Below are 226,723 nucleotides of genomic sequence, written 5' to 3'. Positions count from 1 at the left end.
GTACCTCTGAGTCGAATGCTCTTTCCCTGGGGATTGACGATCTGATTTCCCTTAACGCTTAGAAATTCCATCTTGTATCTCCTTAGTTTCAGTAAGACTTTTGCTGATCGAAGCATCGGACATCTTTGCGTGCTTCCACTGCGTTCCCATTCGTGTGAGTTGACGGGCAGAAGAACCGACGCCTTTCAAATCCAGACCTTCAGCGCTCTCCGCCTGGTCCACCGGCCTCAACCAACTCCCAATTCGCCGGCGGGCGACCCCCTGTCATGCAAGGGCAAGGCAACGATCCGAGCCTCATCGCCGTAATTAGTTTGATGGCCGAATTAATGTGCCATCGGTAGGCGCCGCGGTCACTAGGGAATACCCCAAGTGGGGCGGAATCGCCTCTGGTGCGTTAGATCTCCCGACGTGTCTCCCAAGACGAGATGCGGGGCCGTGGCTTGGCCCGTCAAGACAGGTCAAGATCTGGACCCCCGTTGGTCCGACCAACAGCCGCCGCAAGGCATTCACATGCCACTGGCATGGCATACGTCTCTTGGTCTCCTCGCACCTAAATTCGATGGTCGAATTAATTCTGGGCCTTGGGACGTGAATGTGTGCTGTCTAGCGCACGACTTCGGAGACAGTCTCAACAGCCAACGTCTGGCGTGTACGAGCTTGTCGAAGTGGTCGGGCAGGCTCTTGCACCGAGTCTCGGCACTGCGACGGCAGGCGGATCTCTAACGCCTGAAATGAAAGTTCACCCTGGCCTCGGGTCGTGAGTCAGGCCCTACAGATCCAGTACCAGGCATGAGCTTTTCGCGCGAGACACGCACACCGTCAGGCAGCGTTGCTTCTCTTCGTCGCTGAGAATGAAGTCCTGATGGTCGACATCACCTTCCAGATAGTCGACCTTGCATGCTCCGCAGAGGCCCGAAAGGCAGGACGTCGGAACTCTCTGGCCCGCAAGTTCGATCGCGCGCACGATGGTCTGATCCGGCCCGACCTGAACGCTGATGCCACTTCGGGCAAGCTTCACTTCAAAGCCGCCGCTTGGTGTGTTGTTGGTCTTTGCAGGCTCCGGAGCCTTGAAATGCTCACTGTGGACAGTGCCCTTGGGCCAGTGACTTGCGGCTTCGGTGCATGCCTTCATGAAACCGCCGGGACCGCAGAAGTAGACGTGATGGCCTGGCTCATGCTTGGCGAGCAGTGCCTTGATGTCCAGACCCTCGGCGGGGTCTCCATTGTCGAAGTGGAAGCTCAGGCGCTCATCCGGGATCAAGTCGCACAGTTCCTCGACAAATGCCGCATGCTTCGAGGTGCGCGCGCAATAGTGCAACTCGAACGAGCGTCCTTCCTTGGCGAGGACGTGGGCCATCGACTTCAACGGAGTGATGCCGATGCCCCCCGCAATCAAGATCGCATGTTCCGTTTCGTCCAGCAGTGCGAAGGCATTTCGCGGCGCGCCCACGGTGATGAGCTCTCCTACTCGCACTTGGTCGTGAAGTGCTTTGGAGCCACCTCGCCCTTTCGCTTCGCGAAGGACGCCCAAGGTCCACCGAGAGCAGTCACTTGGATCGCCTGCCAGCGAGTATGAGCGGACCAGCCCGCCTGGCAGGTGCACATCCACGTGCGAGCCTGCCTGCACCTGCGGAAGCTCGTCGCCGTCAGGATGCGCGAGGTCGAATGCGTGAATGCCCTCGGCCTGGAGCCGTATGCCGCACACCTGCAATTGAAGTTGCGCGGGAACAACCGGCTCCGTCAGCACGCTCAGAGGAATCGGCGCGTTCATGACTGCCTCCGGGCCAGTACGTCCTGCTGGAGTTCTTCGAGCTTCTGCTTGACGAAGGCGGTGCGCTCGCTGCCCTTCATGCCATCGGCCTGATTCAGGATTTGGACGACGGAACGCGCCAGGTGGCGACGCAACGTGACCTCTTCCTCCGTGGTGCGGCCGACTGGCAGGTCGAACACATTGCCCGAGCAGTAGCTGTTGGGTGCGCCATCACTTTCGCGCAGCCACTCGGCAAACTTCTCGGGCCCGGCGTTGGGGTTGTTCCCGCGCACCGCATCGCGAAGCAGCTTGCGGAACATGTACAGCCCAGCGTCGAACTTCGTGGGGTTCTCCAGCGAGTGCACTGCAATCGGGCGCTGGCTGATGATGGCCTCGTAGTCGCCGGGCGCATACTGGCATTCCTTGTAGTTGTGCCGGGCACGGTGGTCTTCCGGGATGGGGGGCATGTCCTCGAGCTTGTACTGGCCGAACCGCTCGGGGCGGCGCATGGCCACCTGGCCTTCCAGGAAATCGATGGTCTCGTAGCCGACCAGGCTCTTGTCCCCGATTCCTCTCGTGTCGATGCCAGGCCCCATCACTCGCCAGCCGATCATCTTGCTGTTGACGTCATCCACCGGCACGGTCCATCGAATCATGTGGAAGCGGCCGAACAGCTTCTTCTGATGGCCGTCCTCCGATGTGTACGCATGCAAGCTGAAGTTGGGCAGCACCTGGTGCTGGATGCGGATGTACATGTGGTCGACGTCGGAACGGCGAGCACCCGCGCAGGCAAGCCCACGGCCACCATGAATCGGAACGAACTGCATGTCCGGCGGCACTTCCATCGAGGCTGCTCCAACCTCATCGAAAGTGGTGCCCTGGTAGTTCTCGCCGGTCACCTGCCGCTTCGCGTGCAGGGCCATGGTGTGGTAGTTGTCAGCCGAGTTGTCCTGCACCTGCAGCCAGTTGGCGTGCTGGAAATTGCTGTAGGGCACGAGCTCGTCGCCTTCGGCCACGGTGAAGTTGCCCTCCCACTCGGGGAAAGGCGGCTCTTCTTCGGGCGGGCCCATGTAGGCAAACACCAAGCCGTGGCGTTCAAAGGCCTTGTAGGCGCCCTGGCGGATGGAGCAGCGATAACGCTCGCCCTCCTCTTCCTCTCCTTCCGGAAACGGGACGCGCAGGCAGGTGCCGTCCACGTCGAAAACCATGCCGTGGTAGCAGCAGGAGATCCCGTGCTCCTCGATCTTGCCGTATTCGAGCGATGCGCCGCGGTGCACACAATGCGCATGCAGCAGGCCGATCCGGCCGCTGCCATCACGAAAGCACACCAGTTCTTCGCCCAGGATCTTCAGGAAGCGGGGCGTGTCTGTCAGTTCGATCGTCATGCACACCGGGTGCCAGAAGCGACGCAGGTATTCGCCGGTTGGTGTCCCCGGGCCCACTTCGGTCAGTTCGGGATCATGACCCGGCACCTTGTTGGTGTAGTAGCCGCCGAACGGAATCAGCTTCTTGACCGTGGCACCGCCCGTGCTGGTGGTGCGCTCCAGTTGCTCTTGCTTGATGGTCATCGTGATCTTTCGAAAGTGGAATGGATGGGGGAACCGCCTACCGAACTCTGTGTTCTGTACTCTGTATCCAAAGAATAGGCGCAAATCGAGGCATCGAAGATAGGGTTTACCCTCATCTCGTGCCTCGGGTTGTGTCGGAGGGGCCTTAGTTGGCTTCGCGGTCGACCAGCTTGTTGCGCGCGATCCAAGGCATCATGGACCGCAGCTTGGCGCCAACGGTCTCGATGGGATGCACGGCGTCCAAGCGACGGCGGGAGCGAAGCACCGGCCCGCCGGCGCGGGTTTCAAGGATGAAAGCCTTGGCGTACTCGCCGGTCTGGATGTCCTTGAGCACCTGCCGCATGGCCTTTCGGGTCTCCTCCGTCACGATTCGGGGGCCGGTCACGTACTCGCCAAATTCAGCGTTGTTCGAGATGCCGTAGTTCATCGTGGCAATGCCGCCCTCGTACATCAGGTCGACGATGAGCTTGAGTTCATGGAGGCACTCGAAGTACGCCATCTCCGGCGAGTAACCGGCCTCCACCAGGGTTTCAAAGCCGCATTTCACAAGTTCCACCGTGCCGCCGCACAGCACCGCTTGTTCGCCAAAGAGGTCCGTCTCCGTCTCTTCCCGGAAGTCGGTCTCGATGATGCCGGCCTTGCCGCTGCCAATGGCCACCGCATACGCCAAGGCCAGTTGCAGCGAGCGGCCTGAGCGGTCCTGCCAGACGGCTACCAAGCTCGGCACTCCGCCGCCCTCCTTGTAGGTGGAACGAACCGTATGGCCCGGCGCTTTGGGCGCCACCATCACCACGTTCAGGTCATCCCGCGGCTTCACCAGCCCGTAGTGGATGTTGAATCCGTGCGCGAAGGCCAGGGTGGAGCCCTCCCGCAGATTGGGCTCGACCTCGGTGGCATACACGCTCGCGATGTCTTCGTCGGGAATGAGGAGGATGACCACGTCGGCCTCGCGCACGGCCTGCGCCACGGTCCGCACGGCGAGGCCGGCCGCCGCGGCCTTCTTCCAGGAAGCGCCACCCTCGCGCAGCCCGACGCGGACGTAAATCCCGCTGTCGTGAAGATTTTGCGCGTGGGCGTGGCCTTGTGAGCCGTAGCCGATGATGGCCACCTTGCGGTCCTTCAGGAGGCTGAGGTCGGCGTCTTTGTCGTAGAAAACTTTCATGTTCGTTGGTACGTAGGGGGTTGGGAAAAGGAAACGAATGACCTTCACGCGGTCAATCGCCACTCGACGGCCGTTCGAGCAATGCGCCGCTGGCGCAGCACACGGCGAGGATCATCCAATCGAAAAAATGGACGGGAGACTGTAGGGCGAGCCCAGCAAAGTGGCGCATCAGGCAAACGCACAGGAAGACGCAGAAAAGGAGGCAGGCCCTTGCGAGCGGGGCGGCCCACGCAGGTACGCGACGTCCTGCGCCGCATGCCCACGAGCAGCCGGCATACACCGACGCGAGACCAGCCCATGCAGCGACTTCCAGGCCCGGTGGGGAGTCTTGCCCTGCCGGAATGATTGAAAGCGTCGCGGTCTTGGTTGCAATCAGCAGCACCAGGCCGTCCAGAAGCTTTGTCGCGGTGACTCGTATTGGTAGTGAGGCCATTTCTGTACTTTGCGCTCTGTATCCAAACTAGAATGCCGACATGCGACTTCAACTCGACAAGCTGCCTGCTCGAACGGACTTCGTGGATACGGTCTATCGGGTGCTGCTCGACGCCATCACGGACGGCTCCCTAGCGCCCGGGGAACGCATCACCCAAGAGGAAATCGCCGAACAGCTTCATGTATCGCGCTCTCCTGTCCTGGCGGCGCTGCGGCTGCTGAAAAAGGACGGGCTCATCGAGGACGCTCCAGGCCGCGGAGTGCAAGTCACCCAGTTGGACCCGGATTGGGTTGGCCGGGTGTACGAGGTTCGCGGCGCCCTGGATGCGCTCGCTGCCCGTCTGGCCGCGAAGGCCCGGCATGCCATCGACTCCGCGCTCATCGAGCGTGGCCGCATGGCGGCGGAAGGCGAGGACCTCAAGGCCATCATCGATGCCGACCTCGCCTTCCACAACGCCATCTACAGCGCATCGGGCAATCCGCTCATCGCCGAGAGTGCCAGCCGCTACTGGATGCATCTGCGTCGCGTCATGGGCGCAGTGCATCGCACGTCCAAGCATCGCTCCACCATCTGGGACGAGCATCAAGCCATCGCCGATGCCATTGCCCAGGGAGACGCCGAGCGCGCGGCGCTCTTGAGCGACCTTCATATCGACCGCGCCAAGACCAATGTGGTCGCCCAGTTGGGCGAGCTTCTCGCACGAGCGCAATCGCTGCCGCATGACGCGCCCGCCGTCTCAAGCCTGGCGGCCTGATTTCGACACGTTCACCAGCTTGGCCGGCACAGTGAACACAAGCAGGCTGCCGATCACCAGGCTGACTGCCAGGCCGAATACGCCCGCACCGGTCGCCCCGTATGCCGTTTGCACCCAGCCGATGACGTAAGGGCTGACGACACCGGAGATGCTGCCCACCGAATTGACCAGGGCAATGCCGGCTGCGGCCGCGCCGCCACCCAGGATGGCCGGGGGCAGGACCCAGAACTGCGAGATGGTCGCCATCACGCCAACGGTTCCGATGGTGAGGGCCACCATGGCAAGGGTGGTTTCTTGGGCAAAGAAGACGCTGGCGCACAGCCCGATAGCGCCCAGCACGCCGGCCAGAGACAGATGCCAGCGTCGCTCGCCCGTTGCATCCGAACTGCGGCTGATGAGAATCATGCCGATGACCGCCGCGGCATAGGGAATGGAGGACAAGAGTCCGATGTCCAGCGGATCCGTGACGCCGCTTGCCTTTACCAGGCTGGGCAGCCAGAAGCTCACGCCGTACAGGCCCATCGTGAAGAAGAAGTAGATGCCACTGAGCAGCAGCACCTTGGGATTGGTTAACCCATCACGGATGGAGTGCAGGTGCTGGCCTTGTTGCTCGAAGGACAGGTCATGCTGGATGATGGACTTTTCGGAAGTGCTCAGCCACTTGGCGTCCGCCACCTTGTCATTGAGGTAGAAGAAGGCGATGACGCCAACCAATACCGTCGGAAGTCCCTGAAGAAGAAACAACCATTGCCAGCCAGCCATTCCATGCAGCCCCTGGAAGTGAGTCATCATCCAGCCCGACAGCGGGCCGCCGATGACACCTGACATCGGGATGCCGGTGAGGAACAGGGCCGTCACCTTGCTGCGTCGCTTGTTGGGGAACCAGTAGGTCAGGTACAGAAGAATCGCTGGAATGAAGCCGGCTTCAGCCACGCCCAACAGAAAGCGCAGGACATAGAAGCTGGTTGGGCCACTCACGAACAGCATGCCTGCCGAGATGAGACCCCATGTCACCATGATGCGGGCAATCCATCGACGCGCTCCGACCTTCAATAGGATGAGATTGCTCGGCACCTCGAACATGAGGTAGCCGACGAAGAAGATGCCGGCGCCGAGTCCGTAGATCGCATCGCTCAGGCCCAGGTCATGGGCCATTTGCAGCTTGGCGAAGCTCACGTTGATTCGGTCGAGATAAGCGCAGACGTAGCAAAGGAATAGAAAAGGGAGCAGGCGCCACGCCACCTTCGAATAGGTGGCTGCTTCTTCGTCCCGCGTGCCGACATGTGGGGTCGCGACATCGCTGTACATGGTTTGTCTCCAAATAATAGAAAAGGGACTGCCCCACCCCGGCCTCAGTGACCAGGGCGAGCGAAGACAGACTTGGAAGGAGGCGGGAATGTTCAGTCGAACATGTCCGGCTGCGTCACAGCCAGATGTTCGTAGATCGGCTGGAAGTGCAGCCACCCGATGTATTCAGACCCGACGTGCTCGCGGCTGTAGCGCGAACGGTCCGGCGGTACAAGAACCGGTGTCTGTCCGGTGGCCTCTACGAGGAGTTGCTGGCGGCAGCAGCGCTCCAGCGCAATGAACCAGAAGGCAGCCGACTCGATGCTGAAGCGACTGGCTGTCAGCAGGCCGTGGTTCTGGTGGATGGCCGCGCGAACGCCCTTGAACCAGTCGCATACGGCAGTGCCCGCCTTTTCTTCCACTGCGACCTGGCCGGCCTCGTTCTTGATGACGACGTGGTCCTCGAAGAAGGCCGCGGCATCTTGAGAGATCGGGGCGAGGGGTTTGCCCAAGGCGGCGAAGGCCGTGCCATACACGGTATGGGCGTGGCACATCGACACAATGTCCTGATGTGCTTCGTGCACGGCGGCGTGCAGGACGAAGCCTGCGCGGTTGAGCGCGTAGCGTCCCTCCACGACATTGCCCTGGTGATCCACGAGGATGAGGTTCGACACCTTTACCTGCGCGAAGTGAACACACATCGGGTTGGTCCAGTAGAGCTCCGGATGCTCCGGATCGCGCACCGTTAGGTGACCGGCGAACCCGTAGTCAAAGCCCTCCAGCGCAAAGGCGCGGCACGCAGCCACCAGACGTTGCTTCAGATGCAGGCGCTCCTCGGCGAAGTTGGAGAAAGTGGGCAATTCGGGATAGATGAGGCCCTGCTGCTGAGGCTGGTACACGGAGACACGGCCGTCCGGCAGCTTAGGCAGGACGAACTTGCTCGAGGTCGGCGCTTCCAGGGGGCGATCGAGTACGGCTGACATGGTGAGTCCTTTGAGTTGAGGGTCCAACGAGGAAGAGACCGCGGTTGGATGAACGAATCTTCGAACTTCGAAAGATGAATGACAAACGATAGGTGTTCATGTTCAAATGAACCCTATTCATTCAAGACGTGCTTTCGCGATCTCGAACACCAACTACTGACCGGCCCCCCAATGAGACGAATCCCCAACTTCGTACTGCTTCGTGCATTTGAAGCTGCGGGGCGACTCGAAAGCTTCACCCTCGCCGCCCACGAACTGCACCTCACCCCCTCTGCCATTAGCCACCAAGTACGTGAACTCGAAGAAGTCTTTGGGAAGCCGCTGTTTCATCGAAGCCATCGACGCGTCGACCTTACGCCAGAAGGTCATCGCCTCCTCGAGAGCCTAACGCGTGTCCTGGATGCAATGGAAGCGTGCTGTGCGGAAGTGAATCTGGCGCCATCGGGCCAAATCTTATCGCTGTACTGCGCTCCCAGTTTCGCCGCCAAGTGGTTGGGGCCCCGGCTACCCGATTTCATGGCCAAGCACCCGGGCATATCTATCCGCATGACGAGTGGTGCCGAACCAATGGACCTCACTCAAGCGCGAGAAGTCGACGTTGCAATCTCATACGGACGCGCGCTTGAGAGGCCAGGCGTAGAAGTGCTGCCCTTGGGGAAGGAACAAATTGCACCCATGTGCTCCCCTTCGTTGAACGCCGACCGCCGCCCCTGGAAGGTAGCAATCTGTGAACTGACGCTGATTGACTCTCAGCTCAGCCAGGTGACTTGGAGAGACTGGTTCAACCTCAACAAGCTACAGCTGCCTCAGCGGCCTCGTCAATCGTTTGACCGGGGGGCCTTGTCCATTTCCGCTGCTGTCGATGGCTTGGGGGTAGCCTTGGAAACTACGCGATTTGCGGAGCGTGAACTCGCCCGGGGAGACCTAGTCGTGGCCGGGAGTCTTGAGTTCCAAGTAATCACCCGCGAAAACCACTTCTTCTCACAGCGAACCAACCAGCGCCAGGTCGAGAAGATCAGGAGGTTCAAGGATTGGTTGTTCAAAGAGCTGCACGCCAAGACAGTACCGACCCGCACAGGAAAAAAGAAGTCGTCGGCTTCACCTCCCGATCCGCACAAAAACAATCGAACGCGGGGCTCCAGTTCACCCGGCTCCAGCACCTAGGGATGGTGTCCGACACGCCTTTGGGAGTGCGGCCTCCTGCAGGTCGGGCCCGCCAGGGGAGCTTGGAGGGGGCGTCGATTCTCAGGACGTACCAACGGGCCCTGGCGACTTTTCTCCGAGCTCCGGACACGACATCCTCAGGAATTCGCTCAAGACAAGGGTCGCTTGCCCCGCCGATTCCGTAGGCTGGAGCAGTCCAATGGGATCCATCGCCAATTCCCCTTCGGCCTTGACCTCCACCAAACTTCCATCTCGCAGCTGCGACCGCACAAAGTTGAATGGCAGGATGGCCAGTAGGTCATGTTCCCGCAATAGCGGCTGCAGCATCGACAGCGACTGGGTCACTATGGGGTACACGTCAGCCACACGATCGAAGTGCTGTTCACACAGGGCGTCGAATCGCGTCCGCGCTCCCAAGCCCGTTGGTAGCAGCAGCCAGGTTCCGCGCGACAGTTCTGACCACTGAACTTCTCGTCTTCGAGCCAACGGATGCTCGGCGCGACAGACGATCAGAAAGCGATCCTGAATCACCGGGTCGAACTTCCATCCTTCGGGTTCCACGGCAGGTTTTCGGCACACAACGAGGTCGACTTCACCCCGGGCGATCGCCAGCAGTTGATCTTCGCCCTCCGCTTCGCGCAAGTGGATCTGAATCCTCGGATAGCGCCTGCTGAACTCCGGCAACGTGCAGGCCAATAGGCCATGTGTAGCGGTGGTAGATCCGATCAGCCGCACCACCCCGTCTCCGCACGTGCGTCGCGCCACCACTGCCTCGGCTCCTTCTGAGATGCCAAGCACGAGCTGTCGGGCTATAGGAAGCAGGTCGCGCGCTGCCGGCGTTGGCCGGACACCCCGTGCATGGCGCTCGAAGAGCTTCACACCGAGCAAGCTTTCCAGGTGATGCAGCGTCTGCGTCACCGAAGACTGGGTCAAGCCGATCACATCTGCAGTTCGCTGCACGCTGCCGAGCTCCGCCAAGCGAAGCAGAACTTGCAGATGGCGGAACTTGCCGCGCGCCAGCAGAAGGTTGACAAGGGCCGATGCCGAGTGGTCCACGCTATCAGTTCAACTAATGAATCAGAACAAATATTAATTTGTGGCTGCTGGACCGCGCTCCGAAGATGGCGACGCACATGCACAAGAGTGCACATTTTCCAGATATGAGAAATATAGTGCCTATTCCAAATATGGCAACAGGAGACCATCGATGATTCCAGCAGCACCCCTTCCACCAAGGGCGTCCCGCGCCACGCCCACGGCACTTTCGCTGGCGCTTGTCGCAGCAAGCGCGCTCACTACTGCCTGCGGAGGAGGAGGAGGAGGAGGAAGCACAGCCGCTACGGCGGCGCAAACCTTGTCGTGCGACGACTCGATGAAGACAGCGTTCAAGCCGGACGCAAACACCACGGTGTTGTTGGTGAAGTCCTTCAAGAAGGGCGACCCTCTGCTGCTAACCGGAACTGCCACAAGCTCGACCGCAACAGCAGGGAATGACATGTGCATGGTCAAGCTCAACGTCGGCCCAGGCAATCCCGGCCCCGCAGGCGCCCCCTCTACTTCGCCCGGCATAGGCATCGAGGTCTGGCTCCCTTCACCCGTGAACTGGAACAAGCGGGTTCACAACGCGGGCGGCGGAGGATGGGCCGGTGGAAGCTATCAACCGCTCACTAGCATCGGATCGCTGGCATCAACCTCTTCAGTCGGTTCAGCGCCAACCATCTCCGGAACGGAGGGGGCGGTTTCCTCTGCGACCGATACAGGTCACTCGGGGTCTGGAGGTGCATTCGCGATGAATCCCGACGGGACCATCAACACGGCGCTGTGGAACGACTTCGCGGTGCGCTCGCTGCATGAGCAGGCCGTCAAATCCAAGGCGCTGGCGACCGCATATTACGGAACTGCGCCGCTCAAGATGTACTGGGACGGTGGCTCAACGGGTGGTCGCCAAGGTCTCAAGATCGCGCAGACCTATCCGGACGATTACGACGCGATGTTGGTAGCTCGACCTGCGATCAACTGGACGAGGTTCATTACGGGAGAGCTGTATCCCCAAGTCGTCATGCAGCGAGACCTCGCGGGCACGCCCCTCACGAACGACCAGTTCAACCAAGTGGGTGCCCAAGCAACGGCGGCATGCGACGTCGTCGGCGGCCAGCATCTCGGCTACATCCCTGATCCATCGTCCTGCACTTACGACCCGACCAGGGACGCGGCAGCTCTTTGCTCGGGGGTCGCCGGCAACGCTGGCGTAACCGGCACCAACGCGACCGCTGCGTGCGTCAACCTCGCTCAGGCAACAGCCATCAACAAGATCTGGTACGGCCAGACCTTCGACGGCAGCGTTCCGGACCCTGCTGTGGACAACGGCTGGTCACTATCGATCGCTGGCAACCAAAGGTGGTACGGTCTCTCAAGAGGGACCACTGGCACCGGTCTCGCCAGCCCCACGGGACCCTTCACGACATCCTCTGACCTTGTCGCGCTGGAATTGCAGGACCCGACAATCACGACACCCGCTTTCTTCAATGCGACCGGGAACGGTGCGAACGGTTGGAAGAACCTGACCTATGCGCGGCTCTCCAACGCGTACGACCAGGGCCTTGCACTGCAGACGCAGTTCGGTGGTATCAATACCGACAATCCCGATCTGTCAAAGTTCGTCGCGAGAGGAGGCAAGCTCATCACCTGGCATGGACTCAACGACCAGCTGATTCCTCCTCAAGGGACCATCAACTACTACAACCGGGTAGCGACGCAGCTTGGTGGTCTGGCAGTGGTCCAAGCCTTCTGGAAGTTCTATCTTGTGCCAGGAGCCGGACACGGTCCCGAACCCACTCCCAACGGGACAGTCAATTCGGCCCTAAATGCCCCTCGGATCGCCGCTGGTCAGCTCTACCCGCTGCTGACCGCCTGGGTGGAAAACGGCACGGTACCGGACGCTATCGTCATTCAAAGCACAGCAGGCACGCCGGTCAAGAGTCGTCCGCTCTGCGTTTACCCCATGAAGGCTACGTTCACGTTTGGCGACCCCAACGTGGCGACGAGCTATATCTGCTCTTAGTCGGCTTTCAACACCCCACAGCACCAGCTGGCATCTCGCACTTTCCTCCCGCCAGCTGCTTGGCCCCGTGCTTCAGGGACTTTTTTTGCTTTATGGAAGCATTCAACGTCGCCTCACATGATTTGCATTGGGGGCTGAGGAAGCTGAAATCTTCGCTAAAAGTAAAACCACTGAAAAGTAAGCTGCAGCAAGTTGCCGTTTCCCTCAGGGGAAACACACGGCTGCCACACCTGCCAGTTCGCGCTCTCGATGGTCCACTGCCCCCGCACGCCGATCCGCCCGGTTCCGCTCTCGCCGGTCGATCGGGCGCCTCGCCCACCTGGTCGTCTCCGACCAGCTCAGCACCTGCCGGCCGCCAAGAGCTTCTGCGGCGCCGTCGACGAGCTTGCCGAAGGTCTCAAGCCTACGACCGAACGTGCGCCAGCGCCCGAGCGGCGCCCATCACCATCGATGGCGCGCAAGTTCATCCAGCCTCCGAGTCGGCCGACTCGCCCATGCTCAAGTCAATGGCGACCAAGTTGTGCCGAACCAGCGTCAGCAACTCGGCCAGCACGTTCCTATTCTCATGACTCATGCCTTTGAGCATCCGTTCACTCATCTCATGACTGGGACTTCGCATTTGCGCGATCAGCGCATTGCCCTTGGCCGAGACATAGATGCGCTTTGCCCGACGATCGGACTCATCGGCGCGGCGCTGGATCAATTCCGACTCTTCCAAGCGGTCCACAAGCACCCCCAATGCGGCTTTACCGAGATCAAGCATTCTGGCGAGGTCGCTCTGGATCATGCCGTCGTGACGGGCTAAGTGCGCCAAGACCCACCATTGCGAGCGCGTCACGCCGAGAGGCCGCACGTAACTGTCGAATACCTTGCGGCGCAAGCGCGAGACGTCGTGCATGAGGAAACCAAGGCGTTGATCCCAGTTTTCCAGATCGTTCACTTTCGCCGCCTTGCCGGCCCGCACGCCGGCCGGCGCCAGGTTGACGCGCGACGTCGCCGCAACCTCCGAAACCGTCGTTCCTGCAACCTTAGAGTAGGTCGGCTTCGCCGCTTCGGTGGGGCCGCGACTACCGGGTGCCTTCGCCTTGCCAACAGCGGCCACCCTATCGCCATACTTCGTCCCGCGCGACGCAGTTCTTTTTAGTTGCTTACTCTCCATCACCATCTTGTTGCCCTTCGATTCGCCCGCTCCGCCTGAAGCCGCAAAGCGCCTCGGGGCGAAATCGATATTGTATTCATTCATACCATAAACGATCCGATCCTACGGAGATCGTTCCGGCGCTCGATACGTGCGACGCAGTGATCTGAGAGGCTTACACGGCAAGGAGGGCTGCGATGACCACCCTCCTCGCGCCGCAGCGCTCTGCACACAAGATGCGATCGCCCCGACAAGGCGTTGCGGCCGCCAAAAGGGTTCCTGAACAGTGGCGGCGCGAAGGGTGGGGGAATCTTGTGCAGCGGCGCGCCGCCTCGGGTCGTGCAAGCAGGAACGCGACACACGGCGGAATTCGAGCGAGCCGACCATGATCGGCGGTGCCTGCGAGATCACATGCATCCGCAAGACTCGCCCCTGGGCGACATGAACCGAGGAAACGATCACTCTGTACGCAAGCGATGTGCCGCCGCAGGCGACGTGGACGACCGCGCGCCTACCAGTCGCGGCACGGGCCAGCAACAAGTGGTCGCGTATGCGCGAATGTCGACTGGGGCTTTCCCGGGGTCGCGAATTTCGCTGCTTCTAGTATCATACCATATGATATGTTTTATATACCGATAGTTACCTCCAATTGACGCCGGTCCCGATCGAAGAGCAGTGCCTGGCTTCGCACCTGCATCGATCGGGCCTTAACTCAGGAATCAATGACTTGGCAGAGAAGCTTGCGCGACGGATTCCTGTCGAGTACGACGCAATCGCGCCGCCGAGCAATTGATCCGCCAGTTTTGCGCACGCCGCGCCGCATTAGCCGATTCCCGTGAGCCCCGCCCTTTCAGCAGCATCCGCATGAACACTGTATCCGCCCCTGCCCTAAGGACCTCTTACGTGGTGGCCGAAGCTGACGCCACCTTCCTCCCATGGTCCATCGGTGATCTGCTGCGTGATACCGTCCAGCAGCGGCCCGATCACACTGCGCTGGTCGTGCCAGCTTTGGCTGACGACCGTGTTGAATGCCGCTGGAGCTACCGCGAGTTGCAGGCCGATGCCGAGCGAGCCGCAGCTGCACTGCTAACTCGATTTTCGCCCGGCGATCGCGTCGGCACGTGGGGCGGAGCAAGCCGCGAGATCCTGATGCTGCATCTTGGCGCAGCACTCGCCGGCATCGTGCTGGTCACGCTCAACCCGGCATGCCGCGGCAGCGAGCTGCACTACCTGCTCGAACAGAGCGAAGCGCGCGGGCTGTTCCTCGACCGCGTATACCGCAAGCTGGACAATGTTGCAGTGATCGACGGACTGCGCCCCTCCTTGCCGCGGCTCGAGTCGATTTTCTGGCTGGACGAGTGGGACGCCTTCATCGAGAGCTCCGGGGGCCCATCGCTCGCGCTTCCTGAAGTAGCGCCCGACGCCGCGGCGTTGATCGTCTTCACGTCTGGCACCACCGGCAAGCCCAAGGGCGCAGTACTTCGACATGCGGGCGTGGTGAACAACGCGCGATTCACAACGGGACGACTGGGCATGCTCGAGGGGGCCACGTGGCTCAACATGCTGCCGATGTTCCACGTGGGCGGCAGCGTGACGATGACCCTCGGCTGCTTCGCGAATCTCGGGACGCAGGTTCTGCTGCCCGAGTTCACCGCCAACGCCATGCTCGATGCGCTGCAGCGCTATCGGGTCGGCGTGACGATGGCCGTGCCGACGATGCTGCTCGCCGCCATGCAGAGCGAGCAGTTCGCGCGGACCGACCTCACAGCGCTGGAGGTGGTCGTGACGGGCGGCACCGTCGTTGCTCCCAATCTGGTGCACGCGGTGCACGAGCGTTTCGGCTGCGAGGCGATGGTTCTGTTCGGACAGACCGAGGCCGGCGGCGCGATGTGCCTCACGCGCCGCGGCGATGACATCGAACTCCTGACGCAGAGCGTGGGCGCGCCGCTGCCGCTATCCGAAGTTAAGATTCTCCAGGCCGACGGCGACATCGCGCCGCTCGGCCAGGTTGGCGAGATCTGCGTAAAGACGCGCTGCGCAATGCAGGAGTACTTCCGCATGCCGGAGACGACGCGAGACGCGATCGATGTGGACGGCTGGGTGCATACGGGTGACCTCGGGGTGATGCGAGCTGACGGCTACCTGCGGATTACCGGACGGCTGAAGGACATGATCATTCGAGGCGGTGAGAACATCTATCCGCGCGAGATCGAGGACCTTCTGGCCTCGCACCCCGATGTGCTGCAATCGGCCGTCTTCGGTGTTCCCGACGAGAAGTGGGGCGAACAGGTGGCCGCTGCGGTGGTGCTCAAGCCGGCCCGCAGCTGCGACGGCAAGGCGCTAGCGGCGTTCCTCGAGGCACGCATCGCGCGGCACAAGGTGCCCAAGACTTGGCGGTTCGTCGACGCGCTGCCCGTCACAGCCACAGGCAAGATCCAGAAGTTTTTGCTGCGCGACCAGCTTGCGGCGGAACGGGGGGCGGCATGAACGACCGCAACCCGAAGGACGCTGGCGCTCGCGAAGCCGACGTGGAAGCTCGCCTCGAAGACGTTTCGGTCAGGCTTTCGCGCACGCGCACCTGGAGCGGCATCGAGACACAAGCCGTCTATGGGCCTGAAGACTTGCCGGATTTCAACTACGGGCAGGAGCTGGGCGATCCGGGAATCTACCCGTACGCGCGCGGCGCCTACCCGCAGATGTACCGCAGTCGCATGTGGACGCTTCGTAACATCGTCGGCTACGGCGCCCCAGAAGACACGCGCGAAGGTATCGAGCGTGCACTGGAGATGGGCACCGCCGGGATCAACGTCGTGCTGGACACGCTGACCCAGGAAGCGATCGATCCCGACCATCCGGTGTTGTCGCCTGACGCGGGACAGGAGGGTTGCTCGGTGCCGACGGTGAATGACCTGGGCATCTTGCTCGAGGGCCTGGACATCACGAAGACCGACGTCGCCTGGCATTCGACGATGATGATCTACCCGCTCGTCGTCGCGCTGGCCACGCGGCAGGGCCGCGACATCTCGAAGCTGCAGGGATCGCACATGCCAGATCACTTGCAGCTGCGGCTGGCCGGCTGGAGCGAGGCGATCGTGCCGGCCGCGCTGGGCCACCGCACGACGGTCGACTGCCTCGAATACAGTGCGCGTCACAGCCCTCGATGGGCGCTAGGCTGCCCCCAGGCCTATGACATCCGCGAGCGCGGCGCCACTGCGGCCGGCGAGATCGCGATCGGCATGGCGATCGTCAATCAGACGCTGCACGACCTCGCCACACGAGGCGTGCACGTCGACCAGGTGGCGCCGAGCATGGCCTGGGTATCCACGGCGGACATCGACCTTTTCGAGGAGGTCGCCAAATTCCGCGCGCTGCGCCGCGTGTGGGCACGGACGATGAAGGAGCGATTCGGCTCGGCCGACCCGCGCGCGCAGCGGCTGCGCGTAGCCTGCCACACGTCGGGGCGGTCGCTGGTGTACCAGCAGCCGTTGAACAACCTCACGCGCGCCGCCGTGCAAACGCTGGCCGCGTTGCTCGGCGGCGTGCAGTCGGTGGAGACCTGCACTTACGACGAGCCGTTGTGCATCCCGACGGAGGAGGCGCGGGAACTCGCCACGCGCACACAGCAGATCTTGGCCCACGAGATCGGCGCGGCGCGCACCGCCGATCCACTGGGCGGCAGTTGGTACGTCGAGTCGCTGACACGCCGTGTGGAGGTCGATGCGTTGGCGCTCCTCGAACGAATCGAGGGCATCGGTCTGATCAAGGCGATCGAGGACGGGATGATCGAGGGCCTGCTCGACGAGTACAACTACCGCCACCATCAGGAGCTCGACCGCGAGGAGCGCATCGTCGTGGGTGTCAATAGGTTCAAGCCGAAGAATGCGACCATGCCCCGCCGCTTCTCGTTCGACCCGGCGCGCATGAACGCCCATCTACGGCGCTTTGTCGAGCGCAAGGCGGCGCGCGACCGGGAACTTCTGGGCGAAAAGATAGGCGACCTGTATCGCGTGGCGCAGCGGCGGGAGAACTCGCACCAGGCGATGGTCGATGCACTCGTCGCCGACGCCACCGTTGCCGAGGTCTGGGGCACCGTGCGCGTTGCCAATGGCCTTCCCTACGACCCGTTCCGCGCCGTCGAATCGCCCTTCACCTACCCGAGTCCCTGAGCCATGTCCCGAGATCCAATCCGCTGCCTCCTGGCCATGCTGGGTACCGACGTCCACAGCAAGGGCATCCGCACCCTGGCCCAGCTGCTAAGAGACCGGGGGGTCGAGGTTATTTACCTTGGCGAGCACAACACGGCTGAAGGCGTGATCAATGCGCTGATCGCCGAGGATGCCGATCTGATCGGACTCAGCTACAGCACTGCGACCTACCTACACTACACGAGAGACCTGATGCAGAAGATGCGCACGGCCGGCGTGGGCGATGTGCCGGTGATGCTGGGCGGATTGATCCACGCGGACGACGAGCCGGCGTTACGTGAAATGGGCGTGCGAGGAATCTTCGGCCCGGGCTCGACGCTAACTGACATCGTCGATTTCCTGCAGCGCGTGACGAGCAAGTCGCTGCCCGGCGCGCCCTCATGATGAGTGCCAACCAGCACGATTTCGACGCAGGCTCACCGGCACTCGCAGCGGCCGTGTCGGGCGGAGACGTTCGCGCAGCTTCACGCCTGCTGAGTCGCATCGAGCGCGGCGACCCTGCGATCGAATCCTCGCTGGCGGCGCTGCACGCGCAGGGCGGTCGCACGCCGGTGTTCGGCATCACCGGACCGCCGGGTGCGGGCAAGAGCAGCCTGGTCGACCAATTGATCGTGCACTTGCGGGCACGGAGGCGACGTGTGGCGGTGCTGGCTGTCGATCCCTCCAGCCCGTTTACCGGTGGTGCGATTCTCGGCGACCGAGTGCGCATGGGGCAGCACAATGTCGATACCGGCGTCTTCATCCGCAGCATGGCTGCGCGTGGAAGTCTGGGCGGGCTGGCGCGTGCCGCGGGCGACGCGCTGATCGTGCTCGATGCGATGGGTTGGGATGCAATCCTGGTCGAAACCGTGGGCGTGGGCCAGAGCGAGATCGACATCCTGCGCCATGCAGACACCGTTCTAGTGCTGCAGACGCCGCTCAGCGGCGATACGATGCAGGCCGTGAAGGCCGGGCTGCTCGAGGTGGGCGACATCTTTGTGGTCAACAAGGCCGACGCCCCAGGCGCGGACCGTGCGACCGCCGTACTGCGCGAGGCGATCGATTTCCGAGCCATGGACTTGCCGCCGCAAGCCTGGCGTCCCCGGTTGCTTCAAACGAAGGCCGTTGAGGGCGAGGGTGTCGCCGCGGTGTTGCAGGCAATGGATTTGCACCGAGCGCATCTCGTGGATCATCCGGAGCAGGCGATGCAGCGCCGACGGACGCAGGTGAGGGCACAGCTCGTGGAGCGCGTGGCCGAGATACTGAGGGGGGGCGCGCTCGTCGATGAGGCACCGGGCCTGCAATGCCTGCTTGATGAAGTCGTTGCACGCCGCTGTGATCCGATGACAGCGGTTCGCCGTCTGCTTGCGATGGCTTGGGAACACCAGGCCTGACCGAGCGAAATGGACCGTGGTTGCCCGGTTCGGCCACATCGGACCCGCGCGCAAGCTAGTCCGCCAGGTGAGCGAAGAAAGCGTGCTGCTGGTGCGCATCAGCAATGACTTGCTGGCCGTGGACCGGTGCATCCACCTGAACCAACTGCTGCACGGAGGCAGGTGACGTCGCACCAGGCCATCTGCCAGTTCCATGACGCCCGTTTCGATCCGCGGAGCGGCGAGGCCCGGATCTCAGGCGACTAAATAATGCTGAGGCTCGTCGACCGTCGGCGAAGGCATGGCCAACTGGGGAGAGCAGATCTCTCTGCGACACAGCACGGTGCGCGCTTGCGTCATTGGGCGCGAAGATCAAATAGTCGCAGTGTCAGCGGACCGGGAGATCGCTTGCGGAGGCACGTCTCGACGGGAATCCCTGCCGCGTTGTTCACACTTGGTCGGGCGGCACCAGGTACTTCAACAGGTTGTGCTTGATCGTTGCGAGCGTTGCAGCCGCTACTTCCAGCTCCCGTTCAGTGACGCCCTCGAGAATCTCTTCGTTCAGTTGAGCTTCGACGCTCCGCAAGCGGGCAATCATGCGCTTGCTCGAGGGCTCCAGGAAAACGCGATTGATTCTCCTGTCCGCGGGATCCGCAACCCGCCGTACCAACCCTGACTTCTGAAGCCGGTCAATCAAGCCCCCGATCGCCACCTTGCCGAGGTCAAGTTCTTCAGCGAGGCGTGACTGCGTCATACCGTCCTCTCGAGACAAGTACGCCAGTACCCACCACTGGGATCGTGTGATGCCCAGTGGCTTCATGGAGCGATCGAAGGCGCTGCGACGCAGCCGCGAGACGTCATGTATCAAGAAGTTGAAGCGCATCTCCCACTCGAGGCTGCGCGGCACGCCCCTGACGTCAACGCCCTTAGGCGCTCCCCGCTTGAGGTTGTTCTTGAGCATGTGCAAAGTCTACCAGCGATCGAACGGATGTTCTTGCCCCGCAACTCGGCCGCTACGAAGCGGTGGCTAGCCGGGGCGGCCCCTGTGATGGTTGTAGTCCTCGCGCCAGTTGTCGATGACGCTGCGCGTGCGGTTCAAGACGCCCACTTGTGGGCTGCCAATGTGCCGTCATCCGACCGTGCTCCTCGACGCACCCGCTCTAGGCTTGAAATCGTCGCAACTATATCGTATGCTAGCATACCTAATCTGGAGTTCTTGAGAATGAAGATCCTGGTCCCCGTCAAGCGGGTCGTCGACTACAACGTGAAGGTGCGCGTCAAGTCTGACGGCACCGGTGTGGACATTGCCAACGTCAAGATGAGCATGAACCCCTTCGACGAGATCGCCGTCGAAGAGGCGGTGCGCCTGAAGGAAAAGGGCGTGGCGACCGAAGTCATCGCCGTCTCCTGCGGCGATGCCAAGTGCCAGGAGACGCTGCGCACCGCGATGGCCATTGGCGCGGATCGCGGCATCCTCGTGGAGACTGCCGAAGAGCTCCAGCCGCTGGCCATTGCCAAGCTGCTAAAGGCCCTCGTGGACAAGGAGGAACCGTCTCTGGTGATCCTCGGCAAGCAGGCCATCGACGACGACAACAACCAGACCGGCCAGATGCTCGCCGCCCTGGCGGACCTGCCCCAGGGCACCTTCGCATCGAAGGTCGAGGTCGCGGGCGACAAGCTCAGCGTCACGCGCGAAGTCGATGGCGGCCTGGAAACCCTCTCGCTGTCTCTGCCCGCAGTCATCACCACCGACCTGCGCCTGAACGAGCCGCGCTACGTGACCTTGCCCAACATCATGAAGGCCAAGAAGAAGCAGCTCGATACCTTCAAGCCCGAAGACCTCGGCGTGGACGTCAAGCCGCGCCTGAAGACCCTGAAGGTGGCAGAGCCTCCGAAGCGCGGCGCCGGCATCAAGGTGCCCGATGTGGCCACGCTGGTGGACAAGCTGAAGAACGAAGCCAAGGTGATCTGAGGAAGACAGACATGACCGTACTTGTTATTGCCGAACACGACCACGCCACCCTCAAGCCGGCGACCCTGAACACCGTGACCGCAGGGATTGCCTGCCAGAGCGGGGATGTGCATGTCCTGGTGGCCGGAGCGAACGCCGCCGAAGCCGGCAAGGCGGCTGCCCAGGTGGCAGGCGTTGCCAAGGTGATCGTCGCGGACAGCCCGAGCCTGGCCGAGAACCTGGCCGAGAACGTCGCGGCGCAGGTGCTCGCGATCGCCAAGAACTACAGCCACATCCTGTTCCCCGCCACCGCCAACGGCAAGAACGTGGCTCCTCGCGTGGCGGCCAAGCTCGACGTGGCCCAGATCAGCGACATCACCAAGGTGGACAGCGCCGACACCTTCGAGCGGCCGATCTATGCGGGCAACGCGATTGCCACGGTGCAGAGCAGCGACGCGATCAAGGTCATCACCGTTCGCACGACCGGCTTCGACGCCGCAGCCGCCACCGGCGGCAGCGCCGCAGTGGAAAGCGCCGACGGCGTAGCCGACAGCGGCAAGAGCGCCTTCGTGGGCCGGGAAGTCACCAAGAGCGACCGCCCCGAACTCACGGCCGCCAAGATCATCGTCAGCGGCGGAAGAGCCCTCGGCAGCGCCGAGAAGTTCAATGAAGTCATGACGCCGCTCGCGGACAAGCTCGGTGCCGCCCTGGGTGCCAGCCGCGCAGCGGTGGACGCAGGCTACGCCCCCAACGACTGCCAGGTCGGCCAGACCGGTAAGATCGTCGCCCCGCAGCTGTACATCGCGGCCGGCATCTCCGGCGCGATCCAGCACCTGGCGGGCATGAAGGACTCCAAGGTGATCGTGGCGATCAACAAGGACGAAGAAGCCCCGATCTTCTCGGTGGCCGACTACGGCCTCGTGGCCGACCTCTTCACGGCCGTGCCGCAGGTAACAGACAGCGTGTAGACGCAAGTGGCAAGACGTCCGCGACTTGTTTTCTGGCTGCAGCGGCCCGAAATGTAGGATCGACGAGGCGAAGCCAGAAGCGCTACCGACAACGCACCTCGGGATCCACCTCTCAACGACGTGCGAACAGTGGTTGCTCAAAGTGGGCTACGCACGTAGTCTGGCCTCTGGCACACACGTCGATGAACTGAATAGGACGGCACCGGTGGGTGCCGCGGTCTCTGTGTCAGGCTCAGGGATCCGGAGCACCGGAGGTGGCGGCAGCCCGCATAGCGGCCGAGGGCACATTCTGGCGCCAGGAGCAAGGCGCAGCCCCGATGGCCTCTGCTGTCGCAAAGGCCCGCGCGAGTGAGGCCGCGCATCAGCTCTCCGCCATTGCTCATGCAGTTCACGGCGCGATCGGCGTGACCGAAGAGTATGACCTTCAGCTGTATACGCGCCGCCTGCATGAATGGCGCCTTGCGCGTGGCTGCGAAGCTTGGTGGAACCGTCAGCTTGGTCGGCACGTGTTGACGGCAAGGCCTCGGCGCGTGGCAGACGTCGCGCGACAGGTCTTTTAGCAGCCGTCCACTCGCCATCCCTCGCTCCCTTGTTTTCAGTTGCTCATCTAGAATTTCAGAAAAACTTCAGCGATAGTCCTCAACCGATCGCGCACTTTTCAGCAAGCGCGGCTGACGCGTACCGCGCCACCATGCACCGTCGGCATGCGGCGAAGCGATGTCGACGAGCTCGCCGATGCGAGGAGTACTGAGGCGAACCTGCCTTTCGGCCGACAGTGCACGGATGAGCTCCAGCGGCTCCTGCCAGGCGTGCCTTCCCAAGTCGAATGTACTGTTGTGGATGGGCAGCAGCCATTTGCCGCGGAGGTCGAGATGGGCCTGCAGCGTCTGCTCAGGCTGCATGTGAACGTGTGCCCAGTTCGCATCGTAGGCGTCGTTTTCCATCAGCGTGATGTCGAAGGGCCGTACTTTTCTCCGATGGCCTTGAAACCGTCGAAGTAGCCGGTGTCACCGCTGAAGAAGACACGCAACGGACCATCCAGCATCACCCATGACGCCCAAAGCGTTTTGTCGATGTCGCTGATGCCGCGCCCCGAGAAATGCTGCGCGGGCGTGGCGACCAGTTCAAGGCCAAAGACCTGCACCGACTTCCACCAGTCGAGCTGCCTCACCTTGCTGCGCTCCACGCCCCATTCGATCTGCTGCTTGAGTTCGCACACCCTGGTGATCGAGTTGCGCCGAATGGCGCACTCGGTGACCAGCGCGAACCACCGCTCGATCTGGTTCAGTCGTGAACTGTACTGACGCGCGAGTTGGATGCTGAGCGGCTTGAGCGCGAAGTCCACGCCGATGCCCACGACCAGCGCGATCACAGGCAACGTGGCCACCGAAGGAAGACGAGAGTGAGCCTGCACGGCACCACCCTACTGATGAATCCCCTCGATGGCGCGAGGAGCTTGCCGCTCTACCAGCTCAAAACATTGATTGAGGGCGTGCTGGCCGATCAACGCCGTGGCACTGCGGCTCGTGCGAACCTCCATCTTGGCCAGCCTGTGCAGCTCTAGACTTCCGCGACCGTCAGATGCTCATACTCTTGATCGTCACAAGGGTATCTTCCACGCGCGATAGGATTTCGACCGTATGACGCTTCAGTGTCTTACCGCGGCTCGTCAATTCAACTCTGCGAGTCGTTCTTTCAATTAGCGGCGTCTGGAGAACCATTTCCAGTCGCAAAACGCTGCGGCTGACGCTTGATTTGTGGATCTTGAGAGCATCCGCGGCGAGGGAGAAGCTTGATAGAGAGGCGACATAGGCGAACACGCGCAAGTCGTTTAAGTCGACAACACTCGCACGATGCATAAGCGACGTTTTGCTCGACATTGATCGTCTCGGCTCGTTCATTTGCTCAGACAACCCCTCGGGTACCAGACTGCCTCGGATATGGAACCCGACAGGTAAATCTCGAACGGATGCAGAATCGCCCGGCGCCCGGCGTTAGCCGGGCAGCCCAGGGCTAGCTGACGAAAATCAGAATGCGTGCCTGATACCCAAGTCGTAGCCGAGCGAGCTGGTCGGGTGCGTTGCACCGATCGCAGCTTGGGCCAGAGCGTTGTTGGCGGTCGTGCCCGATGCCGCGTAGAACGAACCAGCGGTTGCCAGGCCAACGCCAGGCGAGCCGACTGCCGAGTACAGCGAGTTGTCCTTGTTGTTCACGTAGGCAACGGTTGCGTACAGGGCGGTGCGCTTCGACAGGTTGTGCACGTAGCCGAGAGCGAACTTGTCAGCCTTCGGATCCTTCAGGCCGAACACCTGGTTGATCTGAGCCAGCTGGGCGGTGGTGACAGGCAGGTCGCTGTACTTGACGCCCGAGTACGAAGCGCGGATCAGGCCAGGACCGACCGGCACGGTTGCGCCGATGAGCCAACCCTTGGCACCCGGATCGGTGAACGCGAACACGTTGGTGATGGCCAGCGGGTTCGAGTAGTCGGTCCTGTTCTTGGCTTGCGAGTACTCGCCGAAGAGCTTGACGACGCCGAAGTCATACGAAGCGCCGATGTTCCAGGACTTCAGCACGCTGGTCGTGCCAGCAAAGAAGTTGTCCGCGATCGTGGCTTCGCCGTAGGCAGCAGCAACGTCCAGCGGGCCGTTGGCGTAGCCGCCGCGGCCACCGATGTAACGGCCAGCGCGCTGGGTGTTGGCAATGTCAGGCGTCAGAGCCGAGTTGTCATACTTCGTTGCGCCGTTGAAGGCGTACATGACCTGGCCGTAGAAGCCGCCCAGGTTCGGGGGCAGGAAGTAGCCGACCGAATTGCTGGCGCGAACATACATGTTGTTCGCGGTAAAGCCCGTTGGCGAGCCAGGACCGAAGCCGTTGGCCGTCAAGATCAGGCTGGCACCAACGCCATTGCTGCCGAACGGATCGAACACGGTGTCGTTCCAGAAGGTCGGGACATAGTCTCGGCCGAGGCGGACTTCACCGAATGCGCCGGAGAGGCTCACGGTCGAACGACGGTTGAAGAGGCCAGTCACCCCGCCCGTATTCGAGACGTTGCCACCGGTGGTGCCGGCTTCGTTGCCGATGCCGGCTTCGAGCCAGAAGCTGGCAGCCAGACCGCCACCGAGGTCTTCCGTGCCACGGAAGCCCAGACGGCTGCTGTTGTAGCCCGAGCTCGTCAGCGTGTTCTTCGTGCCCTTGACGCTTTGACCGTAGATGTTTTCCGACTTGTTCGAATAGCCTTCGACGGTAGCGTCGACCACGCCGAACAGCGTCACGGACGACTGGGCCGAAGCAACGCCGGCGACAGCCAGAGCAGCAAGGGAAACTAGAGATTTTTTCATTGCAGGTTTCTCCAAGGTTAAGGCAACGCTGAACAAGATCCTGGACTTCCCCATCCAGTAGTCGCTTCGTTCGCGAGCGTGAATTGACGTCCAATTTCTGCGCGGCAAGGCGAGTTCCGAGCACATTGCTTCGCATGGTGACCGGTTGCAGGCCGCGCGGCGAGCCATTGGCTCGCATTGCAGCCCTCATGGGCGGACGTTTTCATACAGTACCCCGCGCGCGAGATAGATGTTGGCCAGCCCCAGCGCGACGAAGGATCGCGTGGCGTTTTTGGCCAAACCGCGGTAGCGAACCTTTTCGAATCGCCACAGCCGCTTGATCACCGCAAAGACATGTTCGACCCGAGCCCGTACCTTGGACTTGATTCGGTTGACCAAGCGTTCGAGGTCCTCGGTCGCACTGCCCTTGCGCACTTTCTGGTTGGTCCAGTCGGCCGCGTGCGGTGCCTTCGAGCGGATCAACGCCTGCTGCGAGGAGTAGGCGCTGTCGCCCCAGACCCGCTGCTCGTGGCCGTGCAGCAGATCGGGCAGCGGGTGCTTGTCGTGCACATTGGCCGCCGTGACCACAGCGCTGTGCGCCAAGCCGGTCTGGCTGTCCACGCCGATGTGCAATTTCATGCCGAAGAAATACTGCCGACCCTTGCGCGTCTGGTGCATCTCCGGGTCGCGCTTGCCGTCCTTGTTCTTGGTGGAACTGGGCGCGCCAATGATCGTGGCGTCCACGATCGTGCCTACGCCCACCTTCAGTCCTCGGGCCCGAAGTACCTCGCCAACCTTCGCGAACAAGGCCTCACCCAACTTGTTCTTCTCCAGCAGGCGACGAAACTTCAACAGCGTGGTGGCGTCCGGCACACGCTCGCGGCCCAGGTCGATGCCGACGAACCGCCTCAGCGCCGTACTGTCGAGCAACGCGTCCTCACACGCGGCGTCGGCCAGGTTGAACCACTGTTGCACGAAGTACATGCGCAGCATGCGCTCCAGACCCACGGGCGGACGACCGTTGCCGGCCTTCGGATAGTGAGGCTCGATGACTTCGCACAAATGCGACCACGGCACGATCTGCTCCATGGTCGCCAGGAACGCATCGCGCCGCGTCGGCCTGCGGTACTGCTCGTACTGCGTGTTCTGATCGGCCGCCACGGCCAGAGTCTGCTGCTTCATAGGGAAGTCAACGCACATTGGAGGATCGCGGAGGACGTGGACTTTTTCAGCGTTGCCTTAAACATAGGGCTCCGGTGCGAAGGGCCCACCGTGACTGGCACTTCTGTGCACCCACTAGACCTGGGCCAACTCCCCTCGTAGGAAGTTGTCATCATTCCATCAGCTCAATCTGTTAGAGACAGAGTGACTTGAGCAAAGTCAGTCCATAACTGTGTAGATTCACGCCACAGGAAAAGGCCCCCGTTGTGCAACAACTACAAGGCAGTCGGAGGGCAATCGTGGAGTTCCATTCTCAGAGACCGGCGCATCTTGCTCGGAGCCACTCGGTACCAATGTTTGAACTTGCGCCCGAAGTTGTGTGGATCTGAATACCCGAGTTGCGAAGCTATTTCCTCGATCGACAACTCGGTGTGTTGGAGATACCAGGTTGCGTGGGTCTTTCGCAGGTCTTCCTTGATGTCGGCGTACGAAACTCCAGCCTCTGCAAGCCTTCTCACCAGCGTCCGAGCTGAGATTCCCAGATCCGAGGCCAGTTCGCTCGCGCCCGGATTGCTCACCAGCCGCTGGAGGAGAAAGCGCCGAACACGTTGGACAAATGCACCGTCTTGCAACTCCGCGTCCACTCTTTCACAGACCTTCGAGGCCTCAGCAAAGACCTCCGCATCCTCGGAAGCGCAAGGCAGCCGTAGCAGTTCCACGGGCATTTGAAGTCTCAGGCAGTCCCCGTCAAACTCCACCTTCCGGACGTATCGCAAACAGTGCCCACCATCGCCAGGGGGGCGAGGGTAAGGGAGTCCTACGACGAGTTCGTCCGCAGGGCGCCCGAGCATCGCCTCCAGAAGCCGACAATGCGACCCGACGATGGACTGTATGACAAAGATGTGTGTCTCACACAAGTGGCGCAAAGGCTTTACTTCGAGAGTGCTCCACCGAGATCCGTTTTCTAACCGGAACCGAAAACTCCCGAATATCAGGCTGGCGTGCTGGCTCAAGAATTCGAGTCCTTGACCCAGCGTTTTTCCTGTCACTGCCCCGATTCCGACAGGCGTGTGATATGGCTGGAGCATCGACCCAGCCATCAAGCCCAGTGCGGGTTCACCAGTCGACTGGATCCCGTATGCAACGAATCTACGGAATATCGAGAAGCCAACCATGCGCCGACTGTCGAAAAGGTCCTGCCAAGTCAAGCCTGCGTTCGAAAGCGCGGCAGATGGTCGCACCCCGAGACTATTCAAGCAGTCCATGACACGCCGGACGTAGACCGGATGCGCAAATGGGATGACTGGCTCGTGCTGGACAGCCATTGCTAAAAAGTTCCGGTGATTGTGAGACTGCCCTTGGGAAATCGGAGAGCGCGGCTCGCACCACGTTTGCGATTTTCTGCGGACAAAGCGTGGCGCCGTCGCTGGGTTCGAAGAAGGTGACCCTGAAGCCTTCGAAGAAAAGCAGCACCCGACGTTCGCGAGTGAGGATGGCATCCAACCATTTCCGTGGTCGGGATCATGGGATGGTCTTCATTGCTGAATGTACTGCGCTCTTGGCTAGAGTAGTGCGCCACTCAAATATGTACTTATCATTTGGCCCGCGCGAGTGCTGCCCTTGCTCGCGTGACCTTGGCCAGGATGTCGGTCGCGCGGGCGGTCCAGATGAAGGGTTTGGGGTTGGCGTTGTGCTGGGCCACGTACAGATCGATGGCCAGTTCCAGCTCGGGCACGCTGGTGAAGCCGTCGCGCCGAACGCGGTTCTCCGAGATGCCGCGGAAGAAGCGCTCGACCATGTTGAGCCACGATGCGCTGGTGGGGGTGAAGTGCATGACGAAGCGCGGGTGCTTGGCCAGCCACGCCTGCACCTCGGGGTGCTTCTGTGTCACTGGCGCCAATCGACACGATTCGGTGGTCTTCGATGAGCTGGTTGATGCCCTGCCAGCGGTGGGCGGCCTGCGGGGAAGACCGCGTCGCTGGCCCGGGAAACTGCATGCGGACAAGGGTTACGACTACACGCGATGCCGTGCACACCTCGGGCGCCGGGGCATCATGAATCGCATCGCACGCAAGGGCATCGAACGCAATGATTGGCTCGGACACCACCGCTGGGTGGTCGAGCGCACGCACTCGTGGCTGGCCGCATTCGGCAAGCTGCGTACTCGCTTTGAGCGTCGCATCGACAATCATATCGGCTTGCTTTCTCTGGCTTGCTGCGTCATCTGCTTGAGAACCCTGGCGCCGTTTTGTTAGCCGCTCTATGAAGCAAGGGCCTTTGACTCTTGGTGGGGGTCGCCTACAGCGCGGTCGGCATACTGCTCGCGCAGTACCCGCTTGAGCAACTTTCCGTTCTCGTTGCGTGGTAACGCATCCACAAAATCCACCGATCTCGGGCATTTGATGCGCGAAAGACGGCCGGTGCACCAATCGATCAGTTGGGCGCCCAGCACCTCGGTCGCGTGCTTGCCAGCCTTGAGTTCCACGACGGCCTTGACTTCCTGGCCGTATTCGCTGTTCGGCACCCCGATCACAGCCACGTCACCCACAATTTCGTGATCGAGCAATACGGCCTCTACCTCTCGGGGATAAATATTCACGCCACCTGAGATGATCAGGTCCGTTCGGCGATCCGAAATGTAGAGATAGCCTTCGCTGTCCACGTGCCCCAGGTCACCATAGGTGCCCCAGCCCTTGTCGTTGAATGCGCTCAGCGCCTTGGCCGAATCGCCGTGGTACTCGAAGTTCAGGCCGCCGCTGAAATAGATCGTGCCGATCTCTCCAGCAGGCAGTTCGCGCAAGGGATCATCTTCCGCCGTGATGTGGACCTGCCCGGTGATCGGACGGCCCACCGATCCGCGATGGCTCAGCCAGTCCACCGCTTCGATGTAGGTGACGCCCACGTTTTCAGAGCCCCCGTAGTATTCGTGCACGATCGGGCCCCACCACTCGATCATGGCCTGCTTGACATGCAACGCGCAGGGCGCAGCCGCATGGAGTGTCACGCGCAGGCTCGACAGGTCATAGCCTTCGCGCACCGATTGAGGCAGCGCCAACAAGCGGACGAACATCGTTGGCACCCAGTGGCCATGCGTAACCCGATGGCGCTCGATGGCGGCGAGCGTGGCCTGCGCATTGAAGCTGGGCAGAACGACGCAGCTGCCTCCCGTTTCGATGACCCGGACCACGAAGCGGCCCGTCGCGTGGTAGAGCGGAGACGGGTGGAGATACACGGTTTCGGCATCGATCTGGAACATCCGCCGCAACTGTTTTTCCAACTCGGGCAGTTCCAGTCTCCGCTCATAGGGGACCAGTGCGCGCTTGATGCCTTTGGGCAGACCGGTCGTGCCGGACGAATACATGAACTCCCGCCCCACGCTGCGCCCCTGCAGGGTGCAGTCGGGCAGATCCGCGCCGACTGAGCTCGCATAGTGCTCGAACTCCGACACATCACCATCAAGTGCGATGCGCCGCACAGGCGCGGAAGAGTCCAGCAAGGCTGTCGCTGCCGCCGCGGTGGCCGCGTTGGCAGAACTCGTCACGAGCACGCTTGTGCCGCTGTCGCGCAGCAGGTGGGCGACTTCGGCCGCTTTCAGATGCGTGCTGATCGGGACGTAGTACAGGCCGGCGCGCCGCGCGCCCCACCACAGCTCGAAGGTTTCGAGCCGGTTCTCCATTAGGATGCCGATGCAAGCACCCTCGGGGAGACCGAGCGACACCAGCCAGCGGGCGACTCCCTCGGCCTTCTCATGCAATTGCCTGTAGCTCAGCGCGAGACCATCGGCCATCTGGACCGCGATCTTGTCTGGCTGAACGGATGCCCAGTGCTGCAAGCGAGCCATGCAGATGCCGCCTTTCTCAATGTGTTGATGATTTATTGGTCTGCTAACATACCATATAGATATGAGATTGTCATTCAATGCATCAACGAAGCGCCTCACAGACTTTCTGACGACGGGCCACCGCGTCTGGGTCAGCGGCTTGAGCAGCGAATCTGCCCTGCTGCGCGATGAGCTGATCAGCGATCCGACTCGCGCTGCGGGAGTTACTTTCCTGGGCCTTCAGTTTCCCGGGATCGACACCATCGACTACCTCGGGGTGCATCCCGAAGCCAGGCAGACCGGCTTCTTCATGACGCCCTGGTTGCGAAAAGGACTGCAGGAGGGGCGAGCGGAGTTGATGCCCATGGACTATCTGGCGCTCGCGCAGCATCTGCAACGCTGTGAGCCGGTGGACGTCGCGATCGCGCAGCTCTCCCTGCCGGACCGTGATGGTTGGTGCAGCGCGGGCCTGTGCAGCGACTTCCTGCCGCTGGTCTGGCCGCGCGCGAGGAGGCGCGTGGCTCACCTGAACCCCCGCATGCCGCGCACCAGGGGCAGCTTCCGGGTGCACATGAATGAACTCGACGGATGGGTCGAGGCGGCCACGCCTGTTCTCGAACTCCACGAGAGACCCGCGGGCCGAGTGGAGGCCGCGATCGGGGCGCACCTGACTGATGTGGTGCGTGATGGCGACACGCTTCAGTTCGGCATCGGCGGGGTACCCATGGCCGCTGCAACGGCCTTGTCGTCACATCGGGGCCTGAAGATCCACAGCGGCATGCTGGGCCCGGCCGCGCGCACACTTTGGGAAAAAGGGGCATTGGCGGCTGACGCGCCCATCGTCACCGGCACAGTGCTCGGCGACGAGGCATTCCACGATTTCGCATGTTCGCTCGACGGACTCTGGCTCACGGACGTGCGTCAGACGCACGCCCCGCACGTCATCGCCGCCCGAGAACGCTTCGTCGCGGTGAACAGCGCGGTGGAAGTGGACTTGTTCGGCCAGATCAATGCCGAACGGGCCGACGGCGTCATCCAGGCCGGCGCTGGAGGGCTACCAGCCTTCGCGCTGGGCGCCAACCTGTCACGGGGCGGCCGATTCGTGGTCTGCCTGCCTTCCATCGCGCGGCGGGGTACTGTCTCGCGCATCGTCCCCGTGCTGAACTCGCGCGCCCTGTGCACCATCCCCCGCCACCTGGCCGATGTGGTCATTACAGAACATGGTGTGGCACACTTGCGCGGCCTTTCGGTCCATCAGCGCGCGGAAGCCCTGATCGCGCTGGCCGATCCTACACACCAGGCTGCGCTGAGTGACGCCTGGCGCGCTTTGGCTCGCGCGATGTAGGCGCGCAGCCTAGAACGCGACCTTGTCCACGCCCTTGAGGCCAAGCAGTTGCCGGGCCTCTGCAGGCGTGGCCACCTCGAGGCCGAGGCCCTCGATGATCTCGCGCACCCGGCGGACCTGGTCTGCGTTGGACTGGGCCAGCTGTCCTGCGCCGATCCACAGGCTGTCTTCGAGGCCCACGCGCACATGGCCTCCCATGGACGCCGCCATCGCCGCCACGGGCATTTGGTTGCGCCCTGCCCCCAGCACCGACCAGTGGTAGTCCTTCCCGAAAAGACGATTGGCCGTGCGCCGCATGTGCATCACATCTTCGGGATGGGCGCCGATACCGCCCAGGATGCCGAAAACCGTCTGCACGAAGAACGGCGCCTTGACCAGGCCGCGGTCCACGAAGTGCGCCAGGTTGTACAGATGGGACGTGTCATAGCACTCGAACTCATAGCGCGTCTCGCTCGGCGCCAGTTCCTTGAGCGCCGTCTCGATATCGCCGTAGGTGTTGCGGAAGATCAGGTCCTTGCTGCCTTCGAGGTAAGGGCGCTCCCAATCGTGCTTGAAGCTCTTGTATCGCTCCAGCATCGGAAAGAGCCCGAAGCCCATGGTCCCCATGTTCATCGAGGCCACCTCCGGCTTGAGTACCAGGGCAGGCTGAATGCGCTCCTGTACCGGCATGTAGGGCGAGCCGCCGGTGGTCAGGTTGACCACGGCATCGGAGGCGGCCTTGATCTTTTCCAGGAACGGGCGAAATGCCTCCGGTGTCTGGTCGGGCTTGCCGGTCTGCGGGTTGCGCGCGTGCAGGTGAATGATCGCCGCACCGGCTTCGGCCGCCTCGATGGACGACCTGGCGATCTCCTCCGGCGTCACCGGCAGGTACGGCGACATGGAGGGCGTGTGGATGGCGCCGGTCACGGCGCAACTGATGATGACTTTCTGGCGGGACACGAGGTACTTCTCAATCTTTCAGGGGTGGAAAGCGCGCCGCTGTTGCGACGCGGGAACTGACTGCGGCCACGCGGGCTGACGAACGCCCGGGCTGCACATGGTTGGCCGTCAAGCTCTCATGACGACGGGCCGGCCTCGGCATTCCCGGCGAGCATGCGCCTGAGTTCTCGCCTCAGCAGCTTGCCCTGGGCGCTGTAGGGCAAGGCATCGACCATGCGGATCTCCTTGGGGCGCTTGATGCGCCCCAGCCGCTCGCGGCACCACGCGTCCACGCCGGCGACGAAGGCCTCGGCATCCTCGGGTGCCGCGCGTGGCACCACGAAAGCGACCGGTCGCTCACCAAAGTCCGCGTCCGGCGCGCCGATGACCGCCGCCTCGCTGACCTGGCTCATTTCGCACAGGGCCGCCTCCAGCTCCTGTGGATAGATGTTCACGCCGCCCGAGATGATCATGTCGTCCAGGCGATCGGTGAGGAACAGGTATCCCGCCTCGTCCACGTAGCCGACGTCTCCGAAGGTCTGGTAGCCCTGCCGGCTGGTGCGGGCGGCGGTCTTCTCCGGATCGTGGCGGTAGGCAAAGGGGGCGATGCCCGAGAAGAACACGCGTCCGACTTCGCCGGCCGTCAATTCCCGGTCGTCCTCCCCCAGCACATGCAGCGAGCCTTTACGGGCGCGACCGACGGACCCGGGCCGCTCGAGCCACTCCTGCGTACCGATGGCGGTCAGCCCCACGCCTTCGCTGCCGGAATAGTATTCCTCGATGATCGGTCCCCACCACGCGATCATGGCGCGCTTGACCGGCACCGGGCACGGCGCTGCGGCATGCACCGCCACGCGGTGGTGCGGCGCGTGGAAGGCCCGGCGGCGCTCTTCAGGCAGGGCGAGCAGCCGATTGAACATGGTCGGCACCCACTGCGAATGCGTGACGCGCTCCCGCTCCATCAGATCGAGCGCGTGGGCAGCGTCAAACCTGGACATCACAAGCACCGAGCCCCCCGCCGCCTGGAATGCCAGGCTCCAGCGCAACGGTGCGGCGTGGTGCAGCGGCGCAGTGGACAGGTAAAGCGATCCCTCCCGGATGTCGAACATGTCGATCAGGTCCGCTGCGAAGGACGGCGTGCCCAGCTTCTGAGCCGGCAAGGCGCGTTCCACGCCCTTGGGGCGGCCGGTCGTCCCGGAGGTGTACATCATCAAGGCCCCGGAGGACTCCTCGGCCACCGGCGTGGCGGCATGTGAGGTCAGAAGCGGTCCCAGCGGCTGGAATCCCGCCATTGCGCCTCGTACCGACAGCCAGACCGGCCGGGTCTTCACGCGCCCCGGCAGCTCACCCAGGGTGGCCGCCGCGTCCGCACTGACCACCACCACCCGGGCATCGCAATCCTGGATGACATAGGCCGCGTCGGCAGCGGACGCGGTGGCGGCAATGGGTGTCAGGTACGCGCCAACCCGGTAAGCCCCCCAGATCAAGGGAAAGACCATCGGATCGTTGCCCACGACGGCTGCGACGTGATCGCCGCGCACGATGCCCAGGCTCCGCAAGGTATGCGCCACCTGATTGGCGAGCGCCTCGAGTTCGCCATAGCGCATGGCCGCACCCTCGGTGCGAATCGCAATGCGCTGCGGATCCAGTTCCGCCCAGCGCCGCAAATCAAAATTCATCCTTGCCTCCCAAAGTCGCAGATCGTTCGCGCACCGCCGCCATCTGCGCCCGGATGGGCACGAACTCGGGCATGCGCAGTGAGCGCCGCAACCGTTCGGCTCCATCCAGCACGAAATTGTGACCCGTCAGATAGGCCGCAAAGGGCGAACACAGGTAAGTGGCGGCCCAACCGAGTTCATGGGTTTGCCCCACGCGCAGCGCAGGAATGCGCCTCCACTCGGCTTCATAGCCCTCTGGCCGCTGCGCACGCATGTCGGTCGAATGGTCCTGGTGTGGAAACAGGCCGGGCGTGAGCGCGTTGACCCGGATGCCGTCGGGCGCCCACTCCACCGCAAGCGTTTCCGTTAGGCTCAGGACACCCGCCTTCGCCGCGGCGCTGTGGGCATGGCCAGGCGCCCCACCCTGCGCGTAGGCCACCGAGATGTTCAGGACAGCGCCGCCACCGCCCTGCCCCACCCTGCGGCGCGCGAATTCCTGGCTGCAGAAGAAGGTGCCGTCGAGCACGATGTCGGTCACTGCACGCCACCCGTTGGCGCTCAGTTCCTGGGCGGCCACCGGAAAGTTGCCCGCCGCGTTGTTCACCAACACATCCACGGGCCCCAGGGCTTCCTCGGCAGCGTCAAAGCATGCCTTGACCTGCTCGGGCGAACGCACATCCAGTGGCAGCGCAATGGCGCGCCCGCCGATCATCCGCACGGCCTCGACCCCGGCTGCCACGTGCTCGGGCTTGCGACTGGCGATCACGATGGCTGCGCCCAATCGCGCGAATTCCAGCGCCATCGCCTTGCCCAACCCGGTTCCGCCGCCGGTGATCAGTACAACGCGTCCGGCATAGGTGTCGGGCGGCAGCATGGCGGTTCCAGCTGGCGGGGGCGGTGGCAGACCAGGCGTCGTGCGCACGGTCGGCACATTGCTCATGGCATCCATCTCATTGTGCTTGTCTCTTGGCATATATCCAGGCGTTCGCAACGAGCAACCTGAACGACTTCTGTTGTATCGATCGATGAAATAGACAGACAATCATCTGCTACCGTATCATATGCCATGATACCAAATAAACGAAGGAGCGATTGATGGCTGGCCTCTGGTTTGAGCAATTCGAGACAGGACAGGTGTTCGAGCACGAGATTCGACGCACTGTCACGGAAGCCGACAACATGTGGTTCAGCAACGCCACCTACAACCCGGCGGCCATTCACATTGATGCCGAGTATTGCAAAGGCACGGAGTTCGGTCAGCCCTTGGTAAACAGCATCTTCACGCTTGGCCTGGTGATCGGCCTGTCCGTGCAGGACACCACGCTGGGCACCACCGTGGCCAATCTCGGCATGACCGATGCGCGCTTTCCCAAGCCCGTGTTCGCGGGCGACACCATCCGCTCGCGCACCACGGTGCGCGAGCTGCGCGAGAGCAAGTCGCGCCCCAACGCCGGCATCGTGACCTTTCTTCATCAAGGCCTCAATCAGCGCAGTGAAGAGGTCTGCACCTGCACACGGCAGGCCCTGATGTTGCGAAAGCCGGCGAATTGACGCGACATGTACCTCTCGCAACTTCTTCACCGGCACCATCAGTGCCGACCAGAAAAGACCGCCGTGGTGTGCAATGGTCGCCGTTTGAGCTATGGCGAACTTCACGTTCGCGTCGCCCGAAGGGCAGGTGCCCTGAAGGCGGCCGGCGTGGGCCACGGGGACCGCGTCGCACTGTTGAGCCAGCACTCGATCGAGACGGTGGAATGGATGTTCGCCTGCTGGTGGCTCGGCGCCGTGTTCAGTCCGCAGAATGTTCGCTGGAGTGCGCCGGAAATCGTGGATGCGTTGCTCGACAGCGAGCCCACGGTGCTCCTGCACGATGACCTCCACGAGACACTTGCTCAGACGGTCGCGTCCCGCGCTTCGGGTATCCCGACGCTGCCCATGGACACGCCGGTCGACGTCGCTGCGGTGGATGACGCACGGGCCGGCGGGCAGGATCTGGCTGCGCTGATCTACACCGGGGGCACCACCGGCCGATCCAAGGGCGTGATGCTGACCCATGCCGCTCTCGGAACTGCAGCGCTCGGCCGGCTGGCTGAACTGCCTCCCCTGGGGGACAGCGTGGCATTGCTGACCACGCCGAACTTCCACGTGGCATCGTTGATTCGCGCCATCACGCATTGGATCGCTGGAAGCACACTGGTCATCCTGCCGCAGTTCCGCGCCGCAGCAGCACTCGACGTGATAGAGCGTGAGGGCGTGACGGATGTGCCCTTCGTGCCCACCATGCTGCAGATGGTGCTGGACGACCCCGCGTTCCACCCGGAGCGCATGCGCTCGGTACGGCGGTTGAGCTACGGTGCGGCGCCGAGCGCACAGGCCCTTTTGCAGCGTGCGCAGGCGGCCCTCCCCTGGGCCGGCCTCTACCAGTACTACGGAATGACCGAGTCGTGCGGGGCCGCCACCGCCAGCCTGCCCGACGACCACGACGCCCAGGCCTGGAACACCGGCCGCGCGAGGTCTGCGGGGCGCGCAAGCGCCGTTGTCGAGCTTCGAATCTGCGACGAGGGCGGGCGCGACCTGCCTGTCGGCCAGGTCGGCGAGATCGTGCTGCGGGGTCCGCTCGTGGCGGCGGGCTACTGGCGACGACCGGAGGAAACGGCGCGCACCTTCAGCGGCGGCTGGTTGCGCACGGGCGATGCTGGCCGTGTGGACCAGGACGGCTACCTCTACGTGGTGGACCGCATCAAGGACATGATCGTGTCGGGCGGCGAGAACGTCTACAGCGCCGAGGTCGAGAACGCGCTCACCCGGCATCCGGCGGTGTCGATGGCCGCTGTCATTGGCGTCCCCCATGAACGCTGGGGCGAAGCGGTGCACGCCATCGTGGTCCTGCAGCACGGGATGACCGCTGACGAGGCCGCTCTGCGCGCGCATTGCCGTGAGTTGCTTGCGGATTACAAGGTGCCGAAGTGCGTGGCATTCAGCGACGAACTTCCGTTGACGGCGGCAGGCAAGGTGGCCAAGAACATCCTGCGTGAAAGGTACGGCAAACCATGAAGAGACGGTCATTGGTCCGATCGCTGGCGGGCAGCCTTGTCGCTGCGCAACTCGGTGCACGCGCCGCGGAGTTCTCACCCAGTCGCCCGATCATGCTCGTCCTCCCGTTCGCGCCGGGTGGGTCGACCGATGCCGTCGCCCGCGCGCTCGCCGACGCCTTGCGCGCGCGTCTGGGTCAGCAGGTGGTGATCGACAACAAGCCAGGTGCCGGCGGCGCGATCGCCAACGAGTTTGTTGCCCGTGCCGCACCGGATGGTCACACGCTGTTGCTCGCGGGCTCATCCCTGACGATGAACCCGGCGCTGTCGAAGGTCGGCTACGACCCGGTGAAGTCGTTCACCCCCTTGTCGCAGGTGCTCGAACTGGAGATCTTCCTGGTCACCCGCCCGGACATCCCGGCGCGTAGCCTGCAGGAACTCATCGCCTATGCCAAGGCGCGCCCCGGCATCCTCTCCTACGCGTCCGTGGGCAACGGATCGGTGACTCACTTTCAGATGGAGCTTCTCAAGGCGATGGCCGGACTGCACATCGTGCATATCCCGTATCGAGGCTCGTCACCGGCGATGACCGATTTCATCGGCGGCCAGGTCGACCTGATGTTCGATGGCTTGGCCACCTCCGGACCCTACATCCGCAACGGCAAGGCCCGGGCGCTGGCGGTGGCGGCGCCCACGCGCTCGCGTGCGCTGCCTGAAGTGCCCACCGTTCCCGAAGCGGGTTTGCCAGGCTACGAAGCAACCGCATGGACCGGACTGCTCGGGCCGGCCAATTTGCCAGCGCCCGTCGTTGAAAGACTGAATCGCGAGATCGTTGCAGCGACGCAGGAGCCCGTCTTCCAGCAACGCGTCGAGCTCATCGGCGGCCGCGTGGCAAGTTCGACGCCCCAGGCTTATTCGGATCGCATTGCCAAGGAAACGCTGAAGTGGGCGCGCCTCGCACAGGAGCGCGGCATGCGTACCGCCTGACGACACGGGCGCTTCCCGGAGGCGCCCGCGTGCCGTCGCCGGGTTCCGGTCGCCCTAATGGCGCGATGGATCCACTTGTGCGCGTGCAGCGCCTCGTTGCAGCTTGCCCGTGGCCGTTCTGGGGAGCTGGGAAACCACCTCCAGCCGCCGCGGCAGCTTGTACGCGGCGATGTCATCGCGTGCGAAGTTGCGCAACTGCTCCAGCGTCACCGATTGCCCCGGGCGCAGTTCGACGACAGCGCACACGGTCTCTCCCCATTTGGGGTCGGCGACCGCGACCACCACGACCTCGAGGATCGCCGGATGGCGTCGAAGCGCCTGCTCCACTTCAGCGGGATAGACGTTCTCGCCGCCGGAAATGATCATGTCGCGGATGCGATCGGTGAGGAACAGATAGCCGTCCTCATCGACGTAGCCTCCATCGCCGGTGCGATACCAGCCCTCGCCGTCGATGGCCTCGGCGGTCGCATCAGGCTGGTTCCAGTAACCCAGCATCAGCGTCGGCGTGCGCAGGAATATCTCCCCTGGCCGGCCGGCCTCCAGGGCGCGGCCTTCGGGATCGCGAATCTCCATTTCGAAGGCCGGCAGCAGGCGGCCGACGGAGCGCAGGCGCTGCGGCTGGTCCACCCGGTGCTCGGCCGGCGGGAAGAAGGTGGCCGAGCCGGCGACTTCGGTCATGCCGTAGTACTGGGCAAAGCCACAGCCATTGAACCTGCGCTGGCAGCGCTGAATGAGCTCCACGTCGATGGGTGCCGCACCGTAGAAGAGGGACTTCAGCGGCGGCGCGGCCTCTTCGCTGCCCTCCACCAGATCCACCAGCGCGCGAATGACGGCCGGCACGACGAAGGTGCGCGTGACCTGGTGCCGGCGGCTCAGCGCCAGCAGGTTCGCAGGCGACGCGTCGGCCGTCAGGATGCATGTCAACCCCCGCAGCAGGCCGATGAGCATCCACGACAGACCGCCCGAATGGAAGTTGGGCATGGCCGAAAGCAGGACGTCGTCTCCGTGCCAGTCCGCCCAGTCGGGCACGCCCACTTCCATCCAGCGCGCGATGGACAGCTTGCGGTGCGTCTCCACGACACCCTTGGGACGGCCAGTGGTGCCGCTGGTGTAGAGCTGAAGGCAAGGCGCATCGGGTTCCCACGGCGCCAGCGCCTGCTCCAGAGGCTGGACGAGAATGCCGCGCAGGTCCAGCCCGGCATCGCCCACGGTCGGCACCCGCAGCGGCGGTGACGGCAGCGCGGCGCTCGCGCGCGAAGCGGCATCCGAGAAGTCCGGCGCATGCACCAGCACGCGAGCGCCGCTGTCCCGCAGCACGTACTCGATCTCCGGGACGGCATAGCGCCAGTTGATCGGCACGAGGACGCAACCCGCGCGAATGCAGCCGAACAGCACGGGAAACAGCAGCTCGCTGTTCTTGCCCAGGTACGCCACGCGCGTGCCTCGGGGCAGATCCTGCCGCTGCAGCCATGCGGCAAAGCGGTCGCTTGCCTCGTCGAGTTCCTTGTAGGTGATGCTTCCCTGGTCGCCGATGATCGCCGTGCGTCCACGAAACTCACGCTCCGCCTGCTTGGGGTAGTCGCTCAGGTAGAGCATGTCGTCCGTGGACAGGACCGGTCCTTTCAGCCTCATGCGCTGTCTCCTCGGAGGTCTTGAATTCTCGAATGGATGCGGCTTCAGCCGACCGTGGCATGGCCGTTGTTGAGGACGACCACGTCGCGCTCGGCCACTCGCGTGCGAAAGCTCACCTCGGAGCCATTGCGCCAGATGTCGGTGACCAGGGTTTCACCCGGATACACCGGTGAGGAAAAACGCAGCTTCAGCGACCGCAGGCGAAGCGGATCGTCGTCGCAACAGGCGCGCAGGACCGCGCGGGTGGCCACGCCCAGCGAGCACAGGCCATGAAGGATCGGGCGCTCGAAACCGGCCTTGCGGGCCATCGCCGGATCGGCGTGGATGGGGTTGTAGTCGCCGCTCAGACGGTAGATGAGCGCCGCGCGCGGCAACGTCGCCAGCGACACGCTCAGGTCCGGCGCGCGATCGGGCAGTGCGTGCGGCATCGGTGTCTCTTTGAGCGTCGAGCCGCAGCCGCCGTCGCCCCGCAGCACGTAGGTGCTGTCGATGGTGCTGGCCAACTCGCCCGTCTGCACCTCGCGCAGTTCCTTGCGCAGGAACAGCATGGCGCCCTTGCCCTCGCCTTTGTCGAGCACGCCGACCACTTCGTTGCGCGAGACGTAGGTGGTGTCGGGCTTCAGAGGCCGATGCGTCTCGAAGCCCTGCTCGCCGTGCAGCAGCTTGACCCAGTTCACTTCCAGCTCGGGCGCCATCACCCAGCCGCCCGGATGGCAGATCACGTTGACCAAGGATGGCATCACGTGGAAGGGCTCGGCGCGCTCGTAGACGTACTGCAGGTCCTTTTCGTCCTCTGGGCTGTCGCCCACGCCGATGCCCAGCGCGTAGAGCATCGCGTCGCGTGCCGTCAGCCGGGCCTCCACCGATGGGACCTGGTACTTCAGCATTTTTTCGAGATTCATGTCTTCCTCTTGATTTGTATTGATGGATCCGGGCAGCGTCGCGCGCGTCACTCGGGCAAATGGATCACGCGCTTGCCGAGGTTCTCTCCGCGGTACAGGCCAGCGATGGCGTCGGGGGCTTGCGCGATGCCGGACAGGACTTCCTCGCGGTATTTCAGGCGGCCGCTGCGCACCCAGCCGGCCAGCCGCGCGACGGCCTCCTCGTAGCGGTGCTCGTAGTCCCACACGAGAAAGCCCTCCATGCGGGCCGCCTTGTTCAGCAGGTGGCGTTCCACCCGCGGGCCCGTCGGCCACGGGTCCCAGCTCGCCACCGAGGCGGTGCCGCAGACCACGATGAGCGCGCGCTTGTTGATCAGCGGCAGCACCGCATCGCTGACCGAACCGCCCGTGTTGTCGTGGTACACGTCCACCCCGTGCGGGCACGCCGCCGCCAGCGACTCGGCGAAGCAGGAGGCCTTGTAGTCCACGGCCGCGTCGAAACCGAATGCGTCGGTACACAGGCGGGTCTTGGCGGCTCCGCCTGCGATGCCCACCGTGCGGCAGCCCATGATCGCGGCGATCTGGCCGACGGCCGAGCCGACGGCGCCGGCAGCGGTCGACACCACGACCGTGTCGCCAGGCCGCGGTTGTGCCACGTCGGTCAAGGCGAAATACGCGGTCACGCCGTTGATGCCCAACACGCCGAGCGAGAGCGACAGCGGCAGGTCCTTTTCGAGGACCTTGCGGCGGATGCCCGCGCCATCGCTGACGGCGTACTCCTGCCATCCCAGCATGCCCATCACTGCGTCGCCCTCGGCATAGCCCGGATGGCGGGATGCGACCACCACGCCTGCGGCGAAGCTGCGCATCACCTCGCCCACCTGCACCGGGTCCGAATAGTTGGCCGCGGCGTTGACCCAGCCACGCATGGCAGGCTCGACCGACAGGAACTGGTTTCGCACCAGGAACTGCCCCGCCTGCAGCTCAGGCACTGGCGCCTCCACCACGCGAAAGTGCTCCGTCTGGGGAATCCCGTGCGGGCGCGATGCGAGGAGTACCTGCCGGTGGGTCGTGGGGAACATCGCGTCAGCTGGCCAGACCAAGGATCGAGATCGCCGCGATGCCCAGATAGGGCACGCCGCCCAGGTTGTGCGTCAGCCCCACCGACGGCGACTTGAGCTGGCGCTTGCCCGCGCGCCCCAGCAGTTGGCTGTAGACCTCATAGGCCATGCGCAGGCCCGACGCGCCGATCGGGTGCCCGAAGCACTTGAGTCCGCCGTCCACCTGGCATGGCACGCCGCCGCCCTCGCGGTCATAGAAGCCGTCGAGCACGTCCTTGACGGCCTGGCCGTCTGCGGAGACGCCCAGGTCCTCCATCGTGACGAGCTCCGTGATGGAGAAGCAGTCATGCACCTCCATCAGGTCGAGTTCCTCGCGCGGATTGCGGATGCCCGCTTCCTCGTAGGCCCGGCGGGCGGCATTGCGCGTCGTGCGCACGTAGCTGCCGTCCCACTGGGTGGTGCCGGTCTCGACGCCTGAGGCGGTGGACAGCTGCAGCGCCTTCACGGTCACCAGATCGCGCTTGCCCAGCGCGCGGGCGATTTCGGGCGTGGTCACGATGGCTGCCGCAGCACCATCGCTCACGCCGCAGCAGTCGAACAGGCCCAGCGGCTCGGCGATCATGGGCGCGCCCAGGATCTGCTCCATCGACACGGCCTTCTGCAGGTGTGCCTTGGGGCTGAGCGTTCCGTTATGGTGGCTCTTCCAGGACACATGCCCGATGGCCCGTTTCAGGTCTTCTTTCGAGATGCCGTGCTTGGCACGGTAGCCGGCCGCGAGCTGCGCAAAACCGGCGGGCGCCGAACCCATGGGCATCCACAGGTCGTTGAACGTGCCCTTGAAGCCTGGTGGCAAGCCACCATAGCCGGTGTCCTTGAGCTTCTCGGCGCCCACCGCCAGCGCAATGTCGACGGCGCCGGAAGCCACCGCATAGACCGCACCGCGCAGGGCCTCCGTGCCCGTGGCGCACATGTTTTCCATGCGGCTGACGGGAATGGTGTCCAGCCGCAGCGCGACCGCGGCGGGAATCGACGAGTTGCCCACATTGACCTGATCCAGGCACGACCCATACCAGGCCGCCTCGATCTGGCGACGCTCGATTCCCGCATCGGCCAGGGCTTCGTCGAATGCCTCTGCCAGCAGTTCGGGCGTGCCCGCCTCCCATCGCTCGCCGAAACGCGAGCATCCCATGCCCAAGATCGCGACCTTGTCCTTGATACCGGTTGCCATGTCTTTGTCCTTTCACGCCTGAATCGGCGTGGCTTTCCAGAAATAGCGCGGATAGCCCCGCGCCTTGTCCACGTCCTTGATGCGGTAAACGATCCTCATGGGAGTGCCCGTGTCCACCCCGCCGGCGCCGACATCCACCATCTCCATGAGCAGCCGCGCACCGTTGTCGAACTGGATGAAGCCGACGTACAGCGGCGGCGCCGGGTGGTAGGACAGCCAGTCGGCCGTGTGCGTCAACACCGCACAGGGCACGTCGGCCAGCCCGACCTGGTCGAAATCGGATGCCGGCGCATTGCACTCCGGACTCACGCAGTAGGCCAGTTGCGGGAACTGCACCGTGCCGCAACGGCGGCAGCGTCCGGCCTGGAAGCTGCCGAGCTGGTCGCGCGAGCGCCATTGCTCGGTCAGCGCAGTCTTGACGGGCTTCTCGGCCCGCATGCCCCACTCGAGATCGATCCCCTCGTCATAGGACAGCATGCGCAGGTAGCTGTCATGGGACTGCGCATCGGCCAGTGCGCCGCTGACGCCGCGTACCGGCTTGAAGTCGGCGATGGCGTCCGTCACGCGCAGCACCAGGGCGTCACAACCCTGACCGAAGCCGATCAACAGGATGTGATCGCCCGGCTTCGCTTTCTCCAGCGTGGCCGCAAGCATGAGCAGCGGCTGGGCCGCACCCGCATAGCCGCAGGCTTCGTCCATCGCGTCCACCTCGATGCCCGCGGGCAGTTCCAGCTTGCGGCTGAGCGCCGCCGCGATGCCGCGGAAGGGGCTGGGCATGATGAAGTGCCGGATATCCGCCGGACCGGTCTTGGCCTGTGCCAGCGCCGCATGCGCCACGCGCGGCACCTGCTTCATGTAGCCCTCGTCCCGGATCCAGCGCTCTTCCCAGAAATAGTCGTAGCGCTTGTCAGCGCTGCGGAAGTGATCGACGAAGGGGGCCGAGACACTGACGCTGCCGACCAGCTCGGCCAGCACCTTGCCGCTGCCGAGGCTGAAGGCTGCCGCCCCCGCGCCGAAGCCGATTTCCTGCGTACTTGCCGGCTTGCCGTGCAGGCGGTCGCTGGCCACCACCAGGGCATCGCCGCCACCGGCCAGCGCCTCCAGCAGCGCCGCCGTGCCACAGCGCTGGGAGTGCGCGATGTCCAGCGTGCGGATGTCCTCGCGCAAGCCGAGCGCGCCGGCCACCAGCGCCGCGTTCTGCATGTCCGAGAACGGCAAGGTGGTGGAGGCCAGCATCAGCCGATCGAAGCGCCCGTACTCGCGCGCAGGGGTCGCGTCGCGCAACGCCTCCACCGCCATGGTGATGCTGTCCTCGTCCCAGCTGCAAAAGGCCCGCTGGCCCTTGGCCAAGCCGCGCAGCGAGGGGGCCATCCACTTGTGCGCCGCGGCAATCGCCGAGCGCTCCATTCGCAGGCGCGGGATGTACCCGCCGAATCCGGTTATGCCAAAGGCATCTTTGCTTGTCACTTTGCCGCCTTCCTTTCAGTGTCGGGTCGTCCCCATCTCGAATGCCGGGCATTGCCTGGATACGTTGCCTTCGATCGGATGGGGCGATAATGGGTAGTATGGCATACTGTATGTAGCCATACTAAATTTTTCCGACCTTTTTTTCAGGAGACAACCGTGGTTGGGCTGGACGAAGAAACCAGGGCCCTGATGGCCCGAACCCTCGAGCGCTTTGTGGCCGATCACTACGATCCGGCGGTGCGGCTGGCCCGCCTCAAGGCGCCGCACGTGGATTACCGGCTTCACTGGGCACTGCTGACGGAACTGGGCCTTCCGGGCCTGGCCTTGAGCGCGGACCGAGGAGGCCTCGGCGGCGGTGCGGTGGATCTGGGCCGCGCCTTTCAGATCCTGGGGCACGGCCTGGTGCTGGAGCCGGTGGCCGAGGCCTTGATCGGCAATGCGCTGCTAGCGAGCGCTTTCCCGGCCGACAGCGCCGCGCTGGAGCAGGCCCTCGCGGGCGAGCGTGTCGTCATCGCGCCCAACCTCGCGCCAGGGTGTTCACTTCGCATCTCTGGCAGTGGTGCCGCGGTGCGCATCAGCGGGCATCTGCGGGCCGTGCCCCATGCCGCGCAGGCCGACGAGTGGCTGCTTGCGGCACGCACCACCGATGGCCAGGAGCGTTTGCTGCGCCTGGGTACGGCGGGCTTGAACACGCCTGGCGTCCGCATGCAGACGTTCCGTCTGCTGGACGGCCGGCCCGCAGCGGACTTGCATTTCGACGAAGCCGCGCTGCCGCCAGATGCTCTTTGCGGGGATGCCGCGGCCGGCACCGCCACCCTGGCCCGGGGCCGCGAACTGTGGCTGACCGCGCAGTGCGCGGATGCGGTCGGCGTCATGGCGCACGCGCTGGCGCTCACACGCGACTACCTGCGCACGCGCATCCAGTTCGGCGTCGCGCTGGCCACGTTCCAGGCCCTTCAGCACCGCCTGGCCGACATGCACATGGCTTACCTCGAAGCGTGCGGCCTGCTCCGCGCCTGGACCGAGGCCATCGACGACGACGCCCCCACCCGGCGCGACGCGCTGCGCCAGGCCCTGCCGCGCGTCACCACGCGTGCGGGCCGACTGGTGGGCCAGGAGGCGATCCAGATGCATGGCGGCATGGGCCTGACCGAAGAACTGGTCATCAGCCACTGCAATGCCCGCCTGCAGGTGACCGGCAGCCTGCTGGCGCCCTGGATCGCCAGCGGCATTCACGAAGACGTACGGGAGGCCACATGAGCGCCAAACATTTCAGCCCGCAGGACTTCAACGAAGCGGCCTTCCGCGCCGAGGTGCGCGAGTTCGTCGCCACCCATCTCGATCCCGCCACTCGGCACAAGGTGCAGAACGGCCTGTACCTGTCCAAGCACGACTACGTGAACTGGCAGCAGGCGCTGCATCGCCGCGGCTGGTTCGGTGCCACCTGGCCGAGCGCCGCCGGGGGCAAGGAGTGGTCCGTGCTGCAGGAGCACGCCTTCCTGCAGGAATGTGCGATCGGCGCCGCGCCCATGCTGATCCCCTACGGTGTGAACATGGTCGGCCCAGTGCTCTACACCTTCGGCAACGCCGAGCAGAAGCGCCGCTGGCTGCCCGGCATCCTCACCAGCGAAACCTGGTGGTGCCAGGGCTATTCCGAGCCCAACGCAGGCTCGGACCTGGCTTCGATCGTCACCGGAGCGGTGCGCGACGGCGATCACTATGTCGTCAACGGCACCAAGCTCTGGACCACCGAGGCTCACTGGGCCGACATGATGCATTGCCTGGTGCGCACCGAGCGCACGGCGCGCAAGCAGGAGGGCATCACCTTCCTGCTCATCGACATGAAGACACCCGGCATCACGGTCGAGCCGATCGTCACGCTGGACGGCGTGCACCACACCAACCAGGTGTTCTTCGACAACGTGCGGGTGCCGGTCGAGAACGTGGTGGGCAAGGAAGGCGACGGCTGGAAGCTCGCCAAGTTCCTGCTCTCGCGCGAGCGCAGCTTCATTGCCGACACGGGCAACAAGCTGCGCATGATCGCCCAGATGCGCGAGTCCGTGCGCGCCTACTCGCCTGCGCTATCGGACCCGGCCCGAGCCGTACTCGCCGAGCGCCTCGCCACGCTGGAGGCGGACCTCGTCGCCTTGGTCGAACTGGAGCGCGGCTATCTGCAGGAATGGGTCGCCGGCCATGACGACGGTATCGGTGCCTCGGTGCTCAAGGTGCGCGGCAGCGAACTGCTGCAGCGCATGAGCGAGTTCTGGCGAGAAAGCCTCGGGCCCTACGGCGCGTGCTACGACCCGGCCGAGCGCAACGGCGGCGATGGCCTGAGTTCCCCGCATCCATGGATTCAGGCCGCCGCGATCAACTACCAATATCTGTACGGGCGCTGCTGGAGTGTCTTCGGCGGCGCCAACGAAATTCAACGCAACATCATCGCCGCCAACCTGCTGCGCGGCTGAACCCAGGAGAACCCATGCTGGAACGAAAAATTTACGGGGAAGAGCACCAGGCCTTCCGCGAAACGGCACGCCGCTTCATCGACGCGGAGATCGCCCCCTACCACGCGCAATGGGAACGCGAAGGCCAGGTGCCGCGCGAGCTGTGGCGCAAGGCCGGCGCGGCCGGCCTGCTGGGCTGCTCCATTCCCGAGGAATACGGCGGCGCCGGTGCGGACGCGCTGTTCAACTTCGCGCTGGTCGAAGAGATCGCCGCCTCGGGCTACACCGGTCCGGCCTTCGCCGTGCACAACGAGATGGTCATGCCCTACATCCTCGCCTTCGGCAATGAGGAACAGAGGCGCAAGTACCTGCCCCGCATGGTGCGTGGCGAACTGATCGGCGCCATCGGCATGACCGAACCGCAGGCCGGCAGTGACCTCAAGGGCATGCGCACACGCGCCGTGCGCGATGGCGACCACTACGTGATCAACGGCCAGAAGACCTTCATCTCCAACGGCCAGATCTGCGACGTGCTGGTGCTGGCCTGCAAGACCGATCCGGACGCGCGCGGAGGCGGCATCTCGCTGTTCATCGTCGAAACCGACCGGCCCGGCTTCGTGCGGGGCAAACGGCTGGAAAAGCTCGGCCTCAAGGCGCAGGACACTTCGGAGCTGTTCTTCGAGAACCTGCGCGTTCCGGTCAGTGCCCTGCTCGGCGAAGAGCATGGCGGCTTCAAGATGCTGATGAAGAACCTGGCACAGGAGCGATTGACGCAGGCGGTGCGTTCTGCCGCCGTGGTCGAGGCGGTACTGCAGTGGACTGTGGACTATGCCCGCGAGCGCAAGCTGTTCGGCCAGACCCTGTCGGATTTCCAGAACACCCAGTTCAAGCTGGCCGAGATCAAGACCGAGGTCACCGTGGGGAGGGTGTTCGTCGATCACTGCGTCCAGCAATTCATGGCAGGGACCCTGGACGGAACGGACGCGGCCATGGTCAAGATGTGGCTGTCGGAACTGCACGGACGGGTCGTCGACCAGTGCCTGCAGATGTTCGGCGGCTGGGGCTACATGTGGGAATACCCCATCGCCCGCGCCTACGCCGATGCGCGCATCACGCGCATCGCGGGCGGCTCCATAGAGACGATGAAGTCCATCATCGGCCGCTCCCTGTTCACGCAGCCCAAGGACCGCCAATGAGCCATCCAGCCGCCATCCGTCCCGTCCGTTCCATGCTGTTCGTTCCCGCGGACAGCGAGCGCAAGCTGGCCAAGGGTGCCGACACCGCCGCCGATGCCCTGATCCTCGACCTCGAGGATGCAGTGGCCCCGAGCCGCACGGCCATCGCGCGCGGCATGGCGCTGGACTACCTGCGCGCGCATACCGACCGTTCGCGCCAGCAGCTGTGGGTGCGCATCAATCCGCTGGACGGTGACGCGGCCCTCCTCGACCTGATGGTCGCCGGCGGCGCGCCCGATGGCATCGTGCTGCCCAAGGTGCGCAGTGCCTCGGAAGTCACCCGGCTGTCCAACTTCCTCGATGCCTTGGAAGTGCGTGAAGGCGTCGCCCGAGGCACCATCCGCATCATGGCGGTGGCCACCGAAACGCCCCAGGCCCTGTTCACGCTCGGCAGCTACGAGGGCTGCTCGAGCCGGTTGGCGGCGCTCACCTGGGGCGCGGAGGATCTGGCGGCCGCGCTCGGTGCCAGCACGAACCGGCGCCCCGACGGCGAGTACGACACGGTCTACCAGCTGGCCTGCGCCGGTTGCCTGGCGGCTGCCCACGCAGCCGCAGTGCAGCCCATCGACACCATCTGGCCCGACTTCAAGGACGAGGCAGGGCTTGCGCAGGATGCACGCCGTGCGCGCCAGCGCGGCTTCACGGGGAAGATGGCGATCCATCCAGCGCAGGTGGACGCCATCAACGCGGCGTTCACCCCCAGCGATGAGGAACTGGCCTGGTCGCGCCGTGTGGTCGATCTCTTCGAAAGCAACCCGGGCCTGGGCACGGTGGGGCTGGACGGGAAGATGCTCGACATGCCCCACCTCAAGCAGGCCCAGCGCGTGCTGGCACTCGCCCAGCGGTTCGCCGCCTGAACGCTCAGGAACGCCTCATGGACTACAGCAACTACCAGCATCTGCGCGTCGGCGTCGTCGACGGCATCGCCACCCTCACCATGGACAGCGGCGAAAAGATGAACGGCGTGAACGAGCGCCTGCACGACGAACTGGCGACCATCTTCCGGGACCTCGCGCACGACGACGCGGTCCGGGTCATCGTGTTCACCGGCACCAATGGCGCCTTCTGTGCGGGCGCCAACCTCCAGTGGCTGGCCAGCCAGCTCGAAACGCCACCCGCACCGCACCACACCAACGCCTCGGGCCGGGGCATCGTCATGGGCATCCTCGACTGCCCCAAGCCCATCATCGCCCGCGTCAACGGCGACGCGATCGGGCTTGGCGCATCCCTGGCCCTGCTTAGCGACATCATCATTGCGGACGAGACCGCCCGGATCGCTGATCCACACGTGCGCATCGGCCTGGTGGCCGGGGACGGCGGCGCGCTGATCTGGCCCCTGCTGATCGGCTATGCGCGCGCCAAGGAGTTCCTGCTAACCGGCAACGCGGTGACCGCGACCGAGGCGGCGCGCATGGGACTGATCAACCATGCCGTTCCAGCCGCGCAACTAGATGAGAAGGTTCAGGCATTCGCGCGCCAGCTCGCCGAGGGCGCACCGCTGGCGATCCAGTTCACCAAGGCGGCCACCAACATCCCCCTGCGCCAGGCGATCGAGAGCGTTCTGCAATCGTCATTGGCCCTGGAGCATGTCACCCTGCGCAGCGCCGACGTGCGCGAAGGCGTCTCGGCATTCCTGGAGAGGCGCAAGCCCCGGTTCCAGGGCCGCTGAAGCGGGCCGAAAGCCATTCACTGAACAGCGAATCCGCGAGGGTTTGCACTCATTTCGTCTGTTAGCATACGGTCTACTATCAGACCATGTGCTTAGCAAGCCCTCGCCGGGCAGCACCCTGGAGCACCCCCAGTTGTTCCCATTCGATGCAGTGACCTGAGGAGACACCATGAGAACCCTGCGCGCAATCGCCGCCGTCTGCGCCGCCGCGGCGCTGATACCCATCTCCGCGATGGCCCAGAAGAAGTACGACCCCGGCGCCACCGACCAGGAGATCAAGATCGGCATGACCGCCCCCCTGTCCGGCCCTGCCTCCGCCTATGGGGTGGCTTGCCCGTTCACGCAGGGCTTCTTTCGCATGATCAACGACCAGGGCGGCATCAACGGGCGCAAGCTCAAGCTGCTGTGCGAGGACGACGCCTTCACCCCTGCCAAGGGCGTGGAGCAGACGCGCAAGCTGGTGGAGTCCGAGCAGGTCCTGTTCATCTACAACACACTGGGCACGGCCAACAACACGGCCATTCAGAAGTACCTGGCCGCCAAGAAGGTGCCTCATGTGCTCATCAACTCCGGTGCCTCCAAGTGGGACGACCCGAAGAACAACCCATGGACCACCGCAAGCCTGCCCTCCAACCGGGCGGAAGCGCGCATCTTTGCCGACTACATCCAGGCCAACATGCCCAATGCCAAGATCGGCCTGCTCTACCAGAACGACGACTACGGCAAGGACTACCAAACCGGCCTGCGCGAAGGGCTGGGCGCCAATGCGGGCCGCATGCTGGTGGCCGAACAGTCGTACGAGCTGAGCGATCCCACGATCGACTCGCAGATCATCGCGCTGCGCAGCAAGGGCGCCGACGTCGTGGTGCTGGGCGCGCTGGCCAAGCATGCGACGCAAGGCATCCGCAAGATCGGCGAGCTGGGCTGGAAGCCCCAGATCTTCCTCGGATGGGCCTCGTCCTCGATTCCGACGGTGCTGAAGGTGGCGGGCCTGGATCATTCGACGGGCGTGATCACAACCGCCGTGCTCAAGGACCCGGCAGACACCAAGTGGGCCGACGACAAGATCATGAAGGACTACCTGGCCTTCATGGCCAAGTACTACCCGCAGGGCGAACCGAACAACATCTCCAACACGTTCGCCTATGCCACCTCCTGGCTGCTGATGGACATCCTCAAGCGCTCAGGCGACAACCTGACGCACGAGAACGTCATTCGCGAGGCCCAGAACATCGACATGGAGCCGCCCATGTACCTGCCCGGCGTACGCTTTCGCATCACGCCCACGGACTTCGACCCCATCAAGCAGTTCCAGATGGTCAAGTTCGACGGTACGCGCTGGCAGACGCTGGGCGCGCCCATTGGCCGATAGCGCACATCCACGATTCCAACCAGGTGTTCCAAAAACATGGACGCAAGACTTCAGGGCCGCCATGTGCTCATCACCGGCGCGGCCTCAGGCATCGGCCGCGCCACGGCCGAGCTCTTTGCGCGGCATGGCGCCCGCCTGGCGCTGCTGGACCGCGACGCGGCCGCCGTGCGCGAGGTGGCACGGCAGTTCGACGCCTTCCACGCCGCCATCGATGTGGCCGATGAGGCGCTCGTGCGCGCGGCCGTGCGCGACGCCGCCCAAGCCATGGACGACACCATCGACGCTGTGGTGAACAGTGCCGGCATGGCCATCCCGGCCCCGCTGGCGGACACGCGGCTGGAGGACTGGAACCGGGTGCTGGCGGTCAATCTCACCGGCCCCTTCCTGCTCTGCCGCGAAGCCCTCCCCTGGCTGCGTCGCGCGGAGGGTTCCACCATCGTGAACGTGTCTTCCGGCTCGGCCCTGCTGCCGGTGGGCATGGCCATCTCGTCGTACGTCGCTTCGAAATCGGGCTTGATCGCCCTGACCAAGGCCCTGGCCAGCGAACTCGGTCCGCAGATCCGTGCCAACGCGGTCTGCCCAGGTGCGGTCGATACACCTCTGCTTCCGGATGTGCTGCGCGTCAAGGCGCAGGACCCGGCGCAATCGCCCTATGCGCTCAAGCGCATCGCAACGCCCGAGGAAATCGCGCAGGCGATTCTCTATCTCACCAGCAGCGAATCGTCGTACGTGACCGGAACTGCGCTCGCAGTGGACGGCGGGCGCACCTTTCATTGAACGATCGCTGGCCGCTGCGCGCGTGCGGCCGCATGCTTCATCGCCTCAGGTTGGCAAGTTCCAGCTCCATCTGCGTCGCGGCGCTGTGGGGCAGGACCTCGCCGGCCCGGTCGGAGACCTGCGCAAAGCGTCGCGCCAGTTCCTCAGGCGTGCCTTCATTCAGGCGGCATCCGCGCGTAAAGCCGAGGTAGGCACGCTCGTAGGAGCCGCCGCCCCCCATCAGGACCACCCGGTTGGGCGCAGCGGCACTGGCGAGCCACACGATGCCCGCACGCAGGCGCGATGCCGCGAAGGCTTCATGGTGCTCTGCCGGAATCACGCCTTCGTTCATGGCGGTCATGCCGATGGGGCTGAAGCAGTTGACGCGCACGTTGCGCGCTTCGCCCTCCAGCCCCAGCGTGTTGGCCATGCCGACCAGCGCCATCTTGGCCGTGGAATAGGCGGCCTGCCCGAAATTGCCGGCCAGCCCGCTGGATGAGACGACCATCACGATACGCCCCTTGCGGGCCGCCAGCATGGGGCCCCAGACCGCGTGCGTGCAGTTGAAGGTGCCCTGCACATGCACGTCGAGCACCGCCCGGAAATCCGCCGGGGCCAGCTTGGCGAAGCTGCGGTCCCGCGTGAAGCCAGCGTTGTTGACCAGGATGTCCACGCGCCCCCAACGCGCCATCACCGCGTCGACCATCGCCTGCACGCAAGCGGCATCGCCCACCTCGGCCGCCACGGCCATCGCTTCGCCGCCCGCGGCGGCGATCTCCTGCACGACCTTCTGCGCTGCCTCGAGGTCGCGCGCATTGACCGCCACGCGGGCGCCGCGTTCGGCCAGGGCCATCGCGTATTCGCGTCCGAGGCCGCGGCTGGCTCCGGTCACGATCGCCACGTCGCCGTCCAGGCGGATGGAAGCGTTCACGCCACCCCTTCCATGGAGGCAAGGTCCTTGCGAGCGGCAGCGCGCTGCACCTTGCCCGACGGCGTGCGCGGCAGCGCCTCGGTCGCGTAGACGCGGCGCGGACATTTGTAGCCGGCAATGCGCTCCTTGCAGAAGGCGCGCAACGCCTCCAGGCCGGGTCGCGTCCCGGGCCTGAACTCGATGATGGCGGTCACGACCTCGCCCCACTTCGGGTCCGGCGTTCCGATCACGGCCACGTCCTTGATCATGGGATGGGCCTTGAGCGCGTTCTCCACCTCGACGGGGTAAACGTTCTCGCCACCCGTGATGATCATGTCCTTCAGCCGATCCGTGAGATAGAGGTAGCCCTCGGCGTCCACATAGCCGCCATCGCCTGTTCGGTACCACCCGTCGACCACCGCCTGCGCCGTGGCGTCCGGCCGGTTGGCGTAGCCGAGCATGAGCATGTCGCTGCGGATCCAGATCTCCCCGTGCTCGCCCGCGTCGCAGACACTCCCGTCGACACGGCGGATCTCGGCCGACACGCCGGCAATCGGCCGCCCGACGGACTTCATCCGCTGCGGTTGGCTCAGGTCATGATCGGCCGGCCCCAGCACGTGGGTCGTCGACGCCTCGGTCATGCCGTAGTACTGCGAGAACCGGCATCCGAAGGTGTCGATGGCGCTCTGCAGCAGGGTCGGGCTGATGGGCTGCGCACCGTAGTAGATGCCCTTGTAGCGGGGCACGGGGCCCGTGCTGGCGGCCAGTTCATCGAGCACCATCTGGATGACGGTGGGGACCATGTAGATGCGGTCGACCCCCTGCTGCACGCTCAAGCGCACGAGATTCGACGGCGACGGATCGGCGGTGTGCACCACGCGCGCGCCGACGCCCAGGGCCTTGATGACGTACCCGATGCCGGCGATGTGGAAGTTGGGCATCGCGGACAGCACGGTGTCCTCGGGGGCCCAGTCTTCCCACCAGGGCATGGCGGCATAGGCATCGCGGAACAGGCTCAGCGCGCCATGGCTTGACAGCGCACCCTTGGGTTGCCCCGTCGTGCCGCTGGTATAGATCTGGGCCAGCGGTTCGTCGAAGACCCGCGTCCGCGGCGCGGGTACGAGCGCGGGGCCGTCGAGCATCTCGCGCAGCCCGGGCTCGACGTTCAGGCGCTGCGGCGGCTGGGCCAGGCCCTGGCAGGCCTGCTCCACCAGCGGCGCGAACTCCGCGTCATGCAGTAGCACGCTCGGGCGGGAGTCCGAGAGCACGAAGTTCAGTTCCGGTGCGGCGTAGCGCCAGTTGTATGCGGCGAGCACGAAGCCCCCCTTGGCGCAGGCGAAGAACACCACATAGAAGAGTTCGCTGTTGCGTCCGAAATAGCCGACGCGGTCATTCGGTCGGAGGCCCTGCTGTTGCCACAGCGCGCACAGCCTGGAAGCCGCGCGATCCAGGTCCGCGTAGCTCAGCTGCCGATCGTCGAACACGATCGCGATCTTGTCGGGATCGGAACGTCCCCAGTGGGTGGCCAGGTCCGCGATCCAGATCAGCTGGTCCTTGTTCGCAATGCGTGGTCCGTCAACGCGCATCATTGTCTCCTAAACTTGTCTGCTACCATATGATATGGCATCAATCTACTTGACTCCACCACTTTCTTCTTTCGGACACTGGCATTCGACAAGAGACACGGACATCCCATGCACACTGAAGACCTGATCATCTCCCTGGACCAGGGCATCGCGCGACTGACCTTCAACCGGCCGCAGGCCCGCAACGCGGCCAGCCCGGAGATGCTCGAAGCCATCCTGGCTTTTCTGCTGCGCGCGGAGCGCGACCGCAGCATCCGCTGCATCGTCTTCGGCGGGGCGGGCGGCCATTTCATGGCCGGTGGCGATGTGCGCAGCTTCACGACCGTTGCCAAGCTGCCGCCCGAGGAACGGCTGTGCACCTTCGAAGCGCGCGTGGCTCGCAATGCCCACCTGTTCAATGTGCTGCAACGCCTGCCGCAGCCCGTGGTCTCCAGTGTCCAGGGGGCGGCCGCGGGTGCCGGGCTGGGTTTCGCGATCGCGTCGGACCTGGTGGTCGCGGCCCGCAGCGCGTCCTTCGTGCTCGCCCACGTCAACGTGGGCGCGTCGCCCGATGCGGCGACCTCCTGGCATCTGCCGCGAGCCGTCGGCGTCAAACAGGCCATGCGCATGGCGCTGTTGGGCGAACCGATCACGGCCGAGGCTGCCCTCGCCCAGGGCCTGATCAGCCACGTGGTGGATGATGAGAATCTGGCGGCCTTCACCGACCAGCTCGTGCAGCGGCTAGCCAACGGTCCCGGCGTGGCGCTGGCACAGGCCAAGTCGCTGATCAACCGCTCCCTGGGCAACACCCTGGCGGAACAACTGGCGGCCGAGGCGCGCTCCATGGGGATCGCTGCGGCTTCCGAGGATTTCATCGAGGGGCCGAGCGCATTCCTGGAAAAGCGCAAGCCCGCCTTTCGGAGCGCATAGGCACCGCCTTGCAGCGGCTCCAGGCCGCTGTCGAGGCGCTCGCGGCGAACGCCGGTCAGAGTTCGACGATGTGACGATCCAGCAAGGACTCGAGTTCGATCGATTCGACGCGCGCCCGCGCCAGGACACGGCGCGCCGCCCCATCTGCGGCTGCTGGCCGCGCCTCGCTCGGCGTGCGGCTGAAGCGCGGCGCGGGCGCCGGCTGCACGTTGCCCTGCAATTCGATGAAGTTGCGGCGTTCACGCAGATGCGTGTGCGAGGACGCTTCGGCGATGCTCAGAACGGGCGCGAAGCAGGCATCGGTGCCTTCAAGCAGCGCGCTCCACGCATCGCGGCTGCGCTGGGCGAAGCAGCTGGCAAGCCGTTCGCGCAGGCGAGGCCAGCAAGCGCGCTCGGCACGCTCGGCCCAGGCCTCTTGCGGTAATTCCAGAAGCCGGACCAACTCTGCAAAGAAGGCGTCCTCCAGCGGAGCCACACTCACGAACCCGCCGTCGGCGCACCGGTAGACCCCGTACCACGGAACGCCGCCATCCAATGCGTTGGACGCCCGCCGGTCCTGCCAGCGCCCCGAGGCCAACATGGCATAGAAGGGCGCCATCAGCAGCGCGGCGCCATCGCACATCGCAGCGTCCACCACCTGGCCCCGGCCTGACTGCCGCGCCTCCAGCAACGCAGCCAACACACCGAACGCCAGCATCATGCCGCCGCCGCCGAAGTCGCCCACCAGGTTCAACGGCGGCACCGGTGTGTCCTCGGTCCCGATGGCGTGCAGGGCGCCACTCAAGGCGATGTAGTTCAGGTCATGGCCGGCCGCATGGGCGAGCGGGCCGCTCTGGCCCCAGCCGGTCATTCGGCCATAGACCAGGGCCGGGCGCCGGGCCAAACACACGTCAGGGCCTGCACCGAGCCGTTCCATCACGCCGGGCCTGAAACCTTCGATGAGGGCATCGCATTCGGCCACGAGCCGCAGCAGAACGTCCAATCCGTCGGGTTCGCGCAGGTCCAGCCCGATGCGGATGCGCCCTCTCGACAAGGCGTCCCCGCCCCCTTGACGCAGCAGTTGCGCCCGCTGCGCCACCGGGCGATCGATCGTGATCACTTCGGCGCCGGCGTCGGCAAGCATCATGGCGGCGAACGGACCCGGACCGAGGCCCGCCAGCTCCAGGACACGGATACCACGCAGTGGCCCGCTGCCGCCATCCGGCTCGCCGTGTTCTGCGCAGACGACACTCATTCCATGCTCAGCGTGAGTTTCTGTTCGCGGATGAGATCCGCCCAGTAGCGCGTGTTGTCTTCCACGTAGCGGCGCACCTCGGCGCCGCTGCGCACCGGTGGAATGACCGCGCCGGTGGAGATGAAGGTCTGGCGGAAGTGCGCATCACCCAGCGCCTTGTCGGCGGCCTCACGCAACCGTTGCGCCATGTCGTCGGGTGTGGCCGCATGGACGTACAAGCCATACCACGAGGCTACCGCGAGATCGGCAAATCCCGACTCGGTCACGGTCGCCACGTCCGGCATCGCCGCCAGTCGCTGCGCGGAAGTCACGGCCAGGGCACGCAGCCTGCCCGCCTGCACCAGCGGCACCGCTTGACCGACGATCGTGGCCATGATCTGCACATCGCCCGCCACGACCGCATTGATCGCATCGCCGGAGCGGCCTGCGTACGGCACGTGCGTGATTTCGATGCCTGCGCTCGCCTTGAGCTTCTCCATCGCCAGATGCAGGACATTGCCCGCGCCGATGGACGAATAGTTGAGCTTGCCGCGGTTCGACCGGGCGTAGGCGACGAACTCGGCCAGGTTGCTGGCGGGAACCTTCGGGTTGACGATGAAGATCAACGGCGTTTCCAGCCCGATCCACAGCGGCTTCAGTGCCTGGGGGTCGTAGGCGAGTTTCTTGAACAGCAACGGGTTCAGGATCGCCGTGCTGGTCGCCTGGTAGAGCGTGAGGCCGTCGGGCGCGGCATGGGTCACCGCGGAGGCGGCGAGCATCTGGTTCGCACCGGCCTTGTTCTCCACCACCACGGGCTGCCCCAGATCCTTGGCCATGACGTCTCCCGCCAGCCGGGCAAAGATATCCCCCACCCCCCCAGGGGTGAACGGGACCACGATCTTCAGCGGCCGCGCGGGAAAGTCGGCGGCGCGCGCCACGCCAGGCCACAGTGGCGCGCTCAGCGCTGCAATGGCCGTGCGGCGGGATAGCACCGCCCGGGACTCTTCCCGGAATACGTTGTCGTTCATGGATTCATCTCCACGTCCGGCCCGCTCACGGCGCCGGTTACAGGTCGAGCCAGGTATCGCGGTCGATGCCGGCGTTGCGCCGGGCAAAGCGCACGATCTGCTCGATCTGAGGCCCCAGTTCGGACGGATCCTTCGACGCCGCGGTAATCGGGCCGTGCTGCCAGCTCTCGGCTACCGTATAGCCATAGCCCCAGGCCTCGAACACGCGACCACTGATGCCGGCGGCCTCGGCGCTGGCCAGCCAAGTCACCAGCGCGGCAATCCATTCGGGATCGCGGCGCTCCAATTGCTCGGGGGTCCACTCCCTCAATCCCTGGGTCATGCGCGTTTCCGCTCGCGGTGCGATGGCATTGACCGTCACGCCGTAACGTTGCAATTCACGCGCCGCCACCAGCGAGAAGCTCGCGATGCCAGCCTTGGCAGCCGCGTAGTTGGCTTGACCCATGTTGCAGAACAGGCCCGAATGCGAGGACGTGTTGATCACGCGCGCATCGACCTTCTTGCCTGCCTTCTGCTGCTGGCGCCAGTAGTTCGCTGCATGGTGCGTGGGTGCGAATGTGCCCTTGAGGTGCACGTTGATCACCGCATCCCATTCCTGCTCGGTCATGTTGATGAGCATGCGGTCGCGCAAGATGCCGGCATTGTTGACGACAATGTCCAGGCCGCCGAAGGCATTCACCGCGGCATCGACGAGCGCCTTTGCGCCTTCCCAGTTCGCAACGTTGTGGGTATCGATCACCGCCTCGCCGCCCGCGGCGCGGATTTCGGCGACCACTTCTTCGGCCGGTGTGACGTCGTCACCCGTCCCGTCCGCGGCGCTGCCCAGGTCGTTGACGACCACCCTGGCGCCGTGGCGCGCGAGCATCAGCGCGTGGGCACGGCCCAGCCCTCGGCCAGCGCCGGTCACGATGGCAATGCGTCCTTCGCAAAGTTTCATTTCTCTTTGACTCCTTGTCTCAGTTCATCTTCAGATTTGCATGCCGCCGTCCACGGCCAGGGTCTGGCCGGTGATGAAGGCCGCCCTTGGCGACAGCAGGAAGCTCACGGCCTCCGCCACCTCTTCGGGCTTGCCGATGCGTCGCAACGGAATGGCTCGGCGGATGGCGTCGACCTGCTCGGCGCTCAGCTCCTCGGTCAGCACGGCATGGCCCAGGCCCGCATCGATCCAGCCCGGGCCCACGGAGTTGGCGCGAATGCCGGCACGTCCCTCCTCCTTGGCCACGCCGCGCAGCAGCATCTCGATCGCCGCCTTGGGCGCGGCCGAGAGGATGTCGCGTGCGGGCACCCGTTCCACCGCGGCCGTGATCACGGCCACATAGCTGCCGCCACCCGCCGCCTTGAGGAGCGGCAGCGTCGCATGCACGAGGTTGAAGCAGCCCTCCACGTCGGCCGCCATCGTCTCGGACCAGGTGCGCGGAGTCAGCTCCGCAATGCGCTGCATGTGCAATTGCGGACCCGCCGCGTAGACGACCGAATGAATGCGGCCATGGTCGCGCACGGCGGCGTTGGCCGCGCTCTCTACTGCCTGCGCGTCGCGAAGATCCAACCGCACGGCCGTCGCGCGGCGGCCTAGCGCCCGGATGTCGCCCACCAGGGCCTCGGCCGCTTCCGCGTTGCTGCGGTAGCTGAACACCACATCCGAGCCGCCGCGCGCGAGCGCAACGCAAATCGCACGGCCGATGCCACCGCTACCGCCAGCGACGAAGGCCACGCCTTCCAGATCAATCAGTTCTTGCATGGAATTGCGCCTTCAAGGTTCAGTACGACTTGGGGAGATTCAGGATCTTCTCCGCAATGAACGAGAGGATCAGCTGGATCGATACCGGGGCCAGGCGCGGCAGCATCGCCTCACGGAAGTACCGCTCGACGTGGTACTCCTTGGCGTAGCCCATGCCACCGTGTGTGAGAACGGCCGTCTCGGCTGCTCGAAAGCCCGCTTCCGCGCAGAAGAACTTGGCGGCATTGGCCTCGGCGCCGCAGTTGCGGCCCTGGTCGTACAGCCACGCGGCGCGCCGGTACAGAAGTTCGGCCGCCTCCAGCTCCACCCAGCGCTCGGCCAGGGGATGCTGGATGCCCTGGTTCTTGCCGATCGGGCGGTCGAACACGATGCGCTCGCCGGCATAGCGCGCGGCGCGCCGCAGCGCCGCCCGCCCAAGCCCGGTCGCCTCGGCCGCCAGCAGGCAGCGTTCCGGATTCAGGCCATGCAGGATGTATTCGAATCCGCGACCCTCCTCGCCGATCAGGTCTTCGGCCGGAATCTCCAGGTTGTCGATAAACAGTTGGTTCGAGTCGACGGCCTTGCGCCCGAGCTTCTCGATCTCCCGCACCTCGATGCGGCTGCGGTCCAGGTCAGTGTAGAACAGGCTCAGGCCATGCGTGGAGGACTTCACCTCCTCGATGGGCGTGGTGCGCGCGAGCAGCAGGATCTTGTGCGCGACCTGCGCCGTGGAAATCCAGATCTTCTGGCCATTGACCACATAGCGGTCGCCCTTGCGCACCGCCATGGTCTTCAACCGCAGCGTGTTCAGCCCCGTGTTCGGCTCGGTCACGCCAAAACAGGCCTTCACCTCGCCATTGATGATGGGCGGCAGCCAGCGGCGCTTTTGCTCGTCATTGCCATGCACGACGACCGGATGCAGACCAAACACATTCATGTGAATGGCCGACGCACCCGAGAGCCCCGCACCCGAACCCGAGACGGCCTCCATCATCAGCGTCGCCTCCAAGATGCCCAGGCCTGCACCTCCGTACTCCTGTGGCATGGCCACGCCCAGCCATCCCGCGGACGCCATGGCGCCGTAGAAATCGTCGGGGAACCCGCCTTCACGATCCTTCTTCAGCCAGTACTCGTCATCGAACGCAGCACAGATGTCGCCGACGGCATGTTGAATCGCTCGCTGATCTTCGGTGAGATCGAAATTCAAACTAACGCTCCTGATCAATTCGTGATGTAAACATATTGTACGGTAGCATACAACATGAACGCAATGGTGCCGGGAATCGGCGGTGCATGGCCAAGGGTAAACACTGGCAGGCTTTGGCAGCCATTACTCATATTGAGTCATTATCATATGGCTGCATACCATATTGCGGAGCACCATCGTGACAGGACCGATTGCTGCACCCGGCAGCATCCACCGCACCACTCCCCTGCTGTCGGTGAGGGACTTGTCGTTGCGTTTCGGGGGGATCCATGCCCTGCGTGAAGTATGTTTCGACGTGCCGACCGGAAGCATCTGCGGCCTGATCGGTCCCAATGGCGCCGGCAAGACATCGCTCTTCAACTGCTTGTCGCGCCTGTATGAGCCATCGAGCGGCGAGATCGAGTTTCGCGGCGAGCGAATCACCAGCGTGGCGCCCCACCGTGTGGCCCAACTCGGCATTGGTCGCACCTTTCAGAACCTCGCCCTGTTTCGCTCGCTCTCGGTGCTCGACAACATTCGAATCGGACGCCACTGCCGTTCGCGCGGCGGTTTCGTCGCCAACGCCCTGCGGTTGCCTTTCGTTCGCGACGAGCGCGCCCAGACACAACGACAGGCGCACGCGCTCATCGAATTCCTGCAACTGGAGTCGGTGGTGAACGAGCGCGTTTCGGATCTTCCCTTCGGTACGCAGAAGCGTGTGGAACTGGGGCGAGCCTTGGCCGGCGAACCGACTTTGCTGCTGCTGGACGAGCCTGCCTGTGGCCTTAACCACGAGGAAGTGGGGCGCCTTGGCGAACTCATCCGACATGTCCGCGACACACTGAAGATCACCGTCTTGCTCGTCGAGCATCACATGGGGCTGGTCATGAGCATCTCCGATCACCTGATTGCGCTGAACTTCGGACGGGTGCTGGCTCAAGGCGCCCCTCAGACGGTGGCCGGCGACCCTGCTGTCGTGGCAGCCTATCTGGGCGGGGAGGCGGCGTGAGCGGCTGGCTGACGGTCGAGAACCTGCACGCGGCCTACGGGAACACGCGCGTGATCAACGGCATGTCCTTCTCGCTCAACAAGGGTTCGATCATGGCTTTGCTGGGGGCCAACGGATCCGGCAAGACCACGACCCTGCGCGCCCTGTGCGGCATGCGGGTGCGCGCCAGCGGGACCATCCAGCTCGATGGCGCCGAACTCATCAACCGCCGCACCGCGGAAATCGTCCGCCTGGGCGTGGCGCACGTGCCCGACGGACGCGGCACTTTCGCGCATCTGACCACCGAGGAGAACCTCCACCTGGGCGCCTACACCCGCCGGGATACGGCGGCGGTGGCCGCGGACATCGAGCGCATGTACAGCCACTTTCCGCGGCTGAAGGAGCGCCGCTCCCAGCACGCCGGCACGCTCAGCGGCGGCGAGCAGCAGATGTTGGCGATTGCGCGCGCCCTCATGCTGCGACCCCGGCTGCTGCTGCTGGACGAACCTTCGTTCGGCCTCGCACCCATGGTGGTGCGCGACATCTTCGCCATCCTTCGCCAGATCAACGTCAGCGATGGCGTGGCCATTTTGCTGGTCGAGCAGAACGCCAGCCTTGCACTGGAACTGGCCGACCAGGCCTGCCTGCTTGAGACCGGTCGGCTGGTTCTGAGCGGCTCTGCCGAAGACCTGAAGAAGGACGACACCATCCGCCGCGCCTACCTGGGCTACTGAGAGAACCCCATGCATGATTTACTGCAACAAGCCTTCTCGGGCCTGGCCACGGGCGGCATCTACGCCATCGTGGCGCTGGCCCTCGTGATGATCTATCAGACCACGCATCACGTGAACTTCGCCCAGGGCGAGATGGCGATGTTCAGCACCTACGTGGCATGGGCGCTGATCGAGGCGGGAGTGCCCTACTGGGGCAGCTTCGTGCTCACAACGGTATTCGGCTTCGTGCTCGGGGCGTTCGTCGAACGGGTCGTCGTTCGACCCATGGCCGACGCGCCGGTGCTGGCTCTGGTCATCGTCTTCGTCGGCCTGCTGGTCATCTTCAACAGCCTCGCAGGCCTGCTCTTCGGCCACTCCGTACAGTCGTTTCCAAGCCCCTTTCCCAGTCGCGGCATCGCCGGTGGCCTGTTGTCGGCCCACCAGCTCGGCACTTTGGCCATCACGATGGTCATGCTGGTGCTGTTGTTCTGCTTCTTCCGATTCACCAAGGCCGGCCTGGCCATGCGCGCAGTGGCGCAGAACCCCGAATCCAGTTCCCTGGTCGGCATTCGCGTCGGCGGCGTACTGGGCCTGGGCTGGGCACTGGCAAGCACGATCGGCGCCATCGCAGGGATGCTCGTGGCGCCGGTGACCTTCCTGGACCCGAACATGATGATGAGCGTGCTCGTCTACGCCTTTGCGGGCGCGCTGCTGGGCGGCATCTCCAGTCCGGGCGGGGCCGTGATCGGGGGACTGCTCGTGGGGGTGCTGGAGAACCTCGCCGGTGCCTTCCTCATCGGCAACGAGCTCAAGCTCACCCTCGCCCTGGTCCTGATCGTGACCGTGCTGACCGTGCGGCCCGTCGGGCTGTTCGGCCAGCGCCATGTCTCCCGCGTGTAAAGGATGCCATGCAAGCCGCTCCCCTCCTAACCCCCTCCGTGGAAACTCCCGCTGGCCGCCGGCCGGGCATCCAGCCGCTGGCCCTTGGCGTGGCGTTTGCCGCGCTGGTGGCTGTGCCCTTCTTCGCCACGGGCTACCAGTTGTTTCAGGTCGCGATGGTGATGATCTATGCCGTCGCGCTGCTTGGGCTGAACATTCTTACCGGCTACAACGGACAGATTTCCCTCGGCCATGGCGCGTTCTTTGCCGTCGGTGCCTACACTGCAGCGATCCTGATGGATCAGGCCGGCTGGCCCTATTGGGCCTGCATCCCCTTGGCCGGCCTCGTGTGCGCCGTCGTCGGCTACCTTTTTGGTCTGCCGGCGCTCAAGCTCGATGGCCTCTATCTGGCCCTGGCGACCTTTGCACTCGGCGTGGCTACACCGCAGTTGTTGAAGTTCAAGGGCTTCGAGCCTTGGACCGGCGGCGTGCAGGGCATCTCGCTCATCCGCGCCGACGCGCCAGCAGGCCTGCCTCTCGATGCCGACCAATGGTTCTATGTCGTCGTGCTGATCGTCACGCTTGTGCTGTTCCTCCTGGGATGGAACCTGCTGCACGGCCGCATCGGCCTGGCACTGCAGGCCGTGCGCGACCAACCTGTCGCAGCCACTGCCATGGGAATTCACAATGCCCGGATCAAGACCGCCGCATTCGCTGTTTCCGCGGCCTACACGGGCATCGCGGGGGCGCTGGCGGGCATGGCCATCCAGTTCGTCGGCCCCGACAGCTTCACCATGTTCCTGTCCGTCTCGCTGCTGGTCGGCGTTGTCGCAGGCGGGCTCGCGTCCATGTGGGGACCCGTTTGGGGCGCGTTGTTCATCCACTTCGTCCCCAGCATGGCCGAGAAGGTTTCGAAGGCGGCCCCCTGGGCCATCTATGGGCTGATGCTCGTCATCTTCATTCGCGTCTTGCCACAAGGCATCGCGGGTGCCATCCGGCAACTGGGCGTTTGTTGGGCGAAGCGTCACAAGGCCTGACAGGGGACGCGCACTGGTCAGACTGGAACCTGTTATTGGCAGCAGCGCCGTCAAGCGCGTTGCGGCCCGAACGACTGCCGGCCGCCAAGCGCGGACGATGAAGTCCTAGCCGTGCTCGCCGGCTTCGGCGCGCAGCGCCAGCAGATTGGCCTTGACGATCGCCAGATTCTCAACGAGCGCACGACGCGCCTCGATGCTCAGGCCGTTCAGGATGCGCTCACTCATCTCATGGCTCTTGACCACCATGTCTTGGACGGTCTGCGAGCCATTGCCCGTCAGGTAGATGCGCTTGACCCGGCGATCAGTCGCATCGGGCCGGCGCTCAATGAACTGGGATGCCTCCAGACGGTCGAGCAAACCGCCAAGCGCCGCCTTTCCCAGGTCCAGCACGTTGGCCAGGTCGCTCTGGATCATGCCGTCGTGGCGAGACAAATGGGCAATGATCCACCACTGGGACCGGGTCAGTCCCGCAGGTCGCATGAAATCGTCGAAGACGCTGCGGCGCAGCCTCGAAACGTCGTGCATCAGGAAGCCCAGGCGCGCATCCCAGTTGTCCGACTCTGCCATCTTGGGCGCCCGGTGGCGTGCAGTCGCCCGCGGCGATGCGTTGCGGGAAGTAGAAGACCGGGATCTGGTTGGCGTACTCATGAATCTGAAGATATAGCAGCTTTCTTAATTTGTGCTAGCGGCCAACCAACCCGGCCCGCCGGAGCACAGGAACTCAGACTGGGTCCCAGCTGAACACGTCGCGAGACTTGTCGAGCGGGTAGAACGAAGGCGTCATCATGGGGATCGCGACCTCCAGACAGGCATCGACCGTCCAGCCTTCGCCGCGATGCGCTGTGCGGATCGGGCGCGGCTGCGAGAACAAATAGATTTCGTTGTTGCGCACACCAAAGATCTGCCCAGTGACACTCTTGGCCTCATCCGTGAGGAGCGCGCAGGTGAAGGGTGCGATCTTGGCGGCCTCGAGACGCTGGTTGATCTTCATTCGCTCCGCGCCTTCGGGCGTGTCGGTCGGGATCGTATTGACCATGCGCGTGAACGCGAAAGGTGCGATGCAGTTGGAGCGCACACCGAAACGCTCCATGTCCAGGGCAATGGCTTTGGACAGGCCGACGACGCCCATCTTGGCAGCGCAGTAGTTCGCCTGGCCGAAGTTGCCGATCAGGCCCGAGGTGGACGTCATATGCACGTAGGCGCCGCGCCCTTCGCTCTTGAAATGAGGCGCGGCTGCGCGCGCGGTGTTGAACGAGCCCTTCAGATGCACCGCGATCACCGCATCGAAATCGGCCTCGGGCATCTTGTGGAAGATGATGTCGCGCAGATTGCCCGCGTTGTTGACCAGCCCGTCGATGCGGCCGTACATATCGAGGGCCATGCCCACGATGCGCTGCGCCGACGCCCACTCGGCCACGCTGTCGGTGCTCGCTACCGCCTCGCCCCCGGCCGCGCGGATCTCGTCGACAGTCTGCTGCGCCGGGCCGTTGCTGCCACCTGAACCGTCGATGTTCACGCCCAGATCGTTGACCACGACGCGCGCGCCCTGGCGCGCCGCCTCCAAAGCGATTTCCTTGCCTACGCCCGCGCCGGCGCCGGTCACCACGATTACTTTTCCTTCAAGCCGATGTGCCACCTTCGAATCTCCATTGAGGTATATGATATGCAAGGATACCATATGCACATGCTACATGATGAACGACGCTGAACCAGTACCCGGGCGGGTTGCACTGCACTCACGCCAGATCAGCTTTCAGAGCTTCGCGCGTCCCGACGGCCTTTGGGACGTGGAAGGCAGCTTGCGCGACGTCAAGGAAGTGCGCATCGAACGCCCGTCGCTGCCGCCGCTGATGCCCGGCGACACGGTCCACGACATGCACGTGCGGGTGACCGTGGACGATGACCTCCGCATCGTGGCGATCGCTGCTCGCCTCGCCGCCGCCCCTTTTGACGAATGCCAAATGACGCGCGACGCGGTTCAGCGCCTCGTGGGTCGCCAATTGGGCCGTGGCTGGCACGGCGCGTTGCAGGAGGTCATGGGCGGAGTTCAGGGCTGCACGCATCTGCGCGAACTGCTTCAGGCCCTCGCCACGGCCGCCATCCAGGGCATCAGCGTGTACCGGGATCAACGCCGACGCGACAGCGCGCCGTGGGGTGACATCACTGTAGTGCCGCACTTCGTGGGTGGGTGCATGTCATGGCGGCAGGACGGGCCGGTGGTGCGGCGGCTGCTTCCCCAGTTTGCCGCGCCGTCTATTTCGACCCCGCCCGAATCCACCGAGGAATGAGCATGACAGGAACCCTTCGAATCGAACGCCACGCGCCGCTGATGGAGATCACACTCGATCGGCCCGAAAAGCTCAACGCGATCAGCGACGAAATGCTTGAGGCACTGAAGGGCGCGGTGGCCGAGTTCGCCGCGCAGCGCGCCATGCGCGTGCTGCTGATCAGCGCCACGGGCCGCTACTTCTGCGCAGGGGCCGAACTCAGCCCGGACATCTCTCCGGACGTGGCGGGCAGCACGCTCGACGGTCGGACCTGGTATCGCAACAAGTGGCACAGCCTTTTCGACGCCATGGAGGCCGTCGAAAAGCCCATCGTGGCCGCGCACCAGGGGCCGTGCCTCGGCGGCGGCCTGGAGATGTCGCTGTCGTGCGACTTCCGACTCGCCGCCGAGGACGCAGCCTATGCCCTGCCCGAGATCAACATCGGCGCCCTGCCGGGCTCCGGCGGGGTGAGCCGCCTGACCCGTCTCGTGGGGCCCCATTGGGCCCGGCTGCTGGTCATGACGGGCGAGAGCGTCGGTGCGCAGGAAGCCATGGCCATGGGCCTCGTGCATCGGATCTACCCTAGCGAGTCGCTGGCTGCGGAGGCACGTGCGTTTTGCCTGCGGCTCGCGGGCAAATCTTACGAGGCATTGGGCATGGCCAAGCTGGCCATCGAACTCGCCGCCGACCTCGACCGCGCGCAGGCTCGCAACATCGAACGCATCACGAACAGCATGCTGTTCACGGGTGACGAGCACCGCCAGTTGGTGGCCCAGTACATGCAACGGCAGGCGGCACGCAAGAAGACCTGATGCCATTTACCAAACATCCCACACGGAGACAACATGCGCCGCACCTTCCTCACATGCGCCTTGGCAACCGTCGCTGCCGCTATGGCGCCGCCGGTCCGGGCCCAGGCCAGCCCCTATCCGACCCGCCCGGTGCACTTCATCGTGCCCGCCTCGGCGGGCGGCCCCGGCGACGTCATCGCCCGCCTGTTCGCCGAGCCGCTTGGCCGCGCCCTCGGGCAGCCGGTGATCGTCGACAACAAGCCTGGCGCTTCCCTGACGCTGGGCACTGCCGCCGTTGCCCAGGCGCAGCCCGACGGCTACACGCTGCTGTTCACGACCAGCACGCCGATCGTGATGGTGCCGTTCACCATGAAGAAGGCCCCCTATGACGTGCAAAGGGATCTGATGCCCGTCGCGCACCTCGGCAGCACGGCCCTGGTGCTGTACGTGAACGCATCCTCCGCCATCCATGACGTCAAGCAGTTGGTGACAGCGGCCCGTTCGCAACCTCAGGCCGCGAACTACGGGTCCTATGGAAACGGGTCCAGCGCCCATGTGCTCGGTGAGATGCTCAACCGCCAAACTCAGCTTTCCATGGTTCACGTGCCATACAAGGGCGTGGCACCTGAATTGCAGGATCTCGTCGCGGGCAATCTCATGGCTGCCGTCGCCGACATTGGAACCGCCGCCCCACTGGTCAAGGCAGGCAGGATCCGACCCGTGGCCGTCACCGGCACGAAGCGGGCCAGCGCGCTGCCCGATGTCCCTACGTTTGCGGAACAGGGTATCTCCGGCATGGAGCCTTTTTCGCCCTGGTGGGGCGTCTTCGCTCCGGCCCAGACGCCACAGCCCATCGTGAATCAGTTGTCTGTCGAACTCTCCAAGCTCGTTCGCCAGCCGGAAATGCAAGCCAGGCTGTTCGCTCTCGGCATCGACGCGACAGGCACCACATCTTCGCAGGCGGCGGAAATCACTCGCGCCGAGATTGCGAAGTGGCAAAGCATCATCAGAAGCGTGTCTTACATCAATTTTGAATGACGGCGGCGGTCTAACCGCCTACATGGCCTTGACATGCCTCGCGTCGAGGGCGGATGCGTGAGTCAGTCCAGTGAGATCAGCAGCCATCCCGGCGTGCTCTTGGCCGGACCGCTCCCCCGCGCATGCGCAGGGCACGGGCTATGCGGGGGGACGCGTGCGGGATACGCCCCCCGGACAGGCTCTGCTTGAGTACCTGCGCCACCCGCGGCGATGGACGCGCTCCGTGCGAACGCCTTCCGCGCCCGCGGCCACTTGGCGCAAATGGTCGAGGCCGGCAAGTCGGCTGAGGCCAACGTGATTCGCCGCCGCGCGGAGACCGCCGCCACGCGCTCGCTGCTCAACACGCCCAAGGTGATGGAAGACAACCCCGTCGCCCTGTGCCTCAAGGAGCTGGAACGCATCTCCGAGCGCATCGACAAGATCTCCGTGATCGGCGGTCTGGACCAGGTGCTCAACGGGCTGGTGAAGCTGGCTCCGCGCTGAGCACAAAACAAGAAGGGCTCCCGCTTCGGCGTGGAGCCCTTTCTTCTGGTTCGTTCGAGGTTAGAACATCGAGTCTCCCATACCGCTCGATGATCCCTGCCACTGTCTTCGACCAGTTTTGCTCCAACGTGACATCCAGTGCAACGGATTCCACACGACTGCCATTTGGCGGAGAAGACTCCTCCGGCTCGGGTTCTCTGAGTCAGCGGCGATGACCGTCGGACCGCGGCCGTCAGAAGGCGTGCTGTCGCGGCGCCGATCCCGCTCGAGCCTCCCGTCACCAGCGCAACGGCCGTCTCGAACTGATTCATGAGCACTGAATCCCCGGCGTCAATCGAACTTCATGCCTTCCCGCAATGACGGGGGATCGCGGAATTCACGGCGGTGTGGAAGCGGCAGGTATCGTCGGCTCGACATGCGGCCGTGGTGCGACCGTACGTGGCGCCGAAAGGCCCGCGCGCTTCAAGCCCTTGCCGACGAGCCACTTGCGAACCAGGTTGAAGTTGAGCCCATGCGCGAGCGACGCGGCAGCGTCCGAGACGCCGGGCTCCTGACATTCGGCGATGACCACCGCCTTGAACTCCGCAGCATGCCGGCGCCGAGCTTCTGTGAATTGGGATTCATTGGCGCCAACCAAATCAATAGGTGGGCACCATCCCCCAGACCCTCGTGGTGAACAGCGAATGAGACTCAGGGCACTATCACAGCGCGACATCATTGCGTCATTGACACCTGTAGCTGGTAGCTTCGTAAATGCTACCGCTTACGTAAGTCTGTTTCGCAGGGTACACGCAAATCGGGAGACTTTTCTTGACTGGCGTGCTGCTCTCGGTCGCATACACCACGTTGTCCGGCGCAATTCCATTTTCAACCCAGTTGACGATTAGATTGTGCAGCTGAAGCGGCCCTGCAACTGGCGGATTCGCATCCGGATTCGTCGTTCCATTCTGCCACTGAATATGACTAAGGCCCGGCGCCTCAAAAAGTCGATAGAAAGATTGCACCGCTTGAGGTCCTCCCATGTTTGCCGAGACACGCTCATAGTAGTCACTTGAGCCCTGCGAAAAGACGATTGTATCGTTGACAGACGCCACTTGAATTAGCTTTCCACCACGGGCTTTGAATTTGGATAGATCTGGAGTACTGGCATCCATATAGTCAAATACTGGCTGCAGTTCCATCGCCCTGTCGAAGGCGGCTGCGAGATCTGCGTAAGACATCGCCTTCCACCTGTTTTCACCATTGCCAGTTGCATTGGTAAATAACGTAGAACCGAGTTTTGGATTCCGCAACACCATCGCGACGATATCCATCCCCAAGGTAGTGGGATTAGCTCCTGCCCAAATCTGAATATCGGTTCCACGCGGATATCCATACCACTTGCGCACTCCTGCCGAAGGGCGCGTATCGAACCCGTTGTCAACAGCAGGATCAGGGACACTTCCATCACTTGTCATGCCATACCATATCTTGTTCATGGCAAGTGCTTCTGCGCTACTGACGCACGAGCCGGTCGTATTCGTACCGCCACTGGAAGCACACAACACATTCAGATCTTTGGTTGGATCGTATCGACATGACTTGTAGTCCAGAACAAATCCCAGATGCTGCCCGCCAACAACATCGCATGCGTTGATTGCTGCGTTAGATACTAGATTGACTTGATCTGTCGTCAGGTATTTCCCCCCGAGATCCCGTTGAATGACAATTTGCGGATACAGTCCGGAAATTAGCAACCTCATAAAGTTGACTCCGGGCACGGTCGTAAGGATGCCGTCGTAATGTTGCGGGAATTGCTCCGCGATCTGAAACGCCTGACGACCTCCACCCGATCCGCCGACGAAGTACGAGTACTTAGCGGGGGTGCGGTAAAAGGCTTTAGTGAGAACCTTTGTCTTGATGGCTTGCTCATCGAGAGATCGCAGCGAGAAATCGTTGATCCCCTTCGTGTTGAACGAACCATCTGGATTCAGCATCTTGGCCGCATTGGTGCTGGTACTCCCCGTATCGGTGCTTGATGTTACCGAACCATCTTCCCAGGCGACGCGTGGCGCAGAGCGCCACCTGTCTGAGTCTGGGGAAGTATCAATTGAAGAAACTTTTGCAATATTCGTGTGACCATCGCCACCCGACCAGCCGGCACCGCCAATCGCATGAATTCTTCCGTTCCAGTTCTCCTTTGTTGGAAACCAAAGCTCGATCCCAATGCCAGCGGACGTGGAGGGCGCATCAGCAGGCCCGAGGGTCGGCGGCCCGACGAGAAGCTTCACTTGACACAAGTCTGCTTGGACCGTCAGCGGTATTTCATTCGCAGGAAGAAAATAGGCTTCGACCGTCGGACTCGGGAGCCGATCTCCCTTTTTGTATTGCTTTACAAGCAATACGCTGGTAGACGGGTCGTCCTTGAGCGCGTCTGCAACGAAATCACTGCTGCAACTTTCTTTCACCTTCTGACTTGATGATGTCGACGACGAAAGTGCTGATGCTACTGGAAGGTTGTCGTTTCCGCTTCCACCCCCGCAGGCCACGAGTGTTCCTCCAGCAATAGCACTGATTAACAGGATCGTGGTGGCGGTCCGCTTATTTGCCTTGTGCATGTTATCTCCTTAGCATATCTCTTGCTTATCTAACCAAAGTCGTACGAATTAAATCAAATTGGAGCGACAGACGTTTCTGACCATTAATGTCTAATTTCGCTGTGATTTAGACCTTGTTGTGTATCCTCCTCAAAGCTTTTAGACCGCCACTCCTGCCGCTTCCCAGCCGCCGGCCCAGCGCCTTGCCATGCAGCTATGCAGCGCCTGACGATTTGCCAGCGCAATACAGCAACCAGCATGTCGACGGAAGAGAAAGCGACAATGCCAACGTATCGGATGCTTATCGCCTGCCCGACACGAAGGAAAAGTACACGAGCGGCAGCAGCCACACGCGACCATCGCCTAGACGCTTAGCAGGCTGGGCTCAGCCTTGCGGGCATCTTCGCCAGCGATGTCGCGCGCGATGAACGCGCGCTCTGCTGGGCTGAGCCATTGCGCGTCCTTCACCCGGTCGTCGAGGTAGCGCCATACGACGCCGCCGCATGCTTCGGTCGGCATGCCTTGCAGCAAAGGCCATCGGTGAATTCACGAACGTCTTCGCCGCCGACAGCAGGCCCCAAGTGATCATGATTCGCGCGATCCAGCGGCTCGCATCCACGCGGTGCAGAATCACGTTGCTCGCCACCTCGAACCGGAAGTAGCCAAAGAAGAAGATGCCCGCGCACAGGCCGTAGACCGCTTCGATGAACTGCAGGTCGCCCTGCATCTGCAACTTGGCGAATCCAACGTTCACCCGGTCGAGGCAGGCCACGATATAGCAGAGGAAGAGCAGCGGGATCAGCCGCCAGCCGACCTTGCGATAGACCACATCCGCGGCACTTCCGTCCTCAGGATATTGCTGCTCGGCATGTGCTTGCTGTGTGTCGAGAGTGCGTGTGTTCATGCAATTGTCTCGAGTAGGTCGTCGATCAATGCATCAATCGTTGCGCTAACTGGCGCCACCAATGTCCGGGTTTACGCGCATCGCTCGATATGAATAAAAGATGCATGTATCTCGCAATGAGATGCTCGGCAGCGTAGTTCGGGTTGGGAGATCGAGCTTTCGACATCGCTGCTCCTCCCCCACCTGTTACCCCGCGCCCTCGATACGCCTCGAATGTCTGTATACGAGCGAATTGAGGTACGTCGGCGAGCGGCTGGTGCTGCGAAGTGCAGCTCGCTCATCCATGCTGCTCAGGCCGATTTGAGGCAGCCGCGACAAGATGATGCAGATCCTGATGCGCCGCGAATTGAGTCAGAGTATCCGTTCCAACTGAGCGCTGAGCCCAAGCACGCGCCGTGCATGCAGCACCACGGGGGTGTCGACCATGCGGCCATCCAAGCTGACAACGCCGCCAGCGGCAGCCTCTGCAGCGTCGATTACGCGCCTTGCCCAAATCACCTCCTCCGAGGTCGGTCCCAAAGCATCCTGCACGATGGGGACCTGCTGCGGATGAATGCAGAGCTTGGCACCGAAGCCTCCTCGTCGGGCGCGAAGTGCGTCCTTTTCCAAGCGTGCCACGTCTTTCCAGTCCACGGTGACGCCATCGATGGGCGTCGCCAAATCTGCCCGGCGGCTCGCCATCACCAGCGCCAAGCGAACGGAGGCAAGTTCCAGTTCATCTGGGTCGCAAGACAGACCCAAATCAACCTGGAAATCGAGATGCCCGAAAGCCAGACGGAGCACTTTGGGCACGCCAGCGATAGCATTGATGGCATCCAACCCCTTTGCCGACTCGATGAGCGGAATCAGGACTCCGCCGTGACATACGGCCTTGACCATTGGGACCAGATCAGCTGAGTTCTCGGCCTTTGGAAATACCACGCCGCCAAGCCCCTGTAACGACAACTGTCCCACGAGCGCCCGATCCTCCTCATGCCACTGGGTTGCGAAGGCGTTTACCCTGACCAAGATTCGGCTCTTGTCCTCGGCGGCAAGTGCGGCGAAGGCATCGGCCAAGGCAGCTCTTGCTGGTACCTTGTTCTCGGCTGCCACGGCATCCTCGAGATCGACGATCACTCCGCCCGGGCCTGCGGCGAGCGCACGTGCATATCGCTCGGGACGATCGGCCGGCACGAAGAGGAAGGTTCGCGCCAACGCAAGCGGACTCTGCAGGCCCACAGTCGTAACCATCTAGATTGCTCCAACGATACGCATAGCTGAGATGTCCACCGTGCTTCTGCCCAGTGAGCGAAGAATGGAGTCTGTGTGCTCTCCGACTGCCGGAATGGCATCCATCCGGTATTCGAACGCGCTGTGCCGCCCGGGCGGCAGCAGCGCGGGTATTGCGCCAGCCGGGGACTCGACACTGCACCACCGCTGCCTCGCTTGAAGCTGCTCGTGACTCCACAATCCCGCCATGTCGTTCATGCGGGCATTGGCAATTTGCGCCGAATCGAGCCGTCCGAGTACCTGCTGTGTGCTCAGCGGCCTGAAGGCTTCTCCAATGATGGCACGCAGCGCTTCCCGGTTTTCGTTGCGCCGCGCATTGCTGTCGAACCGAGCGTCAGCGGCCAACCCAGGCTGTTCCAGCACGCCCTCGCAGAACGCGCGCCATTCGCGTTCGTTCTGCAGGCCCAGCATCACCGTTCCCCCGTCACCAACACGGAAAGGTCCGTAAGGGAAGATCGTCGCATGCGAGGCCCCGCTGCGCATAGGCTGCGAGGCTCCCTGATAGGCGTAGTACATCGGGAAGCTCATCCACTCGCCCAGCGCTTCCAGCATGGACACGTCGATGTGCGAGCCCTTACCTGTTTTGTTTCGCTGCAGAAGCGCTGCCAGTATCGAGGTATAGGCGTACATGCCAGCGGCGATGTCGGCGATCGAGATCCCAGACTTGCAGGGCTCATCGGGCGTTCCCGTAACCGATAGAAAGCCCGCCTCGCTCTGTATCAAGAGGTCATATGCCTTTTTGTCTCGGTACGGACCATCTTCGCCATAACCAGAGATGTCGCAGACAATAAGGGACGGATTCTTCGCTTGCAGCACTTCGGCGCCCAGCCCCATGCGAGCAGCGGCGCCTGGCGCGAGGTTCTGCACCAGAACGTCCGCACCGCTGATCAGCTCCATCAAAACCGCCAACGCGGCGGGCTGCTTGAGATCCAGAGTCAGGCTCTCTTTAGAGCGATTGACCCAGACAAAATGGGACGCCTCACCTTCGACCCGCTGGTCGTAGGCCCGCGCGAAATCACCGGCGCCAGGCCGCTCGATCTTGATGACTCGAGCCCCCAGATCGGCGAGCTGGCGGGTACAGAAGGGAGCTGCGATTGCGTGCTCCAGAGAAACAACGGTGGTTCCATCCAGAGGTCTTGTCATGCTGATACCTTTCGATTTCAAGAGAACAACGCGTCTTCCTTGACTTTGGAAGCAATGCGCTTGTTGAGACTCCAATGGCCGCCTCGAACTAGTCCTCATGCACTAGATCATTTCGTCAGATTGATCGCGGCGTTGGCCTGGGCAAGCGCCTTCTGCCGATGGCCCCGACAGCCGCCCTATGGCTGGATAGGCACGGTCATCGCGACAAGCTGGCCCGAATTCCGCACCCAACCGAGTCGGTCCAGCCGCCTTTTCAACGATCGGTTGTCCCGGCCCAGACTGATGTTGCCCTCGACCTCGCCCACAGTCTTACTCCCGTGTGCCCACTTTTGCACGGATCGGCCGGGAAGGCGCTTCGGCTTTTGGGATCAGTACCACGACCGCTAGCGTGGAGGCGCAGCTTCAACCCAACACGAAGGCCGTGTTCAACGAGTCGCCCGGCTCGCACACTTTGAAGACTGCACACTGAGAGGGTTGTGCATGCTCGGCCTGGACGTGCCAATGCCACTTTCATGAGCCTGCGTGGCTCCGGACGATGGCGGCAGGGCCCGATCGGATGGCAGTTTGAGACGAAACGGCCGTCGCTTGAAAGAAAACACATCAACTATCGCGCAAAGTGTCTGCTCAGACGCATAGCTCGGACACGGCACTCTCCAGCCGAGGGGCTCGAAGTTCCCTGTACTTAGCGGTGCCCGGGTAGCGGTTTTCAGCTACGTCGGCCTCTGTAGGAGCTGATATACGTGAATGCGATACGCACCCAAGATCGGGAAGGAAATGACACCTTTCTAAATCTGGTCGACTTCAAATGGCTCATGGCTGGCGTGGGCTGGTGGGTCGACCTGTCGCGCCTGCAGAGTGACAGGGCCTATATCGACGAGTGCCTGCAGCGAGCGCTGGGGAGCGATTCCGAGTTGCTGCGGAAGCGCTGTGTCCAGTTGCTTGGCTTGATCATCGCTTGAGATTCGATGGAATACCCATGAAAGTTATTGTTCTTGGAGGCGGCGTGGTCGGAGTGACAAGCGCCTACTACTTGGCGAAAGATGGCGCGCAAGTTACCGTGATCGATCGCCAGGGGGGCCCAGCCCTCGAGACGAGCTTTGCGAACGCTGGCCAAGTCTCGCCGGGCTACTCCACTCCCTGGGCGGCTCCCGGCATTCCGTTGAAGGCCATCAAGTGGCTGTTCCAGAAGCATGCGCCGCTGGCCATCCGCGCAGACGGGAGCCTATTCCAGCTGAGTTGGATCGTGCAGATGCTACGCAACTGCACCGCAGCACGCTACGCAGTCAACAAGGAGCGGATGATGCGCGTGGCGGAGTACAGCCGCAGCTGTCTGCAGCAGCTGCGCGCCGAGACCGGTATTGCCTACGATGAGCGCACCGGCGGCACCTTGCAGTTGTTCCGGACGCAGGCGCAGGTGGACTCGGTCGAGCGCGACATCTCCGTGCTGCGGGAGTGCGGAGTGGCCTACGAGCTGCTCACCCGCGATGAACTGCAGCGGGCCGAACCGGCTCTGGCGCAGGCACGCGACCGTCTCTCCGGCGGGCTGCGTTTGCCCTGGGACGAGACGGGCGACTGCAATCGCTTCACGTGCGAGCTCACCACCCTGGCCCGCAACTTGGGTGTGGAGTTCAAGTTTGGTCAAACTGTGGACGGTCTGTCGACTGCCGGCGACCGCATCGCCGGTGTGCAGGTGAACGGACAACTGCTGACCGCCGACCGCTACGTGATGGCCTTCGGCAGCTACTCGCGTGCGATGCTGAAGCCGCTGGGTCTGTCCCTGCCCATCTATCCGGTCAAGGGCTATTCCTTGACCATCCCGCTGGTGAACCCGGCACTGGCACCGCAATCCACGGTGCTGGACGAGACTTACAAGATCGCGCTCACTCGCCTGGGCGACCGCATCCGCGTCGGCGGCATGGCCGAGCTCGGCGGCTTCGATCTGCGGCTGGACGCACGCCGCCGCGAAACGCTGGAAATGGTGGTTACCGATCTGTTCCCGGGTGGCGATCTGCCGACCGCCACATTCTGGACGGGGCTGCGCCCCATGACGCCAGACAGCACCCCGATCATTGGCGCCACGCACTTCCGCAACCTGTTCCTCAACACGGGTCACGGTACGCTTGGGTGGACCATGTCCTGCGGATCGAGCCGCGTGATCGCCGACCTCATCTGCGACCGCCGCCCCGAGATCAGCACTGCCGGTCTGGGCGTCGATCGCTACACACCTGGGGCGGGCCAGTCCGCGTCCCATTCGACGTCGGCGGCGGCCTGACCCATGACACGCCCCACGCAAGCCATCATCGACCTGCAGGCGCTCCGCTACAACTACGCGCTAGCCAGGCAACGGCACGGCGGCCGGGCTCTGGCCGTCTTGAAGGCGAACGCTTACGGGCACGGAGCCACGCAGTGCGCGCGTGCGCTGTCGGGCTTGGCCGACGGCTTCGCCGTCGCCTTTGTCGAAGAGGCCGTTTCGCTGCGCAAGGCGGGCATCGGTGCGCCCATCCTGCTGCTCGAGGGCGCGTTCGGGGCGGATGATCTGGATCTGGCCCACGCGAACGGACTGTGGGTGGTGGTTCATCAGGAATCGCAGTTGCGGATGATTGAAGCTGCACGGCATCTGCGAGACCTGAACGTCTGGCTCAAGGTGAATTCCGGCATGGGACGGGCCGGCTTCGCCCCGGGAGACATTGCGGCGGCTTACGCGCGTCTGAAGGCCAACGGCCGCGTCTCGGAACTGACCCTCATGACGCACTTCGCGCGCGCCGATGAACCGGACTCCGACGCCACCGCGCAGCAAACGCGGGTGTTCGACGCCGCGACGGCCGGGTTGCCCGGCGATCGAAGTCTCTGCAATTCGGCAGGCCTACTGCAATGGGAATGTGCCCGGCGCGATTGGGGTCGACCGGGCATCCTGCTGTACGGCGCCGATCCCATGCCGAAAGGGGACAGCGGCCTCAAGCCCGTCATGACCCTGTGCAGCGAGATCTTCGCCGTGCGCGAACTTCGCCCCGGCGACGTCCTGGGCTACGGTGGCACCTTCATTGCCAAGCAGCCCACGCGCGTCGGTATTGTTGCCATCGGCTATGCCGACGGCTACCCTCGCACCGCCCCCACCGGTACGCCCGTGCGGGTCGATGGTCAACCTGCCTGCACGGTGGGGCGCGTGTCGATGGACATGCTCACCGTCGACATCACGCACCTACCCACCGCGGGCATCGGCAGCGCGGTGGAACTCTGGGGCAATCAGGTGGATGTGAACGTGGTCGCTCGTGCGGCAGGCACCATCCCCTACGAGCTGCTGTGCAACGTCAAGCGCGTTCGCTTTTCCTACGTGGATCGGGAGAACGCCTCGCCGGGATACCCTGCGCCGGCAAGCCAGCAGGCCCCCGATCTGGTTCGCTGAGAGGTGCGGCAGCAATGCTTGTCTTGGCTGCATACCGACCCGGTGCGCCGGCCATGGCGCCACCGCCAGTCCAGTCCCTCAGATCGCCAGCTCAGCGGGACATGAAGAGCGTGCCGACCGGCGTCACCGCCCTGCCGGCCGCCTTCATGCCGCGATCATACGTCCGCGAGGTTCAAGGCCTTCGCCGAGCGCAGCACCCGATTCATCTCGTTGAACACGATGTTGAAGCCTTCATCAAAACCCATGCCAGGTTTGGCCAGCATCTGGGTCACGCCGGTGGCCACACCGATGTTCGTCGTCGCGCGGGCCGACAGATCCGTCTCCGCACAGGTACCGCCCAGCACCGGCCCGACGCCGTGCTGATGGCAGTCGAGAATGGCATCGATCGAGTTGTGCAGCGACCCCAGATCGGGCGTCTTGATCTGTACCATGTCCACGGCGCCGGCCTTGACGAACAGGTGCACGTCTTCCGCCGTGTTGGCCCATTCGTCGGCGATGATCCCCACCTTACTGCCACGTGCCTTCAGCATCTGCCGGAGCTTGGCCAAGGCGGCGATCTGCGCGTCCCGGCCGCCGGCATCCAGGGGATGCTCGATGCGCAGTAGGTGCGGACCAGCAGCGCTTTCCAGACGTTGGATGATGTCTGCGGTCTTATCGATGGAACCAGCGGCCACCGCGCCGATCAGGCCGTAGACGTCCAGGTGGATGACAGGCTCGTAGTCGTGCGAGCTGCGCAGTTGAGCGATGCGAGCACGCAGCCAGCCGATATAGGTCTCGAGGGCGGCACCGTCTGCACCCACCAACTCACGCGTGTTGATGAGGCCATGAGGCATCACGGGCACGCGCTTGAGAATCATCTTGTCAACGTTGGTGTATCGCTCATCGCCGCATTGCCCATAGATCGGCACAGCGGCAAGCTGCGATTCAATGCCCCACTCGTCCTTGACCACCTGCGCCATCAGGTGATGGCCAGCCGCGTGCGCCGCGGCATCCAGCAGCGCCTGCGAGACCCCGTACGCGGCAGCGCGCTTGGATTCGAACAGGCCGTCGATCACTTTCTCGGCATACCCCGCGGTCCGGCGAAACGACCGGACGTCCACGCCCCACAATTGCGGCGCCAGGTTCTGCTCGATCTGTGCCGCCAGCTGTGCGGCATGAAAGCGCGGCTCTCTCCCGCCGACGCCGGTGTATTGGACACTCGCGCAATCCCCCTTCGCGATGTAGCCGTCACTCAGCACCAGCATGACCGAAACAGACTCTGCCGGTTCCCGCACCGCTTGGAAGCCCGGGGTCTGTGCCTTGCCTTTATAGGCGGCGCCATCACGTTGCGCACCGGCCTTGATGGCGGCCTGGTCGTCGAAGAAGAACGACCCCACACCAGGGCTTGCAATGACTTTTTGGATGGTGATTGATCGGGACATATCTTCAACCTTCAATAGGAGCAGCCACCAGGGGTGGCTGCGTTTCATCAATGGACGTCAGGGGACGCCGTGCAATCCCTAGCGCGACAGTCCACGCGCTCACGTTGACTGGGACACCAAGCGCAACTGCATGTAGGCCAGGACGCCGTCCGTCCCCCCCTCGTAGCCATAGCCGCTGTTACCCAAGCCTCCCAGCGGGACATCCGGCAGCGAAGGGGCCGTCTGGTTCACCCCGATGTTCGACGCCTGAAGTCGACTCACCACTTCGTTGCGAACACGCATGGAGTCGGTGAACAGGTAGGCGGCGAAAGCGTAAGGGGCGGCATTCGCCAGCTCGATGGCCTCATCCAGCGTGCTGAATGCCTGTACCGTAGCGATGGGACCGAACGGTTCTTCGGAGAGGAGCTCCGCATCCCTCGGCACGCCACTCAGTACGGTCGGCTGGAAGAAGAAACCGGGGAGATCCGCCTTGGCGCCACCGGTTTCGACCGACGCACCCTTGGCCACCGCGTCATCGACCAGTTCCTGAAGCGCGCGAACGCGTCTGGCGTGCGCCACCGGCCCGAGGTTGGCGGACTCTTCGTGTCCGTGCCCCAGGCAGTAGGACCGCGCCTTGGCCACGAGCGCCTGCACCAGCTTGTCGTGCAGGTCGCGATGCACCAGGTAGCGTGTGGGCGCCACGCAAGACTGACCGGCCGTGCCGAACTTGGCAGGCGCCGTCACTGCAACCACGCGATCGACGTCGGCGTCGCTCCATGCGATCACCGGTGCATGGCCACCCAACTCCAGCACCGGGCGAATCAGCTGCTTGGCGGCCAGGCCGGCCAGCTGCTTGCCTACATGGGTCGAGCCGGTGAAGGACAGCACCTTGACCACAGGCGACGACAACAGCTGCTCGCTGACCGTCACCGGATCACCGAATACCAGATTGACCACGCCTTCAGGTAAACCAGCATCGGCCAACGCCTTCACGATCGCACAGGCCGTACGGGGGGTGAACTCCGACGCCTTGAGCACCACCGTGCAACCGGCAGCCAGTGCGGCACCGAGCTTGCGGGCGATCAGCACGGCCGGGAAATTCCAGGCCGTGATCGCCACCGCGACGCCCAACGGGACAGGCACCGAGTAGCGAGTGCTTCCATCGACGATGCCGCTGTATACCTTGCCGGAGACTCGGGGCGCTTCCTCCCCGTTCCAATTCAGAGTCTCAATGGCCCGCTGCGCTTCACCACTGGCATCGGCGCGCGTCTTGCCGCCTTCAAGCAGCAACGCCTCGCTCAATTCGCCCAACCGCTCCCGAAGCAACGCAGCAGCCTTCTTCAGTATCTGGCCCCGAATGCGAGGGTTCGAGGCGCTCCAAGCCGGGAAGCTGCCCGACGCAGCATCGAGCGCCGCGCTGACCTGCGTCTCATCGGCCAGACTCACGACACCGATGCGCTGGCCATTGGCCGGATCGATGTTGTCAAGCGTGCCCGCCTGACCTACTACCCAGCGGCCCTTGATGTAGAGGTGGGCGTCCTGGTCATTCATCAACATATCAATCTCCATCCTTCACCTTCGAAGTCCATCCCGAAACCCCGGAATCCGTGCGGCCCGAGCGACTCCGAGCAACGCCGTTCAGACCCGCGAGCCGGCCCCCTGGCACTGCGGAGCAGACCGTGGAGCTCACCGACCTCCCCGATCTGCCCTGGGCTCCATCGAGCCCGGGCCCACAAACGCTGGAAACGCGTGGCCCGGGTGACCTCAGTCAGCCGATGCTTTCCTTGCGGACGAACTCGGCGGTCGTGTCGAGCACGCGGGTGAACCGCGACACCAGATCGAGCGACTGCTCTTCGGTAATGATCAGCGGCGGGCAGAAAGCGATGGTGTCGCCGATCACGCGCACCACCAAGCCGTTCTCGAGTGCGGCGGCAAAGGCCCGCGCCCCGGCCTTGCCAACCTGCGAGAACGGACGCCGGGAGTTCTTGTCCGGCGCCATCTCCACACCCGCCATGAGGCCGACACCCCGGACATCTCCCACGATCGGGTGCGAGGACAGTTCGCGCAGCTTCTGCTGGAAAACCTTGCCCACCCGAGCTGCATTCCCAACCAGGTCGCGTTCTTCGATGATCTTGATGTTCTCAAGCGCCACAGCGGTCGCCACGGGATGGCCCGTGGTCGTGTATCCGTGCCCCCAGGTGCCGATCTTGGAGGTGTTGTCCGCGATCCCGTTGTAGAGCTCTTCGGTGAAGAGGATAGCTGCCAGCGGCATGTACGACGACGTCAGTTGCTTGGACATCACCATGATGTCCGGCTTGAACTCATAGTAGGTGGAGCCGAACATCGTGCCCAGGCGCCCGAAGCCGTTCACCACCTCGTCGGCGATCAACAGGATGTCGTACTTGCGGCACAGCGCTTCGATACCCTGCCAGTAGCCCTTGGGGGGCGGCAACACGCCGGCAGCCGCCATGAGGGGCTCGCCTATGAAGGCAGCAATGGTGTCAGGACCTTCGCTCAGGATGTAATCCTCGGCCTCCTTGATGAGGCGAGCGCAGAATTCCTCTTCGGTTTCGCCATCGAGCCCGGAGGTGCGCAGATGCGGGGTCATCAGATGCTTGACCGGGATGTTGGGGAGATCGAAGTCGCGGTGGCTGTTGGGCAGACCAGTCAGGCTGGCGGACGCCATGCTGGTGCCGTGGTAACCCTTCAGGCGCGCCAGGAACTTCTTCTTCTTGGGAAGTCCTCGTGCATTGTTCCAATACCAGATCATCTTGATTACCGTGTCGTTCGCCTCCGACCCCGAATTGGTGAAGGCCGCACGGGTGAGATGATCCGGCGTCATTTGAACGAGCTTGTCGGCCAAACGGATCGTCGGCTCGTGGCTCATGTGATTGAACGTGTGATAGAAGGGCAACTTGTTGAGTTGCTCTGTCGCTGCAGCTGCCAGCCGCCTTTCGCTGAAGCCTAGCGCCACGGACCAGAGGCCACCGAAGCTCTCGATGTATTGCTTGCCGTTCGTGTCATACACGTAGATACCATCGCCGCGCTCCATGATGAGCGGGCCTTTGGTTTCGTGAGCACGGGCGTTGGTGAACGGGTGAAGACCCGTGGTGATATCAGTTTGCGCGAGCGTCTTCGAGGATTGCAGCGTCATGTTAATCACTCCAAAAAGGATGGGGTTGGTTTTAATGGAAATCCTTTATTGACCCCATCACCGTCTCGAGGGCTCTTCGCCATGGGCTTTGACCTGAAGTATTCAAGCCAACGAGTGTGATGTGTAAGACCCGCAGCGATCTCCGGCTTCGCGGCGCGTGCGCGCGGGCGGCATGACACCTCCCACGGCACGTGCGTCGAAACTAGTGCTTTGCCTTGTTCATCGGCAAGATTGGTATTTGATGAACCTCCGTTGATTCTGCCAAGTAGAGCGCCTTCAGCTGGGCGGTGTCAGCCGGCTGCGCCGACGGTCATGCTCTCGATCACTCGACTCATGAAGCGCTCGCACTCGGCCAACTGCTGCAACGAGACGAACTCGTTCGCACGGTGGGCCTGTTCGATGTCTCCTGGCCCGCACACAACGCTGGGGATGCCAGCTTGCTGGAACTGGCCAGCCTCGGTGCCATAGGCCACCTTGCGCCTTTCAGAATCACCCGTAAGTGCACGCACCAGCTTCGTAATGGCGGCGTCTTCCGAGGCATCGAATCCCGGCGCATCCGAGATGAGCGAGAACTCGATGGAGCCGGACGGGTGCTCCTTGCGCATCTGTGGGAGCAGAGTCTCCATCGCGTACTTGTTAATGGACTCGAAGATCGGCTTCGGATCCATGGTTGGCAGATTGCGGAATTCGAACTGGAATTCACACTCGGCCGGCACCGTGTTCATGGCAATTCCGCCGTTGATCGTGCTGGTCTGCGCGGTGGTGAACGGCACATCGTAAAACTCTTCGAACGGGCCTTGCGCACGATACTTGTCGGCCATGTCGCGGATGAAGCAGATCAGCCGTGAGGCGTACTCGATCGAGTTCAAGCCGCGCGGGGTGAGCGACGAATGCGCAGCATGACCGCGCACGCAGCAGCGATATGCGTTGATGCCCTTGTGCGCCACGATGGGACGCATGCTCGTCGGCTCACCGATGATGCACCCGTCGGGCCGGATACCCCGCCGCGCCAGGTCTTCCAGCATGACGGGCGCCCCGAGGCAGGTCACCTCCTCGTCGTAGGAGAATGCGAAGTGGATGGGCTTGGCCAGCTTGGCACGCTGCATCGCCGGGACGAGAGCCAGCGCGGCGCCGATGAAGCCTTTCATGTCGCAGCTTCCACGACCGTACAGCTTGCCGTCGCGAACCACGGGCCTGAACGGGTCACTGTGCCAATCCTGCCCGTCAACAGGCACAACGTCGGTATGGCCCGAGAGCACCACGCCACCGTTCGTCGAGCCGTCGTGCGCTGGAATGGTCGCGAAAAGGTTGGCCCAGTTGCCGCTCTCGTGATACGTGAGGATCGACTCGATGCCCACGCCACGAAGGTAGTCGCGAACAGTTTCGATGAGGCCGAGATTCGAGTTTCGGCTCACCGTGTCGATGGCAATGAGCCGTTCGGCCCAAGGCAGGGACATGGGCGATCCGCATGCGCCGTTCGCCGGGGATTGGGACGCTTCAGCAACTGACATATCTAACTCCAAACCGCTGGGCCGCCGTTGGCGGCAACCCAAGCAAGAGACACGTGCCAAGATGCTTGGGATCGGCAGATTTTCCGCAGTGATCGTGCCGTCATCTTTCAAGCGACGGCCCTTTTTGTCCAGGAAGGCCTTCTGATTCCAGCTGCCCGGCTCCCTTACATGGGCGCCTCGCGGATCGCAATCAACTCGTGGGTGTGAAGAAGCAGGAGGCAGGGTTGCAGTCTTATATCCGGCCTGTTGTGCAGGCTGACAAGCCTGCTGGCCCTGATGGTTTTCGCCGGCGGGGTTCCCTTCTGCAAATCGAGCCTGTTCGCTCCTGTTCCCTATCGGAGTGTCCCCGTCCCGGTCCGACCTGTCTGGCACACACACGCGTGGTCGCTTGCTCGTCTCAACCGCGCCCCGAATTGCCAACTTCAATCAGTCTCGTTGCAAGGCGCTCGGGGCGATCGGGTGGTTCAGATCGAGAATTCGGTTTGAGGAGGTTGCGCGCCCACGCTCGAATGGGTCACCTTCCCATGCGCGACCAGCTCTCCATGCGGGAAAGCACGATCCTGGCATGGCACTTTCATGACAGGCACGGCTTTCCCAAGGTAAGCAACCTTGCTGGAAGATCCTACGATCAATCAACGCGACAAGTCTCTCGTCTTTCAATTGAAAAGCGTATCTCCGGCAAATTCAGATGAACGCGCGAACTCTTCTCCAGATTGCGCACGCTTTCTGGGTTCACCCGATAGTTCAATGAGATCCAAAGAATGTCATGACGGGTCCATTGCTGTGCGGCGTCGTTGGTGGCCGACGACGTCTTGGTCGCCAGCATGAAGGACGCCCCCGGGCTTGCAGGCGCCTCACCTGCTCACCGGTGAGCATCGCCGGAGCGGCCGGCTGCATCGTCAGCGGAATCGACAGAAAAGGAGACCCGCTGCGGTGCAAGAGCTTTCTAGTCACCGCAACCCAATTTCAGCACGCACCCTCTCATCACAGTTCTTCTAGGAGATAGGAAGTGAAGCACGCGAAAACATACGGCGAAGTCGCGGTACCGAAGGGAGGAGCCAAGCTCGTGACGCCTTGATCGTCCAAGCGTGACGCGCGCTGCATCGAGATTCGAAGTCGGACGCGATGTGGTCATTTAATCACGCGGGAGATGGAAGCGGAGCGTTGCCCATGCAGCGCGCGGCTCATCGGCGACGGAGTGTCAACGCGCGTCCCCTGACGTCGCGCGGCCCGGTGATGCAGTGACGGTCGCCCGCAGCGCGAGCGACCTTCGTGCTCATTTCTTTAGCTCCGTGCGGCGCGTTTGTGACTCGCTTCGTGATCGACTGATTGACTCACCATTCATTCCATCGTCCGGACCACCGGACGGCTCAGTCACCCTCCGGGGGTGTCGCGACTATATAGAGAGGAATTCTCGCAATGGACACTTTGCTGCAACAGATCATCAACGGTCTGGTTCTGGGCAGCATGTACGCCTTGATAGCCTTGGGCTATACGATGGTGTACGGCATTATCAACCTCATCAATTTCGCGCACGGTGAAGTGCTCATGGTCGGGGCGCTGACCAGTTGGAGCGTCATCGGTCTCATGCGGGAATCGATGCCGAGCACGCCGGGGTGGCTCATCCTGATCATCGCGCTCATCATTGCCTGCGTCGTGGCCGGATCGCTCAACTTCGTGATCGAGAAGGTGGCCTACCGGCCGCTGCGCAACAGCCCCAAGCTGGCGCCGCTGATCACCGCCATCGGCGTCTCGATCCTGCTGCAGACGCTCGCGATGATCATCTGGAAGCCGACCAACAAGGCCTATCCCAACCTGCTGCCCACCACGCCGATCCACCTGGGCGGTGCCGTGATCTCGCCGACGCAGGTCATGATCCTGAGCGTGACCGCGATCTGCCTGGCGATCCTGACCTGGCTGGTCAACTACACCAAGCTCGGCCGCGCGATGCGTGCCACCGCCGAGAACCCGCGCGTCGCGTCGCTCATGGGCATCCGGCCCGACATGGTGATTTCGGCCACCTTCATCATCGGCGCCGTGCTGGCGGCGATCGCCGGCGTCATGTATGCCTCCAACTACGGCATCGCGCAGCACGCGATGGGCTTCATTCCGGGCCTCAAGGCCTTCACGGCGGCTGTGTTCGGCGGCATCGGCAACCTCGCGGGGGCGGTGGTCGGCGGCATCCTGCTCGGGGTGATCGAGGCCATCGGGTCGGGCTATCTCGGTGCCCTCACCGGCGATGTGCTCGGCAGCCAGTACAGCGACATCATCGCGTTCATCGTCCTGATCATCATGCTCACGCTGCGGCCGTCTGGCCTGCTCGGCGAGCGTGTGGCGGACCGCGCCTGAGGAGACGGCCATGCAACAAGGCAAGAAACTCCTCATCGTCGTCATCGCAGCGATCGGCCTGCTCGTGCTGCCGCTGCTGCTCCAGTCGCAGGGCAACGCCTGGGTGCGCATCGCCGACGTCGCGCTCCTCTACGTGCTGCTGGCGCTGGGCCTGAACATCGTGGTCGGCTACGCCGGTCTGCTCGACCTCGGCTACGTGGCCTTCTTCGCCATCGGTGCCTACATGTACGCGCTGCTGGAGTCGCCGCACCTGAGTGAGACCTTCCCGGCCTTCAAGGCCATGTTTCCCAACGGCCTGCACAGCTCGCTGCTGATCGTCATACCGCTGGGCTTGGGTCTTGCCGCGACCTTCGGCGTGCTGCTCGGTGCGCCGACGCTGAAGCTGCGCGGCGACTACCTCGCCATCGTGACGCTCGGCTTCGGCGAGATCATCCGCGTGTTCCTCAACAACCTCGACCAGCCGTTCAACATCACGAACGGCCCGAAGGGGATCACCGCGATCGAGCCGGTGCACTTCTTCGGGCTCAACCTGGGCAAGCCGTTGAAGTTCGACGGCTTCACGATCTCGTCCGTCACGCTCTACTACTACCTGTTCCTGGCGCTGGTGCTCTTCACCATCCTGATTTCGCATCGCCTGCAGCTCTCGCGCATCGGCCGCGCCTGGATGGCGATCCGCGAAGACGAGATCGCCGCCAAGGCGATGGGCATCAACACGCGCAACATGAAGCTGCTGGCCTTCGGCATGGGTGCGAGCTTCGGCGGCGTGGCGGGTTCGATGTTCGCGGCCTTCCAGGGCTTCGTGTCGCCCGAGTCCTTCGCTCTTTCGGAGTCCGTGATGATCGTCGCGATGGTCGTGCTCGGCGGCATCGGGCATCTGCCGGGCGTGATTCTCGGCGCGGTGCTTCTGTCGGCACTGCCCGAGGTGCTGCGCTACGTCGCGGGCCCGCTGCAGGAGATGACCGGCGGCCGGCTCGATGCCTCCATCCTGCGCCAGCTCTTCGTCGCGCTGGCGATGATCATCATCATGCTGGTGCGTCCGCGCGGCCTGTGGCCGTCGCCGGAGCACGGCAAGTCCCTGGCGCGCAAGGGCGTGGCACCCGCTTCGGGCATGCCGGCCGCTGCGCCGGGGATTGAAGCCCCGTCCGACGAAGTCCCGGGCGTGGCCTCGCGTCCGATGTCGATCAATCCGTGAGGGATGGGAGAGAGAACATGACAGACACCGTCCTCAACGTCCAAGGTATTTCGAAGCGCTTCGGCGGGCTGCAGGCGCTGTCCGACGTGGGCATGAAGATCCTGCGCGGCCAGGTCTACGGACTGATTGGTCCCAACGGCGCGGGCAAGACCACTTTCTTCAACGTCATCACCGGCCTCTACACGCCCGACGGCGGCACCTTCGAGCTGGCCGGCAAGCCCTACCAGCCGACCGCGGTGCATGAGGTCGCCAAGGCCGGCATCGCGCGCACCTTCCAGAACATCCGGTTGTTCGCGGAGATGACGGCGCTCGAGAACGTCATGGTGGGCCGCCACATCCGTACCCACTCGGGCCTGTTCGGCGCGATCTTCCGCACCGGCGGTTTCAAGGCCGAGGAGGCTGCGATCGCCAAGCGCGCGCACGAGCTGCTCGACTACGTGGGCATCGGCAAGTTCGCCGACTACAAGGCGCGCACGCTGAGCTACGGCGACCAGCGGCGGCTGGAGATCGCCCGCGCGCTGGCCACCGATCCGCAGCTCATCGCGCTGGACGAGCCCGCGGCCGGCATGAACGCCACCGAGAAGGTGCAGCTGCGCCAGCTCATCGACCGTATCCGCAAGGACGATCGCACCATCCTCCTGATCGAGCACGACGTGAAGCTCGTAATGGGCCTGTGCGACCGGGTCACGGTGCTCGACTACGGAAAACAGATCGCCGAGGGAACGCCCGCGGACGTGCAGAAGAACGAAAAGGTGATCGAGGCCTACCTCGGCACCGGAGGACATTGAGATGGCGCAAACCCTTTTGAAGATCAGCGGCCTGAAGGTCGCCTATGGCGGCATCCAGGCCGTGAAGGGCGTGGACTTCGAGGTGCACGAAGGCGAGCTGGTCTCGCTGATCGGCTCCAACGGCGCCGGCAAGACCACGACGATGAAGGCCATCACCGGCACGCTGCCGTTCCTCGGCGGCGACATCGAGTTCCTCGGCAAGAGCATCAAGGGGCGCGGTGCCTGGGACCTGGTGGGCCAGGGGCTGGTCATGGTGCCGGAAGGCCGCGGCGTGTTCACGCGCATGACCATCACCGAGAACCTGCAGATCGGTGCCTACATCCGCAACGACAAGGCCGAGATCGCGCGCGACATCGACCGCGTCTTCGCGACCTTCCCGCGCCTCAAGGAACGCGCGACGCAGCTGGCCGGAACCATGTCCGGCGGCGAGCAGCAGATGCTCGCGATGGGGCGGGCGCTGATGGCGCGGCCCAAGGTGCTGCTGCTCGACGAACCGTCGATGGGTCTGTCGCCGATCATGGTCGACAAGATCTTCGAGGTGGTGAAGCAGGTCTACGACCAGGGCGTGACCGTGCTGCTCGTGGAGCAGAACGCCAGCCGTGCGCTGCAACTGGCCGATCGTGGCTATGTGATGGAGTCGGGCCTGATCACGATGAGCGGCGATGCCAAGGTGATGCTGAGCGACCCGAAGGTGCGGGCGGCGTACCTGGGGGAATAGCATCCACTCGGGCAGTCGTAGAAAAGCGCGGACGGATATGGTCGCTCTCGTCAAGGATGCCGATGCATACACATCGGCAGCCGGCTAGAGTGGGTGCGACACAGGCAAGCTGCCGCGCGCTGAATGCGCAGGCAGCCCGCGAGCCTTCTGCACGTTGTCAGTGCGAAGCCTCGCACGCGCATCGTCGCCTCGTCTTGCGCAATCGGCATTCGACGGCGACCAGAAGTGTTGCGCCTGAACGTACCGCCCGGCTCTCCTTCGGTCAGGGATCTCGATCGCGGCCGTAACCTTCTCGAGAAAGACAAGTACAACAGCCACTTCGGGTGCCCGCCACTAGGGTGCCACAGAGGCAGGGCGCGCTGGCGCCAAGTGCCGCCAACGCTTCGGCGTGTATCCTGTTTCGTCCTTTATTACCTTGGTCAAGTGACTTTGATTCGCAAAGCCACAAATACCTGCCACATCCGCCAAGCTCACCTGCTGGTCAGCGAGGAGTTGAAGAGCGCGCTCTGTACGTCTCGACATCAACCAACGATGCGGAGTTTGCCCAAGTTGCTTGGTGAAGGCGCGTGAAAAGTGTCTTGCACTCAGGCCGGACAGTCCCGCCAGTGTCTCGACATCCAATTCCTCATCCAGGTGTGCGTCCACGTATTCGAACACGCGTTTGAGACGCCACGAGGGCAGAACAACCGGCTTGTCGATTTCCAGTGCGCCCCCTGCTCTCTGCACAAGGTGAACAACCATCGTGATCAGGGCACTATCGAGTAGCAGTTGATCGTAGCGAAGATTGCCTAACATGCCGTCCCACATCCGTAACATCACGGACTGGACGAGCGGATCCTCCCAGGATTTGAGTGACAGCGGACGAAACACTTCTTCGAGAGCTGGAATTTGATCAGATCCGAAAATGCGTTGAATGGTGCACCTGGGAATTGCCAAGAGAAGGAGCTTTCGCTTTCCTGTGACCGCCCACCGGCTTTCGGTGTTTTCAGGGAGCGCAAGCATCCGTCCCGTTTGCGCCAGCTCTTTCTGCCATCCCTGTCCCATGCTCCAACCCCAGGTGCTGCCCGGCGCGACAGTTAGCGGAAGAGCAATAACCGTTTCTGGCACGCTGGGATCGGCAAAATCATGATCTGCCTGATCGACAGTCATCATGTCGAATGAGAGTCGCCCAGTTGCTCGGCGATGCTCTTGTTGAAAGACGGCGTACGGTGAGGCCCGACAGAAGTCGGAGTAGTGATCCCATTTGACATCGGTCTTCATGTCGTCGTTCTCCTTCGCTGTCTGCTTTCCCTAGCGTCCGCGGCCGAGGTCGGCGCGGCTTCCCGATCCTTTCCTCGGCAGGATCATCAGATCAGCGTGGTCGGCAATGTGCGGAGCAACCACAATTCGTGGGTCACTACCGAAGGCATGCATCGGCAACGGCTCTTTGCCAAATGCATCCAGAGTTGCAGCGGACGGCTCGCCTCTGAGGATGCTCTCGCAGAGAACCGTGCCCGCGGCGGTATCGACCGGACCGCGCGGAATTGCCGACGTCGATACGGGAGCTATCACCTCGGCGCCAGGCTTTTTCCGCCAGCTCGATGAATGCCGACATTGCAGTACACGTACCCCTGTCGTCTCGGCAGGCATCCTCATCAAAGTCAGTGCATTCGGGCCGAACGCCTGCAAGGGCATAGGAACAGGAGAGAACGTGTTCGGCTCATTATTCAGGCGGGCGATCGGTATTCCGCGACGCTTCATTTGTGCAACTCCACGATCGTTACAAGGGCAGCGGACTGCTTGAACCAATGCCTTAGCGAACCGACAGGGTGGCTCGCCTGCAGAAGGCGCGAAGCATTCAGGTCAATTTAACCGGTTAATTCTGTTTGTTGGTATCGATAGAAACCCCTACACCCCTCGAGAATGCAAGCCGATGACTGAAAATCACGACTCGCGATGGGTTATTGTGTTCTTTCAGACATTTCAGGCACTGCTATGGAGCCTTCCAGCGAGGCTCCGTCATGCGCTAGTTGAGCGCGGCGCTTACCTTATCTAGTGCGGGCAAGGCTACGGCAGTTGCAGAACGGCGCAGGAAGCGCAACAAGCTGGCGACTACATCATTGACGACGCCTTCATCCGGGTCCGGGCAGGTATGCGACGATCCCGTTCGATTGGCGCGATTCACCACCGCGAAGGAATCGACATGGGCCGGCCATCGATCAACGCCAGCCCGTGCTAATTCGCGACGATCACTTTGGGATTCGCAACGCGAACAACAGACAGTTCAGAACAGTCGTCCGGCGAGGACGGCGCAGACGATCCCGGTGGCCGCCCCATTGAGAATCGGCGCGGCATCGTAATGATGCTGGTCCCGATGGCCTGCTATGTGCTCAACGATGCGTTCATCAAGGTTGCAGCGTCACACTACACGACGGGCCAGATCCTCGCCGTGCGCGGATCTGCGCCTCCCTGATCGTCCTGGCTGCGCATTTCAACGATCGTGGACGCTGGTTTCAGCGTGATCGCGGACGGTGTTTCAAGGTGATCGTGGACGATCACGGAAGCACGCGAGTGAAGGGGTTCATGGTATCTCAGTCGTCCACCATCACGGTGAAGCGTCGAGCGTTGTCCATGCCGGCGAGCATCGCCGGGGTGGTCAACGCGGCGCCGAAGGCGATGAGGATTTGCCTCTCTACGGCGTAGGCTTGTCCACGGCGGCGGGCGTCGCTTGCGACGAACGACCGCCGCGGTGGGCAAGCCGTGTTCGGCGCGACGGCGGTGGTGCCGCACGGACTGCGCGAAGCGGTCATGACATCGCCTGCTTCCTGCGCATCGACTCGCCCTTGAGCGCGATCTTGTGCGCGGCGTGCACGATGCGGTCGAGGATCGCATCGGCCAGCGTCGGGTCGTTGAGCCATTCGTGCCATGCACTCACCGGCAACTGGCTCGTGATCAGCGTGGCGCGCGTGCCCACGCGGTCGTCCAGCAATTCGAGCAGATCGTTGCGCTCGGCCGCAGTGATGGGGGCGATGGCGAAGTCATCGATGGCCAGGAGGTCGATGCGCGCGAGTTGTGCGAGACGCCGGCCGAAGCTGCCATCGCCGTGGGCCACCCGCAGTTCTTCGAGCAGACGCGGCGCGCGCATGTACAGCACCGTGAAGCCCGAGCGCGCCGCCTGCTGCGCCAGCGCACACGCCAGCCAGGTCTTCCCGACTCCGGTCGCTCCCGTGATCAGGACGCAGCGACCGTGACGCAGCCAATCGCAGCCGGCCAGGGCGGTGACGAGGTTGCGATCGAGCCCGCGCGAGGCGCGCCAGTCGATGTCCTCGATGCACGCGCCGGCGACCTTGAGCTTGGCCGCCTTGAGCAGCCGCGTCAGGCGCTTGCTGTCGCGCCAATCGATCTCGCGCTGCACCAGCAGTGCCAGGCGCTCCTCGAAGGCCAGTTCGCTCGCCGCCGTGCTGGTGGCCTGGTCGGCCAGAGCGTGGACCATGCCGTCCAGGCGCAGGCCACGCAGTTGATCCAGGGTGTGTTCGTTGAGCAAGGGGGTTCTCCTTCTTCAGTGGTAGTAGTCGGGGCCGCGCACGTTGTCGTGCAGCGGCAGTGACGCCTGTGCCGGTTCGGCCGGCACCTGCTGGCGATCCAGACCTGAGGCCAGGATCGAGTTCACGCTGCGATAGGTCGGTGAGCGGATCGACAGCGCCCGGGCACACGCGGCTTCGAGCCGGGCGTCGCCGTACTGCCGCGCCAGGCGCTGCAGTCCCAGGCAGGCTCGGTAGCCCTGCTCGGGATGCGGGCGGTGTTCCATCTGCCAGCGCACCACGCCGGCGGTGGCCGCGCCGATGCGCTCACCCCAGGCGATCAGCCGCGCAGGCGTCCACTCCCGGTGTGCACGATGCGACGCCGGCATGTGTTCGGCGAGCGTGCTGTAGGCGCCGCGCCGGGTGCTGTACGGGTGGACTGCCACGCGCTGGTTGCCGCTGAGGATCTCCACCGTGGTGGCCGTCACGCGCAGTTCCACGACACAGCGCACCAGCCGGTGCGGCACGCTGTAGTAGTGACCATCGAGTTCGATGTGGTAGTCGATGTTCACGCGGGCTCGCTTGAAGCGCGCGATGGCCATCCGCGTGGCCGGCAACGGCCGCAAGGCCGGTCGATCCAGTGCGTCGAAGGCGCTCGCGCGGCAGCCGGGCAGCTTCTTGAACGCTCGGGCGTTCAGGTTGGTGAGCAGTTCGGCAATGGCGCCATTGAGCTCGGCCAGGCTAAAGAAGCGCCGGTTGCGAAGACGTGCCAGGATCCATCTCTCGACCACTTGCACTCCGACTTCGACTTTGGGCTTGTCCCTCGGATGAGCTGGACGCGCTGGGAGCACCGCAACGTCATAGTGGTCGCAGAACTCGTCGACCAGACGATTGACGGCCGGCTCATAGCGGTCGGGCCGCGCGATCAGTGCGCGCGTCTGGTCCGGAACGATCAGCCGCGGCACGCCGCCGATGAACTCCAGCGCGTCGATGATCGAGCCGACCCAGTCGGCCGTGGTCTGCGTTGCGGTGGCGCAGGCGTAGGTGTAGTTGGACGCCCCCAGCACCGACACGAAGATCTGGGCGCGTCGGATCTCGCCGCTGCTCGCGTCGATCACCGGCACGGTCTGTCCGGCGTAGTCGACGAACAGGCGCTCGCCGGCCACGTGTGTCTGGCGCATCGAACGCTTCAGGCTCGATGCCCAGGCCCGGTACTTCACGCAGAAGCTCGTGTACTTGTAGGCCGCCTCGCCCCCTTTGCTGCGATCACGCTGGTACTCCTCCCAGAGCAACTGCAGGGTGACGCCCGGGCGCTTGAGTTCCTGATGGATCCAGGCGTAGTCCGGTTCGAGCTGTCGGCTCGAGCGCGGCACGGCCGGCGGGTAAAGGCGAGCCTCAAGTTCTTCGTCCGAGAGCGTCTGGGCCACGCTCCAGTCCACGCCGGCAGCACGCGCCAGCAGCATGAACTTGCCGACGGTTCCCTTGCCGATGCCGACGGCGCGGGCGACCTGGGCGTAGCTCAGGTCGGCTTCAAGGTGCAGGCGAAGGGCCTGTCGAATCTGGCGCATCGTGATCCTGGTAGTGGGCATGGCGGGCCGAAAAATCGGCCAGCATGCCAACGGTCAAGATCACCCGCGCGCTCCGCAATCGTCCACGATCACGCTGAAACGTCGTCCACGATCAGCCTGAAACCGCGTCCACGTTCATCTGAAATGCCGTCCACGATCGGCTGAAACGGGCGTCCACGATGCCCTGAAATACGCATCCTGGCCCTGGCCGCGCGTGCGGGCGCCATCGGACACTGGCGCACCCTCGCCCGGCCCGTCGGCGCACTCCGCGCGCTGCTCAAAATCACGTCGGCAGCGACCCTCGGTGCTGGCCCTGTCCCTGGTGCCGCTCGCCACTGTCACCTCGCTCATGATGACCGCGGTCATCAGGCTTCAGCGGGGCGGCCGGCATCGAGTCCCGGCGTGTGGACCGCGCGCCCGCGACGGGCCTCGGCTTCACAGAAGTGCTCGTCCTGCTGCGCCCCTCGCTCGAAGCCAGCGCGCTTGACCTGGTCTGCGCACTTGCGTGCGCGGGGTCGCTTGGTCGCTTGCCGCAAGGGACCTCATGAACCGACGCTGCGACCACGCTGGCGGTAGCCGCGGCCGGCGTGGTCATGAGCGCCTTGGACACGTGGCGCGAGCTTGAAGCCGAGGCAATCGCCTAGATCTCAGGCGCCTCCATCCTCGCAGTCCTGGGCAACTATGCGGTGGTCGTCGCTACGGCAGCATCGTCTGAGCCCCGTTGCTCGCCTATGCCTTCTGGGGCGAGACGGTCGAACTGGAGTATCGGCGCCGGCGTCGCACTGATCGCGGCCAGTGGTAGGTACATGCTGCGCGCCGTGCGGTTACCACCAAAGTTCTAGGCGTCTGGAACCAGGCGAATCGACAAGCTTGCGCCGCGATGAGTCTCAGAGCGGGCAACCTCGTGAACGAGTCCGCGCTGCATCAGCGCTGGTCGCTCGCGAGAAGAACCCCTTTTCCGCTCATTCGCGCATTCAAATGCATGTGGTCTTCAGCATCCTTCATGTGTTCGACCATGACACGATGAACCGTTTCCGCATCCTCCCTGCGGTATGCGTTCAAGAGCAGCGCATGGAAATCGACATTCGTCTCGCCGAATTTGTGGGTGTCCGTCACATTTCGATAGACCACCAAGTCGGCCAATAGATCGTTCAGAAAGCGACAGACGAAGCTGAGTACCGGATTCGGGCAAGCGCTTGCCAGTATGTTGTGGAACTCGATTTCTGCAGCCCGCTGAGCTAGAAGGTCCTCATCGTCCTTTGGACCGTGGGTACAGAACTCCAAATTCTCCGCAAGCTTTGAGAGTTGCTCATCCGTCAGCTTGCCGACAACGCTTACTGCAAGCTCTGGCTCCAAGACCTTCCGAAGTTGATAGATATCGTGCCAACCAAGCCGATAGAAATGCAGGAAGTTTCGAAGAGGCTCAGAGGCGTGCTCGTGGGTAACCTGTTGCAGGTAGACACCGCCGTTCGGGCCAGTCCGCATTTCAATGAGCCCGCCGACTTCGAGGGCCTTCAGCGCCTCTCGAACCGTGCTCTTGGAGTAACCGGTCTGCTCGATCAGCTCCTTTTCGTTAGGCAGTCGATCGCCGGGCTGCTTGCCCTCGCTGACAATCCACCGCTTGACGTCGTCAATGATGTAGTCGGACAGCTTCTTTCGTTTTCTGCGCTGTTCGAAAACAGCCATACGCCAACTCCTGCGCCAACCAGAAGCGCAAATTATCATTATAAACCCGATGGTTCTCGAAGCGCCCAAGAGTGTGTCGCGCAACGGACTCGCTGCTCGATCGCAGAAGACCCGAGCGCTGAACGATGTCTTTGTGGGCCAGGCGCAGAAATTCGTAGAAAGGCCCTGGCCACGACCCGCAATCGTCCCGCCTTAACAAACGGCTCCGCATAGTGGTCCGGCAGAAAGCCGACGAATGCGCCCGTGAGGATCAACATGGCCGCAGCTTCTTGATCTGACGCGGTGGCACTCCGATCCAGTCCGCAAAGATGGGCCAGTTTCATACTCGGCGAGTGATAGCCGAGCGCCGCTAGCTTTTGCCCTCGAAGGTGCTTCCAATCAAGGCCATCGCCCCGCTCCTTTGCAAACCAGGGATGACCAGTTGCGGCACGCTCACCCGAAGACCCCCACACGATCCGCGGCCACCTTCCCGCGCCCGCGCCAGGTGCCAAGCATGTAGTCGACCAGCCGCCGCGTATCAACGGGCCGAGTGGCGAATGATGACAGGTGGCCTTGGCGACCAAGATCCTGGAAGTCGTCTGCTGGGTGATTCATGACCACGACAACGAAGCCAGCATCGGCCAGCGCGGTCGCCGTGTCGTGTTGTCCGGGGAATGATCCCCCAGTACCGTGCGAGATCACCACCAGCGGCAATTGAGTCTGGGAAACTCCGCAATCATTGACCCCACCGACGATCTGCGGCCCAGCGCAATCTGGCCCGCGGGCACGGCGCAAGGCGTCCAGACGGCACCGTGAAGCTTGGGGCATCCTTGTCAGCAGGGACTTCGATGAAGTTGACGCCTGCGGCCTGGGCAAGGGTTGTCGAAAGACGGAAAGCAGCCGGCGAGAGAAGGCGAGGCAAGATCAAGGTATGTCAACGGATCGAATGGGAATCAGCAGCTCGGTGCGCAGTTCCCCCCGCACGAGCGGGATGCCTCGCCTCGAACCAACTCAGCCAACAACCCGGCACTTCGACTGCAGGTCCGTCCTGTGCCTGCAGTCACTGCCGCGATTAGGCCATCCAAGTTTGGGTCAGGCTGTCTACCAATCCCGCCCCTGTGTTGATGAGATTGTTGACCTTCGTGCGATAGAGGGTCGGAAAATTGAGATCATGGAGCCAAAGAACCGGCATCTCGTCAACCAGAAGTTTCTGCAGCTCCGAATAGATCACTCGACGCTTCGCCGTGTCGATCTCCGCCGCGCCTCGGGCGAACAGCTCATCCACCTTCGGATTGCTGAAGCCCTCCACATTGTTGAAAGGCGTTCCCTTCGCAATGTTCGAAGTTGTGTAGTGGCGCGTGGTACCCAGCGCCGGATCGCCGTGACCCGAGACATACGTGAACGCAAGATCGAAGTCCCAATCGCTCATCTTTGCGTTCCAGCCCGCCACGTCCGTTGCCACCAACTGGACTTTCACGCCCACATCAGCGAGGTTCTGCCTCGCGATCTCCGCAAGGCGCTGCCATGTTTCTCCGTAAGGCAAGGGCATCAAACGCAAAGTCTCACCTTTGTACCCGGCCTCGTTCAGGAGCTTGACCGACTGCTCCTTGTTCCGGGTCAACTTCGGGATCGAAGCGTCGTAGAACTTGAGATGGCTGCTGAACGGCCCATTGGACACATCGGCGTAGCCGTACCAGGCAACCTTGCGCATCAATTCGCGATCCAAGGCAAGGCTGAGCGCTTGCCGGAACTTCACGTTGTCCATCGGGGCCTTTCGATTGTTCACGACGATGTGCGAGATCGGCGTGAACAGCTCCCACCCCTTCTGCGTCACCTGCACTCCTGGAAGCTTGGCCAACCGCGCAACGTCGAAGTTCTCGACTGAGCCGCCCGGTAGCACGTCCAATTTTCCGCTTTCGAACGCACTTGCTCGAGCTGCGGCATCGGGAATCACGTGAAAGTAGACGGCATCGAGCCACGGAAGACCTTTCTCGTGGTAGTCGTCAAACCGTACCAACTGGATATAGGAACCCTTGACCCACTCCTTGAATCTGAAAGGTCCGGTGCCAACATACGTCTCGTTGCCAGGGTGCCGCGCGAAGTCTGCGGCCCCCTCGAAGACGTGCTTCGGAATCATGGGCAGCGCATTTCCAGCAAAGAATCCAAGGAATGCGCCGAACGTACTCTTCAATTTGAACTCAACCGTGAGGGGATCGACAGCCCGAATGCTCTGTACGACGGCAAGATTGTCACGCGCCCGCGCGTGCATCTTGCGATTGAACACGTCCGACGAGAAAACGACGTCATCCGCGCTGAATGGCTTGCCGTCGTGCCACTTCACATTCGGCTTGAGCTTGAAGGTATAGACGAGCCCGTCCGCGCTCACGCTCCAAGAAGTGGCAAGGCAAGGGAGCGGATTGAGCTTTTCATCGAACTTCAACAGTCCTTCATAGATATTGCCGCCCACTACGACCGCGGGAACGTTCTGGTACACGCCGATGTTAAGACCCGGCGGCTCAGGCTGAATCGCGGCATTCAACACACCACCACGCTTTCCCTCGGCAAGCGCCGACAGAGGAATACCTGCCAGCGTGAGACCGGCAGCACTGGCCGCGGCTATTTGGATGACGTTTCGGCGATTCATGGAATGCACTCCTGAGTCAAGCAATGGGGGTGAGAGATCAGCGAGCCGGCAAACTGGCTCGCCTGTTGTGGGACACGCCTTCTGTTCTGGCTGGTTTTGATGCCCGATCCGACTGGGGGATAGCGAAGCCAGGTGCGCGGTCTAGCTCAGCGCTCGTATGCCATACATCGCCTGCATGACTGCTGCGCGGCACTGGCCCAAGACCATCCCTCGCCACAGGTCCGAGTCGACATAGAAGGCGTCCTTGACGTTCTTCTTGATCTCCTCGATCAGTGAAGGCTGCAGGCTCGCTCCATAGCGATGGCGCCAATGGTCCGCGCGCAAGTTGTCACTGACGACATTCCAGGGAAGCGTTCCGAACTCCAGAGCAATGCTGGCCGTCTGAGCGCCGGGAAATGCGCGAGACACGATGGACATGATCGTGCCGCGAATGGGTGGCGAATTGGCGTTGTTCTCTTCAAGTGAGAACACGTCCTCGCCCCAGATCTTCCGGGTAAGAGGCAGGTTCTCGCTGAAGCTACTCTGCTTCTCCGCGTACCCACTCGGTCCCAAGCCGGTGTGGATGTCGATCCACGCTGCGATTCTTACGCGCTCCGACTGAGATGAGAGAACCTGGTGAAGGTTGCGCAAACTCCAACTCGTCTCCGTTCCCGCATAGAAAACACCGTCCGGATGCGTGTGCTGCCCTTGGACGACTGCGCTGCGATACGCAAGTTCTCCGTGCTGCCGGATGTATTCAGCGATACGGTTCCGTGTTTCCGCACTCGGCGGCCACTCCCTGGGTATTTGCAGGTCGTGCACGTCCTTGTAGCGCGGATTGGGTTGCAGCGGCCTTGAGAAATCGAGGTTGTTGCGGTTCAGGTCGACATTGTGCTCATTCGTTCGTTGCAAGTTCGAGAACCCATACGGGTTATTGGCATGAATCAGCACCAACTCCGTCCCGAGCTCACGCAAACGCGTGTGCAGCTCCGTGTCCCGCAACATAGAGACCTGCGCTCCCGATCCACAGAAGCCTTCTGGACCGTGGGTCCCCGAGATGACAACGATCGCGGACGACGCCCCCTGAGAACTGACTCGGGCGACATCCATTGCGAGTTCCTCCCCTTGCGCTCCCCGATACCCTTCCAGGACGCGGGACTCCACCCTGGCGCAGCATTCCTTTGCAGCTGCGAGGAATTTCTCTCGAGCTTCAGCGTAGGTTTCGGAGAAGCAGCCGGTAACGTAGTCAGTCACGTTCTTCATGATTCTGTGAAGTCCTTGGATCGTGAGATTTCGGAATTAGGCAAGCGGGAGGTGTCCTTGCCAGTCGAAAGGCAGCACCGTCCTGTCTGCTCGACTTGGGCCCGGCTTGCAGACCTCAATGACGACATTGATTCTTTCCGGACCCGGCTCTTGAGCGCGGCGTTGACCCGATAGAGTGAGCAATCCACTTCTTCCCAGGTTGCCGCTGGACCCCAGTTGCTGCTGCGTCACGATGACGAAGCCCAGCGATTGGCCGGTCGACGGTGGGCGTCAACGGACGACCGCCAGCCACACTTGCGCGCGCGATGAGTCCGGCGACAAGGCCTCGGTCCCGCATCACGTACAGCTGGAACCTGACCGGCTTTGACGTTGTCACTCCCACGTCTCCGATCGAACACGGCGCTGCTGTGCCGAGGCGCGCCCAACACCAAACTTCTGTGCCGGACGCGCCGCCTGGACCTGTCCGGGCCAACGAAAGAGGCCGCAAGACGCACCGGAGCCAATTCCCGGGCATCGATCATCGCTCCCCTGGTGCTGTCTGGCCAACGAAGCGTTGCTGACGCCACGTAAAACCGCTGGCGCAACGCAAGGGCCCGGAAGCCTTCCCTATCGCGCCCAAGAGTCACTTCGCCGCCAGACCCGCCTTCGACGCACTTGAACAACTGGCGGGGAAGGCGATAGCGAGCAAGCGCTCGCCAATCACCGACGCCGGAGAGCGTCAATGTCCTGCTCACGGACGCGTTACCATCCGTGGCACGCGCCCGGAGCACCGCGGCACCTTTGGCAACGCTGCATACAGGATCACCGCGCCTTAGCGAATCGTTGCAAGCTGGGTACGAGCGCCAGACTTGTAGGTGTACAGCGTCAATGCACCGCCCTTGATATCCCCTTTTTCATCAAACGAGATGGGCCCCGTGATGCCGTTGTACTGGATCGTCTTGAGCTTGGGCAGATAGACATTCGGGTCGGAAGAGTCCGCCTGCTGCATGGCGGCCGCCATGACGTTGACGGCATCGTAGACATACGGCGCATAGATCTGGACGTCGACACCATTCTTGGCCTTGAAGTCAGTCTTGAACTTTTCCAGCGGACCCTTCAGTTCGCCCTCTACGCCTCCGGCTTCCGCACAGACGACCGTCCCCTCCCCGATCGCGTCGCCCGCAAGCTTGGCAAGCTCGCCGGTGCACAGTCCATCCCCGCCCATGAACCGGATCGCCATCCCCAGTTGCTTGGTTTGACGCAGCATCGGACCTGCAACGGCATCCAATCCACCGAAGAAAAGGATGTCGGGCTGCGCGCCCTTCAGCTTGGTGAGAATGGCGTTGAAGTCGGTGGCTTTGTCCGTCGTGAACTCGTACCCCACGATGTGCCCTCCTGCCGCCTCGACTGCCTTCTTGAACTCTTCGGCGACCCCCTGGCCGTATGCCGTACGGTCGTCCACGATCGCAATCCGCTTGCCCTGCATGTCCTTGACCGCATAGCGTCCGAGCGCCCCGCCGAGCTGCGTGTCATCAGCGACCACACGGAACGTCGTCTTGAAGCCTTGGCGGGTGAATTTCGGGTTGGTCGCCGAGGGCGAGATCTGGGGAATACCCGCGTCGGCATAGATCCTCGACGCCGGAATGGAAGTGCCGGAGCCCGCGTGGCCGATAACGCCGTTGACGCCCTGGTCCGCAAGCTTCTGGGCTACCGCAGTCGCCTGCTTGGGATCGCTTGCGTCATCCTCGGCAAGCAGTTCGAACTTTGCCAGCTTCCCGCCGAGCTTGATTCCCTTCGCGTTCAATTCATCAATCGCCATGCGCGCCCCGAGTTCGTCGTCTTTGCCAAGATGCGCTGCTGGGCCACTGGTGGGTGCCGCGTGCCCGATGCGAACGGTGATGGATTCGCTCGGCTTGGCAGCGGCTGGCGTCGCCGAGGGCACGCTAGGCGCTCCGGAGGCGACGGGGGTATCCTTTTTGTCCCCGCATGCGGTAAGCATGACGGCGACCACGGCGAGCTGAATAAGATTGAATCGCATATGAGGTTCCTGGAGCGCGTTGATCGACGAATACGACTAGGTTGCCTTGGAGCTATAGGCCCCATGCGGGCATGGTTGGATTTTGCGAACGTTCGGGGGTAGCCTTCTTTCAATTGACGGACGTTTTTGTCCAAGACGGCCGCCTGTTTAAGGTGTAGTGGCGGCAACAGCCGAGGCCGATATCAGCAACCAGGTCCTTTTAGGAACACAAGCCCCGGGGCGGCGCCAGCACAATGGTTGGACATTTCATCGAAGCCCCACGGCCTGCCGCCCCGACGGTCGCGGGCCGTGGTATTGATCCCTCACCGAAGGATCCAGCGCCTTTTTGATCGTATGAACGAACTTCTCGCCGACCGCATGGCCTTGGTCAAGCCTTCCGCCATCCGGCAATTCTTCGTCCTGGCACAGCAGCCCGGCGTCATTTCCTTCGGTGGTGGCTATCCCGACGCGAGCTTGTTTCCTCTTTCGGGACTGGCCGAGGCTTACCGCGCGGTTATCGCGGACCAGGGGCGATTTGCAATGCAGTACACGGAACAGACCGGGCTGCAAGGTCTGCGCGGCGAGATTGCAAAGCGCATGCGGGCCGATGGCGTGACTTGCTCTGCGGACAACGTCATCATGCTCAACGGCGCTCAGCAGGGCCTGGACTTGTTTGGGAAGCTCCTGATCAATCAGGGTGACCTGATCGCCGTCGAGGATCCCACGTTCATCGGCGCTCTGATTGCGTTCAATCCGTATCAGCCCCGATACCTCGCCATCGAGATCGACGATCAGGGCATGAACATCGACGCCCTCGAGGAGCGCCTTAGGGCCGACGTCAGATTCAAGTTCCTCTACACGGTGCCCGACTTCCAGAATCCGACCGGCGCAGTCATGAGCGTTGATCGGCGCCGTCGACTGGCCGCTCTGGCTCACAAATACAATTTCCTTGTTCTCGAAGATGCTCCATATCGGGATGTGCGCTTCCACGGAAACAAGCTGCCGACGATCAAGAGCTTTGACGAGAACGAGAAAGTCGTCTATCTCGGATCGTTCTCCAAGACATTGGCGCCCGGCCTGCGGCTGGGATGGGCTGTCGCATCAAGTGGTCTGGTCGACAAGCTTGGCATGCTCAAGCTCGCGGCGGACTCTCAATGCAGCACGATCAACATGGCGGTCGTCGCCACATTCCTGAAAAACAACGATTTCGATGCGCACATCCAAGAGGTCCAGGCGGCATACCGTCAGAAATGTGACCTGATGGTGCGCTGCATGCAAGCGGCCTTTCCCAGCTCGGTCAAGATCAACCGCGCGGAGGGTGGCTTGTTTCTATGGCTTGAGTTTCCAGAGGGCTTCGACTCGGCTGCGTTCATGCTCGATCACCTCTTGCCCGAAGCCAAGGTGATCTATGTACCGGGCGAAAGCTTCTTCCCGGTCCTTCCCAGGAAGAACTATGCGCGGCTCAGCTACTCCGTGGCTTCTGGTCCAGCCATCGAGAAAGGCATTGGTCTGATGGGTGCGTGCCTGCATCGCCATCTCGCATAGACGACCTTGCCCACCGGACTGCGGCCAGCTCGGCCTCGTGATGCACGACAATCCAGACATCAGCTGCTCGTGATGTCCGTTTGTCAGAGCTGCAGTGAAATGTCCCAGTTAGATCGAGACACCTCCTGGGCTATGCCTGCATCCTCGCCCACCACTCGCTCACAGCGTGAGCTGGCCGAGCTTGGACCAATCAGTTTGCTGTTGGCGTGGTTGGGCGCGGTCCTTGTCCACGCTAGCGATGTTCCTCACGCGGGACAAGCATGCAGTGAATCACTTCGAACGTCGACGACGCGTCCCTCCATCCGTTGTTAAAGCTCCGTTGCGCCGTCCATCAGATGCCAAGAATTGAGTTGTTGCGCAAAGGCTCGAATCAGCGAGCAGTAGTTGGACGAAGGATTAGATCAGTGCGGCAGACAGAATTAGGCAAGTCTATGCTTTCCTGCCATTAGCAGCACACGGTTCGCCATCCTCACGTTGGCGTAGTCCACCATGCGTCCCTCAACCGAGACGGCAGCCAGTCCTGACGACTCTGCGTCACGCATGGCAGCAAGAGTCTTTTCCGCCCTATTGATTTCCTCGACAGTGGGGCTGAAAGCGACCTTCGTAGGTTCAATCTGGTCAGGATGGATCACCTGCTTGCCGTCAAAGCCCATCGCTGCAGCCTTGAGGGCGAAAGAGCGTGACAGCACTGCATCCCTGAACGCTCCACAAGGGCCGTCGATGGCACGAAGACCATTGGCTCGCGCAGCTACGAGAATCCGCATCATCGGATACGACCAAAGATCAATCGGATGGGACGTGTAATTGCCTACGTCATCGCGACGAGTCACAGCGTATCCTGCGTGAGTACCGCCAATGTCAATGTTCCGCGCACCAATTGAGGCCGAGAAGTCTCCAACACCAAAGTGGAGAGCACTGAGGCGCCCTCCCGCAGCGGCAATCGTATCGACGTTTACGAGTCCTGTAGCGGTCTCGATCAGCGCCTCAACGTCCACCGTAGCGCCTTCTCTGCCCGCCTTCTCAAGCAGCAATTCGGTCTGCCGGATCACATCGACCGATTCGACCTTGGGGATAAGGATGCTATCGAGCCTCCGCATCGAAGCGAGTTCGCAGATCTCCTCGCTGATGACACCTTCGGACGTCGAGTTGACACGGACGGCGACGATTTTCGATCCCCAGTCCAATTCGTTCAGTGCGCGAATAGCGGTTTGCAAAGCCTCCGCTTTCTCGGCGGGCGGCACTGCGTCCTCAAGATCAATGAACACACCATCGGTGGCGCTCGCCGCTGCAGAGGAAAGCATTTTGAGTCGGTGACCCGGTACCGCTAGGACTGTGCGACTGGGACGACCGGAGGTGCGAGGTTGCATGCCGGAGTTCATGCTTGCGCACCCCTGCCGCTGGGAGCGGACTTTTTCCACTGGTCGATTTCGGCCAGGATGGCCTCCGTGTGCTCGCCGATGGCAGGAACTCGCTTCATCACGGGATCCAGGCCATCGAATATCACAGGCGGCAGGACCACGTCGTGTTCCCCACTTTCGGTATCTACTGCCCTATAGCGCTGGCGCTCAAGAATCTGCGGGTGCGTGAGCAGTCCGTCGACGTCATTCATGCGGCCGTTTGCAATTGAAGCGAGCTCCAACTTTTCGATCACGGCGTCGCAGGTAAGTTTTGAGAACCGGTTGGTGATCGCCGCTTCCAGCGCCTCCAGGTTCTGTAGACGAAGCGGGTTGCTCAAGAAGCGCGGATCGCGCGCGAGCGCCGCGTCGCCCATCACCACGTCGCAGAAGCTCCTCCATTCGCGTTCGTTCTGGATCCCGAAGAACACGGTCTGTCCGTCGCCGACCGAGAAAGGCCCATAGGGCGCGATCGTGGCATGTCGCGCACCCGTCCGAGGCATCGCAAGCTTTGTAGCACGCGTGTAATAGGCCGGATAGCTCATCCATTCGGCCATCGCGTCAAATAGTGACACCTCGAGCGCAATTCCTTTACCTGTTCGATCCCGGTGATGCAGGGCCGTGAGGATCCCGTTCAACGCGTACATGCCAGTGGCGATGTCGACAATCGAGAGGCCACTCTTCGATGGAGATTCCGGCGTGCCGTTGATCGACAAGAATCCGCTCTCGCATTGGACGAGCAAGTCGTAGGCCTTCTTGTTGCTATAAGGCCCGCTGGAGCCGTACCCGGAGATGTCGCAGGCAATCAGCCTCGGAAAACGTTCTACCAGCGACTTGGCGTCCAAGCCTTGCCGCTTGGCCGCGCCTGGGGCCAAGTTCTGGATGAACACGTCGGCTCGTTCAATGAGTGCCATCAGGGCCGTGGACCCCTCGGCCCCCTTGATGTCCATCGACAGACTCTCCTTCGAACGATTGACCCAGACAAACTGACTTGAAACACCGTCCATCACCTTGTCGTAGTGTCGTGCGAAGTCGCCAGTGCCCGGGCGTTCAATCTTGATGACGCGCGCTCCCCAGTCAGCCAGGTGACGACTGGCAAGCGGAGCCGCGATGGCCTGTTCGATGGATACGACGAGAATGTCATCGAGGGGATACGACATGTTCTTTGATTCCTCTTGGCGCTCAAGGTGGAAAGTCCACTCTGGATTGATGTGGAGGTCTCCACAATCGAACTACACAGGCCTCAGCATTCGCCAAGATCTGACGCCGTTCCAGCAGCGTGCCTGGCGGCGATTTGCCTGTCATCCGTCTCATTCCGCCGCCGGAGAGCTGATCGGCGCCACGAGAACATATCAGCAGCTGCGGGCGCGCGGAAATACTCCTTTCCGCTACCGGTCATAGGTCGAGCCTATGTGCTCCTGCCCACGATCCGTCGTCAACAGCTTGCGCACAAACGGCAGCGACAATCCGTCGCACGGCGTCAACGGCCGAGTTTGGAGCGCTAGCCGTCGACCAACACAGAGATACGGGACGGTCTGCACCGCTATCCTCAAGTCGGATACCGGTGGCAATGGCGGGCCCGCACATTGGTCCAAGCGCTTCCGACAAGACGGTGCATGCAGCGCCCTCAGCCACGATGGCAATGAGAGTCGGCAAGGCGTCGATATCGGCAACCACATTCAAATGCGTCCCCGAGCGAGCGAAAAGCTTCTCAACGTGAATGCGCAGTCCGTTCGAGGGACCGGGCAGGACGAGCGGAACCCCATCTAGATCATGAATTCGGTTCAAGCGCTTTCCCGCACGCGTCAACATTGACTCCACACCGTAAATCGCAAGCGAATCGCGCAGCAGTGGCAACACCGCCACGCCACGCGACTCCACCTCGCGGAACAGCACCGCAAGGTCTAAACGCTGGCTCGCGAGCAGATCCATCAGGTTTCCACTCATGCTCTCGATGATGTTCAGGCGGATTCCAGGATGCTGCAGCCTGACAGCCCGATAGAGCGGTACCGCGACTATCGCTGCCACGCTGGTCGGCAAGCCGATTGTCACCGTCCCAACCTCGCCCTCTCCCGCCTGCCCTACTTCAACGCGCAGTTGCTCAAGTTGCCTCAGCACCTGGCGGGCGTGCCGATACAGCGTCATGCCGGCCTGTGTCGCGGCGACCCCTTGCGAACTTCGAAGCAAGATCGGCACGCTGAGCTCGCTTTCCATGGCGGCGATCTGCTGGCTCAACGAAGGCTGGGCGATGTGGAGTCGTTCGGCAGCCTTGGAGAGACTTCCGCAGTCGACGATTGCAATGAAATAGCGAAGCTGACGAAGATCCATGAGACAACGGATGGCAAACAATGTGGAATCGATTCGGCCGAACGCGGCCAGGGGGCTCGTTAGACGAAGCGGGAACCTGCAAGGCTCTCAAGGATGACGAATATCGCTCCTCTGCTTTGCAATGTCTACAGCCTCAGGACGTCTCGCGTCGATTTCAGCTATGGAGCGCGCTAGCCAATGTAGCTGGACTCTATGGCCGACGCTCAGCGCTCAGTGCGTTGGTGACTGCGTCGCCATCGTGCCCATCGATCTGCTGCAGCCGCTATTCAACCATCGCTGGGTGACAAACACGCCTCAAACGGCAATCGAGCACCACGGCAGGTGTACATTTTCTAGGCGGCCACCAATCGACTCCACGCGTCACGGCACGAACAGACAAGGATGGCAGACGCAGACAAGATCGAACATGTCTTTGCAAGCACAATCAGCCGAGGGATGCGTCACGTTGTACGCGCACAGACCACAATCTAGGTAACGATGAAGATGATTCAATCGTCAAAGCTGAACTCTTTTCCGAAGCTGCGTTCGTATTTCGATCGCGAGGAGTACGTTGCACGCGTCGAGAAGGTGCGCTCCGCGATGTTGGCCAAGGGCATCGAGCTTCTGCTCGTTGCCGATCCTTCGAACATTGCGTGGGTATGTGGCTACGACGGCTACTCGTTCTACAACCACCAGTTCGTAGCCGTTCCGTTGCGTGGCGATCCCATTTGGTACGGACGTGGATCGGACATGAACGGCGCGCGAGCTACCGTCTTCATGGACGACGATTGCGTCACGGGATACCCTGAGGAGTACGTCCAGCGCGACCTGCACCCCATGGAGCACTTTTCCCGAGAGGTCATCATGGCTCGTGGTTGGGAAGGCCTCGCGGTTGGGGTAGAGATGGACAGCTTCTATTTCACCGCTGCGACGCTGCACACGATGCAGAAGCTACTCCCGACAAGCACTTGGATCGATGCCACGAATCTTGTCAACTGGCAGCGCGCTGTCAAGTCGAAGCGCGAAATCGAGTACATGCGCATAGGTGGCCGCATTCTCGAAAAGATTTATGAGCAGATCGTCGATGAAATCCGTCCGGGCCTGCGAAAGAACGAGCTCGTGGCCAACATCTATGCAACGGCTATCCGTGGGGTGGATACCTTCGGCGGGGACTACCCGTCAATCGTGCCCATCGTGCCGACTGGCATCGAAGCTGCGACGCCACACCTAACTTGGGATGACTCGACGTTCCAACTGGGCGCTGGCACGTTCTTTGAGGTTGCTGGCGTGTACCGCCGCTATCACTGTCCGGTGTCCAGGACTGTCTATCTAGGTGAGCCACCTGCCAAGTTCCTGCACGCGGAACAGGCCGTTATTGAAGGAATTGAGGCAGGCTTGTTGATGGCCAAACCCGGAAACTGCTGTCAAGACATCGCTGAAGCCTTCTTCGCCTCCATGCGCAAGCATGGCATCAAGAAGGGTGGGCGTGTTGGGTACCCGATCGGGATGAGCTACCCGCCCGACTGGGGCGAGCGAACTATGAGTCTGCGAGTCGGGGACCTCACGGTCCTTGAGTCCGGCATGTCCTTCCACTTCATGCCCGGACTGTGGTTCGATGACTGGGGGCTGGAAATCACAGAAAGCATCCTGATCACGGACGATGGCGTGGAGTGTCTAAGTCACGTCCCACGCAAGCTCTTCGTCAAGAGCTGACCGAGTTCGCCCCCCGCGCCCGACCTACGGTCGAAAAGCGCGGGTGAGACAGCACGGCACTCTAACAGCCGTCCAGGTGATCCGCGCTCTTGCGCCGCGGCTCTCAGGAGCGGCCGATAAGCGCAGTGCGATGGCCACGCCAGCCCGACTTCTCGAGGCACGGCGACTGCTTCGAAGGAGCAAAACAATCGCATCCTGAAGTGGGTGCAGGCTGGCTTGTCACTGATCTCGATCTACTGACCAGCAGTCGCGATCTCGCGCGCAGAACTCTGAAGCCGGACTAGTCTAAGCCGTCACGCCGTTTGAGAGACAAGCCTCAGTTGCATGAATGCCAAGATGCCTTCGGTGCCACCCTCGTAGCCGTACCCGCTATTGCCCAGACCGCCTAGTGCGAAACCGCGCCTGAACGCTCTGGAGGCAGATGGCGCAAGCGCTTGGGCGTATATCCGGTTTCCTGCTTGAGAACCTTGGTCAGGTGGCTCTGATTTGCGAAGCCGCAACTGTCAGCCACGTGGGCCAGGCTCATGTGCTCGTCCGCCAGCAACTCGAGTGCTCGCTCGGTACGTCGAGACATCAGCCAGCGATGAGGCGTCTGACCAAGCTGCCTGGTGAAGGCCCGTGAGAAATGTCTGACGCTCAGGCCCGCGAGTTCGGCAAGGGTCTCGACATCCAGATCCTCGCTCAGGTGCGCATCGACGTACTCGCACACTCGCTTGAGTCGCCACGATGGCAACGCCACCGACCTTTCTGCCGGTTGGGCGCCGCCGGCTCGCTGCACCAGATGAGCGATGATCGTCATCAAGGCGCCATCAACCAGAAGCTGATCGATCCGATGGCTCCCCGCCAGCGCCTCCCAAATTCGAAGCATCAGGCCCTGTGCCAGCGGATCCTCCCAGGACTCGAGCGACAGTGGGCGAAAGGCCTCCTCAACGTTCGTCGCCGAATCTGCGCTCAGAATGCGCTGAACGGTCCGCCTGGGCACGGCCAGGAGCAGAAGCTTGCGCTTGCCCTTCACCTCCCAGCGGCTTTCGGTCTCTTCTGGCAGGGCGAGCATCCTGCCAGGCCTTGCCGACTCCCGGTGCCATCCCTTGCCCATGTCCCAGCTCCACGTACTTCCCGAAGCGACCTCGATAGGCAAGGCGATGACCGTTTCGGGAACGCTTGGATCCACGAAGTCATGATCTGCCTGATCGATCGTCATCATGTGAAACGCCAAGCGGCCTTCCGAGTAGCGGTGCTCCTGCGGGAATACCGCATACGGAGACGCTCGGCAGAAGTCGGCGTAGTGGACCCATCTGCTTTCGACTTCCATGGCGCTCAGCTCCTTCCTCAAAACGCCCCTCAGTAGCCTTGCCCCAAATCAGCGCAGGTCGGCGGTCTTTGGCCCTGCAGGATCAATGCCAGGTTCTCGAGTGTCTGCTGGGCGATGATCCTGGGATCAGTGTGCGCAGCGATATGCGGCGTGACCACAATGCGCGGATCCGCCCAGAAAGGATGATCCTTCGGCAAGGGCTCCTGGCTGAAAGCGTCCAGCGTTGCACCTGAAAGCTGGCCGCCTTCAAGCGCGGCAAGCAGGTCCGATTCAACGAGGTGCGCGCCCCTGGCCACGTTGACGAGATGCGCGCCTCGAGGCAATTGGGAGAACACCTTCGCTCCCAGGAATCCTCTGGTCTGATCGGTCAACGGCAGCAGGCAGATCAAGCTCGAACACTCGGCCAGGAAATCGCCCAGCTGCTCCTCTCCATGGAAAGCCCGGACGTACGGCGGAAGGTCCGCTTTCGGTCGTGAGTTCCATCCGCTGACCGGATAGCCGACGCTCGAAAGGGCACGTGCGCACGCAAGGCCGAGCACGCCCAGGCCCGCGATACCCACCCGGTGGTCCCGCGGCCACACGGTGGGTTGTTGCTTCCAGACGGCCTCGGCCGCATTGGCTTGGTAGACGCGCATGCCGCGGTGGTGCTGAATCACTGCCCAGGTCACGTAACTGGCCATGCCCTCCTCAACGGTCGTGTCGACGATCCTGCACACCGGAATAGTTCGGGGCAGATCGGCATCGGCCGTGATGTGATCAATCCCTGCTGACAGCGATTGAATCAAGCGAAGATTTGGCAGCTTCTTGAGCACCCCGTGCGGAGGGAACCAGCACAGCGCGGCCTCGATGTCCTCCAAACAACCCAGGTCCTGCGGAAATCTCAGGTCAATGCCCGGGCTCAGGGCGCGAAACTGATCACCGATGAAGGCGTCAAGATCCAGCGTCGGACTCGTTCCGAGCAAGGCGATGCAGGGAGGCTTGGGGAGGTCGCTGGTCACGCTGCGACCTCCATGGGGTTATCCGCGAGCATCGAATCAGAGGCCAGACGCGGCACGGCTTCGATCAGCTTCTGCGTATACGGATGCTGCGGGCTGCCAAGGATCTGCTCCGTCCGCCCGTACTCGACCACCACGCCATGCTGCATCACCGCGATGTAGTCACACATCTGGCCCGCCACACGCAGATCGTGAGTGATGAACACCATGCTCAACTTGAACTGCTCGCGAACCTGCTCGAAAAGCTTCAGTACCTGAGCCTGCACCGAGACATCCAATGCAGAGACCGGTTCATCCGCGACAAGGAGCTCGGGCTGCATCGCAAGCGCGCGCGCAATTCCAACACGCTGGCGCTGCCCACCCGAGAACTCATGGGGATACCGATCGGCCGCATCGACACTCAGCCCAACAAGTTGGAGGAGTTCGTGGGTTCGCTTCATCGCTTCAGTCTTGCTGACACCTTGGGCGATAGGTCCTCCGGCAATTGCAGCCCCGATCGTGTGTCGAGGATTCAGTGATGCATAGGGATCCTGAAATACCATTTGAATCCTGCCGGCAGTTCCCGCCCGGAATCCGCGCCCCGATGGGAGGTTCTTGCCTTTGAAGATGATCCGACCCCTGTCGAACGGTTGCAGTCCGACCAGACAGCGACCGAGGCTCGACTTTCCGGACCCGGACTCGCCCACCACTCCAAGGGTTTCGCCCCGCATGAGCTCGAAGCTGATGTCTTTGGCGGCTTGAACCGAACGCCCGCGCTTGAACAGCGTGCCAGGCGCCACATAGGTCTTGCACAAGTCTTGGACGCAAAGAACACTGGTCACCTCCTTCGCACTTGCCAAGCGACGCTCGTGCCCGGTCGGAATGCAGTCGATGAGCTTGCGTGTGTACGGATGCTGGGGGCTCTTCAGGACCCTGGATGCGGGGCCGGCTTCCACCAGCTTGCCCGTCTGCATCACGACAACATGATCCGCGATTTCCGAGACCACACCAAAGTCGTGCGTAATGAAAAGCACGGCAGTTCCTCGACGCTCCTGCAGTTCCCGGATCAGCTTCAGGATCTGCGCCTGCGTCGTCACATCGAGCGCCGTCGTGGGCTCATCCGCGATCAGCAGGACGGGCTCGAGAATCAGCGCGCAGGCAATCATGACCCGCTGCCGCTGTCCGCCTGACAACCGGAACGGATAGGAATCGATCAGGAGCTCGGGGTCGGGCAACCCGACGTCTGCCAGCGCGGCAAGGATTCGCTCACGCTTCACGTCGGCTGGGACCTTCGCGTGTGCGTCAATCACTTCGCCAATCTGATCTCCGATCCGCATGACCGGATTGAGCGCGGTCATTGGCTCTTGGAAAATCATCCCGATGCGGCGCCCACGAAGTTCGCGCATCTGCTCCTCGGACACGCTCAGAAGATCCACGTCTTCGAACATGATCCTTCCCGCCACGGGCCGTACGTGGGGCTTGGGCAACAGTCCCATGACCGAATTGGCGATCATGGACTTTCCGGAGCCCGATTCGCCCACGACGCATAGTGTCCGCCCGGGCATCACTGATAGCGATACGCCGTCAACGGCAAGGGTTCGGTCCGCTCCTGCCGGAAGGCAGATCTGGAGGTCGGTAACGTCAAGAACAGGTTGCTTCACGTTCGTGGCATTTGCGTTGGATGGGTGAATCAACGTCCTCTCCCGTTCAAGCGTGTGTTGAGGCCGTCGTTGAGCCCTTCGCCAACAAGGTTCAATGCCAACACGGTCAGAACGATGGCCAAGCCGGGAAACAGGGCCATCCACCAAGCCTGGACAAGGACTGTCCGAGCGGCACCGACCATGTAGCCCCAACTCATCTGGTTCGGATCGCCCAAGCCGAGAAAGCTCAGGCCAGATTCCAAGAGAATCGCCGTGGCAACCATCAGGGAGGCCATGACGATGATGGGCGACATCGCATTGGGCAGTATCTGCGTCAGGATGATTCGCGCGGTGGATTCCCCAGCGAGCTCGGCCGCCTGGACGAAGTCGCGTTGTCGCAGGGTCAGGAACTCGCTTCGAACAAGGCGAGCCACAGGAGGCCACGACACGATCGCAATGGCGGCGACGATGGAGTACACCGATGGCTGAAATATCGCAACCAGGACGATGGCGAGAGCGAAGCTGGGGACGGCCTGAAAGATCTCGGTAAAGCGCATGAGCCCCGAGTCGATCCAACCGCCGAAGTAGCCTGCGATTGCGCCAAGTGTGACTCCGATCAGGAGCGATGCAACAGTCGACACGACGCCGATGAGCAGCGAGACGCGGCTGCCGTAGATGACGCCGGCCAACACGTCTCGGCCCAGGGTGTCTGTCCCCAGCAGGAAACCGTCCTGCGCACCAGGATGCAGGAACGGCACATCGACCATGCTGAATGGATCATTGGCAACAAAGTACGGACCAACCAGGGCAATCACTGCCACGGCGATCAGAACGATCAAGCCCACGACGGCGCCCTTGTTACGGCAGAAGCGCCTCACGAAAGGATCTTTCATCTTTTCACTCTCTTGCGGCCTGCCTTGCGGCCTCGTTTCGACTTCATATCTCGATGCGCGGGTCTACGATGGTGTAGACAAAGTCCGTGACGAGGTTGAATACGACCGCCATCGCCGTCGTTACCAGGAAAGTGCCTAGCAACAGCGAGTAGTCCCGCTGCAGCAACGAGTCGAACATCAGTCGACCAATTCCTGGCCAGGCGAATACCGTCTCGGTCAACACCGCGCCGCCGATCATGCCGCCGGCTTGAATGCCTGCCAGCGTCACCACGGGCAACAGAGCGTTGCGCAGGATGTGAGCCCTTTGGACTCGACCAGGATGCACTCCCTTCGCGCGTGCAGTCTTGACGAAGTCCATCTGAGAAACTTCCAGCATCGACGCGCGAGTCATGCGTGCATAGACAGCCATGTAGAACAGCGCGAGCGTGAGAGCCGGAAGGCACAGGTGCCTTGCCACGTCCCACGCATACGTCAATCCGGTGAGATCGGCGCCAACGCTGCTAAATCCAAAGCCCGGCAGCCAGCCCAAATGCACGGAGAAGAGCAACACCGCCATCAGTGCAAGCCAATACAGTGGCGTTGCATAGAATACGAGCGCGACGAAGGTCACCGCGCTATCCACCCATGTGCCAACTCGTTTGGCGGACATGGCCCCCAACGAGATGCCGATGAGCAGCGACAGAACGAAGGCGGTCCCCGTCAACAGCAGCGTCGCTGGCAAGCGTTCGGCGATGAGCGCGAGCACCGGCTGGTTCTGCCGATAGGAGAAACCCAGGTCCAGCTTCACCAAGTTCCTCAGATAGATGCCGAGCTGCACCGGCACCGGCTTGTCGAGGCCCAATTGCTGGCGCAACTGGGCGGCAAAGGCCGGGTCTGCGTTGGCAGACTCCCCTGCAAGCACGGAGACCGGGTCGCCCGGCGCCGCGCGCACGAGCATGAAGTTGACCGTCGCGATCAAGAGGATCGCGAAGATCCCCTGCACCAAGCGCGTCACCATGAACTGCGTCCGTCTCATGTCAGTCTTCCTTGAACGGTTTCACAGCTGTCTCGTCTCACGCCATCCAGGTGCGTGTAAGGCTGTCGTGCATCCCCGCGCCCGAGTTGACCAGGTTGTTGACCTTCGTGCGGTAGACGGTCGGGAAATTCAGCTCATGCAGCCACAGCACCGGCATCTCCGCGACGAGCAGTTTCTGGACCTCCCAGTAGATGACACGGCGCTTTTCAGGATCCATTTCGGCGGCGCCGCGGTCAAACAGCTCGTCGACCTTCGGGTTGCTGTATCCCTCAGCGTTGTTGAACGGTGACCCCTTCGCGATGTTCGGCGTGGTGTAGTTACGCGTAATACCCAGAGCAGGGTCACCGTGACCGTAGATGTAAGTGAACGCGAGGTCGAAATCCCATTCGTTCATCTTCGAGTTCCAAGCGGCAACATCGGTTGGGACGAGCTCCGTCTTGACGCTCACGTCGGCCAGATTCTGACGCGCAATCTCAGCGAGACGCTGCCAGGTCTCACCGTAGGGCAACGGCATGAGACGCAGCGTCTCTCCCTTGTAGCCGGATTCTGCGAGCAGCTTCTTGGCTTGCTCCTTGTCCCGGGCGAGCTTCGGAAGGTCGGCGTTCCAGAACTTGAGGCGGCTGTTGAACGGTCCATTTGCGACATCGGCGAACCCGTACCACGCCACTTTTCGCATGGCCTCCCGGTCGATCGCCAGGTTCAGCGCCTGCCGGAACTTGATGCTGTCCATCGGCGCCTTGCGATTGTTAACCACGATGTGCGAGATCGGCGAAAACAGTTCCCAACCCTTCTGCGTGACAGCAACGCCAGGAAGCTTGGCGAGCCGCGCCACGTCGAAGTTCTCGACAGATCCACCCGGCAGAACATCCAGCTTCCCGCTTTCGAATGCGTTCGCCCGGGCGGCCGCGTCAGGAATGACATGGAAATAGATCGCGTCCAGAAGCGGCAGGTCCTTCTCGTGGTAGTCGTCAAAGCGCACGAGGTGGATGTAGGAACCCTTGACCCACTCCTTGAATTTGAACGGTCCCGTGCCCACGTAGTTGGCGTAGCCCGGATGCTTGACAAAGTCCGTCGCGCCGTCGAAAACATGCTTGGGCACGATCGGCAACGCGTTGCCGGCAAAGATGCCAAGGAAGGCACCGAACGTGGTCTTCAGTTTGAATTCGACGGTCAGCGGATCGATCGTCCGGATGCTTTGGACCATCGCAAGGTTTCCGCGGGCACGAGAGTGCCCCTTCCGGTCGAAAACGTCGGCAGAGAACACAACGTCATCGGCAGTGAACGGCTTTCCGTCGTGCCACTTGACATTGGGTTTCAGCTTGAAAATGTAGGTCAGTCCGTCAGGGCTTACCGTCCACGAAGTTGCCAGGCAGGGGATCGGCTGCAGCTTCTCGTCGTAGCGCAGCAACCCCTCGAAGATGTTGCCACCTACAAGCATCGTCGGAACGTTTTGATGGGTTCCGACGTTCAGGCTGGGCGGCTCTGGCTGGATGGCGGAATTCAGCACACCGCCCTTCATCCCCTGTGCGAACACAGACATCGGGATCCCCGCAAAGGTGAGACCTGCGGCGCTAGCTGAGCCCAGTTGAATGAAATCACGGCGCTTCATGGTGTGCTCCTGGTACGGAATCGATGAATATCGGTTGACTGCCGTGTCAGTCGCGAAACGAGCTTGAGGCGGCTGGCTCAATGCGCTTGAGCAGCGAGTTCCACTCGCGGCTGTACTGCTGTTCCACACTGCTGCTCTGCGCCGAGTCCCACTCTTCATACTGCCGCGCGGTGCGCTCGCAGATTTCCGCGGGCACCTCGTGCACTGGGCGCCCGCTGGCTTGAATCGCCATCTGCACTCGACAGGCACGGTCGAGGTTCTTCATGTGGATGAACGCTTCGGAGACAGTTCGCCCGAGGGTCAACAAGCCATGGTTGCGCAGGATGAGTATTTGCTTGCTCGAACCGAGGTCTGCCACCAAGCGCTCTTTTTCTGCCGGGTCGAGCGCCAGGCCTTCGAACTCGTGGTACGCGACGCGGTGGTAGAACTGCAGCGCCCATTGGTTGCATGGCTCCAGGCCATTCTCCAAGGATGAAACTGCAACCCCCGCGACGGTGTGCGTGTGCAGCACGCATGCCGCATCGTGACGTGCAGAGTGGACTGCGCTGTGGATGATGAATCCCGCCGGGTTCACTTCATACGGCGTCTCTTCGAGGGTGTTCCCGTCGATATCTATCTTCACCAGGGACGAAGCAGTGATGTCCTTGAACAGCATCCCGAACGGGTTGATTAGAAACTGATCCTGCGTTCCAGGAACCCGTGCCGAGATGTGGGTGTAAATGCCGTCATCCATTCCAAAGTCGGCCACAAGCCGATAAGCGGCCGCGAGGTCGATGCGTACTTTTCGTTCTGCCTCCGACATGGGCTTGGACTCACGATTGAGCGGATGAACTGCCATGGGGAACTCCTTTACTGATGAGCAATGAGGTTGATGGTTTGAACTTGCTTGTGAGGCGGGCTAAACGGGTGCTGCCGCGGGTTGAGAGATGAATTCGACCTTGCACTTCTCCGCCGGATCGAGAGGAACGACTGGACGCGACAAGTTCTTGAACTTGAAGAGACCAAAGTCCGAACTCGTAACGCCGTGGCTGTCGCACTCGACAAGCGCTGCCGCCAGTGGCTCAAAGACCGGGCGGGCATACATGCGTGACTTCAGGAGCAAGAATCGCTTCTCTTCAGCCTTCAGGCCGACGCAAGTGAAGATGCCGATATCCCAAGGCTCGTGCGTGCGCTCTGAGATCACGATCTCTGCCGGACCTATGTCAAGCAATACGGTTCGCCCAAGGGCCATGCGTTGACCGGAGTAGGTCGGCCCGGTCACGGTGTAGTAGCCGTCGCTGATCCGAACGACCTTTCCCGTGACCCGCATCGGAGGCTTCCTGCGGTTGATGACATCGAGCGAGGTCTTGTTGCCAAGATCAAGCGTGACGAGCGCTCCTTCGCCGGCGTAGATGAGCTGGGCAACAGCCTCCGGATCGCAGATCGGTCCAACGCCGATGCCGTCTAGTCCTTGGCGAATTGCCTCCTCAAGGACATCCATCGTGTCGCACGTTCCTCCCGAGGTGCAGTTGTCGCCATGGTCCAAGAGGAGAACAGGCTTGGTCTTTCCCTCGGACAGTTGTTTTGCGCGCGCGACCGAATCGGATAGCGGCTCGCTGCTGTAGAAGAATTCGTTGCGATCGGCCCAGATTTGACGCGCGATCCGGTCGGCAGTCTGCTGAGCCTGCGCTTTCGACGATGCATCGACCACGACGACGCTAACGCAGGGCGCTTCGATGTCGGCAAGCGCAAAGCCTGCAAACACGGAGACGCCCAAGGAGCCCGCCGCCTCCTCCGCGCACGCCGCTTCGACCGCCTTTTTCATCGGACCGATGAATGTCGCGCTGCGCAGCGAGTGCGACAGCAGCGGTATTCGCCGCCAAGCCATCGCAGGCTTGCTCTTGCCAGACAACAGATTCAAGAGCAGTCGACCAGCATGCACGCCCGTTTCGTACATGTCGATGTGCGGATACGTCTTGAAGCCCACGATCACATCTGCGTTTGCGACCATGTCCTCGGTCATGTTGGCATGCAGGTCCAGTGCGACGCCGACCGGCACCCCTGGAATCGCAGCCCTGAGCCTCTTGAGCAAGTAGCCTTCCCCATCGCTGCAGCTCCGGGCCACCATTGCGCCGTGCAAGTCCAGCAAGACCGCATCGCACCCTCGAGCGGCACTCAGGATTCGTTCGCAAAGCGCCCGGTAGGCGATCTCGTCGACGGGTCCACTCGGGTTCGCCGTCGCCGAGACCGGCGTGACTAGTTCTGCTCCGATCTCCTCTGCCAGGTCGATGAAGGCGGACATGGCGGTACGCATTCCCTTGTTCTCGCGATAGGCCTCGACGTCGTAGCTTGGGCCATCGGGACCAAAGGCCTCCAGCGGTGTAGGGACCGGAGAAAAGGTATTGGTCTCGTGGTTCAGGCGCGCGACCAGGATCTTCAATCGTTTCATGTCAGCAATCGGTTTCAGGCCGCGGAGGAACCCCTCGGCGAGCAGCGGTCTGAAGGTTGGCCAGATTGGGGTTCTCGACAATTCACCATATTGAACCGGATAATTAGGTTTGTACGCATCCAAGCAAACCCTATGCCTGGCCATTGCAGGGCTGCAGCTCATAAGTGATTGATCTTTGGAGCTTTTTTGCCCCACTAGGTACCGTTTAGCACCAAGTTCGTGCGGGCGATCGGAGGTGTCGGGGTAATCAGCCTGGCACAGCGTGACACGTGGCGAAGTCCAGCCAAAAGCTTCTTTCCCTGAGAAGATGGGGTCCGGACTCGAGAACAGCCCCGCCCATCACCCGCTTGCGAGCTCGCAAGGACCGTTGGCCTCGGGCTCAGGGCTGCACGCATCCGGCGAACTGCTGCAGGGTCTCGTCACGTCCGGCATCCAGGGCATCCAGGGCATCCAGGGCATCCAGCGTGCACCGGAATTACGCCGGCGCAGTGCCGCGCCGTCTGGTTCGACCCCGCCCGAATCCACCGAGGAATGAGCATGACAGGAATCCTTCGAATCGAAGGCCACGCGCCGCTGACGGAGATCACGCCCGATCGGCCCCAAAAGCTCAACGCGATCAGCGACGAAGTGCTTGAGGCACTGGAGGGCGCGGTGGCCGCGTTCGCCGCGCAGCGCGCCATGCGCGTGCTGCTGATCAGCGCCACGGGCCGCTACTTCTGCGCAGGGGCCGAACTCAGCCCGGACATCTCTCCGGATGTGGCGGGCAGCACGCTCGACGGCCGCCATCCAGCCGCGCGAGATTGCGGTGTGCTTGACGCCTGCCCAAGGCGTTCTGGCTCCCCGCATCTACCAGATTGCTTCCCACGTTCGAAGCGGTGCTGTAACAGCCTGAGGCCGTTTCGCTGATGCCAAACAGTATGCGCGCGACGCTGCTCGCTGTAGGGCGTTTGTGCCGGCTCGACGTGGTCTTCTACGCGCGGCTGGCGCCACTGCAGCCAGCAACGGTGGGAGAAGGACCGCGTCTGGCCCAGTCGAGGGATCCAGTCCAAAACGTCGTTTGCAGAGCGGCCTGACTTGCGAGCGCACGAAGCAGCGGCATCTCCCTTCTCGAATGCCGTTCCATCACGCCACCGACTTGTCGAGTATTGGCACCACGCCCGACAGGGTCAGCAGTTGCATCGGACGCTCAATCAGCAATCGTCTTGACCAAGGCAGCGACGTGAATCTGCATCGTGTCCAAGCAAGGCACGGGGCTTGCGCCATCATCCAGGAGCAATGGAAGCTCCGTGCATCCGAGGATGATCTGTTGGATCCCACCTTTCGCCTTCATCTGCTCGATGATCTCGATGAAGCGGCTCCGGGTCTCGTCCTTGACGATGCCGTGCTCCAGTTCAGTTTCGATCTTTGTCTGGATGTATGCGATCTGTTCCGCTTCAGGGACCACGACTTCAATTCCTGCATCTTCGAATGGACGTTTGAAGAAGCTGTTCGTCATGGTGAAAACGGTACCCAAAAGTCCGACCTTCGTCACACCGCGCGCTTGAGCCGCCTCAACTGTCGCGGAGATTGCGCTGATCAGTGGAATGCGTGACCTCGCTTGCAGCTTGTCATAGACAATGTTCGGCGTGTTGCCGGTAAGCGCCGCAAATTTGGCCCCGCTGGACGCCAGGTTGTCGATCGCCTCAAGAACGTAGGCCGCGAGATCTTCATACCGCTCTTCCTTGCAGAAGGAGAAGACCTGGAAGGGATTCAGTGTCTCGATCGACAACCTCGGGAAAACCTTCGGCCCCAACTCACTTTGCACGCCATTCACGATCTGGCGGTAGTAGGCGATGGTGGATTCGGGGCCGATTCCTCCAATCAAGCCGATCTTGGTCATGGGGCGGAGTTCCTGCTTTCTGTGGATCTAGCTCTAAGGGCGAGCGCTTTCTGAAGACCCAGTGTAGGATCTTTTCCTCATCACAGATAATGAATTCTGGAGATACGGAATTCTCATTTTGAGAAGAGATGGCTTCAGACCAAAGGGCAGGTCGGGCATCTCAAGGCCGCATGCATCGAAGCCGAGGGGACGCAGCGGGGGCTTGGAGCGCGCGGTTCACCGGGTTTGCTTGGTTCGCAGCTCCTTACGCAGGGCGTCCACCGTCACTGACTGATGGCCCCGCCGCCACACAAGGTGCGTACGCACCCTGGCCAGCCTTGCTGGCAGCGGCAGCGCCTGCACCAGGCTTTCTGCACGCACAGCTTGCAAGACCGTACGCGGCATGATGGCAATCCCCGATCCTGCTGCCACGCACGCAACGATGGCATGGTAGGACGCAAGTTCCAACACCCGGCTGGGCACGATACCTGAGGCGGCCAGCCAGTCTTCAAGGATTCGGCGGTAAGAACACCCGGTCGAAAACGCGACCACGGTGCAGCCCTGCAACTGCTCGGGGACCTGAATGCTCCCGGCTCCCCTGGGCGCGATGAGCATCAGCTCTTCCGGGAAAGCCACCTGCGTATCCAGATCGGCAGCATGAAAGGGTTCAGAAACGAAGGCTGCTTCCACATCAAAGCGCTGCACACGGCTGATCAGGGAGCTGGAGGTACCGGTGATGAGCTCGATCTGCACGTCCGGGTAGCGCTCATGGAAATTCGAAAGCAGCGGAGGAAGACGTGCCGCAGCAGTGCTTTCCAGTGCCCCGATGCGCAACGTACCGCGCGGTGTCTTGCTGCGCATGCTGGATTCCGCTTCGCAGGCGAGTCTCAACAGCCTCTCTGCATAGCCAAGCAGCAGCCGGCCTTCGGCTGTCACGGCCATCTTGGCCCCCTGCCGCTCGAGAAGCTTAACCCCTAAGCGATCTTCCAAGTTTCGCACCCTGGTGGTGATGTTGGACTGAACTCGATTGAGTTGCGCCGCGGCCTTGGTGACGCCGCCGGAGTCGACCACCGCCTTGAATATCTGCAGGGAATCGAGGTCAAGGTTTCTCATTTTGAGAATTATCCATCTTCGAAATTCATTTGTTCAGGCGTATCGACCTGACTACACTTCATTGCTTCGCCGCGCTCCGCGGCGCTGTTCATTGTGGGTGCCTTTTTACCCACCTGTCGCTATCTTGGGATCGATCTTGCCCTTGCCCCCACTGCTCATCATCCAGGCAGGTACGCCACCGGACGAAATTCGCATGCCTTTCGGTGATCTGCCAGCTTGGTTCTGCCACGCACTCGGAACGTCGATCGACTCGGTGCAGGTAGTGCGCGTTTTCGATGGAGATCCTCTACCGGAGCCCGATGCAACGCGTCTCGCCATCATCACGGGCTCTTGGGCCATGGTGACCGACCGGCTCCCCTGGAGCGAACGCGCAGCACAGTGGATCAGGGACGCCATGGCGATCGACTCACCGCTGCTGGGTGTCTGTTATGGACACCAACTCATCTCCTACGCCCTCGGTGGTCATGTGGACTATCACCCTGGCGGACGCGAACTTGGATGTAAGACGATACAGCTATTGCCCACTGCGCAGGACGACCCGTTGCTCAAATTCTGGCCCGCACACTTCAAGGCGCACCTAACCCATCAGCAGTCGGTCATTGAGCTTCCACCCGGCGCGCGTGCGCTGGCTGTCTCCGATCACGACCCTCATCAAATTGTGCGATATGGCCCTCGGGCAATATCGACACAGTTCCACCCCGAGTTCACGCCAGACATCTCTGCCGCGTGCATCCGCAGGCGAGCTGCAGCCTTGCAGCAGGAAGGCAAAGATCTCGATGCCATGCTCGCCGCGGTGGACGAAACCCCCGAGGCATCCCGGCTGCTCACGCGCTTCGCGGAAATGGTGCTCAGTTGAGCGCGCGCGCCGCGTCAAGCATACGAATGCGATCGGTGCCCCGTTCTTGCCCGCTATGCCCCCCCGGACCCTGTAGGCCCAGCGTTCGCCTGGCCTGCTTCAGGTGGGGTAAATCCACCATTACTCCGTCGATGCTCAAGGCCCCCAGGCCAGGCTCGGCGTCGAAGGCTTGCACGATACGTCGTGCATGCTCTGTCTCCTCTGCGGATGGAGTAAATGCGCCGTTGATGATGTCGACCTGATCGGGGTGGATGGCGATCTTGCCTCGGAAGCCTCGCCGACGTGCCACCGCACAGGCGGCAACAAGACCCTCCCGGTCTCGGAAGTCGGCGTGTAGCGTATCGATTGCATCCACCTCCGCCGCAGCCGCCGCGCATAGGCACAGCGAGTTGGCGAAAACATACAGCGGCGAATAGGCACCGTCAGCTTCGCGGTTGGTGATCGCACCCACTGCTGCGGACAGGTCTTCCGCGCCCCAGGTCACGCCGACCATCCGCGGGATGCCTGGTTCGAAGCTCCCCATACCCAACATCGCACGGGGAGTTTCGGTCGCCACCGGCACGATTCGTATGTGCCCTGGCTCGATGCCTGCACGCACCTCCAGCGCATCCAGGTACAACGCCAGACGCCGGACATCCTGCGCCCCATCGATCTTGGGAAGCATGATTCCATCCAGCCCTGGCACCACCACGGCGGCCAGATCCTTCAAAGACAATTCGGAATCAAGGGGATTGATGCGTACAAAGCGCTGCACGGCGAGGCCTGCCCCTCGCCCCTTCAAGAATTGCGCAGCCGCTTCACGCGCGGCAGCCTTGTTCGGCGGTGCCACAGAGTCTTCCAGATCCAGGATCAACGCATCGGCTCGGCTGTCGCATGCCTTGGCAAGCTTGCGCGGACTGTCGGCCGGCACGAAGAGCATGGAGCGCAACCTCATTTAGGCCTCCGCAGCATCAACGCCTGACGCTTGCAGGTTGCGATCTCCTGCCCGCGCTGGTTGAAGCCCTGGTGCACGAAAGTGACAATGCCAGCGTTGGGCCGAGACTTGCTGTCGCGCACATCAGCCACCGTTGTTGCCGAGCGCAGCGTATCTCCGGCAAATACTGGCGCAGGGAATCGCACATCGGTCATGCCCAGATTGGCCACTGTCGTACCCAGGGTCGTCTCCTGGACAGATAGGCCAATTACCAGTCCCAGGGTAAAGATGCTGTTGACCAGCGGACGGCCGAACTCCGTGTCCTTGCAATATTCCGCGTCAATGTGGATTGCCGCCGGGTTGTACGTAGCGTTGCAAAACCACATGTTGTCGGCCTCGGTCACAGTGCGGCGAATCTCGTGTTCAAACACGCGCCCCACCGCAAACTCTTCGTACCAAAGTCCTGCCATATCAATCTCCTTCTGATTTGTGTTCGGATGCATCGCCAGTGATCTAGCGGTTCATGCCGCCCCCTCAGAGGGCTGGCGCGCCGGTCGCCGAGCCGGCATCTCGGTAAAGGCTCGCCCAGGCGGCACGCAGCCGATGCTTCATGACCTTGCCGCCTACAGTCTCAGGCAACGCATCCACAAAAACGATCTTCTTGGGCGTCTCAAATCCAGCCAATCCGGCGCGCGCCCAGTCGAGCAGTTCATGCTCTTCGACCTCGGGCTTCGCTCTCACCACGAATGCCGTCACCGCCTCATCCCAGTGCACGTGCGCCAACCCCACGACGGCCGCCTTGAGCACGCCGGGATGCGCATGCAGGCGCGCTTCGACGCGCATGCTGGACACATTCTCCCCGCCGGACTTAATGATGTCCTTGTAGCGGTCGATCATGACCCGCGTACCGTCTTCCGTTGCCAGGCAACTGTCTCCCGAATGGAACCAGCCTCCTTCAAACGCACGTGCTGTGGCGTCCTGGTCTCTGTAGTAGCCCGCCATCATCACTGGCGAGCGATACACGGCTTCGCCGGCTTCATTCGACCGTCCAGCGGACAACAAGTCGCTCCCTGCATCGCCGATGATCGTCGATGCCAGCAACGGGCTCGGTACTCCTACATAGTTCCTGGCACTCCCGGCAGCTTCGAACAGTTCCCGCTGGCTCGATGGCCAGAAGCGATGGCAGGCAATAGCTTCCGTCTGCCCGAAGATTCCTGCGAGTTGAAAGCCAGGCCGACTCCAAGCTTCCAGACGACGCAGGACTTCGGGCTCCACCGCCCCCCAGCCGTAGACCATCACTGACAGCGTCTTATCCCGAGGGGCCAGCGCTTCCAACGCGTAGCTGATCTGCTTGATTGACTGCGGCGCGCCGCCCCAGACAGCAGTCGCCCCATGCTTCACGACTGCATCGGCGACCGCCTTTGCGTTCGCCCTGCGCCCGATGACCAGTTTCCCGCCCGCTACCAAGGCTGGCATCGACAAGATCTGGTCGCCAATGTGGTAGATGATGGGCAAGAATGAGACTAGGCAAACCCGGGATTCGATCTCCACGCCCCGGGTAAAGGTCAATGCCATCCCGTGCGAGGCGAGATACGCATAGGTATGCGAGAGCATCACGGCCTTGGGCATCGAGGTGGTTCCAGAGGTGAACAACAGCTCCCAGATGTCATCACCGTGCACCGTCGCAACGGGCTCCTCGCCGCTGTGTCGCTCGACCTCCTCAGCAAAGTCGGCGCTCCCCGGTATCACTTCTCCCTCGATGCAGATCGTCACGTTGACCGGCGCCCCGCCATCGCTGAGCGCGCGCACCACCTCAGGGCGCGTGCTCGCGTCCGCGATCACGAACGACGGCTTCAAACGCTCGACCAGGTAGCGCACCACGTCCACCGCAAAGGCAGGGTTCAGTGCAGCCGGTACAACGCCGATTTTCGCGGCCCCGAGCTTGGTGACGTAGGCCTCGACCGAGTTCTCGCAGGCCATCATGAGCCGGTCGCCACGCTGCAGTCCGTGCTCGCGAAGCATGTTGGCCACACGGTTTGCGAGCTGGTCCGCCTGCCGCCATGTCAAGCTGGCGAACTGGGGAGCCGAATAGGCACCCTCCCACCCGATGAAAGCCACTTCGTCGGGCCGGCTCCAGGTCATGCGCTCGGTGATGTCGCCTACGCAGACCCTGTCCCAGCGCCGCTCAGCTCTGCGCCCGTACAGGCGCTCGGTGTCGAACATCATGTCCATACCGCTATCTCCATTCCTCGATCGGGACTCTTGATTTCGTTCAGAACGCGACCTTGGCGCGCCCCTTCAGTTGGAGGATCTCGCGTGCCTCGTCCGGCGTTGCTACCTCGAGCCCCAGCCCTTCGACAATCGCGCGCGCCTGACGCACCTGCTGCGCGTTCGATTCGGCCAGACGACCCTTGCCGCCCCACAGCGAGTCCTCCAAGCCCACCCGCACGTGGCCGCCCTGCGCAGCCGCCGTCGCCACAAGCGGCATCTGGCTGCGCCCCGCGCCAAGGATGGACCAGCGGTAGTTGTCGCCGAACAGCCGGTCGGCCGTGCGCTTCATGTGCGCCACGTCCTCTGGGTGGGCTCCGATTCCACCCAACAGACCGAACACGGTCTGAATGAACAGCGGAGCCTTCACCAGCCCTTCCTTCCAGAAGTAATGCAGGTTGTAGAGATGGCTGGTGTCGTAGCACTCGAACTCGTAGCGCGCACCGGTCTCGTTGAGGGTACGCAATGCATACTCGATATCCTTATAGGAATTGCGAAATACCAGGTCGCGCGAGTTCTCCAGCATCTGAGGCTCCCAGTCATGCTTGAAAGTCTGGAAGCGCTTGAGCATGGGGAACAAGCCGAAGTTCATGGACCCCATGTTCAGGCTGGCCACCTCGGGCTTCCATACGGCGGCCGGAAGCACCCGCTCCTGCACGCTCATGAACGGAGACCCGCCGGTGGTCAGATTCACGACCACGTCACTACGCCGCTTGATTTCACGCAGGAACGGCTCGAAGGCCTCGGGCGATTGGTCGGGCCGACCGTCCTGGGGGTTGCGAGCATGCAAGTGCACGATGGCCGCTCCCGCCTCTGCGGCGCCGATGGCTGCCTGCGCGATCTCTTCAGCCGTCACCGGCAGATAGGGCGACATCGACGGCGTGTGGATCGAACCCGTGACCGCGCACGTAATGATGACTTTTTGGGAAGACATGTGATTCCTCGTTGGATACTCTGGGACGCGAGGAGCTCCTTGCGTCCGGCGACTCCCGTGCCGGTCTAGGACGAGGACGGCGCCTCGGATGCATAGTGATTGGCGTAGGTCCTTCTCAGCACCGCCTTCTGGATCTTCCCGGTGGCCGTCTTGGGCATGGCGTCCACCATGATGAAAGACTTCGGGCATTTGAAAGGACTCAAGTGTTCGCGCAGCCGCTCCATCAACGCAGCTTCGTCGATGCTCTTGCCTGGACGTGGTAGCACGACCGCGGTCACGGCTTCCGTCCAGCGCTCGTGGGGCAATCCGACCACCACCACCTCCGCGATATCCGGATCGCACGCATACAAGGCCTTCTCAACCTCGATCGAGGCGATGTTCTCTCCCCCGCTCTTGATCACGTCCTTGAAACGGTCTCTGAACCAGAGCACGCCATCGGCGTCGAAGTAGCCAGCGTCACCCGAATGGAACCAGCCGTGGCGGAACACCGTGTCGGTCGCATCCTGGTCGCGCAGGTAGCCGGAGAGTGCCTGCGGGCTTCGGTAGACGATCTCGCCCGCCTCGCCCTGTGGCAGGAGCTGCCCCGCCTCGTCCATGATGCCGACCTGCACATTGGTGGCCGGCGTACCCACCGCGCCCGGATGACTGAGCTGGTGCTCCGGCCGGAAGAAAGTGGCGACCGGGCTCATTTCGGTCTGCCCGAACATGAGTGAGAAACCGCAACCGAAGGTGTCGATAGCCGCGCGAAGTTCATGGTCGGGCATGGGCGCCATCGCATAGACCGCAAGCCTCAGACTACCCACACTGCGCGCGCGGGCGCGCTGCGCTTCCACCATGGCGCGATACATCATGGGAAGTCCAAACAGCACGGTGAGCTTTTCCTGCTCGATCAGATCCAATAGCCGTTCCGCTTCGAAGCTCTTCATCACCAGGATGGTGCCCCCTGCGGCGATGACCGGCGTGCAGATCGCATTGAGCTGTGCGGTGTGGAACATCGGCATCATGGCCAACGCCCGATCACGCCAGCTCAATCCCGTGTCAATGGCCGTTCCCAGGGACTCGAGATAGATCGCCAAGTGATTCCCCACCACGCCCTTGGGCGCTGACGTCGTCCCACTGGTGTACAGATAGGACAGCGGTGCGCGATCCGGTACATCGACCATGGGCACCACGGACGGTTGCCCGACGAACAGTTCTGTATAGGAGATGCGCACCAGGCCCTCGGGCAAAGCTTGGGGCGCTGCGGAATCTCCAATCACGAACACGTCACGCAGCACTTGCTCCGGCTTCAGCCCCGTAATGAACTGTTCAACCAATTCCGCCGTGACGACAGCTCCTCTCACGCCGGCATGCCCGAGCACGTAGGCCAATTCACCATTTCGCCAGAAGAGGTTGATCGGCACGCACACGACGCCGATCTTGGCGCACGCAAAGTAAGTTGCCAGAAATTCTGCACTGTTGCCCGACATGAGCGCCAGTGCATCGCCAGGGACGTAGCCGCGAGCGAGCAGCCCATTTGCAAGCTGGTTGCACCATGCTTCGAAGGACGCGTAGCTGTAGCGCCGATGGCCGTCGATGACAGCTTCCTGTCCCGGCGCCCTCGCCGCGCTGCGCGTCAGCAGGTCACCAACATTGACGCGCCGGACGAAGTCCGCTCCGGCGGCATTGCGTTGTGTCATGTCTGTCTCCGTGCGCCGGTCAAAACCGGCAAAGTGTTGTGAATGAAAGAGTCATACGTTGAAGGCTTAGCCAGCTACGGCGGCCCCGAGTCATGCGTGCACATTCGTGAGGGTGTTGGGCGAAGCGTTGACAGGGGTACGCGCGGGCCGGGTATTGAGCCGCGTAATACATGCCCCGAGGCGAGAGCCACGGGTGGTCCGGGGTGCCGAGGCCGTGGAGACATGCCGAAGGCCACACCGGGGCTGCCGCATTGGCGAGGCAGCGCCGGACCCCGCGCGGTCAGAGACCCCGCGCACGCGCGGAAACACTTTGCATGGGAACCGGGAGATCCCGCGATCTTCTGCGCAGCGCTGGGAAGCGCTCGGCGCAGAGCGCATCGTGAAGCCCAAGGGCGTACGACGATGAGCAACAGAGGCGGGAAGTCGGATCGCTGCGTAGTACCGCAGAAGCTGCCGAACAAGGCCGCGGGTGAAATCCCTGCGGCGGCGGAGGCGGTGGAGGGAAGGCGGCGAGCCAAGGGAAATGCCATCGCGGCGCGCATGTCCCGCAGATCGGTGCGGGTCTATGACATGGGAACTGCGCTCGATGGCATACGACAGACGGCAAAGGGCCGTCGTGGTGCGAGGTTCACGGGACTGCTGCACCACATCTACGCGGTCGAACGCCTGCGGGCGGCCTACCTCGCGCTCAAGCGCGATGCGGCCGCCGGGGTGGACGGCCAGACCTGGCAGTCGTACGGGCAGGACCTGGAGGGCAACCTCCTGGAGCTGTCCGAGCGGTTGGCCCGAGGGGGCTACCGGCCCCAGCCTGTGAAGAGGGTGTACATCGACAAGGCCGACGGCAGCAAGCGCCCCCTGGGCGTGCCGGCGCTGGAGGACAAACTCGTCCAGCGCGCCACGGTCGAGGTGTTGAACGCCATCTACGAGCAGGACTTCCTCGGGTTCAGCTACGGCTTCAGGCCCAGGCGCAGCGCGCACAACGCGCTGGACGCCGTGGCGGTGGGTGTGAGCGCAAGGAAGGTGAACTGGATACTCGATGCGGACATCAGCAAGTTCTTCGACACGATCGAGAGGGACTGGCTGGTGAAGTTCATCGAACATCGCGTGGCTGACGCGCGCGTGGTGCGGCTGATCAAGAAATGGCTGCACGCGGGCGTGCTGGAGGACGGCAGGCTCATGCAAAGTGAATTGGGTACGGTGCAAGGCGGCAGCGTCAGTCCGCTGCTGGCCAACATCTACCTGCACTATGCGTTCGACCTGTGGGTGAAGCAGTGGAGGGGGCGCTACGCCCGAGGCGACGTGATCGTCGTGCGCTATGCCGACGATTGGGTGGCCGGGTTCCAGTTCCGTGACGACGCCGAGCGCTTCCAGCGCGCGGTGGCCGAGCGGCTGGGCCAGTTCGGGCTGAAGCTGCACCCCGAGAAGACGCGGCTGATCGAGTTCGGGCGCTTCGCCCAGGAGAACCGACGCCGCAAGGGACAAGGCAAACCGCAGACCTTCGACTTCCTGGGCTTCACGCATTGCTGCGGGAAGACGAGGAAGGGTCACTTCATGGTCTTGCGGCTGACCAGTGCCAAACGCCTGCGAGCCAAACTGCAGGCGGTCAAGATCGAACTCAGACGGCGCATGCACCACCCGATCCCCGAGCAGGGCCAGTACCTGCAGGCGGTGGTGGTTGGGCATGGCCGGTACTTTGGCGTGCCTGACAACGGCGCGCGGCTGAGGACATTCCGCTTCCAGGTCGCTAGGCTGTGGCATCGCACGCTGTGCCGCCGCAGTCAGAGCCGTGGCCTGACCTGGCGTCGAATGTATCGATTGATCGCGCATTGGCTTCCTGATCCCCACATCTGCCACCCTTACCCGAACCAGCGTCTGATCGTCATGACCCAAGGCAGGAGCCGTATGCGGTAGTGCCGCACGTACGGATCTGTGGAGGGGGTGCTGGGTGACTGGCATTCCTACTCTGACTCTTGTTTGAATGGCCAAGCTTTTCTCAATCTTTGGAAGCGCCCGCTTCGTCGGCGAAATAGGCAGGCCGCTCGATCGTCCAAAGGTCACCCCAGAGTCGACCACCGCCATCCACCGTTACGACTTCTCCGGTCATAAAGCTCGAAGCCGGACTCGCCAGAAAGACCGCGGACTCCGCGATCTCGCGCAGCGTCCCGGTGCGACGCATCGGATTTGCGCGATGGAACTGGCGTCGCGCCTCCTGCGGGTAGACCTCGAGACCTTCACTGGCAGTGAGCCCCGGCGCGATGCAGTTCACGCGAATGCCCAATGGAGCCCACTCCACCGCCACGGTGCGCGTGACGCCGACGACACCAGCGCGCGCCGCCATGGAGTGGGCGATGCCTGGGATGCCGGGGTCCACGACGGCCACCACGTTCACCAACACCCCGGGTTGGCCTGCATCCCTCCAATGACGCGCGGCCGCCTGCATCATGTGCCAGGTGCCATTGAGGTTGGTATCGATGACGGCATTCCAGCCCTTGGCTGCGAAGTCGATGGCCGCCTGGGGAAACTGCCCGCCCGCGTTGTTGATGACAGCCGTGAGCACGCCCGCCTCCTGCGCCAGCCAGGCAAACAGCGCAGCCACTTGCTCGGGATCGCGGACGTTGGCCACCTTTGCCCGCACGTGCGCGCCCCGGGCTTGGGCGAAGCGCTCCACCGCCTCGAGTTTCTCCACAGTGCGCCCGCAGATGAAGACCCGCGCACCCAGCCGAGCCAGGAGCAGCGCAATGGCGCGCCCGATGCCCGTGCCGCCTCCTGAAACCAACACCGCCTGACCCGCAAACAATCCCGGTGCGTAGACCGTGGGCTCATCCCACAGGGCCTGCATAGCTTCTTCGCCAGTGTGTTGCGCATCCACGGTCAGCCCCTGAGCAGTTCGCCGCTGATGATGATCTTGCGCACCTCTGTCGTGCCGGCGCCGATTTCCAAAAGTTTGATGGTGCGATAGAGCCGGTTGATCTCCGACTCCCAGATGTAGCCCGTTCCGCCATGCACCTGCAGCGCCTCGTCCAGCACGGCATGCATGCCGTTGGCGGCGAACATCACCGAGGCGGCCGTGAGCTTGTGAATCTCGCCCCGCCCCGCCTCGCCGCCTTCCAGCGCATTGACGGCACGCAACGTCTGATAGGTGAAGACGCGCATGGCCTCCACTTGCACGTACATCGAGGCGATCTTGTCCTGGATCATCTGGAAGCTGGCGATCGGCTTGCCGAACTGCTGGCGTGTGCGCGCATATTCAATGCTCAGATCCAGCGCCCGCTCCGCGATCCCGAGGCACAGCGGTGCGATCATGGCGCGCTCCAGATCCAGGCCGCTCATCACCACCTTGACGCCCCCGTTCTCCTCCCCCACCAGATTGGCAGCCGGCACGCGACATTCGTTGAACACGAGCTCGCCCGTCTGGCTGCCGCGGAAACCCATCTTCATCAGCTTCTGCGCGACGCCGAACCCCGGCATGTCTTTCTCCACCAAAAAGGCGGAAATGCCCTGGGAGCCTCGTTCGCGGTCCGTCTTGGCATAGACTAGCAGCACGTCGGCCACGGGGCCGTTGGTGATGAAGATCTTGGAGCCATCAAGCACGTAGTGGTCGCCCTCGCGCCGAGCCGTGGTACGCATGGAACCCAGTGCATCGGAGCCCGCGCCGGGCTCGGTCAACCCGAGTGCCCCCACAAGATTGCCGCTGGTCAAGCCTGGGACAAAGCGTGCCTTCTGCTCATCGCTGGCATTGCGCAGAATGTTGTGCAGACACAGGTTCTCGTGGGCAACCCATGCCAGTGCAAGCGCATGGTTCCAGCGAGCGAAGGCCTGCAACACCAAGCCGCTGGTAAAGAGATCCAGTCCCGTGCCCCCCAGCGCTTCGGGGGCCGTGATGCCGAAATAGCCATTGGCGCCGATGCGCGCAAAGACATCGGCAGGCCACCACTCCTCGTCGTCCATACGTTGCGCGAGCGGGTAGAGCTCAGCACGCGCAAAGCGGTCAGCCTGCGCAAGTACCTCCAACTCGTCGTCCAACAGGCCGGCGAACACTTGGGAGACAGGACGCCGATCGATATGCAAGCTACCCTCTGACATGGTTACTCCAGGCTGAGACGCGCAAGCGGCGTCAGGTTTAGCGAAATTCCGCCGCTGGCGGTTCATAATTTGAGTGACACTCATCATGCCAACGAAGCAACGTCGTTGCAATACTAGGGAAAACCACAAACATCTCTATATGAGTACCACTCAATAATCTATCGGACAACCCGCAACAGAACACGGAGTACAGGTGCAGATAAACTGGCCCTTCCAATCGGTGCTGATCGCCAATCGCGGCGAGATCGCATCGCGCATCGTCCGCACGGTGCAGCGCCTCGGCCTACGGGCAGTGGTGGTACACCACGCCGTGGACGCACAGACGCCCGCAGTCCGGCAGGCCGACGCTGCTGTCGAGATCCACGGCACTACGCCCGTGGCGGCCTACCTGGATGGCGCGCAGATCATCGATGCGGCACGCAGCGCGGGGGCCGGTGCCATCCATCCCGGCTATGGCTTTCTCTCGGAGAACGCGACGTTCGCGCGCCAATGCGCGCAGGCCGGACTGGTCTTCGTTGGCCCCTCACCGGAGGTCATCGACCTGATGGGCGACAAGGTCCGGGCCCGCGCATTCGTGGCCCAAGGAGGCTTCCCGGTCGCGCCCTCCGCCATCGAGGATGACGACCCAGATAGCTTCGTTGAACGCGCACTGGCGGTCGGTTTCCCGCTGCTCATCAAGCCGGCCGCGGGCGGTGGCGGCAAGGGTATGCGCATCGTGCGTGAAGCCGAGCAACTGCGGCCTGAATTGGAGCGCGCGCGCAGCGAAGGCCAGCGGTACTTTGGCGACGGGCGGCTGTACGTGGAACGATTTATCGAAAACCCCCGGCACATCGAGGTACAAGTGCTAGGTGATCACCACGGCAACGTCGTGCATTTGTTCGAGCGCGAGTGCTCGGTGCAGCGTCGCTTCCAGAAGATCGTGGAAGAGTCGCCATCGCCCGCCTTGACGCCTGAACTGCGTCGCGACATCTGCGCCACGGCCGCCGGCATTGCCAAGCGCGCGGGCTACAGCAACGCAGGCACCGTGGAATTCATCTTCGGCAGCGGCGAGTTCTACTTCCTGGAGATGAACACGCGGCTTCAGGTCGAGCACCCGGTCACCGAGGAAGTGCTGGGCATCGATTTGGTGGATCAGCAGCTGCTCGTCGCGGCCGGAAACAAGCTGGCTTTTACGCAAGCCTCGCTGCTTCCGCGCGGTCATGCGATCGAGTTTCGCATCTATGCCGAGGACCCGGCCCGCGGCTATCTGCCGACCACAGGCCCGATCCTGGCCTTGCACGAACCACGTGGCCCAGGCATCCGCGTCGACTCCGGCATCGCCGCCGGGCAGGAGGTCACCGCGGCCTTCGACCCTATGCTGGCCAAGCTGATCGTCTCTGGCGCCACGCGCACCGAAGCCATCGCGGCTGCGCAGCGCGCCCTCGGCGACTACGTGCTGCTGGGCTGCAAGACCAATACAGGATTCCTGCGCCGGCTGCTCTCCCATCCCGCTTTCGTGGCGGGCGAGATCCACACCGGGTTCTTGGATGCGCAGCCCGAAGTCGCCGCGGAGCCTCCAATACCCACAGATACGCTGCATCGGCTGCTGGCCATCGCCGCGATGGCCTCGCGCCCGGTGCGCGCTGCCGCCGATGCCGTGCCGGACCTGCACGCCGCGATGGGCGACTGGAGAAACTAATGGCGCACGCATTCTTCCTCAATGGTAAGGAGCACGAACTCTGGTTGTCGCGCGCAGGCGGGGGCTATCGCCTGCACACCGACGGGAAGCAGTTCCCCATCGGCCTCCTTGCCCGCGGCGATCACGCGCACGAGCTGCTCATCCATGAAGACAGTTGCCGCACTTTCATCGCACGGCGGGGCGACGAGGTGCATGTGCACCTTGACGGCGAAAGCTACATCCTGAGCTATGTCCACAACTTGAAACGCTTCGCGAGCGAACAAAAAGACGAAGGCGAAGCCGTGGCGCGCGCTCCCATGCCGGGCTCAGTCATCGCCGTGTCGGTCGAAGCCGGCCAGCAGGTGCAGCGAGGCGCCCCCCTGATGGTGATCGAGAGCATGAAGATGGAAACCACAATCAATGCCGCGTGCGACGGCGTCGTGCAATCCCTGCACGTGAGCGTCGGACAGACTTTTGACCGCGATGCCGTGCTTGTCAGCCTAGAGAGGAGCGCCACGGCATGAACCGTATTGAATCCGTACTGAATACGCGCTCCGCTGATTTCCTGGCCAACCGGCAGCACAACCTGGCGTTGGCTGCGACACTCAGGCAGCAACAGGAAGCCGTTCGGCACCAGCGGCCCGAGCGCGACATGCAACGGCTCGCGCGCCAGAACAAGATGTTCGTGCGCGAGCGCCTGCAGCAACTCCTCGACCCCGGCACCCCTTTCCTGGAACTTTCCACGCTCGCTGGCAACATGGAATACGACGGCGAGGTGCCCGGCGCGGGCGTCGTCACGGGCATCGGCATCGTCAGCGGCCGTGAAGTGATGATCAACGCCTCCGACGCCAGTGTGAAGGGTGGAGCCTGGTACCCGCTATCGGTCAAGAAGATCGTGCGAGCAACCGACATTGCCGTCGAGAACCGACTGCCCATGGTCCATCTGTGCGACAGTGCTGGTGGCTTCCTGCCACTGCAGGCGGACCTGTTTGCAGACCGCCACTACGCGGGGCGCATCTTCCGAAATCAGTCGATCCTCTCGAAGATGGGCGTTCCCCAGGTGGCCATCGTGCTGGGGCATTGCACGGCCGGTGGCGCCTATGTGCCGGCGCTGTCGGACTACAGCGTGATCGTTCGCGGCAACGGCGCCATCTTCCTGGGTGGACCTCCACTGGTGAAGGCCGCTACGGGCGAGGAAGTCAGCGCCGATGATCTCGGCGGCTGCGACGTGCATACGCGACTGTCGGGTACCGCGGACTATCCGGCGAGCAACGAGTACGAAGCCATCGCCATCGCCCGGGACGTGGTGGCGCAATGGAAGCGTCCTCAAAAAGCCGTGGTTGAATGGCAGGAGCCCGAGGCGCCCTACTACGACCCGTCCGAGCTGTACGGCATCGTTCCGCGCGACATCAAGGTGCAGTTCGACATGCGCGAGATCATCGCGCGCATGGTGGACGGCAGTCGCTTCCACGAATACCAACCCGCGTACGCCCCCACACTGCTGTGCGGCTTCGCTCATCTATGGGGCTACAAGGTCGGCATCCTGGCCAATAACGGCGTCCTGTTCAACGAGAGCGCGCAGAAGGGCACGCACTTCATCGAGTTGTGCAACCAGAACCGCACGCCCCTGCTGTTCCTGCAGAACATCACCGGCTTCATGGTTGGGCGCGATTACGAACGACGTGGCATCACCAAGGACGGCGCCAAAATGATCATGGCGGTGGCGGGCTCCGAGGTGCCCAAGTTCACGGTAGTGTGCAACGGCTCCTTCGGCGCGGGTAACTACGGCATGTCGGGACGCGCTTTCGATCCGCGTTTCTTGTTCATGTGGCCGCAGAGTCAGATCTCGGTCATGGGCGCCGAGCAGGCCGCCAACGTGCTGGCCGAGATCAAGCTGCGGCAGTTCGCGCGCAAGGGCGAAGAGCTCTCGCCGGAAGAGGTGGCGGCCATCCGCGACCCCGTGCTGCAGGACTACAGACTCCAGTCGAGTGCGCTGTACTCCACGTCGCGCCTCTGGGACGACGGCATCCTGGATCCGTTGGACACGCGCAATTCCTTGGGCATGGCGCTGAGCGCTTCGCTGAACCAGCCGATCGCGCCACCGAGCTATGGCGTCTTCCGCATCTAAGGCCATGCCGCGGCTGCGGTTGGACTCCATCGAGCCTGGCATCGTGGCGCTGACTCTGGTGCGCGCAGCCGGGCCGAACGTGATGGACGAGCACTTCTGTGCGCAACTGCAGGCCGCCTGCAACGCACTGGCGCACGTTTCAGGAACGCATCGCGGCCTTCGGGCAAGGCCGGCGCTCAGGGTAAGCTCAGGTGTTCCGATTGTCGGCCGCCATCCATGAAGACCTCCACCAAACCGCCCGTCGCCCGGAAGCCCGTCAAGGCCTCCAATGCGGCGACCGCCGTCGCACCATTGTCCGAACGTCGCCAGCGACGGGCGGACGAGATCCTCGCGGCTGCACGCCAGGTGTTTCTGGAAAAAGGCTTTCAGGGCACCGCGGTCAGCGAGATTGCCAATCGCGTGGGCATTGCTGAGGGGCTGGTGTTCAACTACTTCCCGACCAAGCGCGACCTGTTGCACGAGGTGCTGCGCGCGATGTACGAGCCGCTGATCCGGGACGTGGAAGAAGGTTTCGCGCGCATCCAGGGTCTGCGCTCGCGGCTACGCTTCATCGTCTGGCGGCATGTGCGTGTCTATGTCGAAACACCCGGCCTCGCTAAGCTCGTGCTGCATGAGGTGCGGACGGGCCCGGAGTACACCGGCGCGGGCCTGCACGATCTGCAGGTACGCTACACACAATTCGTGCGCCTCGCACTTGAAGATGCCGTGCGGGATGGCGAGCTGGCCGCAGGCGTCGACGTAGACGCGGTGCGCGCCATGCTGTACGGCGGCCTTGAACACTTGATGTGGCCAACGCTGTATGGAAACCAGCGCATCAACGTCGACTCTGTGGTCGACAGCTACACCAACCTCATGCTGCACGGCCTACAGGCGACGCCAACGGTAGGTGGCGTGGAAGCCCGGCTTGCGCGCCTGGAGGCGCTGCTCGCGACAGGACGCCCGCCCCGCGCCTGAGGCCGGTCGCGAGGACCATGCCCTCCGCGGAATCGCGAAGCGCGTGATGGGAACTACGCATCATGCAGCGGGCTGCGCCCGCATGACGTCCGGTACTGCGACATCGCGTCGCTCAAGCAAGCGACCGAGCAAGCCTTGCCCATGCTGCGCCAATTGCGCACGCGACGCGGCGGGAAGCACCATCCACGGTGACCGGCCGAATCTTCCACTGGGCGCTGCGCAACATCTCCAGCCGCTACATCTCCCTCACTGAACCGCAACCTGCTCCATGTCCCTATTTGTGCGACATGCGAACATGATCTGGCACTGCCCACTCTGCACCAACTCCTGCGTGGCCGAGCGAATCTCAAAGCGCAGATCGACGATGCCGCGACCCGGCTTACGGGTCGTGCGCGCGCCGGCGACGGAGATGACCGCATGCAATGTGTCACCGGCACGCACCGGGCTATGGAAGGCCCACTGGACGCCCAGCATGCCCAGTACCGTGCCGCTGAACAGGCCTGCCTGCGCGCCCATGCCCAGCGCCATGCCCAGCACCATCGGCCCGTGCGCGATACGGCCGCCGTAGCCGGCTTCGCGCGCGAATAGCTCGTCCACATGCAGCGGATTGAAGTCGCCGCTGAGCCCCGCGAAGCCGATCACATCGGCCTCGGTAATGGTGCGGCGTGGCGTGACAATGCTGCGGCCCGGCGTGAAATCCTCGTAGTACCAACCCATATCCTGCTCCTGCAAATCAGAGATGCTCACTGCACTGCCTGCCCGCGCTTCTTGAGCACGCGCAGGTCCACCATGCCAGCCACCGTGCGCGGGTCGGTACCGGCCGGAAACAGTTGGTGCTTCTGGATCTTCTGCGTGGCCGTGGTCGGGATGTGGTCCGTGATCCACACCCAGCCTGGCGCCTTGTAGTAGGCCAAGCCTATGAAGCAGAAGTCGAACAATGCGCGTGCCATCGTCTCGCGCTCGAACACTACGCTGGGGCGCAGCACTACACAGGCCAACACCTCCTCTTCGCGGATCTCGTCGGGCACCGCCAGTACGGCCACGTGGGCGACATCGGGGTGCGTCTGCAACAGCGCTTCTACCTCCGCTGCGGCAATGTTCTCGCCGGAGCGGCGGATGATGTTCTTGCGGCGGTCGACGAAATGCAGCATCCCGTTCGAGGCGCGACGCACGATGTCCCCCGTATGGAACCAGCCGCCGCGCCAAGCCTGCTCCGTGGCCGCCTCGTCGTCGAGATAGCCGCTGAAGAAGTCCTTGCGGGGCGTCGCCTCCGAGTGCCGGATGACCATCTCGCCCGGCGCTTCGTCCGGCACGTCGTGGTCCGCATCATCGACCACGCGCACCTCGACCCCTAGCTGCGCGGTACCGAATGCGCGCTGGCCGACCTGCCGCGAAGGCAGGTTGTCAGCCAGCGCCCGTACCATCTCGGTCATGCCCCAGATCTCGATCAGCGGGAAGCCGAAACGCCGCTCAAAGACTTCATGCAGCTGCGGCTCCACGCCGGCACCGATCGCGAAGCGCACCGTATGCGCCCGGTCCAACGCCGAGGCAGGCTGGCTCAGCAGCATCGGGACGATGACGCCCAGATAGTGGACCGCGGTGGCACGCGAGGCACACACCTCCGGCCAGAAGCGCGCCGTGTGGAAACGGTCGGTCTGCACCTGGCAGTTGCCGGTCAACATCACGCTGAAGAATGACAGCACCGAAGCGTTGACATGGAATAGCGGCAGTGGGTTGTAGAGCCGCTCGGCACCTTCGGCGAAGGCGCACAACCCGCCACGCGTGGCATACCAAGCGCCCGAGGCCAGTTCGTAGCGGTGTGACAGCACGCAGCCCTTGGGGCGCCCCGTCGTACCCGAGGTGTAGAGCACGCTGGCGGGTGTTTCGGCCATTGGCCGGTTCGGCTCGGCTGGGTTCTGGGGGCGCGGCAGGTCCACAGCGAAGTGGGCCAGCCGCACCACGGCGGGCCGGTTCCGGGCCTCCGACAGCGCTGCCGCAAGCAGAGGCTCCAGCGGTTCGAGTACCACAACGACATCGACCCGCGCGTGGTCAAGCACGTAGGCCATTTCACGCGGGCGATGATCCCCGTTCAGCGGCACGCAGCACACGCCCAGCATGTTCATGGCCAGCTTGTGCAGCAGGTGCTCAGGTCGATTTTCCATCAGCAGCGCGATGCGGTGGCCCACCCCATAGCCGGCACGCGCATACACCTCCGCGAGCTGATGCACCGCGTCCCGCGCTTCGCCGAAGCTGACCTCCAGGCCCTGAGGGTAATAAGCACGCCCAGGGTTCGCCGGCACAGCCAAGAAGGTGTTTTCACAGTAAGCCTGCGCCGCACGCAGGAAGCACTCGCCGATGGTGGAGTGGTCGTCGATGGGAATCACGTTGCAGTTCCTGTTTCGAAAATGGCGACGGCAGCAGATCGTCGCCGAGTAGAACGAATTTTGCTCATTATTTGATAGTCACTCAATCCACTAGTGCTGCAACAGATAGAGGGTATGTCCCTATAACTACCATGTTTCCATTCGAACGAAAAAGTAGTCTGATCGCTAATCTTGAGACATATTTGAGCGTCCCTCATTTCCTTTGATAGGAGACACTTTTGAAAGCGTCCGTACTAGCCCCACTCGCTTGCACCGTCGCCCTGCTGGGCATGGCCGCCCATGCCCAGACCACCGACAAAGTGCGCATCGGCTTCTTGACCGACATGTCCAGCGTGTTTGCTGACATCGACGGCAAGAACGGCGCCATTGCGGTCCAGATGGCGATCGACGACTTCGGCGGCAAGGTGCTGGGCCGTCCGATCGAGCTCTTGTCCAGCGACCACCAGAACAAGGCTGACATCGCCGCCTCAAAGGCTCGCGAATGGATCGATACGGCCGGCCTCACCGCTCTGCTCGCGGGCTCCAACTCCGGCGTTGGCCTGGCGCTCGCCAATCTCGCGCGCGATAAGAAGCGCGTGTACTTCAACATCGGCGCCGGCAGCCCCTCACTCACCAACGAGCAATGCACCCCCTACACGGTGCACTACGCCTTCGACACGGTGGCGCTGTCGCGTGGCACCGGAGGCGCCGTGGTCGCCGCTGGCGGGAGGAACTGGTACTTCCTAACCGTGGACTACGTATTCGGTCACTCGCTGGAAGAAGACACTGCCAAGGTGGTGCGGGCCAGCGGCGGTAACGTCATCGGCGCTGTGCGACATCCGCTGAATGCGCCAGATTTTTCCTCATTCCTGATGCAAGCACAGAACTCGAAGGCGCAGATCCTCGGCCTTGCCACGGCCGGCACCGACGCGCATAACGCCATCAAGGCCGCGCGCGAGTTCGGCATCAACCGCTCCATGAAGATCGCGGCCTTGATGTTCTTCAACACCGACGTAGATGCCTTGGGTATGAAGAACACCGAAGGCCTGCTATTCACTACAAGCTGGGACTGGAACCTCAACGCAGATTCGCGCGCCTTCGGCCGGAAATTTTTCGCCAAGACCAAGCGGATGCCTAGCGACCTGCAGGCCGCCGACTACTCAGCCACCATGAACTATCTGAAAGCGGTGCAGGCGGCCGGCACCACCAATGCCGACGCCGTGATGGCCAAGCTCAAGAGCACGCCGATCGAGGACTTCTACGCGAAGGGGACCATCCGACCGGACGGGCGCTTTGTGCACGATATGTATCTCGTGCAGGTGAAGGCGCCGGGCGAGTCCAAGGAACCCTGGGACTACCTCAAGCTCGTCAAGCAACTTTCGGGCGAAGAGGTATTCACGCGCAAAGCAGAGAGTCGTTGCTCACTGTGGCAGTGAGAGATGCAAGGCGCGATCTCGCGGTCACGTGTCACACTCAGCGCAATGGACGAGAGCTGCCGCAATTGCGCTGACTATGTCACGTCTGCTGAGCATCAGCATGATGGATCAACCAGTTCAGCTCAGGTTCCAGTCGCCTCCACTCCACGCCGGAGGCCATGTGTCCATAAGGACTGTCGAGCTCCAGATAGCGGCGCCCCTGCGGCCGACGCGTCACCAATTCAGTCACACGCGAATCCGGCGGGAAAATGGCATCGGTGGTGCAAACCACGAAGAGCATGCGTGCACGGATGTCGTCGATGCGATCGCGCACGTCGAAGTTCTCGGCGGCACCGGCCAGCGCGACCATGCTGTTAGGGTCAAAGCGCTGCGCCCAGCCACGACTTGACTTTTCGAGCGCGGCCTGCCGTTCTGCAGAGGAGCCCAGACGATCTTCGTACAGTCGCTCGAGCCCGTACGAGCGCAGCGTCTCCAGGCGCAGCTTGAACAACTCTTCCACCATGCCTGGATCGTCGTAGTGCCAGCCGCCGTGCCAGTGCGGGCATTGTGCGAACCGCGCTCTCTGGGCATCGGCACTGATGCCCGGTGGATGGGTGAGCCCCGACATGAAAACTCCGATGGCGCCAACCATGGCAGGCTGGTCCAGCGCCCATTGCAGGGCCTGCCAGCCACCATACGACGGCCCAAGCACCGCGTGCAGCCGCTTGACGCCCAGATGCTGCAGCAACCGGTGCTGCGCGCCCACGATGTCGGTCAACGTGATGCGCGGAAAGTCGGGCCCCCAGGGGCGGCCGGTGCTCGGGTTCAAGGTTCGCGGACCAGTGCTCCCGAAAGAGGACCCCAGCATGTTCGAACAAACGACGTAGTAGCGGCTCGTGTCGAGTGGCCGGCCAGGGCCCATCAACGGTGCCCATGAGCCTTCCGCCGTGTGGTGCCCCGCGGAGAGCATCGAAGGGCCACTGGTGAAGCCGTGCGTCACCAGGATCGCATTGCGGCCGTCGGGCACCAGTGTTCCGTGGGCCACATAGGCCACTTCCAATTCAGGCAAGGTGGCGCCCGAGGCGAGCGTGAATGCGCCGAGGCGGGCGACCTGCAAAGGGGACTGGTTGGGACTGATACTCATGTTATTGCGCCTTGATGCCGGCCGACTTGATGACCCCGGCCCATTTTTCGGTCTCCGCGCGCACGAAGGCGGTGTACTCACTCTGGGACGATCCCACAACCTGGGCGCCGATGGCCTCCTGCTGAGCCCTGAACCGCGGGCTACTGACGGCTGCGATCGCAGCCTTGTGCAGCGCTTGCACCACCGCCTCTGGGGTTCCGCGAGGGGCAGATAGGCCGCTCCATGCGGTGACCTCGAAACCGGGATAGCCCTGCTCGGCCACTGTCGGCACCGCTGGGAAGAGTGGATTACGCTGCGCGCTGGTGACGGCAAGCGGCACGAGCTTGCCATCGCGCACGTAGGGGATCACCGAGTCCTGGTTCAGGAACATCACTTGCACCTGACCGCCCAGCAGGTCCGTCAGCGCCGGAGCACCCCCTTTATAGGGAACATGAAGCAGCGAGATGCCCGCTCGCTGGCGCAGCATTTCCATCGACAGGTGTCCGGATGATCCATTGCCCGAGCTGCCGTAAGTCAGTCGGCCAGGATTGGCACGAGCATGGGCGACCAGGTCGGCGAGCGTCTTGAAGCCGAGATCCTGCCGACTCACCAGCACGTTGCAACCGGCGCCCAGTTGCGCGATGTGCACGAAGTCCCTATTGATGTCGAAGCTCTGGTCAGGCATGAGCGTCTGGTTCGTGGCGTTGCCCATCCACGAAAGCATGAGCGTATGCCCATCGCGCGGCGCCCGCGTCAACAGGGTGGCCGCGATGTTGCCGCCCGCGCCGGGTCTATTGTCCACGATCACCGGCTGGCCAACCACCTTCGAGAATTCATCGGCGAACTGCCTGGCGAATGCGTCAGACGCCCCCCCCGGCGGCGCTGCCACCAGCAGTTGGATCGGCTTGGAGGGAAAGTCCGCGGATGGCTCGGCAAGCACCTCCCCCGAAGCCAGGCAGGCAGTGAGCAGTAAGGCGCCTAGCAGTGCGCGGCGGCGCGGCGGCAATTCCGTGTGCACGTCAGTCATGAGTCTCCTTGTAGTTTTTCGCGTGGATTCGGATCTTCAGGCTTGCAGCCCTGTCTGCCAAATTGCATAGTTGGACGACCTATTAGCCATCCTGAAACCTCATGGAACCCACAGCCACAGTCCTTCTCAATCGGCTCACCTCGCGCGGACGGCTGCGCCACGTTCAGGTGCTGCTCAAGCTGGCTGAGTTGGGCAGCGTGCTTCGCACGGCAGATGCCATCGGCATGACACAGTCCTCGGTGACGCAGACGCTGGCCTATCTCGAACGCCTGCTGGAAGTTGACCTGTTTCAGAGGCATGCGCGGGGCATGCGACCGACTGCAGCCTGCCTAGCCGTGATTCCCGCAGCGCGGCAGATGATGCAGGGGGTGACCCAAAGCGCCGAACAGATCGCCACCTTGCATCGTGCCGGCGAGGGCACCGTACGGCTGATCGGTTCGGCCTCCGCCCTGAGTGGCCTGCTGGTCCACACACTGCCCGCATTCACCAGCCGGTATCCGCAAATGCAGGTGCAACTCCGCGAGGCCGAGGGAGCGGACCAGTTGATGGCGATCGCGAGCTCCGAGGTCGACCTGGTCGTCTGTCGCCGGCCTGCGGTAGTCCCCGAGGGCTGGGTATTTCGCAAGCTGTTGGACGATCGGCTCGCTGTGCTGTGCGCATCCACACACCCGCTGGCCGGTCGACTGGCCGGCTGGAAGACCCTCGCCGCTTCTACTTGGTTGCTTGCACCTGCCGGGTCGTTGGCGCGAGTGCAGTTCGATCATTTGCTCGACAAGTGCTTCCCCACGCCGCCAAGGCTGCACCCGCTGATCACCCGCTCAAACATCCTGTTGCTTCGATTGCTGCAAGAGCCGGGTGTGGTGGGGCTACTTCCGCTCAGCCTGATGCGGCACCTGATGCGCGGAGATCAACTGGCGGAAATCCGCACGCGCGAGCGCATGCCACTGGAGCCAATCGGATTGCTGTTACCGGCCGCCGGGGCCGGCCGTGGCACGGTGCGACTGGCGGAATATTTGGGTGACGCAGCGCACGGATCAACCGACTCACACCGGGCTGAATAGAGGAACAAAGCGGGCATTTAGGGCGCGCAGGGGTGCCCCCCGCTCTCCTCCTTCAGGTGGATTGACGCCCGTCCGGACTTGGACGCAACGTACTTGAGGCCGCGATCCGCAATCGGAATGGCAATGCGGCGGCGCCCCGGGGCGCAAAGTGCTGCCGTGGCTGCTGCCCCACGTCAACCTCGGCGCGCCGTGCTAGAGCGCGCGGGTCGATGCCGTCCACTTCAATCGCGAACTGCTGAAATTCGCCATCCATCACGGCCTCGAGCCGCGACGGGTGGGCATCGCGCGCGGCACGACTCACCAGCGCGGCTCCGTCGGCCTCAGGGACGCCGGCGCGCTGGATGCCTTCGCTCGAGGCAGCACGTTCGGAATTGCCAACCTGCGGGCCGCCCCTCCGCGAGCCACCTAGCGTCAGCGCTACTCAGTAGCGTGCTCGCATCACAGGCAAAGGCCATCGCCAGGCATGTCTAGACATTCAAATCGAATACCTCGGACCAAACTCCCGGCAGGATCGACGTGCCACGTTAGCTTTTACTGATACGCGATGGCTTGTCCTGCATCGCTCTTGATATTTCCCCATGATTTGAGGATAGCGGCCTTCACGCCATCCGGCATCGGCACATAGTCAAGCTCAGCAGAGGCCTTGTCACCACTCTTGTAGGCCCAGTCGAAGAATTTCAGCACGGCGGCAGCCTGAGTCGGCTTTTCTTGCGCCTTGTGCATCAAGATGAATGTGGCTGTGGTGATCGGCCAGGCATCTTTGCCCGGCTTGTTATTGAGAATCTGATAGAAGCTCTTGGCCCAGTCGGCGCCAGCAGCGGCTGCCTTGAAGGCAGCCTCCTCGGGAGAAACAAAAGAGCCGGAGGAATTCTGCATCTGCGCATATGTCATCTTGTTCTGCTTGACATAGGCATACTCCACATATCCGATTGAGTTAGGCAGGCGACTCACGAACGCAGCGACGCCTTCGTTTCCCTTTCCGCCCACACCGTTGGGCCAGTTCACTTCCGTGCCCTCCCCAACCTTGCTCTTCCATTCAGGATTCGTTTGGCTGAGGTAGTTCGTGAAAGCGAAACTTGTGCCGGAACCGTCGGCGCGGCGAACAACGGCAATCTGGGCATCGGGCAGTGCAAGCGATCCATTCAGCGCCCTGATGGCAGGGTCATTCCATTTGCTGATCTTCCCAAGATAGATGTCGCCCAAGACCGGACCGCTCAGCTTCAGCTGTCCAGGGCCGATCCCCGCAATATTGACGACGGGCACTACCCCACCTATGACAGTAGGAAATTGAACCAAGCCTTTGGCCCGCAGCTGATCATCGGTCAGAGGAGCATCCGAAGCGCCGAAGTCGACCGTCTTGGCTTCGATTTGCTTGATCCCCGCCCCAGAACCCACCGATTGATAGTTGATCTTGATGCCGGTGGCCTTATTGAATTCTGATGCCCACTTGGAATAAAGCGGTGCAGGGAAGCTTGCGCCGGCACCCGTGACCACTTGGGCATTTGCTGGCAGATGCGCGAGCACGGCCAACAGGGCAGTGACAGGAAGTTGAAAGTAAGTTCGTGAAATCATGATTTATCGGCGAAGATAGAAATTGAGGGAAGCTCAGTTTAGAACGCATGCAAGTCAAGATCGTGAAAAGCACTCCTCTCCCTTGACTACATCAGGCGCGTGACTGGTCGAGATCCCGTTGACTTTTTGCAGCTCGAAGCCGCCGGTTACAGCAATGCCCTCGACCTTTTCGACGGGCTATGAGAACGGAGCATGGGCAGATCTGCCGAGAGCAGCGCTGCCGCATCGAATATGACGATCGCATCGCATGCAAGACCCATTGATCCTGAGTCTTCGGGACTCAGTGATGCAATCGAGTCCCGACTGCGGAATGATTGCGGTCAATAAATGGCGCGTCGCGCGATGAATTCGAGCACTTTTTGATTGAACTCCACCGGCTTCTCGAAGTAGGTCGAATGCCCCGCATCGTCCACAACAACAAGCTCCGCCCCGGGCACCAGCGGTACCACTTCGCGCGCCACCGCGACAGGAACGATCGGATCCTCGCTGCCAACCAGCATCAACGTCGGACACTGCACCTGCCCGAGCGCCTCCATTGGAACTAGGCGATCAGGTTGCATCAGGGAACCGATCGCGGCGTCCCACCGGTCAGCCGATATCGAGTGCGTGCTTGGGTTGAAGTGGTTGATTTGCGCGTACAAGCCGGCTTTGTCCGGATGGTTCTCGAGGAACCAGCGACCCATTGAGCGCTGCTCAATCGCAACAGCTCGTTGAGAGATCCGCCGGGCGGCCAAGATCTCCAGCAAGACGGGGTGATTGATCGCGAGCGACGTATCACAGCCAATGAACGCGGCCAGGCGATCTGGATGAGTCAAGGCCAGCTTCAGTCCGATCATTCCTCCGAGCGACTGCCCGACCAGACTAACCTTGTCGAGCTTCTCCTTGTCGAGTATCCGCGTCACGTCTTCGACAAAATTCTCCAGAACGAACTCCTCAATCGGTGCGGCTGATCGCCCAAAGCACCGTATGTCCATCGTGATGCACGTGTAGTGCCGGCTGAACACCGGTAGTTGCTGCCACCAAGTCGCGGCGTTGGAGCCAGCGCCGTGGCAAAACAGCACCGCTCGACCTTCACCGTGACGCTCGTAGTAAATCTGGCGTCCCCGGGAATCTGCAAATGGCATGGTCTTCTATCTCTTTCAGTTTGCTTTGAGATTTAGGCTGCGCACCAAGGCTCCCCAACGTTCGGTGTCGGCGTTGACCAACTGCGCATACTCCTGCGGGGTCGTGCGAAGCACGGACAATCCTTGGGCTTCCAACTGCTTACGCAGCGCCGGCTCTCTCAGGGCCGAGTTCATTGTGGAATTGATCTTGTCAACCACGGCTGCAGGCGTACCCTTGGGTGCGGACAGGCCGACCCAGGATGTCACGGTCAACTGCTTGTATCCAAGCTCTGCGAATGTAGGCACATCGGGTGTGTCCGGGCTTCGTGTTGCGCCCGAAGTTGCAAGCACCTTGAGCTTTCCAGCCTGTACCGATGCCAACACAGAAGTCGGAGGCACCACGCTAACAGAAACCACCCCGGCCAGAACGTCCTGCAAAGCAGGACCGCCGCCCTTATATGGGATATGCGTCATTTGGGTATGCGTGGCACGCTGCAAAAGCTCCATGACTAGGTGACCAGTACTGCCCGTGCCGGAGCTCGCGTAGTTTATTTTCCCGGCCTCACGACGAGCCTGCTCCACGAGATCCTGGAAGCTCGAAATACCTGCATCGCTGCGTACCACAAGCCACTGAGCACCCTCCCCGATCGCGCCGATATGCTCAAAACTCTTGACGATGTCAAAGGACAGCTTGGAGTACATGCTCTGACTGATGGTGTTGAACATGCCCGTCATGGTGAGCGTGTAGCCATCAGGCGGGGCACCCGCACCTATTTGCGTACCCACAATATTGCCGGCGCTCGGCCGGTTGTCGATCACCACGGGCTGCTTGAGCATCTGCGACATCTGCTGCGCGAGCGGTCTCATGGTCAGGTCATAAGGCCCGCCCACCGGGGCCGGTACCACGATGCGGATGGGACGGGACGGCCAGTTTCCAGTCTGGGCGTACGCTGCCCCGATGGAGGTGCTCGCGAGCACGGCGACTAGGAAAAGGCGACGCAGGGGGTTCTTCATCGTGCTGTCTCTGTCGGCGGTCGAACGCCGCTGCATTGGCTGGTGACAGCAGAATCTTCGATCTTCGAGCAATCGTAAACAAATTAATATTTTGCCATTTCGATTAGACTTCCTAATGGCCTTCCAGTCCCCCACATCGTTGCTCAACCGATTGCTCGCGCGCGGCAAGTTTCGGCACATCCAAGTGCTGCTCAACCTGGCTGAACTGGGCAGCGTGCAGCGTACGGCGGAGGCGGTTGGCCTGACGCAGTCTTCGGTGACACAGACGCTGGCCTATCTGGAGCAGCTTCTGGAGACCCGACTGTTCGACCGGCACGCCCGCGGTGTGCGTCCAACACCGGTGTGCGTAGACTTGCTGCCCGTTGCTCGCCAGTTGCTTCTTGGGCTTGCCAGTGGTTCTGAAATACTGGCAGCTCGGCAGAATCAGGGAGCGGGATCCGTGCGCATGATTGGTTCCGCCTCAGCCATCCATGGGTTGCTCTTCGAAGCATTACTCCAATTCAGTTCGGTGCGCCCGAGCATCCAAGTGCATCTGCAGGAGGTCGAAGGGGAAGACCAGTTGCTCGCGATCTCGCGCGACGAGGTCGATCTCGTCGTTTGCCGGCAACCCGTTGTTACCCCCGAAGGCTGGATCTTCGACGCCCTCCTTAAAGACTGCTTTGTTGTCTTGTGCCGGGCCGACCATCCTCTTGCTGGCGCCCGAAAGCCGAGCCTGAGGGACTTGGCGGCCCAGACTTGGCTGCAGCTCCCGGCGGGATTGGCAGCGAGAAGTCGATTCGACGAATTGGCCGCAGCCTTTCCGGCGCCACCGGGCACCTTTCCGATCGTTACGCGCTCGATGCCAATGATCTGGTGGCTACTTCTGCGTAAAAATCTGCTGGCGCTAATGCCGTTGAACCTTGCGCGCCCAATGCTCGACTCCGGCCAACTCGCGCAAGTGCACTGGGGACCCGCTGCAGAACTCGCGCCGATCGGGATGCTTCGCCCGGAATCCGGCCTTGGATCTGCTGCGATGCAGCTGTGTGAATTTCTTAAGGAGCGAGCGCAGACAGTCCACAACATTCAACAAAAGCCCTCCGAAATTGCTGCGTCGCCCGATAGCCGCCGCGGCAGAGGTAGAACTGGCAGTGGTCAGCCAAAGCCCGAGAACAAGGCATCCAAGGATGACAAGCACCTACCCCCGGGACAACGTCAATCGGCCAAAAACCGCGTTTGAAGCCCAGCCTCGCAGTTGCAGATGATCGACCAATCGCACCGACCGTGATCTCGCCACCCCTAGTGTAGTGCGCCACGTAAATATGTACTTATCTCTTGGTCCGCGCCAGGGCGGCCTTGGCTCGCGTGACCTTGGCCAGAATGTCGGTGGCGCTGGCGGTCCAGATGAAGGCCTTGGGATTGGCGTTGTGGTGCTCGACGTAGAGATCGATCGCCAATTCCAGCTCAGGCACGCTGGTGAAGCTGTCGCGCCGGATGCGGTTCTCCGAGATGTCGCGGAAGAAGCGCTCGACCATGTTGAGCCACGAAGCACTGGTGGGTGTGAAGTGCATGACAAAGCGCGGGTGCTTGGCGAGCCAGGCTTGAACCTCTGGGTGGGTGTGGGTGCCGTAGTTGTCCACGATCAGGTGCAACTTCAGGTGCTTGGGCGTCTTGCGCTGGATCAGGCGCAGGAACTGCAACCACTCGGCGTGGCGGTGTTGCTGCTGGCACATCGAGATCACGGTGCCGTCCAGGGTGTTCAAGGCGGCGAACAGGGTGGTCGTGCCGTGGCGCTTGTAATCGTGCGTGACGGTGCCGGCGCGGCCTTTCTTCATCGGCAAGCCGGGCTGAGTGCGGTTGAGCGCCTGGATCTGGCTTTTCTCGTCGCAGCTCAGCACCAAGGCGCGCTCGGGTGGGTTCAGATAGAGCCCCACGACGTCCAGCAGCTTGTCCTCGAAGCGCGGGTCCCGCGAGAGCTTGAAGGTGCTTTGCCTATGCGGCTTCAGACCGTTGCGCTTCCACACGCGGCGAATCGTTGTCGGCCCCACGCCGAGCTGCGCGGCCAGCGTGCGCGTGCTCCAGTGCGTGGCCGCGATGGGCTTTTCGTGAAGCGTCTTGTCCACGACGCTCGATTCAAACTCGGCGGTGGTCACGCTCGGGGTACGCCCTGGGCGCGGCGCATCCTGCATCAGTGCCTCCACCCCGCCTTCCAGGAAGCGCTGGCGCCACAAGGCCACCTGGCGCCGATCCAGATCGACCTCGGAGGCGATGTCCTTGTTCTGCCAGCCCTGAGCGGCCAACAACACGATCTTGGCGCGCTGCTGCACACGAGCCTCGACGCGGCCTCGCCGCGCCAAGGCCGTCAACTCTCGTTGAACAGCCGCATCCAGTTCGATCCTTGGGGCAATGCGCATGACGACCTCCGCCGAGGTCGGAGTGTATCAAATAAGTTCTATTATTTCAAGCGCACTACACTAGTTGGTGATGATGCGAATGCGCTCGCGCTTGCAATCACGAAGGATCGGCTGTAGCCGTTCGACCAGGTACAGGTCGCGCACCGGATGCTCCGGTTTTCTGATGTGCGCCACCTGAGCTGCGCTCATGGTCACTTCGGGCGTCGAATCGAAGCAATGGTAGTCCAGCGCTCCACGAGCAACCAAATCAGAAGCAGGCTCGAAGCGATTACGCGATCATGCTGTCGAGGCTCCAAGGAGGACGGCATTGGAGGAAGGTTACGGCGGCGCTCATTGCGCACCTCCAAACTTGCCTGCGCAGCCCCGGTAGCCATCCGTCACTGCGATGGGAATCTACAGCATCAAGAAGACAGCGCGTTGCCAGATTCCTCGAAACCGAGGGTGCGCGGGCGCCCCCCTCCAGCACTTCGTTAAGCACAAAACCCGCAGGACCCAGTGGTCTATGACCCGTAACCTAATTCGCTTCATTGCGGCATTGATGAGTTGGCGTTCCGGATTCGCCCGTACCGGGCGTTCTACGGGCAGAGTCTATGTAGCTAGCGTCCTCAACCATCTCGATTCGAGAGCCTTGCTTCGCAAATCCATCTGACCTAGCGCGCGTAAACCCTACAGGGGACCCATGGATACAGCGGAAAAATCCTGACACGAAGAGCGAGCACACATCCTTTGGACAGGGCTCTCTTCGACTTCAACGTATGGGTCTTTCATTCACAACATCTCGCCGATCTGAGGTCGGCGCACGGAGATACACATGAGACGAGTGGTGCACCTGGGTGTGCTGGCAGCAGCGACGACAACCGCGACGCTGGCATTGCTTTCCGCGTGCGGCGGTGGGGGAAGTAGCAATAGCGGGCTGCTTGGGTTGGCTGGACAGACGGGCTCGACGGGCTCGACTGGGTCGACGGGGACGACCGCGCAGACCGGGTTGGCCTGCGACGAATCAATGAAGACGGCCTTCAAGCCAGATGCAAACACGACCGTCTTGCAAGTAAAGAAAGTCAAGAAGGGCGACGCGTATTTCGGTGTCACGGCCCAGCAGGCAGCCTTTCTGGGCGGGCCGGCCGTGTTCGCGGCCGATCTTTGCATGGTGAAGCTCCTCGTTGGGCCTGGCGTTCCGGGGCCCGACGGGGCGCCTTCCACGTCGCGCGGCATCGGCATTGAGGTGTGGTTGCCGGAGAAAGATGCCTGGATCCACCGGGTTCACGTCCTGGGCACCCCAGGATGGTCGACCGGCGGGCCGGAGACGACGCTCGACAAGATGACCCTAGGTAGCGGCATGTGGGGTACCGATGACTCACCGGCGCGCGTGGCCACCGATGAGGGCGCGGTCACCTCCATGACCGACACTGGAATACAGTCTCCGACGCAGGGCTCTTTCGCGCTGAACCCTGACAAATCAGACAATGCAGCCGGCTGGCGAGATTGGACTTATCGCGGTCTCTACGAGCAGGCGGTCAAGACCAAGGCGCTGGCGACGGCCTACTATGGCTCAGCGCCGCAATATTCGTACTTCTCTGGTGGCTCGGGCGGTGGTCGACAGGCGCTGCATGTTGCCCAGAATCTGCCGGAGCAGTACGATGGCATTCTTGCGGCGATGCCGGGGCCAGACTGGAGTTCCTTCCTCCCTGAGGTCTATCCGGCCCTGCTGGCGCTGCGCGAACTCGGTGGCAACGATCCTGTGGCGCAGTTGGACTTGGCGTCGCGGGCAGCTGTATCGGCTTGCGACATGGTCGGGGGCCAGCATCTTGGCTTCATTCTCGACATCAAGAGCTGCCGCTACGACCCGACCAAGGATACGGCCGTCCTGTGCACCACCGACGGCGGTACGAACAGTACCTCTGCCTGCCTGACGCAAAAGCAAGCTCTGGTCATGAACAAGATCTGGTACGGGCTGACAGTCGATGGCAGCGTGCCTGATCCGGCCATCGACAACGGCTTTGACGCGCCGCCGTCGGGGGTACGGAAATGGTACGGCTACCCGCGGGGGGGCTATATCCGCTCGCTGCTGAATGCATTCACCTGGTTGGGCGGCCCGGGCGTAGGGCGTGACGTCGCTGCGATAGCACTGCACGATCCCAGCATGGGCACGGCTACGTTCATTAACGCCACTGGCAACGGCCAGGACGGGTGGATGAACTTGACCTACGCACAACTCGCCGACGCGTACGACAAATTCAAGGCGATGAACGGCCAATTCGGCTTCAACACAAACAATCCCGATCTGACTCGGCTTCGGGACGCGGGCACGAAACTCTTGCATACGAGCAACGTGCACGACGCAAGTGTATGGTTGCAGGGACACACCGACTACTATGACCACGTTGTGGCTCAAATGGGCGGCTTGGCGGCCGTGCAGAACTACTACAAGCTCTACGTGCTCCCAGGATTGTTCCATGGCGAGTTCAATGGGTCGGCAAATCGCGAGTCCAATCCACCAGCTCCCGTCGCCTTTCAGACGTATCAGGCCCTGGTCAGTTGGGTGGAAAAGGGAATCTCGCCGGACACGATGGTCTTTAATTCGCCCAAGGACGGATACGTGCCCCCGATTTGGACAGGTTTTGGCCCTACGGTTGGACCCGAGATGAGCCTTCCGGCGTGTGCCTATCCGACGAAGGCAACCTATGTCAGCGGCGACATCCTCAAGGCGGCCAGCTACGCTTGCAAGTAGCCTTTGAGCAGCCGGACGCCGAGGCTTTCGAAGATGAGGGTGTCGCGTCCGCACCAAGGGGGCAGCGAGACAGCGCCACGAAGATGGGGCATGGGCCCTCGTCTTCGGGGCTGCACGCTGAACAGTACAGAGATGTCCCCCGAAGTCACGATGCCGCTTGCCGTCAGGATTAGTGCGCCTGCTCGGCTCCGCTGACCTCAGTCGTGGAACCAGCCTCTTCGCAACGAGATGGCAGTGCAGTCGCAAAAGCCAGCCCGCATGCGCAATCAAGCGCGGCGTATTGCAGAGCGCATTGGACGCCGCCTCTGCATCCGGCCGGGCAAACAAGAATCTGTCATCGGCCAGCGTCAATATCTCTTGGTAATGATTCGCTCGCATGCGCGCCGGGCCAGCGGCCCAGCCGCTGCGCGGGCCAATCTTGCGAAGCACGCGAAGCGCTCCCGTTGCACTCGTCCGCCTCTAGCACCATCTCAATCGGAGAACCGCGAATCTTCAATCCCTATGAGCGTATTCGCGTAAACCCGGGAGCCAGGCTTGGCTGTTCGCGCAACGATCAGCGGGTCACATGGACAATTTTGAGACCTCTATGACCACAAGTACTTTCGAATCAAGGCAATCAAATGCCGCGATTGCGTCGCCCGCGGGCGACTTCGCAGATGCGACCTACCGCAAGGTCGGCTGGCGGCTCCTTCCGCTCCTGTTCATTTGCTACATCGTCGCCTACCTGGACCGTGTAAACATCGGCTTCGCAAAGCTCCAGATGCAGAGCGATTTGCAGTTCAGCGAAGCCGTTTACGGCCTCGGAGCCGGCATTTTCTTCATCGGCTACTTCCTGTTTGAAGTGCCAAGCAACGTCATCCTCCACAAGGTTGGTGCCCGGCGATGGATCGCTCGCATCATGATCACCTGGGGCCTGCTCTCTGCCGGCACCATGTTTGTCAACTCGGCCACATCCTTCTATGTGGTCCGCTTCCTACTCGGCGTGGCCGAAGCCGGATTCTTTCCGGGAATCATTCTGTACCTGACCTACTGGTACCCTGCCTGGCGACGTAGCAAGGCCACGTCATTCTTCGTGGCCGCGATTCCGTTCGCCGGCATCCTCGGTGGTCCGATCTCGGGCTGGATCCTGCAAGGCGTGGGCGGCGTGCACGGCTGGGCCGGCTGGCAGTGGCTCTTCCTCTTGCAGGGTCTGCCGACGGTGGCGCTCGGTCTGGTCGTGCTGCGTTATCTCGAAGATCGGGTCGCGGACGCCAAATGGCTCACCGCCCCTGAGCGCGAACTAATTGTGCGGGACATCGCGCAAGAAGGTGTCGGCAAGGCGGAGCCTCATATCCTTAGCGTGCTTGGCAATGGCCGCGTTTGGCTGCTGGCGATTGTGTACTTCACTTTCACCGCAGGGATCTATGGCATTTCGTTCTGGCTCCCTAGCATCATCAAGGCAATGGGCGTCAAGGGAGCCTTGGACATCGGTCTGATTAGCGCCGTACCGTGGACATTCGGCGTTATCGCAATGTACTTCATGGCCCGCAGCGCGGACCACCGCCTGGAATATCGCTGGCACAGCGCAATTGCAGCCATCGTCGGTGCCCTCGGCTTGGTCATGAGCGTGGCCTACGGCGGCAACGTGACGCTCTCGATGGTCGGTCTGACGATTGCCACCATGGGGATTATGTCGACGATCCCGATTTTCTGGGGAATACCGACAGCATTCCTCGGTGGCACGGCAGCCGCAGCTGGCATCGCTTTCATCAATTCGTTCGGTAATCTCTCCGGCTTCAGCGCACCGTTTTTGATCGGCCTCATCAAGGACGCGACTCAAAGTACCAACGCGGGGCTTCACATGCTTGCAGGTTTGCTGGTGCTGGGTGGAATCCTTGTGTTGTTGGTGAAATCCGAGCGTACTGCACCAAATCGCTAGCGCCTTTGACGGAGGGTGAGGCGGTCGCCCTCGCCCTCCTTCGATGAGATCAAGGAAGACATGTTCGCGTAGCACGCAGCTTCTCCGTGAATACATGAGTACCTTTGACGGCGTCCATGGCCATCTTGGCCTTTTGAACGCCGCTGAGTCTTCTACTCACCTTCTTGATCCTGTTCACGGGCCCTCGCCCAACGAAGCAGCTCATCCACAATGCAGCGTGCTCAAATTTCCGCGACTGGCTCTCACTTCAATGCTTCGCAGGATCTACGCCATCAGCCCCGGGCTCGAAGCCACGAAGTGAGGCGCTTCGACAAGCCTGGTTTCAACATAGACGAGTCGAGCGTCTGACCTCGAGACCCTGACCGCGCTGGCCCTCTCGAGAGTCTTGGGTTTCGCGGACGGCGCAAACAATGCGCCGGGTTCAAAGCAAGGGCTGCGGCGTCCCCGCGATCCTGTGGCTATATCGCCGGGGCGCTAGCCAGCGGCACGAGCGCGCAACAGGGCCAATGCTTCCGCGGCTCCGTCACATCGAGGCAAGCGCTGCCGGAGCCAACCACGAAGTGACCCCATGTCCGAGACCAGTTGTCCACCATCGGCGTGGCCATTGAAATATGATTGATCTAGCGGCCTTGGCGTAGCGACGCTCCGCCGGCAGCGGATCGAGCACCCTCAGATCAGAGCACCCCGCAAGGGCGCACAGTGAGGCCGCACAGATGCCTACTAGCCCTCCAAGTCAATTTGACGATGGATGAGCGTAGCCTTCAATGACGAAAATGTCTCCCTGTGCCGCCCCCTCTCGCTTGCGTCTGACTGCTTGATACTCATCCGAGTGGTACCAGCGGTTAGCAGCTTCTACGGAGGGGAACTCGAGAACTACGACCCGATTCCCGAATACAGCACCTTCCAGCGGATGTTTTTTTCCGTCGCGAGCAAGATACCGTCCTCCAAATGCTTCGACCGTAGCCGGGGCCACGGAGGCGTAATCTCCATACTTCACCGGGTCTTCGACGTTGATAACGGCCAGCACATAAGCACTCAAAGTATTCTCCTGATGTTTGCCAGCTGACTGACAGCTTCAAAGTGATGCACGTTTCAAGATTGGGCATCCCGGGGAATCCGGGCGTATCCCTTGGCGTTGTGGTCGCTCAGAGCGCCCGCTGGATCAGCAGCTTCTGGATGTCCGACGTGCCTTCGTAGATCTGGCACACGCGCACGTCGCGGTAGATGCGCTCCAGCGGGAAGTCGTTGACGTAGCCGTAGCCGCCCAGCGTCTGGATCGCGGCGCTGCACACGCGCTCGGCCATCTCGCTCGCGAACAGCTTGGCCATCGCCGCTTCCTTCAGACAGGGCAGGCCCGCATCGCGCAGGCTCGCGGCGTGCCAGATCAACTGGCGGGCGGCCTCGATCTGCGTCGCGCATTCCGCGAGCCGGAAGCCCACCGCCTGCTGCTCGAAGATCGAACCGCCGAAGGCCTGGCGCTCCTTGGCGTAGTTGAGCGCGAACTCGAAGGCGCTGCGCGCCATGCCCACGCTCTGCGCGGCGATGCCGATGCGCCCGCCTTCGAGCGCGCCGAGCGCGATCTTGTAGCCCTCGCCTTCCTGGCCGATCAGGTTCTCGGCCGGGATGCGGCAGCCGTCGAAATTGATCTGCGCGGTGTCGCTCGAATGCTGGCCCAGCTTGTCTTCGAGACGTGCGACCTGGTAGCCGGGCGCATCGGTCGGCACGATGAAGGCGCTCATGCCGCGCTTGCCCGCGCCCTTGTCGGTGACCGCGATCACGATCGCGACCTGCCCGTTCTTGCCGCTGGTGATGAACTGCTTGACGCCGTCGATCACCCACGCGTCGCCGTCCTTGCGCGCGCTGGTGCGCAGCGACGAGGCATCGCTGCCCGCCTGCGGCTCGGTGAGGCAGAAGGCGCCCAGCATCTTTCCCTGCGCGAGCGGCTGCAGCCACTGCTTCTTCTGCGCCGCATTGCCGTAGCGCATCAGGATCGCGTTGACCGGGCAGTTGGTCACGCTGATCGCGGTGCTGGTGCCGCCATCGCCGGCGGCGATCTCCTCGAGCACCAGCGCCAGCGTCAGGTAGTCGAGCCCCGCGCCGCCGTCTTCCTCCGGCACGCAGATGCCGTAGGCACCCAGCGCCGCCAGGCCTTCGTGGGCCGCCTTGGGAAAGCTGTGGTCGCGGTCCCATTGCGGCGCATGGGGCCAGAGTTCGGCCTGCGCGAAGGCGCGCACGGCATCGCGGATCGCTTCTTGGTCAGTTGTCAGCAACATGTTTCAGATCAGTTCGATGGCCACGGCCGTGCCTTCGCCGCCGCCGATGCACAGCGTCGCAACGCCGCGCTTCTTGCCGCGCTGCTGGAGCGCATGGATCAGCGTCACCATGATGCGCGCGCCGCTGGCGCCGATCGGATGGCCCAGCGCGCAGGCGCCGCCGTTCACGTTGACGATCTCGTGCGCAACCGACAGCTCGTGCATGAGCGCCATCGGCACCACCGCGAAAGCCTCGTTGACTTCCCACAGGTCGACGTCCTTCACGCCCCAGCCGGTCTTCTTGAACAGCTTGGCGACCGCGCCCACCGGTGCGGTGGAGAACCACTCGGGCTGCTGCGCGTGCGTGGCGTGGCCGACGAGGCGCGCGATCGGCCTGGCACCGTACTTCTTCGCGGTGCTCTCGGTCATCATCACCAGCGCGGCGGCGCCGTCGTTGATCGACGAACTCGATGCGGCGGTGATGGTGCCGCCGTCCTTCTTGAACGCGGGCTTGAGCGTCGGGATCTTGTCGACCTTGACCTTGCCCGGGCCTTCGTCGATCTCGATCACCGTGTCGCCGCCGCGACCCTTGACGGTCACCGCGGCGATCTCGGCCTTGAACGCGCCCGACGTGGTCGCGGCCTTGGCGCGCTCGACGCTGGCGATCGCGAAGGCATCCTGCTGCTCGCGCGTGAACTTGTACTTGGCCGCGCAGTCCTCGCCGAAGGTGCCCATCGAGCGGCCCGGCTGGTAGGCGTCTTCCAGGCCGTCGAGCATCATGTGGTCGAAGATGCGGTCGTGGCCCATGCGGTAGCCGCCACGGCCCTTGAGCATGAGGTAGGGCGCATTGGTCATGCTTTCCATGCCGCCGGCCACCATCACTTCGTGCGTGCCCGCGAGCAGCATGTCGTGCGCCATCATGGCCGCCTTCATCGCCGAGCCGCACATCTTGCTGAGCGTGACCGCGCCGGCGCTGTCGGGCAGGCCGCCCTTGTAGGCCGCCTGCCGTGCCGGCGCCTGGCCCTGGCCGGCCATCAGGCAGTTGCCGAAGAGCACCTCGCCCACGCTGTCGGCACTGATGCCGGCGCGCTCGATGGCGGCCTTGATCGCCACGCCGCCGAGGTCATGCGCCGCGAGGGAAGAAAAGTCGCCCTGGAAGCCGCCCATCGGGGTACGGGCGGCGCCTACGATCACGATCGAATCAGACATCTGCAATCTCCTGAATATGTTTCTGGTCACCGAGGCGCCAGCCGAATCGCGCCGTCGAGCCGGATCACCTCGCCGTTGAGCATGTCGTTCTCGATGATGTGGCGGGCGAGCTTCGCATAGTCCTCGGGCGTGCCCAGGCGCGAGGGGAAGGGCACGCTCGCGGCCAGCGCGTCCTGCACTTCCTGGGGCATGCCGAACAGCATCGGCGTGCCGAAGATGCCCGGAGCGATCGTCATGTTGCGGATGCCGCTGCGCGCCAGGTCGCGCGCGATCGGCAAGGTCATGCCGACGACGCCCCCCTTCGATGCGCTGTAGGCGGCCTGGCCGATCTGGCCGTCGTAGGCGGCGACGGAGGCGGTGGAGATCAGCACGCCGCGCTCGCCGGTCGATTCCGGCTCGTTCCTGCTCATCGCGTCGGCCGCGAGGCGGATCATGTTGAAGCTGCCCACGAGGTTGACCATCACCGTCTTGCTGAAGACCGCGAGTCCGTGCGGCCCGTTCTTGCCGACAGTCTTCTCGGCCGGCGCGATGCCGGCGCAATTGACGAGGCCCATGAGCTTGCCCAGCTTGAGGGCGGCGGCCACGGCGGCCTGGCCGTCCGCTTCCTGGCTCACGTCGCATTTGACGAAGACGCCGCCGATCTCCTTGGCGACCGCTTCGCCCTTGTCGGCCTGCATGTCGGCGATGACCACCTTGCCGCCATTTGCCGCCAGCATCCGCGCCGTGCCCTCGCCGAGCCCCGAGGCACCGCCGGTGACGATGAATACCTTGCCTTCAATCTTCATGCTTTAGCTCCGTTCGTTTGAGTCCATTCTGGAAATCTGTAGAGCCCTGGGATTTGCCACGCGAGTTGGTCAACGTCCGCGAGTCAAGACTTGACGCAGTGAGGTCGCAGTCCAGGTTCGCACTTTCGAAGGGGAGACCTTCGTGTGCCTCGCCGCTTCGCATCCGAAGTTCGATGAGACACCGTCGCAGGTAGGCCATGGGTCAATCTCCCAGAACTCGATGTCAGATTCGAACGCTCGGAACACCAAATTCGTTGGGCGACCAACGACGTGCCCGCGCGGCGTTCCCGGTTAGTTAGGGATGGTTGAAGTTCGGCGCCCGCTTGGTCAGGAAGGCGTCCATGCCTTCCTTCTGGTCGGCGGTCGCGAACAGCGAGTGGAACAGGCGCCGCTCGAACATCACGCCGTCCGCGAGGCCGCTTTCGAAGGCGCGGTTGACCGATTCCTTGGCCGCCATCACCGACAGCTGGGAGAAGCCCGAGATCACGAGCGCGGCGCCCAGGGTCTCTTCCATCAGCTTGCCCAGTGGCACGACGCGGCTCACGAGCCCGGCGCGCTCGGCTTCGGCGGCGTCCATCATGCGGGCCGTGAGGACCATGTCCATCGCCTTCGACTTGCCGACCGCGCGCGGCAGGCGCTGCGTGCCACCGGCGCCGGGGATGACGCCGATCTTGATCTCGGGCTGGCCGAACTTCGCGTTGTCGGCCGCGATGATGAAGTCGCACATCATCGCCAGCTCGCAGCCGCCGCCGAGCGCGAAGCCCGCGACCGCGGCGATGACGGGCTTGCGGATCGAGCGGATGGTTTCCCAGTTGCGGGTGATGAAGTCGCCCTTGTACGCATCGAGAAAGGTGTACTTGGCCATGGCGGCGATGTCGGCGCCGGCGGCAAACGCCTTTTCGCTGCCGGTGACGATGATGCAGCCGATGGCCTCGTCGGCGTCGAAGGCCTTCAGCGCCTGGCCCAGTTCGGTCATCAGCTGGTCGTTGAGCGCATTCAGCGCCTTGGGACGGTTCAGCGTGATGATGCCGACCTTCTCGGCTTCGACGCGGACCTGAAGATTCTGGAAACTCATTCAACACCTCGATCAGGCAAGACCAACAGTGGAAGGTCGTTCATAGTGGCCAGAGCGCGAACTTGGGCACAGTTGCGCTGTCCAAACCAACCGGTGAGAGCTTCACGAACCGAAGGTGAGAGCATGTCAGACGGCGGCAGATTGACGACCTCACAGAGCCGCCTCGCGAAGTGAGGCTCTAGCGCGGCCAACGCCACACGGCCATCCGAGCAGCGATAGACCCGGTACCCTGCGTGGGCACCGCCAACGGAACCGTCGGGCAGTGTCAGGCCCCAGGTTCGCGGAAGGGCCAGCCATTGAGCAGCGCCACCCAGCGCGACCTCCGAATACGCCCCCCTCGAAGAGCCTCCGGCAGCGCTGCGAGCCAACATGACCTGACTCAAGACCCTTTCGCTCGCGATCAAAGCGCCGCTCATATCTGCGAACAGGGAAGCAGGGAGCGCCAAGCCGCAAACCAAGCCGTGTTCCGCGAGGTAAGTCAGGTCGTGTCCAGGATCCTCTGCTTTGGCGCCGTGGTCCCCTACGATGGCCACGTGCGACAGCTTCGGGTAGCGCTCAGTTAGAAGGTCCCAACCCAGCCCCAATCGCTCGATTGCTGATGGCCTGAACGAGGTAAGAAACACATCGGCTTGCGCGAGAAGTTCGTGCAGTCGGGCTCGCCCTGAATCTGACTTTAGATCCGCAGTCTCGGTTGCGATACCGACATGAAGATCCGCATATGCCGCAGGACAGTAGACCTCCATGGGATCCCCACTGGGCGGCTCAAGCTTCATGCAATCGGCCCCCATCGTACGGCAGCGAAGAAGCGCCGCCGGACCTGGAAGGTTGAGCGCGAGACTCAAGATTCGTACGCCAGATAGGGGCGAGTTTGCCGGGTCTTGGCAGGTCAAATTTCGATCCATTTCACTCAACGCATCCTGTCTAATCAATTGGTAAAGTCAGCGAACTGATATGCACGAGCACTAGGCAACTGCAGCCTGAAGCTCTGGGAGCGCAGTGAAGAGATCGGCCTCCAATCCGTAGTCCGCGACGCCGAAGATCGGCGCCTCGGGGTCCTTGTTGATCGCGACGATCACCTTGGAGTCCTTCATGCCCGCCAGGTGCTGGATCGCGCCGGAGATGCCTGCTGCGATGTACAACTGCGGGGCGACGATCTTGCCGGTCTGGCCCACTTGCGAATCGTTCGGGGCGTAGCCTGCGTCCACGGCGGCGCGGCTGGCGCCGAGTGCGGCGCCGAGCTTGTCCGCCAGCGGGGTCATCACTTCATTGAACTTCTCGGCGCTGCCGAGGGCTCGGCCGCCCGAGACGATGATCTTGGCCGCGGTGAGTTCGGGGCGGTCGCTCTTGGTGACTTCCCGGCCCACGAAGGCGCTCTTGCCGCTGTCCTGTACGCCGTCGGCGCTTTCCACCGCGGCGCTGCCGCCGGTGGCGGCTGCGGCGTCGAAGCCGGTGGTACGCACGGTGATGACCTTGATCGCATCGCTGCTCTGTACGGTGGCAATGGCGTTGCCGGCATAGATCGGGCGCTCGAAGGTGTCGGCGCTGTCCACCTTGGTGATGTCGCTGATCTGAGCGACATCCAGCTTGGCGGCCACGCGCGGGGCGACGTTCTTGCCGTTGGCGGTGGCCGGGAAAAGGATGTGGGTGTAGCTCTTGGCGATCGCCAGCACCTGGGCGGCGACGTTCTCGGCGAGGTTTTCCGCCAAGGAGGGGCTATCGGCCACGATCACCTTGGCAACGCCTGCCACCTGGGCGGCCGCCTTGCCGGCTTCGGCGGCATTGGCACCGGCCACCAGAATGTGCACATCGCCGCCGCAGGCCTTGGCGGCGGTCACGGTGTTCAGGGTCGCCGGCTTGAGCGTGGCGTGGTCGTGTTCGGCAACAACAAGTACGGTCATGTCGAGTATTCCTTCTCTTTGCCTCAGATCACCTTGGCTTCGTTCTTCAGCTTGTCCACCAGCGTGGCGACGTCGGGCACCTTGATGCCGGCGCCGCGCTTGGGGGGCTCGGCCACCTTCAGGGTCTTCAGGCGGGGCGCCGCGTCCACGCCCAGGTCCGCCGGGGTCACCGTGTCCAGCTGCTTCTTCTTGGCCTTCATGATGTTGGGCAAGGTCACGTAGCGCGGCTCGTTCAGGCGCAGGTCGGTGGTGATGACCGCGGGCAGAGACAGCGAGAGGGTTTCCAGGCCGCCATCGACTTCGCGCGTGACGCTCAGCTTGTCACCGGCCACTTCGACCTTCGATGCGAAGGTGCCCTGGGGCAGGTCCGCCAGGGCGGCGAGCATCTGGCCGGTCTGGTTGTTGTCGTCATCGATGGCCTGCTTGCCGAGGATGACCAGAGACGGTTGCTCCTTGTCGACGAGGGCCTTCAGGAGCTTGGCAACCGCGAGAGGCTGCAGCTCTTCAGTCGTTTCCACGAGGATGCCGCGATCCGCACCGATGGCCATTGCGGTGCGGAGCGTCTCCTGGCACTTGGCATCGCCGCAGGAGACGGCGATGACCTCGGTCGCCACGCCCTTTTCCTTCAAACGAACCGCCTCTTCGACGGCAATCTCGTCGAAGGGGTTCATGCTCATCTTGACGTTGGCAATGTCCACACCGGTGCCATCGCTCTTCACGCGCACCTTCACGTTGTAGTCGACGACCCGCTTGACGGGGACCAGTACTCTCATGCGCTCTTTTCCAGCAAGTTGATGATGCTGATGCCAGGCGTTCCATCGGGTTTGGATGCGGACAGGCACGCGCTGAACGGCATGCCCGCACCGCAGGCCCCTAGTAAGGGTGCCAATCAGTACACAGGAACCAAGTCTGGTGATCGTCGGAGCGATGCCAAAGGCACCGAGATGGATGCCGATAAACCGCGATGAACCACATGCCTAGCGAACCTCACGAAGAGAGAGTCTGACGCTGTGGAGCATCGGCACCTCCTCCGACGAGGTCTACCTGGAACTGACGACGCTTCCTTGCCGGGAAAGTCTTCCTGGGATCGAGTCAGGAACAGCAATGTCGCCGAAAAGGGAGCACTGCGATACCATCGATTGGCGACGTCACCATCTCTTGCAGAGATAGATCACCTGCTGCCCAAGCTTGCGGAGGGTGTTGAGGGTGCTGGCCCAATGTAGGTCGCTCCTTGCCACTCGCCCCCAGCGCATAGATCTCTAGCAAGGTTCTGCACGAGTTCTATGACCGCCGCCTTCGCATGTGTGAGCGGAATGTGCTTCGAATAGCAGATTCCGAGCGTTCGAGCAACCTTTTGAGGTCGAATCCGATGCGCACGCAAACGTCCAGCCTCGACCTCGTGCGCTGCGAGCGCATACGGCATGACCGTCGATGCCATGCCGGCCTCGACGGCACTCTTGAACACAGACACTGAATTGATCTCTGCGACCACCTTCATAGGCAACTCATGCTCCTCCAGTGCCGCCGCAAGCACGGCCCGAGTGGCAAAGCCATGTTGAATGCTTGGAAGCACCAGCGGCTGCTTCGAGACGAAACCGAGATCCACGTCAGATCCGTCGGGGAGCGCGGGCACCGCTTCGGGACCGCGGAGCAAATAGAGCTCTTCCTCGACAAAGGGTTGAAAGACGATATCCTCATGCGAGGGTAATGGTGTGAAGACCATCAGATCGACCCTTCCCTGACGCAGTTGTTCAATCATGTTTCCCATCAACTCTTCGTTGATATGCAGGGAAATCCCGGGCAAACGATCCCGTGCTGCCCGGAAGAGCGGGAGCGCGAGTGCTCCGGAAACACTTTGGCCCAAGACCAGGACCACGGATCCAACAATCGCCTTGGGCGAGGATCGCACGGCAGTCTTCACGTCGTTCAGTTGCTTAAGAACAGCCTGTGCGTACGCATAAAACGTCTTTCCAGCCTCCGTCACCGTAACCCCGGATCGCCCCCTAAACAGCAACTGGACCCCCAGCTCGTCCTCGAGTTCGGCAATTTGTTTGCTCAGCGCTGACTGCGCCACGAAGACCTCGAGTGCAGCACGCGACAGGCTTCCACTATCTGCTACGGCGATAAAGTATTTAAGTTGTCGAAGTTCCATGCCATTTGTCCCATCGATCGCTTTGCCAGATGGCGGCTACGCAATTTGGAAACGCTCAAATCGTTGCCAAGGGCTAGAGTGACATGCCCGCAGCAATTCACAGATGGTATCAATGAACCAGCCTTTTTCCCCTGCCCGAAGAGACATACCGGCGGCGGTGCATACAAGCCTTAGCGAGCGCTTTCGAGAGCGCTACACGACCAATTCCAGCATCTTGTCGCAGCACGGCGCTGACGAATCCCACTATGAACCGATGCCACCAGATGCGGTGGTGTTTCCCTTGTCGACGGAAGAGGTCGCCTTCATCGTCAAGCTTTGCGCTGAACATCGCGCGCCAGTCATCGCCTTTGGGGTCGGATCCTCGGTTGAGGGCCACGTGCTGGCAGTACAGGGGGGAATCTGCATCGACATGTCTCGGATGGACCGAATCTTGAAGGTTCAACCCGAGGACATGACTGCGACAGTCCAAGCCGGTGTTACTCGCATGGCGTTGAACGACGAACTCGCTCACTCCGGCTTCTTTTTCTCAGTTGATCCGGGCGCCAATGCGACCATAGGCGGGATGGTAGCTACAGCTGCATCAGGGACGAATACTGTGCGATACGGAACGATGCGCGACAACCTTCTCAACCTAACGGTCGTCACTGCCGAGGGGGAAATCGTTCGGACTGCATCCAGGGCGCGCAAGTCTTCGGCGGGCTACCACCTGACGAACCTGTACTGCGGCTCGGAAGGCACCCTTGGCATCATCACTGAAGTCACAGTGAAGCTGCATCCCCGTCCGGAGGAAATTCTTGCAGCAGTCGCAACCTTTGGAGACATAAAGGGAGCCGTCGACGCCGTGATCCAGGCCGTCCAACTCGGACTACCACTGGCAAGGGCCGAGATGCTCGACGCCCTGACCATCCACGCGATCAATCGTCACAGCAAGACTTCGCTGACCGAAGCCCCTACCCTATTCCTGGAGTTTTGCGGAGCCGCCGGCGAGGCGACTGCGCAAGCCGCTCAGATGCAGCAGATCGTACACGACTGCGGAGGTGGCGAATTTGCGATGTCGACCAGGGAAGAGGAACGCGCAACGCTGTGGAATCCTAGGCATAACGCCTACTTTGCAGTGCTTCAGCAGAAACCGGGTTCTCGATCCGTGACCACGGACGCATGTGTCCCCGTATCAGTGCTTTCGGACTGTGTCGAAGAAACTCGCCTGGACCTTGAGGCATCCGAGTTGCCGGTCGCCATATTCGGTCACGTGGGTGACGGAAACTTCCATTGCATGATTCTCATCGATCCTGCCAATGCGGATGAGCGCGAGCGCGCGGAAGCGCTGAGCCAACGCTTGACTCGGCGAGCAATACGCTTTGGTGGAACGTGCACGGGCGAGCATGGAGTGGGTCTGCACAAGACAGCCTACTTGGTCGAGGAGCACGGTGAAGGTGCGGTGGACATCATGCGGCGCATCAAGAAGGCGCTCGACCCTCACGACATTCTCAATCCGGGCAAGGTACTTCCTGACCACTAGTCCGTAGCGCTGCAGTAGGGCGAACTGCGGCACAAGAAGTCGGGCGACCGCCGCAGCGCCCCGCGAGACCTTGCTTATGTCTGGCGCTTGCGACTACGACGCCGCCGGTGTCAGCGGCCAGCGTGCACACGCATAGGACCTCGATGTCCCGTCAAGCCATGGCTGCTAGCCCTCGCGACGGCCCGAGTCGTACCACTCTCATCCGAAAGAATTCCATGAACGCCCCACTACCCGAGCACATCCGCAAGGCCCTCGAAACGGTCACGCTCGACGACAAATACTCCCTCGACTACGGCCGCGCCTTCATGAGCGGCGTCCAGGCCCTGGTGAAGCTGCCGATGCTGCAGCGGCTGCGCGACCAGCAGCAGGGCAAGAACACTGCGGGCTTCATCAGCGGCTACCGCGGCTCGCCGCTCGGCGGCTACGACCAGGCGTTGTGGAAGGCGAGCAAATACCTCAAGCAGCAGAACATCGTCTTCCAGCCGGGCGTGAACGAGGAACTCGCGGCCACCGCGCTCTGGGGCACGCAGCAGCTCGGCTTCGCGCCGCCGGGCACCAACCGGTTCGATGGCGTCTTCGGCATCTGGTACGGCAAGGGCCCGGGCGTGGACCGCTGCTCGGACGTCTTCAAGCACGCCAACATGGCCGGCACCACGCCGTGGGGCGGCGTGATCGCGATCGCTGGTGACGACCACATCGCGAAAAGCAGTACCGCCGTTCATCAAAGCGACATCAACTTCAAAGCATGCGGCATGCCGGTGTTCTTTCCAGCCAACGTGCAGGAAATCCTGGACCTGGGCGTCCACGCCTTCGCGATGAGCCGCTTCGCCGGCATCTGGTCAGGGATGAAGACGATCCAGGAGATTGTCGAATCAAGCGCGACTGCGATGATCGACCCCGAGCGCGTCGAGATCGTGATGCCCACCGATTTCCAGATGCCCCCGGACGGCCTGCACATCCGCTGGCCGGATCATGCCGTCGTACAAGAAGAGCGGCTGATGCACTACAAGTGGTACGCCGCGCTCGCCTACATCCGCGCCAACCGGCTCAACCACAACGTGATCGAAGGGCCGAACGACCGCTTCGGCATCATGGCCAGCGGCAAGGCCTTCAACGACACGCGGCAGGCGCTGATCGACCTCGGCCTCGACGACGCGGCCTGCCGCCAGCTCGGCATCCGGCTGCACAAGGTGGCGGTCGTCTGGCCGCTGGAGGCGCAGCTCACCCGCGCCTTCGCGACCGGCCTGCAGGAAATCCTCGTAGTCGAGGAAAAGCGCCCAATCATCGAGACCCAGTTGAAGGAACAACTCTACAACTGGCCTGCGGATTCGCGGCCTCATATCCTAGGCAAATTCAACGAACACAATGGAGAGATTTCCGGTGGCGTTTGGTCGATGCCCAATCCCACTGCTCAAACATTGCTGCGCGCCAATGCTGATCTCAACCCGACGTTGATCGCTAAAGCCATTGCCTTGCGCCTCAAGGGACTGGGCCTGCTGCCAGCCGCCTCGGATATTGCGCGTACCGTGGAAGCGCGCTTGGGATTTCTCGAAAGCAAAGAGCGCTCGATGCAGGTGATTCAGGCCGCGGGGGTCAGGGACGAGCGCCAGCCGTGGTTCTGTTCCGGCTGCCCGCACAACACCAGCACCGTGGTCCCCGAAGGCTCGCGCGCGATGGCCGGCATCGGCTGCCACTTCATGGCGACCTGGATGGACCGCTCGACCATCGGCTTCACGCAGATGGGCGGCGAAGGCGTGCCATGGGTCGGCCAGCAGCCGTTCACGACCGACCCGCACATCTTCGCGAACCTCGGCGACGGCACCTACTTCCACAGCGGCCTGCTCGCGATCCGCCAGAGCATCGCGGCCGGCGTGAACATCACCTACAAGATCCTCTACAACGACGCCGTCGCGATGACCGGCGGCCAGCAGGTCGGCGAGCGGCCCGAGGGCCATTCGGTGCTGCAGATCGCCGAGAGCCTGCACGCCGAAGGGACGGCCAGGGTGGTGGTGGTCACCGACGAGCCCGAGAAGTACGAGGGCGTGCACGTGCCGGGCGACAACGTCAAGGTGCGGCACCGCGACGAACTCGACCAGATCCAGCGCGAGTTCCGCGAGATCAAGGGCACGACGGCCATCATCTACGACCAGACCTGCGCGACCGAAAAGCGGCGCCGCCGCAAGCGCGGCACGGCGGTCGATCCGGCCAGGCGCGTGGTCATCAACGAGCTGGTCTGCGAAGGCTGCGGTGATTGCAGCGTGCAGAGCAACTGCCTGTCGGTCGAGCCGCTGGAGACCGAATTCGGCCGCAAGCGCACGATCAACCAGAGCACCTGCAACAAGGACATGAGCTGCCTGAAGGGCTTCTGCCCGAGCTTCGTGACCGTCGAGGGCGGTCAGCTCAAGAAGAAGGCCAAGGGCAAGGGCGCGGCGCCTGCCGAGCTGGGGGCGCTCGCCGAGCCGGCGCTGCCTTCGCTTGCGGGTGGCCTGGTCTGGGGCGTGGTCGTGGCCGGTGTCGGCGGTACCGGCGTCATCACCATCGGCCAGCTGCTCGGCATGGCAGCGCACATCGAAGGCAAGGGCATCGTCACGCAGGACGCGGCCGGCATGGCTCAGAAAGGGGGCGCGACGTGGAGTCATGTCATGATCGGCGAAACCCAGGACGACATCCACACCACCCGCGTGGGCACCGCAGCAGCCGACCTCATCTTGGCTTGCGATCCGCTGGTGTCGATCAACCCAGAAAACCTCCTCCGCATGCTGGAAGGCCGGACCCATGTCGCGCTAAACACCTACAGCACACCCACGGCTTCCTTTGTGCGCAATGCTGACTGGCAGAACCCTCAAGACGGATGTTTAGCTGAAATAGCACGCGTTGTAGGCAACGAAGGCGTCAGCGCTTTCGACGCCGACGCCGCATCTACTGCGTTGATGGGCGACACGATCTACGTCAACCCGATGATCCTGGGCTATGCCTGGCAGAAGGGGTGGATCCCGCTCGAGCATGCGTCGCTGATGCGCGCGATCGAGCTCAACGCCGTGGCAGTCGAGAACAACAAGATCGCCTTCGAATGGGGCCGCCAAGCGGCGGCGCGCCCGGACGAGCTGCAAAAGCACGTGAATCCTGGCCAGGTGATGGCATTCAAGAAGCGGGAAACGGTCAGGAGCCTAGTGGCCCATCGCCTCGAGTTCCTGACCGACTACCAGAACGCCGCCTATGCGGCGGAGTACAAGGCCTTCGTCGCCAAGGTGCAGCAGGCCGAGTCGGCCCTTCTGGGCAAGACGTCCCTAGCCGAAGCTGTGGCCCGCAATCTATTCAAGCTCATGGCCTACAAGGACGAGTACGAGGTCGCGCGCCTGCAGAGCGATCCGGCCTTCCTCGCGCGGATCGAGGGCATGTTCGAGGGGCAGATGGGCAAGGACTTCAAGCTCAACTACCACCTGGCGCCGCCGCTCGTCGCGAAGAAGAACGCCAAGGGCCAGCTCCAGAAACAGAAATACGGCCCGGCCATGCTGACCGGTTTCCGGCTGCTGGCGAAGCTCAAGGGGTTGCGCGGCACGGCGCTCGACGTCTTCGGCCGCACCGAGGAACGCAAGACCGAGCGCGCCCTGATCGGCGAATACCGCGCGAGCATCGACGAGCTGCTCGGCGGTCTGACCGCCGCCAACCATGCGCTGGCGGTGGAAATCGCGAGCCTGCCCGAGCAGATCCGCGGCTACGGCCACGTCAAGGAACGCAACCTGGCCGCGGTGCGAACCCGCTGGAGCGAACTATTGGCCCTATGGCGCAAACCGCCAACCAGTCGCGCTGTCGGTTAGTTGGGTTCCGAGGGAACGCCGGGCACAGTTTGATGACTTGCATCATCACCACGCTTGAACTTCAAGTCAGCTCGTTGAGAGTTCGCGCGCTGCGGCCCAAGGCTCGCACTATCAGGAAGCCCGGAGATCTTCCAGTGACCTCCCGCCGGCGATGGCTTCCTTCAGCCACCCCGGTTGGGGGCCTCGCCCTGTCCAGGACTTACCTGCGCCATCGCTGTAGAGCACGGTCGACGGCCGACGCTTCGGAGCCGACTTCCTCGCCGGCTTCTTTGCAGCGTCCTTTGCAGCGCTCACGGCCGGGGCGCCGACCTGAAAGTCTTCCAGGCGCATGCCGGCAGCGAGCGCTTCACGCAGCCAGGTCGGCCGCTTGCCCCAGCCGCCCCAGGTGTTTCCGTTGCCATCGCTGTAAGAATTTCGTCCGCCTTTCTTGACTACGCCACCGCTGGCGGTCTTCTTCGTCGCGCTCTTGGCGCCGAACAGTTGCTCAGGTGTCAACTCGTAATGGGCGATCGCAACCTTGATGCGATCGATGACGCCACCGACTTCTTTCGCCCGAATGACATCGGCCTTCTGCTGCAAGGTCACGATCTGCTTCTGAATCTGTGCGTAAGTCTGAACCATAGGGAATTCTTTCTAAAAGAACAGGTCCGCTAGCTTAGTCGTTTTTCGTTTCAACACCCACTCGTCCCTTCCGTCGTCGTGTGACCGACTCTTTGCCGGGTTATTCCGTCAGATTGAGTGCATCCGTCAGACATCGGCACAGCCGACAGCAGGATTCAAGCGTTTTGGCTCAATTCGGGGGAATCCGCCAACTGCTTCTCAATGACGATCTCTCCGAGCCCCGATTGAATATTGAGGTGGGACGCAACACGCTCATTCAGCCGTATATGCCAAAGCGTTGGTACACAAGGCTCGCACCGCAACCGTCCCGACTCGTGCCCATCAACTCGGTACCTCGATCGTGAGTCCGGGCCTGAATTCATCGTTCTCTGGCTCTCGCCCGGCACGACCGAGCACGTACCCGCGAGGGTTACACACGACACGGCAGTTTCCGGCTCTGTAGTCGAAGCTGGTGTGCGTGTGCCCATGAACCCAGAGCATCGGAACTTCAAAGAACTCCTCTGGCAACTCGCTCACGAAGGCACCGGATATCCAGTCGGACGCAAAGGCCGCGGCCAAGGATCCACGGTGCGGACCATGGTGGGTTACGACAACAGTGGAACCGCCGAATGGCGCTTTCAGCTTGTCGGCTAGTCGCCGCGGCAAAGCGTCTTCAGGCTACGCTGGCGCGATGGCTGTCCCATCGTTGAATTCCGCGTCTGTTCTCCGGGAGAAGTATAGGGGCTGGACTCTCTATGTTCGGTGGCACCATTCGTTCTGGGGAGCGGCCGAAGGCTGGATCTGCAAGCCGATTGGCCCGCAAGAGGCCGCCAAGACAGCTATCAGCCTTGGCCGGCATGCGACCAGCGCCGCGGCATTGGCTGCCGGCCGCACATCGGTGCAGGGTTCGGCCGGAAACCGATGGGCCGCGAATGGTGGGTCGAGAGCTTGCAATTCTTGAGCACAACTCACGTCCGGCTCACACTTCTCTATCTAAGTTCTTGTCCCGCTTCGGGATTTCAGTTGAACTGGCTGTTGGCTGCGCTACGTCCGTGGCGATAAATTGCGCCGGACTTTACGTCACAGAGGCGGCAGACTTTATTCTTTTCGGCGGACTTTATTATTGCGGAACACCACTAGACAAAAAGGCACTCAAGGAATGGATCTCCGCTCAATGTGATTAATGTAATGAACCAATGCACCAAGCCCGACAATGCACGCGATGCCGAAGAACAGAAGCACCCCCGCAGACGCCACGCCAGCTGGCCACTTGATTGAAGCCTCCCTGCATCTCGTGCTCGGCTACCAACTCGCGCAGGCGACGATCGTCACGGATGCCGTGTTCTCCGAGCAGGTGGGCGCCGTCTTTGATCTACGCCCCGTCGAATACACAGTGCTTTGCCTCATTCACGAGAATCCCGACGTCTCGGCTGCCCGCCTGGCCAAGGCGCTCGCGGTCACCGCACCGAACATCGCCGCATGGATCGAGCGGCTCGAAAAACGGGGACTGATCCAGCGCATACCGCACGCGACCGATCGCAGGGCTCAATACCTGCGCACAACACCCGAAGGCGCGACTCTTGCCACAAAGGCCACACGAAGCGTGCTGGAAGGCGAGCAGGAATCGCTCAGCGACTTGTCCAAGGGCGAGCGCTTGATGCCGCCCGAGCTTCTGCACAAGGTTGCGCTTTCGCGAAGCGCGAGACAATCCGGGCCACGCTGACAAGGCAGCGCGTGTCCAAGGATGGCCCGGCCGGCATGCCGCCGACGTCGTCGCCCAGTTCAATGCCGAGCTCAACAAGGCGCTTGCGCATCCGAACGTGGTCGCGCTTTTCGCCAACTCCGGCTTCAAATCAATGGCCGGCGCGCCCGAAGACTTTCGCAACGCGGCGCGCGAGGAGCGCGCGCGCTGGGGCCGGGTCATCAAGACGGCGGGCGTGCAGCTCGATTAATATCGCTAAACATTTCGCAGCGCAAATCAGCGCCGATCAGGCGACTGCTCGCCCGCAGCATGCTCCCAGCCTGGTCGCAAGCGATCCCAGAGTTCGTTCAGAGGATGGTTCGCCGCCCATGGGTGCCGCAAGAACGCGCCCTCTTCGGGATCTTGCCCGCCGGGTTGAACAGCCGCTGTGGACGCGACGCCATCCCGGCAGTAGCTCCATCGCTCACGCCATTCCAAAGGGACATGAGACTCGCAGGCTCTCCTCAGCGAGCGCACCCTCCGCCCCCCCAGTGCCTGGGCGGATTCCACATCTCCGAGGTCGTTCGCTCTGAGGGCTGCCCGCACAAAGACTCGCTCGATGTGCCCCCGAAGAGTTTCCTCTCTTGGCTTGAATAAGCGGCGTTGTGGGCTCACGGGAAACAGACACTCAGCTTCAGCTCGCAGCTTTTTCAACGTCAGCCCCGCCGGCTCTGCAACCAGGAGGCGCCTCGGCGGGCGTGAGTCGGCAATCAGCAGTTCCCACGCCGGAAACCCTTCGCGTGGCTCGCGAAGATGGCCCCACAGAAGGTTCGAAACTTCGGCGAGCCGGAGTTGGCAAAAGTAGATGAGTTCGATGGCTGCTCGTGTCCCCAGCGCGCAATGTGTGTCGAGCACCCAGCAGACGTGATGCCATTCAGCCAGCCGCATGGGATCGGCAGGGGTGCGACTCACCCTTCGGGTGTACTCTTCGGCACTGAGAAACGCGTTCGAAGAGCGTGCAAAACGAAGGTGGGCATAACCATGCCGATGCATCCATCCGATCAACGACTTCAAAACTCGTACGACCACTGAAAGGCCTGCGTCTCCCATTGGCTTGTTCATGGGACTGCGCGAGCCGTCCAACCTGCTGCGCCCTCGTCGTTGCAGCCAATCTTTCGGCGGGTCGATCAGGGCCCGCAGAAAAAGGTCGAAATCCTCCTCGCGCATGGACGAGACCGCCCTTCGGTTGATGAACCATGCCCAGTTGAATAGCAATTCCGCGGCTCTGCGATAAACGCGCCAGGTGGATTCGCTTTCTTCATGTTCACTCAGCCAGAGCCGTGCCGCACCGACATCGTCGACACAGTCCACGTCGCAATGACCCGGTGGGTAGCGATAGTCCCCGTCCGACCCGTCAAGTCCGAAGGGCGCATTCAACATCTCCAGGCGAACGAATTCCTCTGTCATCTGATCCCGCCCTTTAACACCCGGCCTTCGTTGTAGTACACGACGATGATTCGCGATCGGGCGCTCAGGCCCGAGGAATCGGAAAGGATGGCCCATGCCACAGTGTTCGGCCAGTCTGTGGTGGGGCTAAGATCGGCGGCGAATTCGCGCAGCATTGATGTCCACGCCGCACAAGCCTCGTATTCGGGAGCGGCGTTCCGCTCGGGGGAACCAACCCTCTCCTGCCATCGCGCGGTACTCGCGAGATCCGCTTTGAGACAAGCCAAAACAAACCCGCCCCAAGTAGGCAGGTCGCCCGTAATGAGATGCGGCAATCGCGCGACATCGCGCAGCGATAGCGAGAATCCCAGCGGTCGCAGGCCTGAATGGATGGGCGCCGACTCGAAACGCAAACGCCAAAGATGGAATCCGTGGACGTCCGGCGAGACGCGCCCATCCCTTGCGAGTATGTGACCGAAGCGATCGGTGTACAGATGATTGTCCAACGGCCAATGGAGATGACGAGCATCCACGCCGAAGCACCTCGCGAAATGGCGGCGCATCGACTTGTAGACCTGGCGACGTGAGCGCTCTGAATCTGGTGAAGGCTTGGTCACTCGCTCGAATGTCCGGGAGGATACCTGCCGCACACGCGAAGGCCTCGACCTGAGATACCGTTCGGCCAGATTCAAGGGAACGAGCCGACGCAAGACCTCGAACGCAGCGAGACGTCTCTCAGCTGGATCCGCACGGTTGGGCCAATCGAAGATTCGGTCCGCATCGATCGATGCCGCGGAGACATCCAGAAGCCATCGGTGCATCGCAGTAAGCCTCCGACTCGCCAACGGTCTTCTCCAATTGATGATCATGTCCGTCAGAGTCCACGCAGGTGCGAGCATGGCGTGACACGCGACGCATCTCATGGGAACGGAAAAAGCTGCCGCCGTGAGTGCATAGCGCGCCGTCGGTGCGCCGCAGCTCACGCAGGTGCTCTTGAGTGGCTCATCGTGAATAGGACAGCGAGCCAGAGCATCGATCTGAAACACTGAAGCCGCGAACCCATTGCCCAGGCACGTCCTGCAATACCGAAACTGCTCATCCCCGGCGATCGCGCGGTACCACTTTGGGCTCAATCTACCCAGCATGGATTGGTCCAGATGGAGGCCAGCCTGGGCGAGCTGCGCAGGGGGTCGGATTCCTCGATGCTCGATCAGCAAACTGCGGGCATGAAGGCCATCGCCATCGATCTCCCCGCCATTCCCCGCAGTCTTGAAAAGTACTCTCGATAGCTTGCGCTCGTCCATTCTGTTCACCACGGCGAGCTTCGCCAACTGGGTGTAGGGGCCTTCATACGGAAATATCCACTTGGCCGACCATATCCACGGCTTCTTGTCCATATGGTTCGATGCTTTCACTAGGAGCGTGATGGTTGAGCCTGTCTGAACGCGGTCGTCCAGATGTCTGCGCCGAATAGCGAAGCCTCCTCGCGATCCTGGGCGAGGAAGAAGAAGTTTCGGATCGCCTTTGCGACGATGTTCATGCTTGCCGTGTGCGACCGGTGATCAACTCGCAACGGCGCCGCCGCAACAAATGCTTTCCATGCTGCCTCGGCCTCTTGACCCAGCCGCCACCCAAATCCGTAGGACTTGGGAAGGAAGAACTGGGAGAAGCAGATGCCGCTGTCCTCCGGGTATTGATGGCGACGAGGGTTGTCGTATGCATCCAATGTGGTCTTGAGGTCTTCGCCGCTGCCTATCCCCCCAAACGTGTGCCTGAATGCGAGGAACCTATCGATGAGATCAGTTCTGTTGAACTTGAGCATCTTTGTGCGCTCGGTCTCAATCATGGGATGGGCAAAAAAGATGGTGACCACGGTGAGTTTTCCGATCCTGACGATGTCGTTCACAAGTCCCTTGAGGTTGCCAAGCTCAAACTCACCCCAGTTTTGCGCTTCGTCGGCGATCAGAACGAAGGTTTTGCAGTTGGCACTGCGACACTGGCCGATGACGGTCTGTATCACATCGGTTCGCTTGTCCGACATGTTTCCACGCACGGCGCCATGTCCCAGGTCAAGAAGGACGTCGGCGTAGAAGTTCGTCTCCGACTCTCTCGCGTGGTCCTTGGCTATCCAGATCTGAACGAGAGCTTCGGGGAATTTTTTCGCCAAGGTGTCGGCGATAAGGTCGATCGCGAATGATTTTCCGATTCGCGGCTCACCGATCCAGTAGTGGCCGACTTCTCGAGTGAAGACAACTTGTGAGATCAGCTTTTCGGTGACCTCAACCACCGGCGTGGCGACATGCGCACTACAGCTCACTACGGGATGTGACGCGTATGCGCTTTCCCGAGCCGGACCTTCAAGAAGAAGTGGGTTGATGCTTTTCATCGTCAGTACCTGTTCCAGTCGGTAGAGCCAATATGGGGGGGCATCCGAGGCTGAGGTGGTGGCTCCTCTAGATCGAGCTGTGTCGTGCGTCTCCGCGCTCGCACCGGACGTCCCGTCTCGTTCGCAGCTGCCGCGGCCGCTGTGGCCGCCCTCGAGATCTTGGGGTTCTTCGGGTCATTGCCCGAATAGGCCTTGCGTGCACAGAAGGCCATGTATTCGTCGATGAGATCGACGCCCGAGGCGTTCTCGATCTCACCGCGCCTCACACATCTGTTGATCTGCTTTCGCAGGTCGCGGCTGTGCGGAGTTGTGCGCCAATACGGACTTTGAGGAACCGCGGTTCCAAGGCTCTGTCCTTGCTCCGTATACAGCTCGATCTGCCGCATGTCATCTTGATCCACATGTGCGTACGCATACTTCTTGATCAGCCGAAATTCGTCGGCGAGTTCGGGACTTGTGTATTTCTGCTCATCGAGTTCAAAGTACGGACGTCGGCCGTTCGGATAACTTCCCCGGATGCAGACCCGTTCGACCACCACGCCGAGCTTTGGAGTGAATGCACTCGGAGGCGGAGGAGGACGTTGAATGACGTGATACGGCGACCGTGCGTGATTGCTCAAGACTTTCAACGGGGAGATCCCACCCAGCCCGCTGTGGTTTTGCGCATTGAGTTCAGCGAACAGCACATCGACCATGTCGACCAGTTCGGAGAATTCGATCGGCCCCTTGGTGGCCTCCTCGACAAATTTTCCGCGGTGCGGGTCTTGGGTATTCGATCCGGTGGAAGATGGAAGACGCTGGAAGCCGCGCTCTTCCAGGGTTCGGAACATTCGCTCCGTCACGGCATTGCGCCACCACTTTCCGACCGCACCCCACGTCACCGCGCATCCGAGCGATCGCCGCATATCGGATTGAATGATCTTGGCGTAATGAGCCAGGGCGTTGTCCAGTTTCACGCATGCGGGTCGGCAAGGGCCCAAGCCAGGAATCGTGCCGTACGGAAGTCCCGCGCCTGGCGAATAGGAGTAGCCGCCGATCTTGATGTCCCTTGGGACCCACTTTTCCGTGCACCGTCTGACCGCTCGCAACAAATCCCCGGACGAAACCTCGGACGCGACCGCTACCGAGTAACCCAACACGGCGCGTGCTCCTTCGTCAATGACGGCGTAGATCCAGATCCGTTCGATGGGGATCGCTCGCGGGCCACCCGGTCCGTCGACAACGACTGTGCCTACGCAGTGAAGCTCGTGGGCGTCGATGCCAACAACCGAATATGGCACGTTCGCCAAGTTGAAGCTGTGTTGTCCTGTTCCCAGATTTGCGACGTCTGCAGCGTCCTCGCCGTGCCATGGACCGATGAGCTCAGGGTGGCGCAGCTTGTAGGCATTGACATACCTTTCGATTGATCGTCGACCTCTGCTTTCCGAGTTGTTTGGGTACTGGTCCGCAGGGATTCGCTGCTCGCAGAGTCGTCTGAAATAGCGAAACACCCTGAAAACCAAAGGCAGCTTGGAACGCCCTTTTACTGCGGCGCCTCGCGCGATATACGCATCGATCGCCTCGTGAATGTCGGGGTGCTTCTTTAGGAAGGCGGAGAACGAACCGGCGCTTCCCTTGCGGCCAGCATGGTGGCCCTCTGGCAGAGGCGTTGCGCGCGTGTACTCGCTCAGCCTGACGCCCGCTACAAGCGCTATCCATCCGTACGGCAGACCGTCGTTAGCGATCTTCGTGCAGCGCTCCACGAGTTGCCGCACTCGGCTCGGGGAACATCCAGCGATCTCCGCAGCGGACTGCAGCGTGCCATCGTCAAGGTAGTGCTTGACGCCATTGGCATAGCGGTCGAAACGAGCACGCTCATCCTCATCAACGGGCGGGGTGAACTTTCTCCAATTCGAATAGTCCCGAACGGATTTGGGTAGAGAGCTCCTCCTCATTCGGCTCTGTCCCGCGGCAGGAAAACCAGCGTGTGGTCACAGAAGGGCTCAGCATCCATATCACTCGCGAAGGCCCCTGTCTGGATACCGCTGATGACCGCGGCGCCGTAAATTGCCTCTCGATCGGAAGATCCTAGATTCAGGAGGTCTCTGAAACGAAACGGGTGTCTATGAGATCTGAGAACATCATCGATCTCGGCCACTTCTGCCTCGAGCGGGAAGTCCCGAACTTGCGCGATCCAGGGGATAGCTTGGTGCCAGTTGTGCAGGCGGATAGGAGAAACGTACAGTTCCAACTCCGTGAACACTTCATGACGCACCCTGTGCATGGCGCTGCTTCGACGTTGCGCCATGATCTGAAGTTCTGCTCTCGCATCAGCGCCTGCCTCCAAGGACGTTTCGCTCTTCACTTCGCGCCATATAACCTGGCCCGACTTCAACACCAGCACCGCATCGACAATGCTGGCGATGTCCTCCCCCGCCACCCGAGTAATCTGAGCCTCGGGCGCATAGTCAACGCTGACGACGAGTGGATCGGACTCGACTATTAAAAAGTGGTGGTACTCGAGATCGCTTCGAAGTTGCACATCCGTCCTGCCGCGCGGGCTATAGACGTGCCAGAGATAGCTGTTGCCCAAGCCGCGATCACGGTAGGGTTCTTCCATGGGACCTCTAACGGCCGGCCTGGTGGACTTATTCGCGCTTTTGGGCTTGACCATGAGTGCATGAGCCGCTGCGCCTCTTGCTTCAGGATGAATACTTCGCGTCGAACTACTGACACAATGCAAAAAAGGTGTTGACGAGTTGATCCCTGAGGCCTAACATCGCCCCATCCTTTGCTAGCCCGAAGGTAATTCGGGCCCGGCAGCTGTTGGTAGCAGCTCCGGGCCTTTCCTTTTGCGAGACGTGCGTTGGCTGTCCTCCGAACATGAGTTGGAAAGCGGTCATTTCACACGGATGGAACGCTGCCGGCAAGTTCACCTCGGAAAAATATGAAAAGGTGTCGTTGCTCCGAAAGTGCAGCCTATTGCGTCGCTGGAAGCGGACAAGACTTGATCTTTTCGCCTCGCTAAGTTATTGATTTGTTGTGTTTTCGGGGGTGAGCGAATGTTGTCGCCTCACTCGCGGCCCCAGGTCGACGGGCCCTCACTCGCCGTGCTCCAGGCCGCCGAGCAGTTCTGGGACGTCGCGCGGCGCGAAGCCGAAAAGGTCCAGGTCCAGAAGTCCGAGGCCGATCGGCGAGAGATCGAGCTCGCGCGCGAGGCTCTCGCCGGACAGCAATCCGAACTGCAGCAGCGCGAGGCCTCTTTTGAGCAAGCCCGCGTCGCATTGGACGAGGCCTTGGCCTCCTCTCGGCAGGCACTCGCGGTCATGGAGGCGCAGATGCACGCGCAGCAGCAGGAATCGGCGCGCCTCCTGAGCGAGGCGGAAGCCGAAGTGCGGCGCCTGCGCAAGGCCCTGGACGAGTCCTTAGCGAGCAAGGAAGCGCTGCGAGAGAAAGCCGCGATGGAACTCGGCGCTGCGCACCGCGACGCCAAGGAAGCCGAGCAGCGCCACGTCGCCCACGAACGCCGGCTGCTCGCCGACGTCGATCGCGAACGGGTGGCGGCGCGTCAGGCCGTGGCAGACCTCGCGAAAGAGCACAAGGCCCGCGCGGCCGATCAGGAGGCTGCCCGCGGGGCGCTCGAAGCCGCGAGGCAGACCCTCCAGGCCGAGAAGGCCGCGCACGCCGAGGCCGCCGCCGCCTGGTCGCGTCAGGAGCACGCGACCCTGGTCGAGTTGGCCACGCTTCGAGAGCGGGCCGGCGCAGCCGAGCAGCGAGCGGGCGACCTTGCCTCGCAGCTGCAGCACCAGCAGGCGCAGGCCGAGCGCGAGATGGCGCAGCTGCGCGAGAGCCAGGCGGCGACAGCCGCGGCCCTGCGCCAGATCGAAGCACGCAGCAAGAACAAACACGGCAAGACGCAAGAGGCTTCGCCGTCCCAGCGCACCGGAAAGTCAACCCGCTGAGCGCCCGCCACGCGCCCTCTGGGAGCCAACGCGCCTCGCGTGCAGCAGCGGCCCGAAACGAGCGAATCATCTGCTAACCATGCATGTCCGCCCCGACTGCGTCGCTTCTCCACGAGTTCGTCAAGCGAGTCGGGGGTAGGAGAGGTACTTGCGACGTGACACCCACCCAAAGAATTGGATGATCTCCAATCACGGCGGCACCGTTGCCATGTAGCCAAAACCTAGCCTCTTGCTTTCTGGACAAGCTATGCCACTAAGTGGCACAATTATGCTGAATGCTCCGAACCTTCAAAACCCGCCACTTCCAGCGATGGATGCGCAAGACGGAGCTGACCGATGCCGCCTTGTGCAAGGCCGTCGAGGAGATGGTCGCCGGGCTGATCGATGCCGACCTCGGCGGTGACGTGGTGAAGAAGCGCGTCGGGTTGGCCGGTCGCGGTAAGCGCGGCGGCGCGAGAACGCTGGTCGCGACCAACAAGGGGGACCGATGGTTTTTCGTGTTCGGGTTCGAGAAGAACGACCGGGCGAATATCAGTGACGAGGAGTTGGCGGGCTTGCAGGCCATCGCTACCGACCTGCTGGCGCGCACCGCGAAGCAATTGGAAGAAGCCGTTGCCGACGGCACTTTGCAGGAGATCTGCCAATGACCACCAAGACCAAAGCCAAGAGCCGCATCCTCGAGGCCGTCCACGAAACGGCCAGCGATCTGCATCGCCTTGGTTTCATCGACAAGCGCAAGATGCAGAAATACGACGTGCTGTGCCTGGAGCCGGTGCAGGACTACGACGCCGCCAAGGTGAAGGCGCTGCGCGAGCGTCTGCACCTGAGCCAAGCCGTGCTGGCCTCGGTGCTCAACACCAGTGCGTCCACCGTCCGCAAGTGGGAGGTGGGCGACAAGCGCCCCAGCGGTCCGTCGCAGAAACTGCTCGACATCATCGCGCGCAAAGGGCTGGAAGCCGTTCTGTGAACGCCGTCGCTGCTCCAGCGGGGTAGACGATGGCGCGCCGGTGGCGGTCTCCCCTTTCCAACATTTGTGACGTGAACAGCCAACATTCGGGGATTCCGGCCCGCGACCCAGATCGAGTTGGCCACGCTTCGAGAGCGGGTCAGCGCAGCGGAGCAGCGAGCGGGCGACCTTGCTTCGCAGTTGCAGCGCCAGCAGGAGCAGGCCGAGCGCGAGATGGCGCAGCTGCGCGAGAGTCAGGCGGCGACCGCGGCCGCGCTGCGGCAGCTCGAAGCGCGTCAGGAAGCAGACACCGAAAAGACGCCGCCCGGCCGGCCGCCGCGAGGCAAGAAATCTTCTGACTGATCGAGTGGAGGTTGCAGTGACTTGCGAGCGCGCTGCGGCTGCAGGGCGGCGCGCGGCCGATCTCGCATCGCAGCTCGCCACGCACCGACAGAGCCTTGCGCTGAACGCCAACGATTCATGCCCTCCGGCTGGGTCAGTCAAAGGCCCGGATTCTTGACATGCCGACTTCCTTACATTATTGTAAGGAAAGGAGGTTTTCAGATGACTACCGCTACTGTTTCGAGCAAAGGCCAGATCACCATTCCTGCCGAGGTCCGGCAAGCGCTGCACGTCGATGCCGGCGATCGTGTCGAATTCGTCCAGGTGGAACCCGGGCGATTCGAATTGATTGCAGCGACGCAGTCGATCAAATCCCTCAAGGGAATGTTCGGGCGACCGGTAAGAACCGTATCGATTGAGGAAATGAACAGGGCCATTGAGGCCAGAGGTTCGGCGGCTCGATGATCGGACTCGACACGAACGTCGTCGTCCGCTACATCATGCAAGACGACGCCAGGCAGGTAGCCAAGGCGAATAAGCTTGTCGAATCTCTGACGATCGAGGAGCCCGGGTTCCTGTCCTTGGTTTCTATCGTCGAGCTGGTTTGGGTGCTCGGATCCTCCTACGAGCTGAAGCGCCAGCAGATCGCGCAATCGCTCGACGCTCTGCTTCGCACCAAGGAACTTGTGATTGACCGGGCAGAACTCGTGGGCAAAGCACTGCGGGTCTATGGTGGGACTTCGGCGGATTTTGCGGACTGCTTGATCCAGATAACGTCCGCGGGCGCGGGTTGCGACCGGACGATGACCTTCGACAAGGGGGCAGCACAGAACGCGGGGATGACGCTGATTCCCTAGCCTCGATATTCGCGAGCGAAGAGGGAGGCGACCCCGCCAAGCTGCAGGTTGTCATAGGTGTTCTACGAAGGACCTGATGACTCGCGGTACCCAGGTGGTGTCCCAGGCATTCGAGGCCATATGGTGATTTTGGGCTGCGCTCTGGGCTCGGCCACGAACTCGGGCGCGATGAACGGGTTGAGCACCCTTTCAGCCAACGGGCAGCGAGACCCTGCACGCGACGACACGAGCTCCGCACGATTCGATGATCGAAGCCCAGAAGATGCCCTCCTTCGTTTTTGGAGGAAGTCGGTGTCGGGAGCCCTTCCCCGAGTAAAAGGGCCCTCATCGCCAGCTGCTAGCTGAATTTCAGATAATCAACAAATAGCTGTATTGAAGCTATTTGAAGGATAGCTGAATAAAGGATAAAATCAGGATAGCTCAGATACGGCTATCCTATGGACCCACTTCCTGCACAACCGCTGCTCACCGGCGATCAACTCGGCCAAGCGCTACGCAGCACGCGCAAACGGCTCAAGATGAACCAAGCGACCATCGGGGCCAAGTTGGACTTGAGCCAGAACCGAGTTTCCTACCTCGAGCTCCATCCCGAGGAATTGAGCTTCAAGCAACTGCTGACCTGGTGCTCGGCCCTGGGCCTCGAGCTGAAGTTGGGTGCACGAGGAACGGCACCCTCCAAGTCTTCGGCAACGGAGTGGTGACATGGGGCGACCCTCGCACAGTCAATCCCTGGGCCTGTGGTCCAACGGCGAGCGCGTCGGCCGTTGGACGATCCCGGCGCGCGGCGACATGGAACTGCGCTACGAGGAGAACTGGGTGCGTTCGAAGGTCGGCCGTCCGCTCTCCCTGTCCCTGCCATTCACACCTCACAACGACGCCATCAAGGGCTCGGTGGTCGAACACTACTTCGACAACCTCCTGCCCGACAGCGAGGCCATTCGTAAGCGCGTAGCGGCGCGCTTCAAGACTGGGTCGGTCGACTCCTTCGACCTGCTGCGCGCCATCGGGCGAGATTGCGTGGGCGCGATCCAGTTGCTCAACGAGGATGAAACCCCGACTGCCGTCGACCAGATTGAAGCCGCAACGCTGGACGATGAGTCCATCGAGCGCCACCTGCTGGGCGTTGTGAACCCGGAAAGGTTCGACGCTGCAGTCGACCCGAATGATGATTTCCGCATTTCGCTCGCCGGCGCCCAGGAAAAGGACGCTTACCTCTGGTGGAACGGTGCTTGGCACAAGCCCCGCGGTACGACTCCGACCACACACATCTTCAAGCTCCCGCTGGGTCTGATTGGCGGCCGCCAAGCAGACTTCACGACATCGGTCGACAACGAGTGGCTGTGCCTGAAGCTGCTCAAGGCCTACGGCCTTCCCACGGCTGACGCCACCATCGCAGCCTTCGGGAAGCAGCGCGTCCTCGTGGTCGAGCGCTTTGACCGGCGGATGACCTCAGACGGACGGCTGTTGCGCCTGCCCCAAGAGGATTTCTGCCAAGCCACGGGAACGTCACCCTTGGTGAAGTACGAGAACGAGGGTGGACCAGGTCTGGTGAAGCTGTTCTCCATGCTGCAGCAGTCTGCAAACGCGGCTGAGGACATGCGCACCTTGATGGCCTCGCAGGTCTTGTTCTGGTTGCTGCGCGCGCCGGACGGCCATGCGAAGAACTTCAGCATCCAGCTGCTGGCTGGCGGCGCCTTCCGGCTCACGAAGATGTATGACGTGATGTCGGCTTATCCGATCCTGGGCAACGGCCCAAACCAGTGGTCACCCTACGAGGTGAAGATGGCGATGGCGCTCCTCGGTAAGAACAGGCACCACAACATGGTCACCATCCAGCGTCGGCACTTCAACAGCACAGCCCAAAAGGTGGGGTTTGGCCGCGACGCTGAAGACATCATCCAGGAGTTGATTGCAAAGACGCCAAGCGCCATCACAGAAGTCCGAGAGCAGCTGCCAAAGGATTTCTCGCCTTTGGTGGCAGACCGCGTTTTGGATGGCCTGCAGGCCGCGGTAGCTACGCTCGAAGGCATGCCGGCTGCCTGAGGCGGAAGCCCGATGCAGTCACATCCTGCTGTGGGGACGGCGCAACGACACCGGGTTCTACCTGCGCACCACTGTACGTCGCCTCCGCTACCCTCTTTGATCCCCTCCTCCCCGCTCCAACCCATGGCCTTACGTCACGGAGGCCCTGCTGCTAAGCACCGGCCTCGTGACCGATGGAGCAGAGTTGTACATGGAGTTGCCGTCGGACGAGCTGGCGGCCTTGCCAAGACGATTCGTCGATGGCTTCGTCGGGAAGCATGTTCTGGCGCAGCTCCACCGAGTAGGGCTTGGGCGCAACGGGCCGATTGTCAGCGGATCTCGCCAAGCATGGCACGCGAGGACTGCCCGTTGCCTTTGCCTGAACGAGGTACCACACGACGCCTGCGCGAGCGTTCAAGCCCGCCTGCCAGGCTCGCAGGGCGCGAGCGCGTCGGCGCAGGGGAATTCATCTAGGGCAACATCCGGCGCCTGATCCATCGCCCACGCATCCATGGTTCGGACGGCGCGTTCGGCCTACACTCGCCCATCCGACCTGGCTCCCTCCGTCAGGGCCTCAGCACCAGCTTGCCGAGCGCCGAACCGGCATCGAGCATTTCATGTGCATGCCGCCCACATGGTCGAAGGCAAGATCCACGCCCCGGCCGTTCGTGGCCTCCAGCACCCGCTGGGGCAGGCCTGCCGGGTCGCCGTCGACGAGGGTCGTGACACCGTGGGCGAGCGCATGCGCACGCTTGGCCGGCGTCGAAGCGGTGCCTATGACCGTCATGCCATGGTGCGCCGCGAGCTGCACCAGCGCCGTCGCGACGCCACCCGCCGCGCCCGGCACGAGAATGGACCGCACCGGCAGGCCGCCGTTGGTTCCGAGCAGCATCGCCTGCGCCAGCTGCACGTTGCCCAGGCTCACCGCCTCGGTGTCGCTGATGCCGTCCGGCAGCGCAAAAGGAGCGTCCGCGTCAACCACGATGTACTGGGCATAGCAACCGCCGCGCTCGGGCAGTTCGCGCGAACTCACGAGCACGCGCTGGCCGATTCGCGCCGGATCGACGCCGTCTCCGACGGCTGCGATCGTACCGGCCATCTCGTTGCCGGGAATGGCCGGCAGCGGCGGCATCCACTTGTAGATGCCCTTGCGGATCAGCACGTCGGGTCCGCCCGCGCCGATGGCGCCGGCGCGCACCAGGACCTGGCCCGGCCCGCAGGCAGGAACCGGCAGCTCCACGAGTTCCAGCGCCTCGGGACCTCCCGGGACGCGGACCTGCACCGCGCGCATCGTGTCGGGGATGACTTCAGCGCTGGCCATCGTGCACCGAGACCGTGTCCTTCGTCAGGCCTCCGAGCCGCGCGTGAACGCGCCCCCCGGTCCCCATCACCAGCGCGAACAGGATCTCGTTCGGACGCGGCGCATCCTGAATCCCCACTTCCATGCTGTTGTAGTGGCTGCGCACGTAGGACGCGTGGATGTAGTGCAAGGGCACCATCAGGCGATAGCCGGTCGCCGCGACGGCCTTGGCCGCGGGCACCATCGCCTTCGGCTCCCCGAGCACGGAACGCATGGCCCAGCCACCTGCCTCGTGCCAGACGGCGCCATGCTCCATTTCGCCATTCACGCCGACGATCGCTGCCTTGCTGTAGACCTCGACCTTGTCGCGTCCCAGCACGTCGACGAGCTCGGTCGCCAGGAGCGTACCCAGCGCGCGCAGTTCGGCCATGAAGGGCATCAGGTCGGGTTCATAGCGTCCCGCATAGGGATTCTTCACGACGGCGCACGCGGCCGCGAGTTTCAGCGGCACCGTGACGGGCGGCCCGCCTTCGTGGTAGATCGTCTCGATGGTGAGACTGCGCTTTCGGATTTCGATCAGAGACATAAGTCCTCACTGCTTGGGTATATGTGCGTCGTTGACAACGACGGTCCACTTCTTGAGTTCGTCACCCACCATTGCTTTCATTTCTTCCGGCGTGCTGCCGCGCGCCTCGCCGCCCATGTCCTCGAGCCGGGCGCGGACTTCCGGCGCCTTCAGCGCCTTCAGGACGGCTGCCTGCAACGGGTCGACGATCGCTCGCGGCGTTCCCGCCGGCGCCATCAGGCCGGCCCAGGAGGTCACGTCGTAGCCCGGCACACCCTGCTCCGCGACCGTCGGCAGGTCCGGCATCAGGCTCCATCGTTGCGCCCCCGTGGTCGCGACGGCCCTGAGCCTGCCCGCCTTGATGTTCGGCATCACGGCGGTCGGCGGAGCGATGATGAAGGGCACCTCGCCGCCGATCAGCGCCGTCACCGAGGCTGCATCGCCGCGATAGGGGACGTGAAGCATGTCCGCCTTCGCACTCTTGACCAACAGTTCGCCGGCAAGGTGGTGCGTCGAGCCGATGCCGGCCGTGCCGTAGGAGATGCTGCGCGCGTCGGCACGCGCGGCCTTGAGCAGATCGGACAGGCTGCGGTATGGGGAATCGCCCCGGACCACGAGGAGGAAGGGAAAGAACGTGACGGTCGAGACCATCTGGAAGTCCGACACCGTCTGGTAGTTGAGCTTGTTGTACAGCGCGCCCGCGACCGCATGGCCTCCTGTGGCCAGGAGCAGCGTATAGCCGTCGGGCTTCGCCCGGGCCACGGTCGCGGCGGCGATCGTGCCGCCGGCGCCGGCCTGCGCCTCGACCATGAAGGGCTGGCCCAGGCTCTTCGACATCTCCGCGCCGACCACGCGCGCGATGGTGTCGGCGTTTCCGCCGGCCGCGAAGCCCTGGAGGATCCTGATCGGCTTGTCGGGATAGCTCTGGGAGAAGCAGGGAAGTGGCATCGCGCAGGCCGAACCGAGGCCTGCAGCAAGAAGGGCTCTGCGCCGCATGGTTTGTCTCCGGTGATAGGGATGGGATGACCGCTCGCTGCGCGATCGGCGCCGCGGCCAGCGAGCCAGGCGGGCGCCGGCGTTCAGTCCTGCTGGACGATCGGGTTGCTCAGGACACCGATGCCTTCGATCTCGACCTCGCACAGGTCGCCCGGCTTCATGAAGCGCGGCGGCTTCTTGCTCCAGCCCACGCCTGCCGGCGTGCCGGTGATGAACACGTCGCCCGGCGTGAGCGTGAAGATGGTGGAGGCGTAGTTGATCAGTCGCGGGATGCTGAAGATCATGTGCCCTGTGTGGCTCGACTGGACCACTTCGCCATTGAGGCGGGTTTCGAGTTTCAGCTCGCGGCCCGGTGCGATCTCATCGGCCGTCACCATCCAGGGTCCGAAGCCGCCGGTCGATTCGAAGTTCTTTCCGGAGGCGATCTGCTTTGCATGGAACTGCCATTCACGCACGCTGCCATCGTTGTAGCAGGCGTAGCCGGCGATGTGCTCGTAGGCCTGCGATTCGGGGATGTTGCGGCCGCCCTTGCCGATGATGACCGCGAGTTCACCTTCCCAGTCCAGCGACTCCGACACGGGGGGGCGGACGATCGGCTGGTTGTGGGCCGTCTGCGAGCGCCAGACCCGCAGGAAGATGGGCGGAAACTCCGACAGCTCGCGCTGCATGCCCGCCGCGAGGACCTCCTGGTGGTGGTCCATGTAGTTGCGCACGGCGCAGACGATCTTCTCCGGACGCGGAATCACGGGCAGGTAGCTGATGTCGGCCAGCTTGCCCACGACCGGCAGGCCTTCCACGTGCTGCGCCGCCTGCAGGTAGTCACCGGATGCGATGTAGTCCGCCAGCGTGGGCTGCTGCGGCCGGGCCTTGCCCAGATCGACGACTCCGTCGCCGACGACCGCGCCCCAGGTCTCGCGGCCTTGATGAATGAAGGACAACAGTTTCATTGGATCTCCTGAAAAATGGAAAGAGAAGGAATGCAGTGCGGATCAGCGCGCGGATGCCGTGGAAGTCGCAATCGGGGACTTCGATTCGAACTGGGCCTGCCACTTGACCAGCGGCATGAAGCTCGGATCGCGCCGGCAGGCCTCCTCGGTCTCGCGCAGGAGGGTTTCATCATCCTTGGACAGGTCCAGCGGATCGCCATGCGGCTGGGCCACGTAGAACGGGGTATCGACGTAGATCTCGACCGTGTTGCCCTCGGGATCGCGCATGTAGACCGACAGCGCGTTGCCGTGGTTCAGCCCGCGGATCTCCGTGGCGCCGCGCTCTGCGGCCCTCGCCGAAATGTCGCGCAGATGCTGGATGCTCGGCACCACGAACGAGATCTGCATCACGGTGCTGAAGGTGGCGTCAGCCGGCCGGCCCGAGGCCAGCACCAGCTGATGGTGCTGGTCCGGGCTGGCACTCGTGAACACGAGTTCGTTCCTGAATGTTCGACCCACTCCCCGGTCGGTGATGGTGAGCTCGAAAGTCTCGGTATAGAAGGCCACCATCCGCTCCAGATCGGTCACGAAGATGCCGAAATGGGAAGGCGTGGGCCGCAGGACGTTGAGCATGTCGTCTTTCGTCAGATGTCGGGTTGGGAACCTGCCGCGCTATTGGCTCTGCGCAGACTTCAGGGCGGCTTCCACGTTGCGCTGCGTGCTCAGGATGTGTTCCTCCAGCAGGGCGCAGGCCGTATCCGCATCGCGGCGCAGCGTGGCCTCCATGATCTTGCGGTGCTCGTTCGACTTGCGCCGCGCGGCCTTGCGAAAGCGCGCGGAGAAGCGCCGGTAGCGTTCGGCCTGGTCGAACAGGCTGGCACTCCAGGCAAGCTGCCGCTCGGACGGACAGGCCGCTACCAGCGCCAGGTGGAAGGCGCGGTGCAACTCCGACCACCCCTCGTCCAGCACGACAGGGCCGTCGGCGAGCCGCGACTCGACGCGCTCCAGGCGATGGAACGCCGACACGATGGCGCCCTCCCAGGCATCGTCGCCGTACTCGATCGCCTCGCGCAGCGCTGGCACGTCGAGCATCACGCGCATGCGGGTGATGTCGGCCAAGTCCTCGGCCGAGATCGCGGCCACGCGGAAACCCCTGCGCTCGTCCGATCGGATCAGTCCTTCCTGCGCCAGACGGCTGAGCGCTTCGCGCAGCGGGCTGCTGGAGAAGCCGTAGCTCTCCTGCAGCTCATCGATCTTGAGCTTGGTGTCGGCCGGGAACTCGCCCGTCAGCACCCCGTGGCGCAAGCGCGCGAAAGCCTGGTCGACCAGCGGCGGAGCGCGGTGAGAGATATCTTCTTTGTGCATGACATTTATTTTATGCATGAAATAACTCCGCTGCAAAGCCTTCACGAACGCCATGCCCTCTTGCATCCCCGCCGCCCCCATTCGCCTGCTCGGGCTTTCCGGCAGCCTGCGACGAGATTCGTACTGCACCGCCGTGCTGCGCAGCCTGGAGTACGTAGCCATCGCCAACATCAACTCTCGCGTGCGCGAAGGCCGGCTGGCCGCTGAGGCGACCCTCGACTTCGTCCGGACCGCGCTCGGCGATCTGCTGGAGGACATCCGGCTGCTCGCGCAGGCCGGCGCGTAGCGCGCCGGCACCACGAGCCGCGGGACGGAATGCGCGAGACACCGGCCCGCCTCAACGCGACCTGGCCGCGCCCAGCAGGACGAACAGCATCGTCGCCGGCTTGTCGCCGAGGTTGCGCCAGGCGTGTCGATTGCCGTGCTGCACCGCCACCTCGTGTTTGCGCAGCAGCACTTGCTTCCCATCGTCGAGTTCCAGCGTGATCTCGCCGTCGAGCACGACGTCGTAGTCGATGGTGTCGGTGGCATGCATGCCCGGATGATCGGGCTCGAAGGTCTCGGCCAGTCCCGGTACCAGCCGCGCGAACTCGGCCCCGAATGCCGCCCCATCGAAGTCCGCGCGCATCATCACCGAATCGGGCGGAAAGGTCACGATCATCAACCGGGACTCGCCAGCAGCAGGGACGAACCCGACCTCAGGGGTTCGATCTGCAATCACGGCGCCCTGGCCAACGCGCGCGTCTGCGCTCGTGGACCACAGCAGCGACGCCTCAAAGCCCGCCACCGTGCTGAACTCGGCGCGACGCGGCGCCACGCCGTCCGACATCACGACGGCCTTGCCGTCGGGGCCGGTCCCGGCCACTACGCGTCTGATCTGCATGTTCGGCTCCTTGCTCAAGGATTGATCACGAAGTTGCTGAAGCCCCCGTTTCGGGTGGCAATTCCGGAGATGGCCTCGTTGATGCGGTCGAGTGGATAGCACTCGTGCTCGAACACCGACAGATCCAGCGTACCTGCCTCCGCCATGTCGGCCATGTCCTGGCCCTCGCCGGCTGTGAACCAGGCAGAGCCTTCGATGCTCTGCTGATCGTCCATCATGGTGTGCAGGTCCATGCCCACCATGCCGGCGATGGCGCCGATGTTGTAAGCACGCCCCCCGCGCTTGAGCGCGCGCACGCCTTGCTGCAGGGATTCATGCGGAGCACCCGGTCCCAGCGCGTCGATGAACACGTCGACGCCGAGTCCGCCGGTGCGCTCCTTCGCCCAGGCGTCGATGGTCTCGCCGTGCGCATTCGAGAACACCTCGATACGGTCGGGTGCCAGCGCCTTCACGCGTTCCAGCAGTTCCCGGTTGCGACCGGTCCCCAGGATCCGCGTGGCGCCCATGGCGAGGCCGAACAGCGCGCCGCCGATCCCCAGCGTGCCGCTGATGCCATTGATCAGGACGCTCTTGCCGGGTCCGACGTGGGCCTTGCGCATGGCCGAATACATCGTCCCCAGATAACCGAAGCGCGCCGCCTGATTGAAGCTGACGTTGTCCGGGAGCTTCACCAGCGCGTACTGCGGCGCGATCATGTATTCGCACAGGCCGCCGTAGGGGTAGTTCTTGTAGAGCTTGAGCGAGTTCTGCGAAAAGCCGAAGTAGCCGCTGAACGCGTAGTGCGTGCAGTTGATGAGATCGCCGCTTCGGCACGCGCGGCAGCCTCCGCAGTACAGCCCCGGGTTGACATAGACCCGGTCACCGGGCTTCCATGTGTGCACATGCGACCCGACGGCGGTCACCTCGCCGGCCGGATCCAGGCCGAAGATGGCCGGCAACGGAGGAAGGGGCAACTCGGGGAACCAGGTCGTCCAGTTCGCCAGGATGTTGCCGAGGTTCGGAACGATGCCGCAGGCACGCACCCGAACCTGGACATCGTTGGCGGCCGGTTGAGGAACAGGGAGCTGCTCGATTTCCATCGGCGCTCCAACGCGGTGCAGGCGTGCTGCCTTCATCATCGACATGGGGTCTCCTTTGACAAGATCATGCATCTAAATCGGTTTGTGCATTTTTTGGCGAGACCCGAAGGCGCCACATCGGGACGAACCCTTAGTGCATAAGCAATTACTTTATGCACAATTTCCATCACACGCATTTGGAATGATTCATGCACGACATCAAACTTGAAACCTGCGACGTCGCGATCGTCGGCTTCGGGCCGGTGGGCGCTTCCCTGGCCGCCCTGCTCGGCCAGCGCGGACACCGTGTGGCCGTCTTCGACAAGTCGACCGAGATCTACCCCCTCCCCCGCGCCTTCGCGCTGGACCACGAGGCCATGCGCACCTTCCAGAGCATCGGGATCGCAGGAACGATGGCGCCGCACATGACGCCGTACCGCCCCACGCTGTATCTCGGAGCCGACGGCGAGCGGATCCAGCACTTCGACATGGGGCCGCCGCCGTACCCGCTCGGCTGGGCCCCCTCCTATACCTTCAACCAGCCGGCCCTCGAGGCCTCCTTGCGCCAGGCAGTCCGGGCCCTGCCCAGCGTGACCGTGCACCTCGGACAGGAGGTCGTCGATCTGCGGCAGGCCGACGACGGCGCGCTCCTGAGCGTGCTTGCAGGCGATGGGACGCAGAGCCAGATGCGGGCACGGTATGTGGTGGCCTGCGATGGCGGCACCAGCCCGATCCGCAAGCGGCTGGGCCTGCAACTCAAGAGCCTCGAGTTCGTCGAGCCCTGGATCGTCGTGGACATGCATGTCAACGAGGACAAGCTCGCGCAGCTTCCTTCGACCAACATCCAGTACTGCAACCCGGCGCGCGCCTGCACGTACGTGGTGGGGCCCGGCACGCACCGGCGCTGGGAGTTCCTGCTGCTGCCCCACGAGGCCGAGCAGCGCGAGATGCCGCACGAGGCGATCTGGGCACTGCTTTCGCCCTGGCTGCGGCCCGACGAGGCACGGATCTGGCGAGCGGCCACCTACCGCTTTCATGCCGTGGTCCTCGAGCACTGGCGCAGCGGCCCGGTGCTGTTGGCTGGCGATGCGGCCCACCAGATGCCGCCGTTCCTTGCCCAGGGCATGTGCCAGGGGCTGCGCGACGCGGTGAACCTCGCCTGGAAGCTCGACTGGGTGCTCGCGGGACGTGCCGGCGATGCGCTGCTGGACAGCTACGGCCGGGAGCGCGGGCCTCAGGTCGAGGAGATCACGGCCACGGTCAAGCGGCTCGGACAGATCATCTGCGAGCGCGACCCCGTCCGGGCCCGGGAGCGCGATCAGCGCCTGCGCGACGCGCAGGGCGGCCAGGTCAGGATGCAGTTGCGCCAGAACCTGCTTCCCGGTGTCCACCATGGCCTGATCGACCGGGATGTGCGGCCCGCCGGAACTCCGTTCCCGCAGCCCAGCTGCCACCTGGGCAACGACCGGGCGCCGCAGATGATGGACGACCTCATCGAAGGCGGCTTCCAGCTCGTGCTCAAGGACACGCCGGATGCCGGCCTGCTGGCGCCGTGCCACGAGACGCTGAAAGCCCTCGGCGCGCAGGTCATCAGCTTCGCAGGCGCCGCTCCCCCGCCAGGCATGCTGCAGTTGGCCGAGGCCGATGGCCTCGTGGCTGACTGGTTTGCACGCCACGGCTGCGCAGCAGCCCTGGTTCGTCCCGATCACATCGTGTATGGCGTCGCCGCGCGGACCGACGAGATCGGTGCGCTGCTCGAAAGGGCCTGCCGGCATTTGTCCCTTGCACCGGCCCATGCGGCCGACGGGTTCGCATGACCTGCCACGACAGCCTGATCGCGGGGCCGCTGTGCGCAGGAGCTCTCCCCGTGGTCAAGACTGCCCACACCTTCGCCTGAGCCGCCTCCCGGCTCGGACTGCATCCGGTATTCAACTCGACTGAACAGAGGGAGAGAGCAGTTCATGACGCAATCCATTTCCTGCGCCGCCGAAGTCACCGCAACGCTGCTGGACCTCGAGGCACAGCGCTGCGACGCGATGAAACGCGCAGATTTCGCCCGCCTGCGCGAGATCCTGCATCCCGAATTGACCCACGTGCACGCAAAGGGCCAGGTCGACGACTACGAGAGCTATTTCCGCTCCGGGGGCACGCATGTGGACTACAGGCAGATCGATCGTTCGGACCTGAAGGTCCAGGTGCTGGGCGAGGTCGCGGTGATGACCGGTCGACAGCTGCTGGTGGCCGTGCGCAAGAACGGCAGCGGCACCGTGCGGATCGATTCCCGCGTCCTTCAGGTCTGGGCGCTCCACGAAGGCAGATGGCGCCAGTTGGCGTTCCAGACCACGCCCTTGCAGATGAGCATCTCGTGAGTGCCCCAGAGCCGCCACCGTTGATGCAAGCTCGCTGCGCAAGCGCAGAGCCCGCCTTGTTCGTTCTGCAACGCCCGGGAGAGATCCGTGTCCGCCGATCGTAAGAGCCTCTTCGATCGAGTGGCCTTCGGCCCTCTTGCGCTGGCCAATCGAATGGTGATGTCCTCGATGTCGAGGGACCGCAGCCGCGACGGCGTGCCCACGGCGCTCAACGCCGAGTACTACGCACAGCGCGCAACCGCCGGGCTGATCGTCACGGAGTCCACGGCCGTCTCTGCTCGCGGCGTCGGCTTGCCGAACACGCCGGGCATCTACACCGAAGCACAGGTCGCTGGCGCGCGCTTGGCGACGCAAGCCGTTCATCGGCGTGGCGGGCACATCTTCTGCCAGCTCTGGCACTGCGGCCGCAACTCGCATCCGCTGACCCAGCCCGGCGGCGCCTTGCCTGTCGGACCTTCGGCGCTGCTGCCCGGCGCCACCGTGCGCACGGCAGAGGGCAGAAAGCCGCTGCTCGTCCCCCACGAATTGACGCTTCAGGAGATGCCGGGCATCGTGCAGGAATACCGCATGGCCGCGCGTGCCGCCCTGGATGCCGGGTTCGATGGCGTCCAGATCCATGCGGGCAATGGCTTCCTGCTCGATCAGTTCCTGCGCGATTCCTCGAATGTGCGCCGCGACAGCTACGGCGGATCGGTCCAGAACCGCTGCCGGCTGATGCTGGAAGTGGTGGAGGCGGTCAGCCAGGTCTGGGAAAAGCACCGGGTGGGCGTTCGCTTGTCACCGGCGAATCCGACCAACTATCGCCTGCGGGATTCGTCACCGGACCTGCTCCTGCGAACGGCATTGTCGGCATTGAGCGAACTGGGCATCTGCTACGTCGATGTGGTCGAGGGCTCGACCACGGCGGAGCCACCCACAGCGAAGATCGACTACGCGGCCGTGCGGCACCACTTCCGCGGACTCTATATCGCGAACAACGGCTTTCGCACGCGCGAGCAAGCCGAGGCGGCACTGAATTCGTATGCCGACCTGGTTTCGTTCGGGCGTCCGTTCATCGCCAATCCGGATCTCCCCAGGCGCCTGCAAACCAATGCGGCATTGAATCCCCTGAACGAAGCATTCGTCTACTCGCCCGACCACCGCGGGTACACCGACTATCCCTTCCTTTCGGACGGACAACAGCCCGGACGCCCATCAGTCTGAGGCGCATACGCGCCCGCCTGTGTCCATGAACAATCGCAATGGAGACCGCATGACGACAGACCCCTCCTTCCAGCTCGTCGACGACACGCGTCGCCTGCGCCCGACCCGGCGCTTTGCCCTGCGGTTCATGTGCGCCGCGGCGGCCTCGCTTGCTCACCCTTGGGCGGCGCCCCAGGCACGCTATCCGAACGCGCGATCCGCATCGTGGTCACCCTGCCGGCGGGCACGTCGGCCGACGTGATGGCGCGTTTCGTCGCACCGACGATCGCCGAACTCGAGCTCGGCTCGCCCTTGTACTCGTGGAATGGATTGTTTGCGCCCGCCTCCACGCCGCAGCCGATCGTCGACCAGCTCTCCCGAGTGCTCCAGGACATTGCCTTGAGCAACGAGTACCGCCAGAAGGTGATTGACTTCACGCAGGTGCCTCGCGGCGGCACGGCCGCCGAATTCGCGGTCTTTCTTCGGCACGACTCCGAGGCCTGGGGCCGCGCGATCGCGAACAGCAACGTCCGGTTGGACTGACGCTGCCCCAAGTCGCGACGGTCGGTGTCCACCTGTGCGATCACGCTTTCAGCACCAGCGCGTCTGTGGCTTTGACATTCGGCCCGCCGCGGCCTCGTAGACCTCGTTGTCTTCGTGCTTGCCGGCGGCGATCACGATCACGACCAACTCTTCGTCCCTGACGATGTACGCAAGGCGAAACCCTTCCTTGCGCAGCTTGACCTTGTAGGCACCTTTCAGATCGCGGTGCAGCGCGCTGCCAGGCACGTGCGGCTCGTCCAGCCGCTTCTTGAATTTTTGCCGGATCGAGCCGTCCAGCGCCTTGAATTCCTCGAGCGCCTCAGGAAGGAACTTGAGTTGGTACTTCGGCACGTCGAGGGCGAATCTCAAAGATCCTTGATATCCACGGCGACGGCCTTGTCCAGGTCGCCCAGTCGGCTCATGACCTTCGCGTACAGCGCGCGGTCATCGAGCCCCTCGAAGACCGCTTCCATGAACTTGACTGGCACCACATGGAAGACCGGCTTGTTGTGGTTGAGCACCGCCACGGGCTTGGCTTGGTTGGCCACCACGGCGCCCGGATTCTTCTTGAGTTCCGAGATGCTGACGACGTGGTCGGCATGGATGGCCTTGGTTCGATCGGACGCCCTGGGCACAACCGCGCGTTTACTGCTTGGCGACTTCTTCAAGGCCATCGATCAGTTCGCTGGCAGACGCAAAGCGCGCCTTGCTCATGGCGCGCGCCTCCTCAAGGGCGTTCGAGGCCAACTCCATGGTCGTGCATACCGGCTCTCGGTCCCTCCCAGCCCTGCCCTGCTGCGCGCCGGCCCTCCGCATGTCTCAACCAGTGCGTGCTGGCCTCCTTGAGCTGAGTGGCCTCGGCTTCATCGAGGCCTTCCGCGGCATGGGCCAGGAATCTCTTGATTGCCTGATAGAGCCCAGAGGCCGACCAGGCCGTCGGCCGTTCGGATGCGATGTCAAAGCGCGCCATCACGGGCATGCCCCGGTTGCTCGTCGCGCGCGGCGATGCCTCGAATCCATGACGCACGAGTTCGTCGCTGAGCTCCTCGACCAGCTTGCATGGCACCGACACCCTTCGCGCATGCCCCCGCGTACCCTGCACATGCAGCAACCAGCCAGGTGCCTTCTCGTCATGCGCTTGCCGGTGCTCCGGCTGCTCAAGGTCCTCACACTTCGCCCGCGTGATCTCGCCCAGACGCAGTCCGGTGGCGTAGATCCAGCGCATCCCTCGGCGCAGGCGCCGATCGATTTCGGTGTCTCCATGCGCCTGCAGCAAGGTGTCGAGGTGCTTCCATTGGGCGGGGGTCAGCGTCCGCACCGGACTCCGAGGCTGATCAAGAGTCAGCGGCGGTGCGACCGCCGCGAACGGATTGCCGACCACATAGCCGTTCTCAATCAAGTAGGTGAACATGCTGCGCAGGATGACCAACGCCTGGCGCTGCGCTGCACGGGAGAGCGACCCCTCCAGCGGTCGCCACATCGGTGACCAGCGCTGATGGTGCCGCGGCCCGCACCAGCTCGCAGGCGGCGCCGCCAGAAATCCCAGGTACGCCTCGGCATCCACTGCCGACAACGACGACAGCGCCTTCCTTCGCTCGAGCACCGACCACAGCAGCAGCCGCTCGGCCTCCTTTCGGTAGGAGCGTTGGGTGGCCGACAGGTCTGCGCTCCCGTCCCCCGGCCGCTTCGCGGCGAGCCAGGCACCAAGCGCCTCGTGGTCGTTGACCGCCAGGAGGCGGCATGCATCTTGAGGCGCGCGGAACTCTCCGTGCCTGCCATCGAGCGCCGTCGGCGACGCGAACTTCTCGTAGGGGACGATCGCCGCAGTCGCCGGCACGACCGCGGCCAATGCAGCCGCGCTCAATTGCTTTCGAGGCTGGGTCGCGTGGGCTCCGACGCGCAGGCCCAGCACTGATTCGTAGGCTTGCAGCCACTGGACGATGCGAGCGGCCTTGAGTTCGCCCACGCCGGGCACATGTAGCCACCACCTCGCACCGATGCCGTTGATGCGATCCACGAGCGTGTGAATCGTCGGCACGCCCGCGCGCTCGAGACGGATGGCCAGCGAAGGATTGAGCCAGGCGCCCACGCTGTCGCCGGGACGGGGATCGCGGACCTCGAGATCCTGCAACCAGCGCAGCGCCTCCAGCTGGCGCTCGATCAGGCGGGCTCGCCGTGAGGCCTGGCCGTTGGCACCTCCCCGCCCTCCTCCACCCTGCCGGGCGCTCGGATAGGCGGCTTCGTACGCCTCGATCTGCTCGTCTTCGCTGAAATCCTCCAGTCCCTGCGCCTCAGCAAATTCGGCCAGGCTCGGCAGGGTCGGCGCAGCAGGCAATCGGTCAGGGTCCAGCAGGATCAGCCGTGCCGTTCCGGGTTTCCTCTCGCGCTTGGCTGCGGCCGCGAACTCGTCGCGGATCCAGGCGATCGTCCTTCGGACCGTTCGCAGGTCGGTGTGCTCGCCTTCGAGGCGAAGGTAGCGGTCCCAGCTCGCGCGCTCATCAAGCCCCTGCGCCAGTGCGCGCATGAACGCGAAATGCCCTCGGTGAAGCCTCCGGGCGGATCTCCTGGGCTTCCTCTGGGACAGAGGACGAGTCATCTCGGCCTGCCCTGGCTGCCCAGCGGCGAGTTTCCCCAGAATCTCCACCAAGGTCTTGGACAGGTCTCGGGCGCAGGCGGCAACTGCGCCAACTGGCTCGCTCGCATCCGCCGGCGCCCCTCGGCCTCGAGGGCATGCTCGATTCCGTAGGCCTCGCGATGTCCGCGAAGGGCGTGCGCGCGCCAGGTCGCAGCCAGGCGCTCGAGCTCATTGTCGTCAATGTGCGCCAAGTTTGGCGGCAGACGGGGTGTGCTCATTTCACGTGTCAAGTCGTTCAGTTGGTCACTTCGCTCAGTGCAGGTACGCCAGCGGAACGCGCGAGGATGGTCACGGCGAAACTTTGTCGGCGCTGTCGAGCAATCCTAGCCCTCATCCTAATAATCATCAACATAGATTCAACGTGTTCCTCGGCAGATTCTTCGCGGGGATGACTCTAAGTCATTGAGGGGATTCAGTTTTTTCCACAACGCCGAATTCACTTGCCCCCCGTTCGGTCCCGCACGGACGAAGCGATTGGTGCTCCACAAGATATATGTGGTCGCTTACTTCCGATCAATCATTTAGTAAAGGCGGGTTCTCGGCCTTAAGGTTCGGGCCCCAGCCCGAGAGGTTGCCCTTCCGTTCAGATTCGTGAGGCCCAGCCACCTGATAGATAGCTTGAAGAAGAGGGTCGCCCTGCCCTTGCGATCCGTCACTGGGGAGGTGTACCGCGCCTCGACGCCCTCTTTATTGTTGACCGAGAGCTAGGGAGAGACGTAGTACGGTACTACACCCGGTCATGCCAAGACCGCCAGGGGCCCTTCGAACTCAGTGACCTTCTTGCGCTGGCGTTCCACTTCCCGGTAGAGCTCCGACTGCTAGGTCGTGAGTTTGTGCGCCGAGACAGGCCTCTGTCGGGATGGTGTGTTGTGCACACAGCTCGCGCGGCGCGGAACATTCCTGCGCTGCGGCGGGTGGTTCGCTGGAAGGCTCCTTATTGCTGCGCGCTGCTCGCGCAATGGTGCGGCATGGTGTAGTACCGTACTACGCCACGCCGCATCACGCTGCGAGATCTGGAGAAATAGACGGGCTCTCGGCGTGTGTGGGTGTAGTACCGTACTACACCGCTTGCGAACGGTGGGTCGCCAATAATTTGGAGTTTCGGCAATTCTGCGCCTGGCGCCGTCGGCACGGTCTTGAACAGTGCGGCGCTTTTCCGCCGCCGCTCGCGATCTCCATCGAATCGCCCACTCCAACCGGCCCAATTCTTTCGTGAGCGCCCGGGAGTCGGCGACCTGGCCGTTGAGCCATCCAGTGCTGGGCGCAACACGCGATCCGGAACTTGGCGCCTCCACCTATGCCTCGGTGCAGCGGTTCCCTGGCTCAGGGAACCTGGGTAGCACAGTTCGCGCGCGGCCGCTCGACAAGCAATTCCACATTCGAAACTCAAGGCACGGTAGGGAGTGGGACGGTCCCACCCCCAACTGGGCTCTGATGCTTCCATGAATTTCGGTCGTGGCGGCACAAGGCTCCTGCATGCGCCGCCTGGGCGACAAACGCTCATCCGCCCCCGAGTGTGCACGCTAGGTCCGACCCGAAAGGGACCTCCAATTCGGACCGCCTCAATGCAAGTCGCTTCTCTGCGGAACGGTGTGGCGATGGTGCGCAAACCTAGGGTGTAGTACGGTACTACACCCCCAACGCGGCGTCGCGCGACGAGATCGAGAGAGTCCACCAACGGCCTGGCCGCTCACACCATCCCGGGTGTAGTACCGTACTACACCCTCTCGCGACGTCCGCTCACCAATAAAAAGGGGCGCCGAAGCGCCCCTCACTTGACGAAGAATTTCGCTAGCCCGCCGCCACAAAACGCTCCAGCAACTGGGCCAGTTCACGCTGGCGTTGGGCGGTGAGCCCCACATGGATTCGGATCACCGAGCGCCCTTCCCCATCGGTCTTCATGGTGGCAACGGTCTTGCCCGCCTTCTCAAATGCTTGCACCGTCGCCGGCGCCTGCACCTGAACCCGGGACTCCTGCGGTGTAGTCAACCCCGCAAAAATCTCCTTCGGCGACATGCCATCGCGCTTCGCGCTGATCTTCACCGCCCTGCTCTCCAGCCCTGCCAGATCATTTTCAATGGCCGCCTTGAACACGGTTGACCAGCGAAACTGAAGGTCCAGCGGCGACGCAAATGCTTCAAGTACCTTGGCCGGCAGTCTCGCCAGAACCAAGGCCTTCGAGAGATTCGTAGGATCCACCCCGATCGCAGTGGCGAGTTGCCGGATCGAGGGATACAAGCCCCGATCCAGGGCCTTGGCATACATCACACCCTGCTCCCAAGCCGACAAGTCGGCACGCTCCCGGTTCTCGCGCTCCATCTCCTCGAACAGCGCTTGGTCATCGAGGTTGTCCACGAACGCCAGGACCGGCAGCCCAAGCTGCGAGCAGGCTTCATGGCGACGATGGCCGAAGACGATCTCGAACTGCGGCCCGTCGCCGGGATTGGCCAGCGCCCTGACCTTGATCGGCTGAACGTTGCCCCCGGCTTCCTTGATCTCGCGCTTCAGAGTTTCAAAAGCTTCGCTCTTGAAGCTGGACTCATGGCGATTGGCGTAAACGCTGCGCTGAATGGTCTTGGGATCGAGCAAGCGCGTTGCCTTCGCACCGTCCCAACTTTGCAGCTCCTCAACTGCACTTTGCAGACGGCCTTCGAGTTCGCCCGTTTTGGCCGCCCGCTCGCGCAAAAGGTCGTTCTCCCGCAGGAGCTCGGAGCGCTGATCGTTGGCCAAGGCCATCATGGCGCCCGGCGCGGTCTTGGGCTTGGCGACTTCCGGATTGAGCGCCGGTGTCGGCATCAACGAGGCGAAATCGATCTTGGATGCTTTGTCCTTGAGTCCCATATCAGACCGCCGTTTCCAGAATCTGTCGCTCAGCCACCTGCCGCGCCCATACCGCTTCAATCTGCTGCTCGACCAGTTCGCACATACGGTCGTAGGCCACGCGCGCACGCGAGAAGGTCTTCGAGTTCACCGAGCCCCGGGGCAGGTCGTAGACAGTTCCGAACTCGGCACTCGCGGTAGCGGCAACGGACGTCTTGGGGATCTCGATTGGCAGGACCTTGTCGCCATAACCTTCCAGGATCCACTGGCGAACGACCGAACTGGCGGTGTCCGAAGGTTCAACACGCGAGAGCAGCACGTCGATGAATTCGAAACTCTTGTCCTTGCCGCGGCTGCGCACGAGCTGGTTGCACAGGTCGGAGAACAGGTCCCAGAACTGGGCGGAACTCGAGAAGTCCAGGGCCGAAGGAGGCAGGGGCATGATCACTCCATCGGCCGCCATCAGCGCATTGATCGTCACATAGCTCAACGAAGGCGGGGTGTCGATCACGATGGCGTCATACTTTTCCCGCGTCAGGTCCAGCCCGCGGTCCAGCACCCGCCAGAATTCGAAGCCAGGATCCCGGGCCTGGCGCGCAGGCAGATGGAACTCGGCGCCGTAGAGCAGGGGAGCAGCGCACACTAAATCGATGTTGGGCCAGTATGTGGGTCGAATGGCGTATTCGAGATCGTCCTTCTCCCCGGTGAACAAGGGCATGGCTGTATGTTCGGTCTCCACCTCAGCGTCGGGAAGTACACCGAACAGCGTTGTGGCCGAACCCTGGGGATCGAGGTCGACAAGGAGCACCTTGTGGCCGCGCATCGACAGGCCTTGGGCAAGGGTCACTGCAGAGGTCGTCTTGGCGACGCCCCCTTTGAAGTTGGCCACGGTGATCGTGATGCCCGCGGCCCCTTCGGGACGCAGGTGCGAGGCCCGCAGTTCCCGAGCCCAGACCTGGGACTCCGCCATGGTCCACTCACGGCTGTTGCCATGGATCTCGCCTCCGGGCAGATCTCCGCGGGAGAGGCGATAGGAGATCTTGGACTTGTCGACCCCGCAAAGTTCCGCCAGTTGCACTGCCTTCAGGGTTGGTGCAGTCTTCGCGGCTGTAGGCGCCAGCATGGCGAACCGGATCCGCTCCATCATCCCAGCGACCTTGTGAGCCTGGTGCTCGATATCCTCAAGGTTCTGCCGCCGGATGGTTCCTTTAATGTCCACGATATCTGCCCTTGGAAGTTTCGATGTCGTGCGATTATGCCCATCACCTTCGAAAAATCGAAGAATCGGCTGCACATCTGCAGGCTCGTTGACGTCCGCGCGCGCTCTTCAGGGCGTTCTTTTGTCCAAGATCCCCCGAGATTAAGAAGAAGACTTGAATACCTTAAATAGATTAAAGCCTTCTGCCAAGTCAAATTTATCCTTATAAATCATAGACTTATGGAAAGAATGCGGCTCGAAGTGTCCAGGTCCCAATCGCTTGCGTCCAGGTTTTGATCGAAACCGTACAGGTTCTCATCGGAAGGTGTCCGGACGCTGATCGGAGGACGAAAGATATCCACAACACGTCTTCGGGAGTCGGGAAAGTGCCCCCGAAGTGCCTCAAGTGCCCAATGTCCAGGTCCTAATCGGTCAAAAAGTGGTGTCGGAAGCGTTCTGGAAAACGAACTGTCCGGGTTTTGATCGGTCCGCCAGCGTCGGCTCCAGGGACACGACAAGCGAAATGTCCAGCTTCTGATCGCCCCGGGCTTGGCCAAGCGCCCGTGTCTTACGTGTTCGATCCACGAGCCTGCGCCCTCAGGGAAGTCATCTTGTGTCCAAATATGATTGGACATACGATCAATCCGTCATGAGCGCGTTGAAAAACACCCAGATCACAGGTTCCGAAGAACCACTCGAACTTCGCAAGCCGCACGAGATGATCGTGATGATGCCGCGCTCCGCCCGCGTGACGCTCACAGGCAGGCGCATCTACACCGCACTGCTGCAGATTGCGCAGACGCGCCTGGTGCCGATGCCGACGATGCCGGCGGCCGATTTCATGTTTGAGGCGCCCCTGGCGGCCGTCTTGCGCACCACGGGGTCCAGCGGCAGCGAGCGAACGGCTGCCAAACGCTATCTCCTCGAGATGCGCAGCCTGGAGGTCGACTGGGAGTCGACGGCCCCAGGAGACGGCGTCAAGTGGCGCGGATTCTCGATGTTGTCTGAAGTGGCGCTGGAGGTGCGACGAGGCGAGAACTGGGTCAGCTGGTCCTATCCGCCGACCATCATGTCTGCACTGCGCGAGCCGCAACGCTGGGCAACGATTGACCTCGAGGTGCTGGGCAAGCTGGGGTCCTATACGGCGGTCGCGCTGTATGAGATCTGCGTACGCTATCGGGACAATCCCAGCGGGGTGACGAGCCGCAAGCCGGTGGCTTGGTGGGTCGACGCCTTGAGCAATGGCCCGGGGCCCGAGCGGCGCGAGTGGCGCAAGTTCAAGAACGAGCGCGTCAAGGATGCGGTGCTGGAAATCAACACGGAGACGGAACTCGAAATCGAGTTGATCGAGCACAAGCAGGGAAGGACGATCAACGAGGTGCAGTTCGCCGTGCGGAAGAAGAGGGTGGCTGTTTTGCCGCAGCCAGCCGCAGCAGAGCCGGTGGATGCGAACCTGATCTTTCGCGCTGAGACCTTGGGAATCCGAGAGATCAAGCTGGAAGGGTTGATCAAGGAGTTCGGAGACGATCGCGTGCGAGAGCAGATCGCTGTGCTGGAGCGGCGGGCGGCCAGCAAGAATCTGCGTTCGATCGAGAACGCCTTTTCCTATCTTCGGTCCCTGCTTCGAAACGGTTCGGAGGAGGTTGAGCCGCCTGCGATTGCGCCTGCTTCCCCATCCGTCCAGGAGGAGCCACCAACGCGACCGGCGCAACCTCTGGCGAGCGACAAGTCCAGCTGGTTGCGCGAGCGCATCGAGGTGATGAAGCAGGAGGTCGCTGCGCTGGATGCGACCACGCTGCAGAAATGGGTCAACCAGGCCCTCCAGGACTTGGCGAGAAAGGGCGCGCTGAATGCGGTCATCAGCCGGCGCGCAGCGCAGGGAGACGTTCTCCATGGGCTGCTCGGCTCCGCGGTGATCTACGCATATGCGGATGCAACCTACGGGCCGGACTGGAAGGTCGATCGGCAGTTGTTTGATCTGGAGGCGGGAAAGTAGGGGGAGGGCGGCCGACCCCATTTATTTTTCGCGCATGGCGTCGTCCTTCGTCCAATGACCCTTCACGGCCGGATGCCTGCCGCAAATCTCACGAACGCACCAGGTTCCTTGCAACACGCGCGGCCCGAATTGATGGAGACTCGGAGCGTGGATAGCAGTGATGTTGTCATCGACGAAAGTGGTCGCGAGTTCGCCGAAGCTTCGGACGTCGCCGTGGTGCCGAGCGATCCGGAAAGCCTCGCTGACTTCGCGCGCAAGATCAGACTTGAGGAAATTGCGGGACGACAGCGCTTCAGGCAACACGTCGCTGTGGCGGTCATTTTCGCGATGGCCGCGCTGACATTGGTCTTGATCGTGCAGGTCGGTTCATCGTCCTGATTCCGTTTGGCGTGCGGGGGCCGCGATATCGCTGTCCTGTGCATGATGCGGGGTCAGGCCGACAGATCAGGGTCGCGGGAGGGCAGGGCGCGCGGACCGGCGATTGCGAGGCTGAGGCAGATTCGCAGACCGGTGACACACCTTCGGCGTGCGGAGGCTTCGCGGGCTGAAATGAGGCATCGCGTCAAGCTCGAGTCCTGCACGACACGCCGACGCGAATCAGTCCCAGAAACGCCACCAGGGACGCTGGGTGATCGCGTGTATGGGCATGGTGTCGATGAACTGGGCCGGACCAGTGTGCAACGCTTCGCGGCGGCGCAACTCCCGTTCGAGCTCATGTGCCACGCCATAGGCGTCGCGGTTGCCATGCAGCGCCTCCCGGCGCTTTTCCCATGCAAGCTTGGCCAGTGCACTGTCGCTGAGAATCGAAACGTCTGCGGATTCCATGGTTGTCGTTGGAAGAGGGCCGGACCGAGAGCAATATTTGGGCACGGGCAGCAGCGAGATGAGGGCCGCCGGTCGCCTCGCGCCGGCCGCCCAGCGCGTTGGTCGCGATTCAAACCATGGCGCGCCTGGCGGCCGCGAGAAACGAGTATAGAGGCTTCACTGGATTTTCATCCAGTGATTGCTTGCCCGCGACTGCCGCGCACTTTCGCGCAGCGCATCGAGGTTGCCTCGCTCTTCTCGTGGACTGTGCAGCCGCGCGTTGCCCTCGACCGGCTACGCTCGCAAGGGGGTGTCCATAACGCTTGCGGTTACGAGCGATTTCCCTTGGCTGGCCATCCTGTCCGTTTGCGTCCGTTGGCGCGCGGTTTGAGCAGAACAAACATCGACGGCTACAACCTCCACTACTCGCGCCGCAGGGCACGCCCTTACGTGCGCACCGGCGCGGCTCGTCGGGCTCAATGGCCGTTCGCCCTTCTCAGCCGCGCCAGTCGCTCGGCTTCCTCTGACTCGCGCAAGCCTTTGGCCGCACGTTCGGCTACGTACTCCGCATACAGGATGTCGACCTGGTGGCGCCAGGCCGCTTCGGCTGCGCTGCCTTGGTTGACGGTCTGCAACGGGCGCCCGCTATCGTTGCTGCGTGCCTGGCCTTGCTGTGCCATCAACGGTTCAGCGTGCGGGGATGGCGCGGGGGAGGGCGGCACGGTCACGCCGACGCGCGCCAGGATCTGGGCCTTGTGTCTGGCGCTGAGCACCGCGCGACTGCGGTGGTTTCCCTGCATCGATCTCGTCCTTGTTCCGCGATCTTCGTTTCAGCGTAGACCGGTCGCAGGTCGCCTTCATTGGTGAAGATGCCATTGCGCCGAGTTGGGACGGGACGCTGAATAGGAGTTTGTGCCGCGGGAAGCGGCAGCGGTGTTCCCCACCGGCGCGGCCTCGGTCTCTACTATTCGATCTTGCATCCTCGCGGCGCGCGGCGGCATAACTGGGCCATGCGGTACTCGCCTGCTCGCTCCGGTCCGGGCCGCCCCACGAGGGTGAAAGCGCTGCCCGCGCGTCACCAGTTCGGTGATCGCTCCTTCCTTCCGCGCCGCGGGGTCGAGCCGACGGCGCGAGACGAGGCACGGCCGCAGGTCGCACGCGAAGCCGAAGCACTGGCGTGCTTGGCTGCGTGATCATTCTCCATCAAGCGCGTCGGGTCGGCGATCTGCGTCGCATCACCTCATCCGCTTCGCGCAGGCTCGTCTCGGGGCGTCGCGCGACGTACCGCTCGAACAGCTCGTTGATGGCGAGCGCATGCGTCTTGGCCGCAAGCGCTCGGGCCTCGGCGTTGACCGGGCCCGTGGACGGAGACTCGCCAGGGCGCTCCCGCCGATCCGATGGGAATCGCGATGCATCGTGTTCCCACTCGGGAACCGTGATTCCCGCGGCGCGAAGGATGGCTTCTTTTTGATCCTGGGTGAGCATTGCGCTTCACCTCCTGCTTCTACAGTTGCCTTGTTCCAGTATGCGCGCTCACCGCGCGTGAGGAACATCGTTCAAACGACATAGGTGTCGGCGCCGGTTGAACTTTGACCCACCCTGCCGGTTGAACTTTGACCCGGGGACGGAAGCCGGCATCGTTGATGCCGACTGTGGACAACTGTAGCGCTTTCCTCCTTTTTCACTTGCTTGTTGATGTTCGGCCTTATAGGGCGCGAAGGGCGAAGCCCGCAGCGCCCTGTCCCTGCATGCGGTTGATCAGGCGAGGTCGTTGGGTGGCACTTTGGCCTCCTTGCGCTCCTGCTCGCGAGCCCGGATGCGCCTCTTCGTGTTGGCTGTGGCGTGCGTGATGCGGTAGCTCTCGTTTCCCGTCTCCACGATGTGGCAGTGGTGTGTCAGCCGGTCCAGCAATGCAGTGGTCATCTTCGGATCCACGAACACGCTGGACCACTCGGCGAAGTCCAGGTTGGTCGTCACCACCACGCTGGTGTGCTCGTAGAGCTTGGACAGCAGGTGGAACAGCAGCGCCCCGCCGGCCTGGCTGAAGGGCAGGTACCCCATCTCGTCCAACACGACCGCGTCCAGGCGCAGCATGCTCGCGGCAATGCGCCCGGCCTTGCCCTGGGCCTTCTCCTGCTCCAGGGCGTTGACCAGGTCGACCGTCGAGTAGAAGCGCACGCGCTTGCCATGCTGCGTGATGCCCGCCACGCCGATGGCGGTTGCCAAGTGGCTTTTCCCCGTGCCGGGCCCACCCACCAACACCACGTTGTGCGCCTCATCGGTAAAGGTCATTTCCGCCAGTTGAAGCACCAGCTTGCGGTCCACCGGCGAGACCTCGAAGTCGAACCCCGCGAGATCACGATGCACCGGGAACTTTGCCGCGTTCAGCTGGTGACTCACCGAGCGCGTGGCGCGCTCGATCGTCTCGGCACGCAGCATCTGCTCAACGAGCCAGCGCGATCGCTCCACCTCGGCGTTGTTCTGCTCAATCAGATCGGCCCAGGTCCCGGCCATGCCGTGCAGACGAAGCGCCTTGAGCTCGGCAATGACGTCACGCATGGTCGGCCTCCTGGATGTCGCGCAGCCGGTCGTAGCGGGCCGTGTCGGCGATCGGCGGCGTCAGCACCTGCAACGACGTGTGCACGTTGGCCGGCCGCGGCGCCGCGTTCAAACGCGCGAGCACGTTGATGACGTGCTCCACGCTCACGCGCCCGGACGGAGGCGCACCGTCCAGTGCCAACTCCACGGCCACCAGCACCGCCTCCAGCCCGGCCGTCGGCACCAGCGCCAGTACCCGGGCCATCAGGCGGTCGCCGCCGCTCTCGCGCAACAGCGCGCGGCGCAGCCGCTGCAAGGATTCCGGCAGGTCCGTGAACGGCGCACCGTTGCGCAGCGCCCCTGGCTTCCTCTGAACCAGCGGGATGTAGTGCTGCCAGTCGTAGCGCGTCTTGCCCTTGTCCGTCAGCCGCTCGTGCTCGGCCACGACGACGTCGCCAGCCACCACCGTCACGCGCGTCGGATACAGGTGCGTGCTGACCATCTGTCCGGCCAACTCGCACGGCACCGAGTAGCGGTTGCGCGCCACCGACACCAGGCAGGTGCTGCTGACCCGGGCCACCTCCTCGACGTAGCCGTCGAAGGCGGCGGGCATCGGCATCAACTGCACCCGTTCGTGCTCGAGCATCTCGGCCACGCTGAACTGCTTGTGCTCGGGATGCCGGATCTCTTCCCACAGCGCCCGGCAGCGCTCGCCTAGCCAGGCGTTGAGTTCGTCCAGACTCGCGAAGCGCCGCTCGCGAGCCTCGATCCAGATGCGCCGGCGGCTGTCCTGAACGTTCTTCTCCACCACACCCTTCTCCCAGCCCGAGGCCACGTTGCAGAAGTCCGGGTCGTACAGGTAGTGCGCGCACATCACCGAGAAACGCGCGTTGACGGTGCGGCCCTTGCCCTTGTGGACCTTGTCCACGGCCGTGCGCATGTTGTCGTAGATCCCCCGGCGCGCCACCCCGCCCAGCGCCGCGAAGGACCGGGTATGCGCATCGAACAACATCTCGTGCCCCTGGCTCGGATACGCCACCAGGAAGAACGCTCGGCTCGCGCACAGCTTCATGTGGGCGACCTGCAGCTTGCGGTAGATCCCCCCGATCACCAGCGCCTCCTCGCTCCAATCGAACTGGAACGCCTCGCCCAGCTCGAAGGCCAGCGGCACGAACGCCTTGCCCACCGCAACGCCGCCTTGGCTAGCGCGCCAGGCACGAATGAAGTCGGTCAATTGGGTGTAGCCGCCTTCGTAGCCGGCTTCGGCAATCTGCTGCAGCAGCGCCCGCGCAGTTCGCCGTTCCTTCTTGGGACGGCGCGCATCGGCCAGCAACGCCATCTTCACCGTCTCGACGAAGGGCGTCAGCTTCGTCGGCGTCACGCGGCGCTCGTACTTCGGCACCTGCGCCACCGGCGCTCGCAGGTACTTCCTCACCGTGTTGCGCGACAGGCTCGTCGCCCTCGCAATCTCCCGCACCGATTTGTTCTCGCGGTGGTGCATCCGCAGGACCTTGCCAATCATGGCCATGGTGATCAATCCTCATACCCCCACCGCTTAAAAAAGCAGCAGGGTAGGCTGAACACCCGGGTCAAATTTGAACCGGCACAACCCTCACAAGTGGGTCAAATTTCGGCCGGCGCCAACAATCGAAGATGTCCGGATTCGTCATTCGGGCGAGATCGTGGACAACGTCATCGAAGGTGCTTTCCGGGTCCTGGATGGATTCGACGAAGTGCGCGAGAAGCGCGAAGGGTTGCGCGCGGTCACGCTGGAACCGGTCGAGGCCGAAATCTTCGCGCGGTCAGCACTGGCATTGAAGTACGAATCCGATCCCACGGCGCCGGCACCGATCACGGAAGCGCAGGTTCTTGCGCCACGGAGGATCTCCGACTGCAAGCCGGATCTCTGGAGCACTTTCAATCGCGTGCAGGAAAACCTGGTCCGTGGGGGCTTGGCGGCAAGAACCAGCAACGGGCGCCGGCAGCGCACGCGCGAGGTTCGGGGCATCGATCAGAACATCAAGGTCAACCGGGCCCTCTGGATGCTGGCCGAGGAGATGAAGCGACTGAAGGGCTGATCCTCCAAAGCGAAGCCCGGGCGCTGTGGGTGGCCCGCCCGGGCTTCTGACCACGGCATCCGATGAGGAGAGCCAAACGCAGTGGCTGCTCAGGATCGTATAGGGCAAGCGCCCGCGAAAGAAGGACAAAACGCATATGAATCGACAACAACTGATTGGCCGCCTCGGCCGCGCTCCCGACGTCAGGGAGACCGCTCGCGGTCTCGTCGTCACCTTGAGCATCGCGACAAACGAGTATTGGCGCGACCGCGAATCGGGCGAGATGCGCTCGCACACCGAGTGGCACACGTGCGTGTGCTTCGACCGGCTGGCGGAGGTGGCGCGCGATCACCTGCAGAAGGGCGATGAGGTCTTTGTCGAAGGGAAGTCGCGGTCGTCCAGGTGGACGGACAAGGATGGCGTTGAACGCATGGAGCGCGAGATGCGCGTGGAAGAAATGCGGATGCTCAGACGCTCGCATGTGGATGCGATCGCGTCGGCCGTGAGGATGCTGGAGTCGATCGAGGGTCTTGCGCAGAAGATGAAACGTGGCGAGGCGGAGTGCGATGTGGGCACCTTGGCCAGCATGATCGCGCGGGTGCGGGGGGAGCTGACGAGGGAGTGAGCGCACCGGCCTTCGGCGCTAGGGCAGGGCGTTTGCGCGAGCCCAAGAAGCAGCCCGCCAGAGGCAGGCTGAACAGTGTGCTGTGACGCGATGAGGAGCAGGTGCCACAACAACAGTATTGATCTTCTGCCAGCGTCAAGGGGTGAACACCTTTTGACGGCAATGGCCGCCGACTAATCGGCCAACTATTGCGAAGACGGCGAGGAACATCAGCAAGCGTCCTCCACTTGCGCTCCAACGTCAGTTCAGGGTGTTGAGTCGCCGGGCGCGCGAATCGATCCTGGCTTCCACGAGCGCAGCCGCAGTCTGGGCCGTGACCCTGCGCTGGATTTCCCGCTTGTCGAGCATCGACTCGAAGATCAATCGACTGGCTCCGAGCGCACCGTTTCCGCCATCCTTCGCGGCCACGCCGATGCCTTTGGGCAGTCGGCGCCAGATCATGCTGGATCTGTCCCTCGATTGCCGACCTCGCGTCGACATTCCGCAGTGGGATCGAACGGGGTCGCGGGGTCAGGACCGGTCGGCTCCCCTCGACTTGCGGACCCGACTGGATCGCTATGAGACAGCGGCGCTTTGACTTTGCTCCGCTTCCGGTACCTGCTGAGATAGCTCTTGAGCGTTCCTCCTGTCAGCTCTAGGCCGCCGTCGTTCAGAGTACGCGCAATATCGGCAATGCGCACGCCCTCGGCGAGCTTCTGCTCGATAACGGGTAGGACATCGCGCAGTCGCGCGGCCTTGGTCTGGGGTTCCAATGCCAACACGGCTGTGACGAGATCCTGTTTTGATGATGTTCTATCTACCGACAACTTGTTTGCCCTTTCCACAGCCGCTTCAATGCGATCTGGGTTCTATTGGTTTGCCCTCGCGATGCAAGAGCCTTCTGATTTGCTTCGGTGACCGCACCTTCGTCCCCGTGGGTCACCTATGCCGATTCGGCGATGACCAACGCCGGCGACAGCGTGCCGCCGCCGACGACGACGGAGTTGCCGGTCAAGGTCCAGCTCTCGACGCCGGCACCCTCTGCCACGCCGAGCAAGACCGCCGCCCCGACTGAGGTGCGACGGGACACCCCCTCCTTCGTTCAGTTCGTGAACTGAGCGCCGGCAGATACCCAACCCTCTTTGGAGAGAACAGCTTGAATACCTTCATTGCATCCCTTGGACGAATCCTCACCGCAGCCACGCTGGCCGCACTCACCATCCCGGCGGCCGCCCGCGTGCCGGCCAGCGCGCCGCTCGACGCGCCCGTTGCGGCTCCATCGATCGAGGTCGCTTTCTCGCCGGACGCAGGCGCCGAGGCCCTGGTGCTCAAAGCGATCGCCATGGCGAGATCGTCCATCCGCCTGGCAGCCTACAGCTTCACTTCCCCGCCTGTGGTGAGCGCTCTGCTGGCCGCCCGGCGGCGCGGCGTCGATGTGGCCGTCGTGGTCGACTACAAGAACAACCTGGTCGAAGCCCGTTCGAACGCAGCGCGCGAGGCGCTCAACCTTCTGGCGAATGCGGGCATCCCCGCGCGCACGGTAAGCGCCTACCCGATCCATCACGACAAGTTCATCGTGGTCGACGGGCTCCACGTCGAAACAGGCAGCTTCAACTACACGGCGGCCGCCGCCAAACGCAACAGCGAGAACGTGCTCGTGGTCTGGAACGACCCGGCGCTCGCTGGAAAGTACATCGCGCACTGGCAAAGCCGTTGGTCGCAAGGCCAGCCGTACCGCTCGACGTACTGAGGAGGCGCATGAGTTCGATCTTCATCCGCCAGCGTCTGCGGCCCTTGCTCGCCTGGGTCTGCGCGGCCGGGGTGTTCGGCTCGGCGTGGGCTGCCCAGCCGCTCCTGCCCGCCAAGGCTGGCGCCGCTCGCAATTCATGGTCTCGGCGGTGCTCAAGCGCCAGAACGCCGATTCGGTCATCAAGTTGATCCATGCCTACACGCTCGCAAAGGACGAAGACGACGCAACAGCCATCCTGCGCACCCGCGTGAAAAGCGAGTTCGCCGGTTATGTCGTTGTCGATGTCCTTGCCTCTGAGATCGAAGCCGGCGGGTCCATGTGCCGCAGTGGCACTCATTGGGCTACCAACACGTGGTCATCGGCTCCACGCACCGGAAACCAAACCAATTCGGCACAGAAATGAACCAGATTCCGGCAGCTCCCACGAGTGCCTTTTTTTGGCGAGGCCAGCCCAGCATCGTAGGCGCTGAAATGCGCAAGGCCGCGTCCAACAACGCCATTGCCGGCAAGGCCCACAGCACCAGGAAGTTCAGCCCTCCCATCGAGGGCCGAGCCGAGGCGCAGCGTGCAGCCGACAAGCGTGCCGCGCTCCTGCGCGGCGGCATCTGAACAGCGAGTCAGAGATGAGCGAATCAATCAACGAGGTCCAGGCGGCGATCAATGAAACCCTGAGCTCGCCATCGAGCAGCGACTGGATCAAGCGCGGCCTGTCAATGGCGCTGGATCGCGATCCAGTGGACGCCGCGCACGACGCCGATCGCCTGGCCGACCTTCTCGGTCGGCGGTGTATCGCGGTGCTCCAGTCGAGCCTGGAGATGGATGCCCCTGCGCGCCGGTCGGATCTGACGCGCCACGCGCAATGACTTTCATCGTGCCAAGGACCACAAAACAAAAAGCCCGCTTTGCAGAGCGGGCTGATTGCGAGATCCGCGAACTAGGCGGACCTCTCGGTTTCTTGGCTATCTCTTCGAATCTTCGAGGAACCTCGGAGCACTTAAACCGGCTAGGAAGCGCCGTGAGTATAGGTGTTCTGGTCCTCGAAGTGCAAGTGCGCGAACAGATCGCGCCACACCTTCGAGAACATGGCCTATACCGCTCAACAAAACGCCACAGACCCGGCACACCAGCAGCGCTGGAGCGTTGACGGACGCAATCCTCGGCCCGGCACCGCGCTTCATCGGATGTTGGTGGAAGCGCCCTACTTCCCAAGGTGCTCGGACGACAAGACCGCCACACGCGTGCGGCCGCGCGAATACGCCGTACGCTACCCTTACATGCAGGTCAACCGGCCGGGCATGGTCAGCTGGCTGATCTTCGATCTGGATCACGCTGAGGCCTTCAGGTGGCAGGACGCCGGACTGCCGGCGCCGAACCTGATCGTTTTCAACCGGCACAGCCGGCATTCCCATCTCTACTATGCGATCGAGCCGGTGTGCACGACCGAGCGCGCCCGATCGGCGCCGATCGCCTACATGCGCGCGATCTACGATGCCTTCGCCGAGCGCCTGCAGGCGGACCGGGCCTTTCGAAGCGGACCGGTGGCCAAGACGCCCGGTCATCCGTGGTGGGAGACCATCGAACTGCATGCCACGGTGTATGGCCTCGCCAAGCTGGCCGATCACGTGGAGCTGGCCGGGCGCACGCCGTGGCCCAAACCGGCACCGATCGAAAAGCTCCGGCACTCGCGTCATTGCCTGCTTTTCGATGACCTGCGGCATCACGCCTACGCGATCGTCGGCCGCGAGCGCACGCATGGCAGCTTCGAGACGTTCTCGCGGCAGCTCGAGACCTATGCGCACCAAGCGAATCGCTACTCGACGCAGGGCTTCGCGAAGGATCTGCTGATGTCCAGCGTCAGGGCCACGGTCAGGTCGGTGGCGCGGTGGACCTGGGACCGCTACCACGGCACCGGCGGCCGTCGGCGCGGGGTCATGCAACTCGATCCGCGCGCGCCGCTCGCCGAGCGCCAACGGCGGGCGGCCGAGCGCACCCACGAGATCCGTCGATGCGCGACGGCCGCGAAGATCGTCGCCGCGTGCCGGCAGCTCCTGCAGCTCGCCAGACCCGTCACACAGGCGGCCATAGCAAGCGCTGCAGGCCTTTGCAGGCAGACGGTGGCCAGCTATGCCGAGCTCGTCGAAAAGGCGCTCATCGCGCAGTTGGTGGATGCCATCACGGCGCCCACGCGCCAAGCCCTGCGATTTGAAAGCAGCTCGCGATCGACCGCCGCGGTCGCTTCTCAGCTGCGCCTGCATGTCAACTTTGCTGTACATCAGGTAGCTTCGTCTTTCGGGCGTCCCATGCGAGCGCGATCCGCAGCGCCTCGCCATCGACAGAGGGAGTAGATGGCAGGCTTCCTGAAAGATTCCTTTCTTCGCAGAGGGGGGGTGAGCGCAGCGATGGTCAACCGGAGACGGTTGTCCACGGCCGGCTCGCTTTCTTTCTCGTTCGCGCTGCCGTCACGCGGCGGTGGGCAACCCGCGAAGCGTCCGGTTGTCCATCACTGCGCAGGGGGGGAGGCGTCCCCCCCTTTTTGTTCCACAGCGGCGCTTGCTTGACGCCTCGAAGGCCGAGGGTTCATGCTCGCTGCGATTTCTCAAGGGAGTTTTCACGTGCAAAGACACGAAGTCGAGAACGCCACCATGGCGTTTGGGGTTGCCCTGCCAATGGCGGGCTGGTGGTCTGGTGCCTACCTGGGCAATGTGCCCTTGTCTCCCTTCCCTCGTGCGCTGACCGAAGCGCTCAATCTCACGCCGCATCATCCCATCATCATGGGTGGGCTGCTCGCGGGCCTCGCCGCCGCTGCCGGCGTCGCGTACCTGCTTCATGAGTACGGCGACGACAAGTTCCGCGGCGCGCCCTACCGTCGCTGGATGCGCGGCTCGCGAATGGCGAACTGGCATGCCGTCCGTCGTCAGGTCCTCGCGGCCAATCGGCTCGAGAACAATCGCCGACGCAAGGCGAACCGCGAAGCGAAGCCTTTGCCGCCCATCATGGTCGGCCGGATGCCGATGCCCCTCCACCTTGAGAACCGGAACACGCTCATTTGCGCATCCGTAGGAGCTGGCAAATCCGTGGCGATGGAGGCCATGATCTTTTCAGCAGTGAGGCGCCGCGATCGCATGGCGGTGATCGATCCGAACGGGACCTTCTTCTCGAAATTCAGCTTCCCGGGCGACACGATCCTCAACCCGTTCGACAAGCGTTCGGCCGGCTGGACGATCTTCAACGAGATCCAGGGTGTGCATGACTTCAGCCGCATGGCCAAGAGCGTGATTCCCCCGCAGGTCGATCCCAATGACGAGCAGTGGTGCGCCTACACGCGCGACGTGCTCGCGGACACGATGCGCAAGCTGCACGAGACGGGCAATCCGGATCAGGAAACGCTCGTGAACCTGTTGGTGCGCGAGGACGGCGATGTCATCCGCGCCTTTCTCGCCAACACGGACTCACAGGGCTACTTCCGCGAGAACGCTGAGAAGGCGATCGCGTCGATCCAGTTCATGATGAACAAGTACGTACGGCCGCTGCGGTTCATGACCCGGGGACAGTTCTCGCTGCACAAGTGGGTGCACGACCCGAAGGCCGGCAACCTGTTCATCACGTGGCGCGAGGACATGCGCGCGGCCCAGCGCCCGCTCGTGGCGACCTGGATCGACACGATCTGCGCAACGATCCTGAGCAACGAGCCGATGACGGATACGCGGCTGTGGCTCTTCCTGGACGAGCTGGAGTCGCTGGGCAAGCTGGAGTCCTTCGTGCCGGCCGCGACCAAGGGCCGCAAGCATGGCTTGCGCATCGTGGGCAGCATCCAGGACTGGGCCCAGCTCGACGAGACCTACGGCAAGGACTCGGCGAAGACGCTACTCGCGTGCTTTCGCAACTACCTCATCTTCGGCGCTTCGAACGCGCTCAATGCCGACAAGGCGAGCGAGATCCTGGGCAAGCAGCATGTCGAGCGCATCAACGTCACCCAGACGGTCGGCAAAGGCGGTGGCGGCAGTCGTCAGCTGGTGGCCAGCCAGCCGGAACCCGTGGTCATGGACTCGGAGATCTCCAATCTCAAGGACCTGGACGGCTACGTGATGTTCGCGGAGGACTTCCCGATCGCGAAGATTCATGTGGCCTACCGCGAATACCCGCGCCGGGCGAATCCGATCGAGATCCTCGACGATGGCCTCTCGAACTCCAAGCCCGAGCCGGACATGTCCTCGACTCCGTCGGCGCCGACCGGCGCCGACGCCACCGAGCCGCCGCGCAGGCGCAAGGCAAGAACGGCGGCAAGAAGCTCAAGGCCGCGGGATGCGGAGTCGAACCCGACACTCGACCTTTTCTCAAGCGCGGACGGCCCGGAACCTTCGGCGCCGCCCATGGACATCAGCGATTGGGTCGCGCAAGAGGAAACGCGAACGTGATGGCCTCGAATCCCGGGCGAGGCCTCGGAGACATTTGAGACATGCTCTCCCTCACCCTGATCAAGGGCAACAATCAGTATGCCGCCGCACACTACTTCTCGTCGGCCGACGACTACTACACCAAGGAAAACCCCGGCGAATGGCAAGGCGCCGGCGCGCAAGCCCTTGGCTTGACGGGGCCGATCGAACACAAGCAGCTCGCCCGCCTGCTTGACGGCCAGCTGCCCAATGGCGAGCGAATTCAGGCGACTTTCAATTCGGTAGAGAACAAGAAAAGGATGGGCCTGGACCTGACTTTCTCCCCGCCCAAGTCGGTGTCCATGCAGGCGCTCGTCGCCGGCGACAAGGGTGTGACGCAAGCGCACGACCACGCTGTCACCAGCGCGCTCGAATTCGCCGAGACGCTCGCGGCCGCGCGCCGGAAGGTCAAGGGCAAGAGCTATCGCGAGCGGACCGGGAACATGGTGATCGGAAAGTTCCGTCACGAGATGAGCCGGGCCAAGGATCCGCAGCTTCACACGCATGCAGTCATCCTGAACATGACCCAGCGATCGGACGGCGCCTGGCGATCCTTGTCCAACGAGGAGATCTTCGCGCTTCGCACCCAAGTTGAAGCGCACTACCACGCCGAGCTCGCAGCGGGCTTGCAGGAGCTTGGATACGTGATTCGCCTCGTGGATGACAAGGGTGTCTTTGAACTGGCGCACATCAGTCGGGAGCAAATCGAAGCCTTCTCGCAACGCAGCATGGTCATCGAGGAGGCGCTGGCCAACGGGGGCAAGACGCGAGCGACGGCCACGACGTTGGAGAAGCAGGTGATCGCGCTGGCCACGCGCGAGCGCAAGGATGAATCCGACCGGGAGGTGATCAAGCAGTACTGGGTCGAGAAAAGCCGCGAGTTCGGCATCGACTATGGTCCTCGATCGCAGCTGGGTGGCTGGCCTGTGCCAGCCGACCGAGCGCCAGGGGGTCCGGCCAGACCGGCGCCGCATCGCCCGGAGACTGACTCGCCCGTCGACCACGACGCGGCACCATCTGATGATCCTTCCCTCGTCCCATCCGATCGCGGTCCTTCTCCCTCGTCTCCGCACACCATTGCACCCTCGACGCAGACTCCACCCGTTCGGCCATCCAGCCTCACACCGGCGCAGGCCGTTGTTCAATATGCCATCAAGCATCTGACGGAACGCGAGGCGATCGTCACCGAGCATGACCTCACGACCGTGGCACTGCAGCGCGCCGTCGGACTGGTCCGGTCTGACGAGATCCGCGCAGAGATTCAGCGTTTGGCCCGGACGGGTGCGCTCATCGAGTCCATGGCCACCTACGCGATCGCCGGCGACAGGAACAGCTCAACGCTGTCCTCCGCCGGATGGAAGCGCTACCTGATGGCGCTGAAGGGTTGGGACAAGGCACAGGCACAAAGCTATCTGCGCAACGCGATCGTGCAGGGCTCACTGGTACGCACGGCAGCCCGGCACACGACAACGAAGGCACTGAAGCTGGAACGGGCCATCCTGGCGATCGAACGCGCGGGCCGAGGCAGCGTCGTTCCCATCGTGGCCCCGCAATTGCTGGAGGCGGCGCTCGCAGGGTCCACCTTGAACACCGACCAGCAAAAGGCGGTTCACACGATCGTCGCAACGAACAACAGATTCGTTGGGATCCAGGGTGACGCCGGTACCGGCAAAAGCTTCACCGTGGCTCGAGCTGCCGACCTGATCCATGCAGCTGGGTACCGGACGCTGGCCCTTGCTCCCTATGGCAACCAGGTCAAGGCACTCAAACAGGAGGGACTCAAAGCACACACCCTTGCATCCTTCCTGAAGACCAAGAATAGGCCAATCGACTCGCGAACGCTCGTCGTGCTCGACGAGGCAGGAACGGTCGGTGCGCGCCAGATGCAGCAGCTGATGCGAATCGTCGAGAAAACCGGCGCACGGATGGTTCTACTCGGCGACACCAAGCAAACCGAGGCTATCGAAGCCGGCAACGCGATTCCGCCGTTCGTGCCAGTGACAGTCACGACGTACTCGGTGTTTGTCTTCAGTGGCGCATCCGGCAGAACGAAGCCCTGGTTGGGCTGAAGGAAGTGGTTGGGATCGTTGGCGCCGGTGACCGGCGCCAAAAGAGCCACGATGTTGCCGGTGACCTTCTCTTGAACGAGGGCCGACCAAAGCCGCATTGCTCGCGTTCCTTGTTCAGCAGCGTGAACGCCGCCTGCTCCTCAGAGCCGGGAGCGGGCGTGGATGTCGATGGGGTGCTAGACCCGGGAGCGGCGGCGGGCGCCGACGCGGGCGGTGGGTTCTGCGCGGCGATTGGAATGCCGCCAGCGCCGCCGCCACCACCACCGCAAGCGGATAGGGCGAGCGCGATCACCGCGGCAGCCGACGTGGCGACGATGTTCGAGCTGATGTTGAGCCGAGTTCTTTTCATGTTCTTCCCTGGTCCGTTTGTGGTTGTGTAAAAGAGTGAGAGTCGAGAAGGCGGATGGAACCGGACGAGGCGACCTCGTCAGGCTCCGTCCGAGGCGACGCCTGCTATCGCGTCGCGGGTAGGATCCGAACGCCGACTCGGCGGTCAGGCTGCAGGCAGTCGATCAGCGCCTGCCGAGGCTTGACGCTCTTGCACGAGTCGCCGGTGGTGGGCTCGGCCGAACCCACGCCGGTCGATGTCATCGGCAGCGCGACGCCGGTCGCCTTGATCAGATCCGCGACGGTGCTGGCTCGCTGCTGCGAGAGGCGCTCGTTGTAGGCAGGGCTGCCAAGGCGGTCGGTGTGCCCAACGATCCTCAAGCCGCCGGCACGCGTGCCATAACCCTTGACCTTCGAAGCCAGGGCCGCAATCGCCTCTGAACCGCCCGGGAGCAGACCCTTGGCTTCGGCCTGGCCGAACTTGAAGAGCGTGTCGGCCGGGACCTCGATGACTTCGAGCGGGCGCTCAAGCTTCGAGACGTCAATGCCTTCGAGCGACGCCGTTGAGCAATTGGCTACGAACTCTGCCGACGCTTCGGAGGCCAGCTGGAGCGCCTTGTCGATTTCCGGTCGACCGTGGTTCCAGCGCGCGCCGCGCGTCTCTTCCATGTTCTCGTACACGGACTGCTGGGCCACCTCGAGGCACCCCAGCTTGGCAGTGCGGCACTTGCGCTCCCTGTAGCGGTTCAGGACGCCGTCAATCGTCTCGATGTCCGCACGCCACATCGGCCGGCCGTAGCGCTCGTCTTTGGAGGGCACATACTTGCGCGAGAAGATGGGCCGCTCGGCGTCGTCGGGCTCGTTGCCTGCTTCCAGGGCGTCTTGAATGCGCCGCGAATTGCCGGCGGCGATCATCGCCGTGCCGTGCGTATCGCCTTGCGAGGCTTCAGCGCTGGACAGGTCGGCCCAGCATTGAGCCTTGGCCTTCCAGTAGCCTCTGACTTGTTCCGCCTGGGCATCGCTGCGCGCCAGGCTCGTAGACAAGATTTCCGGTAGAAACTGTGGCGGAAGGGTCTCTGCCGTGGCCGAGAGTCCGGACAGCAGCAGCGCCGTCGCGACAAGCGACAGTGAATAGCTTCGATTCATGGCGATGCCTCAGAAGCCGATCGTCGCACCGATGGCGAAGCCCACTCGCGAAGGGCCCGAACTCGTGGCAGCCACCTTGGCGTTCAGCAGGATCTGGTTGCTGGCGTAGTAGTTGACGCCCGCGGCGATCGCGCTTTCGCCACCGTAGGTGCCGGCAGCCATCGAGATACTCGAGTTGCCTTCAGCACGAGCATTGGGCACCAGGGCCGAGGATGCCATCGCCATGGCGCCAACACCGGCCATCTGCTTCTTCGTCTTCGCGTCGAGGGCCTGAATCTGCTGATCCGTGTAGGCATTCGCTTGCTGGACACCGCTGCCGACCATCGACTGAACTTGGCCGAGGTTGGTTGCATCGGTTGCTGCGACACCGGGCGCTACATTGGCCAGCTGGCGTTCCGCGCCAGGCGTTCCAAAGCTGATTGTGTTGTCACGGTCAGCGACGCTGCCTGGACCGATCGCAACGGAGTTGTTGCCCGGCGCGACCGCCGGAGGAAGACCTTGGGTATTGTTGCCCGCGATGTTCGAGCCGATGGCGGTGACCGCCCGGTTGGTCGCATCGAGCTGGCTGCCGTTGATGGCGTCGGTGCTCGTGGCGCTCAGGCGGCCCGCCGCGACGTTGGTGATCGTTCGCTCGGATCCCTCTGCGCCCACACTAACCGTGCTCGTGGGTGCGGCGCCGGCGAAGGTGTACTCCACGGAGTTGATCGTCGCACCGGTGGTCGCGACGGCTGCCGCCGTGGTCGAGCCAGCGCCGAGCGCCACGTCGTTCGCGTGGGTCGCGGTCGAACCCGAGCCGAGGGCGATGCCGTTTCCTTGCAGGGCCTTGGCAGTATCTCCGATGGCAACGCCACCAGCGGCGCCGGTGGTGGCCAGGTTGCCGAGTGCCACCGAGCCTTGTCCCGTGGCAACTGACGCATTGCCCATGGCGATCGCGCCGTCGGCCGCGCCGCCCGAGGCGGTGCCGTCTGCGGTCGCGATCGAGTTGAAGCCCAATGCGACCGCGCCGGTTCCGGTCGCGATCGAGGGATCGCCGATGGCCACGGCACCCGCGCCAGTCGCCTTGTTGCCGACGCCGATCGCGACGGCCGAGCCCACTCCGGAAACGCCCGTGGCGATGGCGCCGAAGCCCATTGCAACGTCACCGACGTTGACGGCTTCTGCGCCGGAGCCCACCGCCACGGTGCCCGTCGCGGTGCCCTTGGCGTTGTTGCCGAAGACCACTGAGTCATCGCCGCTTGCCACGGCGTTTACCCCTCCCGCGATGGATCGATCGCCTGCGACTACGGTGCCAGGACCGATAGCGATGGAGTCGTTGCCTGTGACAACCGACTCGGCACCGGTGGAGTTGGCCTTGAAGTACTTGGTCTTCTCGTCGACATATTTGTACGTCTCTTCGACCTTGCCATCGACGTAGTTGTAGGTGTCGCCGATCCGGGCATCGGTGTAGCTGTTCGCGTTGTTGATTGCGTTCGAAACGCTGTTGTCCGTGTATTGATTCGCGGAGTTCAGCGTGTTCGACATGCCGTTGTTGAGCTGGTCGACGTTGACGGCATCTTTGCCATTCACGCCGTCGGCAACTGTGACGGTGCCGGGGGCGGCGGGCGTTCCGCCGTTGTTGTACAGGACGGCGTTGGGGTTGCCGCTCGAGCTGTTGCCAGTGAGCATGTTGTTCAGCTCGTCAGCGGTTGCCGCGAAGCCGACTGGATTTGAGCCGGCGGGACATTGTGTCGAGGTAGTCGCCCCGGCAATGAAGCCGAGTCGACCAGTCGTAAGACCTGCTGCTCCGTACTCGCCACCCTCGCTCCATGCCTGGACAGTGGATTCAATGGGTGCTCCGGCTGCGCCTCCGGGCGCACCCAAACCCTCGTTTTGGCACATCAGCACGCCGGCGAAGGCGGTGGGCGCCGTGAGGGAGACAAGCGCGGCAGCGAGGGCCGCCGTGAGGATGGACCGCTTGGGTTGATACTTGAGTTTCATTCTCTTCTGAGGGGATACCTGATGTGTGACAGCAAAAGGGGTTTCTGGGTTGTTTTAGGAATAGTTTTTGTGAAGTGAAGATGGGTACGTTGCTCCTTTCGATGGACGGCAGAGGCGCCGTGGGGGATCGATTGCCTAGGCGTCAAATACGTGCAGCGTGGGACTCCCGGCCTTGTTGACGAACGTCATGCCGAGCGGCGATTCGAGCTGTCCGAACGCAGCAGCGAGCCCAAGGAGGGCTTCGCGGAAAGTGCCGGTATAGCGACTGGCCCTGATCGCATCGGAGACCTTGTAGTCGCGCGTGGACGTCCACTCGACCTGGAAGCCGCTTTGCTTGGCCCAGGCTTCGACGACGGCGCGCAGCGATTGGCTGTCCCCCACGAGCCAGGTCCCTGACATGACGCCGGCCGACTTGCGGGCAGAGCTGTCCCAAGTGGGGTAGGCAACCAGAGCAGCTGTGGTGGCCGCAATCCGCGGTGGTGGTGGAGGAGGCTGCAATGCTGGCGGTGTTGGTCGGCCCGCGGCAGGAGCGTGAGACGCGGCGGCCGTGTTCTGAAGCGACGGTGGGAATTGCGGCCGTTGTGCGGGTTGTGCAGAAACGGTCGTAGGTGATTGCGACGCTACCGCCACCGGCGTTGCCTTTCGCGTCGTGATAGCGACGAAATACGGCGGCTTGAAAGTGGCGGTGACCTCGACGTCGGTCCGGTAGGAGCCGTAGCTCCTGAGAGCGGCAGCGATGGCCTGTTCAGCGGTCGCGCCGGTCACCGTGCGAGCTTCCGCGGTCAATGGAAGGTCAGCGTAGGGCTCGTCGCGCAGACTGCGAGTCGTGACGCGGCGGCCGTTCAAAATCGCTACCAGGCCGTCTGTCTGGGCCCAGCGCACAATCACGGGCAGAAGCGTTTTGTCCGTTGGGACGATTTGAAACTCGCCCGCGCGCGCCGTGGAGCCCGCAACCAAGAGAATGCCGATGGCAACCGAGCGCCAACTATTTGGGTGCCACACTTGCTGTTTATCGGCGCGTTGCTCGTGATTCGTCATGCTGCACATTCCATTTCTTCGAGTGTCAGCATCTCCAAGGAGTTAAGGTATCCCCAAAACCTCATGGGTTGCTGGTCCTGTCCGTCAGAATCTTCCGACTCAAATAGGCGACATTTCGCACGGAGACGATGAGATCGGCGGTTTATACGAACTGGCATTGGTCTACTGCGCGCTCACTCAGGCCGTTCGGTCCCCCTCAAGCGCGGGCACCTTTCTGTGGGGCGAGTGACACAAGAGCGGCGCTTCCATGCGACGCCTCGCCATAGATGTCTTCAAAGGTGACCTTCACTCCCTTTGTTGTTGCATATGCGATCAAAGCCTTAGCCGCCGATGGTGGAACTGTCTGACCCTTTTCATAGAGCGATACATTGCTCTGCGAACAGCCCATGCCTTGCGCTAGTTGCGTTTGTGTATCGCCGAGGCGGTCGCGGATCGCTCGAATCATGCTCATGCACCGATATTAGTACGACTGATTTGGAAGCGCAACAGTCGGACTGTTTGTGTTGTATGAGTGAGACTAATAAGCTCCCTCTATGCCAGCGAAAGAACTGACTCCAGAACAGAAGCGCGACGCAAAGCGTCTAAAGGTGATTTTCAGGGCGTGGCAGGCCGAGCGACAGGAAGCGGGCGAAGCGGCCACCCAGGAGGAACTTGCCGATCTGCTGGGTTTCGGGCAGAGTGCGACAAGCCAGTACTTAAATGGATCAATCCCGCTCAATCCCCGGGCCGCTGCCAAGTTCGCCGCCTTGATCGGCTGCGACGTTTCCGAATTTAGTGCATCAATCGCAGAGTCCATCGCCTCGATGGCAAGTACCGCGAAGGCGAAGGAAGGCAGTACAGAGGCCAAGGCGAAGGCGAATCCAGTTTCGCAGCGATGGCCTTTCCACCGAGTGGACTTCTACAAACTGTCAAGCCTCGCCGGTCCGGCCGCTCGCGCGATGGAGAACGCCATGCTTGCCACGGCTAGCGACTTGGACGTCGATATCCGCTCGAAAAACCGCTGAGCGGGCTGCTCGAATCATTCTCGCGCAGTGGTCCTTGGATATCGGATTGGGCCAACGCGCTGATTTCTACCGGCGCTGGATGTGAGCATCCTACGCCCCAGGGGGTTTGGCGAAAGAGGCAACAAGAAGCAAACCATGAGATTTTGGGGATAGCCATGGCTCGCCTGAGCTTTTCAAATTGGTCGTTGCTCCTTTCCACGGCAACTAGACATCCCCAGTGCGCACACCCGACCCTTCACCGCCACTCATAGCCTTCCCTTTGGCTGCGGATATTGAGCACGAGTTCGGCCAGCCGGCGCGCTTGCAGGCGCTGAGCGAGTTGCTACCGCAGGCCAGCATCGACCGGCTGAACAAAAAGCTCGCCAATGCGTCCGCTGATCTCGCTCCGATCGAGCGCTTAGTCTTCGAGAGCAGGGCCTGGGAAAGGGTGATCCGCAAGCTCCGATCCCAGCGTCGCTTGAAATGAAAACTACAACCGGGGACATCGCTCTTCGGGGCCTACAACAAATCCATCGGGAATCCAGATCCTCATTACGGTCCCGAAACCTAGTCTGGAATCGACACTGACGGAGTAGTTCAGTCGGCTCGATAGCCTCTTTACCACGGCGAGACCGAGACCTGCACCGGTCCACAGTTGTCGATCGGTCGGCTTGTTGGACGCTTGCTGAAAGGGCTCGAAGATTCTTCTGAGCATAGGCTCCTCGATCCCAGGCCCTTGATCCCACACCTCGATCGAAATTCCCATAGCTCGCCGTCTCGCGCCGACCAAGACCGCCCGTCGGCTAAACCGCAACGCATTAGAAACGAGATTCCCCAACATCCGCTCCAGCGTGAAGCGGTCAGTCGCCACCTGCAATCCGGGAGGCCGAAAGCGTAGCGCTTTCCCTGCAGTCTCAGCTTCCGCCTCGAACTGGAGATCAAGTGCTTGGAATACATCTTGCAAGGCCACTGTCCTGAGGCGTGGCTTCATGTCCTGAGCCTCTGACCGGGCAAAGCTCAGAAGATTGACGATGTAGGAGTCCAACGCATCAAGTTCTTCTCCGAGGCGCTCAATGGCGTCCAATGCGTTCCTCTTCTGTAGCACGAGTGCCCGTCCAGTGAGGACGACCATTTTGGCGCTGTGCAGACGCTGCTTGAAGTCGTGAGTGGCTTCGGCAAAAAAGATCGCTCGCGATTGGACGTCACGCTTTGCATCGCCCTCCATGCGCTCCAACATTCGGTTGGACTCCAACAATCCTCGCGACAACTCGGAGAGATGATCCGCGCGTCGTAGATGCGCTTTAATCTCGCGCGCCTTCAAAACGACGAAGAGCCACAGAATCAGAAACACTATGACATTGAGCACGAGCAAAGAGGTCAAGCTGGCTACGGCTTTCTCGTGGAGGCTATAGGACAGGCTTCCCCATAGCGAAACGTTGTAGATGATGACCGGAACCTTGGCTCCGAACCACATAGCTGTCATGGCAATCGTGGTGCTCATGAACCCGACGCAAAGAACGAGGGTCGCCATCGACAAGCCGGTGTCTGAAATTAGTTGAACCGTCCAAAACCAGTAGGCGCCCGCTATGCAGACGATGAGCAGGGGGATGAACTTGAGGTATCCCGATCTCTCAATTTCTTGCGGCGTGGCATGGTGCACCACAACGAACAAGCCGACTCTAAGGAGCCAACTCAGCACTCCGACACCAAGCCAGAGCATGTAGCCGCCGAGTGCAACGCCATGCTGTTCATACTCCGCGACCGTAATGCCAAGGACGGTCAGAATGAACGTCAACTGCTGAATCTTGAATTGCTTGGCGACAGTCTCACGATCGGTGCTGGAAGTGTCGAGAATGAGGCTCTGGGCACGGATGCTCATGCTGCTGACGCGGTTTCGAGCTGTCCCTCAATGAATCCGAGCATCAATGCCTTGGCGACTGCTTCCGCGCGAGTTCTAACACCCAGGGCCGCAATGGATGCGTGGATATGGTTGTCCACCGTGCCAGGCGCTACACCGAGATATCGAGCGATTTGCTTCGATGTCGAACCGGTGCCTACGAGTTGAAGTACTTCGCGTTGCCGCTTAGTCAATGCGACTGCGTTCGTTTGCGCGGCATCCGTGTCGGGTGCGGGAAACACCTTCTTGCCCATGAGCGCTGATTGCAAGTAGGCATCGAGATCACTGGTCGGCGACGACTTCAGGATGTAGCCTTGAAACTCGTCCTTGAAAGTTTGCGCGACATAGTCTGGTCGTCCGGTTCCGGTCAAGATGCAGGTGACCGGAGCCAGGCCCGCGTCTTTGATGTGTGCGGCAAGCGAAAGACCGGTCGCACCGGGCACGTCCAGATCGAGCAGTATGAGATCCCAACGCTGGGATTGCGCTTCCAAGGCTTGTATCACTTCCTTGGCCGTCGCATGTGTTGTGATCGTGATGGGGTCTTCGCTCGACATGGCATGCAGCATTGCCTTCGTCGTGTCGGCCACCATTGGGTGGTCCTCCACGATCATGATGCTTCTAGCAGGCGATGGCTGAGTGCTGGGAGACAGCTGAGGATGACGCATCGGTCGGATCTGGCGCTGAGTCGGAAGCGTTCTTTATAGGTTTTGGGTTTTCGCTAGTCCATCAGATAAATCCGAAAGCGCGATCCCAAATTGGGTATCGATCGACTCGAAGAGTTGATGAAATGGGTGCCCTCTTGTCGTCGCGATGGCCAGGCTGCGCGGGCGCTCAGAAATCGCTCATACTTGTCGCGTCCATCCGCAGCGTGCTGCCGCACTCGTCGCACTTGAGCGTGTTAACCACATCGACGGCCGGTGCTTCCGTCCATGAATGGGTCTGATCGTGCGTGCATCGGTGGCACTCCATCAGCGCGAACGCGAAGTGTTTTTCACAGCCGTGGCATCGCATCGATTCGAGGGTGTCAGCGTTGAGCACTTCGAGACAATCTCTATGCGGGTGTCCGCAACGGACAAGATATGGTCAAAAGTGGATCTGGCATTCAGCCTTTGGGCGCAAACAACGCCATGGGTCAAAGACCTTCCTTTTATGCCGCGCAGGCCGTTGTGTCTATAAAGCAAATCTCAGTCGTAGCGCGAAATTTCCCAAAGGGGGATGAGGATGCTCTTGGCCCTGGCCTTAGACTCGGCCAGATATGACACTCGTCGGCAAACTCATTAGCTGGAATGACGAACGTGGATTCGGCTTCATTGCTCCGCGTGATGGCGGGCGCGAGCTGTTTGTGCACATCAGCGCTTTCCCGAGAGACGACTCTCGTCCAACGGTGGGCGAGACGCTGACCTACGAGTTGGGCCGTGGGAAGGACGGAAAGCCGCAGGCGGTGAATGTCTACCGGCAGGCACTCGGAAAGCCATCGACGTATCCTCGAGCGCAGATGCGAACCAATCACGCAAGGCGCTCACCGGTGCAGGCGCTGATCTCTGTCGTGCTCGTGTTTGCGATCGGGGCGTTCGGATATGTGCAGTACCAGCGTCATGTCGCGCGGATCCAGCCAGCTTCGGCCAGCGTGATTCAGAACGCCGCGGTCACGGAATCTGCGCAGAGCAACTTCCGATGCGACGGACGCACCTATTGCTCACAGATGACTTCGTGCGCCGAGGCCAAGTTCTTCTTGAAGAACTGTCCCGGCACCCGGATGGATGGGAATCACGATGGCGTGCCTTGCGAGCAGCAATGGTGCACAAGCCCACTCGCGAAATGA

201 protein-coding genes and 8 pseudogenes (1 of these 209 running past the window's edge) are annotated in these 226,723 nt (G+C 62.7%); 86 read left to right on the top strand and 123 right to left on the bottom strand.

What is annotated here, in order from left to right; genetic code table 11:
• The 4 genes from VAR608DRAFT_RS02490 to ilvC form a co-directional block, all read right to left on the bottom strand.
• On the bottom strand, positions 1-71 hold the 5' portion of the coding sequence (locus VAR608DRAFT_RS02490) for a glycoside hydrolase family 5 protein (protein ID WP_088952631.1). 1,393 nt of this gene lie to the left of the window's left edge; the window shows 71 of its 1,464 coding nt (coding positions 1-71); it begins with the start codon at positions 69-71; the stop codon falls past the left edge of the window.
• Positions 72-769: 698 nt separating this feature from the next.
• Complete coding sequence (locus tag VAR608DRAFT_RS02485; RefSeq protein WP_088952630.1) at positions 770-1,771, bottom strand: PDR/VanB family oxidoreductase; 1,002 nt, start codon at positions 1,769-1,771, stop codon at positions 770-772.
• Positions 1,768-3,318 (bottom strand): Rieske 2Fe-2S domain-containing protein, encoded by a 1,551-nt coding sequence (locus VAR608DRAFT_RS02480; RefSeq protein ID WP_088952629.1) that lies wholly within the window; start codon positions 3,316-3,318, stop codon positions 1,768-1,770. The genes VAR608DRAFT_RS02485 and VAR608DRAFT_RS02480 overlap by 4 nt, the downstream gene beginning before the upstream one ends.
• 145 nt (positions 3,319-3,463) lie before the next feature.
• Positions 3,464-4,480 (bottom strand): ketol-acid reductoisomerase, encoded by a 1,017-nt coding sequence (gene ilvC, locus VAR608DRAFT_RS02475; RefSeq protein WP_088952628.1) that lies wholly within the window; start codon positions 4,478-4,480, stop codon positions 3,464-3,466.
• A 473-nt stretch (positions 4,481-4,953) separates the two neighbouring features.
• On the opposite strand from ilvC, the gene VAR608DRAFT_RS02470 reads away from it, so the two are divergent.
• Positions 4,954-5,667: a GntR family transcriptional regulator gene (locus tag VAR608DRAFT_RS02470; RefSeq protein ID WP_088952627.1), complete on the top strand. Its 714-nt coding sequence runs from the start codon at positions 4,954-4,956 to the stop codon at positions 5,665-5,667.
• On the opposite strand, the gene VAR608DRAFT_RS02465 is transcribed toward VAR608DRAFT_RS02470, so the two are convergent.
• Positions 5,650-6,975, bottom strand: coding sequence for an MFS transporter (locus VAR608DRAFT_RS02465; protein ID WP_088952626.1), 1,326 nt, complete (start codon positions 6,973-6,975; stop codon positions 5,650-5,652). The two genes, VAR608DRAFT_RS02470 and VAR608DRAFT_RS02465, sit on opposite strands and share 18 nt — an antisense overlap.
• Before the next feature lie 92 nt (positions 6,976-7,067).
• Positions 7,068-7,937, bottom strand: a complete 870-nt coding sequence (locus VAR608DRAFT_RS02460) for a class II aldolase/adducin family protein (protein ID WP_088952625.1) — start codon at positions 7,935-7,937, stop codon at positions 7,068-7,070.
• Positions 7,938-8,108: 171 nt separating this feature from the next.
• Between VAR608DRAFT_RS02460 and VAR608DRAFT_RS02455 the strand changes: the two genes are divergently transcribed.
• On the top strand, positions 8,109-9,101 hold the full coding sequence (locus VAR608DRAFT_RS02455) for a LysR substrate-binding domain-containing protein (protein ID WP_088952624.1): 993 nt from the start codon (positions 8,109-8,111) through the stop codon (positions 9,099-9,101).
• Positions 9,102-9,182: 81 nt separating this feature from the next.
• On the opposite strand, the gene VAR608DRAFT_RS02450 is transcribed toward VAR608DRAFT_RS02455, so the two are convergent.
• Entirely contained in the window at positions 9,183-10,157 is a 975-nt protein-coding gene (locus tag VAR608DRAFT_RS02450; RefSeq protein ID WP_088952623.1) for a LysR family transcriptional regulator, read from the bottom strand.
• Positions 10,158-10,473: 316 nt separating this feature from the next.
• On the opposite strand from VAR608DRAFT_RS02450, the gene VAR608DRAFT_RS02445 reads away from it, so the two are divergent.
• Positions 10,474-12,162 carry a tannase/feruloyl esterase family alpha/beta hydrolase gene (locus tag VAR608DRAFT_RS02445; protein ID WP_231973155.1) on the top strand — a complete coding sequence of 563 codons (1,689 nt, stop codon included), beginning with the start codon at positions 10,474-10,476 and terminating at the stop codon, positions 12,160-12,162.
• Between the two features lie 463 nt (positions 12,163-12,625).
• Here the strand turns inward: VAR608DRAFT_RS02445 and VAR608DRAFT_RS37755 are convergent, their stop codons facing one another.
• On the bottom strand, positions 12,626-13,405 hold the full coding sequence (locus VAR608DRAFT_RS37755; RefSeq protein WP_231973153.1) for a MarR family winged helix-turn-helix transcriptional regulator: 780 nt from the start codon (positions 13,403-13,405) through the stop codon (positions 12,626-12,628).
• Positions 13,406-14,164: 759 nt separating this feature from the next.
• Between VAR608DRAFT_RS37755 and VAR608DRAFT_RS02435 the strand changes: the two genes are divergently transcribed.
• From VAR608DRAFT_RS02435 to VAR608DRAFT_RS36685, 5 genes are read left to right on the top strand one after another with little or no spacing between them, the layout of a single operon-like run.
• Positions 14,165-15,787 (top strand): class I adenylate-forming enzyme family protein, encoded by a 1,623-nt coding sequence (locus tag VAR608DRAFT_RS02435; protein ID WP_088952621.1) that lies wholly within the window; start codon positions 14,165-14,167, stop codon positions 15,785-15,787.
• Positions 15,784-17,466 (top strand): methylmalonyl-CoA mutase family protein, encoded by a 1,683-nt coding sequence (locus VAR608DRAFT_RS02430; protein WP_231973151.1) that lies wholly within the window; start codon positions 15,784-15,786, stop codon positions 17,464-17,466. Before VAR608DRAFT_RS02435 ends, VAR608DRAFT_RS02430 begins: the two co-directional genes overlap by 4 nt.
• A gap of 3 nt (positions 17,467-17,469) precedes the next feature.
• The gene (locus tag VAR608DRAFT_RS02425; protein WP_088952620.1) at positions 17,470-17,889 is read left to right on the top strand and encodes a cobalamin B12-binding domain-containing protein; all 420 of its coding nucleotides are present in this window, start codon (positions 17,470-17,472) and stop codon (positions 17,887-17,889) included.
• The gene (gene meaB, locus VAR608DRAFT_RS02420) at positions 17,886-18,878 is read left to right on the top strand and encodes a methylmalonyl Co-A mutase-associated GTPase MeaB (RefSeq protein ID WP_197700455.1); all 993 of its coding nucleotides are present in this window, start codon (positions 17,886-17,888) and stop codon (positions 18,876-18,878) included. Before VAR608DRAFT_RS02425 ends, meaB begins: the two co-directional genes overlap by 4 nt.
• 16 nt (positions 18,879-18,894) lie before the next feature.
• On the top strand, positions 18,895-19,044 hold the full coding sequence (locus VAR608DRAFT_RS36685) for a hypothetical protein (protein WP_157730571.1): 150 nt from the start codon (positions 18,895-18,897) through the stop codon (positions 19,042-19,044).
• Positions 19,045-19,305: 261 nt separating this feature from the next.
• Here VAR608DRAFT_RS36685 and VAR608DRAFT_RS02415 read toward each other — a convergent pair whose 3' ends face one another.
• Positions 19,306-19,818 (bottom strand): MarR family winged helix-turn-helix transcriptional regulator, encoded by a 513-nt coding sequence (locus VAR608DRAFT_RS02415; RefSeq protein ID WP_088952618.1) that lies wholly within the window; start codon positions 19,816-19,818, stop codon positions 19,306-19,308.
• A 261-nt stretch (positions 19,819-20,079) separates the two neighbouring features.
• On the opposite strand from VAR608DRAFT_RS02415, the gene VAR608DRAFT_RS02410 reads away from it, so the two are divergent.
• The 3 genes from VAR608DRAFT_RS02410 (at position 20,080) to VAR608DRAFT_RS02400 (ending at position 22,336) form a co-directional block, all read left to right on the top strand.
• Complete coding sequence (locus VAR608DRAFT_RS02410) at positions 20,080-20,829, top strand: electron transfer flavoprotein subunit beta/FixA family protein (protein WP_088952617.1); 750 nt, start codon at positions 20,080-20,082, stop codon at positions 20,827-20,829.
• Positions 20,830-20,840: 11 nt separating this feature from the next.
• On the top strand, positions 20,841-21,776 hold the full coding sequence (locus tag VAR608DRAFT_RS02405; protein ID WP_088952616.1) for an electron transfer flavoprotein subunit alpha/FixB family protein: 936 nt from the start codon (positions 20,841-20,843) through the stop codon (positions 21,774-21,776).
• Between the two features lie 209 nt (positions 21,777-21,985).
• Positions 21,986-22,336, top strand: coding sequence for an acyl-CoA dehydrogenase family protein (locus VAR608DRAFT_RS02400; protein ID WP_443082911.1), 351 nt, complete (start codon positions 21,986-21,988; stop codon positions 22,334-22,336).
• A 66-nt stretch (positions 22,337-22,402) separates the two neighbouring features.
• Here the strand turns inward: VAR608DRAFT_RS02400 and VAR608DRAFT_RS02395 are convergent.
• Positions 22,403-22,974, bottom strand: a pseudogene (locus tag VAR608DRAFT_RS02395) (MBL fold metallo-hydrolase); the annotation flags it as partial.
• A 204-nt stretch (positions 22,975-23,178) separates the two neighbouring features.
• On the opposite strand from VAR608DRAFT_RS02395, the gene VAR608DRAFT_RS36680 reads away from it, so the two are divergent.
• Positions 23,179-23,340, top strand: a complete 162-nt coding sequence (locus VAR608DRAFT_RS36680) for a hypothetical protein (protein ID WP_157730570.1) — start codon at positions 23,179-23,181, stop codon at positions 23,338-23,340.
• Between the two features lie 13 nt (positions 23,341-23,353).
• Here VAR608DRAFT_RS36680 and VAR608DRAFT_RS02390 read toward each other — a convergent pair whose 3' ends face one another.
• The 5 genes and pseudogenes from VAR608DRAFT_RS02390 to VAR608DRAFT_RS02370 all read right to left on the bottom strand — a co-directional run.
• A complete protein-coding gene (locus VAR608DRAFT_RS02390) occupies positions 23,354-23,656 on the bottom strand; it encodes a LysR family transcriptional regulator (RefSeq protein ID WP_157730569.1) in 303 nt (100 codons plus the stop codon).
• A gap of 147 nt (positions 23,657-23,803) precedes the next feature.
• Positions 23,804-25,114, bottom strand: coding sequence for a porin (locus VAR608DRAFT_RS02385; protein WP_088952613.1), 1,311 nt, complete (start codon positions 25,112-25,114; stop codon positions 23,804-23,806).
• 186 nt (positions 25,115-25,300) lie between these two features.
• A complete protein-coding gene (locus VAR608DRAFT_RS02380) occupies positions 25,301-26,275 on the bottom strand; it encodes an IS5 family transposase (RefSeq protein ID WP_088952612.1) in 975 nt (324 codons plus the stop codon).
• A gap of 254 nt (positions 26,276-26,529) precedes the next feature.
• Positions 26,530-27,519: a helix-turn-helix domain-containing protein gene (locus VAR608DRAFT_RS38425; RefSeq protein WP_443082970.1), complete on the bottom strand. Its 990-nt coding sequence runs from the start codon at positions 27,517-27,519 to the stop codon at positions 26,530-26,532.
• A gap of 329 nt (positions 27,520-27,848) precedes the next feature.
• A pseudogene (locus tag VAR608DRAFT_RS02370) lies at positions 27,849-28,142 on the bottom strand (IS630 family transposase); the annotation flags it as partial.
• Here VAR608DRAFT_RS02370 and VAR608DRAFT_RS02365 point away from each other — a divergent pair.
• Positions 28,141-28,509: pseudogene (locus VAR608DRAFT_RS02365) on the top strand (transposase); the annotation flags it as partial. The pseudogenes VAR608DRAFT_RS02370 and VAR608DRAFT_RS02365 overlap by 2 nt on opposite strands.
• A 5-nt stretch (positions 28,510-28,514) precedes the next feature.
• On the opposite strand, the gene VAR608DRAFT_RS02360 reads toward VAR608DRAFT_RS02365, so the two are convergent.
• On the bottom strand, positions 28,515-30,095 hold the full coding sequence (locus tag VAR608DRAFT_RS02360) for an AMP-binding protein (protein WP_088952610.1): 1,581 nt from the start codon (positions 30,093-30,095) through the stop codon (positions 28,515-28,517).
• A 67-nt stretch (positions 30,096-30,162) separates the two neighbouring features.
• Here VAR608DRAFT_RS02360 and VAR608DRAFT_RS02355 point away from each other — a divergent pair, with 67 nt between their 5' ends.
• Complete coding sequence (locus VAR608DRAFT_RS02355; RefSeq protein ID WP_172843792.1) at positions 30,163-31,419, top strand: acetyl-CoA hydrolase/transferase family protein; 1,257 nt, start codon at positions 30,163-30,165, stop codon at positions 31,417-31,419.
• Between the two features lie 9 nt (positions 31,420-31,428).
• Here VAR608DRAFT_RS02355 and VAR608DRAFT_RS02350 read toward each other — a convergent pair whose 3' ends face one another.
• The 3 genes from VAR608DRAFT_RS02350 to VAR608DRAFT_RS02340 all read right to left on the bottom strand — a co-directional run bounded on the left by VAR608DRAFT_RS02350 (position 31,429) and on the right by VAR608DRAFT_RS02340 (position 34,869).
• On the bottom strand, positions 31,429-32,358 hold the full coding sequence (locus tag VAR608DRAFT_RS02350) for a 3-keto-5-aminohexanoate cleavage protein (protein ID WP_088952608.1): 930 nt from the start codon (positions 32,356-32,358) through the stop codon (positions 31,429-31,431).
• A gap of 116 nt (positions 32,359-32,474) precedes the next feature.
• Positions 32,475-34,016: an AMP-binding protein gene (locus VAR608DRAFT_RS02345; protein ID WP_088952607.1), complete on the bottom strand. Its 1,542-nt coding sequence runs from the start codon at positions 34,014-34,016 to the stop codon at positions 32,475-32,477.
• The gene (locus VAR608DRAFT_RS02340; RefSeq protein ID WP_088952606.1) at positions 34,006-34,869 is read right to left on the bottom strand and encodes an SDR family oxidoreductase; all 864 of its coding nucleotides are present in this window, start codon (positions 34,867-34,869) and stop codon (positions 34,006-34,008) included. The genes VAR608DRAFT_RS02345 and VAR608DRAFT_RS02340 overlap by 11 nt, the downstream gene beginning before the upstream one ends.
• A 221-nt stretch (positions 34,870-35,090) precedes the next feature.
• On the opposite strand from VAR608DRAFT_RS02340, the gene VAR608DRAFT_RS02335 reads away from it, so the two are divergent.
• From VAR608DRAFT_RS02335 to VAR608DRAFT_RS02325, 3 genes are read left to right on the top strand one after another with little or no spacing between them, the layout of a single operon-like run.
• On the top strand, positions 35,091-35,546 hold the full coding sequence (locus VAR608DRAFT_RS02335) for a MaoC family dehydratase (protein ID WP_088952605.1): 456 nt from the start codon (positions 35,091-35,093) through the stop codon (positions 35,544-35,546).
• A gap of 6 nt (positions 35,547-35,552) precedes the next feature.
• Complete coding sequence (locus VAR608DRAFT_RS02330) at positions 35,553-37,049, top strand: acyl-CoA synthetase (protein ID WP_088952604.1); 1,497 nt, start codon at positions 35,553-35,555, stop codon at positions 37,047-37,049.
• Entirely contained in the window at positions 37,046-38,014 is a 969-nt protein-coding gene (locus tag VAR608DRAFT_RS02325) for a tripartite tricarboxylate transporter substrate binding protein (protein WP_088952603.1), read from the top strand. The genes VAR608DRAFT_RS02330 and VAR608DRAFT_RS02325 overlap by 4 nt, the downstream gene beginning before the upstream one ends.
• 54 nt (positions 38,015-38,068) lie before the next feature.
• Here VAR608DRAFT_RS02325 and VAR608DRAFT_RS02320 read toward each other — a convergent pair whose 3' ends face one another.
• Genes VAR608DRAFT_RS02320 through VAR608DRAFT_RS02300 form a run of 5 tightly spaced genes read right to left on the bottom strand, consistent with a single transcriptional unit; the run spans position 38,069 to position 44,283 of the window.
• Positions 38,069-39,646 (bottom strand): class I adenylate-forming enzyme family protein, encoded by a 1,578-nt coding sequence (locus tag VAR608DRAFT_RS02320; RefSeq protein ID WP_088952602.1) that lies wholly within the window; start codon positions 39,644-39,646, stop codon positions 38,069-38,071.
• Positions 39,647-39,690: 44 nt separating this feature from the next.
• Positions 39,691-40,548, bottom strand: a complete 858-nt coding sequence (locus tag VAR608DRAFT_RS02315; RefSeq protein WP_088952601.1) for a MaoC family dehydratase — start codon at positions 40,546-40,548, stop codon at positions 39,691-39,693.
• Positions 40,549-40,595: 47 nt separating this feature from the next.
• The gene (locus VAR608DRAFT_RS02310) at positions 40,596-41,609 is read right to left on the bottom strand and encodes an NADP-dependent oxidoreductase (protein ID WP_088952600.1); all 1,014 of its coding nucleotides are present in this window, start codon (positions 41,607-41,609) and stop codon (positions 40,596-40,598) included.
• A 4-nt stretch (positions 41,610-41,613) separates the two neighbouring features.
• Complete coding sequence (locus VAR608DRAFT_RS02305; RefSeq protein ID WP_088952599.1) at positions 41,614-42,816, bottom strand: acetyl-CoA acetyltransferase; 1,203 nt, start codon at positions 42,814-42,816, stop codon at positions 41,614-41,616.
• 12 nt (positions 42,817-42,828) lie between these two features.
• The gene (locus VAR608DRAFT_RS02300) at positions 42,829-44,283 is read right to left on the bottom strand and encodes a 3-oxoacyl-[acyl-carrier-protein] synthase III C-terminal domain-containing protein (protein WP_231973145.1); all 1,455 of its coding nucleotides are present in this window, start codon (positions 44,281-44,283) and stop codon (positions 42,829-42,831) included.
• A gap of 156 nt (positions 44,284-44,439) precedes the next feature.
• Between VAR608DRAFT_RS02300 and VAR608DRAFT_RS02295 the strand changes: the two genes are divergently transcribed.
• The 7 genes from VAR608DRAFT_RS02295 to VAR608DRAFT_RS02265 all read left to right on the top strand — a co-directional run bounded on the left by VAR608DRAFT_RS02295 (position 44,440) and on the right by VAR608DRAFT_RS02265 (position 51,780).
• The gene (locus tag VAR608DRAFT_RS02295) at positions 44,440-45,543 is read left to right on the top strand and encodes an acyl-CoA dehydrogenase family protein (RefSeq protein WP_088952597.1); all 1,104 of its coding nucleotides are present in this window, start codon (positions 44,440-44,442) and stop codon (positions 45,541-45,543) included.
• A complete protein-coding gene (locus VAR608DRAFT_RS02290; protein ID WP_088952596.1) occupies positions 45,540-46,748 on the top strand; it encodes an acyl-CoA dehydrogenase family protein in 1,209 nt (402 codons plus the stop codon). Before VAR608DRAFT_RS02295 ends, VAR608DRAFT_RS02290 begins: the two co-directional genes overlap by 4 nt.
• A gap of 14 nt (positions 46,749-46,762) precedes the next feature.
• Entirely contained in the window at positions 46,763-47,923 is a 1,161-nt protein-coding gene (locus VAR608DRAFT_RS02285; protein WP_088952595.1) for an acyl-CoA dehydrogenase family protein, read from the top strand.
• The gene (locus tag VAR608DRAFT_RS02280; protein ID WP_231973143.1) at positions 47,920-48,819 is read left to right on the top strand and encodes an HpcH/HpaI aldolase/citrate lyase family protein; all 900 of its coding nucleotides are present in this window, start codon (positions 47,920-47,922) and stop codon (positions 48,817-48,819) included. The genes VAR608DRAFT_RS02285 and VAR608DRAFT_RS02280 overlap by 4 nt, the downstream gene beginning before the upstream one ends.
• 17 nt (positions 48,820-48,836) lie before the next feature.
• The gene (locus tag VAR608DRAFT_RS02275; protein WP_088952593.1) at positions 48,837-49,631 is read left to right on the top strand and encodes an enoyl-CoA hydratase/isomerase family protein; all 795 of its coding nucleotides are present in this window, start codon (positions 48,837-48,839) and stop codon (positions 49,629-49,631) included.
• Positions 49,632-49,800: 169 nt separating this feature from the next.
• On the top strand, positions 49,801-51,003 hold the full coding sequence (locus VAR608DRAFT_RS02270; protein ID WP_088952592.1) for an ABC transporter substrate-binding protein: 1,203 nt from the start codon (positions 49,801-49,803) through the stop codon (positions 51,001-51,003).
• A 36-nt stretch (positions 51,004-51,039) separates the two neighbouring features.
• On the top strand, positions 51,040-51,780 hold the full coding sequence (locus tag VAR608DRAFT_RS02265) for an SDR family NAD(P)-dependent oxidoreductase (RefSeq protein ID WP_088952591.1): 741 nt from the start codon (positions 51,040-51,042) through the stop codon (positions 51,778-51,780).
• A gap of 37 nt (positions 51,781-51,817) precedes the next feature.
• Here VAR608DRAFT_RS02265 and VAR608DRAFT_RS02260 read toward each other — a convergent pair whose 3' ends face one another.
• Together VAR608DRAFT_RS02260 and VAR608DRAFT_RS02255 are read right to left on the bottom strand one after the other, a co-directional pair.
• The gene (locus tag VAR608DRAFT_RS02260; protein WP_231973141.1) at positions 51,818-52,690 is read right to left on the bottom strand and encodes an SDR family NAD(P)-dependent oxidoreductase; all 873 of its coding nucleotides are present in this window, start codon (positions 52,688-52,690) and stop codon (positions 51,818-51,820) included.
• On the bottom strand, positions 52,687-54,255 hold the full coding sequence (locus VAR608DRAFT_RS02255; RefSeq protein WP_088958554.1) for a class I adenylate-forming enzyme family protein: 1,569 nt from the start codon (positions 54,253-54,255) through the stop codon (positions 52,687-52,689). The genes VAR608DRAFT_RS02260 and VAR608DRAFT_RS02255 overlap by 4 nt, the downstream gene beginning before the upstream one ends.
• Before the next feature lie 108 nt (positions 54,256-54,363).
• Between VAR608DRAFT_RS02255 and VAR608DRAFT_RS02250 the strand changes: the two genes are divergently transcribed.
• Entirely contained in the window at positions 54,364-55,164 is an 801-nt protein-coding gene (locus tag VAR608DRAFT_RS02250; RefSeq protein WP_088952589.1) for an enoyl-CoA hydratase/isomerase family protein, read from the top strand.
• 55 nt (positions 55,165-55,219) lie between these two features.
• Here VAR608DRAFT_RS02250 and VAR608DRAFT_RS02245 read toward each other — a convergent pair whose 3' ends face one another.
• The 5 genes from VAR608DRAFT_RS02245 to VAR608DRAFT_RS02225 are packed head-to-tail and all read right to left on the bottom strand — an operon-like array spanning position 55,220 to position 60,329.
• A complete protein-coding gene (locus VAR608DRAFT_RS02245) occupies positions 55,220-56,398 on the bottom strand; it encodes a CaiB/BaiF CoA transferase family protein (RefSeq protein WP_088952588.1) in 1,179 nt (392 codons plus the stop codon).
• Positions 56,395-57,405, bottom strand: coding sequence for a Bug family tripartite tricarboxylate transporter substrate binding protein (locus tag VAR608DRAFT_RS02240; protein WP_088952587.1), 1,011 nt, complete (start codon positions 57,403-57,405; stop codon positions 56,395-56,397). The genes VAR608DRAFT_RS02245 and VAR608DRAFT_RS02240 overlap by 4 nt, the downstream gene beginning before the upstream one ends.
• Positions 57,406-57,442: 37 nt before the next feature.
• Positions 57,443-58,342, bottom strand: a complete 900-nt coding sequence (locus VAR608DRAFT_RS02235) for an SDR family oxidoreductase (RefSeq protein ID WP_088952586.1) — start codon at positions 58,340-58,342, stop codon at positions 57,443-57,445.
• Between the two features lie 30 nt (positions 58,343-58,372).
• Positions 58,373-59,143 (bottom strand): SDR family NAD(P)-dependent oxidoreductase, encoded by a 771-nt coding sequence (locus VAR608DRAFT_RS02230; protein WP_088952585.1) that lies wholly within the window; start codon positions 59,141-59,143, stop codon positions 58,373-58,375.
• Positions 59,144-59,162: 19 nt separating this feature from the next.
• Positions 59,163-60,329 (bottom strand): acyl-CoA dehydrogenase family protein, encoded by a 1,167-nt coding sequence (locus VAR608DRAFT_RS02225; protein ID WP_088952584.1) that lies wholly within the window; start codon positions 60,327-60,329, stop codon positions 59,163-59,165.
• A 178-nt stretch (positions 60,330-60,507) separates the two neighbouring features.
• Here VAR608DRAFT_RS02225 and VAR608DRAFT_RS02220 point away from each other — a divergent pair, with 178 nt between their 5' ends.
• The 4 genes from VAR608DRAFT_RS02220 (at position 60,508) to VAR608DRAFT_RS02205 (ending at position 63,925) form a co-directional block, all read left to right on the top strand.
• Positions 60,508-61,317: an ABC transporter ATP-binding protein gene (locus VAR608DRAFT_RS02220; protein WP_231973139.1), complete on the top strand. Its 810-nt coding sequence runs from the start codon at positions 60,508-60,510 to the stop codon at positions 61,315-61,317.
• A gap of 62 nt (positions 61,318-61,379) precedes the next feature.
• Positions 61,380-62,030 (top strand): ABC transporter ATP-binding protein, encoded by a 651-nt coding sequence (locus tag VAR608DRAFT_RS02215; RefSeq protein WP_197700545.1) that lies wholly within the window; start codon positions 61,380-61,382, stop codon positions 62,028-62,030.
• Between the two features lie 9 nt (positions 62,031-62,039).
• A complete protein-coding gene (locus tag VAR608DRAFT_RS02210; RefSeq protein WP_088952582.1) occupies positions 62,040-62,909 on the top strand; it encodes a branched-chain amino acid ABC transporter permease in 870 nt (289 codons plus the stop codon).
• Positions 62,910-62,917: 8 nt separating this feature from the next.
• Entirely contained in the window at positions 62,918-63,925 is a 1,008-nt protein-coding gene (locus VAR608DRAFT_RS02205; RefSeq protein WP_088952581.1) for a branched-chain amino acid ABC transporter permease, read from the top strand.
• A gap of 105 nt (positions 63,926-64,030) precedes the next feature.
• On the opposite strand, the gene VAR608DRAFT_RS02200 is transcribed toward VAR608DRAFT_RS02205, so the two are convergent.
• The gene (locus VAR608DRAFT_RS02200; protein WP_231973138.1) at positions 64,031-64,450 is read right to left on the bottom strand and encodes a MarR family winged helix-turn-helix transcriptional regulator; all 420 of its coding nucleotides are present in this window, start codon (positions 64,448-64,450) and stop codon (positions 64,031-64,033) included.
• Between the two features lie 196 nt (positions 64,451-64,646).
• A complete protein-coding gene (locus tag VAR608DRAFT_RS02195; RefSeq protein WP_088952579.1) occupies positions 64,647-65,603 on the bottom strand; it encodes an SDR family NAD(P)-dependent oxidoreductase in 957 nt (318 codons plus the stop codon).
• Between the two features lie 13 nt (positions 65,604-65,616).
• Here VAR608DRAFT_RS02195 and VAR608DRAFT_RS02190 point away from each other — a divergent pair, with 13 nt between their 5' ends.
• From VAR608DRAFT_RS02190 to VAR608DRAFT_RS02175, 4 genes and pseudogenes are all read left to right on the top strand, one after another.
• Positions 65,617-66,213: a DUF2889 domain-containing protein gene (locus VAR608DRAFT_RS02190; RefSeq protein ID WP_157730567.1), complete on the top strand. Its 597-nt coding sequence runs from the start codon at positions 65,617-65,619 to the stop codon at positions 66,211-66,213.
• 2 nt (positions 66,214-66,215) lie between these two features.
• Entirely contained in the window at positions 66,216-67,004 is a 789-nt protein-coding gene (locus VAR608DRAFT_RS02185; RefSeq protein ID WP_231973136.1) for an enoyl-CoA hydratase/isomerase family protein, read from the top strand.
• Between the two features lie 33 nt (positions 67,005-67,037).
• Entirely contained in the window at positions 67,038-68,021 is a 984-nt protein-coding gene (locus VAR608DRAFT_RS02180) for a Bug family tripartite tricarboxylate transporter substrate binding protein (protein ID WP_088952577.1), read from the top strand.
• A 252-nt stretch (positions 68,022-68,273) separates the two neighbouring features.
• Positions 68,274-68,504 (top strand): annotated as a pseudogene (locus VAR608DRAFT_RS02175) (slipin family protein); the annotation flags it as partial.
• Positions 68,505-68,880: 376 nt separating this feature from the next.
• Here VAR608DRAFT_RS02175 and VAR608DRAFT_RS02170 read toward each other — a convergent pair.
• The 5 genes and pseudogenes from VAR608DRAFT_RS02170 to VAR608DRAFT_RS02150 all read right to left on the bottom strand — a co-directional run bounded on the left by VAR608DRAFT_RS02170 (position 68,881) and on the right by VAR608DRAFT_RS02150 (position 74,396).
• Complete coding sequence (locus VAR608DRAFT_RS02170) at positions 68,881-69,075, bottom strand: hypothetical protein (RefSeq protein ID WP_157730566.1); 195 nt, start codon at positions 69,073-69,075, stop codon at positions 68,881-68,883.
• Between the two features lie 151 nt (positions 69,076-69,226).
• Entirely contained in the window at positions 69,227-71,101 is a 1,875-nt protein-coding gene (locus VAR608DRAFT_RS02165; protein WP_088952575.1) for a tannase/feruloyl esterase family alpha/beta hydrolase, read from the bottom strand.
• A gap of 289 nt (positions 71,102-71,390) precedes the next feature.
• A pseudogene (locus VAR608DRAFT_RS02160) lies at positions 71,391-71,984 on the bottom strand (hypothetical protein); the annotation flags it as partial.
• Positions 71,985-72,335: 351 nt separating this feature from the next.
• A complete protein-coding gene (locus VAR608DRAFT_RS02155) occupies positions 72,336-73,214 on the bottom strand; it encodes an HpcH/HpaI aldolase/citrate lyase family protein (RefSeq protein WP_088952574.1) in 879 nt (292 codons plus the stop codon).
• Complete coding sequence (locus VAR608DRAFT_RS02150) at positions 73,215-74,396, bottom strand: CaiB/BaiF CoA transferase family protein (protein WP_088952573.1); 1,182 nt, start codon at positions 74,394-74,396, stop codon at positions 73,215-73,217. It abuts the gene before it with no gap.
• 740 nt (positions 74,397-75,136) lie between these two features.
• Here VAR608DRAFT_RS02150 and VAR608DRAFT_RS02145 point away from each other — a divergent pair.
• From VAR608DRAFT_RS02145 to alr, 3 genes are read left to right on the top strand one after another with little or no spacing between them, the layout of a single operon-like run.
• Complete coding sequence (locus VAR608DRAFT_RS02145) at positions 75,137-75,355, top strand: hypothetical protein (RefSeq protein ID WP_088952572.1); 219 nt, start codon at positions 75,137-75,139, stop codon at positions 75,353-75,355.
• Between the two features lie 17 nt (positions 75,356-75,372).
• Positions 75,373-76,668, top strand: a complete 1,296-nt coding sequence (locus VAR608DRAFT_RS02140; RefSeq protein ID WP_088952571.1) for a D-amino acid dehydrogenase — start codon at positions 75,373-75,375, stop codon at positions 76,666-76,668.
• 3 nt (positions 76,669-76,671) lie between these two features.
• Positions 76,672-77,799 carry an alanine racemase gene (alr, locus tag VAR608DRAFT_RS02135; RefSeq protein WP_088952570.1) on the top strand — a complete coding sequence of 376 codons (1,128 nt, stop codon included), beginning with the start codon at positions 76,672-76,674 and terminating at the stop codon, positions 77,797-77,799.
• A 155-nt stretch (positions 77,800-77,954) separates the two neighbouring features.
• Here the strand turns inward: alr and VAR608DRAFT_RS02130 are convergent, their stop codons facing one another.
• The 5 genes from VAR608DRAFT_RS02130 to VAR608DRAFT_RS36675 all read right to left on the bottom strand — a co-directional run bounded on the left by VAR608DRAFT_RS02130 (position 77,955) and on the right by VAR608DRAFT_RS36675 (position 84,690).
• Positions 77,955-79,268 (bottom strand): methylaspartate ammonia-lyase, encoded by a 1,314-nt coding sequence (locus VAR608DRAFT_RS02130; RefSeq protein WP_231973134.1) that lies wholly within the window; start codon positions 79,266-79,268, stop codon positions 77,955-77,957.
• A 51-nt stretch (positions 79,269-79,319) separates the two neighbouring features.
• Positions 79,320-80,756, bottom strand: a complete 1,437-nt coding sequence (locus VAR608DRAFT_RS02125) for an aldehyde dehydrogenase family protein (RefSeq protein WP_088952568.1) — start codon at positions 80,754-80,756, stop codon at positions 79,320-79,322.
• Between the two features lie 211 nt (positions 80,757-80,967).
• Positions 80,968-82,353, bottom strand: coding sequence for an aspartate aminotransferase family protein (locus VAR608DRAFT_RS02120; protein WP_088952567.1), 1,386 nt, complete (start codon positions 82,351-82,353; stop codon positions 80,968-80,970).
• A gap of 290 nt (positions 82,354-82,643) precedes the next feature.
• Positions 82,644-83,864, bottom strand: a complete 1,221-nt coding sequence (gene argE, locus VAR608DRAFT_RS02115) for an acetylornithine deacetylase (RefSeq protein WP_088952566.1) — start codon at positions 83,862-83,864, stop codon at positions 82,644-82,646.
• A 628-nt stretch (positions 83,865-84,492) separates the two neighbouring features.
• The gene (locus VAR608DRAFT_RS36675) at positions 84,493-84,690 is read right to left on the bottom strand and encodes a hypothetical protein (protein WP_157730565.1); all 198 of its coding nucleotides are present in this window, start codon (positions 84,688-84,690) and stop codon (positions 84,493-84,495) included.
• A gap of 593 nt (positions 84,691-85,283) precedes the next feature.
• Here VAR608DRAFT_RS36675 and VAR608DRAFT_RS02110 point away from each other — a divergent pair.
• The 4 genes from VAR608DRAFT_RS02110 to VAR608DRAFT_RS02095 are packed head-to-tail and all read left to right on the top strand — an operon-like array spanning position 85,284 to position 88,911.
• The gene (locus VAR608DRAFT_RS02110; protein ID WP_088952565.1) at positions 85,284-86,213 is read left to right on the top strand and encodes a branched-chain amino acid ABC transporter permease; all 930 of its coding nucleotides are present in this window, start codon (positions 85,284-85,286) and stop codon (positions 86,211-86,213) included.
• A gap of 10 nt (positions 86,214-86,223) precedes the next feature.
• Positions 86,224-87,405, top strand: coding sequence for a branched-chain amino acid ABC transporter permease (locus tag VAR608DRAFT_RS02105; RefSeq protein ID WP_088952564.1), 1,182 nt, complete (start codon positions 86,224-86,226; stop codon positions 87,403-87,405).
• Positions 87,406-87,422: 17 nt separating this feature from the next.
• Positions 87,423-88,193, top strand: a complete 771-nt coding sequence (locus VAR608DRAFT_RS02100) for an ABC transporter ATP-binding protein (RefSeq protein WP_088952563.1) — start codon at positions 87,423-87,425, stop codon at positions 88,191-88,193.
• A 1-nt stretch (position 88,194) separates the two neighbouring features.
• On the top strand, positions 88,195-88,911 hold the full coding sequence (locus tag VAR608DRAFT_RS02095; RefSeq protein WP_088952562.1) for an ABC transporter ATP-binding protein: 717 nt from the start codon (positions 88,195-88,197) through the stop codon (positions 88,909-88,911).
• A 333-nt stretch (positions 88,912-89,244) separates the two neighbouring features.
• On the opposite strand, the gene VAR608DRAFT_RS02090 is transcribed toward VAR608DRAFT_RS02095, so the two are convergent.
• The 10 genes from VAR608DRAFT_RS02090 to VAR608DRAFT_RS02050 form a co-directional block, all read right to left on the bottom strand.
• Positions 89,245-90,171: a helix-turn-helix domain-containing protein gene (locus VAR608DRAFT_RS02090; RefSeq protein ID WP_088952561.1), complete on the bottom strand. Its 927-nt coding sequence runs from the start codon at positions 90,169-90,171 to the stop codon at positions 89,245-89,247.
• 30 nt (positions 90,172-90,201) lie between these two features.
• Positions 90,202-90,651, bottom strand: coding sequence for a M81 family metallopeptidase (locus VAR608DRAFT_RS36670; protein WP_157730564.1), 450 nt, complete (start codon positions 90,649-90,651; stop codon positions 90,202-90,204).
• An 830-nt stretch (positions 90,652-91,481) separates the two neighbouring features.
• The gene (locus VAR608DRAFT_RS02085) at positions 91,482-91,700 is read right to left on the bottom strand and encodes a hypothetical protein (protein ID WP_088952560.1); all 219 of its coding nucleotides are present in this window, start codon (positions 91,698-91,700) and stop codon (positions 91,482-91,484) included.
• Positions 91,697-92,434, bottom strand: coding sequence for an IS21-like element helper ATPase IstB (gene istB / locus VAR608DRAFT_RS02080; protein ID WP_088952559.1), 738 nt, complete (start codon positions 92,432-92,434; stop codon positions 91,697-91,699). Before istB (VAR608DRAFT_RS02080) ends, VAR608DRAFT_RS02085 begins: the two co-directional genes overlap by 4 nt.
• A gap of 15 nt (positions 92,435-92,449) precedes the next feature.
• Positions 92,450-94,000, bottom strand: a complete 1,551-nt coding sequence (gene istA / locus VAR608DRAFT_RS02075) for an IS21 family transposase (protein WP_088952558.1) — start codon at positions 93,998-94,000, stop codon at positions 92,450-92,452.
• A 903-nt stretch (positions 94,001-94,903) separates the two neighbouring features.
• On the bottom strand, positions 94,904-95,665 hold the full coding sequence (locus VAR608DRAFT_RS02070) for a FadR/GntR family transcriptional regulator (RefSeq protein ID WP_088952557.1): 762 nt from the start codon (positions 95,663-95,665) through the stop codon (positions 94,904-94,906).
• Between the two features lie 1,051 nt (positions 95,666-96,716).
• Positions 96,717-98,288 (bottom strand): ABC transporter substrate-binding protein, encoded by a 1,572-nt coding sequence (locus tag VAR608DRAFT_RS02065; protein ID WP_088952556.1) that lies wholly within the window; start codon positions 98,286-98,288, stop codon positions 96,717-96,719.
• A gap of 141 nt (positions 98,289-98,429) precedes the next feature.
• A complete protein-coding gene (locus VAR608DRAFT_RS02060; protein WP_088952555.1) occupies positions 98,430-99,530 on the bottom strand; it encodes a M14 family metallopeptidase in 1,101 nt (366 codons plus the stop codon).
• A 115-nt stretch (positions 99,531-99,645) separates the two neighbouring features.
• Positions 99,646-100,044 (bottom strand): alpha-hydroxy-acid oxidizing protein, encoded by a 399-nt coding sequence (locus tag VAR608DRAFT_RS38420; protein WP_088952554.1) that lies wholly within the window; start codon positions 100,042-100,044, stop codon positions 99,646-99,648.
• Between the two features lie 297 nt (positions 100,045-100,341).
• Positions 100,342-101,547, bottom strand: coding sequence for a branched-chain amino acid ABC transporter substrate-binding protein (locus tag VAR608DRAFT_RS02050; RefSeq protein ID WP_088952553.1), 1,206 nt, complete (start codon positions 101,545-101,547; stop codon positions 100,342-100,344).
• Between the two features lie 333 nt (positions 101,548-101,880).
• On the opposite strand from VAR608DRAFT_RS02050, the gene VAR608DRAFT_RS02045 reads away from it, so the two are divergent.
• Entirely contained in the window at positions 101,881-103,071 is a 1,191-nt protein-coding gene (locus VAR608DRAFT_RS02045) for an aminotransferase-like domain-containing protein (RefSeq protein WP_197700451.1), read from the top strand.
• 419 nt (positions 103,072-103,490) lie between these two features.
• Here the strand turns inward: VAR608DRAFT_RS02045 and VAR608DRAFT_RS02040 are convergent, their stop codons facing one another.
• The 3 genes from VAR608DRAFT_RS02040 to VAR608DRAFT_RS02030 all read right to left on the bottom strand — a co-directional run bounded on the left by VAR608DRAFT_RS02040 (position 103,491) and on the right by VAR608DRAFT_RS02030 (position 106,793).
• Positions 103,491-104,438 (bottom strand): HpcH/HpaI aldolase/citrate lyase family protein, encoded by a 948-nt coding sequence (locus tag VAR608DRAFT_RS02040; protein ID WP_088952552.1) that lies wholly within the window; start codon positions 104,436-104,438, stop codon positions 103,491-103,493.
• Between the two features lie 8 nt (positions 104,439-104,446).
• Positions 104,447-105,625 carry a CaiB/BaiF CoA transferase family protein gene (locus VAR608DRAFT_RS02035; protein ID WP_088952551.1) on the bottom strand — a complete coding sequence of 393 codons (1,179 nt, stop codon included), beginning with the start codon at positions 105,623-105,625 and terminating at the stop codon, positions 104,447-104,449.
• Between the two features lie 235 nt (positions 105,626-105,860).
• On the bottom strand, positions 105,861-106,793 hold the full coding sequence (locus VAR608DRAFT_RS02030) for a LysR substrate-binding domain-containing protein (RefSeq protein ID WP_088952550.1): 933 nt from the start codon (positions 106,791-106,793) through the stop codon (positions 105,861-105,863).
• Positions 106,794-107,270: 477 nt separating this feature from the next.
• On the opposite strand from VAR608DRAFT_RS02030, the gene doeA reads away from it, so the two are divergent.
• Positions 107,271-108,485, top strand: a complete 1,215-nt coding sequence (gene doeA / locus VAR608DRAFT_RS02025) for an ectoine hydrolase DoeA (RefSeq protein ID WP_088952549.1) — start codon at positions 107,271-107,273, stop codon at positions 108,483-108,485.
• A gap of 385 nt (positions 108,486-108,870) precedes the next feature.
• On the opposite strand, the gene VAR608DRAFT_RS02020 is transcribed toward doeA, so the two are convergent.
• The 8 genes from VAR608DRAFT_RS02020 to VAR608DRAFT_RS01985 are packed head-to-tail and all read right to left on the bottom strand — an operon-like array spanning position 108,871 to position 118,347.
• The gene (locus tag VAR608DRAFT_RS02020) at positions 108,871-109,797 is read right to left on the bottom strand and encodes a helix-turn-helix domain-containing protein (RefSeq protein WP_088952548.1); all 927 of its coding nucleotides are present in this window, start codon (positions 109,795-109,797) and stop codon (positions 108,871-108,873) included.
• Positions 109,798-109,826: 29 nt separating this feature from the next.
• Positions 109,827-110,795, bottom strand: coding sequence for a 2-hydroxyacid dehydrogenase (locus tag VAR608DRAFT_RS02015; RefSeq protein WP_088952547.1), 969 nt, complete (start codon positions 110,793-110,795; stop codon positions 109,827-109,829).
• Entirely contained in the window at positions 110,792-112,432 is a 1,641-nt protein-coding gene (locus VAR608DRAFT_RS02010) for an ABC transporter ATP-binding protein (RefSeq protein WP_088952546.1), read from the bottom strand. Before VAR608DRAFT_RS02010 ends, VAR608DRAFT_RS02015 begins: the two co-directional genes overlap by 4 nt.
• Before the next feature lie 29 nt (positions 112,433-112,461).
• On the bottom strand, positions 112,462-113,304 hold the full coding sequence (locus tag VAR608DRAFT_RS02005; protein WP_088952545.1) for an ABC transporter permease: 843 nt from the start codon (positions 113,302-113,304) through the stop codon (positions 112,462-112,464).
• 43 nt (positions 113,305-113,347) lie between these two features.
• A complete protein-coding gene (locus VAR608DRAFT_RS02000) occupies positions 113,348-114,319 on the bottom strand; it encodes an ABC transporter permease (RefSeq protein WP_088952544.1) in 972 nt (323 codons plus the stop codon).
• Between the two features lie 37 nt (positions 114,320-114,356).
• On the bottom strand, positions 114,357-115,928 hold the full coding sequence (locus tag VAR608DRAFT_RS01995) for an ABC transporter substrate-binding protein (protein WP_088952543.1): 1,572 nt from the start codon (positions 115,926-115,928) through the stop codon (positions 114,357-114,359).
• 46 nt (positions 115,929-115,974) lie between these two features.
• On the bottom strand, positions 115,975-116,766 hold the full coding sequence (locus tag VAR608DRAFT_RS01990; RefSeq protein ID WP_088952542.1) for a class II aldolase/adducin family protein: 792 nt from the start codon (positions 116,764-116,766) through the stop codon (positions 115,975-115,977).
• A gap of 60 nt (positions 116,767-116,826) precedes the next feature.
• Complete coding sequence (locus tag VAR608DRAFT_RS01985; protein ID WP_088952541.1) at positions 116,827-118,347, bottom strand: M81 family metallopeptidase; 1,521 nt, start codon at positions 118,345-118,347, stop codon at positions 116,827-116,829.
• 316 nt (positions 118,348-118,663) lie between these two features.
• Between VAR608DRAFT_RS01985 and VAR608DRAFT_RS36660 the strand changes: the two genes are divergently transcribed.
• Together VAR608DRAFT_RS36660 and VAR608DRAFT_RS01980 are read left to right on the top strand one after the other, a co-directional pair.
• The gene (locus tag VAR608DRAFT_RS36660) at positions 118,664-118,891 is read left to right on the top strand and encodes a hypothetical protein (RefSeq protein ID WP_157730563.1); all 228 of its coding nucleotides are present in this window, start codon (positions 118,664-118,666) and stop codon (positions 118,889-118,891) included.
• Between the two features lie 2 nt (positions 118,892-118,893).
• Positions 118,894-119,262, top strand: coding sequence for an enoyl-CoA hydratase/isomerase family protein (locus VAR608DRAFT_RS01980; RefSeq protein ID WP_088952540.1), 369 nt, complete (start codon positions 118,894-118,896; stop codon positions 119,260-119,262).
• 280 nt (positions 119,263-119,542) lie between these two features.
• On the opposite strand, the gene VAR608DRAFT_RS01975 is transcribed toward VAR608DRAFT_RS01980, so the two are convergent.
• On the bottom strand, positions 119,543-120,235 hold the full coding sequence (locus tag VAR608DRAFT_RS01975) for an aspartate/glutamate racemase family protein (protein WP_088952539.1): 693 nt from the start codon (positions 120,233-120,235) through the stop codon (positions 119,543-119,545).
• A gap of 216 nt (positions 120,236-120,451) precedes the next feature.
• Complete coding sequence (locus tag VAR608DRAFT_RS01970) at positions 120,452-121,327, bottom strand: LysR family transcriptional regulator (protein ID WP_088952538.1); 876 nt, start codon at positions 121,325-121,327, stop codon at positions 120,452-120,454.
• Positions 121,328-121,469: 142 nt separating this feature from the next.
• On the opposite strand from VAR608DRAFT_RS01970, the gene VAR608DRAFT_RS01965 reads away from it, so the two are divergent.
• Positions 121,470-122,183 (top strand): glutamine amidotransferase, encoded by a 714-nt coding sequence (locus VAR608DRAFT_RS01965; protein WP_231973130.1) that lies wholly within the window; start codon positions 121,470-121,472, stop codon positions 122,181-122,183.
• Here VAR608DRAFT_RS01965 and VAR608DRAFT_RS01960 read toward each other — a convergent pair.
• From VAR608DRAFT_RS01960 to VAR608DRAFT_RS01940, 5 genes are all read right to left on the bottom strand, one after another.
• Positions 122,176-123,117, bottom strand: coding sequence for an HpcH/HpaI aldolase/citrate lyase family protein (locus tag VAR608DRAFT_RS01960; RefSeq protein WP_088952536.1), 942 nt, complete (start codon positions 123,115-123,117; stop codon positions 122,176-122,178). The two genes, VAR608DRAFT_RS01965 and VAR608DRAFT_RS01960, sit on opposite strands and share 8 nt — an antisense overlap.
• A complete protein-coding gene (locus VAR608DRAFT_RS01955; RefSeq protein WP_088952535.1) occupies positions 123,114-123,566 on the bottom strand; it encodes a MaoC family dehydratase in 453 nt (150 codons plus the stop codon). Before VAR608DRAFT_RS01955 ends, VAR608DRAFT_RS01960 begins: the two co-directional genes overlap by 4 nt.
• 64 nt (positions 123,567-123,630) lie before the next feature.
• A complete protein-coding gene (locus tag VAR608DRAFT_RS01950; RefSeq protein WP_088952534.1) occupies positions 123,631-125,328 on the bottom strand; it encodes a class I adenylate-forming enzyme family protein in 1,698 nt (565 codons plus the stop codon).
• Positions 125,329-125,368: 40 nt separating this feature from the next.
• Entirely contained in the window at positions 125,369-126,298 is a 930-nt protein-coding gene (locus tag VAR608DRAFT_RS01945; RefSeq protein WP_088952533.1) for a 3-keto-5-aminohexanoate cleavage protein, read from the bottom strand.
• A gap of 65 nt (positions 126,299-126,363) precedes the next feature.
• A complete protein-coding gene (locus VAR608DRAFT_RS01940) occupies positions 126,364-127,977 on the bottom strand; it encodes an AMP-binding protein (protein ID WP_088952532.1) in 1,614 nt (537 codons plus the stop codon).
• Positions 127,978-128,379: 402 nt separating this feature from the next.
• Between VAR608DRAFT_RS01940 and ltrA the strand changes: the two genes are divergently transcribed.
• Positions 128,380-129,888, top strand: a complete 1,509-nt coding sequence (gene ltrA / locus VAR608DRAFT_RS01935) for a group II intron reverse transcriptase/maturase (protein ID WP_231973092.1) — start codon at positions 128,380-128,382, stop codon at positions 129,886-129,888.
• An 82-nt stretch (positions 129,889-129,970) separates the two neighbouring features.
• On the opposite strand, the gene VAR608DRAFT_RS01930 is transcribed toward ltrA, so the two are convergent.
• Both VAR608DRAFT_RS01930 and VAR608DRAFT_RS01925 read right to left on the bottom strand, forming a co-directional pair.
• A complete protein-coding gene (locus VAR608DRAFT_RS01930; protein WP_231973128.1) occupies positions 129,971-130,846 on the bottom strand; it encodes an SDR family oxidoreductase in 876 nt (291 codons plus the stop codon).
• A 2-nt stretch (positions 130,847-130,848) separates the two neighbouring features.
• A complete protein-coding gene (locus VAR608DRAFT_RS01925; RefSeq protein ID WP_088952530.1) occupies positions 130,849-132,060 on the bottom strand; it encodes an acyl-CoA dehydrogenase family protein in 1,212 nt (403 codons plus the stop codon).
• Between the two features lie 220 nt (positions 132,061-132,280).
• Between VAR608DRAFT_RS01925 and VAR608DRAFT_RS01920 the strand changes: the two genes are divergently transcribed.
• The 4 genes from VAR608DRAFT_RS01920 (at position 132,281) to VAR608DRAFT_RS01905 (ending at position 136,799) form a co-directional block, all read left to right on the top strand.
• On the top strand, positions 132,281-133,738 hold the full coding sequence (locus tag VAR608DRAFT_RS01920; RefSeq protein ID WP_088958550.1) for an acetyl-CoA carboxylase biotin carboxylase subunit: 1,458 nt from the start codon (positions 132,281-132,283) through the stop codon (positions 133,736-133,738).
• Positions 133,738-134,241 (top strand): acetyl-CoA carboxylase biotin carboxyl carrier protein subunit, encoded by a 504-nt coding sequence (locus VAR608DRAFT_RS01915; RefSeq protein WP_088952529.1) that lies wholly within the window; start codon positions 133,738-133,740, stop codon positions 134,239-134,241. The genes VAR608DRAFT_RS01920 and VAR608DRAFT_RS01915 overlap by 1 nt, the downstream gene beginning before the upstream one ends.
• Positions 134,238-135,845: an acyl-CoA carboxylase subunit beta gene (locus VAR608DRAFT_RS01910; RefSeq protein ID WP_088952528.1), complete on the top strand. Its 1,608-nt coding sequence runs from the start codon at positions 134,238-134,240 to the stop codon at positions 135,843-135,845. The genes VAR608DRAFT_RS01915 and VAR608DRAFT_RS01910 overlap by 4 nt, the downstream gene beginning before the upstream one ends.
• A gap of 216 nt (positions 135,846-136,061) precedes the next feature.
• A complete protein-coding gene (locus tag VAR608DRAFT_RS01905; protein ID WP_088952527.1) occupies positions 136,062-136,799 on the top strand; it encodes a TetR/AcrR family transcriptional regulator in 738 nt (245 codons plus the stop codon).
• 246 nt (positions 136,800-137,045) lie between these two features.
• On the opposite strand, the gene VAR608DRAFT_RS01900 is transcribed toward VAR608DRAFT_RS01905, so the two are convergent.
• The gene (locus VAR608DRAFT_RS01900) at positions 137,046-137,546 is read right to left on the bottom strand and encodes a MaoC family dehydratase (RefSeq protein WP_157730562.1); all 501 of its coding nucleotides are present in this window, start codon (positions 137,544-137,546) and stop codon (positions 137,046-137,048) included.
• Positions 137,543-139,183, bottom strand: a complete 1,641-nt coding sequence (locus VAR608DRAFT_RS01895; RefSeq protein ID WP_088952525.1) for an AMP-binding protein — start codon at positions 139,181-139,183, stop codon at positions 137,543-137,545. The genes VAR608DRAFT_RS01900 and VAR608DRAFT_RS01895 overlap by 4 nt, the downstream gene beginning before the upstream one ends.
• A 269-nt stretch (positions 139,184-139,452) precedes the next feature.
• On the opposite strand from VAR608DRAFT_RS01895, the gene VAR608DRAFT_RS01890 reads away from it, so the two are divergent.
• Positions 139,453-140,598 carry an ABC transporter substrate-binding protein gene (locus VAR608DRAFT_RS01890; protein ID WP_088952524.1) on the top strand — a complete coding sequence of 382 codons (1,146 nt, stop codon included), beginning with the start codon at positions 139,453-139,455 and terminating at the stop codon, positions 140,596-140,598.
• Positions 140,599-140,677: 79 nt separating this feature from the next.
• On the opposite strand, the gene VAR608DRAFT_RS01885 is transcribed toward VAR608DRAFT_RS01890, so the two are convergent.
• Positions 140,678-141,721 (bottom strand): alpha/beta fold hydrolase, encoded by a 1,044-nt coding sequence (locus VAR608DRAFT_RS01885; RefSeq protein ID WP_088952523.1) that lies wholly within the window; start codon positions 141,719-141,721, stop codon positions 140,678-140,680.
• Position 141,722: 1 nt separating this feature from the next.
• Positions 141,723-142,727: a Bug family tripartite tricarboxylate transporter substrate binding protein gene (locus VAR608DRAFT_RS01880; RefSeq protein WP_088952522.1), complete on the bottom strand. Its 1,005-nt coding sequence runs from the start codon at positions 142,725-142,727 to the stop codon at positions 141,723-141,725.
• Between the two features lie 101 nt (positions 142,728-142,828).
• Between VAR608DRAFT_RS01880 and VAR608DRAFT_RS01875 the strand changes: the two genes are divergently transcribed.
• On the top strand, positions 142,829-143,788 hold the full coding sequence (locus tag VAR608DRAFT_RS01875) for a LysR family transcriptional regulator (RefSeq protein ID WP_088952521.1): 960 nt from the start codon (positions 142,829-142,831) through the stop codon (positions 143,786-143,788).
• A 531-nt stretch (positions 143,789-144,319) separates the two neighbouring features.
• Here the strand turns inward: VAR608DRAFT_RS01875 and pstS are convergent.
• The 3 genes from pstS to VAR608DRAFT_RS01860 all read right to left on the bottom strand — a co-directional run bounded on the left by pstS (position 144,320) and on the right by VAR608DRAFT_RS01860 (position 147,477).
• Complete coding sequence (gene pstS, locus VAR608DRAFT_RS01870; protein WP_443082969.1) at positions 144,320-145,363, bottom strand: phosphate ABC transporter substrate-binding protein PstS; 1,044 nt, start codon at positions 145,361-145,363, stop codon at positions 144,320-144,322.
• Between the two features lie 317 nt (positions 145,364-145,680).
• Positions 145,681-146,484 (bottom strand): alpha/beta fold hydrolase, encoded by an 804-nt coding sequence (locus VAR608DRAFT_RS01865; protein WP_088952519.1) that lies wholly within the window; start codon positions 146,482-146,484, stop codon positions 145,681-145,683.
• A gap of 15 nt (positions 146,485-146,499) precedes the next feature.
• The gene (locus tag VAR608DRAFT_RS01860) at positions 146,500-147,477 is read right to left on the bottom strand and encodes a Bug family tripartite tricarboxylate transporter substrate binding protein (RefSeq protein WP_157730561.1); all 978 of its coding nucleotides are present in this window, start codon (positions 147,475-147,477) and stop codon (positions 146,500-146,502) included.
• A 115-nt stretch (positions 147,478-147,592) separates the two neighbouring features.
• Here VAR608DRAFT_RS01860 and VAR608DRAFT_RS01850 point away from each other — a divergent pair, with 115 nt between their 5' ends.
• Positions 147,593-148,693 carry a LysR family transcriptional regulator gene (locus tag VAR608DRAFT_RS01850; RefSeq protein ID WP_157730560.1) on the top strand — a complete coding sequence of 367 codons (1,101 nt, stop codon included), beginning with the start codon at positions 147,593-147,595 and terminating at the stop codon, positions 148,691-148,693.
• Between the two features lie 88 nt (positions 148,694-148,781).
• Here the strand turns inward: VAR608DRAFT_RS01850 and VAR608DRAFT_RS01845 are convergent, their stop codons facing one another.
• Both VAR608DRAFT_RS01845 and VAR608DRAFT_RS01840 read right to left on the bottom strand, forming a co-directional pair.
• A complete protein-coding gene (locus tag VAR608DRAFT_RS01845; protein WP_088952517.1) occupies positions 148,782-149,867 on the bottom strand; it encodes an IS630 family transposase in 1,086 nt (361 codons plus the stop codon).
• Positions 149,868-149,927: 60 nt separating this feature from the next.
• Positions 149,928-150,125, bottom strand: a pseudogene (locus tag VAR608DRAFT_RS01840) (acyclic terpene utilization AtuA family protein); the annotation flags it as partial.
• Between the two features lie 553 nt (positions 150,126-150,678).
• On the opposite strand from VAR608DRAFT_RS01840, the gene VAR608DRAFT_RS01835 reads away from it, so the two are divergent.
• The gene (locus tag VAR608DRAFT_RS01835) at positions 150,679-152,595 is read left to right on the top strand and encodes a tannase/feruloyl esterase family alpha/beta hydrolase (protein WP_088952515.1); all 1,917 of its coding nucleotides are present in this window, start codon (positions 150,679-150,681) and stop codon (positions 152,593-152,595) included.
• Between the two features lie 586 nt (positions 152,596-153,181).
• Positions 153,182-154,513, top strand: a complete 1,332-nt coding sequence (locus VAR608DRAFT_RS01830; RefSeq protein ID WP_088958548.1) for an MFS transporter — start codon at positions 153,182-153,184, stop codon at positions 154,511-154,513.
• A 733-nt stretch (positions 154,514-155,246) separates the two neighbouring features.
• Here VAR608DRAFT_RS01830 and VAR608DRAFT_RS01825 read toward each other — a convergent pair.
• The 9 genes from VAR608DRAFT_RS01825 to VAR608DRAFT_RS01785 form a co-directional block, all read right to left on the bottom strand.
• Entirely contained in the window at positions 155,247-155,552 is a 306-nt protein-coding gene (locus VAR608DRAFT_RS01825) for a DUF1330 domain-containing protein (protein ID WP_088952514.1), read from the bottom strand.
• Between the two features lie 106 nt (positions 155,553-155,658).
• Entirely contained in the window at positions 155,659-156,786 is a 1,128-nt protein-coding gene (locus VAR608DRAFT_RS01820; protein ID WP_088952513.1) for an acyl-CoA dehydrogenase family protein, read from the bottom strand.
• Between the two features lie 3 nt (positions 156,787-156,789).
• Positions 156,790-157,974, bottom strand: coding sequence for an acetyl-CoA C-acyltransferase (locus VAR608DRAFT_RS01815; protein ID WP_088952512.1), 1,185 nt, complete (start codon positions 157,972-157,974; stop codon positions 156,790-156,792).
• A gap of 26 nt (positions 157,975-158,000) precedes the next feature.
• Positions 158,001-158,759, bottom strand: coding sequence for a 3-hydroxyacyl-CoA dehydrogenase (locus tag VAR608DRAFT_RS01810; protein ID WP_088952511.1), 759 nt, complete (start codon positions 158,757-158,759; stop codon positions 158,001-158,003).
• A 295-nt stretch (positions 158,760-159,054) separates the two neighbouring features.
• A complete protein-coding gene (locus tag VAR608DRAFT_RS01805) occupies positions 159,055-159,834 on the bottom strand; it encodes an enoyl-CoA hydratase (RefSeq protein WP_088952510.1) in 780 nt (259 codons plus the stop codon).
• Positions 159,831-160,736 carry a CoA transferase gene (locus VAR608DRAFT_RS01800; protein ID WP_088952509.1) on the bottom strand — a complete coding sequence of 302 codons (906 nt, stop codon included), beginning with the start codon at positions 160,734-160,736 and terminating at the stop codon, positions 159,831-159,833. The genes VAR608DRAFT_RS01805 and VAR608DRAFT_RS01800 overlap by 4 nt, the downstream gene beginning before the upstream one ends.
• Before the next feature lie 60 nt (positions 160,737-160,796).
• Positions 160,797-161,732 (bottom strand): electron transfer flavoprotein subunit alpha/FixB family protein, encoded by a 936-nt coding sequence (locus tag VAR608DRAFT_RS01795; RefSeq protein ID WP_088952508.1) that lies wholly within the window; start codon positions 161,730-161,732, stop codon positions 160,797-160,799.
• A 23-nt stretch (positions 161,733-161,755) separates the two neighbouring features.
• Complete coding sequence (locus VAR608DRAFT_RS01790) at positions 161,756-162,505, bottom strand: electron transfer flavoprotein subunit beta/FixA family protein (RefSeq protein WP_088952507.1); 750 nt, start codon at positions 162,503-162,505, stop codon at positions 161,756-161,758.
• Positions 162,506-162,903: 398 nt separating this feature from the next.
• The gene (locus VAR608DRAFT_RS01785) at positions 162,904-163,884 is read right to left on the bottom strand and encodes a LysR substrate-binding domain-containing protein (RefSeq protein WP_088952506.1); all 981 of its coding nucleotides are present in this window, start codon (positions 163,882-163,884) and stop codon (positions 162,904-162,906) included.
• A 112-nt stretch (positions 163,885-163,996) separates the two neighbouring features.
• Here VAR608DRAFT_RS01785 and VAR608DRAFT_RS01780 point away from each other — a divergent pair, with 112 nt between their 5' ends.
• Together VAR608DRAFT_RS01780 and VAR608DRAFT_RS01775 are read left to right on the top strand one after the other, a co-directional pair.
• Positions 163,997-165,403 carry an FAD-binding oxidoreductase gene (locus VAR608DRAFT_RS01780; protein ID WP_088952505.1) on the top strand — a complete coding sequence of 469 codons (1,407 nt, stop codon included), beginning with the start codon at positions 163,997-163,999 and terminating at the stop codon, positions 165,401-165,403.
• Between the two features lie 215 nt (positions 165,404-165,618).
• Positions 165,619-169,221, top strand: a complete 3,603-nt coding sequence (locus VAR608DRAFT_RS01775) for an indolepyruvate ferredoxin oxidoreductase family protein (RefSeq protein WP_088952504.1) — start codon at positions 165,619-165,621, stop codon at positions 169,219-169,221.
• Between the two features lie 111 nt (positions 169,222-169,332).
• On the opposite strand, the gene VAR608DRAFT_RS36655 is transcribed toward VAR608DRAFT_RS01775, so the two are convergent.
• Positions 169,333-169,842 (bottom strand): H-NS histone family protein, encoded by a 510-nt coding sequence (locus VAR608DRAFT_RS36655; protein ID WP_157730559.1) that lies wholly within the window; start codon positions 169,840-169,842, stop codon positions 169,333-169,335.
• Positions 169,843-171,043: 1,201 nt separating this feature from the next.
• Here VAR608DRAFT_RS36655 and VAR608DRAFT_RS01760 point away from each other — a divergent pair.
• Both VAR608DRAFT_RS01760 and VAR608DRAFT_RS01755 read left to right on the top strand, forming a co-directional pair.
• Positions 171,044-171,544: a MarR family winged helix-turn-helix transcriptional regulator gene (locus VAR608DRAFT_RS01760; protein WP_157730558.1), complete on the top strand. Its 501-nt coding sequence runs from the start codon at positions 171,044-171,046 to the stop codon at positions 171,542-171,544.
• Complete coding sequence (locus VAR608DRAFT_RS01755) at positions 171,504-171,773, top strand: tripartite tricarboxylate transporter substrate-binding protein (protein WP_088952502.1); 270 nt, start codon at positions 171,504-171,506, stop codon at positions 171,771-171,773. Before VAR608DRAFT_RS01760 ends, VAR608DRAFT_RS01755 begins: the two co-directional genes overlap by 41 nt.
• A gap of 26 nt (positions 171,774-171,799) precedes the next feature.
• Here the strand turns inward: VAR608DRAFT_RS01755 and VAR608DRAFT_RS36650 are convergent, their stop codons facing one another.
• The 5 genes from VAR608DRAFT_RS36650 to VAR608DRAFT_RS01745 are packed head-to-tail and all read right to left on the bottom strand — an operon-like array spanning position 171,800 to position 177,933.
• Positions 171,800-172,969, bottom strand: a complete 1,170-nt coding sequence (locus VAR608DRAFT_RS36650) for a hypothetical protein (protein ID WP_157730557.1) — start codon at positions 172,967-172,969, stop codon at positions 171,800-171,802.
• On the bottom strand, positions 172,966-174,345 hold the full coding sequence (locus VAR608DRAFT_RS36645) for a hypothetical protein (RefSeq protein WP_157730556.1): 1,380 nt from the start codon (positions 174,343-174,345) through the stop codon (positions 172,966-172,968). The genes VAR608DRAFT_RS36650 and VAR608DRAFT_RS36645 overlap by 4 nt, the downstream gene beginning before the upstream one ends.
• Before the next feature lie 17 nt (positions 174,346-174,362).
• Entirely contained in the window at positions 174,363-175,334 is a 972-nt protein-coding gene (locus VAR608DRAFT_RS01750) for an AAA family ATPase (RefSeq protein ID WP_157730555.1), read from the bottom strand.
• A gap of 2 nt (positions 175,335-175,336) precedes the next feature.
• On the bottom strand, positions 175,337-177,268 hold the full coding sequence (locus VAR608DRAFT_RS36640; protein WP_157730554.1) for a hypothetical protein: 1,932 nt from the start codon (positions 177,266-177,268) through the stop codon (positions 175,337-175,339).
• Positions 177,265-177,933 carry a hypothetical protein gene (locus tag VAR608DRAFT_RS01745; RefSeq protein ID WP_157730553.1) on the bottom strand — a complete coding sequence of 223 codons (669 nt, stop codon included), beginning with the start codon at positions 177,931-177,933 and terminating at the stop codon, positions 177,265-177,267. Before VAR608DRAFT_RS01745 ends, VAR608DRAFT_RS36640 begins: the two co-directional genes overlap by 4 nt.
• A 490-nt stretch (positions 177,934-178,423) precedes the next feature.
• Between VAR608DRAFT_RS01745 and VAR608DRAFT_RS01740 the strand changes: the two genes are divergently transcribed.
• From VAR608DRAFT_RS01740 to VAR608DRAFT_RS01705, 8 genes are all read left to right on the top strand, one after another.
• Entirely contained in the window at positions 178,424-179,275 is an 852-nt protein-coding gene (locus VAR608DRAFT_RS01740; protein WP_157730552.1) for a hypothetical protein, read from the top strand.
• 275 nt (positions 179,276-179,550) lie between these two features.
• Entirely contained in the window at positions 179,551-179,922 is a 372-nt protein-coding gene (locus VAR608DRAFT_RS01735) for a type II toxin-antitoxin system RelE/ParE family toxin (protein WP_088952498.1), read from the top strand.
• Positions 179,919-180,242, top strand: a complete 324-nt coding sequence (locus VAR608DRAFT_RS01730) for a helix-turn-helix domain-containing protein (protein WP_088952497.1) — start codon at positions 179,919-179,921, stop codon at positions 180,240-180,242. The genes VAR608DRAFT_RS01735 and VAR608DRAFT_RS01730 overlap by 4 nt, the downstream gene beginning before the upstream one ends.
• A 117-nt stretch (positions 180,243-180,359) precedes the next feature.
• A complete protein-coding gene (locus VAR608DRAFT_RS01725) occupies positions 180,360-180,584 on the top strand; it encodes a hypothetical protein (protein WP_088952496.1) in 225 nt (74 codons plus the stop codon).
• Between the two features lie 201 nt (positions 180,585-180,785).
• The gene (locus VAR608DRAFT_RS01720) at positions 180,786-181,028 is read left to right on the top strand and encodes an AbrB/MazE/SpoVT family DNA-binding domain-containing protein (RefSeq protein ID WP_088952495.1); all 243 of its coding nucleotides are present in this window, start codon (positions 180,786-180,788) and stop codon (positions 181,026-181,028) included.
• On the top strand, positions 181,025-181,420 hold the full coding sequence (locus tag VAR608DRAFT_RS01715) for a PIN domain-containing protein (RefSeq protein WP_088952494.1): 396 nt from the start codon (positions 181,025-181,027) through the stop codon (positions 181,418-181,420). Before VAR608DRAFT_RS01720 ends, VAR608DRAFT_RS01715 begins: the two co-directional genes overlap by 4 nt.
• A 437-nt stretch (positions 181,421-181,857) precedes the next feature.
• Positions 181,858-182,121 carry a transcriptional regulator gene (locus VAR608DRAFT_RS01710; protein WP_088952493.1) on the top strand — a complete coding sequence of 88 codons (264 nt, stop codon included), beginning with the start codon at positions 181,858-181,860 and terminating at the stop codon, positions 182,119-182,121.
• 1 nt (position 182,122) lies between these two features.
• Positions 182,123-183,463, top strand: a complete 1,341-nt coding sequence (locus VAR608DRAFT_RS01705; RefSeq protein WP_088952492.1) for a type II toxin-antitoxin system HipA family toxin — start codon at positions 182,123-182,125, stop codon at positions 183,461-183,463.
• Between the two features lie 553 nt (positions 183,464-184,016).
• Here the strand turns inward: VAR608DRAFT_RS01705 and VAR608DRAFT_RS01700 are convergent.
• The 6 genes from VAR608DRAFT_RS01700 to VAR608DRAFT_RS01675 form a co-directional block, all read right to left on the bottom strand.
• Entirely contained in the window at positions 184,017-184,763 is a 747-nt protein-coding gene (locus tag VAR608DRAFT_RS01700) for an alcohol dehydrogenase catalytic domain-containing protein (protein ID WP_088952491.1), read from the bottom strand.
• On the bottom strand, positions 184,750-185,328 hold the full coding sequence (locus VAR608DRAFT_RS01695) for an amino acid synthesis family protein (protein ID WP_088952490.1): 579 nt from the start codon (positions 185,326-185,328) through the stop codon (positions 184,750-184,752). Before VAR608DRAFT_RS01695 ends, VAR608DRAFT_RS01700 begins: the two co-directional genes overlap by 14 nt.
• A gap of 6 nt (positions 185,329-185,334) precedes the next feature.
• Entirely contained in the window at positions 185,335-186,303 is a 969-nt protein-coding gene (locus VAR608DRAFT_RS01690) for a tripartite tricarboxylate transporter substrate binding protein (RefSeq protein WP_088952489.1), read from the bottom strand.
• Positions 186,304-186,386: 83 nt separating this feature from the next.
• Positions 186,387-187,250 (bottom strand): fumarylacetoacetate hydrolase family protein, encoded by an 864-nt coding sequence (locus VAR608DRAFT_RS01685; RefSeq protein WP_088952488.1) that lies wholly within the window; start codon positions 187,248-187,250, stop codon positions 186,387-186,389.
• A 42-nt stretch (positions 187,251-187,292) separates the two neighbouring features.
• Complete coding sequence (locus VAR608DRAFT_RS01680) at positions 187,293-187,862, bottom strand: VOC family protein (RefSeq protein WP_088952487.1); 570 nt, start codon at positions 187,860-187,862, stop codon at positions 187,293-187,295.
• A gap of 39 nt (positions 187,863-187,901) precedes the next feature.
• On the bottom strand, positions 187,902-188,612 hold the full coding sequence (locus VAR608DRAFT_RS01675) for a GntR family transcriptional regulator (RefSeq protein ID WP_088958547.1): 711 nt from the start codon (positions 188,610-188,612) through the stop codon (positions 187,902-187,904).
• A gap of 34 nt (positions 188,613-188,646) precedes the next feature.
• Here VAR608DRAFT_RS01675 and VAR608DRAFT_RS01670 point away from each other — a divergent pair, with 34 nt between their 5' ends.
• Positions 188,647-188,880 carry a hypothetical protein gene (locus VAR608DRAFT_RS01670; RefSeq protein ID WP_088952486.1) on the top strand — a complete coding sequence of 78 codons (234 nt, stop codon included), beginning with the start codon at positions 188,647-188,649 and terminating at the stop codon, positions 188,878-188,880.
• A 51-nt stretch (positions 188,881-188,931) separates the two neighbouring features.
• Here VAR608DRAFT_RS01670 and VAR608DRAFT_RS01665 read toward each other — a convergent pair whose 3' ends face one another.
• On the bottom strand, positions 188,932-189,477 hold the full coding sequence (locus VAR608DRAFT_RS01665) for a cupin domain-containing protein (protein WP_088952485.1): 546 nt from the start codon (positions 189,475-189,477) through the stop codon (positions 188,932-188,934).
• Between the two features lie 14 nt (positions 189,478-189,491).
• Positions 189,492-190,601, bottom strand: a complete 1,110-nt coding sequence (locus VAR608DRAFT_RS01660) for an alcohol dehydrogenase catalytic domain-containing protein (protein ID WP_088952484.1) — start codon at positions 190,599-190,601, stop codon at positions 189,492-189,494.
• 143 nt (positions 190,602-190,744) lie between these two features.
• Here VAR608DRAFT_RS01660 and mhpA point away from each other — a divergent pair, with 143 nt between their 5' ends.
• The 4 genes from mhpA to VAR608DRAFT_RS01640 all read left to right on the top strand — a co-directional run bounded on the left by mhpA (position 190,745) and on the right by VAR608DRAFT_RS01640 (position 194,629).
• Complete coding sequence (gene mhpA, locus VAR608DRAFT_RS01655) at positions 190,745-192,352, top strand: bifunctional 3-(3-hydroxy-phenyl)propionate/3-hydroxycinnamic acid hydroxylase MhpA (protein WP_088952483.1); 1,608 nt, start codon at positions 190,745-190,747, stop codon at positions 192,350-192,352.
• A 144-nt stretch (positions 192,353-192,496) separates the two neighbouring features.
• The gene (locus VAR608DRAFT_RS01650) at positions 192,497-192,904 is read left to right on the top strand and encodes a nuclear transport factor 2 family protein (protein WP_088952482.1); all 408 of its coding nucleotides are present in this window, start codon (positions 192,497-192,499) and stop codon (positions 192,902-192,904) included.
• 87 nt (positions 192,905-192,991) lie between these two features.
• Positions 192,992-194,107 carry an alkene reductase gene (locus VAR608DRAFT_RS01645; protein ID WP_231973126.1) on the top strand — a complete coding sequence of 372 codons (1,116 nt, stop codon included), beginning with the start codon at positions 192,992-192,994 and terminating at the stop codon, positions 194,105-194,107.
• A 159-nt stretch (positions 194,108-194,266) separates the two neighbouring features.
• Entirely contained in the window at positions 194,267-194,629 is a 363-nt protein-coding gene (locus tag VAR608DRAFT_RS01640) for a tripartite tricarboxylate transporter substrate-binding protein (protein WP_088952480.1), read from the top strand.
• A 48-nt stretch (positions 194,630-194,677) separates the two neighbouring features.
• On the opposite strand, the gene VAR608DRAFT_RS01635 is transcribed toward VAR608DRAFT_RS01640, so the two are convergent.
• From VAR608DRAFT_RS01635 to VAR608DRAFT_RS01610, 5 genes are all read right to left on the bottom strand, one after another.
• Entirely contained in the window at positions 194,678-194,998 is a 321-nt protein-coding gene (locus VAR608DRAFT_RS01635; RefSeq protein ID WP_231973124.1) for a type II toxin-antitoxin system RelE family toxin, read from the bottom strand.
• A complete protein-coding gene (locus VAR608DRAFT_RS01630) occupies positions 194,995-195,303 on the bottom strand; it encodes a type II toxin-antitoxin system Phd/YefM family antitoxin (protein ID WP_157730551.1) in 309 nt (102 codons plus the stop codon). The genes VAR608DRAFT_RS01635 and VAR608DRAFT_RS01630 overlap by 4 nt, the downstream gene beginning before the upstream one ends.
• A 53-nt stretch (positions 195,304-195,356) precedes the next feature.
• On the bottom strand, positions 195,357-197,153 hold the full coding sequence (locus VAR608DRAFT_RS01625) for a site-specific integrase (protein WP_231973122.1): 1,797 nt from the start codon (positions 197,151-197,153) through the stop codon (positions 195,357-195,359).
• A gap of 1,902 nt (positions 197,154-199,055) precedes the next feature.
• Positions 199,056-200,105, bottom strand: a complete 1,050-nt coding sequence (locus tag VAR608DRAFT_RS01615) for a ParB/RepB/Spo0J family partition protein (protein ID WP_088952478.1) — start codon at positions 200,103-200,105, stop codon at positions 199,056-199,058.
• Between the two features lies 1 nt (position 200,106).
• Positions 200,107-201,378, bottom strand: coding sequence for a ParA family protein (locus VAR608DRAFT_RS01610; RefSeq protein ID WP_231973120.1), 1,272 nt, complete (start codon positions 201,376-201,378; stop codon positions 200,107-200,109).
• Between the two features lie 553 nt (positions 201,379-201,931).
• Between VAR608DRAFT_RS01610 and VAR608DRAFT_RS01605 the strand changes: the two genes are divergently transcribed.
• Both VAR608DRAFT_RS01605 and VAR608DRAFT_RS01600 read left to right on the top strand, forming a co-directional pair.
• Positions 201,932-203,278 (top strand): RepB family plasmid replication initiator protein, encoded by a 1,347-nt coding sequence (locus tag VAR608DRAFT_RS01605; RefSeq protein WP_088952476.1) that lies wholly within the window; start codon positions 201,932-201,934, stop codon positions 203,276-203,278.
• Positions 203,279-203,425: 147 nt separating this feature from the next.
• Positions 203,426-203,656, top strand: a complete 231-nt coding sequence (locus VAR608DRAFT_RS01600; RefSeq protein WP_157730550.1) for a hypothetical protein — start codon at positions 203,426-203,428, stop codon at positions 203,654-203,656.
• A gap of 219 nt (positions 203,657-203,875) precedes the next feature.
• Here VAR608DRAFT_RS01600 and VAR608DRAFT_RS01595 read toward each other — a convergent pair whose 3' ends face one another.
• From VAR608DRAFT_RS01595 to istA (VAR608DRAFT_RS01575), 5 genes are all read right to left on the bottom strand, one after another.
• On the bottom strand, positions 203,876-204,103 hold the full coding sequence (locus VAR608DRAFT_RS01595; RefSeq protein WP_088952474.1) for a hypothetical protein: 228 nt from the start codon (positions 204,101-204,103) through the stop codon (positions 203,876-203,878).
• A 455-nt stretch (positions 204,104-204,558) separates the two neighbouring features.
• Positions 204,559-204,882, bottom strand: a complete 324-nt coding sequence (locus tag VAR608DRAFT_RS01590) for a hypothetical protein (protein WP_088952473.1) — start codon at positions 204,880-204,882, stop codon at positions 204,559-204,561.
• A gap of 403 nt (positions 204,883-205,285) precedes the next feature.
• Positions 205,286-205,567, bottom strand: a complete 282-nt coding sequence (locus VAR608DRAFT_RS01585; protein WP_088952472.1) for a hypothetical protein — start codon at positions 205,565-205,567, stop codon at positions 205,286-205,288.
• Between the two features lie 273 nt (positions 205,568-205,840).
• A complete protein-coding gene (gene istB, locus VAR608DRAFT_RS01580) occupies positions 205,841-206,641 on the bottom strand; it encodes an IS21-like element helper ATPase IstB (protein WP_088952471.1) in 801 nt (266 codons plus the stop codon).
• The gene (gene istA, locus VAR608DRAFT_RS01575; protein WP_088958544.1) at positions 206,634-208,148 is read right to left on the bottom strand and encodes an IS21 family transposase; all 1,515 of its coding nucleotides are present in this window, start codon (positions 208,146-208,148) and stop codon (positions 206,634-206,636) included. The genes istB (VAR608DRAFT_RS01580) and istA (VAR608DRAFT_RS01575) overlap by 8 nt, the downstream gene beginning before the upstream one ends.
• Positions 208,149-208,263: 115 nt before the next feature.
• Between istA (VAR608DRAFT_RS01575) and VAR608DRAFT_RS01570 the strand changes: the two are divergent.
• Both VAR608DRAFT_RS01570 and VAR608DRAFT_RS01565 read left to right on the top strand, forming a co-directional pair.
• Positions 208,264-208,698 (top strand): annotated as a pseudogene (locus VAR608DRAFT_RS01570) (DUF932 domain-containing protein); the annotation flags it as partial.
• Positions 208,699-208,834: 136 nt separating this feature from the next.
• A complete protein-coding gene (locus VAR608DRAFT_RS01565; RefSeq protein WP_088952469.1) occupies positions 208,835-209,302 on the top strand; it encodes a single-stranded DNA-binding protein in 468 nt (155 codons plus the stop codon).
• A gap of 240 nt (positions 209,303-209,542) precedes the next feature.
• Here VAR608DRAFT_RS01565 and VAR608DRAFT_RS01560 read toward each other — a convergent pair whose 3' ends face one another.
• Entirely contained in the window at positions 209,543-209,743 is a 201-nt protein-coding gene (locus VAR608DRAFT_RS01560; protein ID WP_088952468.1) for a hypothetical protein, read from the bottom strand.
• A gap of 481 nt (positions 209,744-210,224) precedes the next feature.
• Entirely contained in the window at positions 210,225-210,371 is a 147-nt protein-coding gene (locus VAR608DRAFT_RS36635; RefSeq protein WP_157730549.1) for a hypothetical protein, read from the bottom strand.
• Between the two features lie 66 nt (positions 210,372-210,437).
• Here VAR608DRAFT_RS36635 and VAR608DRAFT_RS01555 point away from each other — a divergent pair, with 66 nt between their 5' ends.
• The 7 genes and pseudogenes from VAR608DRAFT_RS01555 to mobF all read left to right on the top strand — a co-directional run.
• Entirely contained in the window at positions 210,438-211,031 is a 594-nt protein-coding gene (locus VAR608DRAFT_RS01555; RefSeq protein WP_443082910.1) for a phospholipase D family protein, read from the top strand.
• Between the two features lie 136 nt (positions 211,032-211,167).
• Positions 211,168-211,434, top strand: coding sequence for a hypothetical protein (locus VAR608DRAFT_RS01550; RefSeq protein WP_088952467.1), 267 nt, complete (start codon positions 211,168-211,170; stop codon positions 211,432-211,434).
• A gap of 68 nt (positions 211,435-211,502) precedes the next feature.
• Positions 211,503-211,640, top strand: coding sequence for a hypothetical protein (locus VAR608DRAFT_RS36630; protein WP_157730548.1), 138 nt, complete (start codon positions 211,503-211,505; stop codon positions 211,638-211,640).
• A 14-nt stretch (positions 211,641-211,654) separates the two neighbouring features.
• Positions 211,655-211,894 carry a hypothetical protein gene (locus VAR608DRAFT_RS01545; protein ID WP_088952466.1) on the top strand — a complete coding sequence of 80 codons (240 nt, stop codon included), beginning with the start codon at positions 211,655-211,657 and terminating at the stop codon, positions 211,892-211,894.
• Positions 211,895-212,113: 219 nt separating this feature from the next.
• The gene (locus VAR608DRAFT_RS01540) at positions 212,114-213,376 is read left to right on the top strand and encodes a replication initiation protein (protein WP_088958542.1); all 1,263 of its coding nucleotides are present in this window, start codon (positions 212,114-212,116) and stop codon (positions 213,374-213,376) included.
• A 267-nt stretch (positions 213,377-213,643) separates the two neighbouring features.
• Complete coding sequence (locus tag VAR608DRAFT_RS01535; protein ID WP_197700450.1) at positions 213,644-215,446, top strand: type IV secretion system DNA-binding domain-containing protein; 1,803 nt, start codon at positions 213,644-213,646, stop codon at positions 215,444-215,446.
• A 41-nt stretch (positions 215,447-215,487) separates the two neighbouring features.
• A pseudogene (gene mobF, locus VAR608DRAFT_RS01530) lies at positions 215,488-217,437 on the top strand (MobF family relaxase); the annotation flags it as partial.
• Positions 217,438-217,986: 549 nt separating this feature from the next.
• On the opposite strand, the gene VAR608DRAFT_RS01520 reads toward mobF, so the two are convergent.
• The 4 genes from VAR608DRAFT_RS01520 to VAR608DRAFT_RS01505 all read right to left on the bottom strand — a co-directional run bounded on the left by VAR608DRAFT_RS01520 (position 217,987) and on the right by VAR608DRAFT_RS01505 (position 222,472).
• A complete protein-coding gene (locus VAR608DRAFT_RS01520; RefSeq protein ID WP_088952463.1) occupies positions 217,987-219,006 on the bottom strand; it encodes an OmpA family protein in 1,020 nt (339 codons plus the stop codon).
• Between the two features lie 9 nt (positions 219,007-219,015).
• Positions 219,016-220,983, bottom strand: a complete 1,968-nt coding sequence (locus VAR608DRAFT_RS01515; protein WP_088952462.1) for a YadA family autotransporter adhesin — start codon at positions 220,981-220,983, stop codon at positions 219,016-219,018.
• Between the two features lie 135 nt (positions 220,984-221,118).
• The gene (locus VAR608DRAFT_RS01510) at positions 221,119-222,021 is read right to left on the bottom strand and encodes a TcpQ domain-containing protein (protein ID WP_157730547.1); all 903 of its coding nucleotides are present in this window, start codon (positions 222,019-222,021) and stop codon (positions 221,119-221,121) included.
• 196 nt (positions 222,022-222,217) lie between these two features.
• Positions 222,218-222,472, bottom strand: a complete 255-nt coding sequence (locus VAR608DRAFT_RS01505; protein WP_088952460.1) for a helix-turn-helix domain-containing protein — start codon at positions 222,470-222,472, stop codon at positions 222,218-222,220.
• An 82-nt stretch (positions 222,473-222,554) separates the two neighbouring features.
• Between VAR608DRAFT_RS01505 and VAR608DRAFT_RS01500 the strand changes: the two genes are divergently transcribed.
• Both VAR608DRAFT_RS01500 and VAR608DRAFT_RS01495 read left to right on the top strand, forming a co-directional pair.
• Entirely contained in the window at positions 222,555-223,025 is a 471-nt protein-coding gene (locus tag VAR608DRAFT_RS01500) for a helix-turn-helix domain-containing protein (protein WP_088952459.1), read from the top strand.
• A 217-nt stretch (positions 223,026-223,242) separates the two neighbouring features.
• Complete coding sequence (locus VAR608DRAFT_RS01495) at positions 223,243-223,491, top strand: hypothetical protein (RefSeq protein WP_157730546.1); 249 nt, start codon at positions 223,243-223,245, stop codon at positions 223,489-223,491.
• 3 nt (positions 223,492-223,494) lie between these two features.
• On the opposite strand, the gene VAR608DRAFT_RS01490 is transcribed toward VAR608DRAFT_RS01495, so the two are convergent.
• Both VAR608DRAFT_RS01490 and VAR608DRAFT_RS01485 read right to left on the bottom strand, forming a co-directional pair.
• The gene (locus VAR608DRAFT_RS01490; RefSeq protein WP_088952457.1) at positions 223,495-224,883 is read right to left on the bottom strand and encodes a sensor histidine kinase; all 1,389 of its coding nucleotides are present in this window, start codon (positions 224,881-224,883) and stop codon (positions 223,495-223,497) included.
• Positions 224,880-225,512: a response regulator transcription factor gene (locus tag VAR608DRAFT_RS01485; protein WP_172843791.1), complete on the bottom strand. Its 633-nt coding sequence runs from the start codon at positions 225,510-225,512 to the stop codon at positions 224,880-224,882. Before VAR608DRAFT_RS01485 ends, VAR608DRAFT_RS01490 begins: the two co-directional genes overlap by 4 nt.
• A 644-nt stretch (positions 225,513-226,156) precedes the next feature.
• On the opposite strand from VAR608DRAFT_RS01485, the gene VAR608DRAFT_RS01475 reads away from it, so the two are divergent.
• Entirely contained in the window at positions 226,157-226,723 is a 567-nt protein-coding gene (locus tag VAR608DRAFT_RS01475; RefSeq protein WP_088952454.1) for a cold shock domain-containing protein, read from the top strand.

The sequence above is a fragment of the Variovorax sp. HW608 genome (genome assembly GCF_900090195.1).
Classification (GTDB): domain Bacteria; phylum Pseudomonadota; class Gammaproteobacteria; order Burkholderiales; family Burkholderiaceae_C; genus Variovorax.
Note: the sequence above shows the minus strand (reverse complement) of the source record. Positions and strands in the feature narration are given on the sequence as shown.

What these genes read in the sequence shown, in the direction of transcription:
- VAR608DRAFT_RS02255 (WP_088958554.1), bottom strand. Translation starts at nt 54,255, where the DNA reads ATGCGCGTTGACGGACCACGCATTGCGAACAAGGACCAGCTGATCTGG.
- VAR608DRAFT_RS01585 (WP_088952472.1), bottom strand. Translation starts at nt 205,567, where the DNA reads ATGCTCACCCAGGATCAAAAAGAAGCCATCCTTCGCGCCGCGGGAATC.
- VAR608DRAFT_RS02445 (WP_231973155.1), top strand. Translation starts at nt 10,474, where the DNA reads ATGAAGACAGCGTTCAAGCCGGACGCAAACACCACGGTGTTGTTGGTG.
- VAR608DRAFT_RS01955 (WP_088952535.1), bottom strand. Translation starts at nt 123,566, where the DNA reads ATGGCAGGACTTTGGTACGAAGAGTTTGCGGTGGGGCGCGTGTTTGAA.
- VAR608DRAFT_RS01820 (WP_088952513.1), bottom strand. Translation starts at nt 156,786, where the DNA reads ATGTTGCTGACAACTGACCAAGAAGCGATCCGCGATGCCGTGCGCGCC.
- VAR608DRAFT_RS02390 (WP_157730569.1), bottom strand. Translation starts at nt 23,656, where the DNA reads ATGTCGAGCAAAACGTCGCTTATGCATCGTGCGAGTGTTGTCGACTTA.
- VAR608DRAFT_RS02190 (WP_157730567.1), top strand. Translation starts at nt 65,617, where the DNA reads ATGATGAACGACGCTGAACCAGTACCCGGGCGGGTTGCACTGCACTCA.
- VAR608DRAFT_RS01490 (WP_088952457.1), bottom strand. Translation starts at nt 224,883, where the DNA reads ATGAGCATCCGTGCCCAGAGCCTCATTCTCGACACTTCCAGCACCGAT.
- VAR608DRAFT_RS02125 (WP_088952568.1), bottom strand. Translation starts at nt 80,756, where the DNA reads ATGTTGATGAATGACCAGGACGCCCACCTCTACATCAAGGGCCGCTGG.
- VAR608DRAFT_RS01695 (WP_088952490.1), bottom strand. Translation starts at nt 185,328, where the DNA reads ATGTCTCTGATCGAAATCCGAAAGCGCAGTCTCACCATCGAGACGATC.
- VAR608DRAFT_RS01790 (WP_088952507.1), bottom strand. Translation starts at nt 162,505, where the DNA reads ATGAGAGTACTGGTCCCCGTCAAGCGGGTCGTCGACTACAACGTGAAG.
- VAR608DRAFT_RS01850 (WP_157730560.1), top strand. Translation starts at nt 147,593, where the DNA reads ATGGCCTTCCAGTCCCCCACATCGTTGCTCAACCGATTGCTCGCGCGC.
- VAR608DRAFT_RS01605 (WP_088952476.1), top strand. Translation starts at nt 201,932, where the DNA reads ATGAGCGCGTTGAAAAACACCCAGATCACAGGTTCCGAAGAACCACTC.
- VAR608DRAFT_RS02430 (WP_231973151.1), top strand. Translation starts at nt 15,784, where the DNA reads ATGAACGACCGCAACCCGAAGGACGCTGGCGCTCGCGAAGCCGACGTG.
- VAR608DRAFT_RS01595 (WP_088952474.1), bottom strand. Translation starts at nt 204,103, where the DNA reads ATGGAATCCGCAGACGTTTCGATTCTCAGCGACAGTGCACTGGCCAAG.
- VAR608DRAFT_RS02050 (WP_088952553.1), bottom strand. Translation starts at nt 101,547, where the DNA reads ATGCGATTCAATCTTATTCAGCTCGCCGTGGTCGCCGTCATGCTTACC.
- VAR608DRAFT_RS01730 (WP_088952497.1), top strand. Translation starts at nt 179,919, where the DNA reads ATGACCACCAAGACCAAAGCCAAGAGCCGCATCCTCGAGGCCGTCCAC.
- VAR608DRAFT_RS02285 (WP_088952595.1), top strand. Translation starts at nt 46,763, where the DNA reads ATGCTGGAACGAAAAATTTACGGGGAAGAGCACCAGGCCTTCCGCGAA.
- VAR608DRAFT_RS01665 (WP_088952485.1), bottom strand. Translation starts at nt 189,477, where the DNA reads ATGCAGATCAGACGCGTAGTGGCCGGGACCGGCCCCGACGGCAAGGCC.
- VAR608DRAFT_RS01690 (WP_088952489.1), bottom strand. Translation starts at nt 186,303, where the DNA reads ATGCGGCGCAGAGCCCTTCTTGCTGCAGGCCTCGGTTCGGCCTGCGCG.
- VAR608DRAFT_RS02155 (WP_088952574.1), bottom strand. Translation starts at nt 73,214, where the DNA reads ATGGTTACGACTGTGGGCCTGCAGAGTCCGCTTGCGTTGGCGCGAACC.
- ilvC (WP_088952628.1), bottom strand. Translation starts at nt 4,480, where the DNA reads ATGAAAGTTTTCTACGACAAAGACGCCGACCTCAGCCTCCTGAAGGAC.
- VAR608DRAFT_RS02130 (WP_231973134.1), bottom strand. Translation starts at nt 79,268, where the DNA reads ATGAAACGCAGCCACCCCTGGTGGCTGCTCCTATTGAAGGTTGAAGAT.
- VAR608DRAFT_RS01745 (WP_157730553.1), bottom strand. Translation starts at nt 177,933, where the DNA reads ATGGAAGAACCCTACCGTGATCGCGGCTTGGGCAACAGCTATCTCTGG.
- VAR608DRAFT_RS02150 (WP_088952573.1), bottom strand. Translation starts at nt 74,396, where the DNA reads ATGACAAGACCTCTGGATGGAACCACCGTTGTTTCTCTGGAGCACGCA.
- VAR608DRAFT_RS02095 (WP_088952562.1), top strand. Translation starts at nt 88,195, where the DNA reads ATGGCGCAAACCCTTTTGAAGATCAGCGGCCTGAAGGTCGCCTATGGC.
- VAR608DRAFT_RS02060 (WP_088952555.1), bottom strand. Translation starts at nt 99,530, where the DNA reads ATGAAGAACGTGACTGACTACGTTACCGGCTGCTTCTCCGAAACCTAC.
- VAR608DRAFT_RS02380 (WP_088952612.1), bottom strand. Translation starts at nt 26,275, where the DNA reads ATGAAGCAGCAGACTCTGGCCGTGGCGGCCGATCAGAACACGCAGTAC.
- VAR608DRAFT_RS02385 (WP_088952613.1), bottom strand. Translation starts at nt 25,114, where the DNA reads ATGAAAAAATCTCTAGTTTCCCTTGCTGCTCTGGCTGTCGCCGGCGTT.
- VAR608DRAFT_RS01700 (WP_088952491.1), bottom strand. Translation starts at nt 184,763, where the DNA reads ATGGCCAGCGCTGAAGTCATCCCCGACACGATGCGCGCGGTGCAGGTC.
- VAR608DRAFT_RS02425 (WP_088952620.1), top strand. Translation starts at nt 17,470, where the DNA reads ATGTCCCGAGATCCAATCCGCTGCCTCCTGGCCATGCTGGGTACCGAC.
- VAR608DRAFT_RS01550 (WP_088952467.1), top strand. Translation starts at nt 211,168, where the DNA reads ATGGTCTCGGCGGTGCTCAAGCGCCAGAACGCCGATTCGGTCATCAAG.
- mhpA (WP_088952483.1), top strand. Translation starts at nt 190,745, where the DNA reads ATGCACGACATCAAACTTGAAACCTGCGACGTCGCGATCGTCGGCTTC.
- VAR608DRAFT_RS02165 (WP_088952575.1), bottom strand. Translation starts at nt 71,101, where the DNA reads ATGCACAAGGCAAATAAGCGGACCGCCACCACGATCCTGTTAATCAGT.
- VAR608DRAFT_RS01505 (WP_088952460.1), bottom strand. Translation starts at nt 222,472, where the DNA reads ATGAGCATGATTCGAGCGATCCGCGACCGCCTCGGCGATACACAAACG.
- VAR608DRAFT_RS01760 (WP_157730558.1), top strand. Translation starts at nt 171,044, where the DNA reads ATGCCGAAGAACAGAAGCACCCCCGCAGACGCCACGCCAGCTGGCCAC.
- VAR608DRAFT_RS01520 (WP_088952463.1), bottom strand. Translation starts at nt 219,006, where the DNA reads ATGAATCGAAGCTATTCACTGTCGCTTGTCGCGACGGCGCTGCTGCTG.
- VAR608DRAFT_RS02120 (WP_088952567.1), bottom strand. Translation starts at nt 82,353, where the DNA reads ATGACGCTGCAATCCTCGAAGACGCTCGCGCAAACTGATATCACCACG.
- VAR608DRAFT_RS02040 (WP_088952552.1), bottom strand. Translation starts at nt 104,438, where the DNA reads ATGCAACCTCGCACCTCCGGTCGTCCCAGTCGCACAGTCCTAGCGGTA.
- VAR608DRAFT_RS01675 (WP_088958547.1), bottom strand. Translation starts at nt 188,612, where the DNA reads ATGCATAAAATAAATGTCATGCACAAAGAAGATATCTCTCACCGCGCT.
- VAR608DRAFT_RS02280 (WP_231973143.1), top strand. Translation starts at nt 47,920, where the DNA reads ATGAGCCATCCAGCCGCCATCCGTCCCGTCCGTTCCATGCTGTTCGTT.
- VAR608DRAFT_RS01780 (WP_088952505.1), top strand. Translation starts at nt 163,997, where the DNA reads ATGAACCAGCCTTTTTCCCCTGCCCGAAGAGACATACCGGCGGCGGTG.
- VAR608DRAFT_RS02330 (WP_088952604.1), top strand. Translation starts at nt 35,553, where the DNA reads ATGTACCTCTCGCAACTTCTTCACCGGCACCATCAGTGCCGACCAGAA.
- argE (WP_088952566.1), bottom strand. Translation starts at nt 83,864, where the DNA reads ATGTCAGTTGCTGAAGCGTCCCAATCCCCGGCGAACGGCGCATGCGGA.
- VAR608DRAFT_RS01750 (WP_157730555.1), bottom strand. Translation starts at nt 175,334, where the DNA reads ATGAAAAGCATCAACCCACTTCTTCTTGAAGGTCCGGCTCGGGAAAGC.
- VAR608DRAFT_RS02325 (WP_088952603.1), top strand. Translation starts at nt 37,046, where the DNA reads ATGAAGAGACGGTCATTGGTCCGATCGCTGGCGGGCAGCCTTGTCGCT.
- meaB (WP_197700455.1), top strand. Translation starts at nt 17,886, where the DNA reads ATGATGAGTGCCAACCAGCACGATTTCGACGCAGGCTCACCGGCACTC.
- VAR608DRAFT_RS01710 (WP_088952493.1), top strand. Translation starts at nt 181,858, where the DNA reads ATGGACCCACTTCCTGCACAACCGCTGCTCACCGGCGATCAACTCGGC.
- VAR608DRAFT_RS36645 (WP_157730556.1), bottom strand. Translation starts at nt 174,345, where the DNA reads ATGGACAAGAAGCCGTGGATATGGTCGGCCAAGTGGATATTTCCGTAT.
- istA (WP_088952558.1), bottom strand. Translation starts at nt 94,000, where the DNA reads ATGCCCACTACCAGGATCACGATGCGCCAGATTCGACAGGCCCTTCGC.
- VAR608DRAFT_RS02455 (WP_088952624.1), top strand. Translation starts at nt 8,109, where the DNA reads ATGAGACGAATCCCCAACTTCGTACTGCTTCGTGCATTTGAAGCTGCG.
- VAR608DRAFT_RS01990 (WP_088952542.1), bottom strand. Translation starts at nt 116,766, where the DNA reads ATGGCAGTTCATCCGCTCAATCGTGAGTCCAAGCCCATGTCGGAGGCA.
- VAR608DRAFT_RS01615 (WP_088952478.1), bottom strand. Translation starts at nt 200,105, where the DNA reads ATGGGACTCAAGGACAAAGCATCCAAGATCGATTTCGCCTCGTTGATG.
- VAR608DRAFT_RS02045 (WP_197700451.1), top strand. Translation starts at nt 101,881, where the DNA reads ATGAACGAACTTCTCGCCGACCGCATGGCCTTGGTCAAGCCTTCCGCC.
- VAR608DRAFT_RS01800 (WP_088952509.1), bottom strand. Translation starts at nt 160,736, where the DNA reads ATGGATCGAAATTTGACCTGCCAAGACCCGGCAAACTCGCCCCTATCT.
- VAR608DRAFT_RS01785 (WP_088952506.1), bottom strand. Translation starts at nt 163,884, where the DNA reads ATGGAACTTCGACAACTTAAATACTTTATCGCCGTAGCAGATAGTGGA.
- VAR608DRAFT_RS02320 (WP_088952602.1), bottom strand. Translation starts at nt 39,646, where the DNA reads ATGAGGCTGAAAGGACCGGTCCTGTCCACGGACGACATGCTCTACCTG.
- VAR608DRAFT_RS02230 (WP_088952585.1), bottom strand. Translation starts at nt 59,143, where the DNA reads ATGCAAGAACTGATTGATCTGGAAGGCGTGGCCTTCGTCGCTGGCGGT.
- VAR608DRAFT_RS01650 (WP_088952482.1), top strand. Translation starts at nt 192,497, where the DNA reads ATGACGCAATCCATTTCCTGCGCCGCCGAAGTCACCGCAACGCTGCTG.
- VAR608DRAFT_RS01565 (WP_088952469.1), top strand. Translation starts at nt 208,835, where the DNA reads ATGAATCGACAACAACTGATTGGCCGCCTCGGCCGCGCTCCCGACGTC.
- VAR608DRAFT_RS02410 (WP_088952617.1), top strand. Translation starts at nt 20,080, where the DNA reads ATGAAGATCCTGGTCCCCGTCAAGCGGGTCGTCGACTACAACGTGAAG.
- VAR608DRAFT_RS37755 (WP_231973153.1), bottom strand. Translation starts at nt 13,405, where the DNA reads ATGAATGAATACAATATCGATTTCGCCCCGAGGCGCTTTGCGGCTTCA.
- VAR608DRAFT_RS38425 (WP_443082970.1), bottom strand. Translation starts at nt 27,519, where the DNA reads ATGGACTGCTTGAATAGTCTCGGGGTGCGACCATCTGCCGCGCTTTCG.
- VAR608DRAFT_RS02070 (WP_088952557.1), bottom strand. Translation starts at nt 95,665, where the DNA reads ATGGCTGTTTTCGAACAGCGCAGAAAACGAAAGAAGCTGTCCGACTAC.
- VAR608DRAFT_RS02200 (WP_231973138.1), bottom strand. Translation starts at nt 64,450, where the DNA reads ATGCACGACGTTTCGAGGCTGCGCCGCAGCGTCTTCGACGATTTCATG.
- VAR608DRAFT_RS01810 (WP_088952511.1), bottom strand. Translation starts at nt 158,759, where the DNA reads ATGAAGATTGAAGGCAAGGTATTCATCGTCACCGGCGGTGCCTCGGGG.
- VAR608DRAFT_RS01865 (WP_088952519.1), bottom strand. Translation starts at nt 146,484, where the DNA reads ATGCCATTTGCAGATTCCCGGGGACGCCAGATTTACTACGAGCGTCAC.
- VAR608DRAFT_RS01625 (WP_231973122.1), bottom strand. Translation starts at nt 197,153, where the DNA reads ATGCGCGCACTGGCGCAGGGGCTTGATGAGCGCGCGAGCTGGGACCGC.
- VAR608DRAFT_RS36640 (WP_157730554.1), bottom strand. Translation starts at nt 177,268, where the DNA reads ATGAGGAGGAGCTCTCTACCCAAATCCGTTCGGGACTATTCGAATTGG.
- VAR608DRAFT_RS36660 (WP_157730563.1), top strand. Translation starts at nt 118,664, where the DNA reads ATGGGGTCCGGACTCGAGAACAGCCCCGCCCATCACCCGCTTGCGAGC.
- VAR608DRAFT_RS02335 (WP_088952605.1), top strand. Translation starts at nt 35,091, where the DNA reads ATGGCTGGCCTCTGGTTTGAGCAATTCGAGACAGGACAGGTGTTCGAG.
- VAR608DRAFT_RS01720 (WP_088952495.1), top strand. Translation starts at nt 180,786, where the DNA reads ATGACTACCGCTACTGTTTCGAGCAAAGGCCAGATCACCATTCCTGCC.
- VAR608DRAFT_RS02405 (WP_088952616.1), top strand. Translation starts at nt 20,841, where the DNA reads ATGACCGTACTTGTTATTGCCGAACACGACCACGCCACCCTCAAGCCG.
- VAR608DRAFT_RS02240 (WP_088952587.1), bottom strand. Translation starts at nt 57,405, where the DNA reads ATGAACGACAACGTATTCCGGGAAGAGTCCCGGGCGGTGCTATCCCGC.
- VAR608DRAFT_RS02235 (WP_088952586.1), bottom strand. Translation starts at nt 58,342, where the DNA reads ATGAAACTTTGCGAAGGACGCATTGCCATCGTGACCGGCGCTGGCCGA.
- VAR608DRAFT_RS01975 (WP_088952539.1), bottom strand. Translation starts at nt 120,235, where the DNA reads ATGACCAAGATCGGCTTGATTGGAGGAATCGGCCCCGAATCCACCATC.
- VAR608DRAFT_RS01500 (WP_088952459.1), top strand. Translation starts at nt 222,555, where the DNA reads ATGCCAGCGAAAGAACTGACTCCAGAACAGAAGCGCGACGCAAAGCGT.
- VAR608DRAFT_RS02310 (WP_088952600.1), bottom strand. Translation starts at nt 41,609, where the DNA reads ATGTTCCCCACGACCCACCGGCAGGTACTCCTCGCATCGCGCCCGCAC.
- VAR608DRAFT_RS02250 (WP_088952589.1), top strand. Translation starts at nt 54,364, where the DNA reads ATGCACACTGAAGACCTGATCATCTCCCTGGACCAGGGCATCGCGCGA.
- VAR608DRAFT_RS02210 (WP_088952582.1), top strand. Translation starts at nt 62,040, where the DNA reads ATGCATGATTTACTGCAACAAGCCTTCTCGGGCCTGGCCACGGGCGGC.
- ltrA (WP_231973092.1), top strand. Translation starts at nt 128,380, where the DNA reads ATGAGCAACAGAGGCGGGAAGTCGGATCGCTGCGTAGTACCGCAGAAG.
- VAR608DRAFT_RS01685 (WP_088952488.1), bottom strand. Translation starts at nt 187,250, where the DNA reads ATGAAACTGTTGTCCTTCATTCATCAAGGCCGCGAGACCTGGGGCGCG.
- VAR608DRAFT_RS02140 (WP_088952571.1), top strand. Translation starts at nt 75,373, where the DNA reads ATGAAAGTTATTGTTCTTGGAGGCGGCGTGGTCGGAGTGACAAGCGCC.
- VAR608DRAFT_RS01705 (WP_088952492.1), top strand. Translation starts at nt 182,123, where the DNA reads ATGGGGCGACCCTCGCACAGTCAATCCCTGGGCCTGTGGTCCAACGGC.
- VAR608DRAFT_RS01795 (WP_088952508.1), bottom strand. Translation starts at nt 161,732, where the DNA reads ATGACCGTACTTGTTGTTGCCGAACACGACCACGCCACGCTCAAGCCG.
- VAR608DRAFT_RS01775 (WP_088952504.1), top strand. Translation starts at nt 165,619, where the DNA reads ATGAACGCCCCACTACCCGAGCACATCCGCAAGGCCCTCGAAACGGTC.
- VAR608DRAFT_RS36655 (WP_157730559.1), bottom strand. Translation starts at nt 169,842, where the DNA reads ATGGTTCAGACTTACGCACAGATTCAGAAGCAGATCGTGACCTTGCAG.
- VAR608DRAFT_RS02435 (WP_088952621.1), top strand. Translation starts at nt 14,165, where the DNA reads ATGAACACTGTATCCGCCCCTGCCCTAAGGACCTCTTACGTGGTGGCC.
- VAR608DRAFT_RS36675 (WP_157730565.1), bottom strand. Translation starts at nt 84,690, where the DNA reads ATGCTGGCGACCAAGACGTCGTCGGCCACCAACGACGCCGCACAGCAA.
- VAR608DRAFT_RS02470 (WP_088952627.1), top strand. Translation starts at nt 4,954, where the DNA reads ATGCGACTTCAACTCGACAAGCTGCCTGCTCGAACGGACTTCGTGGAT.
- VAR608DRAFT_RS01475 (WP_088952454.1), top strand. Translation starts at nt 226,157, where the DNA reads ATGACACTCGTCGGCAAACTCATTAGCTGGAATGACGAACGTGGATTC.
- VAR608DRAFT_RS01960 (WP_088952536.1), bottom strand. Translation starts at nt 123,117, where the DNA reads ATGAGGTTGCGCTCCATGCTCTTCGTGCCGGCCGACAGTCCGCGCAAG.
- VAR608DRAFT_RS01510 (WP_157730547.1), bottom strand. Translation starts at nt 222,021, where the DNA reads ATGACGAATCACGAGCAACGCGCCGATAAACAGCAAGTGTGGCACCCA.
- VAR608DRAFT_RS36650 (WP_157730557.1), bottom strand. Translation starts at nt 172,969, where the DNA reads ATGACAGAGGAATTCGTTCGCCTGGAGATGTTGAATGCGCCCTTCGGA.
- VAR608DRAFT_RS02000 (WP_088952544.1), bottom strand. Translation starts at nt 114,319, where the DNA reads ATGAGACGGACGCAGTTCATGGTGACGCGCTTGGTGCAGGGGATCTTC.
- VAR608DRAFT_RS01885 (WP_088952523.1), bottom strand. Translation starts at nt 141,721, where the DNA reads ATGAGTATCAGTCCCAACCAGTCCCCTTTGCAGGTCGCCCGCCTCGGC.
- VAR608DRAFT_RS01995 (WP_088952543.1), bottom strand. Translation starts at nt 115,928, where the DNA reads ATGAAGCGCCGTGATTTCATTCAACTGGGCTCAGCTAGCGCCGCAGGT.
- VAR608DRAFT_RS02275 (WP_088952593.1), top strand. Translation starts at nt 48,837, where the DNA reads ATGGACTACAGCAACTACCAGCATCTGCGCGTCGGCGTCGTCGACGGC.
- VAR608DRAFT_RS02485 (WP_088952630.1), bottom strand. Translation starts at nt 1,771, where the DNA reads ATGAACGCGCCGATTCCTCTGAGCGTGCTGACGGAGCCGGTTGTTCCC.
- VAR608DRAFT_RS02205 (WP_088952581.1), top strand. Translation starts at nt 62,918, where the DNA reads ATGCAAGCCGCTCCCCTCCTAACCCCCTCCGTGGAAACTCCCGCTGGC.
- VAR608DRAFT_RS01545 (WP_088952466.1), top strand. Translation starts at nt 211,655, where the DNA reads ATGAGCGAATCAATCAACGAGGTCCAGGCGGCGATCAATGAAACCCTG.
- VAR608DRAFT_RS02110 (WP_088952565.1), top strand. Translation starts at nt 85,284, where the DNA reads ATGGACACTTTGCTGCAACAGATCATCAACGGTCTGGTTCTGGGCAGC.
- alr (WP_088952570.1), top strand. Translation starts at nt 76,672, where the DNA reads ATGACACGCCCCACGCAAGCCATCATCGACCTGCAGGCGCTCCGCTAC.
- VAR608DRAFT_RS02340 (WP_088952606.1), bottom strand. Translation starts at nt 34,869, where the DNA reads ATGCTGCCGCCCGACACCTATGCCGGACGCGTTGTACTGATCACCGGC.
- VAR608DRAFT_RS02100 (WP_088952563.1), top strand. Translation starts at nt 87,423, where the DNA reads ATGACAGACACCGTCCTCAACGTCCAAGGTATTTCGAAGCGCTTCGGC.
- VAR608DRAFT_RS01905 (WP_088952527.1), top strand. Translation starts at nt 136,062, where the DNA reads ATGAAGACCTCCACCAAACCGCCCGTCGCCCGGAAGCCCGTCAAGGCC.
- VAR608DRAFT_RS01940 (WP_088952532.1), bottom strand. Translation starts at nt 127,977, where the DNA reads ATGACACAACGCAATGCCGCCGGAGCGGACTTCGTCCGGCGCGTCAAT.
- VAR608DRAFT_RS02460 (WP_088952625.1), bottom strand. Translation starts at nt 7,937, where the DNA reads ATGTCAGCCGTACTCGATCGCCCCCTGGAAGCGCCGACCTCGAGCAAG.
- VAR608DRAFT_RS02245 (WP_088952588.1), bottom strand. Translation starts at nt 56,398, where the DNA reads ATGAGTGTCGTCTGCGCAGAACACGGCGAGCCGGATGGCGGCAGCGGG.
- VAR608DRAFT_RS02415 (WP_088952618.1), bottom strand. Translation starts at nt 19,818, where the DNA reads ATGCTCAAGAACAACCTCAAGCGGGGAGCGCCTAAGGGCGTTGACGTC.
- istA (WP_088958544.1), bottom strand. Translation starts at nt 208,148, where the DNA reads ATGGCCATGATTGGCAAGGTCCTGCGGATGCACCACCGCGAGAACAAA.
- VAR608DRAFT_RS02480 (WP_088952629.1), bottom strand. Translation starts at nt 3,318, where the DNA reads ATGACCATCAAGCAAGAGCAACTGGAGCGCACCACCAGCACGGGCGGT.
- VAR608DRAFT_RS01815 (WP_088952512.1), bottom strand. Translation starts at nt 157,974, where the DNA reads ATGTCTGATTCGATCGTGATCGTAGGCGCCGCCCGTACCCCGATGGGC.
- VAR608DRAFT_RS01890 (WP_088952524.1), top strand. Translation starts at nt 139,453, where the DNA reads ATGGCCGCCCATGCCCAGACCACCGACAAAGTGCGCATCGGCTTCTTG.
- VAR608DRAFT_RS02020 (WP_088952548.1), bottom strand. Translation starts at nt 109,797, where the DNA reads ATGGAAGTCGAAAGCAGATGGGTCCACTACGCCGACTTCTGCCGAGCG.
- VAR608DRAFT_RS02290 (WP_088952596.1), top strand. Translation starts at nt 45,540, where the DNA reads ATGAGCGCCAAACATTTCAGCCCGCAGGACTTCAACGAAGCGGCCTTC.
- VAR608DRAFT_RS01915 (WP_088952529.1), top strand. Translation starts at nt 133,738, where the DNA reads ATGGCGCACGCATTCTTCCTCAATGGTAAGGAGCACGAACTCTGGTTG.
- VAR608DRAFT_RS01590 (WP_088952473.1), bottom strand. Translation starts at nt 204,882, where the DNA reads ATGCAGGGAAACCACCGCAGTCGCGCGGTGCTCAGCGCCAGACACAAG.
- istB (WP_088952471.1), bottom strand. Translation starts at nt 206,641, where the DNA reads ATGCGTGACGTCATTGCCGAGCTCAAGGCGCTTCGTCTGCACGGCATG.
- VAR608DRAFT_RS01925 (WP_088952530.1), bottom strand. Translation starts at nt 132,060, where the DNA reads ATGTCAGAGGGTAGCTTGCATATCGATCGGCGTCCTGTCTCCCAAGTG.
- VAR608DRAFT_RS02345 (WP_088952607.1), bottom strand. Translation starts at nt 34,016, where the DNA reads ATGAATTTTGATTTGCGGCGCTGGGCGGAACTGGATCCGCAGCGCATT.
- VAR608DRAFT_RS02195 (WP_088952579.1), bottom strand. Translation starts at nt 65,603, where the DNA reads ATGGTATCCTTGCATATCATATACCTCAATGGAGATTCGAAGGTGGCA.
- VAR608DRAFT_RS02035 (WP_088952551.1), bottom strand. Translation starts at nt 105,625, where the DNA reads ATGTCGTATCCCCTCGATGACATTCTCGTCGTATCCATCGAACAGGCC.
- VAR608DRAFT_RS01830 (WP_088958548.1), top strand. Translation starts at nt 153,182, where the DNA reads ATGACCACAAGTACTTTCGAATCAAGGCAATCAAATGCCGCGATTGCG.
- VAR608DRAFT_RS01670 (WP_088952486.1), top strand. Translation starts at nt 188,647, where the DNA reads ATGCCCTCTTGCATCCCCGCCGCCCCCATTCGCCTGCTCGGGCTTTCC.
- VAR608DRAFT_RS02305 (WP_088952599.1), bottom strand. Translation starts at nt 42,816, where the DNA reads ATGGCAACCGGTATCAAGGACAAGGTCGCGATCTTGGGCATGGGATGC.
- VAR608DRAFT_RS02215 (WP_197700545.1), top strand. Translation starts at nt 61,380, where the DNA reads ATGTCCTTCTCGCTCAACAAGGGTTCGATCATGGCTTTGCTGGGGGCC.
- VAR608DRAFT_RS02270 (WP_088952592.1), top strand. Translation starts at nt 49,801, where the DNA reads ATGAGAACCCTGCGCGCAATCGCCGCCGTCTGCGCCGCCGCGGCGCTG.
- doeA (WP_088952549.1), top strand. Translation starts at nt 107,271, where the DNA reads ATGAAGATGATTCAATCGTCAAAGCTGAACTCTTTTCCGAAGCTGCGT.
- VAR608DRAFT_RS01835 (WP_088952515.1), top strand. Translation starts at nt 150,679, where the DNA reads ATGAGACGAGTGGTGCACCTGGGTGTGCTGGCAGCAGCGACGACAACC.
- VAR608DRAFT_RS01970 (WP_088952538.1), bottom strand. Translation starts at nt 121,327, where the DNA reads ATGAGAAACCTTGACCTCGATTCCCTGCAGATATTCAAGGCGGTGGTC.
- VAR608DRAFT_RS01875 (WP_088952521.1), top strand. Translation starts at nt 142,829, where the DNA reads ATGGAACCCACAGCCACAGTCCTTCTCAATCGGCTCACCTCGCGCGGA.
- VAR608DRAFT_RS38420 (WP_088952554.1), bottom strand. Translation starts at nt 100,044, where the DNA reads ATGCCCGGGAATTGGCTCCGGTGCGTCTTGCGGCCTCTTTCGTTGGCC.
- VAR608DRAFT_RS02315 (WP_088952601.1), bottom strand. Translation starts at nt 40,548, where the DNA reads ATGAATCTCGAAAAAATGCTGAAGTACCAGGTCCCATCGGTGGAGGCC.
- VAR608DRAFT_RS01860 (WP_157730561.1), bottom strand. Translation starts at nt 147,477, where the DNA reads ATGAAGAACCCCCTGCGTCGCCTTTTCCTAGTCGCCGTGCTCGCGAGC.
- VAR608DRAFT_RS02030 (WP_088952550.1), bottom strand. Translation starts at nt 106,793, where the DNA reads ATGGATCTTCGTCAGCTTCGCTATTTCATTGCAATCGTCGACTGCGGA.
- VAR608DRAFT_RS01735 (WP_088952498.1), top strand. Translation starts at nt 179,551, where the DNA reads ATGCTCCGAACCTTCAAAACCCGCCACTTCCAGCGATGGATGCGCAAG.
- VAR608DRAFT_RS02005 (WP_088952545.1), bottom strand. Translation starts at nt 113,304, where the DNA reads ATGAAAGATCCTTTCGTGAGGCGCTTCTGCCGTAACAAGGGCGCCGTC.
- VAR608DRAFT_RS01845 (WP_088952517.1), bottom strand. Translation starts at nt 149,867, where the DNA reads ATGCGCATTGCCCCAAGGATCGAACTGGATGCGGCTGTTCAACGAGAG.
- VAR608DRAFT_RS01910 (WP_088952528.1), top strand. Translation starts at nt 134,238, where the DNA reads ATGAACCGTATTGAATCCGTACTGAATACGCGCTCCGCTGATTTCCTG.
- VAR608DRAFT_RS01485 (WP_172843791.1), bottom strand. Translation starts at nt 225,512, where the DNA reads ATGATCGTGGAGGACCACCCAATGGTGGCCGACACGACGAAGGCAATG.
- VAR608DRAFT_RS02360 (WP_088952610.1), bottom strand. Translation starts at nt 30,095, where the DNA reads ATGGCTCGCTTGCAGCACTGGGCATCCGTTCAGCCAGACAAGATCGCG.
- VAR608DRAFT_RS01540 (WP_088958542.1), top strand. Translation starts at nt 212,114, where the DNA reads ATGGCCTATACCGCTCAACAAAACGCCACAGACCCGGCACACCAGCAG.
- VAR608DRAFT_RS01715 (WP_088952494.1), top strand. Translation starts at nt 181,025, where the DNA reads ATGATCGGACTCGACACGAACGTCGTCGTCCGCTACATCATGCAAGAC.
- VAR608DRAFT_RS02085 (WP_088952560.1), bottom strand. Translation starts at nt 91,700, where the DNA reads ATGACCGCTTCGCGCAGTCCGTGCGGCACCACCGCCGTCGCGCCGAAC.
- VAR608DRAFT_RS01660 (WP_088952484.1), bottom strand. Translation starts at nt 190,601, where the DNA reads ATGTCGATGATGAAGGCAGCACGCCTGCACCGCGTTGGAGCGCCGATG.
- VAR608DRAFT_RS36630 (WP_157730548.1), top strand. Translation starts at nt 211,503, where the DNA reads ATGCGCAAGGCCGCGTCCAACAACGCCATTGCCGGCAAGGCCCACAGC.
- VAR608DRAFT_RS01515 (WP_088952462.1), bottom strand. Translation starts at nt 220,983, where the DNA reads ATGAAACTCAAGTATCAACCCAAGCGGTCCATCCTCACGGCGGCCCTC.
- VAR608DRAFT_RS01950 (WP_088952534.1), bottom strand. Translation starts at nt 125,328, where the DNA reads ATGGACATGATGTTCGACACCGAGCGCCTGTACGGGCGCAGAGCTGAG.
- VAR608DRAFT_RS01880 (WP_088952522.1), bottom strand. Translation starts at nt 142,727, where the DNA reads ATGACTGACGTGCACACGGAATTGCCGCCGCGCCGCCGCGCACTGCTA.
- VAR608DRAFT_RS02105 (WP_088952564.1), top strand. Translation starts at nt 86,224, where the DNA reads ATGCAACAAGGCAAGAAACTCCTCATCGTCGTCATCGCAGCGATCGGC.
- VAR608DRAFT_RS02065 (WP_088952556.1), bottom strand. Translation starts at nt 98,288, where the DNA reads ATGAATCGCCGAAACGTCATCCAAATAGCCGCGGCCAGTGCTGCCGGT.
- VAR608DRAFT_RS02465 (WP_088952626.1), bottom strand. Translation starts at nt 6,975, where the DNA reads ATGTACAGCGATGTCGCGACCCCACATGTCGGCACGCGGGACGAAGAA.
- VAR608DRAFT_RS02180 (WP_088952577.1), top strand. Translation starts at nt 67,038, where the DNA reads ATGCGCCGCACCTTCCTCACATGCGCCTTGGCAACCGTCGCTGCCGCT.
- VAR608DRAFT_RS01945 (WP_088952533.1), bottom strand. Translation starts at nt 126,298, where the DNA reads ATGTCTTCCCAAAAAGTCATCATTACGTGCGCGGTCACGGGTTCGATC.
- VAR608DRAFT_RS02090 (WP_088952561.1), bottom strand. Translation starts at nt 90,171, where the DNA reads ATGAAGACCGATGTCAAATGGGATCACTACTCCGACTTCTGTCGGGCC.
- VAR608DRAFT_RS02265 (WP_088952591.1), top strand. Translation starts at nt 51,040, where the DNA reads ATGGACGCAAGACTTCAGGGCCGCCATGTGCTCATCACCGGCGCGGCC.
- VAR608DRAFT_RS01560 (WP_088952468.1), bottom strand. Translation starts at nt 209,743, where the DNA reads ATGATCTGGCGCCGACTGCCCAAAGGCATCGGCGTGGCCGCGAAGGAT.
- VAR608DRAFT_RS02185 (WP_231973136.1), top strand. Translation starts at nt 66,216, where the DNA reads ATGACAGGAACCCTTCGAATCGAACGCCACGCGCCGCTGATGGAGATC.
- VAR608DRAFT_RS01980 (WP_088952540.1), top strand. Translation starts at nt 118,894, where the DNA reads ATGACAGGAATCCTTCGAATCGAAGGCCACGCGCCGCTGACGGAGATC.
- VAR608DRAFT_RS01805 (WP_088952510.1), bottom strand. Translation starts at nt 159,834, where the DNA reads ATGAGTTTCCAGAATCTTCAGGTCCGCGTCGAAGCCGAGAAGGTCGGC.
- VAR608DRAFT_RS36670 (WP_157730564.1), bottom strand. Translation starts at nt 90,651, where the DNA reads ATGAAGCGTCGCGGAATACCGATCGCCCGCCTGAATAATGAGCCGAAC.
- VAR608DRAFT_RS01630 (WP_157730551.1), bottom strand. Translation starts at nt 195,303, where the DNA reads ATGGCCTTGAAGAAGTCGCCAAGCAGTAAACGCGCGGTTGTGCCCAGG.
- VAR608DRAFT_RS01680 (WP_088952487.1), bottom strand. Translation starts at nt 187,862, where the DNA reads ATGCTCAACGTCCTGCGGCCCACGCCTTCCCATTTCGGCATCTTCGTG.